General features: G+C 57.1%; 239 protein-coding genes, 3 tRNA genes and 3 pseudogenes (1 of these 245 running past the window's edge). 121 read left to right on the top strand and 124 right to left on the bottom strand.

Going from position 1 to position 222,448, the window contains the following annotated elements; all coding sequences use genetic code 11:
• Nucleotides 1–38: 38 nt before the first annotated feature.
• The 8 genes from acpP to EZJ17_RS02355 form a co-directional block, all read right to left on the bottom strand.
• Complete coding sequence (gene acpP / locus EZJ17_RS02385; protein ID WP_003824915.1) at nt 39–275, bottom strand: acyl carrier protein; 237 nt, start codon at nt 273–275, stop codon at nt 39–41.
• Nucleotides 276–553: 278 nt separating this feature from the next.
• Nucleotides 554–2,578 carry a prolyl oligopeptidase family serine peptidase gene (locus EZJ17_RS02380; protein ID WP_428840652.1) on the bottom strand — a complete coding sequence of 675 codons (2,025 nt, stop codon included), beginning with the start codon at nt 2,576–2,578 and terminating at the stop codon, nt 554–556.
• Entirely contained in the window at nt 2,544–2,720 is a 177-nt protein-coding gene (locus EZJ17_RS10245) for a hypothetical protein (RefSeq protein ID WP_167508164.1), read from the bottom strand. Before EZJ17_RS10245 ends, EZJ17_RS02380 begins: the two co-directional genes overlap by 35 nt.
• Nucleotides 2,721–2,771: 51 nt before the next feature.
• Nucleotides 2,772–3,410: a DUF4189 domain-containing protein gene (locus EZJ17_RS02375; protein ID WP_151086069.1), complete on the bottom strand. Its 639-nt coding sequence runs from the start codon at nt 3,408–3,410 to the stop codon at nt 2,772–2,774.
• A 176-nt stretch (nt 3,411–3,586) separates the two neighbouring features.
• On the bottom strand, nt 3,587–4,150 hold the full coding sequence (locus tag EZJ17_RS02370) for a TIGR01440 family protein (RefSeq protein WP_067441588.1): 564 nt from the start codon (nt 4,148–4,150) through the stop codon (nt 3,587–3,589).
• Between the two features lie 632 nt (nt 4,151–4,782).
• On the bottom strand, nt 4,783–5,409 hold the full coding sequence (gene recR, locus EZJ17_RS02365) for a recombination mediator RecR (RefSeq protein WP_151086066.1): 627 nt from the start codon (nt 5,407–5,409) through the stop codon (nt 4,783–4,785).
• Between the two features lie 116 nt (nt 5,410–5,525).
• Nucleotides 5,526–6,710, bottom strand: a complete 1,185-nt coding sequence (locus EZJ17_RS02360) for an LD-carboxypeptidase (protein WP_151086064.1) — start codon at nt 6,708–6,710, stop codon at nt 5,526–5,528.
• 273 nt (nt 6,711–6,983) lie between these two features.
• Nucleotides 6,984–7,424, bottom strand: a complete 441-nt coding sequence (locus EZJ17_RS02355; protein ID WP_067443988.1) for an HIT family protein — start codon at nt 7,422–7,424, stop codon at nt 6,984–6,986.
• A gap of 260 nt (nt 7,425–7,684) precedes the next feature.
• Here EZJ17_RS02355 and EZJ17_RS02350 point away from each other — a divergent pair, with 260 nt between their 5' ends.
• Nucleotides 7,685–9,472 carry a M48 family metalloprotease gene (locus tag EZJ17_RS02350; RefSeq protein WP_067443990.1) on the top strand — a complete coding sequence of 596 codons (1,788 nt, stop codon included), beginning with the start codon at nt 7,685–7,687 and terminating at the stop codon, nt 9,470–9,472.
• 582 nt (nt 9,473–10,054) lie between these two features.
• Here the strand turns inward: EZJ17_RS02350 and hslU are convergent.
• Entirely contained in the window at nt 10,055–11,392 is a 1,338-nt protein-coding gene (hslU, locus tag EZJ17_RS02345; RefSeq protein ID WP_197478821.1) for an ATP-dependent protease ATPase subunit HslU, read from the bottom strand.
• A gap of 395 nt (nt 11,393–11,787) precedes the next feature.
• Between hslU and rpsP the strand changes: the two genes are divergently transcribed.
• The 7 genes from rpsP (at nt 11,788) to dtd (ending at nt 18,764) form a co-directional block, all read left to right on the top strand.
• Entirely contained in the window at nt 11,788–12,036 is a 249-nt protein-coding gene (gene rpsP, locus EZJ17_RS02340) for a 30S ribosomal protein S16 (protein ID WP_023887900.1), read from the top strand.
• A gap of 16 nt (nt 12,037–12,052) precedes the next feature.
• Nucleotides 12,053–12,565, top strand: coding sequence for a ribosome maturation factor RimM (gene rimM, locus EZJ17_RS02335; RefSeq protein WP_067441573.1), 513 nt, complete (start codon nt 12,053–12,055; stop codon nt 12,563–12,565).
• Entirely contained in the window at nt 12,565–13,308 is a 744-nt protein-coding gene (gene trmD, locus EZJ17_RS02330) for a tRNA (guanosine(37)-N1)-methyltransferase TrmD (protein ID WP_067441571.1), read from the top strand. Before rimM ends, trmD begins: the two co-directional genes overlap by 1 nt.
• A gap of 17 nt (nt 13,309–13,325) precedes the next feature.
• Nucleotides 13,326–13,697: a 50S ribosomal protein L19 gene (gene rplS, locus EZJ17_RS02325; protein ID WP_003824892.1), complete on the top strand. Its 372-nt coding sequence runs from the start codon at nt 13,326–13,328 to the stop codon at nt 13,695–13,697.
• Between the two features lie 272 nt (nt 13,698–13,969).
• Complete coding sequence (locus EZJ17_RS02320; RefSeq protein ID WP_067441565.1) at nt 13,970–14,836, top strand: endonuclease/exonuclease/phosphatase family protein; 867 nt, start codon at nt 13,970–13,972, stop codon at nt 14,834–14,836.
• A gap of 122 nt (nt 14,837–14,958) precedes the next feature.
• Complete coding sequence (gene gyrA, locus EZJ17_RS02315) at nt 14,959–17,706, top strand: DNA gyrase subunit A (protein ID WP_067443994.1); 2,748 nt, start codon at nt 14,959–14,961, stop codon at nt 17,704–17,706.
• A gap of 599 nt (nt 17,707–18,305) precedes the next feature.
• Nucleotides 18,306–18,764, top strand: a complete 459-nt coding sequence (dtd, locus tag EZJ17_RS02310) for a D-aminoacyl-tRNA deacylase (protein WP_067441560.1) — start codon at nt 18,306–18,308, stop codon at nt 18,762–18,764.
• A gap of 97 nt (nt 18,765–18,861) precedes the next feature.
• On the opposite strand, the gene EZJ17_RS02305 is transcribed toward dtd, so the two are convergent.
• On the bottom strand, nt 18,862–19,488 hold the full coding sequence (locus EZJ17_RS02305; RefSeq protein ID WP_067441557.1) for a hypothetical protein: 627 nt from the start codon (nt 19,486–19,488) through the stop codon (nt 18,862–18,864).
• 111 nt (nt 19,489–19,599) lie between these two features.
• Between EZJ17_RS02305 and EZJ17_RS02300 the strand changes: the two genes are divergently transcribed.
• From EZJ17_RS02300 to secF, 5 genes are all read left to right on the top strand, one after another.
• Nucleotides 19,600–19,947, top strand: coding sequence for an arsenate reductase (locus EZJ17_RS02300; protein WP_067441554.1), 348 nt, complete (start codon nt 19,600–19,602; stop codon nt 19,945–19,947).
• Between the two features lie 3 nt (nt 19,948–19,950).
• Nucleotides 19,951–20,685 (top strand): UDP-2,3-diacylglucosamine diphosphatase, encoded by a 735-nt coding sequence (locus EZJ17_RS02295; RefSeq protein ID WP_067441551.1) that lies wholly within the window; start codon nt 19,951–19,953, stop codon nt 20,683–20,685.
• Nucleotides 20,686–20,987: 302 nt separating this feature from the next.
• On the top strand, nt 20,988–21,290 hold the full coding sequence (gene yajC / locus EZJ17_RS02290; RefSeq protein WP_067441548.1) for a preprotein translocase subunit YajC: 303 nt from the start codon (nt 20,988–20,990) through the stop codon (nt 21,288–21,290).
• A gap of 67 nt (nt 21,291–21,357) precedes the next feature.
• A complete protein-coding gene (secD, locus tag EZJ17_RS02285) occupies nt 21,358–23,190 on the top strand; it encodes a protein translocase subunit SecD (RefSeq protein ID WP_067441545.1) in 1,833 nt (610 codons plus the stop codon).
• A gap of 1 nt (nt 23,191) precedes the next feature.
• On the top strand, nt 23,192–24,133 hold the full coding sequence (secF, locus tag EZJ17_RS02280; RefSeq protein WP_067441542.1) for a protein translocase subunit SecF: 942 nt from the start codon (nt 23,192–23,194) through the stop codon (nt 24,131–24,133).
• Nucleotides 24,134–24,403: 270 nt separating this feature from the next.
• Here secF and EZJ17_RS02275 read toward each other — a convergent pair whose 3' ends face one another.
• Complete coding sequence (locus EZJ17_RS02275) at nt 24,404–24,769, bottom strand: diacylglyceryl transferase (RefSeq protein ID WP_067441539.1); 366 nt, start codon at nt 24,767–24,769, stop codon at nt 24,404–24,406.
• A gap of 313 nt (nt 24,770–25,082) precedes the next feature.
• Here EZJ17_RS02275 and EZJ17_RS02270 point away from each other — a divergent pair, with 313 nt between their 5' ends.
• The 4 genes from EZJ17_RS02270 (at nt 25,083) to EZJ17_RS02255 (ending at nt 28,635) form a co-directional block, all read left to right on the top strand.
• Nucleotides 25,083–25,682: a CDP-alcohol phosphatidyltransferase family protein gene (locus tag EZJ17_RS02270; RefSeq protein ID WP_067441536.1), complete on the top strand. Its 600-nt coding sequence runs from the start codon at nt 25,083–25,085 to the stop codon at nt 25,680–25,682.
• A gap of 10 nt (nt 25,683–25,692) precedes the next feature.
• A complete protein-coding gene (locus EZJ17_RS02265) occupies nt 25,693–26,100 on the top strand; it encodes a hypothetical protein (protein ID WP_067441533.1) in 408 nt (135 codons plus the stop codon).
• Between the two features lie 88 nt (nt 26,101–26,188).
• On the top strand, nt 26,189–26,812 hold the full coding sequence (locus EZJ17_RS02260) for a DUF2238 domain-containing protein (protein ID WP_067441530.1): 624 nt from the start codon (nt 26,189–26,191) through the stop codon (nt 26,810–26,812).
• 80 nt (nt 26,813–26,892) lie between these two features.
• On the top strand, nt 26,893–28,635 hold the full coding sequence (locus EZJ17_RS02255; RefSeq protein WP_151086062.1) for a bifunctional alpha/beta hydrolase/class I SAM-dependent methyltransferase: 1,743 nt from the start codon (nt 26,893–26,895) through the stop codon (nt 28,633–28,635).
• Nucleotides 28,636–28,683: 48 nt separating this feature from the next.
• Here the strand turns inward: EZJ17_RS02255 and EZJ17_RS02250 are convergent, their stop codons facing one another.
• Complete coding sequence (locus EZJ17_RS02250; protein ID WP_023887916.1) at nt 28,684–29,052, bottom strand: ACP-like domain-containing protein; 369 nt, start codon at nt 29,050–29,052, stop codon at nt 28,684–28,686.
• Between the two features lie 263 nt (nt 29,053–29,315).
• Here EZJ17_RS02250 and EZJ17_RS02245 point away from each other — a divergent pair, with 263 nt between their 5' ends.
• The 4 genes from EZJ17_RS02245 to EZJ17_RS10240 all read left to right on the top strand — a co-directional run bounded on the left by EZJ17_RS02245 (nt 29,316) and on the right by EZJ17_RS10240 (nt 32,122).
• Nucleotides 29,316–30,719 carry a phosphatase PAP2/dual specificity phosphatase family protein gene (locus EZJ17_RS02245; protein WP_151086059.1) on the top strand — a complete coding sequence of 468 codons (1,404 nt, stop codon included), beginning with the start codon at nt 29,316–29,318 and terminating at the stop codon, nt 30,717–30,719.
• Complete coding sequence (locus tag EZJ17_RS02240) at nt 30,716–31,096, top strand: hypothetical protein (RefSeq protein WP_151086057.1); 381 nt, start codon at nt 30,716–30,718, stop codon at nt 31,094–31,096. The genes EZJ17_RS02245 and EZJ17_RS02240 overlap by 4 nt, the downstream gene beginning before the upstream one ends.
• 4 nt (nt 31,097–31,100) lie before the next feature.
• Nucleotides 31,101–31,799 carry a lysophospholipid acyltransferase family protein gene (locus tag EZJ17_RS02235; RefSeq protein WP_231868052.1) on the top strand — a complete coding sequence of 233 codons (699 nt, stop codon included), beginning with the start codon at nt 31,101–31,103 and terminating at the stop codon, nt 31,797–31,799.
• A 170-nt stretch (nt 31,800–31,969) separates the two neighbouring features.
• Nucleotides 31,970–32,122, top strand: a complete 153-nt coding sequence (locus tag EZJ17_RS10240; RefSeq protein ID WP_156496442.1) for a hypothetical protein — start codon at nt 31,970–31,972, stop codon at nt 32,120–32,122.
• A 58-nt stretch (nt 32,123–32,180) separates the two neighbouring features.
• On the opposite strand, the gene EZJ17_RS02230 is transcribed toward EZJ17_RS10240, so the two are convergent.
• Both EZJ17_RS02230 and EZJ17_RS02225 read right to left on the bottom strand, forming a co-directional pair.
• Nucleotides 32,181–32,861, bottom strand: a complete 681-nt coding sequence (locus EZJ17_RS02230; protein ID WP_151086054.1) for an ACP-like domain-containing protein — start codon at nt 32,859–32,861, stop codon at nt 32,181–32,183.
• Nucleotides 32,862–33,232: 371 nt separating this feature from the next.
• Nucleotides 33,233–33,577: a cupin domain-containing protein gene (locus EZJ17_RS02225; protein ID WP_067441515.1), complete on the bottom strand. Its 345-nt coding sequence runs from the start codon at nt 33,575–33,577 to the stop codon at nt 33,233–33,235.
• Nucleotides 33,578–33,833: 256 nt separating this feature from the next.
• On the opposite strand from EZJ17_RS02225, the gene EZJ17_RS02220 reads away from it, so the two are divergent.
• From EZJ17_RS02220 to EZJ17_RS02200, 5 genes are all read left to right on the top strand, one after another.
• On the top strand, nt 33,834–34,163 hold the full coding sequence (locus tag EZJ17_RS02220; protein WP_151086052.1) for a LapA family protein: 330 nt from the start codon (nt 33,834–33,836) through the stop codon (nt 34,161–34,163).
• Nucleotides 34,164–34,167: 4 nt separating this feature from the next.
• Entirely contained in the window at nt 34,168–35,346 is a 1,179-nt protein-coding gene (gene lapB, locus EZJ17_RS02215) for a lipopolysaccharide assembly protein LapB (RefSeq protein WP_151086049.1), read from the top strand.
• A 114-nt stretch (nt 35,347–35,460) separates the two neighbouring features.
• Nucleotides 35,461–35,970 (top strand): DMP19 family protein, encoded by a 510-nt coding sequence (locus EZJ17_RS02210; RefSeq protein WP_003824270.1) that lies wholly within the window; start codon nt 35,461–35,463, stop codon nt 35,968–35,970.
• Between the two features lie 86 nt (nt 35,971–36,056).
• Nucleotides 36,057–36,794, top strand: coding sequence for an orotidine-5'-phosphate decarboxylase (pyrF, locus tag EZJ17_RS02205; protein ID WP_151086046.1), 738 nt, complete (start codon nt 36,057–36,059; stop codon nt 36,792–36,794).
• Between the two features lie 312 nt (nt 36,795–37,106).
• Nucleotides 37,107–37,886, top strand: a complete 780-nt coding sequence (locus tag EZJ17_RS02200) for an amino acid ABC transporter permease (protein WP_067441503.1) — start codon at nt 37,107–37,109, stop codon at nt 37,884–37,886.
• 175 nt (nt 37,887–38,061) lie between these two features.
• Here the strand turns inward: EZJ17_RS02200 and EZJ17_RS02195 are convergent.
• From EZJ17_RS02195 to EZJ17_RS02175, 5 genes are all read right to left on the bottom strand, one after another.
• Nucleotides 38,062–38,857, bottom strand: a protein-coding gene (locus EZJ17_RS02195; protein WP_151086044.1) for an IS5 family transposase whose coding sequence is annotated in 2 segments (ribosomal slippage) — nt 38,062–38,490 and nt 38,492–38,857 — 795 coding nt in all. Because the reading frame shifts where the segments join, the coding sequence is not laid out codon by codon here.
• Between the two features lie 113 nt (nt 38,858–38,970).
• A complete protein-coding gene (locus EZJ17_RS02190; RefSeq protein ID WP_067441494.1) occupies nt 38,971–40,548 on the bottom strand; it encodes a glycosyltransferase family 2 protein in 1,578 nt (525 codons plus the stop codon).
• Nucleotides 40,549–40,717: 169 nt separating this feature from the next.
• Entirely contained in the window at nt 40,718–41,461 is a 744-nt protein-coding gene (locus tag EZJ17_RS02185; RefSeq protein ID WP_067441491.1) for an SAM-dependent methyltransferase, read from the bottom strand.
• Nucleotides 41,462–41,613: 152 nt separating this feature from the next.
• Entirely contained in the window at nt 41,614–41,907 is a 294-nt protein-coding gene (locus tag EZJ17_RS02180; RefSeq protein ID WP_067441489.1) for a YciI family protein, read from the bottom strand.
• A gap of 66 nt (nt 41,908–41,973) precedes the next feature.
• Nucleotides 41,974–42,564, bottom strand: coding sequence for a Maf family protein (locus EZJ17_RS02175; protein WP_067444002.1), 591 nt, complete (start codon nt 42,562–42,564; stop codon nt 41,974–41,976).
• A gap of 54 nt (nt 42,565–42,618) precedes the next feature.
• On the opposite strand from EZJ17_RS02175, the gene EZJ17_RS02170 reads away from it, so the two are divergent.
• The 12 genes from EZJ17_RS02170 (at nt 42,619) to EZJ17_RS10405 (ending at nt 49,572) form a co-directional block, all read left to right on the top strand.
• The gene (locus tag EZJ17_RS02170) at nt 42,619–43,122 is read left to right on the top strand and encodes a YceD family protein (protein WP_067441484.1); all 504 of its coding nucleotides are present in this window, start codon (nt 42,619–42,621) and stop codon (nt 43,120–43,122) included.
• A gap of 36 nt (nt 43,123–43,158) precedes the next feature.
• Complete coding sequence (gene rpmF, locus EZJ17_RS02165; protein WP_067441481.1) at nt 43,159–43,338, top strand: 50S ribosomal protein L32; 180 nt, start codon at nt 43,159–43,161, stop codon at nt 43,336–43,338.
• A 225-nt stretch (nt 43,339–43,563) separates the two neighbouring features.
• A complete protein-coding gene (locus tag EZJ17_RS02160) occupies nt 43,564–44,097 on the top strand; it encodes a phosphoribosyltransferase (protein ID WP_067441478.1) in 534 nt (177 codons plus the stop codon).
• Between the two features lie 95 nt (nt 44,098–44,192).
• A complete protein-coding gene (gene plsX / locus EZJ17_RS02155) occupies nt 44,193–45,248 on the top strand; it encodes a phosphate acyltransferase PlsX (RefSeq protein WP_067441474.1) in 1,056 nt (351 codons plus the stop codon).
• A gap of 36 nt (nt 45,249–45,284) precedes the next feature.
• Nucleotides 45,285–46,028 carry a triose-phosphate isomerase gene (tpiA, locus tag EZJ17_RS02150; protein WP_067441472.1) on the top strand — a complete coding sequence of 248 codons (744 nt, stop codon included), beginning with the start codon at nt 45,285–45,287 and terminating at the stop codon, nt 46,026–46,028.
• 14 nt (nt 46,029–46,042) lie between these two features.
• Nucleotides 46,043–46,387, top strand: a complete 345-nt coding sequence (secG, locus tag EZJ17_RS02145; protein ID WP_067441471.1) for a preprotein translocase subunit SecG — start codon at nt 46,043–46,045, stop codon at nt 46,385–46,387.
• A 20-nt stretch (nt 46,388–46,407) separates the two neighbouring features.
• Nucleotides 46,408–46,493, top strand: a tRNA-Leu gene (locus EZJ17_RS02140).
• 223 nt (nt 46,494–46,716) lie between these two features.
• Complete coding sequence (locus EZJ17_RS02135) at nt 46,717–47,862, top strand: tyrosine-type recombinase/integrase (RefSeq protein ID WP_151086042.1); 1,146 nt, start codon at nt 46,717–46,719, stop codon at nt 47,860–47,862.
• Between the two features lie 105 nt (nt 47,863–47,967).
• Complete coding sequence (locus tag EZJ17_RS02130; protein ID WP_067440769.1) at nt 47,968–48,666, top strand: hypothetical protein; 699 nt, start codon at nt 47,968–47,970, stop codon at nt 48,664–48,666.
• Nucleotides 48,667–48,766: 100 nt separating this feature from the next.
• Nucleotides 48,767–48,967, top strand: coding sequence for a helix-turn-helix transcriptional regulator (locus EZJ17_RS02125; RefSeq protein ID WP_067440766.1), 201 nt, complete (start codon nt 48,767–48,769; stop codon nt 48,965–48,967).
• 12 nt (nt 48,968–48,979) lie between these two features.
• Nucleotides 48,980–49,279 carry a helix-turn-helix domain-containing protein gene (locus EZJ17_RS02120; protein WP_067440763.1) on the top strand — a complete coding sequence of 100 codons (300 nt, stop codon included), beginning with the start codon at nt 48,980–48,982 and terminating at the stop codon, nt 49,277–49,279.
• Nucleotides 49,276–49,572 carry a hypothetical protein gene (locus EZJ17_RS10405; protein ID WP_067440760.1) on the top strand — a complete coding sequence of 99 codons (297 nt, stop codon included), beginning with the start codon at nt 49,276–49,278 and terminating at the stop codon, nt 49,570–49,572. Before EZJ17_RS02120 ends, EZJ17_RS10405 begins: the two co-directional genes overlap by 4 nt.
• A 1,727-nt stretch (nt 49,573–51,299) precedes the next feature.
• On the opposite strand, the gene EZJ17_RS10755 is transcribed toward EZJ17_RS10405, so the two are convergent.
• Nucleotides 51,300–51,422, bottom strand: coding sequence for a hypothetical protein (locus EZJ17_RS10755; RefSeq protein WP_255361763.1), 123 nt, complete (start codon nt 51,420–51,422; stop codon nt 51,300–51,302).
• A 55-nt stretch (nt 51,423–51,477) separates the two neighbouring features.
• Nucleotides 51,478–52,431: a tRNA (adenosine(37)-N6)-dimethylallyltransferase MiaA gene (gene miaA, locus EZJ17_RS02105; RefSeq protein ID WP_067440757.1), complete on the bottom strand. Its 954-nt coding sequence runs from the start codon at nt 52,429–52,431 to the stop codon at nt 51,478–51,480.
• A gap of 247 nt (nt 52,432–52,678) precedes the next feature.
• Between miaA and EZJ17_RS02100 the strand changes: the two genes are divergently transcribed.
• Entirely contained in the window at nt 52,679–53,569 is an 891-nt protein-coding gene (locus EZJ17_RS02100) for an NAD(+) kinase (protein WP_067440754.1), read from the top strand.
• Nucleotides 53,570–53,857: 288 nt separating this feature from the next.
• Here the strand turns inward: EZJ17_RS02100 and hflX are convergent, their stop codons facing one another.
• Nucleotides 53,858–55,042 (bottom strand): GTPase HflX, encoded by a 1,185-nt coding sequence (gene hflX, locus EZJ17_RS02095; RefSeq protein ID WP_067440795.1) that lies wholly within the window; start codon nt 55,040–55,042, stop codon nt 53,858–53,860.
• Between the two features lie 347 nt (nt 55,043–55,389).
• Between hflX and EZJ17_RS02090 the strand changes: the two genes are divergently transcribed.
• Nucleotides 55,390–56,031 (top strand): DUF4189 domain-containing protein, encoded by a 642-nt coding sequence (locus EZJ17_RS02090; protein WP_151086039.1) that lies wholly within the window; start codon nt 55,390–55,392, stop codon nt 56,029–56,031.
• Nucleotides 56,032–56,108: 77 nt separating this feature from the next.
• On the opposite strand, the gene argG is transcribed toward EZJ17_RS02090, so the two are convergent.
• The gene (gene argG, locus EZJ17_RS02085) at nt 56,109–57,455 is read right to left on the bottom strand and encodes an argininosuccinate synthase (protein WP_151086036.1); all 1,347 of its coding nucleotides are present in this window, start codon (nt 57,453–57,455) and stop codon (nt 56,109–56,111) included.
• Nucleotides 57,456–57,514: 59 nt separating this feature from the next.
• On the opposite strand from argG, the gene EZJ17_RS02080 reads away from it, so the two are divergent.
• Both EZJ17_RS02080 and EZJ17_RS02075 read left to right on the top strand, forming a co-directional pair.
• Nucleotides 57,515–58,177, top strand: coding sequence for a hypothetical protein (locus EZJ17_RS02080; RefSeq protein WP_151086034.1), 663 nt, complete (start codon nt 57,515–57,517; stop codon nt 58,175–58,177).
• Between the two features lie 218 nt (nt 58,178–58,395).
• Entirely contained in the window at nt 58,396–59,121 is a 726-nt protein-coding gene (locus EZJ17_RS02075; protein ID WP_067440743.1) for a phosphatidylserine decarboxylase, read from the top strand.
• A gap of 359 nt (nt 59,122–59,480) precedes the next feature.
• Here the strand turns inward: EZJ17_RS02075 and EZJ17_RS02065 are convergent, their stop codons facing one another.
• On the bottom strand, nt 59,481–60,071 hold the full coding sequence (locus tag EZJ17_RS02065) for an adenine phosphoribosyltransferase (protein WP_067440740.1): 591 nt from the start codon (nt 60,069–60,071) through the stop codon (nt 59,481–59,483).
• Between the two features lie 152 nt (nt 60,072–60,223).
• On the opposite strand from EZJ17_RS02065, the gene EZJ17_RS02060 reads away from it, so the two are divergent.
• Together EZJ17_RS02060 and glnD are read left to right on the top strand one after the other, a co-directional pair.
• Nucleotides 60,224–62,437: a RelA/SpoT family protein gene (locus tag EZJ17_RS02060; RefSeq protein ID WP_067440737.1), complete on the top strand. Its 2,214-nt coding sequence runs from the start codon at nt 60,224–60,226 to the stop codon at nt 62,435–62,437.
• A gap of 114 nt (nt 62,438–62,551) precedes the next feature.
• A complete protein-coding gene (gene glnD, locus EZJ17_RS02055) occupies nt 62,552–65,110 on the top strand; it encodes a [protein-PII] uridylyltransferase (protein ID WP_082886491.1) in 2,559 nt (852 codons plus the stop codon).
• Nucleotides 65,111–65,233: 123 nt separating this feature from the next.
• Here the strand turns inward: glnD and EZJ17_RS02050 are convergent, their stop codons facing one another.
• Together EZJ17_RS02050 and EZJ17_RS02045 are read right to left on the bottom strand one after the other, a co-directional pair.
• A complete protein-coding gene (locus tag EZJ17_RS02050; protein WP_082886489.1) occupies nt 65,234–65,869 on the bottom strand; it encodes a DUF4189 domain-containing protein in 636 nt (211 codons plus the stop codon).
• Nucleotides 65,870–66,058: 189 nt separating this feature from the next.
• Nucleotides 66,059–67,141 carry an ATP-binding protein gene (locus EZJ17_RS02045; protein ID WP_067440731.1) on the bottom strand — a complete coding sequence of 361 codons (1,083 nt, stop codon included), beginning with the start codon at nt 67,139–67,141 and terminating at the stop codon, nt 66,059–66,061.
• A gap of 182 nt (nt 67,142–67,323) precedes the next feature.
• On the opposite strand from EZJ17_RS02045, the gene EZJ17_RS02040 reads away from it, so the two are divergent.
• A complete protein-coding gene (locus tag EZJ17_RS02040; protein ID WP_346265217.1) occupies nt 67,324–68,424 on the top strand; it encodes an NUDIX domain-containing protein in 1,101 nt (366 codons plus the stop codon).
• Nucleotides 68,425–68,479: 55 nt separating this feature from the next.
• Here the strand turns inward: EZJ17_RS02040 and EZJ17_RS02035 are convergent, their stop codons facing one another.
• A complete protein-coding gene (locus tag EZJ17_RS02035; RefSeq protein ID WP_151086032.1) occupies nt 68,480–68,755 on the bottom strand; it encodes a hypothetical protein in 276 nt (91 codons plus the stop codon).
• A 26-nt stretch (nt 68,756–68,781) separates the two neighbouring features.
• On the opposite strand from EZJ17_RS02035, the gene EZJ17_RS10235 reads away from it, so the two are divergent.
• From EZJ17_RS10235 to EZJ17_RS02025, 3 genes are all read left to right on the top strand, one after another.
• Nucleotides 68,782–68,952 (top strand): hypothetical protein, encoded by a 171-nt coding sequence (locus EZJ17_RS10235; protein WP_156496432.1) that lies wholly within the window; start codon nt 68,782–68,784, stop codon nt 68,950–68,952.
• A gap of 30 nt (nt 68,953–68,982) precedes the next feature.
• The gene (gene hemW / locus EZJ17_RS02030; protein ID WP_151086029.1) at nt 68,983–70,155 is read left to right on the top strand and encodes a radical SAM family heme chaperone HemW; all 1,173 of its coding nucleotides are present in this window, start codon (nt 68,983–68,985) and stop codon (nt 70,153–70,155) included.
• A 226-nt stretch (nt 70,156–70,381) separates the two neighbouring features.
• Complete coding sequence (locus tag EZJ17_RS02025; RefSeq protein WP_067440725.1) at nt 70,382–70,795, top strand: hypothetical protein; 414 nt, start codon at nt 70,382–70,384, stop codon at nt 70,793–70,795.
• Nucleotides 70,796–70,897: 102 nt separating this feature from the next.
• Here EZJ17_RS02025 and EZJ17_RS02020 read toward each other — a convergent pair whose 3' ends face one another.
• The gene (locus EZJ17_RS02020; RefSeq protein WP_067440722.1) at nt 70,898–71,362 is read right to left on the bottom strand and encodes a universal stress protein; all 465 of its coding nucleotides are present in this window, start codon (nt 71,360–71,362) and stop codon (nt 70,898–70,900) included.
• 142 nt (nt 71,363–71,504) lie between these two features.
• On the opposite strand from EZJ17_RS02020, the gene EZJ17_RS02015 reads away from it, so the two are divergent.
• Together EZJ17_RS02015 and EZJ17_RS02010 are read left to right on the top strand one after the other, a co-directional pair.
• On the top strand, nt 71,505–72,281 hold the full coding sequence (locus EZJ17_RS02015) for a tRNA threonylcarbamoyladenosine dehydratase (RefSeq protein ID WP_067440719.1): 777 nt from the start codon (nt 71,505–71,507) through the stop codon (nt 72,279–72,281).
• A gap of 19 nt (nt 72,282–72,300) precedes the next feature.
• The gene (locus EZJ17_RS02010; RefSeq protein ID WP_067440716.1) at nt 72,301–72,771 is read left to right on the top strand and encodes an Aca2/YdiL-like domain-containing protein; all 471 of its coding nucleotides are present in this window, start codon (nt 72,301–72,303) and stop codon (nt 72,769–72,771) included.
• A 184-nt stretch (nt 72,772–72,955) separates the two neighbouring features.
• Here the strand turns inward: EZJ17_RS02010 and EZJ17_RS02005 are convergent, their stop codons facing one another.
• Nucleotides 72,956–74,293 (bottom strand): sodium-dependent transporter, encoded by a 1,338-nt coding sequence (locus tag EZJ17_RS02005; RefSeq protein ID WP_067440713.1) that lies wholly within the window; start codon nt 74,291–74,293, stop codon nt 72,956–72,958.
• 554 nt (nt 74,294–74,847) lie between these two features.
• Between EZJ17_RS02005 and EZJ17_RS10230 the strand changes: the two genes are divergently transcribed.
• The 4 genes from EZJ17_RS10230 to EZJ17_RS01990 are packed head-to-tail and all read left to right on the top strand — an operon-like array spanning nt 74,848 to nt 76,955.
• Nucleotides 74,848–75,045, top strand: coding sequence for a hypothetical protein (locus EZJ17_RS10230; protein WP_167508163.1), 198 nt, complete (start codon nt 74,848–74,850; stop codon nt 75,043–75,045).
• Nucleotides 74,981–75,796 carry an energy transducer TonB gene (locus tag EZJ17_RS10750; RefSeq protein WP_167508162.1) on the top strand — a complete coding sequence of 272 codons (816 nt, stop codon included), beginning with the start codon at nt 74,981–74,983 and terminating at the stop codon, nt 75,794–75,796. Before EZJ17_RS10230 ends, EZJ17_RS10750 begins: the two co-directional genes overlap by 65 nt.
• A gap of 51 nt (nt 75,797–75,847) precedes the next feature.
• On the top strand, nt 75,848–76,504 hold the full coding sequence (locus EZJ17_RS01995) for a MotA/TolQ/ExbB proton channel family protein (protein WP_067440707.1): 657 nt from the start codon (nt 75,848–75,850) through the stop codon (nt 76,502–76,504).
• 4 nt (nt 76,505–76,508) lie between these two features.
• Nucleotides 76,509–76,955: an ExbD/TolR family protein gene (locus EZJ17_RS01990; protein ID WP_023887013.1), complete on the top strand. Its 447-nt coding sequence runs from the start codon at nt 76,509–76,511 to the stop codon at nt 76,953–76,955.
• Nucleotides 76,956–77,299: 344 nt separating this feature from the next.
• Here the strand turns inward: EZJ17_RS01990 and EZJ17_RS01985 are convergent, their stop codons facing one another.
• On the bottom strand, nt 77,300–78,700 hold the full coding sequence (locus tag EZJ17_RS01985) for a Na+/H+ antiporter NhaC family protein (protein WP_067440704.1): 1,401 nt from the start codon (nt 78,698–78,700) through the stop codon (nt 77,300–77,302).
• Between the two features lie 480 nt (nt 78,701–79,180).
• Here EZJ17_RS01985 and EZJ17_RS01980 point away from each other — a divergent pair, with 480 nt between their 5' ends.
• The 3 genes from EZJ17_RS01980 to EZJ17_RS01970 all read left to right on the top strand — a co-directional run bounded on the left by EZJ17_RS01980 (nt 79,181) and on the right by EZJ17_RS01970 (nt 80,911).
• Nucleotides 79,181–79,741 carry an SH3 domain-containing protein gene (locus EZJ17_RS01980; protein WP_067440702.1) on the top strand — a complete coding sequence of 187 codons (561 nt, stop codon included), beginning with the start codon at nt 79,181–79,183 and terminating at the stop codon, nt 79,739–79,741.
• 129 nt (nt 79,742–79,870) lie between these two features.
• Entirely contained in the window at nt 79,871–80,452 is a 582-nt protein-coding gene (locus tag EZJ17_RS01975) for an SH3 domain-containing protein (RefSeq protein WP_151086023.1), read from the top strand.
• 132 nt (nt 80,453–80,584) lie between these two features.
• The gene (locus EZJ17_RS01970; RefSeq protein ID WP_067440786.1) at nt 80,585–80,911 is read left to right on the top strand and encodes a hypothetical protein; all 327 of its coding nucleotides are present in this window, start codon (nt 80,585–80,587) and stop codon (nt 80,909–80,911) included.
• 108 nt (nt 80,912–81,019) lie between these two features.
• On the opposite strand, the gene EZJ17_RS01965 is transcribed toward EZJ17_RS01970, so the two are convergent.
• The 5 genes and pseudogenes from EZJ17_RS01965 to EZJ17_RS01945 form a co-directional block, all read right to left on the bottom strand.
• Complete coding sequence (locus tag EZJ17_RS01965) at nt 81,020–81,973, bottom strand: metal ABC transporter solute-binding protein, Zn/Mn family (RefSeq protein ID WP_205748066.1); 954 nt, start codon at nt 81,971–81,973, stop codon at nt 81,020–81,022.
• A 491-nt stretch (nt 81,974–82,464) separates the two neighbouring features.
• Nucleotides 82,465–83,337 carry a metal ABC transporter permease gene (locus EZJ17_RS01960; protein WP_067440690.1) on the bottom strand — a complete coding sequence of 291 codons (873 nt, stop codon included), beginning with the start codon at nt 83,335–83,337 and terminating at the stop codon, nt 82,465–82,467.
• A gap of 39 nt (nt 83,338–83,376) precedes the next feature.
• Nucleotides 83,377–83,483: pseudogene (locus tag EZJ17_RS10930) on the bottom strand (IS5/IS1182 family transposase); the annotation flags it as partial.
• A 25-nt stretch (nt 83,484–83,508) separates the two neighbouring features.
• A complete protein-coding gene (locus tag EZJ17_RS01950; protein ID WP_067444214.1) occupies nt 83,509–83,835 on the bottom strand; it encodes a hypothetical protein in 327 nt (108 codons plus the stop codon).
• Between the two features lie 26 nt (nt 83,836–83,861).
• On the bottom strand, nt 83,862–84,590 hold the full coding sequence (locus EZJ17_RS01945; protein WP_067440684.1) for a metal ABC transporter ATP-binding protein: 729 nt from the start codon (nt 84,588–84,590) through the stop codon (nt 83,862–83,864).
• A 399-nt stretch (nt 84,591–84,989) separates the two neighbouring features.
• Here EZJ17_RS01945 and EZJ17_RS01940 point away from each other — a divergent pair, with 399 nt between their 5' ends.
• Nucleotides 84,990–86,114: a polyamine ABC transporter substrate-binding protein gene (locus EZJ17_RS01940; protein ID WP_067440681.1), complete on the top strand. Its 1,125-nt coding sequence runs from the start codon at nt 84,990–84,992 to the stop codon at nt 86,112–86,114.
• A 259-nt stretch (nt 86,115–86,373) separates the two neighbouring features.
• On the opposite strand, the gene EZJ17_RS01935 is transcribed toward EZJ17_RS01940, so the two are convergent.
• From EZJ17_RS01935 to EZJ17_RS01910, 6 genes are all read right to left on the bottom strand, one after another.
• On the bottom strand, nt 86,374–87,714 hold the full coding sequence (locus EZJ17_RS01935; RefSeq protein ID WP_067444210.1) for an anaerobic C4-dicarboxylate transporter: 1,341 nt from the start codon (nt 87,712–87,714) through the stop codon (nt 86,374–86,376).
• A gap of 269 nt (nt 87,715–87,983) precedes the next feature.
• A tRNA-Gly gene (locus EZJ17_RS01930) sits at nt 87,984–88,057 on the bottom strand.
• A 362-nt stretch (nt 88,058–88,419) separates the two neighbouring features.
• Nucleotides 88,420–89,064, bottom strand: a complete 645-nt coding sequence (locus tag EZJ17_RS01925) for an HAD-IA family hydrolase (RefSeq protein ID WP_067444208.1) — start codon at nt 89,062–89,064, stop codon at nt 88,420–88,422.
• A gap of 145 nt (nt 89,065–89,209) precedes the next feature.
• Nucleotides 89,210–89,440, bottom strand: coding sequence for a hypothetical protein (locus EZJ17_RS01920; RefSeq protein WP_067444206.1), 231 nt, complete (start codon nt 89,438–89,440; stop codon nt 89,210–89,212).
• A gap of 125 nt (nt 89,441–89,565) precedes the next feature.
• Nucleotides 89,566–89,964 (bottom strand): PH domain-containing protein, encoded by a 399-nt coding sequence (locus EZJ17_RS01915; RefSeq protein WP_151086018.1) that lies wholly within the window; start codon nt 89,962–89,964, stop codon nt 89,566–89,568.
• 112 nt (nt 89,965–90,076) lie between these two features.
• Complete coding sequence (locus tag EZJ17_RS01910) at nt 90,077–91,060, bottom strand: RluA family pseudouridine synthase (RefSeq protein ID WP_067444202.1); 984 nt, start codon at nt 91,058–91,060, stop codon at nt 90,077–90,079.
• Between the two features lie 706 nt (nt 91,061–91,766).
• Between EZJ17_RS01910 and EZJ17_RS01905 the strand changes: the two genes are divergently transcribed.
• The 4 genes from EZJ17_RS01905 to EZJ17_RS01890 all read left to right on the top strand — a co-directional run bounded on the left by EZJ17_RS01905 (nt 91,767) and on the right by EZJ17_RS01890 (nt 98,979).
• On the top strand, nt 91,767–94,583 hold the full coding sequence (locus EZJ17_RS01905) for an Rne/Rng family ribonuclease (protein WP_067440664.1): 2,817 nt from the start codon (nt 91,767–91,769) through the stop codon (nt 94,581–94,583).
• Nucleotides 94,584–95,083: 500 nt separating this feature from the next.
• Nucleotides 95,084–97,867 carry an isoleucine--tRNA ligase gene (gene ileS, locus EZJ17_RS01900; RefSeq protein WP_067444200.1) on the top strand — a complete coding sequence of 928 codons (2,784 nt, stop codon included), beginning with the start codon at nt 95,084–95,086 and terminating at the stop codon, nt 97,865–97,867.
• A gap of 217 nt (nt 97,868–98,084) precedes the next feature.
• Complete coding sequence (locus tag EZJ17_RS01895) at nt 98,085–98,765, top strand: hypothetical protein (RefSeq protein WP_067440658.1); 681 nt, start codon at nt 98,085–98,087, stop codon at nt 98,763–98,765.
• Nucleotides 98,766–98,903: 138 nt separating this feature from the next.
• Nucleotides 98,904–98,979 (top strand) — tRNA-Lys (locus tag EZJ17_RS01890).
• A 93-nt stretch (nt 98,980–99,072) separates the two neighbouring features.
• Here the strand turns inward: EZJ17_RS01890 and EZJ17_RS01885 are convergent.
• The 3 genes from EZJ17_RS01885 to dapF are packed head-to-tail and all read right to left on the bottom strand — an operon-like array spanning nt 99,073 to nt 101,215.
• The gene (locus EZJ17_RS01885) at nt 99,073–99,717 is read right to left on the bottom strand and encodes a hypothetical protein (protein ID WP_151086016.1); all 645 of its coding nucleotides are present in this window, start codon (nt 99,715–99,717) and stop codon (nt 99,073–99,075) included.
• Nucleotides 99,717–100,367, bottom strand: a complete 651-nt coding sequence (locus EZJ17_RS01880) for a DUF484 family protein (RefSeq protein ID WP_067440652.1) — start codon at nt 100,365–100,367, stop codon at nt 99,717–99,719. The genes EZJ17_RS01885 and EZJ17_RS01880 overlap by 1 nt, the downstream gene beginning before the upstream one ends.
• Nucleotides 100,367–101,215, bottom strand: a complete 849-nt coding sequence (dapF, locus tag EZJ17_RS01875; protein WP_067440649.1) for a diaminopimelate epimerase — start codon at nt 101,213–101,215, stop codon at nt 100,367–100,369. Before dapF ends, EZJ17_RS01880 begins: the two co-directional genes overlap by 1 nt.
• Before the next feature lie 360 nt (nt 101,216–101,575).
• On the opposite strand from dapF, the gene lgt reads away from it, so the two are divergent.
• Nucleotides 101,576–102,445, top strand: coding sequence for a prolipoprotein diacylglyceryl transferase (gene lgt / locus EZJ17_RS01870; protein ID WP_067440646.1), 870 nt, complete (start codon nt 101,576–101,578; stop codon nt 102,443–102,445).
• Between the two features lie 83 nt (nt 102,446–102,528).
• Here lgt and EZJ17_RS01865 read toward each other — a convergent pair whose 3' ends face one another.
• Together EZJ17_RS01865 and mutM are read right to left on the bottom strand one after the other, a co-directional pair.
• Nucleotides 102,529–103,305, bottom strand: coding sequence for a 1-acyl-sn-glycerol-3-phosphate acyltransferase (locus tag EZJ17_RS01865; protein WP_067440643.1), 777 nt, complete (start codon nt 103,303–103,305; stop codon nt 102,529–102,531).
• A gap of 46 nt (nt 103,306–103,351) precedes the next feature.
• A complete protein-coding gene (mutM, locus tag EZJ17_RS01860) occupies nt 103,352–104,173 on the bottom strand; it encodes a bifunctional DNA-formamidopyrimidine glycosylase/DNA-(apurinic or apyrimidinic site) lyase (RefSeq protein ID WP_067440640.1) in 822 nt (273 codons plus the stop codon).
• A 418-nt stretch (nt 104,174–104,591) separates the two neighbouring features.
• On the opposite strand from mutM, the gene rarD reads away from it, so the two are divergent.
• The 4 genes from rarD (at nt 104,592) to EZJ17_RS01840 (ending at nt 109,092) form a co-directional block, all read left to right on the top strand.
• A complete protein-coding gene (gene rarD, locus EZJ17_RS01855; RefSeq protein WP_067440637.1) occupies nt 104,592–105,494 on the top strand; it encodes an EamA family transporter RarD in 903 nt (300 codons plus the stop codon).
• Nucleotides 105,495–105,640: 146 nt separating this feature from the next.
• Entirely contained in the window at nt 105,641–106,006 is a 366-nt protein-coding gene (locus EZJ17_RS01850) for a hypothetical protein (protein ID WP_151086013.1), read from the top strand.
• A 70-nt stretch (nt 106,007–106,076) separates the two neighbouring features.
• A complete protein-coding gene (gene gyrB / locus EZJ17_RS01845) occupies nt 106,077–108,476 on the top strand; it encodes a DNA topoisomerase (ATP-hydrolyzing) subunit B (RefSeq protein ID WP_067440631.1) in 2,400 nt (799 codons plus the stop codon).
• 97 nt (nt 108,477–108,573) lie between these two features.
• Nucleotides 108,574–109,092, top strand: a complete 519-nt coding sequence (locus tag EZJ17_RS01840; RefSeq protein ID WP_067440628.1) for a hypothetical protein — start codon at nt 108,574–108,576, stop codon at nt 109,090–109,092.
• 56 nt (nt 109,093–109,148) lie between these two features.
• On the opposite strand, the gene EZJ17_RS01835 is transcribed toward EZJ17_RS01840, so the two are convergent.
• The 5 genes from EZJ17_RS01835 to eno all read right to left on the bottom strand — a co-directional run bounded on the left by EZJ17_RS01835 (nt 109,149) and on the right by eno (nt 113,073).
• Nucleotides 109,149–110,027, bottom strand: coding sequence for a YicC/YloC family endoribonuclease (locus EZJ17_RS01835; RefSeq protein ID WP_082886485.1), 879 nt, complete (start codon nt 110,025–110,027; stop codon nt 109,149–109,151).
• A gap of 66 nt (nt 110,028–110,093) precedes the next feature.
• Nucleotides 110,094–110,966: a DMT family transporter gene (locus EZJ17_RS01830; RefSeq protein ID WP_167508161.1), complete on the bottom strand. Its 873-nt coding sequence runs from the start codon at nt 110,964–110,966 to the stop codon at nt 110,094–110,096.
• A 54-nt stretch (nt 110,967–111,020) separates the two neighbouring features.
• Nucleotides 111,021–111,236, bottom strand: a complete 216-nt coding sequence (locus EZJ17_RS01825; protein WP_151086011.1) for a hypothetical protein — start codon at nt 111,234–111,236, stop codon at nt 111,021–111,023.
• A gap of 227 nt (nt 111,237–111,463) precedes the next feature.
• Nucleotides 111,464–111,772: a cell division protein FtsB gene (gene ftsB, locus EZJ17_RS01820; RefSeq protein ID WP_067440619.1), complete on the bottom strand. Its 309-nt coding sequence runs from the start codon at nt 111,770–111,772 to the stop codon at nt 111,464–111,466.
• Nucleotides 111,773–111,786: 14 nt separating this feature from the next.
• A complete protein-coding gene (gene eno, locus EZJ17_RS01815) occupies nt 111,787–113,073 on the bottom strand; it encodes a phosphopyruvate hydratase (protein ID WP_067440616.1) in 1,287 nt (428 codons plus the stop codon).
• 300 nt (nt 113,074–113,373) lie between these two features.
• Here eno and EZJ17_RS01810 point away from each other — a divergent pair, with 300 nt between their 5' ends.
• From EZJ17_RS01810 to EZJ17_RS01795, 4 genes are all read left to right on the top strand, one after another.
• Nucleotides 113,374–114,111, top strand: a complete 738-nt coding sequence (locus EZJ17_RS01810) for a methionine ABC transporter ATP-binding protein (protein ID WP_067440613.1) — start codon at nt 113,374–113,376, stop codon at nt 114,109–114,111.
• A gap of 1 nt (nt 114,112) precedes the next feature.
• A complete protein-coding gene (locus EZJ17_RS01805; RefSeq protein WP_064103261.1) occupies nt 114,113–114,793 on the top strand; it encodes a methionine ABC transporter permease in 681 nt (226 codons plus the stop codon).
• Nucleotides 114,794–114,839: 46 nt separating this feature from the next.
• On the top strand, nt 114,840–115,736 hold the full coding sequence (locus EZJ17_RS01800; protein WP_067440610.1) for a MetQ/NlpA family ABC transporter substrate-binding protein: 897 nt from the start codon (nt 114,840–114,842) through the stop codon (nt 115,734–115,736).
• Nucleotides 115,737–116,111: 375 nt separating this feature from the next.
• Complete coding sequence (locus EZJ17_RS01795) at nt 116,112–116,528, top strand: YidB family protein (RefSeq protein WP_067440607.1); 417 nt, start codon at nt 116,112–116,114, stop codon at nt 116,526–116,528.
• Nucleotides 116,529–116,786: 258 nt separating this feature from the next.
• Here EZJ17_RS01795 and folB read toward each other — a convergent pair whose 3' ends face one another.
• A complete protein-coding gene (gene folB / locus EZJ17_RS01790) occupies nt 116,787–117,152 on the bottom strand; it encodes a dihydroneopterin aldolase (RefSeq protein ID WP_067440604.1) in 366 nt (121 codons plus the stop codon).
• 57 nt (nt 117,153–117,209) lie between these two features.
• On the opposite strand from folB, the gene plsY reads away from it, so the two are divergent.
• A complete protein-coding gene (gene plsY / locus EZJ17_RS01785) occupies nt 117,210–117,830 on the top strand; it encodes a glycerol-3-phosphate 1-O-acyltransferase PlsY (RefSeq protein WP_369799466.1) in 621 nt (206 codons plus the stop codon).
• Nucleotides 117,831–117,899: 69 nt separating this feature from the next.
• Here the strand turns inward: plsY and hpnE are convergent, their stop codons facing one another.
• From hpnE to EZJ17_RS01695, 18 genes and pseudogenes are all read right to left on the bottom strand, one after another.
• On the bottom strand, nt 117,900–119,204 hold the full coding sequence (gene hpnE / locus EZJ17_RS01780) for a hydroxysqualene dehydroxylase HpnE (protein ID WP_067440601.1): 1,305 nt from the start codon (nt 119,202–119,204) through the stop codon (nt 117,900–117,902).
• Nucleotides 119,201–120,052 (bottom strand): presqualene diphosphate synthase HpnD, encoded by an 852-nt coding sequence (gene hpnD / locus EZJ17_RS01775; protein WP_067440598.1) that lies wholly within the window; start codon nt 120,050–120,052, stop codon nt 119,201–119,203. The genes hpnE and hpnD overlap by 4 nt, the downstream gene beginning before the upstream one ends.
• Before the next feature lie 104 nt (nt 120,053–120,156).
• The gene (locus EZJ17_RS01770; protein WP_067440595.1) at nt 120,157–121,005 is read right to left on the bottom strand and encodes a DUF2262 domain-containing protein; all 849 of its coding nucleotides are present in this window, start codon (nt 121,003–121,005) and stop codon (nt 120,157–120,159) included.
• Nucleotides 121,006–121,293: 288 nt separating this feature from the next.
• Nucleotides 121,294–122,814 (bottom strand): amidophosphoribosyltransferase, encoded by a 1,521-nt coding sequence (gene purF / locus EZJ17_RS01765; protein ID WP_067440592.1) that lies wholly within the window; start codon nt 122,812–122,814, stop codon nt 121,294–121,296.
• A 4-nt stretch (nt 122,815–122,818) separates the two neighbouring features.
• A complete protein-coding gene (locus tag EZJ17_RS01760) occupies nt 122,819–123,325 on the bottom strand; it encodes a CvpA family protein (RefSeq protein WP_067440589.1) in 507 nt (168 codons plus the stop codon).
• A complete protein-coding gene (locus EZJ17_RS01755; RefSeq protein ID WP_067440586.1) occupies nt 123,325–124,404 on the bottom strand; it encodes an SPOR domain-containing protein in 1,080 nt (359 codons plus the stop codon). The genes EZJ17_RS01760 and EZJ17_RS01755 overlap by 1 nt, the downstream gene beginning before the upstream one ends.
• A 6-nt stretch (nt 124,405–124,410) precedes the next feature.
• Nucleotides 124,411–125,718 carry a bifunctional tetrahydrofolate synthase/dihydrofolate synthase gene (gene folC, locus EZJ17_RS01750; RefSeq protein ID WP_067440583.1) on the bottom strand — a complete coding sequence of 436 codons (1,308 nt, stop codon included), beginning with the start codon at nt 125,716–125,718 and terminating at the stop codon, nt 124,411–124,413.
• Nucleotides 125,719–125,970: 252 nt separating this feature from the next.
• Entirely contained in the window at nt 125,971–126,375 is a 405-nt protein-coding gene (locus EZJ17_RS01745) for a DUF302 domain-containing protein (protein WP_067440580.1), read from the bottom strand.
• A 63-nt stretch (nt 126,376–126,438) separates the two neighbouring features.
• Nucleotides 126,439–126,882: a protein YgfX gene (locus EZJ17_RS01740; RefSeq protein WP_067440577.1), complete on the bottom strand. Its 444-nt coding sequence runs from the start codon at nt 126,880–126,882 to the stop codon at nt 126,439–126,441.
• Nucleotides 126,883–126,887: 5 nt separating this feature from the next.
• Complete coding sequence (locus EZJ17_RS01735; protein WP_067440574.1) at nt 126,888–127,244, bottom strand: hypothetical protein; 357 nt, start codon at nt 127,242–127,244, stop codon at nt 126,888–126,890.
• Nucleotides 127,245–127,448: 204 nt separating this feature from the next.
• A complete protein-coding gene (locus tag EZJ17_RS01730) occupies nt 127,449–128,222 on the bottom strand; it encodes an exodeoxyribonuclease III (RefSeq protein ID WP_067440571.1) in 774 nt (257 codons plus the stop codon).
• 59 nt (nt 128,223–128,281) lie between these two features.
• A pseudogene (locus EZJ17_RS01725) lies at nt 128,282–128,543 on the bottom strand (hypothetical protein).
• 82 nt (nt 128,544–128,625) lie between these two features.
• Entirely contained in the window at nt 128,626–129,096 is a 471-nt protein-coding gene (locus EZJ17_RS01720) for a type IV pilin protein (RefSeq protein WP_067444196.1), read from the bottom strand.
• Between the two features lie 76 nt (nt 129,097–129,172).
• Entirely contained in the window at nt 129,173–129,571 is a 399-nt protein-coding gene (locus EZJ17_RS01715) for a type IV pilin protein (RefSeq protein ID WP_067440569.1), read from the bottom strand.
• 77 nt (nt 129,572–129,648) lie between these two features.
• Entirely contained in the window at nt 129,649–130,380 is a 732-nt protein-coding gene (gene pdxJ, locus EZJ17_RS01710) for a pyridoxine 5'-phosphate synthase (RefSeq protein ID WP_067440566.1), read from the bottom strand.
• Between the two features lie 215 nt (nt 130,381–130,595).
• A complete protein-coding gene (gene recO / locus EZJ17_RS01705) occupies nt 130,596–131,336 on the bottom strand; it encodes a DNA repair protein RecO (RefSeq protein ID WP_151086009.1) in 741 nt (246 codons plus the stop codon).
• 69 nt (nt 131,337–131,405) lie between these two features.
• Nucleotides 131,406–132,383 carry a pseudouridine synthase gene (locus EZJ17_RS01700; protein ID WP_151086006.1) on the bottom strand — a complete coding sequence of 326 codons (978 nt, stop codon included), beginning with the start codon at nt 132,381–132,383 and terminating at the stop codon, nt 131,406–131,408.
• A gap of 592 nt (nt 132,384–132,975) precedes the next feature.
• The gene (locus tag EZJ17_RS01695) at nt 132,976–134,274 is read right to left on the bottom strand and encodes a DEAD/DEAH box helicase (protein ID WP_151086004.1); all 1,299 of its coding nucleotides are present in this window, start codon (nt 134,272–134,274) and stop codon (nt 132,976–132,978) included.
• A 495-nt stretch (nt 134,275–134,769) separates the two neighbouring features.
• Between EZJ17_RS01695 and EZJ17_RS01690 the strand changes: the two genes are divergently transcribed.
• A complete protein-coding gene (locus EZJ17_RS01690; protein WP_067440554.1) occupies nt 134,770–135,714 on the top strand; it encodes a class I SAM-dependent methyltransferase in 945 nt (314 codons plus the stop codon).
• Nucleotides 135,715–135,773: 59 nt separating this feature from the next.
• Entirely contained in the window at nt 135,774–136,340 is a 567-nt protein-coding gene (locus tag EZJ17_RS01685) for a hypothetical protein (protein ID WP_067440551.1), read from the top strand.
• A gap of 67 nt (nt 136,341–136,407) precedes the next feature.
• On the opposite strand, the gene cyaY is transcribed toward EZJ17_RS01685, so the two are convergent.
• Complete coding sequence (gene cyaY / locus EZJ17_RS01680; RefSeq protein WP_231868043.1) at nt 136,408–136,731, bottom strand: iron donor protein CyaY; 324 nt, start codon at nt 136,729–136,731, stop codon at nt 136,408–136,410.
• 76 nt (nt 136,732–136,807) lie between these two features.
• Between cyaY and lptM the strand changes: the two genes are divergently transcribed.
• Nucleotides 136,808–136,999: an LPS translocon maturation chaperone LptM gene (gene lptM, locus EZJ17_RS01675; RefSeq protein WP_082880678.1), complete on the top strand. Its 192-nt coding sequence runs from the start codon at nt 136,808–136,810 to the stop codon at nt 136,997–136,999.
• A gap of 275 nt (nt 137,000–137,274) precedes the next feature.
• On the opposite strand, the gene EZJ17_RS01670 is transcribed toward lptM, so the two are convergent.
• Nucleotides 137,275–138,516: a multifunctional CCA addition/repair protein gene (locus tag EZJ17_RS01670; RefSeq protein ID WP_067444192.1), complete on the bottom strand. Its 1,242-nt coding sequence runs from the start codon at nt 138,514–138,516 to the stop codon at nt 137,275–137,277.
• A gap of 38 nt (nt 138,517–138,554) precedes the next feature.
• On the opposite strand from EZJ17_RS01670, the gene EZJ17_RS01665 reads away from it, so the two are divergent.
• Nucleotides 138,555–139,316, top strand: a complete 762-nt coding sequence (locus EZJ17_RS01665; protein ID WP_067440542.1) for an FG-GAP repeat domain-containing protein — start codon at nt 138,555–138,557, stop codon at nt 139,314–139,316.
• A 302-nt stretch (nt 139,317–139,618) separates the two neighbouring features.
• On the opposite strand, the gene EZJ17_RS01660 is transcribed toward EZJ17_RS01665, so the two are convergent.
• On the bottom strand, nt 139,619–140,215 hold the full coding sequence (locus EZJ17_RS01660) for a phosphatase PAP2 family protein (RefSeq protein WP_067440539.1): 597 nt from the start codon (nt 140,213–140,215) through the stop codon (nt 139,619–139,621).
• Between the two features lie 79 nt (nt 140,216–140,294).
• Here EZJ17_RS01660 and gloB point away from each other — a divergent pair, with 79 nt between their 5' ends.
• Nucleotides 140,295–141,047 (top strand): hydroxyacylglutathione hydrolase, encoded by a 753-nt coding sequence (gene gloB / locus EZJ17_RS01655; protein WP_067444190.1) that lies wholly within the window; start codon nt 140,295–140,297, stop codon nt 141,045–141,047.
• 121 nt (nt 141,048–141,168) lie between these two features.
• On the opposite strand, the gene EZJ17_RS01650 is transcribed toward gloB, so the two are convergent.
• The 5 genes from EZJ17_RS01650 to rpe form a co-directional block, all read right to left on the bottom strand.
• Nucleotides 141,169–141,858, bottom strand: a complete 690-nt coding sequence (locus EZJ17_RS01650; protein WP_156496477.1) for a DUF6796 family protein — start codon at nt 141,856–141,858, stop codon at nt 141,169–141,171.
• 176 nt (nt 141,859–142,034) lie between these two features.
• Nucleotides 142,035–142,970: a dihydroorotate oxidase gene (locus tag EZJ17_RS01645; protein WP_067444188.1), complete on the bottom strand. Its 936-nt coding sequence runs from the start codon at nt 142,968–142,970 to the stop codon at nt 142,035–142,037.
• Between the two features lie 250 nt (nt 142,971–143,220).
• A complete protein-coding gene (locus EZJ17_RS01640) occupies nt 143,221–143,769 on the bottom strand; it encodes a carboxymuconolactone decarboxylase family protein (RefSeq protein WP_064086892.1) in 549 nt (182 codons plus the stop codon).
• Nucleotides 143,770–143,943: 174 nt separating this feature from the next.
• On the bottom strand, nt 143,944–145,656 hold the full coding sequence (locus EZJ17_RS01635) for a proline--tRNA ligase (protein WP_067440527.1): 1,713 nt from the start codon (nt 145,654–145,656) through the stop codon (nt 143,944–143,946).
• A 261-nt stretch (nt 145,657–145,917) separates the two neighbouring features.
• A complete protein-coding gene (rpe, locus tag EZJ17_RS01630; RefSeq protein WP_067440524.1) occupies nt 145,918–146,601 on the bottom strand; it encodes a ribulose-phosphate 3-epimerase in 684 nt (227 codons plus the stop codon).
• Nucleotides 146,602–146,784: 183 nt separating this feature from the next.
• On the opposite strand from rpe, the gene EZJ17_RS01625 reads away from it, so the two are divergent.
• Nucleotides 146,785–147,192, top strand: a complete 408-nt coding sequence (locus EZJ17_RS01625) for a Spy/CpxP family protein refolding chaperone (RefSeq protein WP_003822497.1) — start codon at nt 146,785–146,787, stop codon at nt 147,190–147,192.
• A gap of 69 nt (nt 147,193–147,261) precedes the next feature.
• Here EZJ17_RS01625 and EZJ17_RS01620 read toward each other — a convergent pair whose 3' ends face one another.
• Both EZJ17_RS01620 and ettA read right to left on the bottom strand, forming a co-directional pair.
• Nucleotides 147,262–148,602 carry a deoxyguanosinetriphosphate triphosphohydrolase gene (locus tag EZJ17_RS01620; RefSeq protein ID WP_067444187.1) on the bottom strand — a complete coding sequence of 447 codons (1,341 nt, stop codon included), beginning with the start codon at nt 148,600–148,602 and terminating at the stop codon, nt 147,262–147,264.
• A 79-nt stretch (nt 148,603–148,681) separates the two neighbouring features.
• A complete protein-coding gene (ettA, locus tag EZJ17_RS01615; protein WP_067440518.1) occupies nt 148,682–150,355 on the bottom strand; it encodes an energy-dependent translational throttle protein EttA in 1,674 nt (557 codons plus the stop codon).
• Between the two features lie 290 nt (nt 150,356–150,645).
• On the opposite strand from ettA, the gene EZJ17_RS01610 reads away from it, so the two are divergent.
• The 4 genes from EZJ17_RS01610 to EZJ17_RS01595 all read left to right on the top strand — a co-directional run bounded on the left by EZJ17_RS01610 (nt 150,646) and on the right by EZJ17_RS01595 (nt 153,642).
• Nucleotides 150,646–151,284, top strand: a complete 639-nt coding sequence (locus EZJ17_RS01610; RefSeq protein ID WP_003824111.1) for a DedA family protein — start codon at nt 150,646–150,648, stop codon at nt 151,282–151,284.
• A gap of 142 nt (nt 151,285–151,426) precedes the next feature.
• Nucleotides 151,427–152,410: a DNA polymerase III subunit delta' gene (holB, locus tag EZJ17_RS01605; protein WP_151086002.1), complete on the top strand. Its 984-nt coding sequence runs from the start codon at nt 151,427–151,429 to the stop codon at nt 152,408–152,410.
• Nucleotides 152,411–152,509: 99 nt separating this feature from the next.
• Nucleotides 152,510–152,869 carry a PilZ domain-containing protein gene (locus tag EZJ17_RS01600; protein WP_067440512.1) on the top strand — a complete coding sequence of 120 codons (360 nt, stop codon included), beginning with the start codon at nt 152,510–152,512 and terminating at the stop codon, nt 152,867–152,869.
• A gap of 2 nt (nt 152,870–152,871) precedes the next feature.
• A complete protein-coding gene (locus EZJ17_RS01595; RefSeq protein ID WP_067440509.1) occupies nt 152,872–153,642 on the top strand; it encodes a TatD family hydrolase in 771 nt (256 codons plus the stop codon).
• Nucleotides 153,643–154,018: 376 nt separating this feature from the next.
• Here the strand turns inward: EZJ17_RS01595 and ftsZ are convergent, their stop codons facing one another.
• From ftsZ to mraY, 12 genes are all read right to left on the bottom strand, one after another.
• A complete protein-coding gene (gene ftsZ, locus EZJ17_RS01590) occupies nt 154,019–155,191 on the bottom strand; it encodes a cell division protein FtsZ (protein ID WP_067444183.1) in 1,173 nt (390 codons plus the stop codon).
• 99 nt (nt 155,192–155,290) lie between these two features.
• A complete protein-coding gene (gene ftsA, locus EZJ17_RS01585) occupies nt 155,291–156,529 on the bottom strand; it encodes a cell division protein FtsA (RefSeq protein ID WP_067440503.1) in 1,239 nt (412 codons plus the stop codon).
• Between the two features lie 130 nt (nt 156,530–156,659).
• Nucleotides 156,660–157,415, bottom strand: coding sequence for a cell division protein FtsQ/DivIB (locus tag EZJ17_RS01580; RefSeq protein WP_067440500.1), 756 nt, complete (start codon nt 157,413–157,415; stop codon nt 156,660–156,662).
• The gene (locus EZJ17_RS01575) at nt 157,399–158,319 is read right to left on the bottom strand and encodes a D-alanine--D-alanine ligase (protein WP_067440497.1); all 921 of its coding nucleotides are present in this window, start codon (nt 158,317–158,319) and stop codon (nt 157,399–157,401) included. Before EZJ17_RS01575 ends, EZJ17_RS01580 begins: the two co-directional genes overlap by 17 nt.
• A 178-nt stretch (nt 158,320–158,497) precedes the next feature.
• A complete protein-coding gene (locus EZJ17_RS01570; protein ID WP_067444181.1) occupies nt 158,498–159,544 on the bottom strand; it encodes a hypothetical protein in 1,047 nt (348 codons plus the stop codon).
• A 3-nt stretch (nt 159,545–159,547) separates the two neighbouring features.
• The gene (locus tag EZJ17_RS01565) at nt 159,548–160,594 is read right to left on the bottom strand and encodes a hypothetical protein (RefSeq protein ID WP_067440491.1); all 1,047 of its coding nucleotides are present in this window, start codon (nt 160,592–160,594) and stop codon (nt 159,548–159,550) included.
• Nucleotides 160,587–161,984: a UDP-N-acetylmuramate--L-alanine ligase gene (gene murC, locus EZJ17_RS01560; protein WP_067440488.1), complete on the bottom strand. Its 1,398-nt coding sequence runs from the start codon at nt 161,982–161,984 to the stop codon at nt 160,587–160,589. Before murC ends, EZJ17_RS01565 begins: the two co-directional genes overlap by 8 nt.
• A gap of 152 nt (nt 161,985–162,136) precedes the next feature.
• Nucleotides 162,137–163,207: an undecaprenyldiphospho-muramoylpentapeptide beta-N-acetylglucosaminyltransferase gene (gene murG, locus EZJ17_RS01555; RefSeq protein WP_067440485.1), complete on the bottom strand. Its 1,071-nt coding sequence runs from the start codon at nt 163,205–163,207 to the stop codon at nt 162,137–162,139.
• Nucleotides 163,208–163,217: 10 nt separating this feature from the next.
• Nucleotides 163,218–164,372, bottom strand: a complete 1,155-nt coding sequence (gene ftsW, locus EZJ17_RS01550; protein ID WP_067440482.1) for a putative lipid II flippase FtsW — start codon at nt 164,370–164,372, stop codon at nt 163,218–163,220.
• Nucleotides 164,373–164,455: 83 nt separating this feature from the next.
• Nucleotides 164,456–165,799 (bottom strand): UDP-N-acetylmuramoyl-L-alanine--D-glutamate ligase, encoded by a 1,344-nt coding sequence (gene murD / locus EZJ17_RS01545; protein ID WP_067440479.1) that lies wholly within the window; start codon nt 165,797–165,799, stop codon nt 164,456–164,458.
• 102 nt (nt 165,800–165,901) lie between these two features.
• Nucleotides 165,902–166,204, bottom strand: coding sequence for a hypothetical protein (locus EZJ17_RS01540; RefSeq protein WP_082886482.1), 303 nt, complete (start codon nt 166,202–166,204; stop codon nt 165,902–165,904).
• Between the two features lie 110 nt (nt 166,205–166,314).
• Nucleotides 166,315–167,397 carry a phospho-N-acetylmuramoyl-pentapeptide-transferase gene (gene mraY, locus EZJ17_RS01535; RefSeq protein ID WP_067440476.1) on the bottom strand — a complete coding sequence of 361 codons (1,083 nt, stop codon included), beginning with the start codon at nt 167,395–167,397 and terminating at the stop codon, nt 166,315–166,317.
• Between the two features lie 386 nt (nt 167,398–167,783).
• Between mraY and EZJ17_RS01525 the strand changes: the two genes are divergently transcribed.
• The gene (locus EZJ17_RS01525; protein ID WP_067440473.1) at nt 167,784–168,551 is read left to right on the top strand and encodes an alpha/beta fold hydrolase; all 768 of its coding nucleotides are present in this window, start codon (nt 167,784–167,786) and stop codon (nt 168,549–168,551) included.
• A 93-nt stretch (nt 168,552–168,644) separates the two neighbouring features.
• On the opposite strand, the gene EZJ17_RS01520 is transcribed toward EZJ17_RS01525, so the two are convergent.
• The 8 genes from EZJ17_RS01520 to EZJ17_RS10925 form a co-directional block, all read right to left on the bottom strand.
• Nucleotides 168,645–169,673 carry an MBL fold metallo-hydrolase gene (locus EZJ17_RS01520; protein WP_151086000.1) on the bottom strand — a complete coding sequence of 343 codons (1,029 nt, stop codon included), beginning with the start codon at nt 169,671–169,673 and terminating at the stop codon, nt 168,645–168,647.
• Nucleotides 169,663–171,045, bottom strand: a complete 1,383-nt coding sequence (locus tag EZJ17_RS01515; RefSeq protein WP_067444229.1) for a UDP-N-acetylmuramoyl-tripeptide--D-alanyl-D-alanine ligase — start codon at nt 171,043–171,045, stop codon at nt 169,663–169,665. The genes EZJ17_RS01520 and EZJ17_RS01515 overlap by 11 nt, the downstream gene beginning before the upstream one ends.
• 123 nt (nt 171,046–171,168) lie before the next feature.
• Nucleotides 171,169–172,650, bottom strand: a complete 1,482-nt coding sequence (locus tag EZJ17_RS01510; protein ID WP_067444177.1) for a UDP-N-acetylmuramoyl-L-alanyl-D-glutamate--2,6-diaminopimelate ligase — start codon at nt 172,648–172,650, stop codon at nt 171,169–171,171.
• 20 nt (nt 172,651–172,670) lie between these two features.
• Complete coding sequence (locus tag EZJ17_RS01505; protein ID WP_067444175.1) at nt 172,671–174,407, bottom strand: peptidoglycan D,D-transpeptidase FtsI family protein; 1,737 nt, start codon at nt 174,405–174,407, stop codon at nt 172,671–172,673.
• Nucleotides 174,408–174,496: 89 nt separating this feature from the next.
• The gene (ftsL, locus tag EZJ17_RS01500; RefSeq protein WP_067440461.1) at nt 174,497–174,760 is read right to left on the bottom strand and encodes a cell division protein FtsL; all 264 of its coding nucleotides are present in this window, start codon (nt 174,758–174,760) and stop codon (nt 174,497–174,499) included.
• Nucleotides 174,753–175,709 carry a 16S rRNA (cytosine(1402)-N(4))-methyltransferase RsmH gene (gene rsmH, locus EZJ17_RS01495; RefSeq protein ID WP_151085999.1) on the bottom strand — a complete coding sequence of 319 codons (957 nt, stop codon included), beginning with the start codon at nt 175,707–175,709 and terminating at the stop codon, nt 174,753–174,755. Before rsmH ends, ftsL begins: the two co-directional genes overlap by 8 nt.
• Complete coding sequence (gene mraZ / locus EZJ17_RS01490) at nt 175,706–176,161, bottom strand: division/cell wall cluster transcriptional repressor MraZ (RefSeq protein ID WP_067440455.1); 456 nt, start codon at nt 176,159–176,161, stop codon at nt 175,706–175,708. Before mraZ ends, rsmH begins: the two co-directional genes overlap by 4 nt.
• A 306-nt stretch (nt 176,162–176,467) precedes the next feature.
• Nucleotides 176,468–176,674: a hypothetical protein gene (locus tag EZJ17_RS10925; protein WP_231868137.1), complete on the bottom strand. Its 207-nt coding sequence runs from the start codon at nt 176,672–176,674 to the stop codon at nt 176,468–176,470.
• On the opposite strand from EZJ17_RS10925, the pseudogene EZJ17_RS01485 reads away from it, so the two are divergent.
• Both EZJ17_RS01485 and EZJ17_RS01480 read left to right on the top strand, forming a co-directional pair.
• Nucleotides 176,597–177,570 (top strand): annotated as a pseudogene (locus tag EZJ17_RS01485) (class I SAM-dependent methyltransferase). The gene EZJ17_RS10925 and the pseudogene EZJ17_RS01485 sit on opposite strands and share 78 nt — an antisense overlap.
• A 407-nt stretch (nt 177,571–177,977) precedes the next feature.
• Nucleotides 177,978–178,373: a nuclear transport factor 2 family protein gene (locus EZJ17_RS01480; protein WP_067440452.1), complete on the top strand. Its 396-nt coding sequence runs from the start codon at nt 177,978–177,980 to the stop codon at nt 178,371–178,373.
• Nucleotides 178,374–178,472: 99 nt separating this feature from the next.
• Here the strand turns inward: EZJ17_RS01480 and EZJ17_RS01475 are convergent, their stop codons facing one another.
• Nucleotides 178,473–178,769 (bottom strand): hypothetical protein, encoded by a 297-nt coding sequence (locus EZJ17_RS01475; RefSeq protein WP_205748063.1) that lies wholly within the window; start codon nt 178,767–178,769, stop codon nt 178,473–178,475.
• Between the two features lie 5 nt (nt 178,770–178,774).
• Nucleotides 178,775–179,359 (bottom strand): tRNA 5-(aminomethyl)-2-thiouridylate-methyltransferase MnmM, encoded by a 585-nt coding sequence (mnmM, locus tag EZJ17_RS01470; RefSeq protein ID WP_067440446.1) that lies wholly within the window; start codon nt 179,357–179,359, stop codon nt 178,775–178,777.
• 108 nt (nt 179,360–179,467) lie between these two features.
• On the opposite strand from mnmM, the gene gshA reads away from it, so the two are divergent.
• Together gshA and trpS are read left to right on the top strand one after the other, a co-directional pair.
• Nucleotides 179,468–180,811, top strand: coding sequence for a glutamate--cysteine ligase (gene gshA / locus EZJ17_RS01465; protein ID WP_067440443.1), 1,344 nt, complete (start codon nt 179,468–179,470; stop codon nt 180,809–180,811).
• Between the two features lie 276 nt (nt 180,812–181,087).
• Nucleotides 181,088–182,095, top strand: coding sequence for a tryptophan--tRNA ligase (trpS, locus tag EZJ17_RS01460; RefSeq protein ID WP_067444171.1), 1,008 nt, complete (start codon nt 181,088–181,090; stop codon nt 182,093–182,095).
• 235 nt (nt 182,096–182,330) lie between these two features.
• Here the strand turns inward: trpS and EZJ17_RS01455 are convergent, their stop codons facing one another.
• Complete coding sequence (locus EZJ17_RS01455; protein WP_067444170.1) at nt 182,331–182,906, bottom strand: TetR/AcrR family transcriptional regulator; 576 nt, start codon at nt 182,904–182,906, stop codon at nt 182,331–182,333.
• Between the two features lie 173 nt (nt 182,907–183,079).
• Here EZJ17_RS01455 and EZJ17_RS01450 point away from each other — a divergent pair, with 173 nt between their 5' ends.
• The 5 genes from EZJ17_RS01450 to EZJ17_RS01430 all read left to right on the top strand — a co-directional run bounded on the left by EZJ17_RS01450 (nt 183,080) and on the right by EZJ17_RS01430 (nt 190,109).
• Nucleotides 183,080–184,063, top strand: a complete 984-nt coding sequence (locus EZJ17_RS01450; RefSeq protein ID WP_023887001.1) for an HlyD family secretion protein — start codon at nt 183,080–183,082, stop codon at nt 184,061–184,063.
• A gap of 9 nt (nt 184,064–184,072) precedes the next feature.
• A complete protein-coding gene (rbbA, locus tag EZJ17_RS01445) occupies nt 184,073–186,823 on the top strand; it encodes a ribosome-associated ATPase/putative transporter RbbA (protein ID WP_151085997.1) in 2,751 nt (916 codons plus the stop codon).
• Between the two features lies 1 nt (nt 186,824).
• The gene (locus EZJ17_RS01440; protein WP_067440429.1) at nt 186,825–187,946 is read left to right on the top strand and encodes an ABC transporter permease; all 1,122 of its coding nucleotides are present in this window, start codon (nt 186,825–186,827) and stop codon (nt 187,944–187,946) included.
• A 191-nt stretch (nt 187,947–188,137) separates the two neighbouring features.
• Nucleotides 188,138–189,580: an efflux transporter outer membrane subunit gene (locus tag EZJ17_RS01435; RefSeq protein WP_067444166.1), complete on the top strand. Its 1,443-nt coding sequence runs from the start codon at nt 188,138–188,140 to the stop codon at nt 189,578–189,580.
• Between the two features lie 112 nt (nt 189,581–189,692).
• Entirely contained in the window at nt 189,693–190,109 is a 417-nt protein-coding gene (locus EZJ17_RS01430) for a polyketide cyclase (RefSeq protein WP_067440423.1), read from the top strand.
• Nucleotides 190,110–190,162: 53 nt separating this feature from the next.
• Here EZJ17_RS01430 and cueR read toward each other — a convergent pair whose 3' ends face one another.
• Complete coding sequence (cueR, locus tag EZJ17_RS01425) at nt 190,163–190,555, bottom strand: Cu(I)-responsive transcriptional regulator (protein WP_151085994.1); 393 nt, start codon at nt 190,553–190,555, stop codon at nt 190,163–190,165.
• A gap of 147 nt (nt 190,556–190,702) precedes the next feature.
• Here cueR and EZJ17_RS01420 point away from each other — a divergent pair, with 147 nt between their 5' ends.
• Both EZJ17_RS01420 and EZJ17_RS01415 read left to right on the top strand, forming a co-directional pair.
• A complete protein-coding gene (locus tag EZJ17_RS01420) occupies nt 190,703–190,912 on the top strand; it encodes a heavy-metal-associated domain-containing protein (protein ID WP_067440417.1) in 210 nt (69 codons plus the stop codon).
• 97 nt (nt 190,913–191,009) lie between these two features.
• Nucleotides 191,010–193,172 carry a heavy metal translocating P-type ATPase gene (locus tag EZJ17_RS01415; protein WP_151085991.1) on the top strand — a complete coding sequence of 721 codons (2,163 nt, stop codon included), beginning with the start codon at nt 191,010–191,012 and terminating at the stop codon, nt 193,170–193,172.
• Nucleotides 193,173–193,815: 643 nt separating this feature from the next.
• On the opposite strand, the gene EZJ17_RS01405 is transcribed toward EZJ17_RS01415, so the two are convergent.
• A complete protein-coding gene (locus tag EZJ17_RS01405) occupies nt 193,816–194,001 on the bottom strand; it encodes a hypothetical protein (RefSeq protein ID WP_151085989.1) in 186 nt (61 codons plus the stop codon).
• Here EZJ17_RS01405 and EZJ17_RS01400 point away from each other — a divergent pair.
• Nucleotides 193,993–194,451 carry a hypothetical protein gene (locus tag EZJ17_RS01400; protein WP_067440396.1) on the top strand — a complete coding sequence of 153 codons (459 nt, stop codon included), beginning with the start codon at nt 193,993–193,995 and terminating at the stop codon, nt 194,449–194,451. The genes EZJ17_RS01405 and EZJ17_RS01400 overlap by 9 nt on opposite strands.
• 319 nt (nt 194,452–194,770) lie before the next feature.
• Here the strand turns inward: EZJ17_RS01400 and hslO are convergent, their stop codons facing one another.
• Complete coding sequence (hslO, locus tag EZJ17_RS01395) at nt 194,771–195,658, bottom strand: Hsp33 family molecular chaperone HslO (protein WP_067440393.1); 888 nt, start codon at nt 195,656–195,658, stop codon at nt 194,771–194,773.
• A gap of 120 nt (nt 195,659–195,778) precedes the next feature.
• Between hslO and rfaD the strand changes: the two genes are divergently transcribed.
• Nucleotides 195,779–196,780, top strand: a complete 1,002-nt coding sequence (rfaD, locus tag EZJ17_RS01390; RefSeq protein ID WP_067440390.1) for an ADP-glyceromanno-heptose 6-epimerase — start codon at nt 195,779–195,781, stop codon at nt 196,778–196,780.
• Between the two features lie 92 nt (nt 196,781–196,872).
• Here rfaD and EZJ17_RS01385 read toward each other — a convergent pair whose 3' ends face one another.
• Nucleotides 196,873–197,655, bottom strand: coding sequence for a polyamine aminopropyltransferase (locus EZJ17_RS01385; RefSeq protein ID WP_067440387.1), 783 nt, complete (start codon nt 197,653–197,655; stop codon nt 196,873–196,875).
• Between the two features lie 383 nt (nt 197,656–198,038).
• On the opposite strand from EZJ17_RS01385, the gene EZJ17_RS01380 reads away from it, so the two are divergent.
• The 4 genes from EZJ17_RS01380 (at nt 198,039) to EZJ17_RS01365 (ending at nt 201,027) form a co-directional block, all read left to right on the top strand.
• On the top strand, nt 198,039–198,794 hold the full coding sequence (locus EZJ17_RS01380; RefSeq protein ID WP_067440384.1) for an SDR family oxidoreductase: 756 nt from the start codon (nt 198,039–198,041) through the stop codon (nt 198,792–198,794).
• Nucleotides 198,795–198,809: 15 nt separating this feature from the next.
• A complete protein-coding gene (locus EZJ17_RS01375; protein WP_067440381.1) occupies nt 198,810–199,298 on the top strand; it encodes a Fur family transcriptional regulator in 489 nt (162 codons plus the stop codon).
• Entirely contained in the window at nt 199,286–200,215 is a 930-nt protein-coding gene (locus tag EZJ17_RS01370; protein ID WP_067440378.1) for a CobW family GTP-binding protein, read from the top strand. The genes EZJ17_RS01375 and EZJ17_RS01370 overlap by 13 nt, the downstream gene beginning before the upstream one ends.
• 185 nt (nt 200,216–200,400) lie before the next feature.
• The gene (locus EZJ17_RS01365) at nt 200,401–201,027 is read left to right on the top strand and encodes an HI_0552 family protein (protein WP_067440376.1); all 627 of its coding nucleotides are present in this window, start codon (nt 200,401–200,403) and stop codon (nt 201,025–201,027) included.
• Between the two features lie 267 nt (nt 201,028–201,294).
• Here the strand turns inward: EZJ17_RS01365 and EZJ17_RS01360 are convergent, their stop codons facing one another.
• The 17 genes from EZJ17_RS01360 to EZJ17_RS01280 form a co-directional block, all read right to left on the bottom strand.
• The gene (locus EZJ17_RS01360) at nt 201,295–201,780 is read right to left on the bottom strand and encodes a phage virion morphogenesis protein (protein ID WP_126983221.1); all 486 of its coding nucleotides are present in this window, start codon (nt 201,778–201,780) and stop codon (nt 201,295–201,297) included.
• On the bottom strand, nt 201,773–201,982 hold the full coding sequence (locus EZJ17_RS01355; RefSeq protein ID WP_151085987.1) for a hypothetical protein: 210 nt from the start codon (nt 201,980–201,982) through the stop codon (nt 201,773–201,775). Before EZJ17_RS01355 ends, EZJ17_RS01360 begins: the two co-directional genes overlap by 8 nt.
• 5 nt (nt 201,983–201,987) lie before the next feature.
• Nucleotides 201,988–202,893: a phage head morphogenesis protein gene (locus EZJ17_RS01350; protein WP_151085984.1), complete on the bottom strand. Its 906-nt coding sequence runs from the start codon at nt 202,891–202,893 to the stop codon at nt 201,988–201,990.
• Nucleotides 202,890–204,383, bottom strand: coding sequence for a DUF935 domain-containing protein (locus EZJ17_RS01345; protein ID WP_151085982.1), 1,494 nt, complete (start codon nt 204,381–204,383; stop codon nt 202,890–202,892). Before EZJ17_RS01345 ends, EZJ17_RS01350 begins: the two co-directional genes overlap by 4 nt.
• A 1-nt stretch (nt 204,384) precedes the next feature.
• A complete protein-coding gene (locus tag EZJ17_RS01340) occupies nt 204,385–205,686 on the bottom strand; it encodes a terminase large subunit domain-containing protein (protein ID WP_151085980.1) in 1,302 nt (433 codons plus the stop codon).
• Nucleotides 205,683–206,234, bottom strand: a complete 552-nt coding sequence (locus EZJ17_RS01335; RefSeq protein ID WP_151085978.1) for a DUF3486 family protein — start codon at nt 206,232–206,234, stop codon at nt 205,683–205,685. The genes EZJ17_RS01340 and EZJ17_RS01335 overlap by 4 nt, the downstream gene beginning before the upstream one ends.
• A gap of 2 nt (nt 206,235–206,236) precedes the next feature.
• A complete protein-coding gene (locus EZJ17_RS01330; protein WP_009425424.1) occupies nt 206,237–206,542 on the bottom strand; it encodes a hypothetical protein in 306 nt (101 codons plus the stop codon).
• Nucleotides 206,539–206,862, bottom strand: coding sequence for a hypothetical protein (locus EZJ17_RS01325; RefSeq protein WP_064104242.1), 324 nt, complete (start codon nt 206,860–206,862; stop codon nt 206,539–206,541). The genes EZJ17_RS01330 and EZJ17_RS01325 overlap by 4 nt, the downstream gene beginning before the upstream one ends.
• Before the next feature lie 2 nt (nt 206,863–206,864).
• Entirely contained in the window at nt 206,865–207,074 is a 210-nt protein-coding gene (locus EZJ17_RS01320; RefSeq protein WP_067527790.1) for a TraR/DksA C4-type zinc finger protein, read from the bottom strand.
• On the bottom strand, nt 207,074–207,277 hold the full coding sequence (locus EZJ17_RS01315) for a hypothetical protein (protein WP_064087582.1): 204 nt from the start codon (nt 207,275–207,277) through the stop codon (nt 207,074–207,076). Before EZJ17_RS01315 ends, EZJ17_RS01320 begins: the two co-directional genes overlap by 1 nt.
• On the bottom strand, nt 207,261–207,635 hold the full coding sequence (locus EZJ17_RS01310) for a hypothetical protein (RefSeq protein WP_151085976.1): 375 nt from the start codon (nt 207,633–207,635) through the stop codon (nt 207,261–207,263). Before EZJ17_RS01310 ends, EZJ17_RS01315 begins: the two co-directional genes overlap by 17 nt.
• A gap of 4 nt (nt 207,636–207,639) precedes the next feature.
• On the bottom strand, nt 207,640–207,906 hold the full coding sequence (locus tag EZJ17_RS01305) for a hypothetical protein (RefSeq protein WP_151085973.1): 267 nt from the start codon (nt 207,904–207,906) through the stop codon (nt 207,640–207,642).
• Nucleotides 207,903–208,082, bottom strand: coding sequence for a hypothetical protein (locus EZJ17_RS01300; protein WP_151085971.1), 180 nt, complete (start codon nt 208,080–208,082; stop codon nt 207,903–207,905). The genes EZJ17_RS01305 and EZJ17_RS01300 overlap by 4 nt, the downstream gene beginning before the upstream one ends.
• On the bottom strand, nt 208,079–208,609 hold the full coding sequence (locus EZJ17_RS01295) for an N-acetylmuramoyl-L-alanine amidase (RefSeq protein WP_151085969.1): 531 nt from the start codon (nt 208,607–208,609) through the stop codon (nt 208,079–208,081). Before EZJ17_RS01295 ends, EZJ17_RS01300 begins: the two co-directional genes overlap by 4 nt.
• Before the next feature lie 100 nt (nt 208,610–208,709).
• On the bottom strand, nt 208,710–209,300 hold the full coding sequence (locus EZJ17_RS01290; RefSeq protein WP_081253947.1) for a hypothetical protein: 591 nt from the start codon (nt 209,298–209,300) through the stop codon (nt 208,710–208,712).
• A 20-nt stretch (nt 209,301–209,320) separates the two neighbouring features.
• Nucleotides 209,321–209,875, bottom strand: a complete 555-nt coding sequence (locus tag EZJ17_RS01285; RefSeq protein WP_151085967.1) for a hypothetical protein — start codon at nt 209,873–209,875, stop codon at nt 209,321–209,323.
• Nucleotides 209,876–209,893: 18 nt separating this feature from the next.
• On the bottom strand, nt 209,894–210,274 hold the full coding sequence (locus EZJ17_RS01280) for a helix-turn-helix domain-containing protein (RefSeq protein ID WP_064104180.1): 381 nt from the start codon (nt 210,272–210,274) through the stop codon (nt 209,894–209,896).
• 108 nt (nt 210,275–210,382) lie between these two features.
• On the opposite strand from EZJ17_RS01280, the gene EZJ17_RS01275 reads away from it, so the two are divergent.
• The 21 genes from EZJ17_RS01275 to EZJ17_RS01185 all read left to right on the top strand — a co-directional run.
• Nucleotides 210,383–210,574 carry a DNA-binding protein gene (locus EZJ17_RS01275; protein WP_064104181.1) on the top strand — a complete coding sequence of 64 codons (192 nt, stop codon included), beginning with the start codon at nt 210,383–210,385 and terminating at the stop codon, nt 210,572–210,574.
• An 11-nt stretch (nt 210,575–210,585) separates the two neighbouring features.
• On the top strand, nt 210,586–210,873 hold the full coding sequence (locus tag EZJ17_RS01270) for a winged helix-turn-helix domain-containing protein (protein ID WP_064104182.1): 288 nt from the start codon (nt 210,586–210,588) through the stop codon (nt 210,871–210,873).
• A gap of 34 nt (nt 210,874–210,907) precedes the next feature.
• Nucleotides 210,908–211,753, top strand: a complete 846-nt coding sequence (locus EZJ17_RS01265; RefSeq protein WP_067446652.1) for a hypothetical protein — start codon at nt 210,908–210,910, stop codon at nt 211,751–211,753.
• Nucleotides 211,754–211,756: 3 nt separating this feature from the next.
• Entirely contained in the window at nt 211,757–213,535 is a 1,779-nt protein-coding gene (locus EZJ17_RS01260) for a DDE-type integrase/transposase/recombinase (protein ID WP_151085965.1), read from the top strand.
• A gap of 1 nt (nt 213,536) precedes the next feature.
• Nucleotides 213,537–214,676 carry an ExeA family protein gene (locus EZJ17_RS01255; RefSeq protein WP_151085963.1) on the top strand — a complete coding sequence of 380 codons (1,140 nt, stop codon included), beginning with the start codon at nt 213,537–213,539 and terminating at the stop codon, nt 214,674–214,676.
• 1 nt (nt 214,677) lies between these two features.
• Nucleotides 214,678–214,821, top strand: a complete 144-nt coding sequence (locus EZJ17_RS10225) for a hypothetical protein (RefSeq protein WP_023888069.1) — start codon at nt 214,678–214,680, stop codon at nt 214,819–214,821.
• Nucleotides 214,822–214,826: 5 nt separating this feature from the next.
• Entirely contained in the window at nt 214,827–215,102 is a 276-nt protein-coding gene (locus tag EZJ17_RS01250) for a hypothetical protein (RefSeq protein WP_067446648.1), read from the top strand.
• 278 nt (nt 215,103–215,380) lie between these two features.
• A complete protein-coding gene (locus EZJ17_RS10220) occupies nt 215,381–215,530 on the top strand; it encodes a hypothetical protein (protein ID WP_156502918.1) in 150 nt (49 codons plus the stop codon).
• Entirely contained in the window at nt 215,527–216,033 is a 507-nt protein-coding gene (locus EZJ17_RS01245) for a hypothetical protein (RefSeq protein ID WP_064087594.1), read from the top strand. Before EZJ17_RS10220 ends, EZJ17_RS01245 begins: the two co-directional genes overlap by 4 nt.
• A 9-nt stretch (nt 216,034–216,042) precedes the next feature.
• Complete coding sequence (locus EZJ17_RS01240; RefSeq protein ID WP_064087595.1) at nt 216,043–216,459, top strand: hypothetical protein; 417 nt, start codon at nt 216,043–216,045, stop codon at nt 216,457–216,459.
• Complete coding sequence (locus EZJ17_RS01235) at nt 216,446–217,057, top strand: DUF3164 family protein (protein WP_179946230.1); 612 nt, start codon at nt 216,446–216,448, stop codon at nt 217,055–217,057. Before EZJ17_RS01240 ends, EZJ17_RS01235 begins: the two co-directional genes overlap by 14 nt.
• 2 nt (nt 217,058–217,059) lie before the next feature.
• Nucleotides 217,060–217,947 (top strand): recombination-associated protein RdgC, encoded by an 888-nt coding sequence (locus EZJ17_RS01230; protein ID WP_151085960.1) that lies wholly within the window; start codon nt 217,060–217,062, stop codon nt 217,945–217,947.
• Nucleotides 217,948–217,951: 4 nt separating this feature from the next.
• Complete coding sequence (locus EZJ17_RS01225) at nt 217,952–218,149, top strand: hypothetical protein (protein WP_151085957.1); 198 nt, start codon at nt 217,952–217,954, stop codon at nt 218,147–218,149.
• A 48-nt stretch (nt 218,150–218,197) separates the two neighbouring features.
• Entirely contained in the window at nt 218,198–218,473 is a 276-nt protein-coding gene (locus tag EZJ17_RS01220) for an HU family DNA-binding protein (RefSeq protein ID WP_067446640.1), read from the top strand.
• A gap of 57 nt (nt 218,474–218,530) precedes the next feature.
• Complete coding sequence (locus EZJ17_RS01215) at nt 218,531–219,007, top strand: gp16 family protein (protein ID WP_067446638.1); 477 nt, start codon at nt 218,531–218,533, stop codon at nt 219,005–219,007.
• Complete coding sequence (locus EZJ17_RS01210) at nt 219,004–219,375, top strand: Mor transcription activator family protein (protein ID WP_023888052.1); 372 nt, start codon at nt 219,004–219,006, stop codon at nt 219,373–219,375. Before EZJ17_RS01215 ends, EZJ17_RS01210 begins: the two co-directional genes overlap by 4 nt.
• Before the next feature lie 201 nt (nt 219,376–219,576).
• Entirely contained in the window at nt 219,577–220,680 is a 1,104-nt protein-coding gene (locus EZJ17_RS01205) for a 2-oxoacid:acceptor oxidoreductase (RefSeq protein ID WP_151085953.1), read from the top strand.
• A gap of 33 nt (nt 220,681–220,713) precedes the next feature.
• Nucleotides 220,714–221,649 carry a major capsid protein gene (locus EZJ17_RS01200; protein WP_064087602.1) on the top strand — a complete coding sequence of 312 codons (936 nt, stop codon included), beginning with the start codon at nt 220,714–220,716 and terminating at the stop codon, nt 221,647–221,649.
• A gap of 51 nt (nt 221,650–221,700) precedes the next feature.
• A complete protein-coding gene (locus tag EZJ17_RS01195) occupies nt 221,701–222,042 on the top strand; it encodes a capsid cement protein (RefSeq protein WP_067446634.1) in 342 nt (113 codons plus the stop codon).
• A 2-nt stretch (nt 222,043–222,044) separates the two neighbouring features.
• Nucleotides 222,045–222,410, top strand: coding sequence for a hypothetical protein (locus EZJ17_RS01190; protein WP_067446632.1), 366 nt, complete (start codon nt 222,045–222,047; stop codon nt 222,408–222,410).
• Between the two features lie 3 nt (nt 222,411–222,413).
• On the top strand, nt 222,414–222,448 hold the 5' portion of the coding sequence (locus EZJ17_RS01185; RefSeq protein ID WP_023888047.1) for a DUF1320 domain-containing protein. 406 nt of this gene lie beyond the right edge of the window; 35 of the gene's 441 nt are visible here — the first part of the coding sequence; the start codon lies at nt 222,414–222,416; the stop codon falls past the right edge of the window.

Raw genomic sequence — 222,448 nt, 5'->3', positions numbered from 1 at the left:
GGCAGAGGCTGATATTCTGCTGTTAAACCTGCTGCCGATTAGTTGGAGCGGGAAGTAACGAAGTCAATGGCTTGTTGAACGGTAGTGATTTTTTCAGCTTCTTCATCGGGGATGTCACAGCCGAAAGCTTCTTCCAAAGCCATTACCAGCTCAACCACGTCCAGAGAGTCAGCGCCCAAATCTTCGCTGAAAGAAGATTCGTTTTTCACTTCGCTTTCGCTCTTACCCAATTGTTCGGCAACGATTTTCTTCACACGTTGTTCGATATTTTCCATTGCGGGGTCCTTGTCCTTAAATAAACGGGGAAAAATTTTAAAGGTAGTTCTCTAAAAACGGCATTGTAACGGATTTATATGCGTTTTGCTATCCATGCCCTGCAAAGATTTTGAGGCTACCTGAAAATAACGGTGCGCATATTAGCATAGCGCACGGCCTTTGCAAACTACGCCAAAAAGCCGATATAAACAGGCAATAGCAGGCATCTGCCTTTATAGTGAAATTTCAGCAACTGCTGCAGCACTAGCCCAGCCCGATACCCGCTGTAACTATTCCGCTATCTGCCTACTGTTTGCCGCAAAAACACCAACACAGCAGCCAACTCAGCGGCCACTTCTTCCTGCGAGGCGTTGCCCGCATGGCCGCCGGCTTCGGGAGCGTAGAGGCGGCTATTCACGCCGATTTCGCGCAAGCGGGCGTGGAATTTGAGCGCATGGGCGGGATGCACACGGTCATCGCTCAGATTGGTGGTAATGAGGGCGGGCGGATAGGTTTGGCCACCGTGCAATTTGTGGTAGGGCGAAAGTTTTTTCAGGTAGCCTCTATCCGGCTCGGCATCGGGATTGCCGTATTCTTCCTGCCACGAAGCACCGGCCAAAAGGTGCGGATAGCGCAACATATCAGTGAGCGGCACTTCGCACACCATGCCGCCGATGCTTTGCGGCGCGGCACAATAAGCTGCGGCGCACACCAGCCCGCCGTTGCTGCCGCCCTGCAACACGATGCGTTCGGGCGCAGACAAACCGCGCACGGCCAAATCCTGCGCCACGGCCACCAAATCTTCCGCACTTTTGTGTTTGCGTGCCGCGCCTTGGGCGGCAGCATGCCAGGCCGGGCCGAATTCGCCACCGCCCCGAATGTTGGCCAACACAAACGCACCGCCCTGCGCAAGCCAATGCCGGCCGATGATGCCCAAATAATGCGGCAGTTCCGGCACACCGAAGCCGCCATAGGCATACACCAGCGCGGGCGCGTTTGATTCGCCGTTACCCACGTGATAATACGGAATGCGCTCGCCATCGGCCGACACAGCGTGCAACTGCTGCACGCTCAATCCCTCAGACTCAAACTGCGCAGGCTGGCGGCGCATCACGCACCACTCCTGCCGCTGCAAATCCAGCGTATAGAGTGTGAGCGGCGACAGGAAGCTGCTGGCCGCGATATACAGCACATCACCGCCCCAAGGCTGGTCGGCAAACTCCAGTACGCCCGCCCCTTCCAGCGGCAGCTCGGGCACTTCAGCCGGCTGCCACTGCCCCTGCTGCAAACGCCAAGCCTTGAGGCTACCTGAAACATTGTCCAGCAAGGTAGCGGCCACAAAATGGCGCGTGGTTTCCACGCCCTCCACCGACTGCCCCGCCTGCGGCGCAAACAGGCATTGCGCCTGCCCCAACACACCCTTGTTCAGCTTCACCGCCACCAAGCTGCCCGCCGCATAGCTTTGATTGGCCCGCAGCCAGTCGTGCTTGAGCAACACCAGCAGCCAGCCGCCCAAATAGCCGCAGATTTCGCAAGTTTCAGGTAGCCCCAAAGGTAGCAACGCCCCATCCGAGGCTACCTGAAAATATCGGCGGCTGAAAAAGCCCGTGCTTTCTTCCAGCAAATCCAGCGGCGCACCCTGCGCATCCAGATAACGCCAAGCGTGCACCCACACCGACTCCGCTGCCGTTTGCAGCAACGGCTGCGCCTCCTCGAAGCTCTGCCCGCGCCGCAACAGCCACGCCTCGCGTGGATAGCCCGAAGCCGTAAGCTGGCGCTCGTCCCAAGCCGGGCACACCCACACGCTGTCTTCATCGCGCCAGGCAATGTGGTTTTTGCCCGCCGGAAAGTGGAAACCGTTGGGCACCACCTGACGCGTTTCCAAATCAAATTCCAGCGTAAACGCCGCATCGCCGCCGCCCGGGCTGAGCGAGAGCAACACCCGGTTCGGCTGCTCCACATAGTGCGACACGCCATCTAAATACACATCCGCGCCCAACACCGCATCAAAATCCGCCACCGAAAACAACACCTCCCATTCCGGCAGCCCGGCGCGATACGAAGCCGCGCTGCACACGCGGTACACGCCCTTCGGAAACTCCTCGCTCTGATAAAAGTGATACATCCGCGCGCGGTGCTCCTGGCAAAACGGAATCTGCTGCTCGTCTTGCAACACCGACAAAATATCGCGGTGCAGCGGCTCGTAATCCGGCCGGCTTTCCAGCCAGGTCTGTGTTTGCGCGTGTTCGGCGGCAGCAAACGCGGCAGTTTCGGGAGCATTGAGGTTTTCAAACACGGCATAACGGTCGGCAGACATTTTCAGGTAGCCTTTGGCGGGTGGTTTCGGAAGGCGGGCATTGTAGCAGTATTGGCGAGAAGGAAAGAGAAAGGCTACCTGAAAACCATTTTTCAGTTTTCAGGTAGCCTTTATTCAGTTCAATAAGCTGGGCATTTATGCCAAACAACTTTTTACCTTATATAGGCCAAGTATTCATACCAAACCTACCGACTTGGGTTTATTTTTGGTTGTAGATGCCATAGTCATAACCAGAACAAAATGCCGTGCCATTTCTGGTTCTTATTCCCGAATAAAAACACCTGTCTTCCCTTTTGCCATGTACTGCTTCACATGCCCGCATAGCTTCCTCTGCTGCTTTTCTGTCGTCTGCATCAACACCTACAAAGATATCGTTTATCGTTTTGGGGTGGTGTACCGCATATACGATTACTCCGCACGCATTAGAAAAAGCAGCAACAACACCACAGTTGGAAGATCTGCACTGTTTGAGCGTTTCTTCAACCGCCCTTTGCTTTGACTCATAACCCCCACTCCAGATGAAGCCAGACTTTTCCCAGTCTCGCCCGATTACCATCCAATATGGCGTGGCGCGGAAACGGGCGATTTCGGCTTGCACCTCCGCCTCACGCTGCTCCCAGGCGCGTATTTCGGCGGCGGTGGGGCCGGAGTAGGTTGGCTGTTGCCGTACGGCATTGCGCTCGCGTTGTATCCGATCTGCTTCCGACTGCATGATGCCATTAAAGTTGTGCCATTGCTGCGAGCCAACCGGATAGGGGTTGGCATATGCCAAGCCCGCACTGCCCAATAGCACTGCCGCCAATACGCCCGCTGCCGTGTTCATCATTGATTGCTTCATCTTGCCGCTCCTGTTTGGAAAGGGGAATAAGGGTATTGCCGATAATCGGATTGTAACAAAATACAAGATATTGTAAACATCTGTCCCGCTGCTTGAAGACTACCTGAAAAGTTTGCCGCAACTTGAACTGCATTGCGGTTCGCGCTTTCAGGTAGCCTTTGTCCTGCCGCTTGGTTTTACACGCGGCGGATGCTGTCTTTATAGTGTCCGGCGCGTTCGCCGCCGATCAGGCGCGGGCGGCTGGCCAAGGCGCAGACGTGGGCAGCGCCCAGCTCGCGCTGTTGCGGGCGCAGGGGGATTTGCACGTGTTTGATGTGCATGCCGATGGAAGTATCGCCGATGTCGAGCCCGGCGTGGGCGGTGATGAATTCCACTTCCACCGGGTCGCGCATATATTTGAAGGCGGCCAGCTGCGCACTGCCGCCGGCATGCAGGCCGGGCAATACGTTCACGATTTCCAGCCCGTATTGTTCGGCCAGCTCGCGCTCCACGGCCAAGGCGCGGTTGATGTGCTCGCAGCCTTGCACGGCGAGGTAGATTTTGCGTTCGTTCAGGATGTCGAGCAGGGTTTTCACGACCACTTCGCCCACTTCCTGATTGGAATTTTTGCCGATACGGCCGCCAATCACTTCGCTGGTGGACAGGCCGAGCACGAAAATCTGCCCTTCGCCGATGGCGGATTGGTGCAGGATATCGAGCGCAAGGGCGCGGGTTTGTTCGGCCAGTTGGGTTAGATCCATGAGATGCCTCCTTTATGCTGATCGCCGCAAACTGTGCGGCATGAGGGATTTTAGCAGCTTCGGGCGGAAGTGGTTTTGATAAAGAATAAAATACGGCTTGGCGGTTGGCAAAAGGCTACCTGAAAACGAAGCTTCAACGCAATAAAACGCAGCATAGCGGAATTTCTGCGAAACTAAACTTTCAGGTAGCCTCTAACGCCCACAGACTTAGAAATCTGAAACTGGGATAACCACCACCCATTCGGCAAGCTTGCCGCCAATCTGCTGGCGCAGCCGAACGGAACGCGGTTTTTCGGGGAATAAGGGCTTGCATGTTCGAAGCGGCGCAGCCGCAAGTTGCGAGCCCGCCCGAAAAACCGTGTGCAGTGAGGGAAGTTTGGCGAAGCCAAATCTGTGCCCGCAGTCGCCTTTCTTTTGCTTCCTTTTCTTTGGCGAAGCAAAGAAAAGGAAGTGCCCGCGCGGGCATGAAGCGCAAAGGTGAACAGGATACTAATGAATGAAGGCTACCTGAAAACTCAAATAGCTCAGAACTGCAAAAGTCAGTGCAATGGCCTCTATCCTGCCCCGCTTTTTCCACAACAAAAGGCTACCTGAACCTTTCAGGTAGCCTCTTTTCCTTTCCTGCCCACTGGCTATTCGCCCTCCCCGCCCTGCTCTTTCACCAGCCGCCGCTCATACACGGATTGCGCCAGTGTGCCGGCGTCGATGTATTCCAGCTCGCTGCCCAGCGGCATGCCCTGCGCCAGTCGGCTCACGCGGTAGGGCAGATTTTTAAAAAGCTCGGCCAACACATAGGCGGTGGCATTGCCTTCTGGGGTGAAGGCGGTGGCGATAATCACTTCTTCCACTTCGCTCTCTTGCAGGCGGGCAACGAGTTTGTCGAGCGCGATGTGCTGCAAATCCATGCCCTGCGCGGGGCTGATTTGCCCCATGAGCACGAAATAGAGGCCGTCGTGGCAATGGGCGGCTTCCATGCCGGCCACGTCGGCGGGCAGGTGCACAATCATCAGGCGGCGGCCGTCGCGCGCGGGGTCGGCGCAGATGGCGCAGAGCTCGCCTTCACAGAAGGTGTTGCACAGGCGGCAATGCTGCACGGCGGTGAGGGCGTGCTGCAGGGCGGCGGCCAGCTCGGCGGCGCCGTCGCGCTTGTGGCGCAACAGTTCGTAGGCCATGCGGCGGGCGGATTTGGGGCCGACGTTGGGCAAAACTTCGAGGGCTTGGGTGAGGCGGGTGAAGGCGTCGGTTTTTTTGCGGGTCATGGTTTGGTTTCAGGTAGCCCTTGGCTGGCAAGGGATTGGGCGGCAGAATGCATACTGCTGCTTGTTATTTTTCAGGTAGCCTTTTTGCTTTGAGATGGCTACCTGAAATCCTGCGGCTATTCGCTGGCTTCGATGTTGTCTTCCGCCGCGGCCGGGCTGTCGAACGAGGGCAGGGGCGGCAGCAGGTTGTTGAGCGTGAGGGCGGCGGGGTTGAGCACGGGGTGGCCGCCGAAGGAGGCGCTGTAGCCGCCGGTGCTGTTGCCGCAGATGGTGGTTTGCACGCCCAGCGGGAAGGTGGCAATGTCGCTGATGTGGCCGAAGGGGAAGCCGGTGAGCACGGGGATGCCGCTGATGCGGCGCAGGGTGCGGATCACGCTGGAGAGGTCGTAGCCGCCGTCGTATACGTCGCGCGCGCTGCCCATGCGGAAGTTGCCGAGCACGATGGCCTGCTGGCGTTTGAGGATGCCGGTCAGATGCAGGGTTTGCAGCATGCGCTCGAGGCGGTAGGGCTGTTCGCCCACGTCTTCTAGGAAGAGGATGCCGCCTTCGGGCTGCGGCAGGTAGGCCGAGCCGGCCAATGAGGCAATCACGCTGAGATTGCCGCCCCACATCGTGCCGTGCAGGGTGGGCACGTTGGCGGCCTGTACTTCCGATACTTGAATGCTCAAATCGGCGCGGGTGCTGCCGTCGATAAAGGCTTGCATGGTGTATACCGAGGGCTGGGCTTTGCCGAAGCCGCTATAAAGCATGGGGCCGGCGAAGCTGCACATATTGCCTTGAGCCAGCAGGGCGAGCTGGATGGCGCACACGTCGCTGAAACCAAAAAGCTGGGTGCCGTGTTTGCGCATGCGTGCGCCGAGCGAGGGCCAGTCGATATGGGGCAGCAGGCGCACTGCGCCGTAGCCGCCGCGCATGCCCATCAGCACTTGCGGGGTGGGCACTTTGCCCAAAGCCACGTCTTGGAAATCGGCGATGCGTTCGGCGTCGGTGCCGGCAAACCGCTGGCTGCGGCGCTCCACGGCCTGCTGGTTGGTGATGGTGAAACCGGCGTTATACAGGCGCAACAGCCCGGCCTGCGCCTGTTCGGGCTTGGGCGCGAAGCCGGAAGGGGCCACCACGCGCAAGGTGGTGCCGCCGCCGCTGCGGACGGGGCGGGCCGGCGCATTGCCGCTGCCTGTGCTGCTCTGGTTGGTCGGCAGCACGGGCATGGCGGGAGCACTGCACGCCTGCAACACGCCTGCTCCGGCCAGGGTGGCGGAGGCGCTGAGAAAACGGCGGCGGGAAAGATGGGGGAGGAGCATGGGGTTTCCTTAATCATTGAGTGGAGGCTACCTGAAAGCGCAAGCTTCAACGCAGTTATAGTGGATTAAATTTAAATCAGGACAAGGCGGCGAGCCGCAGACAGTACAATAGTACGGCAAGGCGAGCCAACGCTGTACTGGTTTAAATTTAATTCACTATAAAACGAAAAATCAAACTGAGGTTCAGACAACCTGTTAGTGGTGTGGAGGCTACCTGAAAATGTTGTGTCAACCATGTTTCAGGTAGCCTTTAAATTTGGCAGACGGCGGGCATTATACCAGCCCGTCTATATCACCGGCCTGCGCTTCGGCAGCCAGCAAATCGGCCACTTGCCGCTGCCAGTTTGCCGGCAGCGTGGGCACGGCTTCGCGGCGTGGCACGGTCCAAATCGAATCGGGGAAAAACGCATCGTTTTCAAAGCGGGCAATCACATGCCAATGCAGGTGTGGCACTTGGTTGCCGAAGCTGGCCAGATTGATTTTGGCCGGGCGCAACACCCGGCGCATCGCCGCTTCGGTGCGCCATACTGCCGCCATCATTTCCTGCCGCTCTGCTGCGGGCAAATCCGTCATCTCGGCCACATGGTCGCGCCAAATCACACGGCAAAACGCGGGTGCGGCGGGCGTGTCGTTTACGGCAATCACGCGCAATCGGCTGTTTTGCCACAGCACGGTTTCATTTTCAGCACGGCACAGCGGGCAGGAGGCAGGCATTTCAGTTCCTTCAAGGTGGTTTAACGAATCGGGGCAAGGGTATAGCACGACGGCGGGTTTGCCAAGTGGAGCGGGAGAAAGGCTACCTGAAAGCGCAGCTTCAACGAAGTTAAAACAAGTGCAAATCTTCTTTCAGGTAGCCTTTACCTCCTCCGCCAGATTGGCTATATTCAAGCTATAGCTTCCTTCCTACTGCGTTAGCTCGCCTTGTAGGAAGAAATCATGATTTTAGCCATATTCCCCCTCCCAAGGATTTCCCCATGCGTTTCTTCCACCGCCAGCAGCAATCGCGCTGCCGTACCGTGCGGCTGGTGGTGTTCTATGTGCTGGCTCTGATCGTCACAGTCGCCATCACTTCCGCCGGGCTCGGCAGCCTGCCGTTTTTGTTCGGTGCCAAAGTACGGCACAGCCTGTGGTGGTACTACCTGCCACCTGCCCTGTTTGTATGCGCGCTCACCATCGGTCTTAGCCTGCACCGCCTGCGCGAGCTGCGGCGTGGCGGCGAAGCGATAGCCAAGCGGCTGGGTGGCGAGGCCTTGCAGCTGGCCGATGCCACCTTTGCCGAGCGGCGGCTGCTCAACGTGGTGGCGGAAACCGCGCTTTCCGCCGGCCTGCCCACCCCGCCGGTGTACCTGCTGCGCCGCGACGGCAGCATCAACGCCTTTGCCGCCGGCATGAGCCCGCGCAGCGCCGTGATCGGCGTTACCCAAGGCGCCATCAACCTGCTCACGCGCGACGAGCTGCAAGCCATCGTTGCCCACGAATTCAGCCACATCCGCAATGGCGACATGCGCCTCAACTGTTATCTGGCCGCCTGGCTGCACGGCCTGCAGGGCATCGCCAGCAGCGGGCGCTATTTCCTCTACGGCCGCGATAACGAACATTATCTGGAATACCGCCGCCGCAAAAATGTAGACAATCATCCTTTCGACAACGGCGTGGAAATCATCATGCAGACCCTGCCGCTGCAAGCCCTCGGCCTGCTGCTGATCGTGCTGGGCTCGGTCGGCAGCCTGTTTGCCCTCTGGCTGCAGGCTGCCGTGTGCCGCGAGCGCGAATTTCTGGCCGACGCTGCCGCCGTGCAGTTCACCCGCCAAACCGCTCCGCTCATCGAAGCGCTGCGCAAAAGTGCCCGTACCGCCTCCTGCCGCCTCGCCTCCCCCGAAGCCCCAGAATATGCCCACCTGATGTTCAGCCGCATCCGCCCCGGCGACCTCGCCGCCACCCACCCGCCGCTTATCGAACGCATCCGCAGGCTCGATGCCGCCGCTGCCCGCCGCCTGGCCGAAGAGTTGGCCTATGCCGACAGCCTCGCCCTGCCTTCCCCCATTCACCTCAGCTTCGCTGCCCCGCAGCCGATGAGTGTCGAAGCCGAAGAAGCCGAACACCTCTACCGCCAGCGGCAGGCCCTGATGCAGGCGCGCATCCACCGCCACCGCCCGTCCGCCCCGTATCTGCTCCTACAAGCCGACTGGCAGGCTGCCGCCTACGATGGCGAATATGCCTCTGCCGCCCTGCTCTGCCTGTTCCAAGTGCCCGCCCTGCCCGCCGGCTGCTGGCACCAGGCCGAACACAACGGCGGCGTCAGCCCCTTCGTTTGGCAACAGCTCGCCCGCTTGCAGCAGCATCCCCTGCTGCCCAGCACCGAGCTGCTCGAACACCTCCTGCCCGCCCTCGTGATGCAGGAAGACCATGTCCTGCAAGCCCTGCTCGACCAAATCCGCAACCGCTTCCGCCAACACGGCACCAACCTCGAGCAAGCCTACCTCTGGCTGCTGCTCAAAGCCTATCTCGCCCCTGCCCCGCAGCCCGGCCGCCTCACGCAGCATCCCGCTGCCGAAGCCCTAACCCGCGCTGCCGAGCTCTCACCCAAACAGCTGCAAACTGCCGTGAAAGGCGCACTACTGCTCACCGAGCCTGCCAAAATCACCCTGCTACGCCCCCTCGCCGCCATCCTCCCCGTCAGCCACCCCTTGCTCTGGCGCTACCTCTGCATACGTCTCGACATCGGCGCCTGGCACTTCGGTATGGCAGGCAGTAAAGGTTAGAAACCGCCTAAAACTTCGCCGACTCGATTTTTCAGGTAGCCTTTATCCAATACAAAAACTGCCAGAGCATAGACAAATAACCATACAACACCTGCCCTCCCTCTTCCTTCACCACCTGCCAAAAATCCCCGCTATGCTCAACACCCAACCCAGCTCGCCGCCACCGAAAGCTTCCTCGCTCAATACCGCTATCTTGATGCTGCCAGCTGGGCATACCGGCTCAAATAGCGCAGCATTGCCCTGCCACCATGCCTGCAAACAGTGTTGGACGAACAACACGACGTCCCCCAAGCCCCCTTGATTTACTGGCAGCATCTTCCAGCTCAAACCACATCAACTCGCCCACCTGCAAACCTAAAGCCGAAAACGGCGACACTACCGCCGCCACCCACCTCGCCCAATACTACAGCTTCGACACCGAACGCCCCGAAAACGAACGCCTAGCCAACTATATTGGGAAGCTAAAGCGGCCTGAGGCCGACCGAAATAAAGCTGTATACAGAGGAAAAGGCTACCTGAAAATTTTAGCTTCGCAGAAACTCGCGAGCTCGTTTTCAGGTAGCCTGTTCTTATCCAAACAGCTTACAGCACGTACCGCGCCAAATCTTCCTGTTCGGCCACTTCGGCCAGCCGCTCGTCTACATAGGCGGCGGTAATCTGCGTGGTGCCTTGCGGGGCGTGGAAGGATACGTCTTCCAGCAGTTTTTCCAGCACGGTGTGCAGGCGGCGGGCACCGATGTTTTCGGTTTTCTCGTTCACTTGGAAGGCGATTTCAGCCAGGCGGGTGATGCCGTCGGGAGCGAAATCGAGCTCTACGCCGTCGGTGGCCAGCAGGGCTTGATATTGCTTGGTGAGACTGGCGTCGGTGCTGGTGAGGATGGCTTGGAAGTCTTCCACGGTGAGGCTGCTCAATTCCACGCGGATGGGGAAACGGCCTTGCAGCTCGGGAATCAGGTCGCTGGGTTTGCTTAAATGGAAGGCGCCGGAAGCAATAAAAAGGATGTGGTCGGTTTTAATCATGCCGTATTTGGTTTGCACGGTGGTGCCTTCCACCAACGGCAAAAGGTCGCGCTGTACGCCTTGGCGCGATACGTCGCCGCCGTGCCGGTTGCTGTCGGCCGCGATTTTATCGATTTCGTCGAGGAACACGATACCGTGTTGCTCCACGGCGTGTACAGCCTGTTCACGCAGTTCTTCTTCGTTAATCAGCTTGGCGGCTTCTTCGTCCAGCAAGAGTTTCATGGCGGCAGCCACTTTAATTTTGTGCGGCTTTGTGCGGCCTTTGCTGAGGTTGGCAAACATGTCTTGCAGCTGGCTGCTGAATTCTTCCATCCCGGGCGGGCCCATCACTTGCATGGAGGTAGGCGAGGCTTGGCTCAGTTCGATATTGATTTCTTTATCGTCCAATTCGCCCTGGCGCAGCATTTCGCGGAATTTTTTGCGTGTGTGGCTTTCAGGCTGCGGTTCGGCCGGTTCGCCTTCGAAGCCGGTTTGCGGCGGGGGCGGCAAAAGCGCATCGAGCACGCGGTTTTCGGCAGCATCTTGGGCGCGGGCGCGGTTTTTACGCACAGCCTGTTCGCGCAAATTCTTCAGGGCGATTTCCATTAAATCGCGCACGATGCTGTCCACATCACGTCCCACATAGCCCACTTCGGTAAACTTGGTGGCCTCGATTTTGATAAACGGCGCATTGGCCAGCCGCGCCAAACGGCGGGCAATTTCGGTTTTGCCCACGCCGGTGGGGCCGATCATCAGGATATTTTTCGGCACGATTTCGCTTTGCAGCGGCTCGGCCACCTGGCTTCTGCGGTAGCGGTTGCGTAAGGCCACAGCCACGGCCTTTTTGGCCTGCTGTTGGCCGATGATGTGTTTGTCCAGCTCATGGACGATTTCTTGCGGAGTCATCACGGAAGTGCTCATAAAACGGTTCCCAAAATAGCTTGATCAAATATAGGGCGGATGAACTTAACTTTAGCCACGGCGTTGGCTCGCTTGGAATCGAAAGGCAATCTAATCCGCCATCACGAACAGCAGGCAAATGGCACCGCCGCTGCGAAAATCAAGGGCAGCTAACTAGTTTGCCCGAGAGTTTGGTTTCAGGTAGCCTGTTGGCGTAGTATCTACCAAGAAAAAGGCTACCTGAAAATACAGCGCAACCCCGCACCCAAAGCGAGCCGCTTGCGGCATACCGTCCACCCAATACCACGGTAAAACGGTATTTTTTCAACAAATGCTTGCGCCCGTATGGCAAATTACCCTAGAATCCGCTGTTTTCTTATTGATCAAATTTCCCAAAGGAAGAAGGAATAATAAATATGGTAGTTATCCGTTTTTCGCGCGGCGGCTCCAAGCATTCTCCGTTTTTCAACATCGTGGTAGCCGATTCACGCAACCGTCGTGACGGCCGCTTCATCGAGCGCGTTGGTTTCTACAACCCCGTAGCCAACGAAAAACAAGAACGCGTACGCCTGAACACCGAACGCCTGAACTACTGGGTGAGCCAAGGCGCGCAAGTGAGCGACGCCGTTGCCCGCTTGGTAAAAGAGCAGCAGAAAGCCGCTTAATCCCGGAATACCCGTCATGAGCCGCAGCCAAGACAACTGGGTAGCCATGGGCTATGTGAAAGGCGCTTTCGGCATCAAAGGCTGGGTAAAAGTAGCCGCCGATACCGAATATGCCGACAGCCTACTGGACTACCCTGTATGGCAGCTGAGCAAAGACGGTGTTTCCCGCAGTTATACGTTGGAAAACGGCCAGGTGGCCGGCGATGAATTGCAAGTAAAATTCGCCAAAATAAGCGACCGCGATGCCGCACAGCTATTGCGCGGCTACACCATCGAAATCAAACGCAGCGATTTTGAGCCCGCTCAAGAAGGCGAATACTACTGGGCAGACTTGGTCGGCTTGACGGTGCAAAACCGGCAAAACGAACTCATCGGCACAGTAAACAGCCTGGTGGAAACCGGTGCACACGATATTTTGGTGGTAGATGGTGAGCATGGCCGCAAACTGATTCCGTTTGTCGATCACTACATCGACAATGTGGATTTGGAACAAGGCAGCATCATTGCTGATTGGGGCTTGGATTACTGATGTATATCCAAGCCATTACCCTGTTTGGCGAGATGTTCCGCAGCATCACCGATTACGGCGTAACCGGCCGCGCCCTGCAACGCGGCTTATGGCATTTCAACAGCATCAACCCACGCCAGTTTGCCGATAATAAATTGGGCTACATCGACGACAGGCCTTTTGGCGGCGGCCCTGGCATGATTATGATGGCTGAACCACTGCAATTGGCAATCGATGCCGCCAAAGCGCAGTACAATGGCAAAGTTGTTTACCTCAGCCCGCAAGGTAGCCCGTTCACGCACCAAAAAGCAGCCGAACTGGCTAAACTAGACAGTTTGATTTTGGTTTGTGGCCGCTACGAAGGCATCGACGAGCGTCTGCTGAGCAGTGCCATCGATGAAGAAATCAGCATTGGCGACTTTGTAGTATCTGGCGGCGAATTGCCAGCCATGATGCTGGTGGATGCAGTGTTGAGGCTGATTCCCGGCGTGCTGGGCGATGCCGACTCGGCCGGGCAGGATTCTTTTGCCAACGGCCTCTTAGACTGCCCACACTACACCCGCCCGATAGAATTTCAGGGCATGACCGTGCCCGCTGTATTGCGCAGCGGCAACCACGCCCTGATTGCGGAATGGCGCTTAGAACAAGCGTTGCGCCGCACCCTGCAGCGCCGACCAGACCTTTTGACCGGCCGCGCATTAACCCCAGAGGAATCTAGGCTCCTGCAGAAAATTCAGCAGGAGGAACGAGATATCCCATCATAAACTTAAGGACTATAGCAATGAACTTGATTCAACAGCTCGAACAGGAAGAAATCGCCCGTTTGAACAAAACCATCCCCGAATTCGCTCCCGGTGACACCGTATCCGTTTCCGTGCGCGTAACCGAGGGCAACCGTACCCGTCTGCAAGCCTACGAAGGCGTGGTAATTTCCCGCCGCAACCGTGGCCTGAACAGCAACTTCATCGTGCGCAAAATCTCCAGCGGCGAAGGCGTAGAACGTACTTTCCAGCTGTATTCTCCCAACGTGGAAAAAATCGAAGTGAAACGCCGCGGTCATGTTCGCCGTGCCAAACTGTACTACCTGCGTGGCCTCACTGGTAAAGCCGCCCGCATTAAAGAAAAATTGTCCGGCCGCAAACTGGAAGATTAATCTTTGCTGTCATCGAAAACCTGCCCACTGCGGCAGGTTTTTGTTTGCGGCTTGATTACCCAGTCGCTTTGCCTCATGCATACTGAAACCATAGAAAACACCTGAGCACAAAGCCAAATATCGAACAAATAAAGGCTACCTGAAATTCTAGCTTCGTAGAGACCCACAAACTTACTCTTGATAAAATCCATTACATCCCGTTTTATCAAAATACACCACGCCCATTTTCAGGTAGCCTCTATCCCACCCGCTACCTTTCTACCAACACTGCCATGTCCGCCTTTCTCCGCCCCCGCCTGCACATCCTCGCTCTGCTCGCCCTGGCTGCAATGCTGATCGGCCAGCTTGGCAGTCTGTTTTGGCCGGCCGAACTGTTCAGCCATTTTCTGCCCCACTACGCCGCTATTTTCATCTTGGCCGCGTTCTGGCCGCGCCCGAAGTGGCGGGCGCTGTGGCTCGTGTGTTCTGCCGCATCTCTGCTATGGCTGGCTCAGCCCTTCGCCCTGCCCGATGCCCCATCCGGCGGCACGCGGCTGGTTTGGTACAACGTCCACCTCGACAACCCCGACGCCGAAGCGGAAAGCGCCGCCCTCTTGGCTGAGCAGGCCGACTTCATCGCGCTGGGCGAAATCAATCTCGACAACCCCGGCTGGCAAAGCCTGCGCCAAGCCTATCCGCACGGCTGCCAACACCGCGAACACAGCCCCTTCGCCCTCGCCCTGTGGGGCAAACAGCCGCTGGCCGCCTGCGAAGTGCGCATGATTGGCGACTACCCCTATATCCGCGCCCAAACTGTCGACGGCACCACCCTCTACGCCCTGCACCCGCCGCCACCCATCAGCAGCGAACTGGCCGGGGAGCGGCAGCACTACTTAGCCGAAACCGCCCGCGCCCTTGCCGCCGAACCGCGCGCGCTGGCTGTGGGCGACTTCAACAGCAGCCCGTTTTCCCCGCTGTTCCGCCGCTTCCTGCAAGAAAGCGGCAGCCGCCCCGCCACCCGCTATTTCACGCCCACTTGGAAACCGTTTTTCCTCAATATCGACCACGCCTTAGCCAAAGGCCTAAACGTTTCCGCCCACCCCTTGCCCTGGCAGCACTCCGACCACCGGCCGCTCTTGGTGGAATACGCCCATCAATAAAGTAAAAACAGCAAAGGCTACCTGAAACCGCCATTTCGTTTTCAGGTAGCCTTTCCCGCCCAACTTTACCGCACATTGTGTGATAAAATAACGCGTTTTAATCGATTGGGCTTTAAATCTCCATGAGCAGCACCCACGACCACCGGTTTGCCAAAGAAACCATCCCTGTCAGCCTCGAAGAGGAAATGCGCAAAAGCTATCTCGATTACGCCATGTCGGTAATCGTCGGCCGCGCGCTGCCCGATGTGCGCGACGGCCTAAAACCCGTGCACCGCCGCGTGCTCTACGCCATGCACGAGTTGAAAAACAATTGGAACTCGTCTTATAAAAAATCCGCCCGTATCGTGGGCGATGTTATCGGTAAATACCACCCGCACGGCGACAGCGCAGTGTACGACACCATCGTGCGCATGGCGCAGCCATTCTCCATGCGCTATATGCTGGTAGACGGCCAGGGCAACTTCGGCTCGGTGGACGGCGACGGCGCGGCAGCCATGCGTTACACCGAAATCCGCATGGCGAAAATCGCCCACGAAATGCTGGCCGACATTGAAGAAGACACCGTAAACTTCGGCCCGAACTACGACGGCAGCGAACAAGAGCCGCTGGTGATGCCCACCCGCTTCCCCGCCCTGCTGACCAATGGCTCGGCCGGTATTGCCGTGGGCATGGCCACCAACATCCCGCCGCACAATTTGGGCGACACGGTAGATGCCTGCCTGCAACTCTTGGCCGATCCAGATACATCTATCGACGCGCTCATCGACACCATCAAAGCCCCCGACTTCCCCACCGGCGCCACCATTTACGGCCTCGCCGGCGTGCGCGAAGGCTACCGCACCGGCCGCGGCCGCGTGGTGATGCGCGGCAAGACCCATATCGAGCCCGTCGGCAAACACGGCGAGCGCGAAGCCATCATCATCGATGAAATCCCCTATCAGGTAAACAAAGCCAAACTGGTGGAAAAAATCGGCGAGCTGGTGCGCGAGAAAACGCTGGAAGGCATTTCCGATTTGCGCGACGAATCCGACAAATCCGGTATGCGCGTGGTAATCGAGCTGAAGCGCAACGAAAACGCCGAAGTCGTGCTCAACCAGCTCTACAAACTCACCCAGCTGCAAGACAGCTTCGGTATCAACATGGTGGCCCTGGTCGACGGCCAGCCGCGCCTGTTGAATTTGAAGCAGATTCTGGCCGAATTCCTGCGCCACCGCCGCGAAGTGGTTACCCGCCGCACCCTGTTCCGCCTGAAAAAAGCGCGGCACGAAGGCCACATCGCCGAAGGCAAAGCCGTAGCGCTTTCCAATATCGACCCGATGATTCAGCTCATCAAAGAATCCGCCGATGCTGCCGAAGCCAAAGCCAAGCTGTTAGCGCGGCCGTGGCAGTCCGGCCTGGTGGGCGACATGCTCAGCCGCACCGATTTGGATTTGAACATGGCGCGCCCAGAAGGGCTACCTGAAAACCTCGGCCTGCGCGAAGACGGCTATTATTTGAGCGACTTGCAAGCCGACGCCATCTTGCGCATGAGCCTGCGCAACCTCACCGGCCTCGACCAAGACACCATCCTCGCCGACTACAAAACCATCATGGCGCAGATTATCGATTTCCTGGATATTTTGGCCAAGCCCGAGCGCATCACCCAAATCATCAACGACGAGCTCATCGAAATCAAAACCAACTTCGGCGAGCCGCGCCGCAGCGAAATCAATCCGTTCGGCGGCGACATCGCCGACGAAGACCTGATTCCGCCGCGCGAAATGGTGGTTACCCTCACCCACAGCGGCTACATCAAAACCCAGCCCACCACCGACTACCAAGCCCAGCGGCGCGGCGGTCGTGGCAAGCAGGCCGCCGCCACCAAAGACGAAGATTTCATCGAAACCCTGTTTGTGGCCAACACCCACGACTACCTGATGTGCTTCACCAACCACGGCCGCTGCCACTGGATTAAGGTGTACAAACTGCCCGAAGGCGGGCGCAACTCGCGCGGCCGCCCGATCAACAACGTTATCCAGCTGGACGAAAACGAAAAAGTCTCCGCCATCCTGCCCGTGCGTGACTTCCCCGAAGACGAATACGTTTTCTTCGCCACCGCCATGGGCGTAGTGAAAAAAGTGCAACTTTCCGCGTTTAAAAACGTGAGCAAAGTCGGCATCAAAGCCATCGCCCTCAAAGAAGGCGACAGCTTGGTGGGCGTGGCACGCACCTCCGGCCGCAACGACATCATGCTCTTCTCCAACCTCGGCAAAGCCATCCGCTTCAACGAATATTGGGAGCGCAGCAGCGACGACGAAGAAACGGGCGACGACAACGACACCGAAATTTCAGGTAGCCAGGAAGACGACAGCACCGAAAGCGCCCCCATCAGCGGCAAACACGGCGTACGCCCCAGCGGCCGCGGCAGCGGCGGCCTGCGCGGCATGAGATTGCCCGAAAACGGCCGCATCGTCAGCCTCATCACCTTCGCCCCCGAGTGCGAGCAGAGCGAACTGCAAGTGCTCACCGCCACCGCCAACGGCTACGGCAAACGCACCCCGATTGCCAGCTACAACCGCAAAAACAAAGGCGGCCAAGGCAACATCGCCATCAACACCGGTGAGCGCAACGGCGACTTGGTGGCTGCCACCCTGGTGAGCGAAAGCGACGACCTGATGCTGATCACCAGCGGCGGCGTACTCATCCGCACCAAGGTGGAACAAATCCGCGAAACCGGCCGCGCCGCCGCCGGCGTGAAGCTGATTAACCTGGACGAAGGCGAAACCCTCGTCAGCCTCGAGCGCGTAGCCGAAGAAGAGGACGACGAAGCACAAGTCGCTGAAGCTCAAACTGCAGCTGAAAACCCGAGCCAAGAACAAGGCGAGGCTTAAGCGCCTGCCAAGAAAAGGCTACCTGAAAATAGAGCGGCATCAATTTTCAGGTAGCCTTTCGTTTAATCCATTCCTTGTAACACCAATCACGAAATATTTAATGGGAATGATGTAGCTACGCCTTCTGCTGGCACAGCCGAACGGAGCGTGATTTTTCGGGGAACAAGGGCTTGCATGTTCGAAGCGGCGCAGCCGCAAGTTTCAGCTAATCCAATTTCTCTTTGCGCCCGAAAAACCATGCGGAGTGAGGGAAGTTTGGCGAAACCAACCCTGTGCCTGCAGTCGCCTTTCTTTGCTTCCTTCCTTTGGCGATGCAAAGAAAACGAGGTCTCCGAAGGAGGACGAGTTTCTGCGGAGTAAAAACGAAACCTTCGCTAGAAGGGTTCGTTTTAACGAAGTTAAAACAAGACCTCTGCAAGAGAGCTTGTTTTTACGCAGCTAAATGAGCGTCCCGCGCCGGCATGAGGCGCAAAGGCGAACAGAGTAAAACGATGAAAACACCTAGAATTTAGCCAGCTGCCAGAAATCTAACTTATACTTATGCACAAAATATTGTGTATTAATTACACCTTACCCCCCCAAGGAGGCTACCTGAAACCATGCGTGCCGTTATCCAAAAAGTCAGCCATGCCCACATCGCCGCCGCCGATGCGCCCGATGCACCGTTCAGCCAAATTCCCCACGGCCTGTGTGTGCTGCTTGGCGTGGGCGGTGAAGACAGCGAGGCCGACGCCCGCTATATCGCCGACAAAATCGCCCACCTGCGCATCTTTGAAGACGAAGCCGGCAAACTCAATCTGTCGGTGAAAGACACCGGCGGCGAAGTGCTGCTGGTATCGCAATTCACCCTCTACGGCGACGCCCGCAACGGCCGCCGCCCCTCCTTCACCCAAGCCGCCCGCCCCGAACAGGCCGAAGCGCTGTATCAGCAAGTGGCCGCCCTCTTGCGCAGCCACGGTGTGAACGTGGCCGAAGGCCGCTTCCGTACCCACATGCTGGTCAGCCTGTGCAACGACGGGCCGGTAACCATTTTGCTGGATTCGCAAAAAACGTTTTAAAGGCTACCTGAAACCAAAGTAGCAAAAAATTCAAACTCTGCCAATAAAAAACCTGCCCCCAAAGGGCAGGTTTTGCATGAAGCGGTTTTACTGCAAGCTACTGCGCCATGCCTTCGGCCGGCGGCAGTTCGCGCATATCGCGCCAGCCGTCGTTGGTTTTTACCAGCGTGGCCTGCTCCACCCGTTTCAGCGGCAGGCGGTTCTGCCAGGCTTCGCTGCCCTGGCGCACCAGTCGTTTTGCCCAGCCGTCCATCGTGATGCTGCCCTCATACACCACGCGGGATACGGTGAGGCCAGCGGCATTGGTGGCCGGCTCAGTGTAGTACTGCACTTTATCCACATGCTCATGCCCCAAGCAGAACAGCGGCCCATTTAAGCCGGCGCGGGTATGTTTGCGCCCGTTTTCGGTGAGCGCGAACACCAGCGCCACATCGTCATCTCCCTCTTTCAAGCGCTCATACAAACCAGCACTCTCCAAAGCCCGCATCTGCTTGACGGCTGCTTCATTGATGCGTTTATCTTCCACATCACGGCGCGGCAGCACAATCCGCTCCGAGCCCAACAGCGGCGCAGCTCCGTCGGCATCCAAAGCCAACGGCAGGCACACTTCGTTTGCCGCCGCATAACGCGCCAGCACATCCCGAAACTGCCCCTTGCCTGCTTCCTGCGCGCCGCAACCGGCCAGCAAACTGGCAGCCAAGGCCGCCCATATCCAATGTTTCATAAATTCTCCAAAATCAAATATATCCTGACACAACCTATGCCATGCCATGACAAAAAAACATCCTACCCGTACAATGGCGGGCGTTTCAATCGGCAAGGATTATACACAATAATGACCACCCTCTACGGCATCCCAAACTGCGCCACCGTGAAAAAAGCCCGCGCCTGGCTAGACGAAAAACAAGTGCCCCATGCCTTCGTTAATTTCAAAACCGAAGCCCCCGCGCCCGAACAGCTCGCCCATTGGCTCGATGCCGTTGGTGCAGACGTTCTCATCAACCGCAAAGGCACCACCTGGCGCAAACTCAGCCCGGCCGAACAAGCTGCCGCCGACAGCCGCGAAGGCGCCATCGCCCTGATGCAGGCACAGCCCTCCGTGATCAAACGCCCCGTGCTCGAACACCAAGGCCGCGTCCACATCGGCTTTTCCCCAGAACGTTATTCCGAAATCTTCGCCTAAACCATGAGCCAAACCATCTTTATCGCCGACCTCCACCTCTCCGAGCACAGCCCCGAGCTCACCGAACTCTTCCTGCGCCAGCTGCACCAATGGCAAAGCACGGCCGATGCCCTCTACATCCTCGGCGACCTGTTCGACGCTTGGGTGGGCGACGACGATCGCACCCCCTTCACCGACCATATCGCCGCCGAATTAAAAGCATTCGCCCAACACAAACCCGTGTATTTCATCCCCGGCAACCGCGATTTCCTGCTCGGCCAAGACTTCGCCAGCCGCAGCGGCATGACCCTGCTGCCCGAGCAGCATCCGCTTACCCTCTACGGCCGCCAATACCTGCTCACCCACGGCGACGAACTCTGCACCGCCGACCTGCCCTATATGCAGTTCCGCGCCCAATCGCGCCAGCCCCAATGGCAGGCCGCCATCCTCGCCAAGCCCCTGGCTGAACGCCGCCTGCTGGCGCAGCAAATCCGCCAGATGAGCGAACGCGGTAAAGCCGAAAACGGCAAAAGTGCCGTTTCCGACGTAACTGAAGAAGCGGTATCCGCCCTGATGGCGCAACACCCCGGCGCCGATCTTATCCACGGCCACACTCACCGCCCGGCCACCCACCGGCACACCCTGCCCAACGGCCAAAGCTTTACCCGCTTTGTGCTGCAAGACTGGTATGGCAAAGAAGGCGGCTGCCTTGTCGTATCGGCCGAAGGTGTGAGCGCACAGCATTTGGCCTTAGATTAGCCAAACCCGTGCAGGAATATTTTCAGGTAGCCTTTCCACCGCTTGGGAAGGCTACCTGAAAATCTAACAGGCTACCTGAAACCCATATCTGCAATGCCGTGGAATGTTTCAGGTAGCCTGTTAATACAACGGATGGGGATAAAGCCCAACCTGACAAAATTTCAGCCCGCCGCCCATTCACTCACCACAAAATCCTCCAGCTCCATGACAACCTCGCCTAAATTTCTGTTTCACGGGTTGGAAAAACCCCGCCGCCCGTTTACAATGGCATACTTTCATTTTTCTTTTTGGAGTCTTGCCCCATGTTGCATTTCCCACTCGCCGCAGCGACCCAGCCCGACCTGATGAGTACCATTCAGAGTTTCCTCCCGCTGATTTTCCTCTTCGCCATGCTTTACTTCATGATTCTCCGGCCGAAACAGCGTGATGAGAAGCGCCGCCGCGAGATGCTCAAGGAACTGAAAAAAGGCGACAAAGTGATGACCGGCGCCGGCATGATCGGCAGAGTTTCCAAAATCGGCGAAGAAATCATCGGCCTAGAAGTTGCCCCCGACACCGTGGTCGAGTTTCACCGCGACGCCATCATCAAAAAGCTCGACAACTAACCTTTTCCTACGGCGCAGCAGCCGCATTCCAGCCATGCTGCCCGTTTTCCGTTTCTGAAAGCCCGTTATGAACCGTTATCCGCTTTGGAAATACCTGCTGATTGGGCTGGTTATCGTTGTATCCGCCATCTACGCCCTGCCCAACCTCTACGGCGAAACCCCAGCCGTGCAGGTTTCCACCAACCGCCAGTCGATCCACATCGATCAAACCACCGAACAAGCCGTGGAAGAGGCGCTGAAGGCAGCCAACATCCAGCACAACGGCATGTTTATTGCCGACGGCAGCCTGCGCGTGCGCCTGCCCAATGAAGAGTTGCAGAGCAAAGCCCGCGACGTTATCGAGCAGAAATTGGGCGACAACTACATCATCGCCCTCAACCTGATTGCCAACACCCCCGACTGGATGACCAAGCTCGGCGCCAACCCGATGTTCCTCGGTCTCGACCTGCGCGGCGGCGTGCACTTCACCATGCGTGTAGACATGCACGCAGCAGTGGACAAAACCTTCGACCGTATCTCCGGCGATTTCCGCCGCCAGCTGCGCAAAGATAAAATCCGCACCGGCAATATGCGCCGCAGCGGCGATACGCTGATTGTGCCTTTCCAAGATGCAGCCACCCTGCAGGCCGCCCTGCCCAAACTGAAAGAAACTGCTCCGGATGCGGAATTGAGGGCTGACGGCAACAACTTGGTGGTGAGCCTGCCCGAGGCCACCCAAACGCAAATCCGCGATGCCGCTGTGAAGCAAAACATCAACACCCTGCACAACCGCGTGAACGAATTGGGCGTGGCCGAACCGATTATCCAGCAAGCCGGCCCCGACCGCATCGTGGTGCAGCTGCCCGGCGTGCAAGACACCGCCAAAGCCAAAGACATCATCGGCCGCACCGCCACGCTGGAAGTGCGCATGGTGGCCGACGACCCCGCGCTGCTGCAACAGGCGGAAGCCGGCAACGTGCCAGCCGGCTATGAATTGCTGCCCACCGCCGAAGGCGGCCAGCTGTTGGTGAGCAAGCAGGTGGAATTCACCGGCGACAACATCAACGATGCCCAAGCCGGCTTCACCCACGACAACCGCCCATCGGTAAACCTGAAGCTCGACAACGCCGGCACCAGCATTTTCGCCGACCTTACCCGCAACAACGTCGGCCGCCGCACTGCGATGATCCTTATCGACCAGGGCAAAGCCGAAATCGTTACCGCGCCGACCATCAATGAACCAATTCCCGGTGGCAACGTGCAAATTTCAGGTAGCATGAACGTGGCTGAAGCCAACGATACCGCTCTCCTGCTGCGCGCCGGCTCGCTGGCTGCGCCAATGGAAATCATCGAAGAGCGCACCATTGGCCCCTCTATGGGTAAGGAAAATATCCAAAAAGGTTTCCACTCCACGCTGTGGGGCTTCCTGGTTGTGGCCGCCTTTATGGTAGTGTACTACCGCCTGTTCGGCATCTTCTCCGTGCTGGCACTCACTGCCAACCTGTTGTTCCTGGTTGCGATCTTGTCGCTGCTGCAAGCCACGCTCACCCTGCCCGGCATTGCGGCCATTGCGCTCACGCTCGGTATGGCCATCGATTCCAACGTGCTGATTAACGAGCGTATCCGGGAAGAGCTGCGCGACGGCATGAGCCCGCAGCAGGCCATCAGCGAAGGCTACCGCCACGCTTGGAACACCATTGTCGATTCCAACATCACCTCGCTGATTGCCGGTATCGCCCTCTTGGTATTCGGTTCCGGCGCAGTACGCGGCTTTGCCGTGGTGCACTGTATCGGCATCCTTACTTCTATGTTCTCATCCGTGGTGGTATCCCGTACCTTCGTGAACCTATGGTATGGTCGCCGCCGCAAGCTGAGTACTTTGTCCATCGGCATCACCCTGCCTACCTCCAAGGAGCACTAAGATGGATTTCTTCCACCGTTTGAAACACGACATTCCGTTCATGAGCTACGGCAAAATCACCACCTTGATTTCGCTGCTTACCTTCATCGCCGCCGTGTTTTTCCTCGTCACCAAAGGGCTCAACTACTCGGTTGAGTTTACCGGCGGCACCGTTATCGAAGTGCAATACACCCAACAGGGCGCCGACCCCAACCAAGTGCGTACCCGCCTGAACGAGCTCAAAATAGGTGAAGCCCAAGTGCAAAACCTGGGCACCAACAAGCAGCTGATGATCCGCCTGCCCAACCGCCAAGACATGACCTCTGCCCAACTATCCAACAACGTACTGGAACTGCTGCGCAAAGACCATGCCGACGCCAGCCTGCGCAAGGTTGAATTCATCGGCCCGCAAGTGGGTGAAGAGCTGGTTACCCATGGCCTGTTGGCCTTGGGCATGGTGGTGGTCGGCATCATCATCTACCTCTCCGTGCGCTTCGAATGGCGCTTTGCCGTATCCGCCATCATCGCCAATATGCATGACGTGGTGGTGATTCTCGGCTGCTTTGCCCTGTTTCAATGGGAGTTTTCGCTCACCGTGCTGGCCGGCATCCTGGCCGTGCTCGGCTATTCGGTGAACGAATCGGTGGTGGTGTTCGACCGTATCCGCGAAAATATCCATAAACCCGCTATGCGCGGCAAAACCATCCCGCAGATTATCAATAACGCCATTACCGCCACCATGAGCCGTACCATCATCACCCACGGCTCCACCGAAGCCATGGTGGTATCCATGCTGGTATTCGGCGGTGCCGCCCTGCACGGCTTTGCCATCGCGCTCACTATCGGCATCGTGTTCGGCATCTACTCCTCTGTACTGGTAGCCAGCCCGCTACTCCTCTTCTTTGGCCTCACTCGCGAAAACATCCACAAACCGCAGAAGCAGAAAGAAGAAGCCGTAGTGTAAGCAGCTGCTCATATCCACAACAGGCATCAAAACGGCATAGGCTACCTGAAACCCTAGTAGACTTTCAGGTAGCCTTATTCAACATAGCATCTTAACAGCCGAGATACATTTTCCTATCTGAAGCAATAAACCAAAGGCTATACGGCAACAACCACAGTACAAAAGGCTACTGAAAGTGTCAGCTCCAACAAAGTTAAAACGCAGAGCAACATAGTTTCCGTGAAGCTAAAATTTCAGGTAGCCTTCATTTAAATAATGTGGCTATAACATTTATTTGAGTTGCGAAGCTGCGGCCGCATGTTGCACACATTCGGCCTGCGCACCCAACCAGCCGGCAGCCAAGGAGCAACCATTCTGCTCCAGCCAAAAATAACCGCCACCAGCCACCAAGGCCACCACCAAACGGATACCCAAGTTCGAGCCAAAGGTATCCACTACAAACATCATCAGCGAAGCCCAAGCCCAAACTAAGCCCCACTGCAAAGCCCATACCGTATCCGTGTTGGGCATCTGCCACTGCATAAACCCATTGGCCACAATAGCGATAATGGCAAAAAACAGCCCCTCCAACAATACGCTTGGCTCACGCTCGCCCATCCAAAGGCACCAAAATCCCAATATAAACGCTATCAACATTTTTGTTTTCCCTTTCCAGCGGTGTTGCTTCCAAAAGTAATATTTATCGGTTCCCCCAACAATCCGCCATGCAGGCAAACCATCGGGTTGAGTTATCCGTTTATTTTACCCTTATATACAAATTCCTGACAATTCCTAAATTCCATTATCCATCGGCTTACAAACCTAGTTGTACCATTGCGTGCAAACACACCAATCCCACTGCCGACACTTGCTGAAATACGGCCAAATGCTTCATTTTGATACACAACAAACAGCAATCCTTAACCCATTTCATCTATAATACAACCACCCACCATCGAGACCGCACACCATGAGCATCTACGCCCTTAAACCCAAATTCCAAAACCTGCTGCGCCCGCTGGTGCGGTGGTTGTATCAGAAAGGGGGAACGGCCAATCAGGTAACTGTGTTTGCCTGTGCAATATCCATTGCGGTCGGGCTGCTGCTGTCGCTCGGCGCGCAGGTTCCTGCTTTGTTTTGGCTGTTGCCCGTGTGGCTGTTTGTCCGCATGGCGTTGAATGCGGTAGACGGGATGCTGGCGCGCGAGTTCGGTCAGCAGTCGGCATTGGGCGGTTATCTGAACGAAATCACCGATGTTGCCGCCGATGCCGCGCTGTATCTGCCTTTCGCCGTTATCGCCCCGTTTGACGGCGCACAAGTCGGCCTGTTTGTCTGGCTGGCGGCGATGACGGAATTTTGCGGCGTGTTGGGGCAGGTACACGGCAACGGGCGGCGTTATGACGGCCCGTTCGGCAAGAGCGACCGCGCGTTCTTTATCGGCGTACTGGCGGTGTGGTATGCGGTAGCGGGCAGCTTCCATGCGGTTTTCTACGTCGTCATGTGGCTGGCTTGCGCGGCATTGGTTTACACCTGCTATAAGCGTATTATCAACGGCTTAAAGGCTACCTGAAAATCCAATTATGAAAAAAGTATTCAATGCGTGGACAGTGTTTTTGCTGCTATTTATCGCCATTTGCACTTATCGCCTCGCCGGGAAAACCGGTTGGCACAGCAAAGGGTTGTGGCTGGGTACTGCCGTCTGTGTGGGCTTAGTCTTCTTAGATGCCTATTTAGAAGCCGTGCGGGAAAGCGGGCAATACAGCCGCTTTGAGCGCTGTGTTACCAAAATCTGGGCTTGTTTTGCCGTAGTTTTTTTCAGCACCGCCGCACTCGTCTTTGCCGGGGCAACTGTTTGGTTGCTGGTGATGGCCGTGCAGTCCATCCCGCGTTCGATTCCAGCCGCCGTGCTGATGTTTATGCTATCCTTCGCAACCGCCCTGTTTGTGATTGTGATGCTGAAACACCTTCAAAGGAATTTGAATTATTGATTTTTTCAGGTAGCCTCCCATACAAGATACCTGAAAGCCACCCAATAAAATTAAAATCGGTCAACATTTATCCCATACATCAACCCCTATGCAAAAATCCTTCCCCATCATCCCCCTCTTCCTCGCCGTTTTCATTGCCGCACTCATCGTCTGGTCGGGCATCAACCCGTCCGACCGCGCCGTTTGGTATGCCGAAATCATCCCCGTTTCCACCGTATTTGTCGCGCTTATCGCCACTTACCGCCGCTTCCGTTTTAGCAATTTGGCTTATATATTCATGAGCTTCTGGCTGATTATGCACACCATCGGCGCGCACTACACCTTCGCCGACGTGCCCTTCGACTGGGCAAACCGCCTGCTTGCGCCGTTTTTAGGCGAAAACCGCAATCATTTCGACCGCGTCGGCCACTACATTATCGGTTTCTACGCCTATCCGATGGCGGAATGGCTGTTGCGCCGCAAACTCTGCCGCCCTACCCTTGCCCTGTTTTTCTCTTTGTTCTTCATCATGAGCGTGGCGGCGGCTTACGAAGTCATCGAATGGCAGTATGCGGTGATTGACGGCGGCGAAGCGGGGCTGGAGGTGCTCGGTTCGCAAGGCGATATTTGGGATGCGCAAAAAGACATACTCGCCGATACGCTGGGCGCGCTGACTTCCTTGCTTATCTTTCTGTTTACCCGGCCAGATAAACGTTTGGGCAGCCAATCTTAACTGTTAAAGGCTACCTGAAAACGCATCAAACCGATTTTCAGGTAGCCTCTTTAAAATGTATTTCACCAAGGAGTACACATATGCAGGAACAGCAAAAACACTTCGCCACCCAAGACGGTACCGAACTTTTCTACCGCTACCGCCCCGCTGCCGACGGTTCGACCGATAAAGCCATCGTGCTGTTCCACCGCGGCCACGAGCATTCCGGCCGAATGATATTTGTTGCCGACGAACTCGGTTTCGACGATTTTTCCTATTTCGCATGGGACGCGCGCGGTCATGGACCCAGCCCCGGCGAACGCGGCGACAGCCCCAGCATCGGCACTTCCGTTGCCGACGTGGACGACTTTATCCGCCACATCCAAAGCGAATACGGCATCAAACCCGAAAACATCTGCGTGATCGCGCAAAGCGTCGGCGCAGTATTGGTTTCCACTTGGTTGCACGACTACGCGCCGAAAATCCGCTGCGCCGTATTGGCATCACCCGCCTTCAAAGTCAAACTCTACGTCCCTTTTGCCCGCACCGGTCTGAAAATCATGCAGAAATGGCGCGGCAATTTCTTTGTCAACAGCTACGTCAAAGCCCATTACCTGACGCACAACAAAGAACGCCAAACCAGCTACGACAACGATCCGCTGATTACCCGCGCCATTTCCGTGCGTATTCTGCTCGGTTTGTATGAGGCCGCCGAACGCGTGGTCGCCGACGCGCAGGCAATTACTACGCCTGTTCAGCTTTTGATTTCGGGCAGCGACTGGGTGGTTCATCACAAACCGCAACACGATTTCTACAACCGTTTAGGCAGCCGCATCAAAGAACGTCATGTTCTGGATGGTTTCTATCACGATACCTTAGGCGAGCAAAACCGTGAAATCGCCTTCGTCGAAATGCGCCGCTTTATCCGCGAACGTTTCAATCAGCCTTTCTATCAAGTCGATTTGACCCAAGCCCATTTACACGGAGAAAGCCGTCGCGAAGCCGACGAATTGGCAACACCTTTGTCTATTTGTTCGCCGCGTGGCGCATTTTGGGCGGTTTACCGTGCCTCCCTCGACCTTGGCGCGCGTTGGAGCGAAGGTTTGAAAATCGGCAAGGAAACCGGCTACGACTCAGGCAGCACGCTGGATTATGTGTACCGCAACCAGCCGCAGGGCAGCAACGCCTTTGGTGTGGCGGTGGACAAACACTATCTCAACGCCATCGGCTGGCGCGGCATCCGCCAACGTAAAATCAATATCGGCAAAGCGATTCAGACGGCCTCTGCCAAGCTGCGCGAAGCGGGCAAACCTGTACACGTTCTCGATATTGCCTCGGGGCATGGACGCTATGTGCTTGATGCGTTGACTGCTGACACGCTGCCCGATTCTGTGCGTTTGCGCGATTACAGCCCGATTAACGTCGAAGTCGGCCGCAGGCTGATTGCCGAACGCGGTCTGCAAGACACGGTTACTTTCGACGAAGTGAATGCCTACGACCGCGCCAACTATCAGGATTTGCAACCGCGTCCCACGCTCGGCATCGTTTCCGGTCTGCATGAATTGTTTGCCGACAACGATTTGATTTTGAACTCGCTCTACGGCTTCGGCGATGCGATTGAAACAGGCGGCTACTTGATTTACACCGGACAGCCGTGGCATCCGCAGCTCGAAATGATTGCCCGCGCGCTGACCAGCCACAAGGCAGGCAGCCCGAACTGGGTAATGCGCCGCCGCAGCCAGCAGGAAATGGATCAGCTGGTTGAACAAGCCGGTTTTGAAAAAGTCCGCCAATGGATAGATGAATACGGTATTTTCACCGTGAGCCTGGCGGTGAAAAAATAAAATAAGAGAAGGCCGCCTGAAAATCAGACGGCCTTTTATCGAAAAATCTTAGTTGCTGGCGTTCACAGGTGAGCAGTTTTTCACCACGAAACGGCCGCCAGGAGCGGTCAAACCCACCACGTCGGAGGTGGTGTGGGTGTTTTTGTCGATGTAGCCGGCAGACAGAGAGTAGCCGCGACGGTTGGTAAAGGTGGTACCGGTGCTGTCGGACTGTCTTCTGTTATAAGCCAGGTTTACCTGCGTACCGGCGGCATTAACCGCAGCGCTTACCGGCTTGCCTTGGCGGTTGAACTCATACAACACATTCAACTGTTTGCCGTTGTCGCAGGTGTAGGAAACCATGCCGCCAGGCGCAGCCGCAGCACTCAGGGAAACGGCAGCCAGTGCAGCCGCAGTAACAACAGATAATAGTTTCATAATGGTTATGACTCCTAATTGAGTATCAAGAAATTTTTCAGGTAGCCTCAAGCCGCCTGTGTTGTTCTAAAGCAAATGAATAATCTGCCCAAACAGCAGGCAGTATTGTAGTCTTCCGGCAAAAATATTCAACCAATGCAATAGTAAAATAATATCATACCTCTAAGTATGACAAATTAACTTAATTTCTGCTGCATTGTTGGCATGCCTTGTATTGAAAGCGGATTTCATCTGATTTACATTGAATATTTACAATCCTCTCCATGAAACCCACCCTGAAAACCTCACTGTTCAAGCTTGTTTTGGTCGGCGTGCTGTTCTACACAAGCTATGGCTTGTCCAACCATTACGCGGCATCGCTAGCCTATGTGCCGGAAATCGCTTTTGCATGGGAACATGGCATTCCGTTTTGGGCGTGGACGATTGTGCCTTATTGGTCGCTGAATTTGGTGTATGCGGTGACATTTTTCCTTTGCCGAGATGCGAGTGAACAAAACCGTTACGTTGCACGGCTGGTGGCAGCACAAATTGTTGCTACCACTTGCTTCATGCTGTTCCCGCTGCATTTCAGCTGGCCGAAGCCGCCTACTGACGGGTTGTCGGGTTGGCTGCTTGACTCGTTGGTAGCATTTGATTTGCCGTACAACCAAGCGCCATCGCTGCATATTGCATTGGCGGTGATCGTCGGTGCGTTTTATTCGCGGTTTCCCAAAATCCGTTTGCTGCTTTTGCTGTGGCAGAGCCTGATTGCCTTGTCGGTGCTGACGACTTACCAACACCATTTTATCGACGTGCCAACCGGCGCGCTGCTGGGCTGGCTGGTGTTGTGGGCCATACCGCAACGCGGCGTATCTCCTTTCAGTGAACGAAGTCTGTCTGTAGCACAGCCAGACGGTCAAACAAGCTACCTGAAAACGATGTCTTGCGAAGCAAGGCTGAGTTTCTGCAAAGCTAAAACTTCCCCTGAAACACATTCCCGCAAAATCAAAATCGCCATGCTGTATCTGGCGGGCGCGGTATTGTCGGCTCTGCCATCCTTTTTCGGCGGCGCGTGGTTGTGGACTTTGTGGGTTAGTGTGTCGTTATCGGTGGTCGCTTTCGCCTATTTGACCGGCAACGCGGCGGTGCTCCAAAAACAGGCAGACGGCAAGCTGTCGGCGGCGGCAACGGTTTTGCTGCTGCCTTATCTGGCTGGCGTGCGGTTGAACATGGCGTACTGGCTACGCGGCAAAGCGAAGGCGGCACGCGTGCGTGATGATGTGTTGATTGGCAGCGTATTAGGGGTTTCAGACGACCTCCCCGCTGTATTGGACGTATGCGCCGAATATCCCCGCCCTCGTTATCGCGGCGCATACCGCGCTCTGCCATTATTGGATATGGTTGCGCCATCTGAAAACAATTTGATGCAGGCGGCTTCGCTACTGGAAGAATTGCGTCGGCAACATGGCAAGGTTCTGGCCTGTTGCGCACTGGGCTACGGACGCAGCGCGGCAGCGGTGCTCACTTGGCTGCTAGCCTATGGCGGCTGCCGAGATTTGGCACAGGCAACGGCAGAACTGAAACAGGCTCGCCCGCAAATGGTGTTGCCGCCGGAAACGGCAACGGCAGTAGAAGCGGCGGCAGGCTACCTGAAAAACTTCGGCGCAGATCAAAAGGAAACCCCATGAACACGACACCAACAACCGACAGCCTGATTACTGCCCGCCTACTCGCCACCGCCCGCTATACCGCTGTTTTCAATGCCTTGCTACTGGCTTTATCGGCACAACAGGGCAGTGCGTGGTCAGCGGTGCAGCTGATTTTGACGGCAGCGCTGTTATACTGCCACATCCGCATCGAGTTCGACCGCCGCGTGTTCCAAGATTTAGCCGAAGGGCGCTACACGCCCGAAGCCTTCGACCAAACTTTGCGGCAAACCAGCTTGCGCCGCGTTGCAGACAGCCGCGATATGCCGCAACGTGTATCGGGCGCACTCGCCTTATGGCGCAAAAGCTTGTATCTAACCGCTGCACAATCATCAATATTCCTGACCCAACTCCTCTGATGCCATGAAAAACTTTCTTAAAAAACAACTTGCCTGGCTAACCGACCAAGCATTGTATCTGTCGGTATCCTTCCTCACCGGGGTTCAGCCCAAAAGTCCGCACGAGCTGGCGTTCGATCCACAGCAAAAAGTGTATTACGCCAATCACGGCAGCCACGGCGATTTCTTGCTGGTGTGGATTTCCCTGCCACGACGCTGGCGGCTTTCCGCGCGCCCCGTGGCCGGCTCGGATTACTGGCTGACCAACAAACTCAAACGCTTCATCATCCAAAACGTCTTCAACGCGCTCTTGATTCCGCGCCACAGCGACAATCCGCAGTTGATTACCGAGCAAATGAACCATGCGCTCCAAGCGGGCGATTCGCTGATTATATTCCCCGAAGGCACGCGCAACACAGACGAAAACGAAATCCTGCTTCCATTCAAATCAGGCATTTACCACCTAGCCAAGAGCAAACCGGATACCGAATTTGTGCCGATATGGATCGACAACATCAACCGCGTCCTGCCCAAAGGCAAAGTGCTGCCCGTGCCGCTGTTGTGCGAAGTCCACATCGGCGAACCGCTGACCCTACGCGAAGATGAAGACAAAGAAGCCTTCCTCGCCCGCAGCCGTGAAGCCCTGCTGGCTTGTAATCAGGGGGTCGCGAGTTCGATTCCTGCCGCCGGCACCAAATCCCAAACAGGCTACCTTTTCAGGTAGCCTGTTTTACTTACTGCCATACGTACGCCCTTCAAACTCAATATCTCTCTCTGTGGGAGCTGCCGTCTGCCCATGCCGGCGATATTCCCAGCCCATGTATCGATACCGCCCTCCGGCAACATCCGTGTATTCACCTATTCAGACTATACCATGGCACCGAATGTGGATATGTGGGCGATCACGTTTCAAAAGGCAACGACTTCATCGTGGTAAACGACTTGGCCGACGGCTTGAGCATCCGCTTCTCTGATTTGGCTCAAACCGATTTAACAGAAAAGCTGCTGGGCATCGTTGAAACACCAAGGCTACCTGAAACACCATAGCCAAACAAAGCAGGCACAACCGCAAAGTTGTGCCTGCTTGTTTATCCACCGCACCGAATTAACGGGCAGGAGAGCAATCCTTATACAGCATTTGGCCGTTGGGCGCACTCACGATGATGTCTTGGCTGCGGTAGTTGGCCGAATCCATGGCATTGGTAGTCAGGCGGTAGCCGTTGGCGCTGAATACGGTGTCCACATTGTCGGAAGCCGACAGGTTATACGGCAAACGCAGATTGCGGTTGTTCACTCTCAGCTCGGCGCTAGTAGGCACGCCGGCGGAATTGAAGTGGTAATTCACATTCAAGCGGCGGCCTTGCTGGCAAACGTAGGCCACACTGCCGCTACGGGCTGCGGCGGGCGGCACTTGGCGGGCAGGCTCGTTGTGCCGTGGATTACAGTCTTTATACAGGAATTCGCTGCGCGGCGAGAGGATGCTGATGCCTTCTTCACTGCGGTAGTTGTTGACGGTGAGCACCGGGCCGGTCAGGTTGTAGCCGGCACGGTCTTTAAACGCTGTGCCCGTGCTGTCAGAGCGGCGCGCATCGAAAGCCATGTTGCGGTTGCTGCCGTTGAGGCGGGCGCGCGCAGACACGGGTTTGCCACGGCTGTTGAACTGATAGCTCACATCCACCTGTTTGCCTTGTTGGCAGACATAAGACACTGTGCCGCCAGCAGCAAATGCCGGAGCAGCGATGCCCACGGCCAAAGCAGCTAATGCAGTAGATTGCCAAAACTTCATTTTCAAACTCCCTTCACGTTGGAATGAATAGTGGATTAAAATGAGAATGGGACAAGGCGGCGAGCCGCAGACAGTACAGGTAGTACGGCAAGGCGAGTCAACGCAGTAGCGTTCTCATTTAATTCACTATAATCGGTATTCTCTAGGCGGATTGGCCTTTTATTTGGCCAAAACCCAATGCAGAACATTGGGTGCATTGTAACAAACCGTTTTTTTAATCTACTGTTAGCCCTAGGTTAAAATTTGTAGCGACTGTGTGGGTAAATCGTTTTTCAAGTAGCCCGGAATCAGGGGTAAAGGCTACCTGAAAAAACAGCCATATCCAGCTGCTATTTCATTTTCAGGTAGCTTCAACACCCGAGGCACCAAGCTCAATCCACGTTCACCATCACCAGCTGCATCCGGCAAGCGCTCACTGCGCTCAACGCATGGCGTTCGTTCGGGGCAAGATACACCACATCTCCCGCATGCAGGATTTCGTGGCGCGCGCCGATGGAGAAATCCATCTCGCCTTCCAGCAGGGTAACCACCACGGCCTTGGTAGAGGTGTGCTCGGTGAGCACTTGGCCGGCATCAAGCGTGAAAGCCACCACACGCAGCAAGTCGTTATTCAGCACAGTGCGCGAAGTGGTGGCCTGCTCGCTCACGGGCAACGCCTGGTTCAGGCCAAGTTTGAATAGGGATTCGGATACAGAGGTAACAGCAGTTGCAGACATCAGATTGCTCCTTAATTTGTTTAACGAGTGGGAGAAAAATCCAGCCGGCAGGGTTTGATTGGATATTTTATTATTGTTTGAAATGGTTAGCCGCTTAATGCAGGTTAGATGACAGCAAACTTACTTAAGATGAAACCATCATAACATATTTTCAGGTAGCCTTCCCACTGCCCGGCAGGCTACCTGAAACCCCTCAAATAGTTTACACTTCACCATTGATATCCATTCCCGCCCGCATGACGAAAGGCCTAGCTTCATGAAACTGTTTTCGCTCATCATCAAACTGCTGCTTTTAGCGGTTTTTATCGTTTTAGCCGCATTCAACACCCATCTCGTCAACTTCAGTTATCTGCCCGGCAGCGAAATCAGCCTACCGCTGATTCTGCTGCTCTTGGCGTTTTTCGTTATCGGCGCAGTGTTCGGCGTGTTTTCCATGTTTGGCCGCCTGCTCTCCTTGCGTCATGAAAACAACCGCCTGCGCAACGAAATACGCAAAAACGCCCGGATCGCGCAGGAGCAGCTGCAAACCCCCGCGCCCGCCGATGCCGCCCAGCCTGTGCCCGACGCCGCCCCGGTAAAGGAATAGGCACATGGACGGCAATATTTGGTGGTGGCTCACTCCGATTATCCTGCTGCCCGTCTTCTTTGCCATGGGCTGGTTTGCCGCCCGGGTAGACATGAAAGCCGTGCTCAAGCAGGCCAAATCCGTGCCCACCGCGTTTTACGCCAGCCTGGATGCCTTGATAGACCGCAACCTCGGCAGCGCCGCCCGCCACCTGGCCGACATGACCGACTTGCTGCCCGCCGGCGACAACACCTACGAGCTGCACCTCACCCTAGGCAAACTCTACCGCCAGCGCGGCGAAAACGATAAAGCCATCCGCCTGCACCAAGCCCTGCTCGAGGCGCCAGAAACCGTGGGCGAAAAGCGCAACCAAGTGCTGTTTGAGCTTGGGCAAGACTACCAAAGCGCCGGCCTGGTAGACCGCGCCGAGCAGATTTTCCTCGGTCTGCAACAAGGCAATATGGCCGCCCAAGCCCGCCAAGTGCTGCTGAATATCTACCAGCAAGACCGCGATTGGGCCAAAGCCATCGACACCGCCCAGCTGCTCAGCCACGACGAACAAACCTACCGCTTCGAAATCGCCCAATTCCACTGCGAGCTGGCACAAGCCGCCCTGTTTAAATCCGACTTCGAGCAAGCCCGTACCAATATTGCCAAAGCATTGGACGCCAACCGCAAATGTGCCCGCGCCAACATGATTCTCGGCGATTTGGAGCAAAAGCTGGGCAACTACCCCGCCGCCGTGGCCGCCTACATCGCCATCGAAAAACAAAACCATGCTTACTTGAGCATGGTGGGCGAAAAACTGTATGACGCATACGATGCCCAAGGCGAAGCCGCCGCCGGCCTCGCCGTACTCACAGGCTACCTGAAAACCTTCCCCCAGCTTGATTTAATCAATGTGGTATACGAAAAATCGCTGCTGCTCTACGGCGAAGAAAAAGCGGCCGAAACCGCCGTTGAACTCGTGCGCCAAAAGCCCGACCTCGGCGGCGTATACCGCCTGCTCGGCCTGCGCCTGAACAACCTCGACCCCGCCTGGAAGAGCGATGCCGACATGATGCGCGGCGTAATCGGGCGCACCCTGCAGAAAAACGTGATGTACCGCTGCCGCCACTGCCACTTCAAATCGCAAGTGTTCTTCTGGCACTGCCCCGCCTGCAACAAATGGGAGACCTTTACACCCAACAAAATTGAAGTTTAGCTTCACCGAAATTTAGTTTCACCGTAGTACCGTAGTTTAGTTCCACCGTAGTTTAGTTCCACCGTAGTACCGTAGTTTAGTTCCATCGTAGTTTAGTTCTAAAGGAGAAATAAAATGTCCAATAATATGATGACCATCAACCAAATGTACCGCATGCTCCACGTGTGGACACACCGCATCCGCCACAGCGACCGTTTTATCGAACGTTACAGCGGTGCCCAACGCGCCCTACTCGCCTACCTCAGCCTCGACCTTCTGATGGAAGACGACGGCTTCGTGCTGCTGATTGCCGATGGCCGAGGCGAACATGCCCTCTCCCACGAAACCGCTGAATACCTGCGCCAATGGGGCGTTTGCGATACTCCCAACATCATCGACCGCGCCCGTGCCCTTTACCAACAGCACGGCGCCGCCATCCAAGCCGCCGCCCAAAATGGCAGCAGCATTGAAGAGTTGCGCGCGCAATTCCCCCAGTTCGACGAGCTCGATGCCGACTACTGCCTGGTATCGGAAGACGACTTCTGCACCGTCTGCCCCTATATCCGCCGCCACCCAGTAGAATTCGCCGAGCTCACTGCCGCAGCTGGAGAAAGCGGCAGCCCCATGCCCCCGCTTGATGCTTAATTTTAAAGGCTACCTGAAACCTATTTCTTAGCAACACGGCTTTCAGGTAGCCTTTTTCTATTTCAACCCCATCCGCTCCTATTTCTATGAATCCCCTTATCCTCGACTCCGCTCCGCCCGCCCGCCGCACCCCCGTTATCGTCGCCCTCGACTTTGCCAACGAAGCCGACACCCTCGCCTTCGTGCGCCGCTTAAGCCCCGATTTGTGCCGCCTCAAAATCGGTAAAGAGCTGTTTACCGCCACCGGCCGGCGTCTGGCCGAAGCCCTAATCAACCAAGGCTTCCAACTCTTCCTCGACCTCAAATACCACGATATCCCCAACACCGTGGCCGCTGCCTGCCGCGTGGCCGCCGACATGGGCGTGTGGATGGTGGATATGCACACATCAGGCGGCCGCCGCATGATGGAAGCCGCCGCCGAAGCCGTGGCCAACCACCGCCAACGCCCCCTGCTCATCGGCGTCACCATCCTCACCAGCATGGAACAGGCCGACCTCAACGAACTCGGCCTCACCGACCCCATCGCCGATTGGGCATCCCGCTGGGCCGCCCTGGCGCAGCAATCCGGCCTCGACGGCGTGGTCTGCTCCCCACACGAAGCCGCCACCCTGCGCCGGCAGCGCGGCAGCGAATTTGTGCTGGTTACGCCCGGCATCCGTCCCAACCCCGGCGGCAATCAAGACGACCAGCGCCGCATCATGACCCCCGCCCAAGCCCTCGAGGCCGGCAGCAGCTATCTCGTGATGGGCCGCCCCATCACCCAAGCGCCCAACCCCACCGCCATGCTGTCCGAAATCAACCGCCTGGCCAATCCTGCCGACTAAACAGCCAATCGCAATCAGGCTACCTGAAAACGAATCCCGTTTTAACTTCGTTGAAGTTCGCTTTCAGGTAGCCTCCATTCATTTCGCCGCCAACGCCCCCTTCCCAGCCACTTGCCGCCGACTGACAAACCCGCCGTTTTCTTGTACAATCCGCTTCTTATTTCGTCAAAATCCGTAAACCTTGATAGCGGATTAGCACATTTTCGATACAAGGCGGCGAGCCGCAGATAGTACAGGTAGTACGGCAAGGCGGGCCAACGTCGTAGCAAAAGTTAAGTTAATTCGCCATACCGCAGCAGAGCAAAGATTTCCATGAACAGCGAAACCGGCCTTATTCAACTGTTTTCCCAACATTTTCCGATTATCTACGAATATCGCCAAATGTTCTTCTTCGGCATGCTGGCCACCATCGGCATCGCCGCCGCCTCCACCTTTTTCGGCATGATTCTGGGCTTGTGCAACGCCCTGATCCGCGTGATTCGAATCGAAAAAGGCAACATCGTTACCAAAGGCCTGCTGTGGCTGCTGCAACAATGCTCGCGCCTCTACGTTACCCTATTCCGCGGCACACCGATGTTGGTGCAGATTTTTATTTGGCACAACGTGTGGTCTCCCCTTTTGGTGCACCAGCAAAACGGCCTGTTGATCAGCGGCGATTTGGCTGTTTACCTGCGCCAAAACTATGCCCCGCTGGTGGCCGGTATCTTGGCACTTTCCTTCAACTCCGGTGCCTACATCACCGAAGTGTTCCGCTCCGGCATCAAATCGATCGACCGCGGCCAAATGGAAGCCGCCCGCTCGCTCGGTTTGAGCTACGGCCAAGCCATGCGCTACATCATCCTACCGCAAACCCTGCGCCGCATGCTCGGCCCATTGGGCAACGAGTTCATCACCCTGCTCAAAGACAGCTCGCTTTTGGCCACCATCGCCGTAGCCGAGCTCACCTATGTCGCCAAGAGCGCGGCCGGCCGCTATTATGTGTATGAAGAGCCATATTACTTCATCGCCTTGGTTTACCTGATGCTTACCATGGCACTGGCCTGGTTCTTCGCCCGCTTGGAGAAAAAATACAATACCGACGGCAACCGTTAACCGTCTGTTTCCAGCAACCAAAAGGCTACCTGAAAATTTCAGGTAGCCTTTTTATAGTGGATTAAAATAAAAATGAGGCAAGGCGGCAACGCCCGCCGTGTACGGGTAGTACATAAGGGCGTTGGCAACGCCGTATCATCGCAATTTTAATCCACTAGACCTCTTGCGAAAATATTCATCCCATCGCATTAACCAGTCCTGCAATCAGATTTGCCCTTAACCCGAACCGTTTCCGCCTGTTGCGGTAAGGCAGCGACAATATTTTGAATATCTTCAGTTTCCTGTTGATGTGCTCGACGACGGTTCTGAGTTTGCCTAACCGCCTGTTCGCCTCTTTATCCTGTTTATTCAGCGGATGATATTTGGATTTCTTTTTCGGGGTCTGTAATCCGGTCTTGGCCAATCCTTGATAACCCTTATCCGCAATGACCATTTTGTAGGGATAAAGCCCTGTAAAGTGCCTCCTGGCTAAACGCATGTTGTGCTGAGCACCCATCCCCGTCCGGATGCTGATGATTTTTTCGGTTTCTCTGCCGTATACGACCTGGATTTTAACCGTGTGCCGCTTTTTCTTGCCGCTGTAATACTGCCGCTGTTTTTTTGGGACGTTCAATCGGGCTTTCGGTCACGTCAATAATGACCGTTTGGTCGGCCGGATTCTTGTGCTTTGGCAGGGAAAAACGTTTGCAACGGATGAGGGCGTCCCCGGTTTTACGGATGGTGCGGCAGACATTACTTTCGGAAAGGCCGTAGATGGCGGCCAATTCGAGTTGGGTATGGTAATGGCGCAGATAGCTCAGGGTAAGCAGCAGTTGGTCTGCCAAACCGAGCGTATGCGGCCTGCCTGACTGGATCTTCCGGCTTTCTGCTTCTGTGATGACTTGCAGCATTTCGTGAAAAAGGACGGGCGTTACACCTGTGAGCCGTTTGAATTCCCTGTCGCTTCTTTGGGTGAGGTTTTCATATTTCATACGGGGATTGTAAATCTTCAGGATATTTTCGCAAGAGGTCTACTATATCTGTACTGTCTGCGGCTCGCCGCCTTGTCCTGATTTTTGTTAATCCACTATATCATTTGCAGCGCTTACTCTGCGGGCAAAAACCGATCTACTCCGTTTTCACACCACACCAACTTCTGCTCCTGAGCGGCGGCCAGCAGGCGGTCGTTTTCCGGCAGGGCGGCGCGTTCGGCTTCGGGGTGGTAGAGGTGGTAGGCCACGGCGGCGAATTTCAGGTTGGCGCGTTGGCCGCCGTTGTTGAAAAAGCGGGCGACAAATTCGCTGTCTTCACGCCCCCAGCCGACAAAATCGCTGTTGAAGCCGTTGATTTTCAGCGCGTCTTCGCGGAAGAAAGCCATATTGCAGCCGCGGATGCCGTGGAAATCATCGCGGGTTTCGCGGCGCAGGATGCGTTTGGACAGCCACGGCAGGCGGCAGGCGGAGAAGCGTTTTTCAAAACGTTTTTCCAAGCCCTTTTCATACCATTTGAGCACGCGGTAGCTTGAAGGGTTGTCCAGCAGCTCGTTGGTTTTCTCGGGCGTGAGGATCACGCGGCTGCCCTGCACAAACAGGCCTTTTTTCGCGGCGTGTTTGTGGTCGGCGATAAATTCGGGATGCAGCACCATATCGCCGTCGATAATCACGATATAGTCGCTGCCCGCCTGCGCCAAGGCGCGGTTGCGCGATTCGGCCAGGCGGAAACCGTCGTCGGGCTGCCAGGCGTGCAACAGCGGCACGGGGAACTGCGCCCGATAGCGTTCAACCACGGCACGGGTATCGTCGCGCGAGCCGTCGTCGGCCACAATCACTTCCTGCGGCAACACGCGCTGCGCCAGCACCGAACGCAACACGGCTTCCAGCGCGTCTGGGCGGTTGTACGTGGTGATGATGAGCGACACGGTAAGCCGCTGGTTGGCCTCGTGCAGCTTGATGTATTTGTAGTAGGCACCGCTGGCGTTGGCAAAGGCAATCGTCCAGCCGTCGCCGCCGTCGAGCATGCCGCGTTTCAAAATATAGTTTTTGAAAAACGCCGCCGCACCATGCCCTACTGCGCTGAGCACCGAAGCGCGCCGTTTGAATTGCTGCTGCGCGGCAAACAAATCAGTGTAGTGCTGCATTTTGCTGATGAGGGCAGCAGCGCCGTCGAACGAATAATGCAGGAGCGGATGTTTTTCAGGTAGCCGCACCACGCTGCTGCCGGCCGGTTCGATCAGGGACTCATGCACTTGGTTGTCGTTGAAGCGCACGGTTTGGCGCTGGTAGAGGCGTTTCACCCAATCCGGATACCAGCCGCAGCTTTTGATGGGGCGGCCGCGATAATGGTTCAGGCGCGGCAGGGCGTAGATTTTGCCGCTGTCGCCCCAATCCAGCGCGCGGATGGCTTCCACTTGCTCGGGCGGCAGGATTTCGTCGCTGTCGATATTGAGCACCCAATCGTTACGCGCCAAACCGGCGGCCAGGTTTTTCATCGGGCCGAAGCCGATAAAGTCGTGATGATGTACCGCTACATTGGGGAAGCGGCGGGCAATATCGAGCGTGCCGTCGGTGGAGCCGTTGTCAAACACGATGATTTCGTCAAACTCGGCCAGCGCGGCCAAGCAGGCTTCCAAGTGCCGCTCGGCGTTTTTCACCAGCATGGTGATACTTACGGGAATGGGGGTCATAAGGACTCCTCTATTGAATGCGATTGAATGGCAAAGGCTACCTGAAAGCGAAGCTTCAACGCAGTTAAAATGAGTGAGGCGAGTTTCTGCGAAACTAAAATGAACTAAAGTGGCACTTCGCTCAAAACAAGGCTTCCGAAAGCAGCCGAGCCAAGGTTTCAGGTAGCCTCTAACGCCGTTTACGGGCAGGCACAGGCGTTTGGCCGGCGGCATACACCACAAATACGGTCGGCTGCTTGTGCAGGTCGGGCAGTTGCGGCTGTTTGCGCCATTCGCCTGCCGTCATGCTGATGATGCGCTGTTCCGACAGGGTGAGATTGCTGGCGGCGCACAGCAGGGTATCGGCTTGCAGCGCAGCCACGGCATCGGCCAGCAGGGCGTTGTTGCGATACGGGGTTTCGATAAAGATTTGGCTTTCGTTGCGGCGCTGCGAATCCTGCTCGATGGTTTTCAGGTAGCCTACCCGACCGGCAGAATCGGCGGGCAGATAGCCGCGGAAAGCAAACTGCTGGCCGTTGGCGCCGGAGGCCATCAGGGCGAGTATCAAGCTGGACGGCCCAACCAGCGGCCACACGACAAATCCGGCGCAATGCGCCAGTGCCACCAGCGCCGCGCCGGGGTCGGCCACCGCGGGGCAGCCGGCTTCGCTGAGCAAGCCCATGCTGCGGCCTTGGTGCAGCGGTTGCAGCAAATCGGGCAATTCGGCGGGCTCGGTGTGCTTGTTTAACGTGCGCAGGCTAAGCTCTTGCAGCGGGGCATTCAAGTCGAAATGGCGCAGGCAGGCGCGGGCAGTTTTCTCGCCTTCAACCACAAAGTCGGTGAGGCCGGCCAGCAGCTTTTGCTCGTGCGGCAGAAGGCAGGGGGTATCTGGGCTGCCTAGCGGAGTGGGGATAAGGAATAAAGTGGGTTGCATAGTTTTGTTGCTGGCTTAGAAAAGGCTACCTGAAAATTTGGTGGGCTATCTCTCACTATTCGGAAACTTGCTGGTGCGTTTTAGCTTCGGAGAAACTCGCCTCACTCATTTTAACTTCGTTGAAGCTTCACTTTCAGGTAACCTATGCCGTATCAAAGCGTTTCACGGTAGGCATCCAAATCGGCGGCGGTTTTGGTGGGGATAAATTGGGTGATTTGGTATTCAGCCAGTTTGGCTTGGTAAAACGGGTCTTCGGCAATCACAGCCTCGGCCTGTGCCCGATTGTCGGCACGCATGATAATCACGCCGCCGGTGCGCGGCTCTTTGCAGCCGGAAAGCAAAAACGTGCCGGCAGCATAGTGGCTGGCGAGATATTCGATGTGGGCGGGCAGACAAGCTTCAATTTCGGATAATGGTTTGATATAGCTTAGGGAAACGATAAACATAACTTGCCTTCTTGAGTCATTAAAACATTTTAAAGGAGCTACCTGAAATTTCAGGCAGCCTCAAGCTCACAAAACCGCCACCCCTTCGGCCTGCAAAAAATCAATCAACCGGAAAATCGGCAGGCCGATGAGGGCATTGGGATCGCTGCTATCGATGCGTTCAATCAGCGCCCCGCCCAAACCTTCGCTTTTCGCGCCGCCTGCGCAATAAACCGCATCCGGTTCGCGCTCCAGATAACGGGCGATTTGCTGCGCGGTAAGCGGGCGCATCTTCACCGTGGTGGTATCCACATGGCGGTGTAGGCTACCTGAAAACGTATTGAGCACACACAATGCGCTGTAAAAATGCAGCTCTCGGCCAGCGGTTTCAGCCAGCATTTGTTGTGCTTTCGCCACGTCCATCGGCTTGCCCAACTGCCGCTCGTTGCAGCAGGCCACTTGGTCGGCACCGATAATCAAATGCCGCGGGAAACGCACAGCCAACGCGCGGGCTTTGGCCTCGGCCAAGCGTTGGGCAGTTTGGCAGGGGGTTTCTCCGGGCAGCGGCGTTTCATCGCAATCAGGCGCGGCAGTGTCAAATTGCAGGCCAAGCTTGGCCAGCTGCTGCCGTCTGAACAGCGAAGAAGAAGCGAGGATAATCGGCGGAGCTGTGTTCATAAACCGTATTAAAATATTGACGTTTCAGGCGGCTGATTATATCATGACGCGTTTATGTCAGACCCTATTTTGATTGATCCGAAAGCGCTGGCCGAACAGGCACAGCATCTGGCCGGCGAAATCCGGCTAAGCGAGATGGATGAGCGCGTGAGCCGGCACGAGTTTTTGGCCGAACGGCAAACGCCTGTGTCTTTTGCCTTACGGGGCGGCTGCGATAAACGGCAGCGCCTGTATTTGGATTTATCGGTTTCAGCGCAGTTGTCGCTGGTTTGCCAACGCTGCATGCAGCCGTTGCCCTTTGCTTTAAACGAACAGGCGCATATCGTTTTGTTTGATAGCGAAGAAGCGCTGGATGAAGCCATGGCAGCCGAAGAAGAGCTCGAAGGCATGCTGCCAGAAGCGCAGTTAGATGTCGGCATGCTAGTGGAAGAGCAGATTCTGATGGCGCTGCCGTATGCACCCTGCCACGAAAGCTGCCATTCTGATACGCTCGATGCCGTCAATCAAGATCGCCCCAATCCGTTTGCTGCTTTGGCGGCGTTGAAAAGTGGTCGTTAATTATTTTATTCAGGTTTATCCTCAGGAGTTCGCAACATGGCTGTTCAACAAAACAAGAAATCCCCCTCCCGCCGCGGCATGCACCGCTCCCACGACGCGCTGACTGCTCCCGCCCTGTCTGTAGACAGCGCTACCGGCGAAGTACACCGCCCGCACCACATTTCCGCCAACGGCATGTACCGTGGCCGCAAAGTCGTTAAGGCCAAAGACGAGTAAATCAGCCATAGGCCGATTCCAAGCCAGCAGATTGCCCTTAGCAATTACTGGCTTTTTTGCGTTGCATTGCAAATATAGGGCAGCAAAGAAAACCGGGGTTTCAGGCAGCCTGAAACAGCCTCTGTGCCTATTGGTTGCCCTCTGCTCAACAGCTGTTTACAATTTGCCGTCACGCAGATAACTCAATAACAACCCTCACTGCGCCGACTTAACAAAGGATTGAAAATGTCGGAAAAAATTTGGTACACCTACGACGAGATTCATCAAGCCATCCGCCATCTGGCGCAAAAAATCCAAGCGTCCGGCACTCGCTACGATGCGATGATCGCCATTGGCGGCGGCGGTTTCATCCCCGCGCGGATGCTGCGTAGCTTCATCAATATTCCAATCTACGCCATCACCACCGCCTATTACTGTAACGACCACAGCCACACCCCCCGCGATTCCGTGCAGAAAATCCAATGGCTCGACCCCATGCCGGAAAGCCTGAAAGGCAAACACGTTTTGGTGGTGGACGAAGTGGACGACAGCCGCGTTACCTTACAGTTCTGCCTCGAGCAGCTGCAACAAGAAGACTTTGCCTCGATGGGTGTGGCTGTATTGCACGAAAAAATCAAAGCAAAAAAAGGCATCCTCCCGCCCGATATCGCCTATTTCAGCGGTCTGGTTACGCCCGATTGGTGGATCAACTACCCCTGGGATGCCGACGACATCACCGAACACAACGCACTAGCCGCTCAAAAACCGCAACTGCCCTAAGGGCTACCTGAAACCATCCGTCCGCCGCTATTCCATTCTATCTTTCAGGTAGCCTCATGGCACGGCAACGGAACACAACGGAAACACAGAATTAAATGATTACTTTAGCCATAGACGCAATGGGCGGCGATGCCGGCCTCACGGTTACCATTCCGGCAGCTTTGGCCTTCCTACAAGAAAAAACTGATGTCAAACTCATTCTGGTAGGCAATGAAGAAGCCGTTCGCAGCATACTGAGCGAACACGCTTCACACGAGCGGCTACAAATCATACATGCCAGCGAAGTGGTGGGCATGGACGAAGCCCCTCAGTCGGCCTTGAAAAACAAAAAAGACTCCTCTATGCGCGTGGCCATCAGCCAGGTAAAAGCAGGAGTAGCGCAGGCAGCCGTATCCGCCGGTAACACCGGCGCACTGATGGCCACTGCCCGCTTCGTGCTCAAAACCCTGCCCGGCATCGACCGGCCGGCAATTGCCAAATTCATGCCCTCTAAAGGCGGCGGCCTCGCCCTGATGCTGGATTTGGGCGCCAACGTGGATTGCTCCGCCGCCCAGCTGTTGCAATTTGCCGTGATGGGCGGCGAACTGTTCGGCGCCATGTATCCGCGCAACAGCCAACCGCGTATCGGCCTGCTTAATGTCGGTACTGAAGACATCAAAGGCGGTAGCGTGATTAAAGAAGCACACCACCTGTTGCAACAAAGCCCGCTGAATTTTGTTGGCAACGTGGAAGGCAACGCTGTGTTCAGTGGCGAAATCGATGTTGTCGTGGCTGACGGCTTTACTGGCAACGCCGTACTGAAAGCCATTGAAGGTGCGGTTAAATTTATCGGCAGCATTATCCGCGAAGAATTCAGCCGCAACTGGCTAAACAAACTGGCTGCCCTGCTGGCACTGCCCACCCTGCGCGGCTTCAAAAACCGCCTCGACCCGCGCAAGTTTAACGGCGCCATCTTCCTCGGCCTGCGCGGCATCGTGATCAAAAGCCACGGCGGCGCAGACGTAGAAGCCTTCAAATACGCTCTACTCGAGGCCTACCACGAAGTTGAATCCGGCTCCATGGCCAAAATCGAACGAGGTATCGCCACCCAAATGGCACGCCTGACTACTGCAGCAGAGCAACCCCAAACTGCGACCAACCACGCAGAATAAGCCCCAACCATCCCGCAACCGAAAGGACGGTACAGCATGAATTGGCAACAACCCTGGATTATCGGCAACTGGAAAATGAACGGCCGCCGCAGATCAACAGCGGCATTTGCCCAAGCTTGGACGGCACAAAGGCTACCTGAAAACGTTAGCACTGGCATTGCCGTCCCCCTGCCCTATCTGCTCGACTTCAAACAAGCCGCCTCCACCCTACCAGTGGGCGCACAAGACGTCAGCCGCTTCGATAAAGATGGCGCATTTACCGGCGAAACCTCTGCCGCCATGCTGGCCGACCTTGGCGCACAATTCGTTCTGCTCGGCCACTCTGAACGCCGCCAGTATTTCGGCGAAAACAACGAATTCCTCTCTGCCAAACTAGACAACGCCTTAGCCACCGGTCTTACTCCGATTCTGTGCGTGGGCGAAACTCTAGCCCAACGCCAAGCCGCCCAGGAGCAGGCTGTAGTGGCCGGGCAACTCTCTGTACTGCGCGGCAAAGCCATGCCCCATATTGCCGTTGCCTACGAGCCGGTGTGGGCTATCGGTACCGGCCAGATGGCCTCTGCCGAACAAATTGCCGATATGCACGCTTTTATTTACACGGAACTCTTGTCTTTCGCCAACAAGAGTGCTAGTATTCGCGCTCTTTACGGCGGCAGTGTCAATGCACAAAACGCACAAACCATCCTGACCCTGCCTAATGTAGACGGTGCCTTAGTCGGCGGCGCATCCTTGCAGGCCGACAGTTTTGCCGCCATCGTTCAAGCCGCAGCAAAGCAATAAATAGCGAAACAAACATGGAAGCTTTTAAAACCCTTATTATGATTATTGGTGGCTTTGCCTCGATTGCTGTCATCGGCTTAGTGCTGATGCAGCAGGGCAAGGGTGCTGATGCTGGTGCGGCTTTTGGCACCGGCAGCGCGCAAGGCGTATTCGGTTCTGCCGGCAGCGCCAACTTCCTCAGCCGCAGCACTGCTATCGCCGCTACTGTATTTTTCTGCTGCTGTTTGGCACTCAGCATCATTTCCTCCAAGCAGGGCAGCGGTAACAAACTGGGGTTGGATGCACCTGCTGCAGCACAGCAGCACGCTCCAGCCGCTTCGCAACCAGCAGCAGCCAGCAAACCGGTTATTCCGGAGTAAAAACAAATTCTGATTTTTCAGCCGACATGGTGGAATTGGTAGACACGCTATCTTGAGGGGGTAGTGACCGTAGGTCGTATGAGTTCAAGTCTCATTGTCGGCACCATCTTCACAAAACAGCCCAATTTTTCGGGCTGTTTTTTTACGTCTAACGCCATCCAATGCAATTAGCCAAATTCAATACAGGCAAGGATTTCAGGCTGATTCAGTCTATCCTTTCCCCTTCCCTATTCAGCTAATCCCGTCTAATGCCGTCTAATTGAATTGCCCCTTTTGTGGGGGTATGATTGGGGGCATCCAGAAAATACCCTCAAAAATATACCCCCAGAATGCCCCTGAACGACCGCCAAATCAAGAACGCGAAACCTACCGGCACAGGAAAGAAAGCCAAGCTATTTGACGGCGGCCGCCTGTATCTGGAAGTTACCCCGGCAGGCGGTAAAATCTTCCGCTGGAAATACCGTATCGACGGTAAAGAAAAAACGCTGACTATCGGCAAGTATCCTGCCGTTTCCCTATCCGAAGCCCGGCAAGCTGCCGAAAACGCCCACCGTCTGCTGTCAGGCGGGCAAGACCCCGCTGCCGCCAAGCAACAGGAAAAACAAGAGCGAAAAGCCGCCGCCCTAAATACCTTTGAAGCCCTTGCCCGCCGCTGGCACGCCGACAATCTGCACCGCTGGAAGCCAAACCATGCAGAGCGCATCATGCGTTATTTTGAAACCGACGTTTTCCCGCTGATTGGAGAAATACCGATAGACAGCATCACGGTAGGGCAAATCAAACAAGTCTTAGACCGCATCACAGCGCGGGGCGTGAGCAACACCGCCGAAAAAGTAAGGGAATGGATAGGCGCAGTTTTCGATTATGCGGCCATGCTGGAAGTAACCGACCGCAACCCCGCCCGTGCATTGCGCAAATACATTGCCAAGCAACCGCCCAAAAACCGAGCAGCCCTGCCGCGTGAAGAACTGATGGAGTTTTACTGCCGCCTGATACTGGCCGAGATTGAACCGGCAAATAAAATCGCCCTATTGCTGCTGATGCTGGTGTTTGTACGTAATACCGAACTACGCGGCGGACAATGGGCAGAAGTGGATTTTGCCGCAGCGCAATGGATTATTCCTGCCGAGCGCATGAAGATGAAACGCAGCCATACCGTGCCGCTTTCCGATTGGGCGCTAGAGCTGTTGCGGGAGCTGCAAGACTTAACCGGCAATACCTCCTATCTATTCCCCAGCCGTACCAAACAAAACGGCCATATCAGCGAAAACACCCTAGGCAAAATCATGAACGGCATGGGCTATAAGGGCATTGCCACACCGCACGGCTTCCGCAGTTTGGCAAGCAGCATCCTGAACGAACAGGGCTACAAACGAACAAAAGGAGAACACCATGCCAGCCATCATCACAGGCAACGCACTAGAGGCGCTGCAAAGCCTGAACTATCCCGATACCGCCACCGATATAGAACTTGAAATTCCCCCTCGCAGCAAAGCGCAACGCCCGCCCGTGGATTTTGCAGAAGATTGACCGCTTGAACCTGCTTCAGACCACCTGAAAATAATTTGAGGATATTTGATATGGGATTTATTTCTGAAATCTACAAAGATGATGATAAATATATCCTGATAACAGATGTTATCTTGCTAGTTCAGAGCCTAGATAGCGACAATCCGAGCCTTAAAGAGACGGCAAAATTTCTTTTGCAAAAATATGAGGAAAGCCATATTGACGACATACCATTCAGACGAGTAGATGAAATATGTTTTATTAAAAACGTATCAGGGAGATACGAACAGGTTGATTATAAAAAACCGTTATTGTGTTTTCTTGAATTTGTAGTTATCTATGGTTGTCTTGATGATGGCGTTTGGGGAGATGACCCGACTTTTGTAGTGCCTAATAAATATTTAGATACTTATCTAGAGAAAAAAGCCGTAGTTGATTTTTTGAAAAATACATGCGGATTGAAATATTTTCAGGCTTGGGAAGGGAGCAAACCTGAAATTCAAACTACCCAACCCGACCATAAAGAGACAAAGCCGGCAGAATCTACGCCTGCAAGCACCCCGCAACAACGAAGAGCCGAAAACACGCAGGCAGAAATCATCGCCGCCCTTGCCTGCATGTACACAAAAACCGATTGTGGCAAACCATACGAAGCAGCCGAAACCATACGTCAAGAATGGGAGAGGCAAGCAGACAAACTAGGCAAGCCACCCAGTACAGATACCATCAGCAAATATATCAGCCGAGGCATGGAACGCCTTTCAAGATAAACCTAATTAGGATTGAGCCGAACCTAATTAGGACAAGCCGCCCACGAGGCGGCTTATTCTTTGCCCCGTTATCCAACAACAGCTAACGAGGTATCAAACCATGCAACAAAGCATCATCCGCCCCAAACAAGCCGCTGCCCTGTTCGGCGTTTCCCTCTCCACCCTTTGGAACTGGAACAACCCTAAGCACCGGCTATACCGCCCCGACTTTCCCAAACCCTTCAAGATTTCTGCCAATACCACCGGCTGGCTGCAATCAGAGATTGACGGCTACATCTGCAAGCTGGCCGAAAACCGCTAAGGAGGACGAGCCATGCAAAACAAAAACCGCCCGAACGCCAAGCATCCGAACGGCCAAACAAAGGGAATTACCACTACCCGCCATTCTACCATCCCTACGCAAAACCAGCGCATCCTCTCCGCCCTGCAGAGCGGGCAGAGCCTTACCGCCTACGATATGCACCAAATGGGCATCATGGGCTACAACGCCCGCATTTGCGAACTACGGCAGGCGGGGCATAACATCGTCTGCATCATGGAACGGACAAGAAACCAGTTCGGCCAAACCGTGAAACGTGGCCGCTACTGGCTAAGGCAGGAGGGTAAGGCATGAATATCATCAAACTGGATTATCAAGGCCTGCCCATCCACGCCAACCGCGAAGCATGGTTCAACGCAACCGAGATAAGGCTACCTGAAAAACCAGACACCAGCCGCCGCGCTGGTGTTTTGCATTCCCCGGTAGTTCGGATTGAAATCCGAGAGCCGGATTTATTTCCGAACTTCGGAGTGAGGTTTTATGAGGTTTTGCCCGTGTGGCAATGTAGGGTTTTGTTAGGTTTCCCGCCGCTGATTCGGGCGGAGCCGGTGAACCAAATGCACCACCTAGTGAACCACCTGCACTAGGTAGTGAACCTGCTGCACCAGGCAAGCCGGAAGATGACAAGTTTTGACAAGTTTTCAGCAACCGGAGCAGGGGCAAGACCCCGATTGCCATACCTAGGGAACAGGAGGCGCTTTGTGTTATACAGTAACAAATTCATTCAAACAAAATTAATTCTTGTACTTCAAAAACTGAAGTAATTAAGCCGCCATTACTTCAATTTCTGAAGTAACGCTTGCCTAAAAAATGGGCAATTACTTCAAAAACTGAAGTAGTCAGGCCATTTTTGGCCTCCGAGTTACTTCAATTTCTGAAGTCCTATATATAAGCCATATATACCCCCATTTTTTCTTTCACCCTCTTGCACAAAATATAGGCAGAAACATACGGGCGGCACACGGCGGAAAATTTCGGGCTACCTGAAAACTTGGGAGCGGAAAAACACACGGCGGCCATCCTCTGTCACCCCATCCCTTGCAGACTATCCGCCCTGCATGGGCCCTACCCCTGCCGACACCTGCAGGCCGACTGAACGGGAGCAGCCGCTCCGGGTTACCTGAAGCGGGGCAGTCCCACCCCCAAGCCCTGCTTGCTGAGCCGCCCGACACCAGCCCCCAACTTTGGGGCTTCTCTACACATCAAGCCATTACATGCCGGCAACGGCACGGCAAACCTTCGGCGTGCGTTTTCGCATGACCGTGGGAAATCCTTACGCCTGGGGTTTCTGAAAGATATAAAAAAGGGAAGCCCCGTTTCCAAGCCTTGCCGTAATCTTGCCGTGGCCGCCTGCCAAACCAACCGACCGCCCCTGCCCACCGGAAGCAGGAAGGCAAGTCAGCGCATACCAAAAACTAGGTAAGCGTGTGGAATGCCCTATTTTGCGTTTTAACGCGATTTACACCATTCAGGCTATCCCAACTACCAGACAACACAAACGCAATCCTAGAGCATCCTAGACGGCCTACTGAGCGTTTAAAGACTTTGCGCAGGCAGCAAGAGCGGCTTCAAGTTAGATTTATGGGGAAATCCAAGGCGGGAAATTTCAGGGAGCGGCAACATGAGCCCTGCCCCCGAACCGAACCGCATTTGCAAAATAACCCCATGAAAGCCCCATTTGAAACATCAATCCCATGCAATCCCAATATGCAGAATTTGCACCTTCGGAATTTCGAGCGGCCTCACGCGCGACAGGGGAAAGATTTTGACTTGTGCAAAATGGGGGTATATTTGGGGGTATATCAACACAACATGAAAATAAAATATCTTATAAACAATGAATTAAATCACCAATTCAAGTCTCATTGTCGCCCGATTTTCCGGGCTGTTTTTTCGTTTATCTCCATACCTTAATAATTGATATAACTAAAGCAATTATTCTTCATATTATAAGTGTCAAGCCGAAGACAACACAGGAGTGCGGCAAGGCAAACCAATGCAATATGTATGAAAAGTTTAGCCAAAACTACTCTTTCAGGTAGCACCTTGTACGGCAGCTAATACTACTTCCTTTCCGCCACTTTCTCCGTTAAAACCGTGCCGCCAAGGTAGTCGTAAAAAATTGTCGGAAAGAGTGTATGATGGCGAAGCCGATAGGCAGTATCCACCATGCCAACACCATGCCGGCCATGGTTTGGGGTGGTAGGGGGGGTTGGCGTAGGATGCCGAATGAGGCAAGCGACAGAAGCAGCACAGTAGCCCAGATGAAGTGCAGGCGCAGCTGGCGCAGGCTGGGGCGGCTGCCGGCAGGGGTTTACAGCTGTAGCCGCCACACTTTCATCGGCAGAGTTTGCCCGCGCAAGCTGTGCCGGCAGAGACGGAAATAGCCCCACACGGCAAGGATAATCAGCGCTACAGCAGTTTCGACCAACAGCAAGGCTTCTTAACACAGGGCGGCGAAACGGCGGCGGAAAGAGGCGGGGCGGGAGTGCTCATGCGAAGTGTTGTTGGCAAAAAGAATGAAGGGTTTGGCTGTGTTGCCGGAGGCTACCTGAAAACGGGTCGATCACCAAATCGGCGGGCAGTTTGCGCAGCCAGGTGAGCTGGCGCTTGGCAAGCTGGCGGGTGGCGGCAATACCCTGGGCAATGAAAGTATTACGGTCGGTTTTGCCTTGCAGATGTGCCCAAGCTTGGCGGTAGCCCACGCAGCGTACGGCGGGGTAGTCGGGATTGAGCTCAGGATATTGCACTTGCAATCGGCCTACTTCATCAAGAAAGCCTTGCTCCAACATGGCGTGGAAGCGCTGTTCGATATTGTGGTGCAGCCGTTCGCGCTGCGCCGGAATCAAGGCGATGCTGCGCAGGGAGAGCATCGGCGCGGTGCTTGGCTGTTCGGCGAAGTGTTGGCTGAGCGGCCGGCCGGTGAGCAGCCACACTTCCAATGCGCGTTCGATGCGCTGGCTGTCGCCGGGATTGAGGCGGGCGGCGGTGGCGGGGTCGGCCTGTTGCAGTTGGGCATACAGGTGTGGCAGGCCGTGTTGCTGTTTTTGCTCTTGCAGTTGGCGGCGGATTTCAGGATTGGCGGCGGGCAGGCTGTTGAGGCCGTTAACGAGGGCGTGGTAGTACATCATGGTGCCGCCCACAATCAGCGGTAGGCGGCCGCGCGCATGGATTTCACGGCACAGGCGCAAACAATCGTTCAAAAAATCGGCCACGCTGTAGCTTTGCGGCGGGTTGATGATATCGATGAGATGATGCGGCACGGCAGCGCGCTCGGCAGGAGTGGGCTTGGCGGTGCCGATGTCCATGCCGCGGTAAATTAGTGCGGAATCGAGGCTGACGATTTCCAGCGGCAGCTTTTCGGCCAAGGCAAGCGCGAGCGCGGTTTTGCCGGCGGCGGTGGGACCGAGCAAGGCGAGTGCCGGCGGCGGAGTGGATTGCGGCATGAGGCTACCTGAAAAAGAAATGGATTTTCCGGCTTTAGATTTCAGGCAGCCTGTGACCACACAAAAGGCTACCTGAAACATCAAGCCACACGGCGCGGCATTCTATCAGCCGCATGATTAGAAAACAAAATATAGTGAACTAAAATAAGAATGCTACAGCGCTGACCCGCCCTGCCCCGCTCCCGCCTTTCAGGCTACCTGAAAATCAGGTAGAGTTCGGCCTAACGTAAATTTCCCCATTTCACCCATGAAACACAGCCAATTTCACCGCATCGGCATCGTTACCCGCCCTAACACCCCGCACTTGGGCGAAACCCTGAGCGAGCTGGTGGCCTTCTTTCTGGGAAACGGGCTCGAAGTGCTGCTAGACGAAGAATGCAGCAATGTTTTGCTTGCCAACCCGCTGGCCGAACGCTGCCGCCGGGTGGCCAAAGAAAACATGGGCACCTGCTGCGATCTGGTGCTGGTGCTCGGCGGCGACGGCACCTTTTTATCCGTAGCCCGCCAGCTCGCACCCTACCGCATCCCCATCATGGGCGTACATTTGGGGCATTTAGGCTTCCTCACCCAAGTGCCGCGCCAAAACATGATTGCCGACATTTCGCGCATGCTCGCCGGCCAATACCTGCCCGAAGAGCGCATCATGCTCGAATGCACCACGCAGCGCCACGACGAATCCGACTGCACCGCGCTGGCCCTCAACGAAGTAGTCATCAATCGTGGCGGATTGGGGCAGATGATTGAATTTGAAGTGTTTATCAACCAAGAGTTTGTCTATACCCAACGCTCCGACGGGCTGATTGTGTCCACCCCCACCGGTTCCACCGCCTACGCCCTGGCCGCCGGCGGGCCGATTCTGCAATCCACCCTGCGCGCCCTCACCCTCGTGCCCATCTGCCCGCAATCCATGACCAACCGCCCCATTGTGGTGCCCGACAGCTGCGAAATCGAAATCCTCATCACCAAAGCCGACAACGCCCGCGTGCATTTCGACGGCCAATCCCACCTCGACCTGCACAGCATGAACCGCCTCACCATCCGCCGCTACCGCAACACCCTGCGCGTGCTGCACCCCACCAACTACCAATACTACAAAACCCTGCGCCAGAAACTGCATTGGGGCGAGCAGCTGGTTTAGCGGACAGAGGCTACCTGAAAACGGTTTTGATCAATTAAACCGGCCGGGCTCATGCCCGGCTTTTGGTTTTTCAGGTAGCCTTTCCGCGTTGGAATCCACCATGTGTAAGCACCGGGCAATTCAAATCAAAAAGGCTACCTGAAATTTTTAGCTTCGCTTTCAGGTAGCCTTTCCAACCAATAAATAATTGGGAAAAACCGCATGGGTAATACGCCTCAGCCCGCGCTAGCAAACCGAGGAAAGGCAAGCCAACGCCGTAGAAAGTAAAGCGTTCCGGCTATAGCCGTTTCAGCTAGCCTCTTTGCCGCCTGATGCCTTGCTATGCGTATCCGCCCACTCAATCAATGCCTGGCGCAAGTCTTCTAAACCCAGGCTTTGGGTAACAGAGAGGCGCACGGCGGCGATTTGGCCGCTTTTGCTGCGCAGGATGCCGGGCTGTTGCTGCTCGGCGGGCAGGAGGTCGATTTTGTTATACAGCAAGAGCTGTGGCACATCGGCGGCGCCGATTTCGGCTAACACGCGGTTGACGTCTTCCATGCGCTGCTCGTAGTCGGGCTGGGAAACGTCGGCCACATGGAGCAATACGTCGGCTTGGGCGGTTTCTTCCAGCGTGGCGGAAAAGGCGGCCACCAGGCGGTGCGGCAGGTCGCGCACGAAGCCGACGGTGTCGGTAAGGATGATGCTGTGCTCACGGTCGAGATACAGGCGGCGGGCGGTGGTGTCGAGCGTGGCGAAGAGCTGGTCTTTGGCCAACACGTCGGCTTTGGTGAGGCGGTTGAACAAACTGGATTTGCCGGTGTTGGTGTAGCCCACCAGGGCGAAAGTGGGCAGGCTGCCCTGCTGGCGGGCTTTGCGGCGGGTGGCACGCTGGCGGCGCACGTCGGCAAGGCGTTTTTTCAGGGTGGTGATTTTTTGGGCAATCAGGCGGCGGTCGGTTTCAAGCTGGGTTTCGCCCGGGCCTTTGAGGCCGATGCCACCTTTTTGGCTTTGCAGGTGGCCGTAGCCGCGCACCAGGCGGCCGGAGAGGTGGGTGAGCTGCGCCAGCTCCACTTGCAGGCGGCCTTCCTGGCTTTGCGCGCGTTGGGCGAAAATGGCGAGAATCAGCCCCACGCGGTCGAGCACGCGGCATTGCAGCTTCTCTTCGAGGTTGCGCTCCTGCGTGGGCGTGAGCTCGTGGTTGAACACGGCCAATTCGATATTGTGCGCCTGCACTTCCGCTGCCAGTTCCTCGGCTTTGCCGCTACCCACAAACAAGGCGCCGCTGGGGCGGTCGCGGCGGGCGGTGGAAACGTGCACCAACTCCCCGCCGCCGGCGTGCACCAGCTCGGCGGCTTCGTCCAACACGTTTTGGAAAGCACGGGTGCGCTGCTCGTTGCTGCCGGAGAAACTGTCGGCCAGCATCACACCCACCAGCAATACGCGCTCGGGGCGGCTGAGGGATTTATCGGGCTGGAAAGGCGGGCGGCGCGGCATGACATCAGGCAGAACGATTGAAGATGCGGCATTATAGCGCATGGGCAGGCAGCGGGAGGCTACCTGAAAGCATGAGTTTCAACGAAGTTAAAACAGCATGCCCAGATGCGGCCTGATCCAGCCACACACGCCACCGCGTTTACCTCAAACTGGCAACCAAACGGACGGCGTGCGAAAGGCTGGCTGAAAAAGGCTACCTGAAAGCGTAAGCCTCAACGAAGTTAAAACCGAAACATGGGTTTCAGGTAGCCTTTCAGCAATGGCAGACGATTTACAATATTTTGTTTTTTGTTACAATCCGATCATCGGCAATACCCTTATTCCCCTTTCCAAACAGGAGCGGCAAGATGAAGCAATCAATGATGAACACGGCAGCGGGCGTATTGGCGGCAGTGCTATTGGGCAGTGCGGGCTTGGCATATGCCAACCCCTATCCGGTTGGCTCGCAGCAATGGCACAACTTTAATGGCATCATGCAGTCGGAAGCAGATCGGATACAGCGCGAGCGCAATGCCGTACGGCAACAGCCAACCTACTCCGGCCCCACCGCCGCCGAAATACGCGCCTGGGAGCAGCGTGAGGCGGAGGTGCAAGCCGAAATCGCGGAACTGCGCCGCACGCCGTTTTACATGGCCATCGCTAACGATTTCGGCAGCAACCAAATGATGTGGGCTGGCGGTTTTAGTACCGAGCAGCGGGCGGTGGAAGAGGCACTCAAGCAATGCCGCACTTCCAATTGCAGGGTTATCAAAACATTGAGCAACTCCTGCGCCGTGGTGGTGGGTGCCACCAACCACCCGCGTTCCAACGCTGATTTCTTCATCGGCGTGAACAAAAACGACCGAGTGGCAGCACGCCAAGCCATGCAGGCTTGCGAAACAGTGCATGGCAAAGACCGCCAAGACAGATGTTTCTATTCAACCGTTCGCACTAAAAACGGCACCGCGTTCTGTGCCGGCTACGATTACGGCGTATACGGCCAAGATTGATATTGGGTATCGGCAAAAGGCTACCTGAAAACCGAATATGGTTTTTCAGGTAGCCTTTTATTTGCTGCGGCTTTGGCTTACTTGCCGCTGCCCAGTTTCGGCAACACCGAGCCTTCGCCCAGCGAGAGCAGGCCGCTGTCGGCGTAGATGCCGAGTTTGGCGCGGGTGTCGGTAATGTCGAGGTTGCGCATGGTGAGCTGGCCGATGCGGTCGAGCGGGGTGAAGGCGGCGTTTTCCACCTTTTCCATGCTCAGGCGTTCGGGCGCGTAGGTGAGATTGGGCGATTCGGTGTTCAGAATCGAATAGTCGTTGCCGCGGCGCAATTCGAGCGTTACTTCGCCGGTGATGGCTTTGGCCACCCAGCGTTGGGCGGTTTCGCGCAGCATCAGGGCTTGGCTGTCGAACCAGCGGCCTTGATAGAGCAGGCGGCCGAGGCGCAGGCCGTTGATGCGGTATTGCTCGATGGTGTCTTCGTTGTGGATGCCGGTGAGCAGGCGCTCGTAGGCAATGTGCAGCAGCGCCATGCCCGGGGCTTCGTAGATGCCGCGCGATTTGGCTTCGATGATGCGGTTTTCGATTTGGTCGCTCATGCCGAGGCCGTGGCGGCCGCCGATGCGGTTGGCTTCGAGGAAGAGTTCCACCGCGTCGGCAAAGGTTTGGCCGTTCAAGGCTACCGGCACGCCTTCTTCAAAGCGCACGCTGACTTCTTCGGGTTTGACTTCGACGCTTTCGTCCCAGAAGGCAACTCCCATGATGGGTTTGACGATTTTGATGCCGCTGTTGAGGAATTCCAAATCTTTGGCTTCATGCGTCGCGCCGAGCATATTGGAGTCGGTGGAATAGGCTTTCTCAACCGACATTTTGTATTGGAAGCCGTTGGCAATCAGAAATTCGCTCATTTCGTGGCGGCCGCCGAGCTCGTCGATAAATTGCTGGTCGAGCCAGGGTTTGTAGATTTTCAGTGCGGGATTGGTGAGCAGGCCGTAGCGGTAGAAGCGTTCGATGTCGTTGCCTTTGTAGGTGCTGCCGTCGCCCCAGATATTTACGTCGTCTTCTTTCATGGCGGAAACGAGCATGGTGCCGGTTACGGCGCGGCCGAGCGGGGTGGTGTTGAAATAGGGCACGCCGCCGGTGGACACATGGAACGCGCCGCATTGGATGGCGGCGATGCCTTCGTGCGCGAGCTGGGCGCGGCAGTCGATTAAGCGGGCGTTTTGCGCGCCGTATTCCATGGCTTTTTGGGGAATGGCGTTGTAGTCGTCTTCGTCGGGCTGGCCGAGGTTGGCGGTGTAGGCGTAAGGCAGCGCGCCTTTGAGTTTCATCCACAGGAGGGCGGCGGAGGTGTCGAGCCCGCCGGAAAAGGCTATGCCGACTTTTTGGCCAACGGGCAGGGTTTGCAGAATGGTGGCGTTGGTGTGGTTCATGGTGCTCCTTTGTTTGGCAAGATGGTTGAAGGCTGGGATTGTGTGCCAGCCGGCACAGATTGTCTAGCTTCACGATAAGGCTACCTGAAAATGCCCGGTTTACGTATGTGGCGCTTTCAGGTAGCCTGTGTGCCTTTGGTGAAATCAAGGAGCGGGCAGTGGGGAATCGGCAAACTTTGCCGCGGCGGCAAACGATGATTTGGTATGTGCTGTATACGGGCATTTCCTGCGGCCTGCTCTACGGCGCGCTAACCGTGTTGTGGAAAGGCGGCTGGCAGTCGCCGCAGGCCATGCTGCTGCGCCTGGCGGGATTCGATGGGCTGAGCGTCATGCTGATGTCGGCCATCCACTGTTTGTGGCTGCTTGCGCTGCCTGCCCTGCTCACGATTTGGCTGGCCGGCCGTTTGGCTTGGCAAAATAATCTGCCGGGGCGGGCAATGGCCACTTTGGCCTGGACGGGGCTGACGGCGGTTTTGTATGCCCTGCCGCAGCTGGCGGGCATGGATGTGGTGCCGGAGCTCAACCGGCTGATTGCCAACACTTTGGAGAGCATGCTGCCTGTGCCCAACGGCAATTTCAGCCGGCTGATGGCCACGCCGCCGTGGTATGTGCTGCCCGCGCTGTTTGCGGTCGGCGGCTGGTTCTCGGCCATGATGGTGCTGCCCCACGAACAAGACGAAACTTGGGGCGACCGCACAGGCGAACACGGCGAGCAGTGGTGAAGGACGCTGAGACTACCTGAAATTTCACAAACTACTAGAAATTCAACCTGTGCCTATGACCAAAAATATTACGTGCGCCAAGTTTCCGAAAGAAGTTTATTGCCTCCCACAATAGAGCAAGCAGCGAAGGCTATGGTGGAAGTTAAGTTAATTCGCCATATATCCCGTATCTTGTATAATCGCACCCTATTCCAACTTTATTTCATGAGGATAATACCGTGAACCGTTCCTACCCCCACCCGCTGATTGCGCGGGAAGGCTGGCCGTTTATTTTGGGCGGGCTGCTGCTGAGCGTGCTGGTGAGCATCTGCTGCGGCTGGTGGTCGCTGCCGTTTTGGGTGTTTACCGTGTTTGTGGTGCAATTTTTCCGCGATCCGGCGCGCGATATTCCGGCCGACCCGGAAGCAGTGCTCTGCCCGGCCGACGGCCGCATTGTGGTGGTAGAACGCGCTGAAGACCCGTTCCGCAAGGTGCCCGCGCTGAAAATCAGCGTGTTTATGAACGTGTTCAACGTGCATTCGCAACGTGCTCCGGTTGACGGCACAGTTACGCAGGTGGACTACTTCCCGGGACAATTCGTGAACGCCGCACTGGATAAGGCCTGTACGGAAAACGAGCGTAACGCGGTTTTCGCCACCACCCGAAGCGGGCGCGAGCTTACCTTTGTGCAGGTGGCAGGCCTGGTGGCGCGGCGTATTTTGTGCTACGTGCAGCCGGGCGAGAAAATCACACGCGGCCAACGCTACGGCTTTGTTCGCTTCGGCTCGCGGGTGGATGTGTATCTGCCCACCGATGCCGTGCCGCTGGTGGCCATCGGTGAGAAAGTGCGCGCCAGCGAAACCATTTTGGCACGCCTGCCGCTGGAAGCGAATGGCGAACAAACCGTCATCGAAGCAGCTTCGGCCTTGGTGCAGGAAGCAGCGGAAGAAGTACTGCCGGAGTAAGCGGGTTTAGTCTTTCAAGATAAGGCTACCTGAAAGCATAAGCTTCAACGAAGTTAAAACAGGCATACCGGCCTTCCGGCATCCATACCCAACCAGCAAAAAAGGCTACCTGAACTTTCAGGTAGCCTTTTGCCTGTGTGGGCAAACCGTTGGCAATTAATCCGCCAGTTTCACCACGCCGTTCATCACGCCGACATAGCCGGGGAAGGTAACAGAGGCTTCTTCGCTGCCGCCGATGATTTTGGTGTGGGCAATCACGCGCCTACTGCACTGCTTTATCCGGCGGCATAAAATTCCTCTAAATCGAAAAATAATCCGGCTTCAGGTAGCCGGAAAGCCGGATATGGCATGGGCGGTTTTTAGCCGGCCTGCGGCGCAATATGCTCTTTTCCCACGGCCCCGCTGTTTTGATACAGGGTAAACAGGGAAACGCCTTCGTTGCGGACGCGGTCGCCGCCGGGTAAGTCGGTGAACTCAAGGATGGCAGCGGCTTCCACCACGCTCCCGCCGAGCTTGTGGATGAGTTTAATGCCGGCGTGCATAGTGCCGCCGGTGGCCACTAGATCGTCCACCAGCAAAACGCGGGCGTTGTCTTTAATGGCGTCGGTGTGGATTTCCACGGTGGCTTCGCCGTATTCGAGCGCGTAGCTTTCGGAAAGGGTGGTAAAGGGCAGCTTGCCTTTTTTGCGGATGGGCACAAAGCCTACGTTGAGCTGATAGGCCAGCGCGGCGCCGATGATGAAGCCGCGCGCGTCCAGCCCGGCCACCACGTCGATGTCTTGCGTCATGTAGCGGTAGGTGAGCAAATCCACCAATAGGCGGAAATATTCCGGGCTTTGCAGCACGGGGGTGATGTCGTGGAACAGCACGCCTTTCTGCGGCCAGTTTGGGATTTTGCGGATTTTCTGCGCCAGCATTTCAACAGTCATCACTTCGGGGTGGAACAGCATAGCGGGTATCTTTCAGGTAGCCTTTGGAAAGCGCGAATCTTACCACTTCCCCAAACAAAATTGCACCTGCATCAAACTCCCTGCGCCAACAAAGGCCCCACTCGCCGGATTTTTGGTTACAATCAAACTTCATACTGCACAAAAGGGAAACCATGGAGACCGGCTATTCAGACACGCATGTAACCAACCTGCAAGAATGTTTGGCCTGGCTGAAAGGCTATGCCGCACAGCAAAACGAGGCCGACCGCGCACTCTTGCAGCAAGCTTTCGCACTGGCCGAAGTGCACTACCCCGCCAACGCACAAACCTACGCCGGCGAGCCGCTGCTGCCGCACGCCGTGGGTGCAGCGCAGATGGTGGCACAGCTCGATTTGCTGCCCGAAGCCGTGGCTGCCACCATATTGTCGGGCATGTCTAAGCAAGGCGGGGATTGGCAGCTTCAGGTAGCCGGGCAGTGCGGGCAAACCGTATGCAGCCTGATGCAGGGCATCGACCAAGTGCAGAAGCTCACACACTTCGCCCGCGTGGATGGCCTGGCCACGCCAGAAGAACGCGCTGCGCAGGCCGAAACCATGCGCAAAATGCTGCTGGCCATGGTGTCCGACATCCGCGTGGTGCTGATCAAGCTCGCCCTGCGCACCCGCACCATGCAATACCTCGGCAGCTGCCCCGACAGCCCAGAAAAACGCAGCATCGCCAAAGAAACGCTGGATATTTTCGCTCCACTGGCCAACCGCTTAGGTGTGTGGCAGCTCAAATGGCAGCTCGAAGACCTCGGCTTCCGCCACCAAAACCCCGAAGAATACCACCGCATCGCCCACCTGCTCGACGAAAAACGCCCCGAGCGGCAGCACTATATCGACCACTTTCTCGGCATCCTCAAAGCCGAGCTGGCCAAATACGGCATCCGCGATTATGACGTGGCCGGCCGCCCCAAACACATCTACTCCATCTACCGCAAGATGGTGAAGAAAAAGCTCGATTTCGAAGGGCTCTACGATATCCGCGCTGTGCGCGTGCTGGTGAACAGCGTGCCCGAGTGCTATACCGTGCTGGGCATCGTGCACAGCCTGTGGCAGCCCATCCCCGGCGAATTCGACGACTACATCGCCAACCCCAAAGGCAACGGCTACAAAAGCCTGCACACCGTGATTGTCGGCCCTGAAGACAAAGGCATCGAGGTGCAAATCCGCACCAAAGAAATGCACCAATTCAACGAATTCGGCGTGGCCGCCCACTGGCGTTATAAAGAAGGCGGCAAAGGTGATTCCGCATATGAGCAGAAAATCGCCTGGCTGCGCCAGCTCTTGGATTGGCGTGAAAACATGGCCGAAAGCGGCAAAGCCGACCTCGCCGCCGCCTTCCAAACCGAGCTGTTTAACGACACGATTTATGTGCTCACCCCGCACGGCAAAGTGCTCTCCCTGCCCGTGGGCGCCACCCCCATCGACTTCGCCTACGCCCTGCACAGCAGCCTGGGCGACCGCTGCCGCGGCGCCAAGGTAGACGGCCAAATCGTGCCGCTTTCCACCCCGCTGGAGAACGGCCAGCGCGTGGAAATTATCGCCGCCAAAGAGGGCGAACCATCCGTAAACTGGCTGTATGAAGGCTGGGTGAAGAGCAACAAAGCCGCTGCCAAAATCCGCGCCCACATCCGCCGCCAAAATGCCGAAAGCGTGCGCGAACAAGGCCGGCTGCAACTGGAAAAAACCCTGCTCAAAGTCCAGCCCAAGCCCAATATGCAGGCTTTGGCCGAAAAACTCGGCTTCAAAAAACCAGACGAACTCTACACCGCCGTGGCACACGGCGAAATCATGCCCCGCGCCGTGCAGAAAGCCTGCGGCCTGCTGGCCGAGCCGCCTGCCGCGCCGGTGAGCACCGAGAGCATCGTCAAACAGTCGCGCATCAAAGAAACCAGCGGCAAAGGCGGCATTTTGGTGGACGGTGAATCTGGCCTGCTCACCACGCTGGCCAAATGCTGCAAACCCGCCCCGCCCGACGAAATCGCCGGCTTCGTAACGCGCGGGCGCGGCATTTCCATCCACCGCATCGGCTGCGCCTCTTTCCAGAAACTCGCCGCCGACGCGGCTGAAAAAGTTGTGCCAGCCTGCTGGGCCGGCGTGCCTGCCGGGCAAGTGTTTGCCGTGGATATCGAAGTATCCGCCCAAGACCGCAACGGCCTGTTGCGCGATATTTCCGAAGCACTGGCGCGGCATAAACTCAACGTGACCGCCGTGCAAACCCAATCGCGCAACCTGCAAGCCAGCCTGCGCTTCACGTTGGAAGTACATCAGGTGGACGACCTGCCGCACGTACTTGCCAGCCTCGCCAACGTGAAAGGCGTAACCGGCGTGAGCAGGCTGTAGGCACATGGTTTAACCGGATAAGGCTACCTGAAAACTCAACCAAGCATTTTCAGGTAGCCTTCCCATGCCCATCCCAAGACCACAATCGCCCCACCCCATCCAAGGAATTCCACTATGCCGCAATCCCCGCAGCTTTTGGCGCAGGAGCTGGCCGAGCACAAACGGCAAATCGTTGCCGACTACCGCCGCCACCGCAGCCCGCAGCGTTTTTTTGCTGCCTACAGCGCCCTGCTCTCACACACCGTTACCGCGCTGTGGCGGCAGATGCAGCCGGCAGGGGAGCTGGCGCTACTGGCGCTGGGCGGCTTCGGGCGCGGCGAGATGTATCCGCATTCCGATGTGGATTTGGGCATTGTGGCGGCCGATTCCCTGAATGAAACGCAACAGCAGCAAATTGAAACTTGGCTGCAAACCCTGTGGGACATGGGGCTGAACCCCTCGCTGAAAACCGGCAGCGTGGCCGAGCTGTGCGCCGGAGCAGCGGAAGACTTAACCGGCGACACCTCGCTCCTCGAAGCACGCCTGCTCCACGGCAGCCAAGAATTATTTGCCCGCCTGCACCGCGATTTGGACGTGCAGCGCGACCTGACGGCCTTTGCCGAAGGCAAACTGCTGGAATTGCAGCAGCGGCACCTGAAAGCGCAAGCGGGCAGCAGCCTGGAGCCAAACCTGAAAACCTGCCCCGGCGGCCTGCGCGATATCCACACCATGCTCTGGCTGGCGCGGGTGCAGGGCATTTCGCCGCAACTGCACCGCCTCGCCCGCCAAGGCATCCTCACCCGCACCGAAGCGGCCATGCTGCGCCGCAGCCACCGCAGCCTGGCGCGCATCCGCATCGAGCTGCACCTGGCCGCCGGCAAGCCGCAGGAGCAGCTGCGTTTCGACTTGCAGCCGCAGGTGGCCTATGCGCTGGGCTATGCCGATGAAAGTAAACAAGTGCGCAGCGAGCGGCTGATGCACACGCTCTACCGCGCAGTGAAAACCGTGAAGCAGCTGAGCGGCATCCTGCTGCCGATGCTGCGCGGGCGCATTTCCTCGCCGCTGCCGCGGGTGGCGCTGGATTTGGACGAGCACTATTTCCAAGTAAACAACCTCATCGCCGTGCGCGATAAAACCTTATTCCGCCGCGAGCCGCAGCATATTTTCAAGGTGCTGGAGCTGTGGCAGCAATACAGCCACCTCTCCGGCCTCGCCCCCGAAACCCTGCGCGCCTGGTGGCAGGCGGTGCAGAAAACCGACGCCCGTTTTTATGCCGATCCGGCCAACCGCCGCCGCTTTGTGGCCTTCTTCCGCCACGGCGGCGGGCTCACCCATCTGCTGCGCTTTCTTAATCTCTACGGCGCGCTTTCGCATTATCTGCCCGAGTGGGGCAAAATCGTCGGCCTGCTGCAGCACGACCTGTTCCACGTTTACCCCGTGGACGACCACATCCTGATGGTGGTGCGCAATATGCGCCGGCTGGCTCTGGAAGCGCACAGCCACGAGCTGCCTTTTGCCAGCGCCCTGATGCACGCTTTCGAGCGCAAACCCGTGCTGTATTTGGCCGCCCTGTTTCACGACATCGCCAAAGGGCGCGGCGGCGACCATGCCGAGCTGGGCATGGAAGACGCCCGCCGCTTCGCCGCCGACCACTTCCTGAGCCAATACGAAACCGACTTGCTCGTGTGGCTGGTGGGCAACCATCTTTTGATGTCGCTCACCGCGCAGAAAGAAGACATCCAAGACCCGGCCGTGGTGGCCGCCTTCTGCCGCCGCGTGCAAACGCCCGAACGGCTCACCGCGCTTTATCTGCTTACCGTGGCCGATATGCGCGGCACCAACCCCAAAATCTGGAATGCTTGGAAAGCCAGCCTGCTCGAAACCCTGTTCCGCTCCGCCCTGCAATACTTCGGCGGCCAAACCACCAGCCGCGACATGGCCGTGAGCCGCCGCCAGCAAAAAGCCCGCCAGGCCTTGGCCGAAGCGGGCGTGGGCGAAGCGCAAAGCCGCGAACTGTGGCAGCAGCTCGGGCAGGCCTATTTCGTGCGCCACAGCGCCGACATCATCCTGTGGCACCTGCCCCTGCTCGCTGCCGATGCCGCAACGCCCCAAGCCCACATCCGCCCCCTGAGCACCACCGGCGGCCTGCAAGTGATGGTGTTTATGCCCAACCGCGACCGCCTGTTTGCTGGCCTGTGCCGCCTGTTCGGCCGCCACCAGCTCGGCATCCTCGCCGCCCACGCCTACGTTACCGACCACCAATACATCCTCGACACCTTCGTGCTGCAACTGCCCGCCAACTGCCTTGCCGACGACATCGAGCGCATCAGCCGCCGCCTGCAGCAAGCATTAAACCAATTCGTGCACCACCCGCCGGGCGCCGCCGAGCCCACTCCCGCGCCCCGCCGGCTGAGCCGCCGCCTGCGCCACCTGCCCATCGCCCCGCGCATCACCCTCTCCGCCGAAGAAACTGCCGGCGCCTACACCCTGGAAATCATCGCCGCCAACCGCGCCTTCCTGCTGGCCGACATCGCCGACGTGTTCGCCCGGCTCAACATCAGCCTCAGCTACGCCGCCATCGCCACCTTCGACGAACGCGCAGAAGACAGCTTCCTCATCCGCCATCCCCAGCTGGCCGACACTGCCTTCCAGCTCAAACTCGAACGGATGCTGCTGGAACGCATCGGCGGCTAAACCGGCGCACGAATAGGCCGGCATAGCCGCGCTGCCATCCGGCACAACCGCCTTTCGCAAGCAATCAAAGAGGCCACCTGAAACTTTCAGGTAGCCTTTTGGTTTGAGTAGCTTCTACAGCTTCTAACGTTGGTTGTAGTTGCTGTAGTCGTAGCCGGTACAGAAGGCAGTGCCGTGCTTGGTTTCGCTGGCTGAATACAGGCAGTTACCTTTACCGTGGCGGGCTTCGCAGGCACGAATGGATTTTTCTGCCGCCCTGTTGTGGTCTCGGTCATAACCGAAGAAGAAATCGCTCACAGAGTGGAGTTCGCGGCCAGCGGGGAAAGTTAAAACCGCACAGGAGTTGCTGAAAGTAGTCAGTACTTGGCAGTTGCCGCTGCGGCAAAAGCTCATGGCATCTTCAATGGCGCGTTGCTCGGTTCTAAACCCGCCTGCATAGGCTATTCTATCTGTGCCGAAATCATTGATGATGGCCATATAAAACGGCGTGCGGCGCAGTTCCGCGATTTCGGCTTGCACCTTTGCCTCACGCTGCTCCCAGGCGCGTATTTCAGCGGCGGTGGGGCCGCGGTTGATCGGCTGTTGCCGTACGGCATTGCGCTCGCGCTGTATCCGATCTGCTTCCGACTGCATGATGCCATTAAAGTTGTGCCATTGCTGCGAGCCAACCGGATAGGGGTTGGCATATGCCAAGCCCGCACTGCCCAATAGCACTGCCGCCAATACGCCCGCTGCCGTGTTCATCATTGATTGCTTCATCTTGCCGCTCCTGTTTGGAAAGGGGAATAAGGGTATTGCCGATGATCGGATTGTAACAAAATACAAGATATTGTAAACATCTCTCCCGCTGCTTGAAGGCTACCTGAAAACTATCCCCCACATTAGGAGAATGCTGGCCAACCGCAGGTTTGTGCTCTCCGCTGCAACACCGCAAACGTGCACTGGCACTTATTCCGCATTCTCACTCAGCCACATTTGCAGCAAAGGATTGTTGATTTGAAACGCGCTGTTGCCGAATTTGCTGATCATATCTTTGCGTTGCAGCTTTCTGATGGCGCTTTGCACAGTGCTCACTTTCACGCTTTCCACGCCCAATATCCGGGCGGCCTGTTCTCTGAATTCCGCGCCATACGGGCTCACCTCCCCCTGCGCCATCGATTGCAGCAGCAGCCGCTCGATGGCGCTTAATGCTTTCCACTGCATCGGAATATTGCTGTTTTCCTGCATCTGCCCGAGCCGCACTTGCGCGGCGGCTTCCAGGCTGAGAGCGGGGTTGATGATCATGTCTTGAATCACGGCGCGGATATACATCGGGCTTTTATTAAACTGCTCGAAAATGGCATAAAACTTCTCCACATCCAGCTGCTGCCCGGTTCGGTCGTGATAAACGCCGGCCAAAAAATCGATGAAATCCTGCCCCAAGGTGGGGAAATCCAGCGCATGGGAAAAGTGGAAGAAGGGAGCCTTGATGTCGTTGAACATGGCGCGCAGGCCGTTGGTGCTGCTGCCGGTAAACAGGGTTTTCACGCGGCTTTGGTTGATATCCAGGCCGGTTCGCAAGCTGCGTATCATGCCTTCGGTATTCGGCAGCCGCGCCAATTCTTGCGCTTCGTCTAGCAGCAGCAAGGTGGGGCGGCTGTCGGCGGCAATATAGGCGATGATTTCGCTGATGCCCGGCAGGTCGCGCGGCGGCGTTTCGCGCTCCAGGCCCACGCCCAACACGTCTATTTTGGTTAGGCTGCCGAAAAAGGTTTTCACGCCGTTGCCGGTGCGGGTTTCCAAGGCAAAACGGTGTAGGGCTTCATGGAAAAACTGCGCAGTGCTGGTGCTGTCTTTGTTGTCCATAAAAGAGAAGTAAAACACATTAAAGCCGTTTTTCTCGGCGGCCGGGGCAATATCGTTGGTGAGGAATTGCGTTTTGCCCATGCGGCGCGGGGCAAACAGCGTGAATGCGTTGGATACACCGCTTTTCAGGCTGCTGAGCAGGGCGGCGGCCAATTCTGTTCTGGGAAAATAGAGAGGGTCTTCCATACGGGTGCCTTTGTGTGGGATTAGCCATTATTGTACTGCATTTTGTCTAATTGTACATTTGGCGTCTAATAACGTCTAAGCCAGTACCCACCCACCCATTGCAGGCTACCTGAAACGCCGCCGTTGCCCGAGCACGCCCGCTCCAGTAAACTGCCCGCGTTTATCCCTCCCACCGCCACACCATGCCCCAAACCCTCAACCTCCGCAACGGAACCATCACCTACGACAATTTCTTCTGGCTGCTGGAACACCCCGACGACGACCCGGCTAAACTGCTTTTAGGCGAAGACCTGCTGCAAATTAGCTTTTGCGGCGGGCAATATCTGCTCGATGCGGGCTGGTATGCCGCTGCCGCCCCGAGCGGGCAGTTTGCCGTGATGCTGGTGGAAAACCAAGATTGGGAACGCCCGCTGCGCAAGGAGTACACCCGAGAAATCAGCCGCTTGCCCGCCATGTTGCAGGAGTGCATCGACTGGCTCTACCACACCCGCATCGCCCCGGCCGAGGCCGACCCCCGCCCGCTGCTGCAAGTGGTGGCTGGCATTGTGTATAACCGTCGCGGCGAGGTGCTGCTCAGTTCGCGCCCCGCAGGCAAGGCTTATGCGGGCTATTGGGAATTTGCCGGCGGTAAGGTGGAGGCGGGCGAGAGCGAGTTGGCAGCATTGCGCCGCGAGTTTGCCGAAGAGCTGGGCATCCAAATCCACAGCGCCGTGCCGTGGCTCGCCAAAACCCACAGCTACGAACACGCCCATGTGCGGCTGCGTTTTTTCCGCGTACCGGCCAACGGCTGGCGCGGCGAATTGCAGGCGCGCGAAGGCCAGCAATGGCGCTGGCAACAGCCGGGGCGTTATGATGTGTCGCCCATGCTGCCGGCCAATGCCGCGCTGCTAGCGGCACTGGTTTTGCCCACGCAGTTTTCAGGTAGCCTGAATGAGGGTTTGCACGCGGCAGACGGCTTTTGCGTGCTGCCGCTTCATACCGCCAACCCGCCGCCGGGCAGCCGCCTGCTGGCGGACTTAGCCGATTTGGCTGCCAACACGCCGGACGATGTGCGCCACTGGCCGCTGGTGCGCTCAGCGGGCGACATTGCCGCCGCAGCCATCACCCAAGCCGAAGCCGCCGTGTGGCCGGCAGATAACGCAACCGCGGCGGAACAAGCCTGCGCCGCGCTGGCCGAAGGCGTGCCACTGCCGCTGGTACTACTGCCTGCCAATGCCGATATAGCGGCGCGCTATGCCGAACGCTGGCTTGCGGCAGGGGCGCAGGCGGTGGTGCGGGGGTAGTGAAGATAATTTCAGGTAGCCTTTGCCGATAATTTTGCAATAATGCTTTTCGAATTCAGATAACCCGCCCAAACTTTTTCAGGTAGCCTCTCATGCCCCTCTCCCCACCCGCACCAAAATCCTGCTTGCCTTCGCCGCGCTGTTGCTGCTGGCCGGCGGCCATTTCGCCGTACGCCAATGGCGTGCCGGGCGACAGCCCGCTGCCGAAACAGTGGTGCAAACCGATTGCGACCCGCGCCAAGGCTGTACCCTGCCCAACGGCAGCCGCATCCGCTTTGCCGCCGCACGCCACCGCCCCTTCGACATCACCCTGGAAAACGTGCCGCCCCAAGTGCAGCAGGCAGAAGTGAGTTCAGCATGGATGGCATGGACATGGGCTTCAACCGCTTCCCGCTTAAGCGCCAGGCCGACGGCTCCTGGCTCGCCGCCCAAATCCGCTTGCCCGTGTGCACCGACCGCCGCGACGGCTACCTGGCAGACATCCGCATCGGCAGCCAAGTTTTTCAGGTAGCCTTCCAAGCCGAATAACCCGTTATTTTAAAAACCAATCGCCACACCATGCCCCTACTGCAAGCCCCCGGCTCCGGCCTCAGCGCCCTGCCCCCGCTCTCGCTCTATATCCACATCCCCTGGTGCATCCAAAAATGCCCCTATTGCGACTTCAACTCTCACCGCCTCAAGCCCGACACCGACGAAACCGCCTACATCAACGCCCTGCTCACCGACCTGCAACACGAACTGCCCCACATCTGGGAGCGGCCTGTGGAAACCATCTTCATCGGCGGCGGCACCCCCAGCATATTTTCCGCCGAATCCATCCACCGCCTGCTCAGCGGTGTGCGCGCCCTGGTGCGATTGCAGCCCGAAGCCGAAATCACCCTCGAAGCCAACCCCGGCACCTTCGAGCAAGCGCGCTTCCAAGGCTATGCCGAAGCAGGCATCACCCGCCTTTCTCTCGGTATCCAAAGCTTCAACAACGCCAAACTGCAAGCCCTCGGCCGCATCCACAACGGCGATGAAGCCCGCGCCGCCATCGAAGCCGCGCTCGCCATCTTCCCCCGCGTGAACACCGACATCATGTATGCCCTGCCGCGCCAAACCCCCGAAGAAGCGCAGCGCGATGCCGAAACCGCCCTCTCCTTCGGCGTATCCCACATCAGCGCCTACTACCTCACCATGGAGCCCAACACCTCCTTCGGCCGCACCCCGCCCCCCGGTATCCCCGAAGAAGACACCGCCTACACCATCGAACAAGCCGTGCACCACACCCTACTTGATGCCGGCTTCGAGCGCTACGAAACCAGCGCCTTCGCCAAAAACGGCCAGCAATGCCGCCACAACCTCAACTACTGGCAATTCGGCGACTACATCGGCATCGGCGCTGGCGCACACGGCAAAATCAGCAACCACAGCGGCATCATGCGCACCACCCGCGCCCGCCACCCGCGCAGCTACCTCGCCGCCATGCAGGGCAACCCCGCCGATGCCGTCGAACGCTTTCAGGTAGCCTCAAGCGAGCTGCCCTTCGAATTCATGCTCAACGCCATGCGCCTAACCGCCGGCGTACCTGCCCACCTGTTCCAAGAGCGCACCGGCCACAGCCTCGCCGCCATCGCCCGCCCCCTGCAGGAAGCCACCCGGCTCGGCCTCATCGACCCCGACCCCACCCTCTTGCGCCCCACCGAACGCGGCCAACGCTACCTGAACGATTTGCTGCAACTGTTTTTGTAAACCCGCTCCCCCGTGCAGAGGCTACCTGAAACCATCATTTAGGTTTCTACCCAATGAGCGAGCCAAACCCCAAATCCATCTCTTTTTCAGCATGTCGGCAGCAATAAATTGCCCTAGGTCAAACAACATGCAAAATAGGCTACCTGAAACTTTCAGGCAGCCTTCTTGTCAGCACATCCCGCCATTGGTATTATTCCCTTAATTTCAACCCGCAAGGAGACCAACCATGCAAGCCCATCCACCCCCTGCACACCCCGCCCGAAACCTGTTGCGACTCTGCCTGGTTGCCGGCGCTGTTTTCCTGTTTGCCGGCTGCGCCTCAGTAGACGACAACATGAAACGCCAAGTTGGTCAGCACATCAGCGAAGTGTTCCGAGAACACGGCGGCCAGCCCAATTCCGGCCGCAGCAGAGTAGGCAACAACCGCTATGCCTACACCTACAAATACTACCGCACCCGCTACGCCGGCCGTCAATCCGAAGGCAGCAGCCAAAACGGCCCCATCATTACCAACTACTATAGCGATGTCTGCTACGGGCGAAATCTCTACCAAACCTACTACACCGACGCCAACGACATCGTAGTGGACTACCATTGGGAATACACCAAGGAATGGCGGATTAACTGCAACGAAATCTAAAACCAAACGCATAGGTCGAGCATCAATGCCCGACCTAGACAATATCAAAAGAGGCTACCTGAAACTTTCAGGTAGCCTCTAATCCTGCCTCAATCCTCAGCCTTATGCTTCGCGGCGGATAATCAAAAGCGGCAGGCGGGTTTCGCGCATCACGGTTTCGGCGAAGCTACCCATCAGGAGGTGCATCAGGCCGGTGCGGCCGTGTGTGCCCAGCACCAGCAGGTCGGCTTTCTGCTCGGCGGCATAATCCACCAGGCTTTTGGCCATATCGCGTGCATTTTTGCTGATCACAAGCAGGTGGCGGCCGAGTTTTGCATCTTCGCCCAAGGCGGTGCGCGCCTGTTTGATGGCGGCATCCAAAATGGCGTTGCCTTGTTCGGTGGCAGCGGTTTCGTAGTTTTCATACTGCAAAAACTCGGGGGCAACGGTGGCCACGTATTCGGCGGGGTTGGCCACATGCACCAAAGTGAGTGCCGCGCCGGTGGACTGAGCCAGGCCGCAGGCCTGTTTGAGCGCGTGTTGGGAGGTGCGGCTGCCGTCTACTGCAATCACGATATGTTGATACATAAGCTTTCTCCTAGTGAACGATATTTCAATGCTTCCGCGCAGAGGCTACAGCCGCCGGACGGGTCTCTTCCTGATACGTTTACAGTATAATACCGATGCACCGAATGTGCCATTTTTTCTACCTGTTTTTTGACTTATCCCGATGATTACTCCCGCCCCAAACGAGCGCCGCTTCGGCGGCATTTCCCGCCTCTACGGCTCTGCCGCCCTGCAATGCTTTGCCCAAGCCCATGTTTGCGTGGTGGGCGTGGGCGGCGTGGGCTCTTGGGCGGTGGAGGCGCTGGCGCGCAGCGGCATCGGCCGGCTCACGCTGATTGATTTGGACAACGTAGCCGAATCCAACACCAACCGCCAGCTCCACGCACTCACCGACAATTTCGGCCTGCCCAAAGTAACCGCGCTGCACTGGCGCATCCTGCAAATCAACCCCGCCTGCACCGTGCATGAAATCGAAGATTTTGTGGATGCGGAAAACGTGCAAACCTTATTTGCCGAGCCGTTTGATTTTGTGATCGATGCCATCGACCAAGTGTGCGTGAAGGCCGCCATGGCCGCCCATTTTGTGGCGAAAAAGCAGGCCTTTGTGGTGTCCGGCGGTGCAGGAGGCCAGCGCGACCCCGCCCTCATCCGCCGCGCCGACCTCGCCCGCACCACCCACGACCCGCTGCTTTCCAACCTGCGCTACACCCTGCGCCGCCACCACGGCTTTCCGCGCGATCCGAAAGAGCGCATGAAAGTGAGCTGCATCTATTCCGAAGAAAACGTCACCCCGCCGCAAACCGGCACCGCCTGCGAAACCGACACCGCACCGCAAGGATTGTCTTGCGCGGGCTACGGCGCGAGCATGCTGGTTACCGCCGCCTTCGGCCTGTTTTGCGCACAGGCAGCAATAGAACACTTGGCCGCACAAATTAAATAACCAACCCAAAAGGAAAACCATGTTCCCCATCGAACTCAAAGCCCTGCGCCGCAACCTCGGCCTCACCCAAGCCGAAGCCGGCCAAGCTCTTGCCGCCAATGTCGATTTCCCCCACGGCGCTTCTGCCGAAAAATGGGCACAATGGGAAAATGGCGCCGCCCCCATCCCCCTACACGTGGTTCGCGCCGTAGAAACCCGCCTCAACCAGAAATACCAAGCCATCGACCAGTATGCCGAACAAATCGAAGCCCAAATGCAGGGCGGCAATGCCGTGGTGGTGCTATGGTATCCCGAACCAAACGCCTGCCCCGACCTAGCCTCTTGGCGCATCAGCCAAAGCGTGGCCGGCGAAGTGGCCGCCATGGGCGGTCGGGTGATTGCCTTCGATGCCGAAGCCTACCGCAACTGGCGACAGGGGCAAGCCCAACCCGCCGACACCCCCGACAACCGCCAACGCTGGGCACAAGAGCAATTTGAGCAATCCCGATGATATGGGCACTAAAAAAAGGCTACCTGAAATTTCAGGTAGCCTTTTTACCGCTTATATTTAGAGAAAGCTCTAAAGCTCTATCGTTGCCACGGTATCGCTTTACCCTACTGCATCCCGCAGCGACTAAGGCTCGCCAATTTGCTTTCAGTTATAAGAATCCCTCCATAAGGCTACCTGAAAGCCGTTAAATCCAACCCAACGTATTGGCAAACACCAGCAAAATCGCCACCGGCGCGAGGAAACGCAGCGCATTGAGCCACAGCGCAATCACGGTTTGCGGCACGCTGCTGCCTTCACGCATGTGTTCGAACACATCGCTCTTCTGCTGTATCCAGCCCACAAACACCGCCACCAAAAGCGAGCTGATCGGCATAATCAGTGCGGTAATCATGTAGTCCCACAGGTCAAACAGCGTTTTGCCGAACAGCTTCCATTCGGAGAGCACGCCAAACGAGAGCGCGGAGGGAATGCCGACAATAAAAATCGCCGTGCCGATCAGCCAGGTGGTTTTGCTGCGTTTGCTTTCGTCTTCGCGGATGGCGGCGGCAATCACGGTTTCCAGCATGGAGAAGGCGGAAGTGAGCGTGGCAAATACCACCAGCAGCATAAACACGGCAAACAGAATTTGCCCCAGCGGCAGCTTCATAAACACGGCAGGCAACACCACGAAAATCAGCCCCGGCCCCTGCCCCGGCTCAAAGTTGAAGGCGAACACGGCGGGGAAAATCACCAAGCCCGCCAATAAAGACACCAGCAGATTCATCCACATAATGCTGTTGCCCGAACGGAACAAATCCTGTTTTTTATCCAGATAGGCGGCATACGTAATCATGGTGGATACGCCCAAGCTCAACGCGAAAAAGGCCTGCCCCAGTGCGGTGAGCATGGTTTGCGGCGTGAAGTGCGACCAATCAGGCTTGAGCAGGAAGGAGATGCCCGCCATCGCGCCATCCAGCGTGAGCGAACGCACCGCCAGCAATAGCAGCAACACAAACAGCGCGGGCATCATGTATTTGTTCGCCCGTTCGATTCCCGCCGCAATGCCGCTTTTTACCACACACACCGTCATCAACATAAATAGCCCCTGATAGGCGATTGAGCCTGCCGGGCTGGAAATCGTACTGCCAAACAGCACACCGAAATCCGCATTCGGATGAATGCTGCCATCGAATGCGTGCACCACATAATTCAACACCCAGCCACCCACCACGCTGTAGAACGACAGCAAAACAAAGCAGGCAAACACACCCATGCGCCCGATCCACGGCCACAGGCTATTTGGCGCGAGCGTTTTAAACGCATCCACTGCATTTTTGCCGCTCTTGCGGCCTATATAAAACTCGGCCAGCTGCACCGGCAAGGCCACCAATACGGTGAAAATCAAAAACATCAGCACAAACACCGCACCGCCGTTGGTGCCGGCGGTGTAGGGGAATTTCCAAATTGCGCCCAAGCCGATGGCAGAGCCGGCGGCAGATAAGATAAAGCCGATTTTAGACGACCAGGAAGCAGGAGATTTCATAAAACTGCAATAATCCAAAACTATTCAGAATAGAGCGATTTTAACAAAAATAAACATCCAAACCGCTGCCAAAACTGCGCCGCTGCCGCATTACGCAGTTTTCCTGCCTGAATCAGCCAGCATGCAGACACTGTTGATTGTTGTTTTCTATATTTATAGCATTTTATGCTATATAAAATATTAAATAGCAAGTTTATTTCTTATATATTATATTTTAGATTATCAAACAGATAGTTATACCAATATAGCCAGTTTTAGCTGATTATAAAACAGGCACCACAAAGGCTACCTGAAATTTTAGGCAGTCTCCAATCTATAGCTAAAGCAATTATTTTTTCATACCAAGCAGCGAGCCGCAGACAATACAGGAATGAAACAAGGCGAGCCAACGCAATAATAAAGTGAAGTGCTTTAGCGATAAAAGACTAAGTCATCTACACTTCCACGTCACCCTCTACTGAAACACGCTTTTTGGCGAAAACACCTGACACTTAAACAATCAAATAGAAACTCCTTGCAAACAGAAATAGTTCGCACTAATATGCCGCCCTATTATGCAAACCGAAAACCGTCTTTTATCCCCGGCCGCGCTCTTATTCGTGATTGCCGCTCATGCCCTGCTGTATTGGCTGCTGATCTCGATTAAGCCGCCGGAACTGCCGGCTGAGCCGCCCGGGCTGAGCTTTGTTGATCTCGGCGAGATCGGCGGCGGCGGGGGGCGGCGGCGGTACGGGTGGCAACACCATATCTGAAGACGAGCAGCCCGCCGGGCCACTGGAGCAAACCCCGCCCGCAGCGCCCAAACCCGAGCAGTCCAAGCCGCAGCCGGCCAAACCTGTTCCAGAGCAGCGCGCGCAAATCAAACCGGTGGAACGGCAAGACAAACCCGCCGATATCGTTCAGCCCAAACCTGTCGAACCAAAACCCGAGCCCAAGCCGCAAGCGCAACCTCACCCCGAACCCGTGCCGCAGGCACAGCCTGAACGGCCGATTGCCCCTACCAACCCGAACACAGGCCATGGCGCCAACGCAGGTGGCGGTGGTGGCAAAGGCACGCCTTCTGCTGGAGAAGGCGGAGGCCGTGGCGGCGGTCGTGGCACAGGTCACGGCCAAGATGAAGGCGATGGGGAAGGTCCCGGCAAAGGTGGTGGCCGTGGCGGTGGCGAAGGCAGTGGTGTCGGCGACGGCAAAGGCTCGGGCACCGGCGGCGGAGGTGGCGGCGACAGCGCGCCCACCCACCTTGGTGGCTACCTGAACAATCCGAAACCACCCTACCCGCCGCAACTGGAAGAAGAAGGCATCAGCGGCACAGTAAAACTGCGCGTGATGGTGGAAGCCAACGGCAAGCCATCCAGCGTGGAAGTGGTCTCCGCCACCCATCCACTATTCGCCCGTTCGGCAGAAAAAACCGTACGCGAACGCTACACCTTCACACCGGCCAAACGCAACGGCCAACCCATGCGCCAAAGCTATACTTTTACCCTGCGGTTTAAAGCCCCTTAAAGCTCCAAACTAAACCAATTATCCAATTTCATCATTAACATTAGGAATATCATGAATTTAGGACATGTTTTCGCCCAAGGCGACATTGTATTGATTACCGTATTTATACTGCTGGTGCTGATGAGCGTCCTTACCTGGTGGATTATCATCATGCGCAGCATCCGCCTGCACCAAGTGCGCCACGCCAATCGGGGCACGATTGAGTCCGTAGCCACCGTGGCCTCGCTCGATGACATGCTGCGCTTGGCCAAAGCCCATCCCTCCCCGCTGGCCGACCTCACCGAATCAGCCATTCAGGCCGCGCGCCAATATCGCGCCAACCCCGCCAGCCAGCTCACCAGCATCCCCTTGGGCGACTATTTGGTGCAACACATCCGCCATCAAATGAATATTGCCAAACGCGGCCTCAACGGCGGCCTCACCATTCTCGCCTCCGTAGGCGCCACCGCTCCGTTTATCGGCCTGTTCGGCACGGTATGGGGCATTTACCACGCGCTGGAAAACATCAGCCTGCAAGGCCAGGTAAACATCGCCACCGTGGCCGGCCCCATCGGCGAAGCGCTGGTGGCCACCGCCATCGGCCTGTTTGCCGCCATCCCCGCCGTGCTGGCCTACAACTTCATCGTGTTCGGCAACAAACAGGTGGTGCAGGATATGGATGCCTACGCCTACGATTTGCACGTTAAAATTATGAACAATAAGGAGTAAGAGCATGGCCTTCGGTTCGATGAACAGCGGCGACGATTCGCCCATGGCCGACATCAACGTTACCCCACTGGTAGACGTGATGCTCGTGCTGCTGATTGTATTCATGATTACCATGCCGGTGATGACCCACTCCATCCCGCTGGAACTGCCCACCGCCTCGGCCAAACAAGTGGCGGAAAACGCCGCCCAACCCAAAGACCCGCTGCGCATTTCTATTTCCGCCGACGGCAGCTACCACTTAGCCGAAGGCGAGCCGATTACCCTGCAGGCCTTGGAAAGCCAGCTGCAACAGCTGGCCAAAACCAATCCCGACCAAGTGATTGCCATCGCCGCCGATAAAAACGCCCAATTCGACTACGTGGAAAAAGCCCTCAGCGCCGTACGCGACGCCGGCCTGAGCAAAGTCGGCTTCGTTACCGAAGAAAAAGAGCGCACCCAGCCGCAACAGTAAACTGCTACCTAAGCAAATAGAATAAACAAAGGCTACCTGAAACTTTAGCCGTGCAGAAACTCCGCTGCGCTGCGTTTTCAGGTAGCCTTTTATATCGCCGTAGATCGGCATTGCCACGCCGACTCAAATCACCCTCCCTTTATTGCAGCGCCTCCTCAGCCGCCGGCCGGATATCGGCATCCCCCTGTACGTGCCAACCAAAACAAAAGAATTTACTGCTTGCCCCTGTTGTCAGGGCGTAATATGTAATATAAGGCTACCTGAAAATGTCGGCTTCTGCGAAGCAGAGCCCTGTCTTACCCTTTTCAGGTAGCCTTTTCCAATAATTTGCGGTTCCGTGCCGCTTATACTGCCTCATTCTTGCTCAAGGTAAGCCCGGTGAAGCCAAACACCAGCGTGAGCAGCAGACTGAGGTAGCAGAAGAAGGCGTAGGGCAGATAATCGATCACGGGCACGCCCAGGGCGTGGTGGATAAACACGCCGCACACGCTCCAAGGCACGAGCGGGTTGGTTACCGTGCCGGCGTCTTCCACGGTGCGGGCGATGTTGCGCGGGTGCAGGCCGAGCCGTTCGTAGATGGGCTTGAAGGTGTTGCCGGCCAGGAGCAGGCTGAGGTATTGCTCGCCGATGAGCACGTTGACGCCCAGCGAAGTGGCGGCCACGGTGAAGGTGGCGCGGCCGGCGTTGACCAACATATGGCCGATGCCGGAAAGCAGCGCGGGCAGAATGCCCAGGGCGTTGAGCAAGCCGCCGAGGCTGAGGGCGAGGATAACAATGGTTTGGGTGAAAAACATGCTGCCGATGCCGCCGCGCGAAATCAGCTTGACCACATTGCCCAAATCGGTGCCTTCTGGCGGCGCGTAGCCGTTGAAGAAGTAGCCGCCGAGCTGTTCGATACTGGGGCGGCTGTGCAGGTAGGTGAGCACGAGGGAAACGGCGATGGTGATGATGATGGTGTAAATAGCGTTCACGCGGCGCATGGCCAAAACGATCAGCACGACAAAGGGCAATAGGGTGTAGCCGTGCACTAAGCCACTGGCCTGCAGCTGGGTTTGGAAGGTGGCCACGCTGCTTAAATCAGCGGCAGCGGTGTGGCCGGAGAGCAGCCAAAGCAACAGCGCGGTAAGCAGCCAGGCGGGGATGGTGGTGTACATCATATTGCGGATGTGGTCGAACAAATCGATGCCCACAATGGAGGCGGCAATGCTGGTGGTGTCGGAAATGGGCGACATTTTGTCGCCGAAAAACGCGCCGGACACCACCGCCCCGGCCACCACAGCCGGATTAGCACCCAACGCGCTGCCCATGCCGATAAAGGCCACGCCCAGGGTGGCGCAGGTGGTGAGGCTGCTGCCGATGGCCACGCCCACCATCGAAGTGAGCACGAAGGCAGAAAGATAGAAAAACTGTGGCGAAATCAGCTCGAAGCCGTAATACATCAGCGTGGGAATCGCGCCGGACACCATCAGCGCCGATACCAGCAAGCCAATAAAGAAGAAGAGATAAATCGCGCCGATGCCGGAGAGCACGCCACGCGCCATGCTCAGCTGCATACGGCCAAAATCCAGCCCCTTGGCTTTGCCGAAGCCGAGCAGCCCGCACAGCACCAGAATCACGGACAAATGCGGCACCCAGCCGAAATGAATCATGGTAATGCCCATCACGGCCACTGCCAGCGCGGCTATCACCGCCGCCTCGCACGGTTGCATTTCCAATAAGGCTTCTTTTGTTTCGTTCACTTCCATCTCCTCCCGCTTCAACTTGGCAGTTTGTGCTACAAATTTTGTAAATAGGCTGCCAAACTACCATTTCCCGCCCGGCAAGGCAATCTCGGCATCAGCAATACCTATTTTAAAAGGGCATAGATTCGCCCGATTTGTGTTTCAGCCTACCTAAAAACAGTTTGGAATCATACCGAAAACAATGTTTGTGAAATAAAATTGCTAAATATGGAATAGAATAAAAAATAAATGTCCTCTCTCCTTTCCAAGCGGTACTTGCAACAAACCTACCTGATTCGGCTAAAATAAGCCCCAACCGAGAGACTGCCTAGAAAAAATACTGCCTTTGACCGTTTTAACTTATATTGAAACACGAACTTTCAGATAGCCTGCTACACCACGCAGGCTACTTGAAACTTTATCTGGCACGGCAATTTAGATATGATGGCGGCAGATGAAACCGTAACGAATTTCCTCCAACCAACCCCAGTCAGGAGCAAGCCCATGCTTTCATCACTGCATACTCGAACCTCTGCCCTTGCCGCCATGCTGTTGGCGCTATCTGCCACTGCCGCCGCCCATGTTGCCCCCGATAGCTGCGGTCTGCCCGACAGAGCGCCACCTTCCAACTATCTGGCCACCAACCACAACAGCGAAGAAGTCAATATCCGCGCCCAGCCCAACACCCGCGCCGCCATCCTTGCCGTTTGCGACAATCAAAGCGAAGCCGCCATCCTCGGCAAAAGTGGCGCGTGGTACCGTGTGCGGCTGGCCTTGCGGCCAAACCAGCCGGCAGAGCGGCGCATCATCAGCGGCTATGTACACCAAAGCCAGGTTAGCCTACGCCATATTTATACCGTGTACAGTGCCGACGGCTCGGCCAACCTGCGCCTGAATGCCAACAGCCGTGCCGAAATACAGCAACGCATCCCCAACGGCACCACCGTGATCGAACACCCCGCCAAGCGCCAAGGCAGCTGGCACTATGTGAGCGTGCACGGCAGCGACAGCGATACCTATGGCTATGTGCACAAAAGCCAATTGAGGCCGAAAGCCGGGCGCTAAACAGTAAAACATTTCAGGTAGTCTGCCATACTACGCAGGCTACCTGAAACTTTATCCGGCGCAATGTTGGATATAATGGCGGCAAGCACCACCGCCACCAACTTCCTACCCTATCTCAGGAGCACGCTCATGCTTTCATCACTGCATACCCGCACCTCTGCCCTTGCCGCCGTGCTGTTGGTGCTATCCGCCACTGCCGCCGCCCATGTTGCCCCCGATAGCTGCGGCCTGTCCTCCGTAGCAACCGGCGAAGCCGAACCCACTACCTATTTGGTTACCGACGGCGGCAAGAGAGCAAACATCCGTGCCCATCCCAACACCCGCGCCGCCATCCTTGCCATTTGCGACAATCAAGGTGAAGCCGCCATCCTCGGCAAAAGTGGCGCGTGGTACCGCGTGCGGCTGGCCTTGCGACCGAACCAGTCGGAGGAGCGGCGTATCATCAACGGCTATGTGCACAAAAGCCAGGTTAGCCTGCGTCACGTTTATATCGTGCACAGCGCCGACGGCTCGGCCAATATACGCCGGAACGCCGGCAACCGCTCCGGCATGGTGGGGCGTTTTGTCAATGGCACAAGATTGATCGAATTCCCCGCCAAGCGTAAAGGAAACTGGCATTTCGTGGGCGTAACCGGCAGATCGGGAATATTCACCTCCGCTTATTACGGCTATGTACACAAAAGCCAGATAAGTCCGAAAGCCGGGCGCTAAACTGAAACATTTCAGGTAGCCTGCCATACCATGCAGGCTACCTGAAACTTTATTCAGCGCACTACTTTGGCTATGATGGTGCCAAACTCATCACCGGGCTGCTTGCTGCGGTTTGTCAAATTCCCACTCATCATGCCTACCCTTCATATCCGCACCCCAAATCCCACACTCTATATCGCCTTCTTGGCGCTCGGTTTATTGAGCGCCATCAAATCGGGAGTCATTTCGCCGGAAGCAGGCATTTGGACATTACGCATGCCGAAAAATTATGATGAAATCCTGCCCTACTGCCCGCCGAAATTGCAGAGCATTATTGAGTGTTTCGATGAGTTAGACCTGCTCTCCCGGCTCGATGCCGTTGCATACGCTCAAACCATCGACCGCCTGATGGGCGATTTGCAGCAAATCGTGGCGGAACATTCCGAACCGTACGATGCCAATTTAAGCGTAAGCAGATAGTTTAATAGCGAGCTGAAGCCATACCGCTTTGTTTCCACCATCATAAAAGGCTACCTGAAAACTGATTTTCCGGTTTTCAGGTAGCCTTGACTATGCCATTTCAAACAATTACTGCTTCATCGCATTCACCAGTGCGTTCACGTTGTATCGGAACATTTGCTCATAAGTGGCGGCGGGAGCTCCGCGGCTCAGGGCGTCGGAATAGAGCTTGCCGTTGACGCGGATGCCGGTTTCGCGCGAGATGCGTTCCACCATGCGCGAATCTTTGATGTTTTCGCTAAACGCGGCGCGGATGCCCTGGCTGCGGATTTGGCGGATGAGGGCGGAAACCTGGCGGGCTGAAGGCTCGGCTTCGGTACTCACGCCTTGCGGGGCGATGAATTCGATGCGGTAGCGTTTGCCCATGTAGTTGAAGGCATCGTGCCCGGTGAGCACTTTGCGCCGTGCCTGTGGCACGCTGTTGAATTGGGTTTGCGCCCATTGGTGCATGGCGTCGAGGCGGGCTTGGTAGCCGCTCAAGCGCTGCTGATAATACGCGCGGCCTTGCGGATCGACTTTAATCAGCGCGTCGGCCACGTTTTGGGCGTAGGTTTTCATCAGCACCGGGTCGTTCCACACGTGCGGGTCGAATTCGCCGTGATGGTGGTGGCCGTGATCATGACCGTGGCCGTGGTGGTGGCCGTGATCATGACCGTGGCCGTGGTGGTGGTCGTGATCATCATCGTCGTGGTCTTCGGCCTTCATCGGCTGGATGTTTTTGGTGGCCTCGGCAAACGGCACGCCGCTTTGGCGGATGCCGCGCATCACCGCAGCCTGCTCAAAGCCCAAACCGTTCACCAACACCAGCTTAGCATTGCGGATGCGCTGCATATCGCGGCTGGTGAGGTTGTAGGCATGCGCGTCTTGGTCGGGGCCGACCAGGTTGCTCACGTTCACGCGCTCGCCGCCCACCTGCTTGGCCACATCGCCCAAAATGCTGAAGCTCGACACCACTTCCACCGGCGCGGCATACAAGCTGCCGGAAAACAGCGCGGCAATCAGGCCGAGTTTCCAATGTTTCAATTTCATCTTTTACTCCTTATGTTTGGTTGTCATATGAGTCTTCCGACTCGTCCGTGAGGCTACCTGAAAGATTTCAGGTAGCCTTTTTACTAATGTGCGAATTTCAAAACAGAAAATTCACCACAAACGTACAATGCAGCGCCCCCTGCTGGCACAGCCGAACGGAGCGCGGTTTTTCGGGAAACAAGGGCTTGCATGCCCGAAGCAGCGCAGCCGCAAGTTGCGAGCCCGCCCGAAAAACCGTGCGGAGGGAGGGAAGTTTGGCGGAGCCAAACCTGTGCCCGCAGTCGCCTTTCTTTGCTTCCTTTCTTTGGTGAAGCAAAGAAAGGAAGTGCCCCGCGCCGGCATGAGGCGCAAAAGCGAACAGGGTAGGAGATGGTGAGACTTCCCAAAAAATAATTTGTCTCGAAATCCAAAATATCACTAAAACTATATGAACTAAGAATTTAGTTTCGCAGAGCATTTTCAGGTAGCCTTCAAGCTGCCGGCCACTACGTCCGCAAATGCCTTCCGCGCCACCATTTGGGCAGCATCCCGCCCTCGCGCCCGACAAACAGCGACATGGCATACACGCCGCCCAGGCACAAAATAATCGCCGGGCCGGAGGGGATATCCACATGGTAGGAAAACAGCAGGCCGCAGAAGCTGCAGGCGAGCGCAATCAGCACCGCAAGCGCAATCAGCCCACCCATGCTACGCGACCACAGCCGCGCAGTAATCGCAGGCAGCATCATCACGCCCACCGACATCAGCGTGCCGATGGCCTGAAAACCGGCCACCAAATTCAGCACCACCAGCATCAGAAACAGCACATGCCACAGCCCGCCGCGCCCGTTTACTGCGCGCAGAAACAGCGGATCGATGCTCTCCAGCATCAGCGGGCGGTAGATCAGCGCCAGCGTCAACACCGACACCGCGCTCACGCACAGCACCAAAATCAGCGAAGGCGTATCCACCGCCAGCACCGAACCGAACAAGAGATGCAGCAAATCCACATTGCTGCCGTAGCTGCTCACCAGCACCACACCCAAGGCCAGGCTGGCCAGATAAAACGCAGCAAAATTTGCGTCTTCCTTCAAATTGGTGTGGCGGCTCACCAAGCCGGCCAGCAGCGCCATCGCCAGCCCGGCGGCAAAACCGCCCAGGCTCATGGCGGGCAGGCTGAGCGAACCGGCGGCAATATAGCCCGCCGCTGCGCCGGGCAGCACTGCGTGGCCGAGCGCATCGCCCACCAGGCTCATGCGCCGCATCACCAAAAACACGCCCACCGGCGCCGCACCCACGGCCAGAAACAGCACGGAGGCAAGGGCATAGCGCATAAAATCGTCGGCAAAGGGTTCGATCAGGAGCTGGGAGAGGGTCATGGTGTGTGCGCTTATTCGTGTTAAATGGATTGGGTTTTATAGTGAATTAAATTTAAACCAGTACAGCGTTGGCTCGCCTTGCCGTACTATCTGTACTGTCTTCGGCTCGCCGCCTTATCCTGATTTAAATTTAATCCACTATATTGTTCAGTTTCGTGGAAACTCATGTTTTCAGGTAGGCGGATGGCCGTTGGCAATGATTACGCCTTCGCCCACGGCGGTGCCGCCTTCCATAATCCAAAATTCCGTGCTGGGGCATAGGGCGGAATAATCCACGCGGCCGGGATAAAGGTAGTCCAGCCCGGCTTGCAGCGGCTCGCCGAATCGGGTGTGTTCAAACGCGGTAAACACGATGCCGAGCATTTCGCGGCTGCCTTTGGACGCAAAGTGCGGGATAGCCTTCGGCGGGGAAGTGTGTGCGGCTGCGGATGCGCTGCGGGAACGCTTCGACGGGAAAATCTTCGCTGCAGTTTCGGAAGAAAACAACAGTGGCGGCAAACATGGCGTTCAGGCTACCTGAAAACTCAAGCGGCGCACCATTCGCGCGGTTCGGTGCGGTGCATGGTTTCGGCGGCCTGTTTCAGGTAGCCTTCGGTGAGTACGTCGGCAGTGGCGCCGCTGGCGATTTTTTCGCGGGCAATCAGGAAGGTGTGGGGGAAGTAGGCGCGCACCTGCTCATAATCGTGCAGCACGGCAATCACAGCACGGCCTTCGTTTTGATGGCATTGGCGCAATACTTCCAACAATTCGTAAGTGGTGCGCGCGTCCACGGCGTTGAAGGGCTCGTCCAGCAGCAGGAATTTGGCGTCCTGCACCAGCATGCGGGCAAACAGCACGCGCTGGAATTGGCCGTTGGAAAGCTGGCCGATGCTCCGGCGGGCAAAATCGGCCATGCCCACGCGCTCGAGCGCGGCGTGCACCCGTTCGCGTTGTGCGGGTTTGGTGCCGCCGAAAAAGCCGATTTCATACCACAAACCCATGGCGGCCAACTCATACACGGAAATGGGCTGGCTGCGGTCGATATCGGATTGCTGAGGCAGATAGGCGATGTCGCGGCGGGCGAGGCCTTGCCATTGCACGCTGCCGGTGCTGGTTTTCAACAGCCCCATGATGGCTTTGAGCAGAGTGGATTTGCCCGCGCCGTTGGGGCCAAACACCGCCCACATGCTGCCTGGTGCGAATTCGCCGCAAATGTGGTGTACGGCGGGATGGCAGCGGTAGCTCACGGTGAGGTTGTCGAACACGATGCTCATAATGCGGCACCCGTCCAGGCAAACACGCCCAGCATCAGGGCGATGAGCGATACGGCCAAAAGCAGGCGGCTGCCGGCGCCGCGAAGTAACCAAGAGTGCATAGTGTGTGCTGAATGTTATGTTGTAACGGGCGGCATGATACTCTATAACATGTGCTTTTTCCATAGTCGGAAGGCTACCTGAAAAGCAGGTAGAAAATGCCGCTGCGTTAATTTAGTGCAGACAAAGTGCCAATTTGTTGGCAATATTGAAAAATACTTGCCGCACAGCGCAGTTGCCCCAACCGCGCCGCCGCGCCGTTTCCCTAGCACAAGGTATGAAGGAGCCAAGCGTTTGGCTATAATGACCAGATTACTTGCGCCTACTTACCCTTCCCTTCCCGCCCACCAAGGAATAACAATGAAGAAACTGCTCCTGCTCGCTATTTGCGCCGGCCTGCTCGCTGCCTGCGGCGGCCAAGCCCAAAGCGAAGCCTCCGCCCCCGAAGGCGACAACGCCAACCTGCTCAACCTCTACAACTGGGCGGATTATGTCGACCCCGCCACCCTCACCGCCTTCACCGAGAAAACCGGCATCACTATCCGCTCCGCCTACTACGACAACAACGAAACCCTCGAAGCCAAAATGCTCAGCGGCAGCAGCGGCTACGATTTGGTGGTACCCTCCATTTCCAACGTAGGCCGCCAAATCCAAGCCGGCGCCTACCAGCCCATCGACAAAAGCCAAATCCCCAACTACAGCAATCTCGACCCGCACCTGCTCAAGCTGATGGAGCAGGTGGATCCCGGCAACAAATACGCCGTGCCCTATTTCTGGGGCATCAACACACTGGCCATCAATACCCAAATGATGCAAAAAGCCCTAGGCGGCAAGCCCATGCCCGAAAACGTGTGGGATTTGGTGTTCAATCCCGAATACACTGCCAAACTCAAATCCTGCGGCATTTCCTATTTCGACAGCCCGCTCGAACAATACCCATTGGCGCTCAACTACTTAGGCAGAGACCCCAACAGCACCAAGCCCGAAGACCTGCAAGCGGCCACCGATATGATGCGCGCCGTACGCAAAGACATCCGCATCTTCACCGCCTCCACCTATATCAACGACCTCGCTGCCGGCAACCTGTGCGTGGCCGTGGGCTACGGCGGCGATTTGAACATCGCCCGCAACCGGGCCATCGAAGCCGGCAACGGCATCGACATCCAAGTGCTCGTGCCTAAAAACGGCCTGGCGGTGTGGATCGATTCCCTGATGATTCCCAAAGACGCGCACCACCCCGCCAACGCCCTCAAATACATCAACTACACCCTCGACCCCAAAGTGGCCGCCGCCAACGGCAGTTTCGTTACCTATGCCCCCGCCAGCCAGCCGGCCCGCGCGCTGATGCCCGAGGCATACCGCAACAACGAATCTATCTTCCCCAGCGAAGAAGCCATGGCCAACAGCTTCGTTATCCTACCCAAAGACCCGCACACCAGCCGCCTGATGACTCAGCTTTATCAAAGGCTGATGGCGATTAAATAACGGCAAGACAAGCAAACCACAAAAGGCTACCTGAAAATTTCAGGTAGCCTGTAATGGCGTGGATAACAACAAATATCAGAGTTGGGTTTGACACCCACCGTTTGCTGCTCCGGTATGCTACATAAAGGCTACCTGAAAGCAGCAATCCCAACGAAATCAAACGAGCTGCTTGAGTTCTTGAGAAGCTAACATCAAGTAGCCTTCCCCCAAGCAAAACACCCGAGCCAAAGCCCGGGCGTTTGTATTCCAATCAAACTGTTCAGCCAAAGAACATCTTGGAAAACAGCAGGCCGAAGGCCAGGCTGAAACCCATGCTCAACAGGCCGGGCAGCATAAAGCTGTGGTTGAAAATAAACTTGCCGATTTTCGTCGTGCCCGTGCTGTCGAAATCGATGGCGGCAATAATCGGACCGTAGTTCGGAATGAAGAAATAGCCGTTCACCGCCACGAATGTGCCGATGATAACCGGCGTGGGCACGCCCAACGAAATGGCCACCGGAAACAGCGTAGCCACAGTGGCTCCCTGGCTGTTCACCAATATAGAGAGCACAAACAACGCAAAGGCAAACGCCCACGGCGCACTCTGCACCAGGCCAGACACTGCTTGCTGTACTTCGTCCAAATGCCCGTGCATCAGCGTATCGCCCAACCAGGCCACGCCGAACACGGCAATCACGGCACGCATACCGGCATGGAACACTGAGCCCTGCGTAATCGCGTTACCATCTGGTTTGCAGGTAACAATAATCAGCGCGGCAGCAGAAAGCATCACAATTTCAATGGTGTGCGCCATACCCATCGGCTTGTCGTTAAATACCGGACGCAGCGAAGGCATTGCGCCGAGCAGCACTACCAAAATAGCGGCAAATAGGAAAATCCCCACCGAAATCTTAGCTTTGCTGCTCACTTGCGCATCGGCAGCAACAGTTTCCGTATCATACAGCTTGCTGTAGGCCGGATCTTTCAGGCGGCGTTGGTATTCCGGGTCGTCTTTCAGCTCTTTGCCCATCCGGTTCACCAGCACGCAGGCAATACCGATGCCGATGATGGTGGAGGGCACACTCACTTTGAGCACGTCTGCCATCGTAATATGCTGCGGCTCGAGGTAGCTCACGCAAGCCACCACCGCCGCCGCAATCGGGCTGGCCACAATGGCAAACTGCGAAGCAATCACCGCCATGGTGAGCGGGCGTGCCGGGCGGATACCGTTTTTGCGGCTCACTTCCGCAATCACCGGCAGCACGGAATAGGCCACATGCCCCGTGCCGGCTAAAACGGTGAAGGTGTAGGTAACCATCGGCGCGATAAAGGTGATGTATTTCGGGTTTTTATGCAACACGCGGGTGGCGATTTTAATCATATAGTCCAAACCGCCGGCCGCCTGCATCGCCGCCGCTGCCGACACCACCGCCATAATCATCAGCATCACATCAATCGGCGGGCTGGTGGGCTCCAAGCCGAAACCGAACGACAATATTGCCAAGCCGATGCCGCCGAACACGCCCAAGCCGATGCCGCCCACTTGGGCGCCGGCCAGAATGCACAACAGCACCACGGCAAACTGGATAAAAAACTGTGCATATTGAGCAAAAAAGCTCATTATGGTCTCCAAAGTAAATTTATGTATGCAAAAAGAGCGCCGAGTCTACCAAACTTTATCCTGAAAATAAAACGGATTTTATTTTCAGGTAGCCTTTATTCGAAATAATAATTTGTATATAAACAATAAATATTTATCCTTAACTACACCTCCCCACACACCCTGCCCGAAAAAGCCGTCCCCTCTGCATTCCATCCACCTATTTGTAAATATTTCTTAACAAACTGCCAACAAAATCCCATGCCAGGAAAGTAGCATGGGAAAGAAAATGGAGCGGGTAACGGGAATCGAACCCGCATAGTCGGCTTGGGAAGCCGGTGCCTTACCATTAGACGATACCCGCAAAACAGGAGTGCGCGCAGTATAGAGGATTTCCATGCAAACTACCAGCCTGCGCCTAATCGAGGAATGTCAGCTCGCCCAGCACCCTATCTGGCGCTTGGGCATCACTGCCGGTCTCGCAAACCAGATAGTCCCAATCCAAACGCACATCACTGTCAGCAGAGCCACACAAGGCCTCCAAATCCGGCCGACCACCCTTCCAGACTCACCCCCTCCTTAATTCTGGCCTGCTGCCGCCCACAAACAGCGGTAATATCAAAAACGTGCCATTCTACTCCACACTGCACGGCAAAAAATCTTAGCTTCACAGAAACTCGCAAAACTCATCTTAACTTCATTGAAGCTTATGCTTTCAGGTAGCCTTCATTCTGCCAGCCAAGCCGCCAAGCTGGCCAAACCATCCAGCATGGCCAGATGTGGGGCGGTTTGCAGTTGGGCAGGGGTGTGGGCACCGGTGGTGAGGGCGATGGCTGGGCTCTGGGCGTTGTGTGCCATGTGCAAATCGTGGGTGGTGTCGCCGATTACCAAGGCTTCGGCCGGATGCACGCCTAATTCGTCGCAGATGGAAAGCACCATTTCCGGCTGGGGCTTAGAGGCGCATTCGTCGGCGGTGCGGGTGGCGAGGAAGAAGCTGCGTGTACCGGTTTCGTCCAGAGCGGCATCGAGCCCGCGCCGGCCTTTGCCGGTGGCCACGGCGAGCCAGTAGTGCTGTTGCAGCCGCTGCAGGGTATTGCCTGCGTCGGGGAATAAAACGGTTTGCTCGCGGCAGTGGAAGTATTCATGCTGATAGGCGCGGGCGGCGGCTTCGATTTGCTGTTGGTTCAGCTGCGGGCACAGGCGGTGTAAGGCATCGTGCAGGCTTAAGCCGATAATGGCACGGATGTCGGCCTCGGCGGGAGGCGACCAGCCGAAGCGTTGGAAAGAGTTTTGCACGCCCTGCACGATTTGGGCGGTGGAATCGGCCAAGGTACCGTCCCAGTCAAAAATCAATACGCGATAGGGTTTCATGGGAATTCCTTGATGTGTTGGGGTTTGGGCTACCTGAATTTTCAGGTATAGCTAAAATTCTTATTTCTTCCTACTGCGTTGGCTCGCCTGGCCGTACTACTTGTACTGTCTGCGGCTCGCCGCCTGGTATGAAGAAATAATTATTTCAGCTATAGCCCCACTTCAATCCGCGCCCTGCGCCGTGCAGCAAGGCGTTAATCATGATTTCATCGGCTTCTGCCTCAGCTTGGCGGCACGCCGTTTCCTGCCGCATGATTTCCTCCAAATCGGCACGGCCGCTCTCGATGGGCTGGGTGATCACCTGCTTGGGGCGCTCCAAAGAAAAGCCTTCCGGCAGGATAACTTTGAATTTGGGCTGTTGATCGTTTTGCTGCATATCTTTCCTTTTTGGCTAAATGGCAAACAGGCTACCTGAAAAACAGAGCCGGAATAATGGACACACTTTTTTCAGGTAGCCTCTTCCGAACATCGACACCGGCTAAAGCTGCGATTCATAGAGGCTCAGGGCGCTTCGGAACACCTGCTGCACATTCCGATGCCCGCCGCGCATAACGTGGCTGTATGGAAGCAATACCATTGCTTCTTGCTCTCGGCATGGCGGCAATCATACGACGCATACCGGCTGTCTCCCCGCAAACACAAAGCTGCCAAATCAGTGCTCCAGCCGTTGGCACGGATTGTGCACTCCCGCACATCCTCGATATCCGCCCAGCGCACCAGCCGCTTCCTGCCCCATACGGAACGCAGCACCACGCCCTGCTGCGTCAGCACAACCGGTCGAAAGCCCGTGATGCAGCGCAGCCACAGCAGCACAAACAACCCGCCCCCTGCGGCAATCAGCCCCAACAGCACATAAGCAAAAGTATCGCGTGCCGCCGAATCGCTCCCGCTCAGAAGCAAAAACGCGAACCCGAGCAAAACGCCTCTCTCGGCAACAGCCATAGGCTGCAACGGAAAAAACTGATACGCAGCTCGTATTCCATCATTCACCTTCCGTCTCCGGCATTCCGATTCAGGTAGCCTCTTGCCCCTGCCGCAAGCCCTCCAGCATCTGACGCAGCTCTTCCGGCAGCGGCGCGGTGAGCACCAGCATTTCGCCGCTTGCCGGGTGTTCGAGCTCCAAGCGGTGGGCGTGCAGGAACATGCGTTTGAGGCCGAGCTTTTTCAGGCGGCGGTTGGCGGTGTAGTCGCCGTAGCGTTCGTCGCCGGCAATCGGGCAATTTTGCGACTGCATGTGCACGCGGATTTGATGGGTGCGGCCGGTACGCAGCGTGGCTTCCATCAGGCTCAGGGCGGAAAGCCCCACCGCATGCAGCGGCGCGCCGCCAAAGCTTTCCAGCACGCGGAACAGCGTGTGCGCGCTCTGCCCCTCTTCGCTCACGCGCACCATTTTCTCGCCTGCCGCGCCGGTGTATTTGAACAGCGGCAGCTTCACCTGCCGCACGCCCTGCGGCCACGCGCCCATGCCCAGCGCCAAATATACTTTTTTCGGCTTATCGTTGCGCCAGGCTTCATGCAGTTTCACCAATGCGCTGCGCTTTTTGGCCACCACCAATAATCCGCTGGTATCTTTGTCCAGCCGGTGTACCAATTCCAAATAACGCGCCTGCGGCCGGGCGCGGCGCAGCTGTTCGATCACGCCGAAGCTCACGCCGCTGCCGCCGTGCACGGCCACGCCGGAAGGTTTGTCCACCACCAAAAGGTGTTCGTCTTCAAACACAATGTCAAACTCGCGCGGCGGCACGGCAGCCTTGGCCGGCTCGGCTTTCTGCGCCAGCCGAATCGGCGGAATCCGCACTTCGTCGCCCACGGCCAAGCGGCTGTCGGCAGCAGCGCGTTTTTTGTTCACGCGCACTTCGCCGCCTCGGATGATGCGGTGGATATGGCTCTTGGGCACACCTTTGAGCAGGCGGATGAGAAAGTTATCCAAACGCTGCCCGGCGGCGGCTTCGTCCACGCTCAAATAATTGACTGAATTTTTGCTAATTGCTGGCATTTTCTCTATAATCCTCTCCCTGCCGACACCGTGCCCAGGCTACCTGAAAGCCAAGCTTCAACGAAGCGAAAAACAAAGGGTGCCGCCGGGTTGGCAAGTTGATTGTTTACTGTTTATTTTATCGTAAAAAGACAATTCCGAACTGCTTTCCTCTACCTGCCGCGCATTTTGGCAGGCAGATTGAAATAGTAATTGAGTTTACGGCTCCGGCAGCCCAAACGGCCTAAGACGCGACCAGCGCGCCGCCGCACCCGCTGCCGGGCTTAAAGAAGACTACAACACCGAAATTAATAACGGATTAAGTATTAAACCAGAGCAAAGCGGCGAGCCTCAATCCAAGCAGTACGGCAAAACAAGCCAACACAGCCTTGTTTTAAAATTAATCCGCTATACCCCGCCGTAAGCGGCCGCTATCCGGCCTACCGCGGCTTGCCAAATCCGCCGCCCATTCGGCGGCCGGCGCGGCAGCGATGCCCGCCCCGTTCTTTCACTACCTTCTTTACCGTTTTCTGCCCGCGCCCGATGCCGGCTGCCCGACTGCCAAGGCGGTTCGCCGCACACCGCGCTTCAGGCCCGCACAGTATACGGCTGCCGGTTTTAACTTCGTTGAAGCTTTGTTTTCAGGTAGCCTTCCCCAGCGGCAGCAAAGCGGCCAAACTAATTACGCGCTTCGGAATTGCAAACCAACCAAAAGGTTAGCAATATCATGAAACGTATGTTATTTAACGCCACCCAGGCCGAAGAGCTGCGCGTGGCGATTGTAGACGGGCAAAACCTGCTCGATCTCGACATTGAAACGCTGGGCAAAGAACAGCGCAAAGGCAATATCTACAAAGGCATCATCACCCGCATCGAGCCCTCGCTCGAGGCCTGCTTCGTGGACTACGGCACCGACCGCCACGGCTTCCTCCCCTTCAAAGAAGTTTCCCGCGCCTACTTCCAAGACTACGACGGCGGCCGCGCCCGCATCCAAGATGTATTGCAGGAAGGTATGCAGGTTATCGTGCAGGTGGAAAAAGACGAACGCGGCAACAAAGGCGCCGCGCTCACTACCTTCATCAGCCTGGCCGGCCGCTATCTTGTGCTCATGCCGAACAACCCGCGCGGTGGCGGCATTTCCCGCCGTATCGAAGGCGAAGAGCGCCAAGAGCTTAAAGCCGCCATGAGCCAGCTCGACGTGCCGCACGGCATGAGCCTAATCGCCCGCACCGCCGGCATCGGTCGCAGCGTGGAAGAGTTGCAATGGGATTTCAACTACCTATTGCAACTGTGGCGTGCCATCGAAGAAGCCGGCAACGCCCATCAAGACCCCTACCTCCTCTTTATGGAGAGCTCCCTGCTCATCCGCGCCATCCGCGACCACTACCGCTCCGACATCGGCGAAATCCTCATCGACAACCGCGAAGTGTTCGGCCAAGTGCAGGAATTCATGAGCTATGTGATGCCGCACAACGTGGGCAAGCTCAAATACTACGACGATCACATCCCGCTCTTCTCCCGCTTCCAAATTGAGCACCAAATCGAAAGCGCCTTCTCGCGCTCCGTGAGCCTGCCTTCCGGCGGCGCCATCGTGATCGACCACACCGAAGCCCTGGTTTCCGTAGACGTGAACTCCGCCCGCTCCACCCGCGGTGCCGACATCGAAGAAACCGCCTTCCAAACCAATATGGAAGCCGCCGAAGAAGTGGCCCGCCAAATGCGCCTGCGCGACTTGGGCGGCCTGATCGTGATCGACTTCATCGACATGGAAAACCCCAAGCACCAGCGCGATGTGGAAAACACCCTGCGCGACGCGCTACGGAAAGATCGCGCCCGCGTGCAGATGGGCAAACTTTCCCGCTTCGGCCTGCTTGAGCTTTCCCGCCAGCGCCTGCGCCCCTCCCTGGGCGAAAGCAGCCACGTGGCCTGCCCGCGCTGCGCCGGCACCGGCGTGATCCGCGGCATCGAATCCACCGCCCTGCACGTGTTACGCATCATCCAAGAAGAAGCGATGAAGGACAACACCGAAGAAGTGCATGCCCAAGTGCCGGTGGACGTGGCCACCTTCCTGCTCAACGAAAAACGTGCCGAGCTGTTCGGCCTGGAAGAGCGGCTGGATGTATCCATCCTGATGATTCCCAACACCCATCTGGAAAATCCGCACTACAACATCACCCGCGTACGCCCCGACGACGTGGACGACGACGCCGAACCCAGCTACAAACAAGTCGAAATCCCCGAAGAAGACGACAGCCAAACCTTGGAAATCGGCCGCCAAGCCAAGCCGGTGAAACCTGAGCCCGCCGTAAAAGGCATCAAACACAGCAGCCCCGCCCCCATAGTGCAGCAGCCTGCCGAACCCGGCTTGCTGGCCGGTATCGGCGCCTGGTTTGCCAAATTGTTCGGCGGCGGCGAAACCAAACCCGCCGAAGCCCCCGCAGCCAACAATGGGCGTAATGGCGGCAACCGCAGCAAAGCCCAACAAAACCGCAACCGGCGTAACCGCGGCCAGCAGCGTGGCCAAAACGGCAACAACCGCCCGTCACGTCAGCAAGCCGCCGACGATGCCGAAACCTTGGATAACCGCGCCCCGCAACAGCCGGCTGAAAAATCCGCTGCCGAGCAACAGCCCAATCCGCGCCAACGCCGCCGCCAACGCAAAGACAGCGATGTTCAGGTAGCCTCGGCGGAAAACGATAAGCTGCAGGCCGCCGGCCAAGCGGCTGATATCCCCGAACGCTTTGCTGACGAAACCGGCAACTATGCAGAAAACCAAGAGCGTGGCAGCGAACGCGGCGAGCGCGAGCGTAACAATGAACGCGGCGAACGCAACGAACGCCGCTCCGGCCGCGACCGCCGACAAGACAACGGCCAGCGCAACGGCAAAGGCCGGGGCCGCCAGCGCAACATCCCCTCCGCACAGAAAATCATCCAATATCTGGATATTCCGCTGCAAGCCGAGCTGGTGAAATCCGCTGCCGACGTGGTATTGGGCCTGCACACCGAAGCGCCCGCCCCCGTGCCGCAGCCCGATGAGGCCGACAACGATAAACCGCTGGTCATCACCATCCCCGAGGTGGCCGATGAAGCCGATGCACCCACCTTCGTGTTTGCCGAAGAAAACACTGCCGAAGCCGTGGAAGCTGCCGAAGCCGTCAACCCGGCTGCTGTTGCAAGCCCGGCTGTGGAAGCAGCACAGGAAGAAGCCGTTGTTGTTGAAACCGTAGCTGTAGCAACCTCATCTGCCGAAACTCAAGCCGCTCCGGAAGCTGCAACTGTTGATGATTCCATTGCTGCCGCAGCCCAAGCGGTAGAAATGGCCTCGGCAGCCGTGGTACAACCCACACAGCCAACCGCAGCCGAACCTGCTGTTGCCGATCTCGGCGGTTTGGTATTGGTACAAACCGATCCCGCCGCACTTACTGCCGTTCAGCCCGAGCCCGAACAGCCCAAAGGCCTGCGCCGCGCCGATGTTACCCCTGCCGCTCCGGCCACCGTGCCCGAGCCTCAGCAACTGCAGCAAGTAGAAACCTACCGCAGCTGATGTAGGCTTTCAGGTAGCCTCCAAGGCCACAAACCAACCGCCCCGAACGATTGCTTGGGGCGGTTGGTTTGTGGCCTTGGAGGCTACCTGAAATTTAATCGCAAAACGCCTGCACAGATATAAGAACAAATCGGTGCAAGGCGGCGAGCCGCAAACAGTACAAAGGTACAACAAGGTAAACTAACGCTGTAGCGAAAGTTCAGTTGGTTTGTTATACAGCAGGGCGGGCCAACGCCGTATGAAATAAAGTGTTTCCGCTATAGCAAGCCCAACCCATCGCCCGCTCCCTATTTTCAGGTAGCCTCCCCTCCCGACTGAGGCTACCTGAAACACCTCCGCCCGATTTATCGCAGATTACCTCAGCCGAAACCCCGCTTTCAGGTAGCCTTTTGCGCCAAATCCTTATAAAATCGGCAACTTGTTTTTTATTTTATTCCGGCACGGCAGGCAAGCTGCAACTGCCCGCCGCACAGCCGTAATCAAACCATTCCGAGACCAACATGACCGACTACGCCAAAACCGTAAACCTCTACGAATCCCCCTTCCCCATGCGCGGCAATCTGGCCAAGCGCGAGCCGGCATGGGTGAAGCAGTGGCAGGACGAAAAACGTTATCAGAAGCTGCGCAAAATTGCGGCCGGCCGCCCCAAATTTATCCTGCACGACGGCCCGCCCTATGCCAACGGCGACATCCACATCGGTCATGCAGTCAATAAAATTTTAAAAGACATCATCATCCGCAGCAAAACGCTGGCGGGCTTCGACGCGCCCTATGTACCGGGCTGGGACTGCCACGGCCTGCCGATTGAAGTGATGGTGGAAAAACTGCACGGCAAAGAAATGCCGCCCAGCAAGTTCCGCGAGCTGTGCCGCCAATATGCTGCTGAGCAGATTCTGCGCCAGAAAAAAGACTTTATCCGCCTAGGCGTGATCGGCGATTGGGAAGACCCCTATCTGACCATGGACTACCAAACCGAAGCCGACACGGTGCGTACGCTGGGCGAGATTTATAAAGCAGGCTACCTGTATCGCGGCGCCAAGCCTGTGCAGTTCTGCTTGGACTGCGGCTCGTCGTTGGCCGAGGCCGAAGTGGAATACAAAGACAAGGTATCGCCCGCGATTGATGTGGCGTATCGGTTTAAAGACACCGCCGCATTGGCTAAAGCTTTCAGGCTACCTGAAATTTCCGGCGAAGCCTTTGCCGTGATTTGGACCACCACACCGTGGACGCTGCCGGCCAGCCAAGCCATTTCCGCCGGCGCAGACATCGTGTATCAACTGATCGACACGCCGCGTGGCAAACTGGTGCTAGCCAAAGATTTGGCCGAAGCCGCGCTGGAACGCCACGGTTTTTCAGGTAGCCCCATTCTCGCCGAATGTACCGGCGCAGATTTGGAAAACCTGCACGCCGAACATCCCTTTATCGAGCGCGACATCCCCGTTTTAAACGGCGACCATGTCACCACCGAAGCCGGTACCGGCCTCGTCCACACCGCGCCTGCGCACGGTTTGGAAGATTATTTCGTCTGCAACAAATACGGCATCGAGCTCATCAACCCCGTGAACGCGCAAGGCCGTTATGCTGCCGACACCCCGCGCTTGGCCGGCATGACCGTGTGGGAAGCCAATCAGCCGATTATCGCCTGGCTGCAAGAAAACAACCGCCTACTCGCCCACAGCAAAATCGAACACAGCTACGCCCACTGCTGGCGGCACAAAACCCCGCTGATTTACCGCGCCACCAGCCAATGGTTTATCGGCATGGATAAAGCCGGTGCAGACGGCAAAACCCTGCGCGACAAAGCCCTGAAAGCCGTGGACGACACCGAATTCTTCCCCACCTGGGGCCGCGCCCGCCTCGAAGCCATGATTGAAGGCCGTCCCGACTGGGTGGTGAGCCGCCAGCGTTTCTGGGGCACACCGATGACCTTCTTCGCCCACAAAGAAACCGGCGAGCTGCACCCCGATTCCGCCGCGTTGTTGGAAAAAATTGCCCTGCTCATCGAGCAAAAAGGCATCAATGCCTGGTTTGAGCTGGATAAAGCCGAGCTCTTGTCGCCCGCAGACTGCGAACACTACGACAAACTGCCCGACACCATGGACGTGTGGTTCGATTCCGGCAGCACCCACTTCTCCGTGCTGAAACAGCGCCCCGAGCTCGCTTGGCCGGCCGATTTGTATCTGGAAGGCAGCGACCAGCACCGCGGCTGGTTCCAATCCTCCATGCTCACCGGCTGCGCCACCCTCGGCCGCGCGCCCTACAAACAACTGCTCACCCACGGCTTCGTGGTCGATCAGAACGGGCGCAAAATGTCCAAATCCATCGGCAACGTGGTCGCCCCGCAAGAGGTGTATAACAAATTCGGCGCCGACATCCTTCGCCTGTGGGCTGCCGCCACCGATTACAGCGGCGAATTGGCGATTTCCAAAGAAATCCTCAAACGCGTAACCGAAAGCTACCGCCGCATCCGCAACACACTGAGCTTCCTGTTCGCCAACCTCAAAGACTTTAACCCGATTGAAGATGCCGTGCCGCAGGCCGACATGGTGGAAATCGACCGCTACGCCCTCGTACTGGCGCGTCAGTTGCAGGAAAAAGTTTCAGGTAGCCACTACCCGCGCTACGCCTTCCACTTCGCCGTGCAGGACATCGTACAGTTCTGCTCCGAAGACCTCGGTGCGTTCTATCTGGACATCCTGAAAGACCGTCTCTACACCACCAAAAAAGACGGCCACGCCCGCCGCAGCGCACAAACCGCGCTCTACCACATAACCCGCAGCCTCGTGCTGCTGATGTCGCCCATCCTCTGCTTCACCGCCGAAGAAGCGTGGGACATCATCGGCGGCGGCGAAGAAGACAGCGTGCTCTACCACACCCTGCACGACTTCCCGCCCATCCCCGCCGCCGGCGAAGCCGCACTCGTGGAAAAATGGACACACATCCGCGAAGCCCGTGCCGCCGTTACCGCCGCCATCGAGCCGCTGCGTGCCGACAAAACCGTTGGCTCCTCATTGCAGGCCGAAGTCGTCCTCACCGCGCCCGAACCGCAATACGGCTACCTGAAAGCACTCGGCAGCGAACTGCGCTTCGCCATGCTCGTTTCCAAAATCGACCTGCAAAAAGGCGATGAGCTCACCGCCGAAGTCCGCCCCAGTACTGCACCCAAATGCGAACGCTGTTGGCACTATGTGGACAGCGTAGGCAGCGTTGCCGCCTACCCCACCCTGTGCGCCCGCTGCGCCGAGAATGTGGACGGCAAAGGCGAAGAGCGGGATTACGCCTAAGCCGGTTGAGGCTACCTGAAAGCGTCAGCTTCAACGAAGTTAAAATATCCGCAGCAATAAGGTGGGCATTAGTTGCCCACCTTTTTTCAGGTAGCCTGAAAACACATATAGCTGAAATAATGATTTCTTCATACCAAGCGGCGAGCCGCAGACAGTACAACCAGTACGCCAACATAGCAGGAAGAAATAAGGATTTGAAATATCAGGAATCAAACACATGACAAGCCACCCCTATTTAGACCTGCAACAGGGCAATGTGGAAAACTATTGCATGATGGTGCCCAAAGCAGAAGTGCCGCAATGGTACGAGCAAGGCTGGCTGCCACATTACGCCGTCGGACTGTCGCGCCGCGAGGCCAACCGTGCCTATATGGTTTACGGTTTCATGCGCTTCAAGCGCGATGTGCTGCTGTTTGGCCACCCCGAATATTTGGCGGCCAAATCCCCTATCGGACGCAAAATTGTTGGTTTCTGCACCCATCTAGGCACTTACGGCATGGGCGGCCCTAGCTTTTTCGGCCTGCTGCTGGACACAGATGAATACTTGGTTTACACCGCATGGCACGCGGGATACAGCACGCTGTTGGACAACCGCGCAGTAAAAATTTACCCATACGGCAACACCGCCGCACGCGGTTGGGTCGGCAGCTTGAACGGGGCCGAATGGGACGAACTCTCGCCCCTGCTCATCGGCTGCGAAATCACCGATTGCTCCCTCGCCGAGCACCGCTGCACCCTGCAACTGCAAAAAGACGGCCAAACCCATTTATTGGAATTCGTTCGCCAAAATGAACGTATCCCGAGCACCCCTGATCAAGAACCCCGCTTGGCATACGAAGACGGGGAAATCGCCGACTATTTGATGTATCAGCACAAAAATGCTTGGCTGGTGGCTTAGGTAAGCAGGGCGCATTACTCGCACAATAAAAGGCTACCTGAAAACCATTTTTCAATTTTCAGGTAGCCTTTCCTCTCCCGCCATACCAACCATGCTTGACAGTCTGTTAAAGCATTTTTACAATACACAACATTACATGGGTCGTTAGCTCAGTTGGTAGAGCAGCGGACTCTTAATCCGTAGGTCGAGCGTTCGAGCCGCTCACGACCCACCAAAATAAAACCAGCCTAAGTAATCACTTAGACTGGTTTTGTTTTTCGCATCACACTGCCAATTAAGTTAGTCTGGCAAATTCTTGCCCCATCCCCTATCCATAAAACAGCATCCAAAGCGCGCGCAACAAGGCAATCAGCAGGATTTTTTCGCCCGCAAGCAAACAGGCTACCTGAAAAAGCAAACTAATCAGCAACACGCCTTGAAGCTGCAAGGGGCTGAACAGCAGCACATCATCGCGGCTCAAATAACGCCGGTGCAGCCACATCAGCAGCATCAGCAGCGTCTGCCCGGCTATCCACAGCAGCGGTTTGAGCAAATACAGCGACATCAGGCCGGTGAGCAGCGGCACCGACATCCCTTGCGGATACTGCCAGCCCGCCAGCAAGAGCAAAAACAAAAACGTTATGTGCTGCACCGCGCCGGCCACGGCGAAATAGGCAAGAAACACCCCGCCGCCGTCCAGCCGCCAGCCCATCTGCCGCGCATCGTAACGCCAGCCGTTGGCAAACAGAAACAGGCTGCCCAGCGCAAAATAGCCGTACACCGGATAAAGGTTGGCCACATGGGTAATCCCCAGCACGCCGGGCATAATCCGTGCGCTGAGAATACCGAAGCCCAGCCACAGCATCACACTGCCCCACAGCCAGGAAAACTGCTGCCGCTGGAACGCCAAAGTCAGAAATACGGCGATATACACCGATAGCGCCCACAAAGTCGGGCTTTGCCAAGCCATCATTACCACCCGCCGGCTCTGGCCAGCGCCGCCGACGTGCAGGCAGCCAGCTCGCGCATCCAATCCAGCGGCAAATCGGGCGTAAAGCGCGTTTCATCGGCATCGCCCGCCACCATCACCGCCACGGTTTGCCCGTTCACGCGCAAAGGCAGCAGCAGAAAGCTCTCCAGCCCCCTGCCCTCTTGCGGCAGCGCCTTCATCAGCGCTGGCGCGATGCGGTTGCCGCACAGCGGTTCTTTCAGGGCAGACAAGGCAGCATGGGCGGCATGGTTTTCAGGTAGCCTGTAGCTGCCGGAAACCGCGCCTTTTTTCGGCGGCTCAGCCAACAACCACACCCGGCCGGACGGCAGCGCGAAATCTTCCTGCCAGCCCGCTTCTGCCGCACGCAACACCTGCAACAGCGTATTGGCCGCCAGCAAGCGGCGCACGAAGCCGAGCATCCGGCTCAGCGTTTGGTGGTTGCTGTCGGCATCCTGCATGATTTGCGCCAGCTGCCCGGCCATTTTGGCCGCCTTTTTCTGCTGCGCCAGCCATTGCGCCTGCGCAAACGACTGCACCCGCCCCTCGGCCGGACGCACGCCCAAATCGGCGGCATGGTTCAACAGAAATTCCGGGTGATCCTGCAAATAAGCCAATATTTTCTTTTCGTTCATCAGTAAGTTACCGTTCCTTCAAACACCGTGGCCGCCGGCCCTGCCATCAACACATGGTTATCCGCCGCCCACTCAATCTGCAAATCACCGCCCGGCAGGCTCACGCACACCGAACCCTGCCGCGCCAACAGCCCCGCCCGCATGCCGGCCACCGCCGCCGCACACGCGCCCGTGCCGCAGGCCTGGGTTTCGCCCGTACCGCGTTCAAACACGCGCAGCCGGATATGGTGCGCATCCAGCACCTGCATAAAACCCACGTTCACCCGCTCGGGAAACTGCGGATGCCGCTCCAGGCGCGCGCCCCATTCGGCCACCGGCGCACGGTGCACATCGTCCACCACCAGCACGGCGTGCGGATTGCCCATATTCACACAGGAAAACCGCGCGCTTGCGCCATCCAAACCAATCTCGTGCCACAAGGCATCGGCAGCCTCGCCCGGCGCGGGCGCAAACGGAATATCCGCTGCCACCAAACGCGGCTCGCCCATATCCACCGTAACCAGGCCGTTTTCCTGCAAATTCAACACAATCAGCCCTTTGGCCGTAGCCACCTTGATGCGGCGGTTCCGGCTCAGGCCTTTTTCGTGCACAAAACGGGCAAAACAGCGCGCGCCGTTGCCGCACTGCTCCACCTCGCTGCCGTCTGCATTGAAAATACGGTAGCCGAACTCGGCTTCGGGCAGCGGCGGCGCTTCCACCAACAACAGCTGGTCGAAACCGATGCCCCGGTGGCGGTCTGCCCATTCGGCAATCGGCGCGGCAGCCGGATCAAAATGCTGGCCGATGCCGTCGATAACCATAAAATCGTTGCCCAAACCGTGCATTTTGGTGAATTTCAATACAGCCATCACGGCCTCCGCCGATGCTTTCAAAGCGGGCTATCATACCCAATCCCCGCCGCAAGTTAAAGCCGCGTTTCAACTTTCAGGTAGCCTTCCCGGCACAGGCTACCTGAAAATCAGCATAGCCATGCCATACGGCAAGATACTTCCGTTTCCAGCAGACCTCTTAAGCTTGATAAGCCCAATCGCCTTTTTCAGGTAGCCTCTCCCTCCACTCAGGCTACCTGAAACCCCTCCTTCCCAACAAAACCCCAACACAACCCGGCAAAATCCAACCCAAACCGGGTTTTCTTTACGCCTCTGCCCGTTATCGGCCAATGGCCAGATGCGCTATAATGCGCCCTTTTGTTTTAGCCGCATTTTCCTATGTTGATCCATCCCGCTTTCAATCCCGTTATGCTCAAGCTCGGCCCGCTCGCCATCCGCTGGTATGCCGTCAGCTACCTCGTCGGCTTCGCCCTGTTTATGTGGCTCGGGCGGCGGCGCATCCGCCAAGGCAACAGCGTGTTCACCACGCAAACGCTGGACGACTTCCTCACCTGGGGCATCATCGGCGTGATTGTGGGCGGGCGGCTGGGCTATGTGCTGTTTTACCAGCACGCCTACTATTTTGCCAATCCGCTGGAAATTTTCAAAGTATGGCAGGGCGGCATGTCGTTTCACGGCGGCTTCCTCGGCGTGGTGACCGCCGGCCTCCTGTTTGCCTACAAACATAAAATCAATCCGCTCAAGCTGGCCGACTCCATCGCTCCGCTCACTCCCTTAGGCTTTGCTGCCGTGCGCCTGGGCGGCAACTTTGTGAACGGCGAGCTCTGGGGGCGTGTCACCCGGCTGGACGCCTTCTGGGCCATGGGCTTCCCCCAAGCACATAGCGAAGACTTAAAACTAGCCACCGAGCAGCCACAGCTGTGGGGCGCAATTTTTCAGCAATACGGCATGTTGCCACGCCACCCCTCCCAGCTCTACCAATTTGCCCTGGAAGGCATTTTGCTGTTTGTGCTGCTGTGGTGGTTTTCCAAAAAACCACGCCCCACCGGCCAGGTAGTGAGCCTGTTCCTGCTCGGCTACGGCACCGCCCGCTTTATCGCCGAATTTGCCCGCGAGCCAGACGAATTCCTCGGCCTGCTCTATTTAAACTTCTCCATGGGCCAGTGGCTCAGCCTCCCCATGATCACCTGCGGCCTTATCGGCTTCCTCTACTTCGGCAGGCGCAAGGCCGAACCAACAGAGGGTTGATGTTTAATGCAACGGCTTTGAAAGCAAAAAGGCTATCTGAAGAATAGTTTCCAGGTAGCCTTTTTTCATTTCTTCAACAGCAATCAGCCCTTCTCCTCCCCGTTCACAATCTCGCCCACAAAAGCTTCGGCCTTATCTTTGAGCAGGAAGCGGGAGGAGGCGTCAGCGGCTTCTTCAGCATTCAGGGTAAGCGGCATGGAACAGTCGACGCGGACGATGATGTCGGGCATGGATACGGTACGCCACAGGGCTGTAAAGAGGCCGGTATTGCCAGCATAGGCGGGGGCGGTGGTGCGGCAGCCGTCACTGTCACAGTAGCGCAACGCCACGGCCACGGCGGGAAGGCCGCTATCTAGCGCAGATTGAAACAGTGCAGCTTTAAACGGCAGCAACGATATGCCGTCTGAAGCTTTAGATTCAGGGAAGAACGACACGCTGTGCCCCGCACTCATCGAACGCACAATAGCCTTGTTTACCGGCGCCACATCGTTGCGGCTGTTGCGGTTGATGAACACCGCGCCGGTGCGCGCTACCATCGCACCCAACACCGGCCAGGAGCGTATTTCGCGTTTGGCGATGAACACGGTGGGATACATGGCCATCAGGATCATCGGATCGAGCCAGGACACATGGTTCGCCGCGCCGAGGAACACAGGCGGAAACGGCGGGTTGTTCGGATTAGCTTCGACACGGATATGCAACACTTTCAACATACTACGCGCCAAATCCTGCATCACGTCTTTGCTATGCTGGTTGTATTCGCGCAGGCGGAACAGCCGGTAAATCGTGCATAAGAACCAACACAGCAGGTGCAGGACGCGGAACAGACGGGTGAAAATTGAAGTAGATTGCGTGCTCATTTGTGCTGGTCTAATTATTAGATTGAGAAAGGCCACCTGAACGGCTTCAACGCTGGCATTGCGGGCAGTAAAAACTGCTGCGCTGGCCGATAATCTGCCGCGCAATCGACGTGCCGCATTGACGGCATGCTTCGCCCTCGCGGCCATATACATTATATTGCTGCTGGAAATAGCCGCTTTGCCCATCGCTGTGCAAAAAATCGCGCAGGCTGCTGCCACCGGCTTCCAGAGCGCGGTGCAGCACGCTGCGGATTTCCACTACCAAGCGGCGGCACTCCTCGGCAGACACGCTGTCGGCACAGCGGGTGGGCAGGATACCGGCGGCAAATAACGCTTCGTTGGCATAAATATTGCCCACGCCCACCACAACTTTATTGTCCATCAACGCGGTTTTGATGGCACTTTTGCGACGTGAGAGTGCATTTTTCAGGTAGCCTGCAGTGAACTCGTCTTGCAGCGGCTCAGGGCCCAAATGCCGCAACAACGGATGCTGTTCTGCCGCCCCGGCAAACCACAGCACTGCACCGAAACGGCGCGGGTCTCGCAGGCGCAGCACGGTCTGGTCGGTGGTGATGATATCGAGGTGATCATGCTTTTCCGGCGATGGCGCGCTGCCGTCGGGATACACACGCAGGCTGCCCGACATGCCCAAATGCAGCAGCATCACGCCGTGGGCAAACTCAAACAGCAAATACTTGGCGCGGCGGCGAATATGCACAATGCGGCTGCCGGAGAGCTGCCGCGCCAAATCCGGCAGCACTGGCCAACGCAATTTCGGCTGGCGCACCACTACCTCGGCCACGGTTTTGCCCTGCATATAGGGCTGGATCCCCCGGCGGGTGGTTTCAACTTCGGGCAGTTCGGGCATGGGAAAATTCGGGCTTGAAGTATATAAAGCCAGAAGTTTAGACCGTTTGCACGGTTTAGGCTACCTGAAAGCGTGAGCTTCAACCCAACAAAGTGGATCGATGTCTGATTAAAGCCAAGACCGAGTTTCTGAGAGGCAAAAATGCAGCCAACATTTTCTCAGGTAGCCTTTCAGTGTGTAGAAGGCTACCTGAAAAATCGTCTTAGCACTCAACCCAAAACCCTTTTCATCTTAATTAACTCAACTTCACACAAACCATTACCGGAATTTTTCAGGTAGCCTTTACCCACGGCACAAATAGGCAAATCATTGCCCTGTTTCTCCTTTCCCACGGTTATTTAAGCAAAACCGCTAAAACGTGCCAAGCGGCACGATGAAGCTTATAATGTTAACTATCTTTAATTCTGGAAGGCTGTATATGTCGAGAATGGCCAAGGGGATTATTGCGGCCGTGGTCTCCAATATTCTGTTCGGCTCGCTGTTTATGTTTGGCCCGTGGATGCGGCCGATGAGTGGTACGGATGTGTTTGCCTGGCGTATCGTGGGTACGTTTGCCTGTGCGCTCTCCATTATGCTGCTCACGTCGGCCAAACGTGATGCGGCCAAATTTCTGCACGAAATCGGCGGCAATGTGCGCCGCTGGGCGCTGGTGCTGCTGCCCGCGCCGATTATGATCGGGCAGATTTGGCTCTATATGTGGGCGCCGGTAAACGGCAAGGGGGTGGACGTATCGATGGGCTACTTCCTATTCCCGCTTGCGATGATGCTGGGCGGGGTGATGGTGTTCCGCGAGCGGCTTGATCGCTTGCAGCTGATTGCCGTGCTGCTGGCTTCGGCAGCGGTGGCCCTGGAAATCTGGAACAGCGGCACGTTTTCCTGGGTAACCATTGCCGTGTTCGCCACCTTCCCGATTTATTACATCATGCGCCGCTGGCAAGGCGTACCGCCGCTGCTCGGGCTCTTGCTGGATTTGATTTTGGCGCTGCCTTTTGTGATTTGGTATCTGGTGATGTATTCACCCAGCCCGGCCATGATCGAGGCCAAACCGATTTTGCTTTTATTTGCCGTGCTCTTGGGGCTCAACGGTGCGGTATCGATGCAGGTCAACCTCACAGCCAACGAGCTTTTGCCAGTGGTATTGTTCGGCATGCTGAGCTATCTGGAGCCGGCGCTGCTGTTTCTGCTTTCGGTGTTTGTGTTGGGCGAGCATTTGGATTGGGTGGCCATGGTGAGCCACAGCCTGATTTGGGCGAGCATCATCGTGATGCTCTATCACGGTATCCAAACCATGCGCCGCGAAAAGGCAGAACAGGCTGCCTGAAAATTATCTGCTTCAATGAAATGAAAACTAGGCTTCCTAAGCGGAAGCCTTTTCTTTGTTCAGGCGAAAACGACTTGGGCAGATGTGTTATAATTATACGTTAGGTTTCAGGTGGCCTGAAACCATCAGTTTTAGCACACATCTCCATGATTACCATAGAAATCCGTTTCAACCACATCTCTATCCGCCACAACGGCATCGTGGTGGAACATCGTGGCACATTCAGCAACAGCCGTATCATCGTTGCATCTTTTCAGCAATTTGTGAGCGACGTAAAGGCAGCCCTAAAACAAGCTGCCGACCAAAAAATCTATACTCCGCCAAGCAAATGGACGGGGCATCTATTCTTCACTCCCGTTTGTATCGATGTGCGCGAAGAGCTGGCAGACGGCTTAACGCAAGTCGAAGCCAAATGCCTATACGACTGTCTGCTGTATCTGAACTCCATTACCGTGAAAGATCAAAACTGCATCCTGTATCAAGGGCAACCTTGGGCAAAGATAAACGGATAATTCGTTTCAATTTCGTTGAACCTAAGTTTTCAGGTAGCCTCAAACTCATTCTCATCACAGCAAAACAACCATGACAGAACAAACCCAACAAGAATACGGCGCAGACAGCATCCAAGTCCTCGAAGGATTGGAGGCCGTGCGCAAACGCCCCGGCATGTATATCGGCGACACCCAAGACGGATCCGGCCTGCACCACATGGTGTTCGAAGTGCTCGACAACGCAATCGATGAAGCGCTGGCCGGTCATTGTGACAGCATCACCGTGTCCATCAACGCCGACGAATCCATCACCATCGAAGACAACGGGCGCGGCATCCCCACCGGCATCCACCCCAAAGAAGGCCGTTCCGCCGCCGAAGTTATCATGACCATCCTGCATGCGGGCGGCAAGTTCGACAACAACAGCTACAAAGTCTCCGGCGGCCTGCACGGCGTGGGCGTATCCGTAGTAAACGCCCTTTCCGACTGGCTGAAACTCACCATCTGGCGCGAAGGCAAAGAGCATTTTGTCGAATTCCGCCGCGGCGAAACCGTTGCCCCGCTCAAAGCCGTAGCCGACTGCCCGGCCGACAAACACGGCACGCGCGTGCAATTCATGGCCAGCGAAGAAACCTTCGGCTTGGTGCAATATAAATTTGAAACCCTAGCCAAGCGTATTCGCGAATTATCCTTCTTAAACAACGGCGTGAAAATCGAACTGTTCGACAAACGCGACGGCAAACACGAAAACTTCGCCGAATCCGGCGGCGTGGCCGGTTTCGTCCGTTACACCACCGGTGGCAAAAAACCCTTGCACGACAAAATCTTCTACACCCTCGGCGAACGAGATGGCATGACGGTAGAGTGCGCCATGCAATGGAACGACAGCTACCAAGAATCCGTGCAATGCTTCACCAACAACATCCCGCAGCGCGACGGCGGCACCCACCTCACTGCCCTGCGCGCCGCCATGACTCGCACGATCAACCAATACATCGAAGCTAATGAAATCGCTAAGAAAGCTAAGGTGGATACCAGCGGCGACGATATGCGCGAAGGCTTGGTGTGCGTGCTTTCCGTGAAGCTGCCCGACCCGAAATTCTCCTCCCAAACCAAAGACAAACTAGTTTCCAGCGAAATCGCCCCCGTGGTGAACGAAGTACTCAGCCAGGCGCTGCACGAATTTTTGGAAGAAAATCCGCAAGATGCCAAAGTTATTTGCAGCAAAATCGTGGATGCCGCCCGCGCCCGCGAAGCTGCCCGCAAAGCGCGCGAAATCACCCGCCGCAAAGGCGTGATGGACGGCTTAGGGTTGCCCGGCAAACTGGCCGACTGCCAAGAAAAAGACCCAGCCCTATCCGAGCTGTATCTGGTGGAGGGCGACTCTGCCGGCGGCTCTGCCAAACAAGGCCGCGACCGCAAATTCCAAGCCATCCTGCCGCTGAAGGGCAAAATCCTCAACGTGGAAAAAGCCCGCTTCGAGAAAATGCTCGCCAGCCAAGAAGTGGCCACCCTAATTACCGCGCTGGGCACCTCCATCGGCAAAGAAGAATTCAATCTGGAAAAGCTGCGCTACCACCGCATCATCATCATGACCGATGCCGACGTTGACGGCGCCCATATCCGCACCCTGCTCCTAACCTTCTTCTACCGCCAAATGCCCGAGCTGGTGGAGCGCGGCTACATCTATATCGCCCAACCCCCGCTTTATAAAGCCAAATACGGCAAACAGGAACGCTACCTGAAAGACGACACGGAAAAAGACGAATTTCTGCTCGGCCTCGCTGTAGACAAAGCCAAAATCGTTTCCGGCGGCCGCACGCTGGAAGGCGCCGAGCTGGAACGCGCCGCCAAGCAGTTCCTCCGCGCCCGCAGCACCATCGAACAGGAAAGCCGCATCATCGACGGCCTCGTGCTGCGTGCCCTGCTCGACACCACGCCCATTTCGCTCGAAAGCGCCGAAAGCACCGATGCCGCCATCGCCGCCCTCACCCCCCTGCTGGCTAAAGAAGAAGTGGCGCTGGAGCGCCTCGACGGCCACGAAGGCGGCCATTTCATCAAAATCACCCGCCAGCTGCACGGCAACGTGATGGTTTCCTATCTTGATCAGAAATTCATCGACAGCAAAGCCTACCAAACCATCAGCCGCACCGCCGAACAGCTCCAAGGCCTGGTTGAGCCCGGCGCCCTGCTCCACAAAGGCGAAGCCGAGCCGCAAACCGTAAACAGCTTCGAGCAGGCCATCGACATCCTGCTCGCCGGTGCGCAAAAAGGCATGGCCATCCAGCGCTACAAAGGGCTGGGCGAGATGAACGCCGAACAGCTGTGGGAAACCACTATGGACCCGGAAGTGCGCCGCCTCTTAAAAGTGCGCATCGAAGATGCCATCGCCGCCGACAAAGTATTCGTCACCCTGATGGGCGACGAAGTCGAACCCCGCCGCGAGTTCATCGAAACCAACGCTCTGATTGCGCAAAATATTGATGCATAAAGCAGCGCAACTTTTTCAGGTAGCCTTTCCTACAAAGGCTACCTGAAAATTTAAAACCCCTTACCCCACCGTTCAACTACCCCCAAAAAGGACACCCATGCTCCGCCGCCTCACCGCCATCGCCGCCCTCCTCATCGCCGGCCAAACCTACGCCCAAAGCTTTATCGCCGACACCATCCCCTACGCCCCCGAAGCCAAAGTGGCCGACCGCATCCGCCAAGAATGCACCGATTTAGGCACAAACCTCAGCCGCAAAATCATCGAGCAAGCCAAAGCCGGCGGCATCGAACTGCAGGCCACCAGTGCCGACAGCCTCGCCGGTCAGCCTGACCGTCTCGAAGTACAGATTACCGACGCCCGCAGCTACGGCAGCGCCTTCACCGGCCACTACAAATCCATGCACATCCGCCTCACCCGCTACGAAAACGGCCAGCAAACTGCCACCACCGAGCTTTCCCGCCGCTCCCTCGGCGGCATGGGCGGCATGTTTAAAAGCTCCTGCTCCGTGCTCGAACGCGTAACCGACACCCTCGCCAAAGACACTGCCGCCTGGCTGAAAAACCCCGCTGCCTCCGCAACCCCCACCGCCAGCGAAGCCTCCGGCACAGCCCAATAAACCCGAAAGGCTACCTGAAACATTTTCAGGTAGCCTTTCTTCAGTCTGCACAAACATCACTCAATATTCTGCACCTGCTCACGCATCTGCTCAATGAGCACTTTCAACTCCACCGAAGCCTGCGTGCATTCGGCGGCAATGGATTTGCTGCCCAGCGTGTTGGCTTCGCGGTTGAGTTCCTGCATCAGGAAATCCAGGCGTTTGCCGATGCTACCTTTGGGCTGGCTGCTCACGATGCGGCGCACTTCGGCGATGTGGGTGCGCAGGCGGCTGAATTCTTCGTCCACGTCTGCCTTCTGCATAAACAAGGCAAACTCTTGCTGCAGGCGGTCGTTTTCCACGTCGCCCACCGCTTCGCGCAGCCGCTGGCGCACTTTGTCCATATGCTGTTGCAGCAGCTGCGGGAAAGCGGCGGCCAATGCGTCCAGAATCTGTTCCATCTGTTGCAAACGCTGCAGCAGGTGCTGTTGCAGCTGCTCGCCCTCGCGGCTGCGGGCTTGGTTGAAAGCGACCAGCACTTCGTTGATGAGCTGCAGCACGGCTTCGTCCAAATCGCCGGTTTCTTCCGCCGGAGCGGACAGCACGCCGGGGAAAGCGAGAATATCGGCCACGCCCAAGCGGTTGATGTCGGGATGTTTCTTACAGATTTTATTGTTGATTTTAGCCAGTCGGGCAACCAATTTTTTGTTCAGCCACAATTCTTGCTCGCCGCCGGTCTGCTCGCCGTGGCGCAGCTGGATGCGGCATTCGATTTTGCCGCGCGCGGCGTGGGCGGATACGGCTTCGCGTAGTGCGCCTTCGAGGTGGCGCAGGTCTTCAGGCATTTTGAATTGGATGTCGAGATAGCGGTGGTTGACCGCGCGCAGTTCGATATACAGGCGTTTGCTGCCATGTTCGGCGCTGCCGTTGGCAAAACCGGTCATGCTATTAATCATAATTTTCTCCTTTAAATACAGTGGATAAATTGTTCGCCTTACTTTCAGGTAGTCTTTAAGCCCCCTTTATTTACCTTTGGCAAAACTGCCCAATACGCCGGCGCATACAATCACCAACATACCGATGATTTCGTGCCAGCTGGTGCTGTCGCCCAACCAGAAAATGCCCAGCAGGGTGGAAAATACCACGGTGAGGTAGGCCAGCGAAGCCACCGTGAGCTTGCGCCCCACTTGGTAGGCGCGGGTCATCGCCAACTGGCCGAGGGTACCGGCAGCACCCAGGCCGAACAGGTAGGGCAGCGATTGGGCGGTGGGCGGCTGCCAGCCGTTGATGCAGGCCAATATGCCCGACATGGCCGTGGCCACGCAGCAGAAGTAAAACACCACGCGCCAGCTGGGTTCGCCCAGCTGCGAGAGTTCGCGCACCTGCAAATACGTCCAGCCGGAACACACGCCGGAAATCAGGCCGATGAGGCCGGCAAGCTGCTGCTCGGCGGCAATGGTGGGCTGAAGCAAGATAATGATGCCGCCAAAACCCATCAAGAGCGCAGCCAGCATCAGCGGGGCAATTCTTTCCTTAAGGAAAATGAAGGAAAGCAAGGCCAAAAACAGCGAAGAGGTGTAATTGAGTGTGATGGCGGTGGCCAGCGGCAGGCGGGTGAGCGCGAAAAACGAGAGCAAGAGTGCCACCGAGCCGGTGATGCTGCGGTTGAGGTGCGATTTCAGATAGGGCGTGCGGAAGGCGTGCCCGCGCCACCATTCGGGCAGGCCAATGGCGAAAAGGCCGAACAACATGCGCCAAAACACCAGCTCGTTAAAACTGAAGCCGAAACGGCTGCCGGCGGCTTTGGCAAACGCGCCCATCAGGGCAAACAGGGCGGCTGAAACCACCATCCAACCGGAGCCAAGGCGGTCGACACGCAGAGCGGGATTGCTCATAACATTATACAAAACAAAATAATATGCTCAAAAGTGCGGCAACTCCGCAATCCATCATGCTTCATACTGCAGCGGCATCCGGGGCGCACCAAACGGATTCTCACACATCATGCTTGCAGCCGCCACACCGGTGATGCATATCTCGCTACTGAATGCGTCCAGCCCGTGCCGAATATTGCCGCTCACCAGCCAATGCCGCCCCAACTGTTGGGCGAAATCCAACAGTTGAAACACACCTTCCGGCCAGTTGGGCGTGCTCAGTTTAACCACAAACCTTCCTTCTTCCGCTGCAGCCTCAAAATGATACGGCTGTAAACTTTGCTGGATTTTATGGATAGTTTGCCGCTTAGCAACGGAAGATTGAGCAGCGAGGGAGAAGTTGAGGTAAACGGTTAGCTCCATGATTGCCGATGGCTGATATTCTGTTTGCTATGCTAGAAATATTTTCAGGTAGCCTCTTGCAGACAGCAGGCTACCTGAAAAACTATTGAAACATATTATTCGGCAGCCGTTCCGCTGTCTGCCGCCGCTTCGGAAGCGGGCAAAATGCGATAATACACCTCACCCGGCCCCACATAGCCCAAATCGGTGCGGGCGATTTCGGCGATGGCTTCTTTTCCGGTGCGAAGGTTTTCCACTTCGGCCGTCAAGGCTTGATTGCGCAGCACCAGGCTTTGGTTGGCCTGCCGCTGGCGCTCGGCTTCGGCCTCCAGCCGCCACATATCGCGCCAGCCGCCTTTGGCCAGCCACAGATCATGCTGCAGCCACACCAAGGTCACAGCCAGCACCACGGTTACCCATTTCATGTTTCAGGTAGCCTCTAGCGAACCAAATGGTAAAACGCGGCTTGGCCGGGATAATAAGCGGCTTCGCCCAACTCTTCTTCAATGCGCAGCAGCTGGTTGTATTTAGCCATGCGGTCGGAGCGGGAAAGCGAGCCGGTTTTAATCTGCATGCAGTTGGTGGCCACAGCCAAATCGGCGATGGTGCTGTCTTCGGTTTCGCCGGAACGGTGGCTCATCACGCTGGCATAGCGGCTGCGTTTGGCCAGCTCCACGGCTTTCAGGGTTTCGCTCAGGGTGCCGATTTGGTTCACTTTCACCAGCAGGGCGTTGGCAATGCCTTCTTTAATGCCTTCGGCCAGGATTTTCGGGTTGGTGACAAACAAATCATCACCCACCAGCTGCACTTTGCCGCCAAGCTTGTTGGTAAGCAATTTCCAGCCTTCGCGATCGTTTTCGTCCATGCCGTCTTCAATCGAAACAATCGGATAGCGGGCGGCCAAGTCGACCAGATAATCGGCAAATTCGGCGCTGGAAAGCGCTTTACCTTCGGCGGAGAGGTGATATTTACCTTCTTTATAAAACTCGCTGGAGGCGCAATCGAGCGCGAGCAACACGTCTTTGCCCGCTTCGTAGCCAGCAGCTTTCACGGCTTCCAAAATCAAATCCAAGGCTTCAGCGTGGTTGCCCAAATTGGGGGCGAAGCCGCCTTCATCGCCCACGGTGGTGGGGAAACCTTTGTCGTGGCAGATTTTTTTCAGGTGGTGGAACACTTCTGCACCGCAGCGCAAGGCTTCGCGGAAGCTGGTAGCACCCACCGGCATAATCATGAATTCCTGAATATCCAGGCTGTTGTTGGCATGTTCGCCACCGTTGATCACGTTCATCATCGGCACCGGCATCGCCATCGACCCCGCGCCGCCCAAATAGCGGTAAAGCGGCAGACCGGCATCTTCGGCGGCTGCACGCGCCACAGCCATGGATACGGCCAAGGTAGCATTGGCGCCGAAGCGGCCTTTGTTTTCCGTGCCGTCTAATTCCACCAGCACTTTATCGATATAGCTCTGTTCGGAAGCGTCAATGCCGATAATGGCTTGGGCGATTTCGTTGTTCACATGCTCCACGGCTTTCAGCACGCCTTTGCCCAAATAGCGTGCGGCATCGCCGTCGCGCAGCTCCAACGCTTCTTTTTGGCCGGTGGAGGCGCCGCTGGGCACAGCTGCGCGCCCCATCACGCCGCTTTCCAGCAACACATCGCATTCTACGGTGGGATTGCCGCGTGAATCGAGAATCTCGCGGGCGAAAATATCAATAATGGCGCTCATGCACTCTGCTCCAAAAGGTTAGTTGGCTGAAGAAACGGCGGCTCACCCGCCAAAACGGCAAGATTATACCCGAAACCGGCGGGCTTGAAACACAGCCCGGCAAACAGCTGCTCTTGACAAAACCCACATTTAGGCATTAAATACGCCATCATTATTTACGCCGATTTGATACAGCTTGCGGGCGTTAAAACAGCTAAAGCGTACTATTTATAACACGCATTTTCTGTTTTAAGCCCATTGTTGATTCAGTGGGCTTTAAATCTTTGCAGCCACCGAGTGAGGCGGCCATACAACAACATCATGATTATTCTGGATTCAGTTTGTAAAAGCTATCATCACGGCAAAAGCAACCAATTCATGGCCGTGCATCCCTTAAGCCTGAGTATCGACCAAGGCGAGGTGTTCGGGCTGATGGGCTACTCTGGCGCGGGCAAATCCACCCTGCTGCGCCTGATCAACCTTTTGGAACGCCCCGACAGCGGCAAAGTGCTGATCGATGGCCAAGACCTCACCGCCATGAATGCCGCCCAGCTGCGCACCGCCCGCCAAAACATCGGCATGGTGTTTCAGCAATTCAACCTGCTTGCAAACCGTACTGTGGCCGGCAACGTAGCCTTCCCACTAGAGATTGCCGGCTGGAGTAAAAACAAAATCAACGAACGCGTGCGCGAATGTTTGCAAATTGTCGGCCTTTCCGACCGAGCGCAGCACTATCCCGCCCAACTTTCCGGCGGGCAGAAGCAGCGCGTGGGCATTGCCCGTGCGCTTGCGCCCAACCCCCACGTGATTCTGGCCGACGAACCGACTTCCGCACTCGACCCGGCCACTACCCGCAGCGTGCTCGACTGCCTGCAAGACATCAACCGCCGTTTCAATGTAACCATCGTGATCGTCACCCACGAAATGAGCGTAATCCGCCGCCTGTGCCGCCGCACCGCCCTGCTGCATCAAGGGCATTTGCTGGAAGTGGCCGACGTGCGCGACAAGCAGATTCTGGCGCACACTGATATCGGGCGCGAATTGGTACAGGAGGATTGAAATGGGGCAGCAATACGATATTTGGGAAAACCTGATGCGCCTGCGGCCGGAGTTTTACAAGGCCTTCGGTGAAACCGCCATCATGCTTGGCATTTCCGGCATTGTCAGCATCATCATCGGTGGCCTGCTCGGAGTATGGCTCTACACCACCGGCAAAAATCAGATTTTTGCCAACCGCCGCGTGAACCATATTTTAGGCTTCACCATTGACTTTATCCGCGCCTTCCCCTTCGTCATCCTCATGATTGTGATGATGAAACCCACCCGCATGATCATGGGTACCACATTCGGCCCGGTGGCCGCCTCTATTTCACTCAGCGTGGCCGCCATGTTTTATTTTGCGCGGCTGGTGGAGCAAAATTTGGCCGAAGTACCCAAAGGTGTGGTGGAAGCCGCGCTGGCCATGGGTGCCAAACCCATGACCATCATCACAAAAGTTTTGCTGAACGAAGCCCGTGCCGGCCTCGTACGCAGCATTGCCATCCTGATTATTGCCACGCTGGGCACCAGTGCTGCAGCTGGCTTAATCGGCGGCGGCGGCGTGGGCGACCTCGGTATTCGTTACGGCCATCAGCGCTATATGGCTGATGTGTTGTGGGCAGTAGTTGCCCTACTCTCAGCCTTAGTGGTCTGCATCCAAACGCTCGGCAACCATTTAGCCGCCCGTTTAGACAAACGCTAATCCGTTTTTTCTCAACCTGTTTATCCATTGTATAAGGAGACACTCAATGAAAGCATTATGGAAACTCACCTGCGCCGCCGTGCTGGGCATGACCCTGGCCGCCTGCGGCGGACAAGACAGCGGCAGCGGTGCACAAGCATCCGCCGCCTCTGCCGGCAGCCAGCCCGCTGCCGAAGCCAAGCGGGAAATCCGCTTCGGCACCACCCCGGGCGACTTTGCCGACATGATTAAAGACCAAATCCAGCCCATCCTGGAAAAACAGGGCTACACCGTTACCCTCACCGAATTCCCCGACTACGTTACCCCCAACCAGGCACTGGCCGAGGGCGCAATCGACATCAACATTTTCCAGCACAAACCCTATCTGGATTCCTTCAAGGCCGAGCACAATCTCGACCTGACTGAAGTATTCCAAGTGCCGACTGCTCCTTTGGGTATCTACCCCGGCAAACTCACCGCGCTGGATCAAGTGAAAAACGGCAGCTCTGTTTCCATCCCCAACGATCCGTCTAACCTCGCTCGCGCTTTGGTGATGCTCGACAACCTGGGCTGGATTAAACTGAAAGAAGGTATCGACCCGTTGCGCACCGCCCGCACCGATATTGCTGAAAACACCAAAAATATCGAATTCGTGGAAATGGAAGCCGCCAACCTGCCGCGTAGCCGCCAAGACGTAGACTTCGCCATCGTAAACGGCAACTACGCTATGTCTTCCGGTATGAAACTGTCCGAAGCCCTGTTACAAGAGCCCAGCTTCGCCTACATCAACTGGTCTGCCGTGCGCACTGCCGATAAAGACGCACAATGGGTACAAGACGTAACTGCCGCCTACAATTCCCAAGAATTCAAAGACTACGCGCACAAACGCTTCGTCGGATACAAATATCCTGCCGTATGGGGTGAAGGCGCAGCCGCCGCTTCTGGCACATCTGCCGCCAAATAAACAGCGCAGATAAAACCACAGCCGTTTCAGTTAGGTAGTCTGAAACGGCTGTTGCTTTATTGAGAAAAGGCTACCTGAAAACACAGCACAACTAAGTTCCTACGAAGCCGAAATGCAGCATGGCAAAGTTTTCAGGTAGCCTACCATTCCTGTAATCGGGCATAAAGCCGGCTCCTACTAAATATCCGTTGCAGCCCTGCTATTGAAAGCTACCTGAAAACCGTAGGGACAGGTTTTATGCCTGCCCGCCGTTTGCCAAACACCCCCTATGAAGCGGTTTTACCATACCGTTCGCTAAATTTGGTTAAGCCCGCCACCGAGTAGCCCAAACTTTGCTACACTGCGCCCCTTTTCTCCCTAACACAAGGAAAAATCATGACTTTAATGGACAACCTGATGAACGCGGCCAGCCAGATACTGGGCGGCAAAGACGGCGGCCAAGGCTCGCTCACCGATATGGCGATGGATTTGGTGAAACAGCACGGCGGCGTGAGCAACCTGATTAGCCAGCTGCAACAAGGCGGCTTGGGTGATGCCATCAGCAGCTGGGTTTCCAACCAGTCTGGCAATATGCCCATATCTGGCAGCCAACTGCAACAAGCGTTGGGTAGTGACACCGTAAACCAGCTGGCGCAGAAATTCGGCGTGGATGCCAACCAGGCAAGCGAGATGCTGGCTAAAATCCTGCCCAACCTGGTAGACCACGCCACCCCCAACGGCAGCGCGCAAGACGCAGACGGCTTCGGCCTGGATGATGTGGCTTCCATACTGCTGAAAAACTTTATGAAATAAACCAAAAGCCGTCTGAATGTTCAGACGGCTTTTTTATTTGTGAGGCTACCTGAAAGCACAGCTTAGGCGAAGTTTAAACGGCGAGATGGCTGAAGCAATGCACTGCATATCGCGTTAGCTCGCTTAGCAGAGGGGGAAATACTTTGGCTATAGCGGATTAAAATCAGAAGGGGCAAGGCGGCAAGCCGCAGACAGTACAACCAGTACAGCAAGGCGAGCCAACGCAGTAGCATTCTGATTTTAACCCACTATATCTTTTCAGGCAGCCTCCGCCCTGCCCCGCTCCATCACCACACCCACCGATGCCACGCCGGGCAGGATGCCGGGTTTCACCGCCTTAATCCGCACGCTCTCGCAGGAAGGGAAATGCTTAAGCAGCAGCTGCGCCACATAGCCCGCCAACGCTTCCAGCAGGAAAAACTGCTGGCCGGCCAAGGCCGCCGTTACCAGCTCCGCTGCCTCGGCGTAGCTGATCGTATCGGCCACGTTGTCGCTCTTTTCCGCCGCACTCAGATCAGTGCGTATATCGATATCCAGCAGCACGGTTTGCGGCTGGCGGCGTTCCCAGTCGAAAACGCCGATTAGGGTTTGGGCTTTTAGGCCGTGCAGAAAAACGGTATCCATGCTGTGCTTGTCCTCGTGATAGAATCCGGCTCGTTTGTTTGAATGTGAAAAAATCTTATGGCTGACATCTTGTTTGTGTGGGGCTTGGTTGCCGTGGCCGCCGCCTACTTAATCGGCTCGCTCTCGTTTGCCGTTATCGTATCCAAGTTCTACGGGCTGGACGACCCGCGCAGCTACGGCTCGGGCAACCCGGGCGCCACCAATGTTTTGCGCAGCGGCCGCAAAAAAGCCGCCGCGCTCACACTCTTGGGCGACGCGCTCAAAGGCCTGGTGGCCGTACTGCTTGCCCGATGGCTGCAATCACATTTCGGCCTGGCCGACGAAGTGGTGGCCGCCGTGGCCGTGTCGGTGTTGGTGGGGCATATGTGGCCGCTGTTTTTCGGCTTCAAGGGCGGCAAGGGCGTGGCCACCGCGCTGGGCGTGCTGCTGGCTTTGTCGTGGCCGGTAGCGCTGATTTGCGCGGCGGTGTGGCTGATCATGGCCTTCGGACTGAAAATTTCCTCACTGGCCGCACTCACCGCCACCGTAATCAGCCCGCTAGCCGCCATGTTCTTGGTGCAACAGCCTTCCTGGCAGGCCGCCATTGCCGTGATTGCCGCGCTGGTGCTGCTGCGCCATCGCAGCAATATCCAAAACCTGCTCAGTGGCAAGGAAAGCAAAATCGGCTCAGGCAAATAGCAGCATTGGTTGCCCGATAGAGGCTACCTGAAAAGTTTCAGGTAGCCTTTTGTTTAAATAGCATGGTTTTTAGTCAGCTTGCTCCCACCCCGCATCTTTCAACAGCAAAGCCGCAGCCTGCCGGCCGCTTTGCACGGCGGCTTCCAGCGTAGCGGGATAACGAGGGTGAAGGTAGTCGCCGGCGAGATAGATATGCTGATGGCGCAGCCAGGCGGTGGGGATGGCGGGGTTATCGATGCGGCTGGCGGTGGTGGCGCGTTTTTCGGTGATGACTTGGGCGGCAGTGGGGCGCGGCAAGTGCGGGCAAATGCGCCGCAAATCTTGCTGCACTCGCTTGATCCACTCTTCGCGGCTGAGTTTGCCGTATTGGTCGGACAGGGAAATCACGGCGGACACTTCGCCGCGCCCGAAGCCGAGCGCATCACGGTCGATAAACCATTGTGCCGTGCTTACAGCCAAGCCGGTAATCGGCGCGGGCAGCTCGGGCGAAACGGGATAACGCAAATACACGGTGGTGATGGCGTGGTAGGCTAAAGCATCCAGCGCAGTGGCAATCTCAGGCGGGGCGGCCTCTGGCAGCAGGGGCGGCACATGATAGGGCGCAACGGCCAACACGGCGGCATCGAAGGTTTCGCCGTTCACCAACAGGCTACCTGAAAGCGTTTGTTCAATCTGCGGCACACGCGTTTCCAGCCGGATTTGTGCGCCGTATTTTTGCAGGCGGCGGCATACCGGCTCGGCAAACAGCCGCCCCAAATCCTGCTTGGGCAGCAAAAAATCGCTGGCTGCGCGCTCCGCCCATACGCCGTCGCGCAGCACGTTTTGCAGGCGTTGCAGCGAAGCCTGCTCCAAAGCGGTGTTCATCGCGCCCCACACCAAAGGCTGCCAAAACTGCTGCTGCAAGCGGTGCGACACCTGCTGCTGCCGCAGCCAGACGGCCACAGGAATATCTTCCGCCAAGCGCAGGTTTTGCAAAGCACGCATCTGGCGCAGCAGCGCGGTTTTCTCGCCCCAGCCGATGCCGCGCGCACCCAGTACACCGGCCAGCAAATGCAGCGGCGCGCTCAGGCGTCGGGCAGAAAATTGCAGGCTGTCGGCCAAATGCCATTGCAGCGGCAGGCGCAAAAACGCCTCTTCCTCGCGCACGCCGCAGCGCGCCAACACATCCAACACCTGCCGATACGCGCCCACCAAAATATGCTGGCCGTTGTCGGCATGGGCAAAACCGCTACTGCCGCCCAACGCGCGGGCGCGGCCGCCGCACTGCCGCCCGGCCTCAAACAGGGTGATTTGCGCCCGGCCGCACAACGCTTCCGCCGCCGAGAGCCCGGCCCAACCGCCGCCGATAACCGCCACACGCGGCGCGGCGCTCATGGCTTAAACCCCAAAAGCCAGGTTTTCAGGGCAATCCGCGCTTTGCGCGGCTTCGGAATCGCCAGCTTGTAGCGCAACACATTGGCCGCGCCGTCGCGCTCGATTTCGTTTAAGAGCGCGTAGTAGATGGCGGCCATCACCAGCCCGGCCTTCTGGCCGCGCCGTTCGGCAGCAGGCAGCAAGGCCACGGCTTCGCGGTAGGTTTGGCGGGCACGGGCTACCTGAAAAGCCATCAGCCTGGCAAACTCTTGGCTGTTTCGGCGTTGCAGCAAATCGGCGGCGGGCACGTTGAAACGCTGCAAATCTTCCACCGGCAGGTAAATCCGCCCGGCCACCGCGTCTTCGCCCACATCGCGGATGATGTTGGTAAGCTGCAGGGCCAAGCCCATTTTGTCGGCATAATCCAGCACGGCGGCATCTTGGAAACCGAGGATGCGGGCAATCAGCCGCCCCACCACCCCGGCCACGCGCTGGCAGTATTGCTGCAAGGCGGCGAAATCGGCATAACGCGCCGGGGTTAAATCCATTTCCACGCCGTCAATCACGGCGGTTAATTCGTTTTCAGGTAGCCCGTAGGCCGGCGCCACTTCGCGCATGGCCTGATTAACCGGATGCTCCGGCAAGGCCGCACCGTGAAACACCTTGGCCGCATCCTGCCGCCACCAAGCCAGCGTTTGCGCCGCCACGGCCGGGTCGGCACAATCGTCCGCCACGTCGTCGAGTTCGCGGCAATAGGCATACAGCACAGTCATGGCGCGGCGTTTTTCCGGCGGCAGAAAGCGGAAGCCGGCCAGAAAACTGGAGCCGCTCTCTTCGGCTTTTTGATGGCAGTAGTCGTATGGGGTCATAAAATTGTAATAACCTAATGTGTAGTCAAACTTTAAGGCTACCTGAAAGCGCGAGCTTCAACGAATTTGAAACGAGCACCGCGAGTTTCTGCGAAGCGAAAACCTCAGCCCGCAATATACGCATCATCCGGCTCGCCGTCTTGCCCGCCTTCCACCAGAATCACGTGCCCCAAAAACAAATCGCCGTCATCATAATAGGCCGTGAACCCGTTTTCCTGCAATGCAAGCTCGGACAACTCGATACAACGCGCAAACGCTTTGGCATCCAAGCTTTCCGGCGGCACGGCCGGTTCGTCGGTTTCTTCCTGCCAGCTTACCGCGTCTTCCAGCAGCTGTTCGGCAGCAAAACGGCGCCAGCGATGGTCGAATTCAGCAGCTTGGCTGTGCAGGCGACGCAGTAAGGCGAGGGATTGATTGGCGGTTTCCTCTTGGCCGGCATCGGCGTCAAGCAAGATATGCACTTCCTGCCCCAGCCAATCGGCATGGCCTTCAAAGCTAGCGAAATCGCGGTTGAGGGTAAATTGGCCGATGCCCGGCTCGTTCAGCACCACCGGCGTCAGATAATGTTCCAGCTCGGCCTGCAAGGCGGGCGAATCCGGGTTTTCTTCCAGGATTTCCAGCAGCATAAAGCAGGGCAGGGAAAAGTTTCGGTCTTCACGCTGCGGCCGCACGCGCAGGCGGTAGATGCAGTTGGGGCGCAGGGAAAAGCGGTAGTGTTCGGGGGCGGTACTTTCCACCAGCCATTCGAGCCGCACGGTTTGGCGGTGGCATTGGCCGTCGGCATCGATATAGGCGGCACAATGGCGGCTGGCCGTCCACAACACATCGCGCCCACCCTTGCCCGCACCACCACCGCTACTGCTATCAGTAAGCACCAGGATTTCCTGCTCCTGCGGCTGGTAGAGCTGATCGAAGGTTTGCTGCTCTTGGCAGATACGTTTTTTGTTACTCATCACTTGGTCTCTTGAGGGAAAGGCTACCTGAAAACGGGGTTTCAACGAAGTGGATCAGTGTTTTCGTAACTAAGTCTGAATTGCTGCGTGGTAGTGAATTAAAATAAAAATGGGACAAGGCGGCGAGCCGCAGACAATATGCGTAATACAGCTAGGCAAGCCAACGCAGTAGCATTCTTATTTTAATTCACTATAAAAGGCACATTATCCGGTTTTCAGGGCTACCTGAAACCACCCTCCTCCACCAAACCAAAGAAGCCGGCCTCGAAAGCCGGCTTCCGCCATTTATTATTCCCGTAGCGAATCTACACGGATGCTGTGTTCCATCTGGCCGGCAGGGACCGTGTTGCTGTCTTTTTTACGTTCAAGGTGTTTCAGGTAGCCTTCGTCGATGTCACCGGTCACGTAGCAGCCGTTGAAGCAGGAGCTGTCGAAACCTTCGATGGCAGGATTGAGTGCTCGCACCACGTTCTCCAAGTCGCCCAAATCTTGGAACACTACGCCGTCGGCGGAGATTTCGATGGCGATTTGTTCGATGTTGCGGCCACTGGCAATCAGCTCGTTGCGAGTGTGCATATCGATGCCATATACATTGGGGTAGCGCACTTCGGGAGCGGCAGAGGCAAAATACACTTTCCGTGCTCCGGCGGCGCGCACCATTTCCACAATCTCGCGGCTGGTAGTGCCGCGCACGATGGAGTCGTCTACCAGCAGCACAGATTTGCCAGCAACTTCGCTGTCGATGGGATTGAGCTTCTGGCGCACGGATTTTTTGCGCGTGGCTTGGCCGGGCATAATGAAGGTGCGGCCGATGTAGCGGTTTTTAATAAGGCCTTCGCGGTAGGGCTTGCCCAGGTGCATGGCCAGCTGCAAGGCACTAGGGCGGCTGGTATCCGGGATGGGCATTACCACGTCGATTTCTCCTACTGGCAGGCTACGTTTCACTTTTTCGGCCAGGGTTACACCCATATCGAGCCGCGCTTGGTACACCGACACACCATTCATCACGGAATCGGGGCGAGCAAAATAAACGTATTCAAACAGGCAGGGCAAGAGGCGCGACGCTTCGGCACATTGGCGGCTGTGAAACTCACCATTAAAACCGATAAACACAGCTTCGCCTGGCGCAATATCGCGCACCAATTCGTAGCCCAGGTTGGGGAAAACGATAGATTCGGAAGACACTATATAGGCAGTGCGCCCCACTTCGTCGGTGTGCTTGCCCAACACCAGCGGGCGGATGCCGTGCGGGTCGCGGAAGGCGAGCATGCCGTAGCCGGAAATCAGCGACACCACGCCGTATGCGCCGCGCACTTGGCGGTTGAGCGCAGCCACAGCATCAAACACATCGGCCACTTCCAGCTTGCTGTGGCTGCCGATCACGTGCTGCAGTTCGCTGGCCAATACGTTGAGCAACACTTCGGAATCTGAGCCGGTGTTGATGTGGCGCAGGTAGCGGCGGCACAGATTGGCATTGAGTTCTTCGGTATTGGTGAGATTGCCGTTGTGTGCCAGCACGATGCCGAAGGGCGAATTCACATAAAAGGGCTGCGCTTCAGCGCTGCTGGCGGCATTGCCGGCGGTGGGATAACGCACATGGGCGATGCCGGCGTTGCCCACTAGGTTGCGCATATCGCGTGTGCGGAACACGTCGCGCACCATGCCGGTGTCTTTGTGCATATGGAGCATCTCGCCCTCGGCGGTTACGATACCGGCAGCATCCTGCCCACGGTGCTGCAACACCTGTAAGCCGTCATACAGCAACTGATTTACCGGCTCAAAGGCCACCATGCCCAACACGCCACACATAAACTCACTCCCCCGGCTCTTGCCGGTAGTCGACACGATCCGCCATAAACGGCGGCAGATACGGCACGGCCAATTGAGCCAAGCCCTCGAAAACAAATGCGGTTTGCGAATACTGCCATTCCTCGCTCTTTGGCAAATCGGTAAACGCGCAGGCCAGCACCGCCAGCGTGACCGCCAGCACCCCCTTCACCGCGCCGAACACGCCACCGAGCAAGCGGTTTGCCCCACCCAGCCCGGCCGCGCCGGCAGACGAAGTGAGCAAGGTTTGCAGTAGTCGGAACAGTAGACGCGCCAGCAGAAATACACCGATAAACGCTGCTACCACCGCCAGTGCATGCGGCTTAAGGCTACCTGAAAGCCAGTCGCCCACTGATGGAGCAAGCAGCTTGGCCGCCAGCAGCGAGCCCAGCCAAGAAACCAAGCCCACCAATTCGGCCACCACGCCGCGAAACAGCGAAATCAAGGTAAACGCCGCAATCACCAGCAGCGCGAGATAGTCAAACAGAGTCATCAGCGCTCCAGCAGGATGCCATCCAGCCCCTGCGATTTAATTTTGCCCATTGCTTGGCCGGCGGCCTGGCGGTTGGGATATGAGCCGGTGCGTACTCGGTAGAGCGCGTTGCCACCTTTGTTGGCCGGCGGCGCCACATAGGCGCTCACGCCCGCATCGGCCAGCCGTTTTTGCACGGCGCGTGCCTGCTCTTCGGTGGTGTAAGCACCCACCTGAATCACCATGCGCCGCTCCGTCTGGGCAGATTGATTGTCGGCAGCTTTGCCGTTGCCGGCCACATGGTTGGCAGCGCGGTTATTCAAAATATCTTCCGGCGAGAGGCGGTTGCCGTTTGGCTTACGTTCCTGCCGGCGTTCGGCTGGGCGGCGGCTCTCGGCTGGTTTCTGTTCGGTCGGCTTCGGCTCGACCGGTTTGCTTTCGGCACGGCGCTCATTCGGCTGCGCGGCCGGCGTTTGCGGTTTCACACCCTCGGCGCGGCGCGGGGTTTCCGACACGGCAGGCTTAGCCTGCGGCTGAGCCGCCGGTTTATTGTTTTCTGCCTGTTGCGCGCGCGGCTCGGCAGGTACTGGCTTGGCTTCTACACGCGGCTGCGGCGCAGGCTTGCTTTCAGCCCGCACCGGCGGTGCAACCGGGCGGCTCGGCTGCGGATTGGCCGTGTTGCTAGAGTTGGCCAGCGGGTTGGGCAGCACCGTGGTGCGTGCCTCCACCGGCTTGGCCGGCTGCACGGGCTGCGGCGCAGGCGGAGCAGGCTCCACAACCACTGCTTCCGGCTCAACAACCGGTGCCGACACAGGCTGCGGCTGCATTTCCACCGAAGTATCAGCACCGGTCGGCACTTCGGCCACCGGCTCGGGCAACGGCTGGGTTTTCACCACCATGGAAGCCGCAGTTTCGCTGCCGCCGCTCACGGTGATTTCGCCCGGTGCGGCAGTATTTTGGCTGCTGCCCATCACTTTGGCCAGCAGCAGCGCCACCACCGTGGTGAGCAGCAGCGCGCCCACCAAGCGGCGGCGGTTTTTGCGCTTAATCTGCTCGTATTCTTCCAGATGGCGCCAATTCGGGTTGGATTGGGGTGGCATAATTCCTTATTCCTGTTGCGGTGCGCCCATCACTTCGGCCACCGTGTGAAACGAACCAAATACGACAATTCTATCATTTTCCCCCGCCTCCGATAAGGCAGCGCGATAGGCCTCGCCCACGCTGGCAAACAGGCGAACATTGGCCGCACCAGCCGCTTCCAGATGCTGCCGCAATGCTTCCGCCGAAAGGCCGCGCGGCAGCGGCAGCGGGGCAACCAGCCATTCGTCGAACTGGTCTTGCAGCAGGGAAACCACTGTGTCGATATCTTTATCGGCCAACATGCTAAACACCGCCAGCCGCTTTTCGGCAAACGGCAGCGCCATCAGGCTGCGACGCAATGCGCGGGCGGCGTGCGGGTTGTGGCCGACATCCAAAATAGTGAGCGGGCGGCCGGGCAACACCTGAAAACGGCCGGGGTGGCTCACCAGCAACAGCCCGCGTTTGATCGCACCGATATCCACCGGCAGCCGTGCATTCAGGCATTCGAGCACGGCCAGCGCGCAGGCGGCATTGCCCAGCTGATAGCCGCCGCGCAGGGCGGGAAAAGGCAGCGCGTTACGATTGCGGCTACCTGAAAACAGGCGGCTGCGTTCGGGATGAAAGTGAAACGACCATTGCTGCTGCTCCAGCTTGCTGAAGCCGAAATCGCGCCCGGCCAGCAAGAGGTCGGCGCCGATGGCTTCGGCATGGCGGCGCAGCGATTCAGGCGGCGGGTTTTGGGCGCAGATGGCGGGTTTGCTAGCGCGGAATACGCCCGCCTTTTCAAAGGCCACCTGCTCCACCGTATCGCCCAAAAAGGCTTGGTGATCCAAATCCACCGACGTTACCACCGCTACGTCGCCGTCAAAAATATTCACCGCGTCTAGCCGGCCGCCGAGCCCGACTTCCAGAATCATCACATCGGTTTCAGCGCGCTGGAAAATATCCACGGCGGCCAAGGTGTTGAACTCGAAATAAGTGAGTGCGGTATCGCCGCGTGCGGCTTCGATGCGCTCGAAAGAGGCGGCAATAGTTTCGTCGGCAGCGGGCTGGCCGTTCACGCAGATGCGCTCGTTGTAGCGCAGGATGTGCGGGCTGGTGAGCATGCCGGTTTTGAACCCGGCGGCGCGGTAGATGCTTTCCAAAAAGGCACACACCGAGCCTTTGCCGTTGGTGCCGGCCACCACGATTACGGGGCATTGCGGCTGCAAACCCATCCGCTCTTTCACCGCACGCACGCGCTCCAAGCCCAAATCAATGCTGCCGTGGCTGTGGGCGGTGCCGCCGGTGTAGGCAGTTTCGAGGTGGGCGAGCCATTGGGAGAGTGTTTTCATTTGTTCAACCTTGTTTGAGGGCTACCTGAAAATGCCAAACGGGTTTTCAGGTAGCCTATATACGCCGATACGGGCAGCTTGGCGAAGGTTAGCTGAAAATAATAGTGTCGGTCGGCATTATTGTGCCAAGCGCTTGCTGGCCGGATTTTGAGCGGCGTTTTCAGGTAGCCTGCTTTAACTGACGAAGGCTACCTGAAAACGGTTAAACCTTTTCAGGTAGCCTTTTGCCGCCGCATTATACCGCAGCAAAATTCAGCCCGACACACTCTCCAGCGCGGCGGCAATCAGTGCGCCCGTGGCAGCATCGATTTGCCCGGCGGCAGTTTCGGCCGCATCCAAACCGCGCCCCGCCACCAACGGCAACACGCGGCGGTACAGCACCTGCACGCGGCCGTTTTGCTCGTACACCAACACTTTCAGCGGCAGCTCGGCGGCCAGCAGCAAATCGGCCTGCATCAGCGGCGTGCCTTTGGCCGGGTGGCCGACAATCAGCAGGCTGGCGGGCGCCAGCGGCAGGCCGTGTTCGGCGGCCAGTGCGGAATGCGGGATTTCGGCAAACAGGGTAATCTGCTTGGCGGCAAAAGCCTGTTTCAACACGGCCAGCGTTTCGGCAAAACCCAAGCAGCTGGGCAGGATAAGGTGGTTGGGATTGGTCATGGGGTTGAGTCCTGTGTGCAATGAAAAAGCCAATAAAGTATGCCGCGTTGGCGCAGCCGTTTTTTAGCGGAAATCCTGCATATCCACCGGCTTGCTCCGTTTCTTCCGCGCCTGCCCCCAACGCGCCCACACACGCAGGCGGCGCAATCCTTCGGCATCAGCGGAATCCGGCCACACAGCCTGGTAAATCTGCCGGCCGCCATCGGTTTGCCAGTGCAAGAGTTGCAGCCACGGCAGCACCACGCCGCCGCGCAGGGTGGCCGCCACGGCGATTTGCTGCGACTGCAAAAACAGCACGGCCTCGCCGCCGCTGCCCACTGTGAGGCTGCCGATTGGCAACAGCCGGCGCAGGGCATACCAAGCGGCAAAGGCGGTGAGCGCGAGGCCGATCAGGCGCAGCCAACCAGCGAAATACAGCAGCCAGATAACGGCCAGCCACACCCATGCAGCCAACTGCAGCACGTGTTGCAGCCGCGAAGGCCGAAAGGCTACCTGAAAAGGCTGCATGGCGGCTACATCATGTTGTCCACCACGGGGCTGACGCGGATGTCATCGTCATCCGTGTCTAGCACCATGTCGTGGAATTCGAGATCGAAAAAGCGGGTAAACAGCTCGGGCGTGAGCTCCGGCCATTGCTCCTGCGGCACTTCCCACGAAGCAATCTCACCGCTGAACACCTCGCGCCAGCGTTCGCCGAACAGGCCGGCGCTCTCTTCGGGCGTATCGGCCTGCGCCAACAAATATACGCTGCAATTGCTGCGGATTTGGGCAAGGGTGAGGTCGGGCAGGTCGTCGCCAGTGCTTTTGAGCCAGGCGAGGAAAGCTTCGGTGGGCTTCACCACCACGGCGCTGCGGTCTACAAAATACATGGTATTTCCTTGGGTTGGTTTTCGCGGTTTCAGGTAGCCTTTGCAACAATAGTTACAGGCTAGCTGAAAACGTACCGTTTAAAACTATCAAATATTTAATGGAGGTAATCGGCTTTTCAGGTAGCCTGCCGGGCAAGATACAGGCTACCTGAAACAGATTTTCTGAAGTGTCGGATTTCTGAAAAACCTGAACACTGGCATCCGCTACAGCGGATAATCGTAATCCACTACCAGCGGGGCGTGATCGGAGAATTTCTCCTGCTTATAAACATGGGCGGAGCGGGCGCGCTCGGCCAGAGCGGGCGTGGCCATTTGGTAGTCGATACGCCAGCCCACGTCTTTGGCATAGGCCTGGCCGCGCTGGCTCCACCAGGTGTAGCCGGGCGTTTCGGGATAGAGCGTGCGCCAAATATCCACCCAGCCGAGTTCGGCAATCACTTTGCCGATCCACTCGCGCTCTTCAGGCAAGAAGCCGGAGTTTTTCAGATTGCCTTTCCAATTTTTTAAGTCGATGTTTTGGTGCGCAATATTCCAATCGCCACAGATCACGATGTCGCGGCCTTGGATTTGCAGCTCGCGCAGCATCGGATAGAAGGCTTCTAAGAAGCGGAACTTCACCTGCTGGCGTTCTTCCGAACTGCTGCCGGACGGCAGGTAGAGCGAAATCACCGACAAATTGCCAAAATCAGCCTGCACGAAGCGGCCTTCGGCATCGAATTCGGCAATGCCCATGCCGGTTTGCACGCGGTCTGGCTCACGTTTGCTATACAGCGCCACGCCGGAATAGCCGCGCTTTTCAGCACAATGCCAAACGCCGTGCATACCGTGCGGGGCTTTCATGCTGTCATCTAAATCGGCTTCTTGAGCCTTGAGCTCCTGCACGCAAACTATATCGGCGCCGCTCGCGGCAAGGTATTGGTGGAAGCCTTTTTTATAGGCAGAACGGATGCCGTTTACGTTGGCAGAAATAATGCGCATGGGTATTTCCAAATAAAGTTATTGCTTGATTATACAGGGAAGCAGGCTACCTGAAATGTTCAGGTAGCCTGTTTAGCCAGCGTTTGCCGCCACACCAGATAATCACGCAACGGCGGCATGGGCGGGTTGATGCAATGCGGGCAAATGCCGGTTACGTCTTTATCGTCAAATCTTGGTGGAAAGCATCCGGATCGAAACGGGACTGCTGCATCACCGCCTGCTGCTGCACCATATACACCATATCAAATTCGTACCACTCAAGATTTCAGCCAGCAGTTCGGTTTCTCCTGGGCTAAATGGGGCGGTATTGTTTTGAATCATGCGAGCATAATCGGCATTTTGGATTTTTTGTTGCAAGTAAGATTACAATACTCATCAAAATTTGAATTTAAATAAAAGGAAACTAATGCAGTAATTCGCATTCTTGGTCGATATTATTACCTCCAGAAAATACCTCTTTATTATCGCAACGGCTACGACTTCTTTGGCAAATCCGCACGGTTTGATCTTGGTTTATCAACAAAACCCGTGGCTCTTTATTTACATCAAAGGCCACGGCTTTAATTGTATATTTGTCTCCCAACACCCCACGTGCATTACCTTGGAATTTAATACAGAAATGCTGCGTTTGACTAACCGCCAACACCGGCCAAGTAGTGGAAGTGGCTTTAAAAGTGCGGTTTCTCGTATAGAAACGCTCCATCGCCCGACTATTTTCCAACAAAGCAGCATTCGCCTCTTCCAAACGGGATTTTCGCACAAACGATTGGTATGAAGGATACGCAATGGCTGCCAAAATCGCCACTATGGCAATAATGATCATCAGCTCCATCAGTGTGAAACCGCGTTTGGTGAAAACAGATAAACCGTTCATATTGCTACTCCTTTAGATAATTATTAGGACACGCAGTATAAACGGCTTTAGAAAAAAATGAAATATCCTGTTACTATTAGTATTGCTCGCAGTCCTGCATTGTAGAGGCATTGCAACGACTGAGAATACCTATGCTATTGTAGTAAAGAGCTTGCGTTTCACGAGGATTTTTCGGTTTTGCAATAATTTCGTAGCTATCTGCCTTGGGACTACCTGGTGCGAAATCAATAGTAAAGTACTCCGTATCAACCGGATCTGTCGCTGGGCTACTTGAATCGGTAAAGGTCCTTTTACTGGCATATAAGCGCTCCATATCCCTAGCCTTTACCATGATACTTGCCTTGGCCTCCTCCATATGAACCCTTCGCATGAAAGCCTCATAACTTGGATATGATAGAGTAACCAAAATAGCAATCAATGCAATAATGATCATCAGCTCAACTAAAGTAAACCCACTTACGTTTGATTTATTCATCGCAATAAAACTCCATTTTTCTTATTATTCTTCATTCTGAATCGTATCCCAACTCATAATTATAATTTCTCTTACCTCTAATCCGGCTGACTCCGCGCCCGATAAATTTCATCCTTCATTTGGCGTATCGCCTCCGGTAAGCCCAAAAACACAGCTTGCGCAATGAGCGCATGGCCAATATTCAGCTCACGAATCGGCAAAATCCGTGCTACCGGCGCTACGTTGTGAATCGTCAAACCATGCCCGGCATTGACCACCAAACCCAGTTCAGAAGCAAAATAGGCTGCCTCTTCCAAGCGCAACAACTCGCTTTGTCGAGCGGTATGCGAAGTTGCATCGGCATATGCGCCGGTATGCAGTTCAATGGCTTGCGCGCCAACATCACGAGCAGCCTTGATTTGCTGCTCATCTGCATCGATAAACAACGAAACGCGGATGCCGGCAGCATTTAATTGCTGCGTAAACTCCGCTACTGTCTGCTGTTGCGCCAACACATCCAAGCCGCCTTCAGTGGTTACTTCCTGCCGTTTCTCTGGCACGATGCACACATCTTCCGGCTGCACCTGCAAAGCGTTATCCAGCATTTCTGCCGTCAGCGCCATTTCCAAATTCATACGGGTGCGGATTGCCTGTTTGATGGCAAATACGTCTGCATCTTTGATATGGCGGCGATCTTCACGCAAATGCAGGGTAATCAAATCCGCGCCATGAGTTTCGGCAACCAAAGCTGCCTCCGACGGGCTGGGATAGCGCGTACCGCGTGCATTACGCAAAGTGGCAACGTGGTCGATATTAACGCCCAACAGCATATTCTTTCCTTTCGGGTATCGAATTTGGCAATTTAGCTTTATGACTCACGCTGTAGCTATATCTAGCAACCAGCATGCCATTACCACAAAGCTTTTCCAAGGTACGGTCAACACCGCAACCATACAAATCATCACTTAAGCGCCATAATTTCCTATACTTGCAAGCAGGGAACGAAAAATTGGCGCTCGATTAACCGCTTATTCAGATACAAAGGCTACCTGAAAGCCTGTATCTGCTGCAACACCTGCCGCGATTTAATCCCTTCCGACAGGCGAAAATCCAGCAGCAGGCGCGTAATCCGGCGGGCCTGCTGCAAAGCGGCGGCATCAGTAAATTCGCCGTTTTGCAGCTGAATCAACACATCGCCATCCACCACCACCCCTGGCTGCACTTCTACCGGCGTCAGGCTATGCCGCTGCTCCAACGGCAGCACCGCATGTTCCGGCCGCAGCCAGTATTGCCGGTCTGCTCCCACCGGACAACCTGCGCTGTCTTTCTGCAAATCCGGGGCGTAGCCCGCCAACGTGAGCAAGGTCCACTCAAAACGGCGCAGCACGGCAGCATGATTCGGCTCGGTGCACAAAGTACGCATCACCTCTCGCAAGGTTGCATACAACGCGGGCTGCGGGTCTTCTCGGGCAGTGAGTTTCTGCACCAACTCATTCACATACAGCCCGCTCAGCAGCGCCCTGCCCTGCGGCTGCGGCCAGCCGCCCAGCCATTCGGCGCGATGTAGCGTTTTCAGTTCTTCCTTGCCATACCAGGCTACCTGAACCGGCACGAACGGCACCAATACGCCGCGTAATTCACTCTGCCGTTTGCGCGCGCTGCGCGCCACCACCGCCACCCGCCCGTAATCGCGGCTAAACAGCTCCGCCAGCAGGCTGGTTTCGCGCCACGGCGTAGCCGACAACAAAAACGCCGGCTGGGAATCGATACGGTTGGGCTGCTTCATAACTCGTTAAAGAACAATGGGAAAGCGGCTATTTAATTTTTCAGGTAGCCTTTAATTGGCAGCATGCCATCAGCCATGCCGGCGGCGGCTGTCCGGCAGCGGCAAATCCGCCCATTTCATCACCGAGGCCACTTCCGCCGCGTTCAGCTCATAAAACTGCCCGCGTTTCAATCGGTTGGGCAAACCAATCGGCCCAAACCCAGTGCGCACCAGGCGGCTCACGGTAAGGCCGAAATGCTCGAAAATGCGGCGCACTTCGCGGTTGCGCCCCTCTTTGAGCACCACATTATACCATTTGTTCGCGCCTTCCCCGCCCTGGCTGTGAATGCGTTCCACCCGCGCCAGGCCGTCTTCCAGCATCACGCCCTCGCTCGCAAGCAGGCGCATCTCATCCATGCCCAGCTCGCCCAACACGCGCACTGCGTATTCACGTTCCACCTCAAAGCTCGGGTGGGCAAAACGGTTGGCCAGCTCGCCGGAAGTGGTGAGAATCAGCAGGCCGCTGGTATTGATGTCCAAGCGGCCGATGGCCACCCAACGGCTGCTCGCCGCCTGCGGCAGGCGGTCGAAAATGCTCACGCGCCCTTGCGGGTCGTCGCGCGACACAATCTCACCTTCCTGCTTGTAATACAATATGATACGCGGCAGCCTATCTGGCCATTTCAACTTAATGACGCTGCCTTTCACCAACACCTGGTCTTCCGGCTGCACCTTATCGCCCAGCTGCGCCACCTTGCCGTTCACCGTTACCCAACCGTTTTGAATCCACTCCTCCATCTCGCGGCGCGAACCTACGCCCGAAGCGGCCAGCGCCTTTTGCAGGCGCACCGGCTCGATGCCGCTCAAATCGGAACGCTGCTCCTGCAAACGGCGCACTTGGCTCTGCACTTTTTGGTTGCCCGGGCGCACCGCAAGCTTTTTTGCCCGTGCCACGCGGGTTTTTGGTGCTTTCTCCATTTCAGGCCGCTGCTGGCGCTTAGGGCTAGCTGAAGCTTTTTCATCGGCGCGGCGCGGATTGCGTTTATTGGAATCGCGTTGGTTTTTCATATAGTTACACTCCTAATCCGTGATATTTATCAACGGTTCTTCTGCAGCACGAAGCGGCAGGGTTGGGGAAAATGATGGAATAGGCTACCTGAAAACGAGGCCTAAACAAAATTAAAACAATAGGGCTACTGTAAAGCAAACATCAGCAACGCCATCTGTTTTTCAGGTAGCCCAAACGGTATCGTCGTTCAAAATAGAAATCAGACCATCCCGTGAAATGAGATGTTTTAGCCGCGGTTTACGTTTACGGCACAATGTGCCGTAGATTGGCTGTTTTACAGGCTGCTCGGAAAGCGGCATTTTTGGGTTTGGCTTGAGGCAGCTCCCCGACACAGTGTTCATACACAGAGAAGCGTTCTCGCCACACCCAAACAGCTAATCATCTTACTGTAAGCCGAACAAACAAGCCAAGCAAATCGCTCAAGCCAAACTAAGGGCTACCTGAAACCATACGGCTATCTTTCATGCCGCTTCTCAAGTTTCAGGTAGCCTTTATTATTTACAGCCAGCTTCTACAAACCGGCCATAACTAAAACGCTTACTTCCCCCTACTGCGTCGGTTCGCCCAGCAGGGGGAAATTGTTCAGCCATATCAGGCGCGGCGGCCTTGGGCGGCCGGTTTGCGGGCTTTGCTACGCGGGTTGCCAGCGGGACGGCCTCCGAATGGTTTGCCACTGGCGTTGGGCTTGCGGCCGCCTTTTTGTTTCCAACCGCCGCCTTTGGGTTTGCGAGGGGCTTTGCTGCGCTTGCGGGTGGGTTCCATGCCTTCGATGGTGAATTCAGGCAACTTGCGGCCGAGGTATTTTTCGATTTTGTGCACCGCCACGTATTCGTTCACTTCGGCAAAAGTGAGGGCGAGGCCGTGGCGGCCGGCGCGGCCGGTGCGGCCGATGCGGTGCACGTAGTCTTCGGCCTGTTTGGGCAGGTCGTAGTTGATCACGTGGGTGATGCTGGGCACGTCGATGCCGCGCGCAGCCACATCGGTAGCCACCAGCACTTTAATCCGGCCTTTGCGCAAATCCATCAGCGTACGGTTGCGCCAGTTTTGCGGCATATCGCCGTGCAGACAGTTGGCGGCGAAGCCTTTTTCGTAGAGTTCGTCGGCCAGCTGTTCGCTCATGGCTTTGGTGCTGGTGAAGATGATGCACTGGTCGATATTGGCATCGCGCAAAATATGGTCGAGCAGGCGGTTTTTGTGGTTTTTATCGTCGCAGTAAAAGAGCTGCTCGTCGATTTTGCCTTGGTTGTCTTCGCGTTCGATTTCAATCACTTCGGGATTTTTAGTGAGCCGGCGGGCGAGCTTGCCCACGGCGCCGTCCCAAGTGGCGGAAAAGAGCAGGGTTTGGCGGCTTTCGGGCGTAGCGGCCACGATGGTTTCGATGTCGTCGATAAAGCCCATATCCAGCATGCGGTCGGCTTCGTCGAGCACCAGCACTTCGAGGCGGTCGAAATCGATGCGGCCGCTGCGCATGTGGTCCATCAGGCGGCCTGGCGTGGCCACCACCAAATCAATTGGCTTGGCCAGCGCCTTGATTTGAAAACCGAAAGACGAGCCGCCCACCAGGGTGACGGTGCGCAGCCATTTCATATTTTGGGCGTAGATTTTGGCGTTTTTTTCCACCTGCGCCGCCAGCTCGCGCGTGGGCGTGAGCACGAGGATGCGCGGGCCTTTGCCGGATTTGTCGCTGCGGCGGGTGATGCGTTGCAGGCTGGGCAGCAGGAAAGCGGCAGTTTTACCGGAGCCGGTTTGTGCCGAAGCCATGATATCGCGGCCATCGATGGCGGCGGGCAGGGCTTGGGTTTGGATGGGGGTGGGCTCGATGTAGCCGGCAGAACGCAGGGCGGCGAGCAGGTTTTTATCGTGCAGCAGGTCGCTGAATTGGATGGTCATGTGTTTCCAAAAAGGACAACAATACTTTCCGCCCGCACAAAACGGGCAGCCGCGAAGCAAAAGGATGCGCTAACAGAAAGAAGCGGGATTCCTTCGCTTTCCATACTAGGGCAGGCCGCAAACAGTACAGGCAGTACGGCAAAACGGGCTCATGCAGCAAAGAAAGTGAGGGCAACCGCTGGATGTTACGCAAAAGATTGTCGCAAGCAAAGCGCTTGGAGTGGCATCGGCGACAACCTGCGAAGCAGAGAAGGATTGCACGCAAAATGCGGCAAACAGACGCAGCTGTAAAACTGCGGGGGCTGAAGACGATGGCTTCGAACAAAAAAGAGGCGGCATCTTAGGCGTTTGCTTGGAATCGGTCAAGCAAAATCTTTGGATTTACACCTATCTACCGAAAAGGCTACCTGAAAGCCACAGTTGCCCGTTTGGAGCGACGGGGCAATTAACCGTAAAATAGCCGCACTCCTTTTTCCACTTTTCAGGTAGCCTCACATGAGCGAAATCACCGCCTTTGCCAACCGGCTGGGCAAAAACGCCAAACACCTCATCAAATGGGCGCGCCGGCAAAATATCGAAGCCTGGCGGCTCTACGACCGCGACATCCCGCAATACCCCTTCGCCATCGACATCTACGGCAACCACGTCCACCTGCAGGAATACGACACCGGCTGGATCATGCAGCATGCCGAATACGAAGCCTGGCTGGCCGAAGTGGTGGAAGCCGTGCAATTCATCACCGGCTTTCCCGCCGAACACATCCACCTCAAACAGCGCAGCCGCCAGCGCGGCAGCAGCCAATACGAAAAAACCGGCCGCAGCGGCGAAGATTTTATCGTGCACGAAAACGGCCGCGCCTTCTGGGTAAACCTCGACAAATACCTCGACACCGGCCTCTTTCTCGACCATCGCAACACCCGCGCCCTCGTCGGCAGCGAAGCCCAAGGCAAACGCTTCCTCAACCTCTTCTCCTACACCGGCAGCTTCAGCGTATATGCCGCCACCGACGGCGCTGTTAGCAGCGAAACCGTCGATTTGTCCAACACCTATCTCGATTGGGCGCGGCGCAACTTCGAGCTCAACCGCATCAACCCCGAGCAGCACCGCATCATCCGCGCCGACGTATTCCAATACCTGCAAACCGCCGCCGCCGAAGGCAAACGCTTCGACCTCATCGTGATGGACCCGCCCAGCTTTTCCAACAGCAAAAAAATGCTCGACATCCTCGACATCCAGCGCGACCATCCCCGCCTCATCCGCGAAGCCATGCAGCTGCTCGAACCCGGCGGCACGCTTTATTTTTCCAACAACCTGCGCAGCTTCGAGCTCGAACCCGCCGTGGCCGAACGCCATGCCGTAGCCGAAATCAGCCGCCAATCCGTGCCCGAAGACTTCCGCAACCGCAAAATCCACCGCTGCTGGACAATCAAACACCGCTAAAGCAAAGGCTACCTGAAAACATCCAAACCGTTTTCAGGTAGCCTTTTATATCCGCCCTTATGAACCGATCCGCCATCGATCGCGCAGCCGCCATCCTATTCGCCCTGCTCAGCGCCGCCCTGATTACCGCTTTTTTTGCCGACAGCCGTTTTTTCTATTGGGCATTCGCCCGGCATCATAACCCCCTGAGCTGGTACATCCGCCCGCTGTTCCTCATCCCCTTCTGCCTCGCAGCCTACCGCCGCAGCCACGCCGGTATTTGGGCTACTTTGTTGCTGCTGCTCAGCAGTATGTTTTGGTTTCCCCCACCCGACTATCCAAACGAACGCATCCAGCAGTTTTTGGCCATGGAGCAAAACTTCCTGCTCGGCGGCTGGAATACGGCCAAAGTCTTGGCATCGGGCATGGTTGCCCTGAGCCTGACGCTGATTGCCACCGCCTTCTGGCAGCGCAAACCACGCCTCGGGCTGTTCTGCCTAGCCGCAGCTGCCGCAGGCAAAATCCTGTGGAGCATCCGTTACGGCCGGGCGGCGGGCTACGCCGTTATCCTGCCCGCAGCCTTCGGCCTGCTGCTCTGCACCTTCGTTATCGGCATGATATTGCATAAAATCAAGCGGCGGCCTTAATGGATAAAGGCTACCTGAAAATCTACAATCGATTTTCAGGTAGCCTTTACCAAGCATCCGGATCAAACTACAGCGGCTCAATCTCCACCGTTTCGCCCGCCGCCTCGCCCAGCACTTCGTTCAGCATGGCGAAAAAACCGCTGCCGTCGCGGGTGGAGCGCCATTCGCCGTCGCGCAGGGCGAAGTGGTAGCCGCCGCTTTTGGCGGCAATCCACAGCTCTTGGTTCGGCGTGTGGCGGTTTACGATAATCTGCGTGCCGTTATCGGCCTCGATGGTGAGCACATTGCCGTTGTGTTCGCAGTCGAAATCGGCGCCGCACTGGTCGAGCTGGTCTTCGATGTAGGCAAACAATTGGTCGGAATAGCGCAAAAATTCGGTCTCGGTCATGATGGTTTGTGTATGGTGGCATTTTTGTTTAAGATGGCCCATCTTGCCACAGCCGCCTGTTTCAGGCAATTTCGAGTTGATGATGATGCGAACCTTATTCCCCGCCCTCGCCGCTGCACTGCTCCTGAGCTCCTGCGGCTACAAAGGCGACCTCTACCTGCCCAAAGAAAGCGACCGTGCCCGATTCGCCCCCGTGCAAACCGGCCTGCAATTCAGCCCTATCGCGCCGATGCCCGATGTACAGCCGCAACCGCTGCCTTTTAGCAAATAAGCACGGCTTAATAGCCGGTTCAAAATTCGGCGCATGAGCACTCTGCCTCAAAGGGTGGGCAATATAGCCAAAGCACATTCCTTCCTACTGGGCAACGAACTAACATGATGGAAAGGAAATATTTCGGCCATACTTTTTCAGGTAGCCTCATCCCTGCTGGAGGCTACCTGAAAAAATAAACTTCAGCAATATTGAGTATCCCGCCGTTCCTGCCTGGTTTTCACTTCTTTGACGGCAGGATGCTGCCGGCATCGGCGACGCGGCGGTGTCATTTTTCAGGTAGCCCTCTCCTGCTCCCGCCGATACGCTTCCTGCAAGGGTTTAATCCGCGCTAGCCTGTCGGTGGCGATGGCTTCGGCGATGCGTTGCGGTTGCTCGGTGTGGGCGGCGGCGATGGCGGCGGTGTCGGTTTGCTGCGCGGCGGCGAGCAGGGCGAGCCAGTGTTCGCGCTGCGGGTAGGCGGCGTGTTCGAAGCCGAGGCGGCCTTGCGCGTCGGCGCGGCATACGTTGAGCATGGCGGCGAAGCGTTCGGGGCGGCGGTAGGCATCGGTTTGCTGCAAAATTTTGGCGGCGGTTTGCGGGCGCAATTCGGCCGCTTTATGCAGCTGCCCGTGCCAGCGGCACACTTGCACGGCCAAGTCGGCGCAGGCTTTGGGCACTTTCCAGCGCTGATTAACCGCCTGCACCAGCGGCACGCCGGCTTCTTCGTGGCCGTGGTGTGCGGGCAGGATTTCGGGCGCGGTGGCGGCTTTGCCCAAATCGTGCAGCAGCGCGGCGTAGCGTTCGGGCAGGCTCAATCCGGCATCAGCAGCGCTTTGCAGGGTGAGCAGGGTGTGGATGCCGCAGTCGATTTCGGGGTGGTAGTCTGCGCGCTGCGGCACGCCGAACAGGGCTTCCACTTCGGGCAGCAGCACGGCGAGCGCGCCGCATTGGCGCAGCACGTCAATCATGCGCACCGGCCGCGCTTCCATCAGCCCGCGCGCAAACTCCTGCCACACGCGCTCGGCCACCAGCGCATCGGCTTCGCCGTTTTGCACCATATCCACCATCAGGCGCAGGGTTTCGGGGGCTACCTGAAAACCGTAGCAGGCGGCAAACCGCGCGGTGCGCAAAATCCGCACCGGGTCTTCGGCAAAGGCGGGGGAAACGTGGCGCAATATGCCCGCGGCCAAATCGGCCTGCCCGCCGAAGGGGTCGATAATCTGCCCGGCCGCATCCTGCGCCATGGCGTTGATGGTGAGGTCGCGCCGTTGCAGGTCTTGCTCCAGGGTAACGTCCGGCTCGGCATGGAAGGTGAAGCCGGCATAGCCGCGCCCGGTTTTGCGCTCGGTACGCGCCAGGGCGTATTCCTCATGCGTTTCGGGGTGCAGGAACACCGGAAAATCCTTGCCCACCGGCTGATAGCCCGCCGCGAGCATGGCCAGCGCATCGGCGCCCACCACCACCCAATCGCGGTCTTTCACTTCCCGCCCAAACAAGGCATCGCGCACCGCACCGCCCACCAGATAAATCTCCATTTGCCCTTTTCCTGTTTGCAGTTCGTCCAAACCGAATCATGCCCGATTTGCCCCGTTTTGCCAAAACCGCCGATTCAGGCTACCTGAAAAATATCCACCTATATCAAGCCAGCCGCCTGATTTTGCTGCTACAATACACCCCAACCCTTTCCTCACCCTTGGAGATCGCCATGAAACCCTCCCTACTGCTCCTGCTCGCCATTCTGCCCCTCACCGCCCACGCCCGCAGTCTAACGGTAGATGCGAATAAACTGCCTCCCGGCTGGCAGGCCGAAGTGCAAAGCGACAGCTGCGACAGAGATGGCATGATTTGCATGGGCCCAGCCCAAGTTACCCTGCGCCACGGCAGCTTCTCGCAAAGCTTCCGCAGCGAACAACTCTCTTTCCACAACAATGGATTGTGGCCAAGTGATGTGCAAATGGGTGACTACAACTTCGACGGCAAACTCGACCTGGCCATCCGCAACGGCAATGGTGGCTACTACAGCAGCCCCAGCTACGATATCTACGTGCAGACCCAATCCGGTCGCTTCGTTAAAAGCCGCGAGCTCACCGAGCTCGCCTCCGACTACATGGGTATGTTCCGCGTGGATGCCGCCCGCCACACCCTGACCACCGCTGCCCGCGACGGCTGCTGCTTCCACGCCGAAGAAACCTGGCAGATTATCCCTGGTCGCGCTCCGCGTAAAATCGCCGTCACCACATGGGATAGCCGACAAGCCAACGGCGCTTACATCGAAATCACCACCAAACGGCTCGTGAACGGCCGCTGGCGGCAAAGCGTACGCCGCGAGCGCTGATATCCGCGCCAATTTTTCAGGTAGCCTCTATCCAGCCTAACAGGCTGAAAACCATGCCCTGTTGTTTAATGGCAGATTGCCTGCCCGCCTTTGCTTAAGATTGAGACTTAGCCCGTACAATCCATTGAAAACAGAGTGAGTATAAACCCACCCTGTACCAAATGCATACTGTTTGGCAAAGACTTCAGGCTACCTGAAAACTTGAACAGCCCGACACTTCAAACAGCGGCATAACAATGCCGCCTCCTAGCTGACCCTCGCAGTAAAAAAGGCTACCTGGGACTTTCAGGTAGCCTTCTCATTTATCCCAACATCAGCCAGCCATACAGCTTAAACACCAGCCAGCCTAAAAACGCACCGGCGGGCAAATCCATCAGATAGTGCTGCTTGGTAAACATACAAGAAAGCGCGATCAACACCGGAAAGGCAAACGCCACCGCGCCCATGCTCGGGTAGGCATACATGGCCGTAAGCATCGCCACCGAAACGTGCATGCTCGGGAAGCAGTTGGTGGATTGGTCGAACTTCTGCACAAACAGCAAAAACTTCTCCGAAGCCGTTTTGCCCGTGTTCACACTGCGCCAGTGCGGCGGCGTGGACACCGGCCACAGCCAGAAAAACACCATTTGTACAAACAGCAAAATCAAAAAGCTAAACGCCGTCATCACAAACTGGCGCGAATCCGCCATCAGCCAGTTTAAATACAAAATTGCCGGATAATACAAAAAGCTATACACCCACGACCACCAAGCCACAAACGGAATCTTCTCATCCAGTGGCGAATTCAGCACCTGTGCCGGTCGCAGCGGGTGGCGCTGGGTGAAAAAATAAAACTGATACGCCCCCACAATCAAAATCCCACTCAACACCAAATTCACTACATAATCCACAGCGGTCATCTGCCGCTCCCTTATCGTGTAAAATGTTGTGAAGGCTAGCAACCGGCCACCTTTTTGTCAATTTACTAACATTGCCACTATGCTCAAAATCACGCCCATTTCCGCTCTTGCCGATAACTACATCTGGCTGCTCCAACAAGACAACGAAGCCGTCTGCATCGACCCCGGCGACGCCGCTCCCGTAGCAGGCTACCTGAAAGCCCACGGCCTGGCGCTGCGCCAAATCTGGATTACCCACCACCACGCCGACCACACCGCCGGCCTGCCCGAGCTCATCCGCCAGTTCCCCGACTGCCGCGTTTATGCCAACCGCGACATCCCACACGCCACCCACACCGTAGGCGAAGGCAGCCGCTGGCCGCTCTGGCAAAGCCGAGTGGAAGTTTGGCACACCCCCGGCCACACCCAAACCCACCTCAGCTACCTGCTGCAAGCAGTCGGGCAAGCCCATCTCTTCTGCGGCGACACCCTCTTTTCCGCCGGCTGCGGCCGCGTCTTCGACGGCACCCCCGCCCAACTCTTCGCCTCCCTGCAACGCATCAACAGGCTACCTGAAAACACCCTGCTCTACCCCGCCCACGAATACACCGCCGCCAACCTGCGTTTCGCCGCACACATCGAGCCGCACAACCCCGAAATCGCCCACAGCCTGGCCGCCGCCGTGCACACGCCCACCCTGCCCGTATCCCTCGCCCACGAGCGGCAAATCAACCCCTTCCTGCGCACCGCCGATTTTCAGGTAGCCTCCCGCACCGCCGAACTCAGCAACCAAAGCCTGCACAGCGAAGAGCAAGTCTTCACCGCCCTGCGCGAATTGAAAACCCATTTTTAAACCCACATGGCAGCTTGATTGCGGAGATAAAAAGGCTACCTGAAAGTACCGCGCAGCGTAGTTTCTGCGCAACTAAATATTTCAGGTAGCCTTTTGGCGGCAATCTTTGTATCGTAGCCACTTATTTGTTCGTTTGCCCGTATCGCAGCAAATACAGCAGATAAACGGTAAACAGCAAAGCCATCCAGAAAGACGGGATGAGCACGGGATACAGCGTTCCGGCGGCAGACGGATAAACAACTCTGAGCATTCTGCCCAACAGCACACCCGTCAGCGAGCTGAGCAGGGCGAAGGCGCGCGGAAACACGGTTTTCCCAGCCGCCACCACGGCAAACAGCCACACGCTGACCACCAGCACGCCAATCAGAAATACCGCGCCGAAAATATTTTTAAACGACTGGTATTCCGCCAGCAAAGCACCCACCGCCTCACGTTCCGCGCCCGACAGCGTGGCATGGTACGCAGCAGCGCGGGCGAAATAAAAATAGCTGCTGTGCATATAAATGCACACCGTACCAAACAGAAACACCAGCATCAGGCATAACCAGGGCTGCCGCAAACCCCTATTGAGCACATACACGCCACCCGATACAAACGGAAAAAGGAACAGGGCAAATGTAGCCACTTCCACACGCCACGGCGGGAGACACGCCATATTCTGCCAGAAACCGTCATCGAACATGGTGCGGATGTCGATGGCCAGATCCGCCAGCCACACCAGCCAAAGCGCGATAATGGAGGCATAAGCGATGAGTTTTATCTGTTTCTCGTGCATGATTACTCTCCTTAAAGCAGTGTTGGTAGTGCCCATTTTACGCCTGATAACAAGAACATGGATGATTTTCTTTCTCAATTTATAGCAAACTGGATTGCCATATAAATCAGGATAATCCCATAACGCAGGCAAACAGCACCAATCCTATCCGATTTAAAAAGGCTACCTGAAATTTTTCAGGTAGCCTTTATTGTTGGATACGCCGATTGCGGTTAGTCCAAATATTTCAATTTGCCGCGGAAATCGTCCAGCGTTTCATAGCCTTTTTCAGCCATGATGGCTTTCAGCTCTTTAGTGATGCGGGTGAAGGCGGGCACGCCTTCTTTATGCAGGGTGGTGCCCACTTGCACCATACTGGCGCCGCACAGGATGTGTTCAAAAGCATCGCGGCCGGTGAGCACGCCGCCGGTGCCGATGATTTGAATGGAGGGGTTGAGCCGCTGGTAGAAAGCGTGCACATTGGCCAGCGCCGTGGGTTTGATGTATTCGCCACCGATGCCGCCGAAGCCGTTTTTGGGGCGGATGATCACGGTTTCGTCTTCCACATACAGGCCGTTGCCGATGGAATTGACGCAGTTCACAAATTTGAGCGGGAATTTGTTGAAGATGGCGGCGGCTTGGTCGAAGTGGACGATATCGAAATAGGGCGGCAGCTTGATGCCCAGCGGTTTGCTGAAATAGGCAAAGGCATCGCCGAGGATTTTTTCCGTGGTTTCAAAATCGTAGGCAATCTGCGGCTTGCCCGGCACGTTGGGGCAGGAAAGGTTGAGCTCGGTGAGGCCACTAAAGCCGCTCTCCTCCACTTTGCGCAGGAGGGAGTGGGTTTCGCTGGGCGACATGCCCACCAGGGAGAGGAAGAAGGTGCGGTTCGGCTCGCGGTTTTGCAGGTCGAGCAGGTAGTCGAGGTAGTAATCGATGCCGTGGTTGGGCAGGCCCATGGAGTTGATGCTGCCCAGCGGCACGTTGCGGTAGCGCGGCTCGGGGTTGCCGGCGCGCGGCTCGAGGGTAGCGGTTTTGGTCACGAAGCTGCCGGCGGCGGAGTTTTTCACTTCTTCCAATTCGGCAATGCTCATGCAGGCCACACCGGCGGCGTTCATGAGGCAGTTGTCAAACGAGAAACCGGCAATCTGGGTTTGGGTGCTGGGCATGGGTGGCTCCTGGGTTGATGGTTGAACGGCAGCATTGTACACCGAACGGGAATATACCGCTTGCGGCGGGGCAAATGAACGTGGCAGGCTGCTCCACAGATTTTCAGGTAGCCTGCAATCAAACAGGCTACCTGAAAATCTCAAAGGCTTGAAACCTACCCTATCGGCATAGCACTGCCGCCCCATAACCAAAGGCTACCTGAAATTTCAGGTAGCCTTGGTTTCGCTCACCGCAGCAAGCTGCATGTGTTTAAGCGTAATCGCGCAATTCGGGGTTGATGTCGGTTTGTGCCAGATTGTTGGTGTAGTTGCACAGGGTGGCCAGCGCCACGCCCATCACCACTTCCACCGATTGCTGTTTGTTGTAGCCCGCGTCTAGAAAGGCTTGCAGCTCGGCATCGGACACCGCGCCTTTTTTCGCCATCACGGCTTGGGTGAAGGCGGCCAGGGCGGCCAATTTGGCGTCGTCGAATTCGGCGGGGTTCAGATGGCGCGAGGCTTGGATGGCTTTTTCGGAGAGCAGTTTTTTCAACGTGGCGATTTTGGTGTGGCCGGCCACGCAGAAGCCGCACTCGTTGGTTTTGGCGGCAATAATCTGCACCACTTCCACCTCACCGGGGGTGAGGCTGTTGGCGGCGTTGAGCTTGCCCACTTCCTGATAAAACGCCAGGGCTTCGGGCGCATTGGCCAACACGCCGATGAGGTTGGGGATAAAGCCGTTGGCCTTGAGCGCGGCTTCCACGCGCGGTTTGGCGGCTTCGGGGGCGGTTTCTACGGTGTGGACGGGAAGACGTGCCATGATTGGGTTCCTTTATGTGTGCTTGAAAAAGTGGGATTGTAGCGGAAAGCGGGCTCTCGGCTAAATAACGGTTTGTGCGGATCGATAGAACTCAGAGGCATAAGGGCTACCTGAAAATAAACGCAGCTTCTATCAAGCCAAGCTTTTCAGGTAGCCTCTAATCCAGCGTAATGCTTAAGCCAACAAACCTTTCAGCTTAGCGGCAATTTCGCCCACCGCTACCAATTCGGTTTCGCCGCTGCGCCGTTCGGTGTATTCCACTTTGCCTTCTTTCAGGCCGCGGTCGCCGATGGCGATGCGGTGCGGGATGCCCAACAATTCGCTGTCGGCCAGCAGTACGCCGGCGCGGTCGTCGCGGTCGTCGAGCAGCACGTCCACTCCGGCGGCGGTGAGTTCGGCGTAGATTTTATCGGCGGCCTCGCGCACGGCTTCGGATTTTTTGTAGTTCATCGGCACGATCACGGCTTGGAACGGCGCCATGGCGTTGGTCCAGATGATGCCGCGCTCGTCGTTGTTCTGCTCGATAGCGGCGGCCACGATGCGGGTAATACCGATGCCGTAGCAGCCCATTTCCATGATTTGCGATTTGCCGTTGTTGTCTAAGAACGAGGCGTTCAGGGCGGCGGAATATTTGTCGCGCAGTTGGAATACATGGCCCACTTCAATGCCGCGTGCGAGTTTCAGGTAGCCTTTGCCGTCGGGGCTGGGGTCGCCAGCGATTACGTTGCGGATGTCAGCAAATTCGGGCTCGGGGCAGTCGCGGCCGAAGTTGAAGCCGGTGTAGTGGTGGTCGTCTTCATTGGCGCCGATCACGGTGTCGGCCAGTTTTTCTACGGCGAAGTCGGCATACACTTTGCCCTTGAAGCCCACCGGGCCGAGCGAGCCGCCGTTTGCGCCGAATTTTTCTTTAATGGCTTCGGGAGTAGCCATGGCCAGCGGGCTTTTCACGCCGGGCAGTTTTTCGGCTTTGATGTCGTTGAATTCGTGGTCGCCGCGCAACAGCAGCAACACGAGTTCACCCTCTTCTGCGCCTTCCACCACGATGGATTTGAGCGTGCGTTCAATCGGAATCTGCAAAAATTCTACCAACTCGGGAATGGTTTTCACGCCCGGGGTATGCACTTTGGCAAGCGCGGCTTGCGCAGGGGCGCGTTCGCCGCTTTGACGCAGGGTGGGGGCGAGCTCGATATTGGCGGCGAAATCGGATTCGCTACTGTAGGCGATGACATCTTCGCCGCTTTCGGCCAACACTTGGAATTCATGCGAGCCGGTGCCGCCGATGCTGCCGGTGTCGGCGGCCACCGGGCGGTAGTCGAGGCCTAGGCGGTCGAACACGCGGCAGTAGGCGTGATACATGGGCTGGTAGCCGTCGCGCACCAGGGATTCGTAGTCGGTGTGGAAGGAATAGGCATCTTTCATCACAAACTCGCGCGCGCGCATCACGCCGAAGCGGGGGCGGCGTTCGTCGCGGAATTTGGTTTGAATGTGGTAGAAATTTTTCGGCAGCTGTTTGTAGCTGGTGATTTCTTTGCGCACGATATCGGTAATCAGCTCTTCGCAGGTGGGGCTGAAACAGAAAGTATTGTCGTGGCGGTCGGTGATGCGCAGCAGCTCGTCGCCGTAGAAATCCCAACGGCCAGATTCTTTCCACAAGTCGGCGGGTTGGATGACGGGCATCAAAAGCTCGATGGCGCCGGCGCGGTTCATCTCTTCGCGCACCACGGCCTCCACTTTGCGCAACACGCGCAAGCCCATAGGCATCCAAGTGTAGAGGCCGGAGGCGTTGGCCTTAATCAGCCCGGCGCGCAGCATGAGTTTATGGCTGGCCAGCGCAGCTTCAGCGGGGGCTTCTTTGAGGGTGGAAATAAAGAACTGGGAGGCTTTCATGACGGGCTTTCTGTGGGATTAAGAATAGACGGGGAATTGTATCAATGTTTCAGGCGGGCTGCAGCATGAGGCTACCTGAAAGCTGCAGTTTGGTTTTTCAGGTAGCCTGCAACATTGGCTACCTGAAAAAGCTTGAGCGGAAGCACTCAATTCCCCTACCCTGCTGCAAGCCATACCAAGTATGCCAAGGCGGCTCACGCGGCAGGAAGAAATGAAGTGCTTCCGCTGTATCTGTAAAGTTTCAGGTAGCCTTTTGCCGTATCAACTGCCGGCCTTTTCCAACTGCCGCCGCATTTCGGCAATCACCGCTGCGTAGTCGGGCTGATTGAAAATGGCAGAGCCGGCCACGAAGGTATCGGCACCGGCGGCGGCAACTTTGGCAATGTTGTCGGCCTTGATGCCGCCGTCCACCTCAATCAAGATGCGGCGGCCGCTTTCGGCGGCGTAGAGGTCGGTGAGCGAGCGCACCTGTTCGATTTTCTCCAGCGTGTGCGGAATAAATTTCTGCCCGCCAAAGCCGGGATTCACCGACATCAGCAGCACCACATCGAGTTTGTCTAACACATGCTCCAATACATACACCGGCGTGGCGGGGTTGAGCACCAGCCCGGCGCGGCAGCCGCTGTCGCGGATCAGGCTCAGGCTGCGGTCGATATGGCGGCTGGCTTCGGGGTGGAAGGTGATGATGTCGGCACCGGCCTTGGCAAAAGCCTGAATCATTTCGTCCACCGGCTCCACCATCAAATGCACATCCAGCGGCACGGTGGCATAAGGCTTGAGCGCGGCGCACACCATCGGCCCGAAAGTGAGGTTGGGCACGTAGTGGTTGTCCATCACATCAAAATGGATCCAGTCGGCCCCGGCGGCAATCACGCGCTGCACTTCTTCGCCCAAACGGGCGAAATCAGCAGATAAAATGCTCGGAGCGATACGGTAGTGGGTCATGTTGGTGCTTTCTTCTATAAATGGGACTATAATTCATCGCACATCGTGCCAAAAACGTAGTGATTTCCACTACATTGTTGTTTACACAGGTTTACCAAGATTATACCGTGTTTCACGCCGTCATTCGTATACTGGCAGCAATAAATTTACTTGGTTCAACACTGAATCTAAAGAGTTAATCCCATGACTCCTCTTCCCCGCCGCCAAACCCTTTGCCGGATTGTGTTTTCCACCGTCCTACTCACTGCCGGCAGCCTTGCCTTGGCCGACAGTCCCAACTGCGATATGCGCCAGCTTGCGCTCAGCAGCAGCCAACAGGAGCAGCTGCGCCAAGTGCGCGCCGAATACCGCCAACGGATGGACAACCTCGTGGCACAATCGCGCAACCTGCGCCAATACACCACACAGGCTTCCAATTTGGTGCTCTCCGGCCCGGTGTTCGATGAAAACATGGCACGGCATTATGTGAACGAAAAATACACCCCGCAAATGCAGCGCGAAGTGGAAAACCTGCGCGCCCAACACGCCCTGCTGCAAATCCTCACGCCGCAGCAGCGGCAGGAATGGCGTCGGCATTGCCAGTATCAGTAAAAAGCCCTGCCCGATTGGAAAGGCTACCTGAAATTTCAGGTAGCCTTTCATTATTTACACGGAAACATATTACAGCATCCCAATCCCCGACACTTCCCGCGCCAGTCTAGCGGCGGCGTTGTCGGTCATGCCGCCGACGAAATCGAGGATTTTCATGTAGGCGGTGTAGAGTGTGTCTTGTTCGTTCAATGGGTCGTCGCGCAGCAGCTCCAAGGCCAGCGATTGGCGGGTGCTGACATGTGCTTTGGTGATGTAGGCGAAGGCGGCGGGCACGAGCAGGTTGAGAATCGAGCCGATGCAGGGGAAGGCGGCGATTTCGGTAATCAGCTTACTCTGGTGGCGGAACACACGGGTGCGTGCCAGCTCTTTTGCTCCTTCCAACGTATCGCGCACTTCAGGCGTGCACACGCTGAGCAGGTCTTTGCCCTGGAAGTTGCCAGAGAGCAAGTCGGCATGGTGCAGCATAAAGGTTTGCGCCATGTCGTCGATGGTGCGGCCGATGGCCATGCCGCGCAACATGGCGCAGCGCTGGCGGGCGGATTGCTCCGGCCAGAGTTTGTCGATGTGCACCATGCCCTGCAACACGTTTTCCACTTCGCGGTCGTCCAACAAGCCTAGCTCCACCGCGTCTTCCAAATCCAAGAGTGCGTAGCAGATGTCGTCTGCCGCCTCCATCAAGTAGGACAGGGGGTGGCGGCTCCAATGGTGTGCAGCAATTTCAGGTAACCCCAATTCGGCGGCCACGCACTCGATAAATAGCAGCTCGGTTTGATAAATATTGAATTTTTTCAAGCCTTGCGGCGCAGAAGTAGTCCACGGGTATTTGAGCAGTGCGCCGATGGAAGCGGCAGTAAGCCGCATGCCGCCGCGATGACGGTACATTTCAAGGTTGGCGAGGATGCGCAGGCTGTGGGCATTGCCTTCGTAGGTTTGCACATCGCGCCGTTCGGCTTCGGCCAGATATTCTAGGTAGCCTGCGTGCTCGGGGTTGCGGAACCAGTCGCGCAGCGCCTCTTCTCCGGTGTGGCCGAAAGGCGGGTTGCCCATATCGTGCGCGAGGCAGGCCACCTGCACCACGGCGCCAATATCGGAAGGCGTATTCTCCGGCGGCAAGAAACCGCCCTTGGCCAGCATTACGCCCACGCGGTTGCCTAGGCTGCGCCCCACGCTAGCCACTTCCACGCTGTGGGTGAGGCGGTTGTGGGTGTGGTCGTGTTCGGCAAAGGGGTGCACCTGTGTTTTGCGCCCCAGCCGCCGGAACGAGCCGGAAAACACCACGCGGTCGTAATCGATGTGAAAATCGGTGCGCAGCGCATCCGCGCCTTCTTGGCTGGAGGGGGTAACGGTGGCCACCAGACGGCCGTTCTCGGGCTTGAAACGCTTAGTGCTGAGCAGTTGCTGCCAGTTCATGTTTGTCCTTTGGTTTGGCTGGATAAATTGAGGCTACCTGAAAACTAAGCCTTCGGTTTTCAGGTAGCCTCTTTGCGCTTTAACGGGTTACCGGTTTGTAGCGGATACGTTTCGGTTTCGCGCCTTCTTCGCCGAGTCGGCATTTCTTATCGGCTTCATATTCCTGATAGTTGCCGTCGAAGAACACCCATTTCGAATCGCCTTCGCACGCCAGAATATGCGTGGCGATGCGGTCAAGGAACCAGCGGTCGTGCGAAATCACCATCACGCTACCGGCAAATTCCAGCAATGCCTCTTCCAGCGCACGCAGGGTTTCCACGTCGAGGTCGTTGGACGGTTCGTCCAGTAGCAACACATTGCCGCCGCTTAACAAGGTTTTCGCCAAGTGCAACCGTCCGCGTTCGCCGCCGGAAAGCTGCCCCGCGATTTTGCTTTGGTCGCTGCCTTTGAAATTGAAGCGTCCCAAATATTGGCGGGCGGGGATTTCAAACTGCCCGACCTGCAAAATATCGCGGCCTTCGGCGATGTTGTCGAACACGGTTTTATCGTTTTGCAAACCTTCGCGGCTTTGGTCGATCAGGCTCATTTTCACGGTTTGCCCGATTTTCACTTCGCCGGAATCGGGCTGCTCTTTGCCCGAAATCATTTTAAACAGCGTCGATTTACCCGCGCCGTTCGGGCCGATGATGCCGACAATCGCACCCGCAGGCACTTTGAAGCTTAAATCGTCAATCAGCACTTTGTCGCCGAACGATTTTGAAACATTCACAAATTCAATCACTTCATTACCCAAACGCTCGGCGACGGGAATGAAGATTTCCTGCGTTTCATTGCGTTTTTGGTATTCGTAGTTGCTCATTTCCTCAAAACGCGCCAAACGCGCTTTGGACTTGGCTTGGCGGCCTTTGGCATTCTGGCGCACCCATTCCAATTCCTGCTTCATCGCCTTCACGCGCGCGGCTTCGGATTTTGCTTCATTTTCCAAGCGTTTTTCTTTCTGCTCCAGCCAAGACGAGTAATTGCCTTTCCACGGAATACCGTGTCCGCGGTCGAGTTCCAAAATCCATTCGGCGGCGTTGTCGAGGAAGTAGCGGTCATGCGTTACCGCAACGACTGTACCGGGGAAGCGCACCAAGAATTGCTCAAGCCATTCGACCGATTCCGCATCCAAGTGGTTGGTCGGCTCATCCAGCAGCAGCATATCGGGTTTGCTCAACAAGAGTTTGCACAAAGCGACACGGCGTTTCTCACCGCCGGACAGATTGCCAATTTTGGCATCCCATTCCGGCAGGCGCAGCGCATCGGCGGCGATTTCCAATTCATGTTCCGCACCGCCGCCCGTGGACGAACCCGCAGCAATAATCGCTTCCAAGCGGCCCTGCTCTTCCGCCAGCGCGTCAAAATCCGCATCGGGATTGGCATACTCGGCATACACTTCTTCCAAACGTTTCTGCGCCGCGGCCACTTCGCCCAAACCGCTTTCTACTTCCTCGCGCACGGTCTTTTCGGGATCAAGCTCCGGCTCTTGCGGCAAATAGCCGATTTTGATGCCGCTCATCGGCACGGCTTCGCCCTCAAACTCTTTATCCACGCCCGCCATAATCCGCAGCACGGTGGATTTGCCTGCGCCGTTCAAACCGAGCAGGCCGATTTTCGCGCCGGGGAAGAAAGAAAGGGAAATATCTTTAATGATGGTTTTCTGCGGCGGCACAACCTTGCTCACGCGCAACATGGAATAGACGTATTGCGACATAACAACTCCTCGAAAATAGGGGGAAACAGGCAAATAGGTAAATGCCGCCGATTCTAACCGAAAAAAGCATTTCAAGCAGCCGAAAGGCTACCTGAAAATACGGAGCAACAGCGTTTCTAAGAAAAAGAAACTTTCAGGTAGCCTCTCGCCCCTCTAAGGCTACCTGAAAAATTGCATCATCTAACCGGCGGCAAAAAACGGCGTTTGCAGCGCGGTTTGCACGCAGCCCTTTCAGCCCGGCCCCCTCTTGCCTTACAATGCCGCCCGTTCTTTTTATTTGCGGTTTCCCCATGCTTGCCAGCCTGATTGATTTCGTTCTGCATATCGACCAACACCTCATTGAGCTCACCCAAACCTACGGCCTGTGGATTTATGCCATCCTGTTTCTCATCGTGTTTTGCGAAACCGGGCTGGTGGTTACGCCCTTTCTGCCGGGCGATTCGCTCTTGTTTGCCGCCGGCGCGGTGGCGGCGCTGGGCGGGATGAATGTGCATATAGCAGCCGCGCTGCTCTTGGCGGCGGCAGTGATTGGCGACGCGGTAAACTTCGCCATCGGCAAGTATTTCGGCGAAAAGCTGTTTGCCAAACCGGATTCGCGCGTGTTCAAACGCGAGTATCTGGATAAAACCCATGCTTTCTACGAAAAATACGGCGGCAAAACGATTATCCTGGCACGGTTCGTGCCGATTGTGCGCACCTTTGCGCCCTTTGTGGCGGGCATGGGTAATATGCATTACGGCCGCTTTATCCGCTACAATATCATCGGTGCGCTGATGTGGGTGGGGCTGCTCACTTATGCGGGCTACTTCTTCGGCGAGCTGCCGGTGGTGAAAAATAATTTCGGCTTGGTGGTGATCGGCATTATCGTGGTGTCCGTGCTACCGATGGCTGTGGAAATCGCCAAAGCCAAGTGGGGGAAGAAGGCTTAGTCTGCCGCTCCTGCTTCATTTTCAGGTAGCCTCTTACCATAGCGAATTAAAATGGTGACAAGCCAACGCAGTAGCAGTCTTATTGTCATTCACTCTATTGTTAAACGGCCAATCTTTTTTCAGGTAGCCTTCACGTTTTCCTATGATTTATCCTTGGCATGAATCCGCTTGGCGGCAGTTGGCTGCCCAATGGAGCAACCGCCCCAACGCTTGGTTGCTTACCGGCCGACGCGACACCGGCAAAACAGCGTTTGCCCGCCACCTGGCGCAGGCGCTGTTGTGCGAACAGCCGCAGGCCGAACACCAGCCATGCGGCAGCTGCCCTTCCTGCCATCTGTTCGCCCAAGGCAGCCATCCGGACTACTACGAACTCGCGCCCGAGCTGCCTGCCGAGGGCGAAAGCGCGCGCAAGCTGCTGCAAATCAAAATCGACGCCGTGCGCGCCGTGCTATCGCCACTGCTGCAAAGCTCCGTGCGCGGCGGGCTGCGCGTGGTGCTGGTGCAGCCGGCGGAAACCATGAACATCCAAGCCGCCAACGCGCTGTTGAAAATGCTGGAAGAACCGCCTGCATCGGTGGTATTTCTCTTGGTTACCCACAACAAAGACCGTCTGCTGCCCACCATTAAAAGCCGCTGCCGCCCCTTCCTGCTGCCCGCCCCAAGCGCCGAAGAAGCCTTAGACTACCTGAAAACGCAAAACACCCCTCAAGCCGAAGCCCTGCTCGCCTTCCACAGCGGCGCCCCGCTGTTTGCTGCCGAACCGGAGCAAGACGCCATGCGCGAAGAGCTGTGCCAACTGCTAGCCAAACCGCGCCTGTTGACCATGCTGGATTACGCCGCCGCCTTCGACAAGCAAAAATGGCCGCTAGCCGTGTTTCTCGACTGGCTGCACAAATGGCTGGCCGACACCGCGCTCGCCCAACAAAACCTGCCCCCGCTCTACTACCCGCAACACCAAGCCGCCATTTTTCAGGTAGCCTCCCGCACCCAGGGGACAACCTTATTCCAACTGGTACACACCCTAGACCGCCTCAGCCCTTACGGCCGGCACACCTTAAGTGTTAGAATGCAGATTGAAAATTTGTTAACCAGTTATCTTGCCTTTTGGCAAAACAAACCACTTTAAGAAAATAACCGCCAAACCACCATTTGGCATTGGCTGAGGCAATAAGCAATTTAGCTATATTTGGCCTTCACTCTACTTACTCACAACAAGGACATACCAATGAGCACCCCCTCCGATAGCGCCCCCGGCCGCATGATGAGCGTTAGCCTAAAAGACAAACCCACCGCCTACTACAGCTACATGCCGTTTCTGGAGCATGGCGGCATTTTCGTACCCACCAACGACGAATTCAAAATGGGCGAAGAAGTGCTGCTGGTATTGGAACTGTTTGACAATGCAGAAAAATTCTTCCTACGCACCCGCGTAGTGTGGATCAACCTCAGCCGTACCACCAACGGCCAGCCGCAAGGCGTAGGCCTCGCTTTCGGCGACGATGAAACCGGCATCAAATGTAAAAACTACATCGAAGACCAACTGCCCGGCCTGCTGCATACCGACCGCGCCACCTACACCATGTAGCCATGCTGATCGATTCGCACTGCCATCTCAACTTCCCCGACCTCGCCCAAAGGCTACCTGAAGTCCTCGCCAACATGGCCGAGGCCGGCGTGGATAAAGCCATCGCCATCAGCGTGAGCCGGCAGAGCTTCGAAGAAGTGCACGCCATCGCCCAAGCTTATCCCAACATCTACGCCACAGTCGGCATCCACCCAGACGATCCAGAAGCCGAAGAATTCAGCCTGGAAGAACTGCTGGAACGCGCCGCCCTGCCCAAAGTGGTGGGCATCGGCGAAACCGGCTTGGATTATCATTGGTGCAAAGGCAATTTGGCCTGGCAGCACCAACGCTTCGCCCTGCATATCGAAGCTGCCAACCGCAGCGGCTTGCCACTTGTCGTCCACACCCGCGATGCTGCTGCCGATACCATGCGCCTGCTGCGCGAACATCAAGCCCACGCCGGCGTTATCCACTGCTTTACCAAAGACGTACACGCCGCCAAACTGGCCTTGGATTTAGGCTTCTACATCTCCTTCTCCGGCATCGTCACCTTCAAAAACGCCACCACCATCCAAGAAGCCGCCCGCTACGTGCCGATCGACAGGCTGCTGGTGGAAACCGACGCTCCCTACCTCGCACCCGTGCCAAAACGCGGCAAACCCAATGAGCCCGCCTACGTACGCCATACCGCCGCCTTCGTTGCCCAATTGCGTGATGACAACTTGGAAAACATTATCCAAGCCACCACCACCAACTGCCTGCGGCTGTTCCACAAAATTAGCATAGCGGCTTGAAACCTGTTTGGTACACGCTGCTTCTACTAAAAATCCGCTGCACCCGTATGGTTTAGTCGTTCTAAATCGGCAAATCTAAGCAGCACCGTATCATTCCTAATTGAAAATGGAATAAAAAGGCCACCTGAAATCTTTCAGGTAGCCTTTGCTGATTTTGCATTGGAGATATATAACTGTAAAACTTCACTTCATATAAGGCGGTGAACCGAAGATAGTACAGGCATACGGCAAGGCGAACCAATGCCGTATGAATCAAAGTGTTTTAGCTATTTTCATCGAAACCAAAGCACCCCTCTCCTTTCAGGTAGCCTTAAAATATCAAATGAGCAAAAACCTGCCTCGAAAGAGGCAGGCTTTATTAAGAACCAAACTGGGCTTAATCAGCCTGGCGGCGGATCACCGCCGGAATTTCGAAATCGTCCAACACAGACTGGTTGGCAAAATCAGAAGCAGCCAAATTCATGGTACGGGCAGTGCGGCCGGAGCGGATAACGCTGTCGATTTCCGGGAATGCGCCGTCTGTGCCGGTGGCTTGAGCAGATTTCACCATACGCAGATTGCTGCTCTGGCTGTTATCGCCCTGCTCTTTCAGGCCGGTGGCAATGATGGTTACGCGGATTTCGCCTTCCGCCATGGCAGCGTCTTCAGCTGTACCATATTTCAACTCTGCATCGGGATGAGCATATTCGCTCACTACCGACATGATTTCTTTGTACTCCTTCATGGTCAGGCCATCGGGGGCGGTAGTGATGTTCACCAGCACGCCACGCGCACCTTCCAGCGTTACGTTGTCCAACAGCGGGCTGGCAATTGCCTGCTCGGTGGCCAAACGTGCGCGGTCGATGCCTTGTGCGAAACCAGAACCCATCATGGCCATACCCATGATGCCCATTACGTTGCGTACGTCGGCGAAGTCCAAGTTGATCATGCCTGGGCAAGTAATCACTTCGGCAATGCCGGCTACGGCGTTACGCAACACGTTGTCAGCCGCACGGAATGCTTGGCGCACAGTTACATCTTCGCCCAAGGCGGTCATCAGCTTGTCGTTCGGGATAACGATGAGTGAGTCTACTTGGTTTTTCAGGGTTTCCAAGCCGTCTTTGGCGATCTGGATACGTTTGCCTTCGTGCTCGAACGGGCGGGTCACCACAGCCACGGTCAGAATACCCAGCTCACGGGCAATCTCGGCAACTACCGGAGCAGCGCCAGTGCCGGTGCCGCCACCCATACCGGTGGTAATGAACAGCATATTGGCGCCTTGAATGGCGTCAGCGATGGTTTCACGGTCTTCCAGAGCGGCATTGCGGCCGGTTTCCGGATTCGCGCCAGCACCCAAACCTTTGGTCAAGTTAGTACCCAACTGGATACGTTTAGGCGCTTTACTGCCCTGCAAAGATTGGGCATCGGTGTTGGCACTAATAAACTCAACGCCTTGTACCGTGTTGTCTATCATATTGTTAATAGCATTACAGCCGCCGCCACCAATACCGATAACTTTAATGACCGCCGGACTGGCTGCGGATTCGACAACATCATAAACCAACTGCATTTAACACTCCTTTTGCGCCCCGGAAGGCTACCTGAAAACTGAAATCGCCCGTATTATAAAGGTTTGAACGGATTTTGTGTGCAAGAATAAGCAAAAAGCTTAGAAATTGTTTTTCAGCCACTCTTTGAGACGGTAGAAAATAGAATCGCCGTCTGCGGCCTGCCTTACGGTGTTGTGCGTGCCATGTTGATTACTGTACTCAGCAGCGGTTTGCAGAAGGCCGATGGCGGTAGCATAGCGCGGATTGCGGATACGCTCTGACAAACCGCCCATTTCCTGTGGCACTCCAATGCGGGCGGGCAGGTTGAACACGTCTTCGGCTAGTTCCACCACGCCGGAGAGCAAAGATGCGCCGCCGGTGAGTACCACGCCCGAGGTGAGCACTTCTTCGGGGAAGCCGGAACGGTGCAGCTCATTGCGGGTTAGCTCCAAAATTTCTTCCACACGCGGGCCGATAACGCTGGCCAACACACGGCGTGAAATCTGGCGCGGGCTGCGATCGCCCACGCTGGGCACTTCAATCATTTCATCCAAACCATCACCAGTAGCCAAGGCCACGCCATGGTTGATTTTGATGTATTCAGCAGCGTTATAAGGGGTGCGCAGGGCTTGCGCCAAATCGCGGGTAATCAAGTCTCCGGCCACCGGAATCACAGCAGTATGGCGAATAGCACCGTTGGTGTACACGGCGATATCGGTCGTGCCGCCGCCGATATCGATTACGCACACGCCCAGTTCTTTCTCGTCTTCAGTCAGCACGGCACGGCCGCTGGCCAAGGGCTGCAGAATCATGTTGTCGATGTGCAGGCCGCAGCGTTCGATACATTTTTGAATGTTCTGCATGGCAGTAACCGCACCAGTTACGATATGAATGCGTGTATCCAGCCGCACGCCGCTCATGCCGATAGGCTCGCGTACGCCGGGCTGGTTATCAATAATATATTCCTGCACCACGGTGTGCAGAATCTGGTGATCCGGCGGAATGTTTACAGCTTTGGCGGTTTCGATGGCACGGTCGATGTCGGCCTGCGTTACTTCGCCTTCCTTGATTTTCACCACACCTTGCGAATTCATACTGCGGATGTGGTTGCCGGCAATACCGGTTACCACACTGCCGATTTGGCAATCAGCCATCAGCTGGGCTTCTTCCATAGCCTGGGTAATGGCTTGGGCGGTGGCATCAATATTGGTTACCATGCCGGCTTTCAAGCCGTGCGACGGCGCCTGGCCAAAGCCGATGATATGGATTTCTTTGTCGTCTTGCACTTCGCCGATTAAAACGATGGTTTTCGAGGTGCCGATGTCCAATGCGCCCACCAGTTGTTTGTTGTTTGACATAACTCTGTCTCGCTTATTGTTGAAATGGTTGTTTATTGCTAAAGCACTTTTTGTTTTCTACTACGCTAACTCGCCTTGCTGTACGTGTGTACTATGCTACTGCTCGCCATTTTGTAGAAAAATAATTGCTTCAGTCATGCCCGCCTGATAGCGGTTGTTGCTTGTTGTTGTCTTCATCTGCCGCGCCCTGTTTGTAGCGCACGGCAAAGCCGTCTTTATAGCGCAAATCCACGTATTGTACGTCGGCTGCGCGTTCTTTCAAGATTTCGTGCCATGCCTGCACAAAACGGCGCAGGCGATCTTGTGCGTCGACACGCCCCAGATGCAGCCGGATGCCGTTCTCCAAAGTCAGCTCCCGCGAGGAGCGCGAACTGTAGTCCATACGGCTGATTTTCAGATTAGTCGGCGCCAAGATGGCTTGGAACTCCATAAATTCCTCCACCATAATTTTACGCATTCCCGGCGCGCCTGCAAATACGGGAAAGTTTTCATCGGTGGGGGCATCAAAGCCTTTGCCTTCGCTATCCACCAGCCCGCCGCCTTCCCAGCGCGCCACCGGCTGCCGCTCTTCCACCCGGATTTGCACCGTATCCGGCCAGATTCGGCGCACTTCCACCTTAGCCACCCAAGGCAGCGTTTCAAACGCCTGCCGTGCTTCATTCAAATCGGCTTTAAATATATTGCCGCGGATGTGGCGGTGGGCGGTTTGTTGCAGTTGGGTAGCACTTAAGCGGTGCAATTCACCGTCAATTTTCACCAGCTTCACCGGGAAATACGGCGAATTCATCATCCACATCACTGCCGCCGCAATCAGGCCGACAGCAGCCAAAAGATAAAGGCTACTGTTGATGCGTTTGAGCGCGCCGGCGTTATCCCAAAGTCGCATGGCTCAATACTTCAACGCATAAATCGGCAAAATCCAGGCCGGTTTGCGCGGCGGCTTTCGGCACCAGGCTGTGGCTGGTCATACCAGGCACGGTGTTGATTTCCAACAAATAAAGTTTTCCGCTTTGGCTGCGCAGGAAATCCACCCGGCCCCAGCCGCGCCCGCCGATGGCTTCAAAACCAGCTTTGGCCAGGCGGCGGATTTCTGCCTCGCCAGCTGCATCCAGATCGCTGGGGCATTGGTATACCGTGTCGTCGCGGAAATACTTGGCGTCGTAATCGTAAAACTCAGTGGCCGGGATGATGCGGATGCTGGGCAGCGCCTGTTGGCCGAGCACGGCGCAGGTGTATTCGCCGCCATCGATAAAGCGTTCGGCGATGATTTCACCGTGCAGGTGGCGTTCGCGCAGCTCGCGGTACACTTTCGGCAACTCACCAGGCTGTTTCACTTTCACCACACCCACGCTACTGCCTTCGGCAGCGGGTTTCACAAACATCGGCAGGCCGAGTTCGGCTTCCACGGCGGCAAAGTCGCTGTTGTCGTGCAGCACGGCGAAATCTGGCACAGGCAGGCCAAGCGCCTGCCAAATCAGTTTGCAACGGTATTTGTCCATACCCAGCGCGGAGGCGGCCATACCACAACCTGTGTAGGGGATACCGATGGAATCGAGAAGCGCCTGCACGGTGCCGTCTTCGCCGTAGGTACCGTGCAGCACGTTGAAGGCTACCTGAAAACCCTGCGCCTTCAGTTGCAAGATGTCTTGCTCTTTCGGATCGAACCGGTGGGCATCGATGCCTCGGCTCTGCAAGGCGGCCAATACAGCCGCGCCGCTATCGAGCGATACTTCGCGCTCGCTGGAAAATCCGCCATTCAATACGGCTACTTTGCCAAACTGCTTGTTCATTTGCTTTGCTTCTTCCTTGCTTCTACTTTCAGGTAGCCTCATCAAACGCCCGTCTGAAAGGCTATAGCTACAACCCCTTATCTCCTCCTGCTGCGTTGGCTCGCCTTGCCGTACTTTTATACTGTCTGCGGCTCACCGGCTGGCAGGGAAAGAATAATTATTTCAGCTACCTGAAAACTTAAAACCGGTAATGCCGCCAGCTCGGGTCGTATTCGCACACGGCCTGCGGCTTGAGTTCGGCAAACTGCTCGCACAGTGCCTGCGCTTTTGCCATGAGGCGCTCCGGCTCGCCGGTAGCGGCAAATATGGTGCGCTCACCCCGCGTGAGGTTGGTTACGGCAATCGTGCCGATGCCTTGCTGCTGGTGGCAGGCTTCGGCGTCGAATTCGTCTTGCAGCCGGTAGGCCGCCATCAGCGCGTCTTCGCCGTTGATTTCGCAGCGCACGGAAACGCACCAGCCCATATCCGCCCGGCCAAGCAGGCCGTTGGCCGATTCATTACGCAGCAGCACCAGGGCATCTTGTTCGTTTTCTTCGTCTTCATCGCGCTGATAGGCGGTATATTGCCATTCCGGCTCGGGATAGAGCGCATCGCGCCCCAAGGCTTTCCATACTTCGTCTAATTTTTCAGGTAGCCTGTGTAGCGGCACGGCTTCCGGCGGGGCGGTATCCACAAAATCCAGTACGCCCACTTTCACCACCGCATCCCACTCGCCCAATACATGGTCGAGCATAATCAGCGCCAGACGCTGCGCGACTTCCAAATCTTCTGCCTTGGGCGGCTTGGCAAAAGCCACGTCCAGCGCGGGCAGGCCGCGCCATTCTTCGCAGCGTACCAAAATATCCGCCGCCTGCATTTCCACGCCGCCCATGCGGATGGCGAACTGCTCCGGCGAGCCCAGCCGCTGGCGGAAACACAGTACCGAACGCTCGGTAGATTCCGCTGCCGTGGCAATCAGCGTCAGCACTTGCGGAAAGTGTTCCAAATCGCCGTTGGCGCTGAACACCAGCGCGCCGGCGGCCGGCGGCCCTTCCAATTCCACCACCACCCCGGGGCAGTATTCGTGCAGCAGGTTGTTGGCCTCGGTAACGAAAGCTACCGGGACTTCCAACGCTGCAAGCCGCGCCTCTTCGCGCCGCCACACCGTCCAGAAACAATGGGCATTATCTTGCCATTCGCTCAGGCTGCGCTGGCCTGCGGCTTCGTTGGTATCTGATTTTGTCATCTTCTATCCTTGCAGGCGGTAATGCCGCCATGACGGGTCAAACACACAGTTGGCCCGTGCGTCCAGCCGCTCATAACGTGCGGTGATTTCCCGCACCTTTTCCCACAATCCTTCCGGCTCGGTCACCATGGCAAAGGCGATGTATTCGCCTTTTTCCGCATCAGCCAGCATGGCGGTGAGGATACCCTGCTCGTGCTGCCCGACGCAGCCGGAAAACTCGTGTGCCAATTCCTGCGCCAGAGCCTGGCTCATGTCGTCGTACACTTCACAGCGCACGCTCAAACACCAGGCCAAATCGGCACGCCCCAACAGCGAAGCAGCCGATTCGTTGCGCACCAAAATCTTGGCCGGCTCGCCATCATCGTTTTCCGCGCCATACACGCGGAACTCAGCCTCGCCGCCCGGATACACGCCGTTGTGCCCCAGCTGGGCACGCCACAACTGATCAAAAGCAGCAGGCAGCTCGGCCAGCGGCAGCGCGCCCGGCGGCGGCTGTTCCACCAGCTCCACATAGCCGGTTTTCACATTCAAATCCCACTGCCCCAAGGCCTGAGCCAAAAGCAGCCACACCGCCAGCCGGCGGTCGTCGGCATCCGTGCCATCAGGATTATCGTTCACAAACACCTGCAAATGCACCAGGCCATCTTTGCCCGGCGCACAGGCTACCTGAAACTGGCTGCCGCAAAGCTGCGTTTGGCCGAAACCGGCCTTGCGCTGCGGCAGTTCGGCAGCCGGGCAGCGCCGCAGCAGCGCCTGCACGCCGAAAGGCAAACCCGGCGGCGCGGCTTCGGCCAGCAACACCGCGTCGGCCATCGGCTCCAGCCGCCCGCCGCCGCTGAAGGCTACCTGAAACTTCGAACCGGCATCAACAGCATCATCCGAAACGGCCTGCAAAAATACGCCGGGGAAATAATGATGCAGCAGGTAGTTGCCGCTGTTCACCAGCGCCACGCCGCCGCCCGCCTGCCAAGGGTGCTCCCACTGCCAGCTCTGCCAAAAAACGGCGGCGCGCTGCCGCGCTTCCCGGCGGCGTTTCAGGAAATCACCCATGGGCGGCCAAATCCCGCAGGGCCTGCGGCACTTTGTTGATGCTGCCCGCACCCATATTCAGCAGCAAATCGCCGTCTTGCAGCATATTGAGCAGGGTGGCGGGCATATCGGCCACGTCGGCGCAGTAAATCGGCTCCAGCTTGCCGGCCACGCGCAGGGCGCGGGTGAGTGCACGGCTGTCGGCGGCCACAATCGGCTCTTCGCCGGCAGCGTATACATCGGTGAGCACTACTGCATCGGCGGTGTTCAGCACGCGCACGAAGTCTTCAAACAAATCGCGGGTTCGGGTATAGCGGTGCGGCTGGAATGCCAGTACCAGGCGGCGTTCAGGGTAGGCGCCGCGGGCGGCGGCGAGCGTGGCGGCCATTTCCACCGGATGGTGGCCGTAATCGTCGACCACCAAGGCGCTGCCGCCTTGCGGCAGCTTGACTTCGCCGTAGCTCTGAAAGCGCCGCCCCACGCCGCCGAAACCGGCCAGGCCGCGCTGAATGGCTTCCACGTCCGCACCACACTCCAGCGCCACGCCGATGGCAGCCAGCGCATTGAGCACATTGTGCCGCCCCGGCGCATTCAACCGCACTTCAAACGGCGCGATCGGGCGTTTGTTCAGGTGCACGGTAAAGCACATCTGCGCACCTTCGCTGTGCACATTATCGGCGTAAATATCGGCGGTTTCGTCTAAGCCGTAGGTAGCAAACGGCTTCTGAATTTCCGGCAAAATGGCGCGCACATGCTCGCTATCGATACACAAAAATGCCTTGCCGTAGAACGGCATACGGTGCACAAATTCCACAAAGGCCTGGTGCAGCTTGTCCACGCTGTGATCGTAGGTGTCCATGTGGTCGGTATCGATATTGGTCACCACGGTAATCACGGGCGTGAGATACAGGAAAGAGGCGTCTGATTCGTCGGCCTCGGCCACAATATACTGCCCGCCGCCGAGCTTGGCGTTGGTGCCCGCAGCGGTAAGCTTGCCGCCAATCACAAAGGTCGGGTCGAGGCCGGCGGCGGTGAGGATGGAGGCAGTGAGGCTGGTGGTGGTGGTTTTGCCGTGCGTGCCGGCAATGGCGATGCCCTGGCCGAAGCGCATAATCTCCGCCAGCATCATGGCGCGCGGAATCACCGGAATGCCTGCCTCGCGGGCAGCCAACACTTCCGGATTATCCGGCTTGATGGCGGTGGAGGTAACCACCACGTCCACGCCTTCGATATGCTCTGCCGCATGGCCGTGGAACACCTTGATGCCCATATCGGCCAGCTGGCGCGTTACCGCGCTTTGTGCCTGATCCGAGCCGGATACGTCGAATTCTTTATACAGCACCTCGGCCAGGCCGCACATGCCAGAGCCGCCGATGCCGACGAAATGGATGCGTTTTACTCGTTGCTTCATAGTTATCACTGCTTCCCAAGCAGCCTTTGCAGACAAAACCGCTATTGTATAGCGGATAAACATTTTTCGATACAACACAAGCGGGAAAAGCCGATACTGCGATTGAGGCTACCTGAAACTTCAAAACCGCTTTTCAGGTAGCCTCACACCAATCATCCGCCCACTGCTGCCAATGCCGCTTCCGCCACCTTGGCCGCACTATCCGGTTTGGCCATTTGGCGGGCGTTTTGCGCCCATTGGCGGCAAGTGTCGCGGTTGAGGCCGCCCAGCACCGAAGCCAGTTTCTCCGCCGTCAGCTCGCTCTGCGGCAAAAGCAGCCCGGCCTCGCCGGCGGCCACGAAGCGGGCATTGGCGGTTTGGTGGTCGTCCACCGCATAGGGGTAGGGCACGAGCAATGCGCCCACGCCGGCCGCGGCCAGCTCGGCAATGGTGAGCGCGCCGGAGCGGCACACCACCAAATCCGCCGCGCCGTAGGCCGCAGCCATGTCATCGATAAACTCGCTGCATTCGGCCTGCACGCCGGCTTCATCATAACGCTGGCGCAATCCTTCCAGCTTGCCGCGCCCGCTTTGGTGGCGCACTTCTGGGCGTTGCTCGGCAGGCAGCAGGGCAAGCGCTTCGGGCAACAGGCGGTTGAGAATATCCGCGCCCAAGCTGCCGCCTGTAACCAGCAGCTTCAGGCTACCTGAACGCTCAGCAAACCGCTCTTCGGGCGCGGGCAGTGCGGCAATATCGGCACGCACGGGGTTGCCAACCAGCCCGTTTTCATCGCCAAAAGCCTTGGGAAAGGCATACAGCACGCGGCTGGCCAATTTGGCCAAAATCCGGTTGGAAAGCCCGGCCACGGCATTTTGCTCGTGGATCACCAGCGGCACGCCGCACAGCTTGGCCGCCACCCCGCCGGGCACGGTCACGAAGCCGCCAAAGCCGATGGCGCCGTCCACCTGATGCTTGCGAATGATGCTCCGTGCTGCACGGATGGTGTGCCACAGTGTGAACGGCAACATCAGCTTGCGCTTGAGGCCGTTGCCGCGCACGCCTTTAATGGCCAGAGTTTCGATTTCGATACCGTGCTGCGGCACGATGCGCGTTTCCATCGCACCCTCGCTGCCCAGCCACACCACCTTGTGCCCGCGTTCGCGCAGCGCGGCGGCCACCGCCAGCGCGGGGAAAATATGCCCGCCGGTGCCGCCGGCCATCAGCAAAAAGGTTTTCACGCCCATATTCGGCTCCTCACACTTCAAAACCGCGCATTTTGCGCCGATTTTCATAATCCACCCGCAACAGCAGCGCCATGGCTATCAGCATGGCCACCAGTGCCGAGCCGCCGAAGGAAATCAGCGGCAGAGTCAACCCCTTGGTGGGTAACAGGCCGATGTTCACACCAATGTTGAAGAAGCTCTGAATGCCCAGCCAGATACCCACGCCGCTGGCCACAAACGCGCCGAAAAACTGCTCCAAATCGCGTGCCATTTTGCCGATGGAAAACGAGCGCCACACCAGCCACAAATAGCAGGCGGTGAGCAGCATCATGCCGAGAAAGCCGAATTCCTCGCCGATAACGGCGGTGATGAAATCGGTATGCGCCTCGGGCAGGTAGAAGCGTTTTTCCAAGCCTGCGCCCAAGCCCACGCCCGTCCAGCCGCCGCGCCCGATGGCCATCAGCGCATGGGTGAGCTGGTAGCCGCTGCCCAGCGGATCGGCCCACGGATCGAGGAAGGCGGTCACACGCGCCATGCGGTAGGGCGAAATCAGCACCAGCGTTACCATGCCGCTCAGGCCGGCCAATACCACCACGATAAACCAGCGAAACGGCAGCCCCACTAAAAACAGCAAGCCCACGCTAATCACCGACACCACCACAAACGAGCCGAAATCCGGCTGCAGCATAATCAGCCCCAGCCCGCAGCCCACCGGCAACGCCACCCAGCACACTTTCTTCAAATGCTGCAACACTTCGGCACGGCGCATGAAAAAGCCGGAAAGATAAAGAATCACCGCCAGCTTGAAAAATTCGCTCGGCTGCAAATTGGCCACGCCCAAAGGAATCCAACGCCGCGCGCCATTCACATCGCGCCCCACCAGCAGCACCGCAATCAGCATCAGCAGGCTGATTACCAGCAACACCATCGAATACTTCTGCCAAGTACGCATCGGCACCCGAAACGCCACCCAGGCTGCCCCGCCGCCCACGCTGATATAAGCTGCCTGGCGGATGAGAAACGCCCACTTATTGCCGCCGCCCAGCCCGGCAAAGGCCACAGAGGCGGAATACACCATCACCAGGCTGAAGCCCAGCATCAGCACCACCAGCCACAGCAGCGATTGATCGATGGTGTGGCCGTGGCGCAGGATTTTGCGGTCGAGGAGTTTGGATTCGGTAATCATCGGGTACTTCAAGTTGCTTCAAAAAATCAATAAAACAGGGTTTCAGGTAGCCCTTTGGCCTTAGCAAAGACTACCTGAAAACATCACAAAGCCTCAAACGCCTCAATAAACACCTGCGAGCGGTGTGCATAGCCTTTAAACATATCGAAGCTGGCGCAGGCAGGGCTGAGCAGCACGATGTCGCCGGGCTCGGCCAGGCGGTAGGCGGTTTGCACGGCTTCCTGCAGGCTGGCGCAATCTAGCATCTCCACGCCGCAGCCGGCCAGGTCGCGGCGGATTTGCGGCGCGTCTTCGCCGATGAGCAGTACGGCACGGGCTTTGCCGGGCAGCACGTTTTTCAGCGGGGTGAAATCCTGCCCTTTGCCCTGCCCGCCGGCAATCAGGAACAGCGGGCTTTGCAGGCCGGCGATGGCGGCTTCGGTGGCGCCCACATTGGTGCCTTTGCTGTCGTCGATAAACACCACGCCGTTTTTCTCGCCGATTTTTTCCACGCGGTGCGGCAGGCCTTTGAAGGTGCGCACATGGCGCAGCAGCTGCCCGCGCGGCAGGCCGATTGCTTCGCACAAAGCCAGCGCGGCCAGCACGTTGGCGGCGTTGTGCAGGCCTTGCAGCGGAATGTCGGCGGCGGCAATCAGAGTTTCCGCGCCATGTTTCAGGTAGCCCGATGCGGCGTCAAACCAATAATCGGTTTCCTGCTGCAGCGAAAAGCGGCGCACTTCGCGGCCGCTGCGTTTCATGGCTCGGCACAGCGCATCGTCGGCATTGATTACCTGCACACCGCTGCCGCGGAAGATTTTGTCTTTGGCGTGGGCGTAGTCGAGCAGGTCGTCGTAGCGGTTGAGGTGGTCTTCGGAAATATTGAGCACGGCGGCGGCGGCGGCGTTCAAATGGTCGGTGTTTTCCAGTTGGAAGCTGGAAAGTTCGAGCACCCACACATCGGCGCTCTGCTCCTGCCGGTCTTCATAGGCTTCGAGCACGGGTGTACCGATGTTGCCGGCCACCACGGTATCCAGCCCGCATTCGCGGCACAAATGGCCGACCAGGCTGGTTACGGTGGTTTTACCATTGCTGCCGGTGATGGCGATGATTTTGTCGCGCTTGCCGGCAAGCTCGTGTGCCAAGATTTCCACATCGCCCAACACACGGCCGCCGGCCTGTTTGAAGGCTTCGATTTCGGGCGTGCGCTCGCTGACGCCGGGGCTGAGTGCAAGAATGTCGAAGCCTTCGGCCAATGCGGTTTTCAGGTAGCCTGCGTGGCAAACCAGGCCGGGGAAACGCTGTTGCAGTTCGGCCTGTTTGACGGCGGGGAAGTCGGCATCATAAGCAGCTACCGCCGCGCCTTTGCGGCGCAGGAAATCCAGCATGGAAATGCCGCTGCCGCCCATACCGGCCACGAGGATTTTTTGGTTTTGCCATTCACTTTTCATTCTATTCTCCATGCCGCCCGGTTTACCGGCGGGCGGCTGCTTTCTCAGTTTTTCACTTCGCTGTATTTTGACTTCGTTGAGACTTATGCTTTCAAGTAGCCTTTACTGTGCGGCTGTATTAGCCAGTAGTTTCATCAGCAGCAGCCACGGCAGCATAATCCCGCCGATGCATACCATCAGCCACAAAATCAAACTGTCTGCCATCTGCCGCAGCAGGGCGAAATAGCCCCATGAATACAGGCCCCAAATCACAGCAGAAATAGCTGCCGCAATCAGGGAGCCGCTAAACAGGCCGAATAAAAAAGTTACAACGGAAAAAGCCAGCGCCCATTGCCAAGCATAGGAATCCTCAGCGAAATCCTGCATTTTGGCAAAGGCCAGCAAAATTAGCATATGTAGCAGCATAACCTGGGTTCTTTAAATTGGGTTGCAATGGATTTTGGCTTCATAGCAGCCTGCCGTGTCCGCTTTCAGGTAGCCTCTCTTTTAGCCGGATAAAGCTACCTGAAAACCGCTTAACGAATTTTCAATGTACTCAAGCCCACCAGCACCAGCACGATGGTGATGATCCAAAAGCGTACCACCACCTGCGTTTCCTTCCAGCCCTTCTGCTCGAAATGGTGGTGAATCGGCGCCATCAGGAAGATGCGTTTTTTGGTTTTCTTATACCAGCCCACCTGCAGCATCACCGACAAAGCTTCCACCACAAACAGCCCGCCCATAATCACCAACACAAATTCCTGCCGCACGATTACCGCCACCGTACCCAGCGCCGCGCCCAGCGCCAACGCGCCCACGTCACCCATAAACACCTGCGCCGGTGCCGCGTTGAACCACAAAAAGCCCAAACACGCGCCGCACATGGCTGCGCAGAACACCATCACCTCGTTCGCCCCCGGCACGAAGGGCAGCTGCAAATAGCGTGCAAACTGCCAGTGTCCGGTGGCATAGGCAAACACCGCCATCCCGCCTGCCACCAACACCACCGGGAAAGCCGCCAGGCCGTCCAGGCCGTCGGTGAGGTTAACCGCGTTGGACGTGCCGACGATGGTGAAATACGACAGCACCACAAAGCCCACCACGCCCAAAGGCAGCGCCACCTGCTTAAAAAACGGCACAATTAAAATATTGTTCGCCGAATTGCTCGCCACATAAAACAGCAGCACCCCTGCCGCCAGCGCCACGCTGCTCTGCCACACCATCTTAAATTTGGCCGACACGCCGTGCGGGTCTTTATACACCACCTTGCGCCAGTCGTCGTAGAAGCCGAGCGCGCCCGTACCCAGCAGCACACCGAGCAGAATCCAGATATACGGGTGCGACACATTGCCCCACAACAGCGTGGACACTGTAATCGACACCAAAATCAACACCCCGCCCATGGTGGGCGTGCCCGCTTTGGCCAGATGGGTTTTCGGCCCGTCGCTGCGGATGGCCTGCCCGGCTTTCAGCTCGGTGAGCTTGCGGATGGTCCACGGCCCCAGCATCAGGCTGAACGCCAGTGCCGTGAGCGCCGCCATTACCGCGCGGAAAGTGGTGTATTGGAAAATGTTCAGCGCCGAAATCCAGTTGCTGAGCTTGGCCAACCATAAAAGCATAAAACTTCCTTAAATCATCTTTTGCGGATTCAATTTAAACCGATATTGCATTAGCCCGCCTTGCCGTACGTGTGCACGATCCGCGGCTCGCTGCCTTGTCCTGATTTAAATTGAATTCGCTTAATTAACCTAGGCAGCCGGAAATAGAAAAGGCTACCTGAAACATAATTATCTGTATTGCACTCACTGTAAAATGGGCAAATGTGGCATTATAGTGAATTAAATTTAAACCAGTACAGCGTTGCCTCGCCTTGCCGTACTATCTGTACTGTCTGCGGCTCGCCGCCTTGTCCTGGTTTAAATTTAATTCACTATATAAACCAAGCCGCTACCCAAGAGAGGCTACCTGAAAACCGAAATTCCCACTGCCATGCGAGGTACAAACTATGCAAACCATGCACTCCCACAGCGCACGCTGCCGCATCCGATTTATGGATCTACCAGCCCATGCAGGCAGAAACAGTATCCCTTGCTTATTTATCCACGGCCTAGGCTGCGCTGCCAGCTACGAGTACCCCCGCATCGCTGCCAGCCCGGCCTTGGCAGGCCGCCGCACTATCCTGCTTGACTTGGCAGGTCACGGCTACAGTGAACGCCCACAGGATTTTTCCTATTCCACCAGCGCGCAAGCCGCAATCGTATCCGAACTGGCCAACCATCTTAACTTGCCGCACTTCTATCTCTATGGGCACAGCATGGGTGGCAGCATCGCTATTGAAGCCGCCGAACAGCTCGGCAGCCGCGTGCGCGGACTCATGGTAAGCGAATGCAACCTGATTACTGGCGGCGGTATATTCAGCCGCAACATTACCGCACAGGATGAAGATTATTTCATCCACAATGGCTATGCCGAATTGCTAAATAACGAACTCTCGCCGTGGGCGGGCAGCCTACAAAGTGCTGCCCCATGGGCATTGTGGCGTAGTGCATATCATTTAGTGACCGGTATATCGCCCGATTGGCTGTACCGCCTCTCCTCCCTGCCCCAACGCAAAATTTATTTAGTTGGCGATCGTTCCCTGCCCAACACAGACTACGACCTTATCCTTCAATACGGTATTCCCTGCGCCGTGATTGCCGATGCCGGGCACTCGATGTCTTTGGAAAATCCGGAAGGCTTAGCTACCGCTTTGGCGGAATTTATGTGCGCTTGAGCTTGGGTTACCAACATGGCTGTTTTTGTTTCAGCCCACTTTGGGCCAGTAAGGCTACCTGAAAGCAAACGAGGCCAAATTTGTCCGAACCGCTCAAACTTCTTCCCACCAAAATCCGGTTTCCGCATCCGCATCAAACACCTGCCCGATCAGCGGCGTGAGCACCTGCAGGCCGCGCTCGATGGCCAGCGGGATGCTGCAGCACACGGGTTCGTCCCAATCGTGCATGGCCAGGCTGAAAGCGCCCCAGTGAATCGGCATCATGCGGCGCGCGCCCACGTCAATGGCGGCCTGTACGGTTTGCCCGGGGAACATGTGGTTGTCCAGCCAGCGGCGGTCGTATTGGCCGTTTTCCATAAAGACCAGGTCGAAACCGCCGAAATGCCGGCCGATGTCGGCGAAGTGGCTGGCGTAGGACGAATCGCCGCTAAAATAAAACCGCTGCCCTCCGCCTTCGACGGCCCAGCCTGCCCACAGCATACGGTTGTGGTCGGCAAGGTTGCGCGAACTGTCGTGGCGGGCGGGAGTGGCAGTGAATGTTACGCCGCCGACGGTATGGCTCTGATACCAATCCGCTGCCGAAATGTTTTCCGACTTCACGCCCCAGCGGCGCAGCAGCACTTCCATGCCCAGCGGCACCAGGAAATGCACCCCGCTATCTGCCACGCTGCGTACGAAGGCTTCTTCCAAATGGTCGTAGTGGTTGTGACTGTAGAGGATGATGTCGAGCGGCGGCAATTCGTGCGGCGCGGCGGGCGGCGGCTGGAAGCGGCGGAACATTTTGTTATTCGGCGCGGCGTTCATGCCGAACACGGGGTCGGTGAGGATGTTCAGCCCGGCCACGCGCATCAGCAGGGTGGAATGGCCAAACCAAACAAACTGTGCCTTTTGTTCGTCTTCAGGTAGCCTTTCCTGCCGCATGAAGGCGGCAAAATCAGGCTTGGCAAACGGCAGCGACTGCGCGGGAAAGCGGCCTTTGCGGCTGAGCATTTTGAACGCCCCGCCGAAATCCAGCGGCTGCAGCCGGCGTTTGGGCTCGGGGTTGAAAAAACGGCGGCGGATCGGGTCGTAGTGATTGCTGGCCGGATAGAGCGGATAACCGCCGTGCGGCCTACGCTTCATGGCCCTGCAAGGCGGCCACCACCTCTTCCATCTGCATAAACCGCGAACCTTTCACCAACACCGAAGCCTGCTCCGGCAATTCGTGCACCAGCACCTGCTGCAACGGGTCTTTGGCGGCAAACCACAGCCCGGCCGCACCGAAAGCTTCGGCGGCTTCCACGCTGAAATCGCCCACAAAATAGGCGGCTTCGATGCCCTTATCCTTCGCATAGCGGCCGATTTCGGCATGCAGGGCAGGGGCTTCGCCGTCGCCCAGTTCGCCCATATCGCCCATCACGAAAACGCGCGGCGCAGGCAGCCCGGCCAATACATCCAGCGCGGCCTTCATGCTGTCGGGATTGGCATTGTAGGTGTCGTCGATAATCGTGCTGCCTCGCAGGCCGGCCTTGCGTTGCAAACGGCCTTTGATATTGGCAAACCCGGCCAGCGCGGCGGCGCTGTCAGGTAGCCCCACACCGGCCTGCAAAGCCAGCGCAGCAGCGGCCACGGCATTGGCCACGTTGTGTTTGCCCGGCACCGGCAGCTCTACCGCCGCATGTTGGTCTTGCCACACCAAATCGAAGCGGCAGCCCAGGGGCAGCAGCTGGACGTTTTCGGCATGCACTTCGCCCTTGTCTACGCCGAATTCGATTTGGCGCAAATTCAGGGCGCGGCAGGCGGCGTGGAACACTTCGGCGTATTCGTCTTCCGCCGGAATCAGCGCCGTGCCACTTTCAGGTAGCCCGCGGTAGATTTCGCTTTTGGCGCGGGCAATATCGCCCACACCGTCGAAACCGCAGCCGATATGCGCGCGCAAGGCATTATTGACCAGCGCGGCATTGGGGCGGGCGATGCGGGTGAGCGCATCGAGCTCACCGAAGTGGTTCATGCCCATTTCGATAACGGCGTAGCGCTGCTGCGGCCGCAGGGCAAGCAGGGTGAGCGGCAGGCCGATGTGATTGTTGAAATTGCCGGCGGTAGCCAGCACGGCCGTTTCACCGAATTGGCGGCGCAGGATGGCAGCCAGCATTTCCTTCACCGTGGTTTTGCCGGAAGAACCGGTGATGCCGAGCACCAGCGGGCTTACCGCTTCGCGCCAAGCAGCAGCCAGGGTTTGTAGCGCCGCCAACGTATCGGCCACTTGCAGGCTACCTGAAAGCGCGGCACAGTCTTGGCGCGATACCAGTGCCAAAGCGCCCTGCTCCAACACGGCAGACACAAAATCATGGGCGTCGTGTTTATCGCCCACCAAAGCAACAAACAAATCAGTGCCGCGCTCATCGGCAGCGGCGGCTTGGCGGCTGTCGGTGATGACGCGGCGGATGGGGAGGTTGTGCTGCGGCACGGGCAGATTCAGGGCGCGGCAGACAAAAGCTAAATCGAGTGTGGGCATGGGCATTCCATTGAAAATATTACGGGGCGGCAGGCTACCTGAAAAGGTATTAACGCTTTCAGGTAGCCTGTAGCAAGCTCAAAAGGCTACCTGAACGCAGGGGTTCAACCAAATTCAAACCTTTCAGCCAGCCTCATCCAGCGCGGCTTCGGCGATTTCAAAATCGGAGAAATGGTGCTTCTCGCCCTGTACGTCCTGATAGGTTTCGTGGCCTTTGCCGGCAATCAGCACGATATCCTGCGGCGCGGCGCGGCGGATGGCGGTTTGGATGGCGATGCGGCGGTCGGCCTCCACCAGTTCGGGCTGCGGCACGGCGGGCAGGATGTCGGCGATGATGTCTTGCGGCTCTTCCATGCGCGGGTTGTCGCTGGTGATCACCACTTTATCTGCGCCCTGTGCGGCGGCGCTGCCCATCAGCGGGCGTTTGCCGCGGTCGCGGTTGCCGCCGCAGCCGAACACGCACCACAGGTTCGCGCCCTGCGGTTTGATTTCGCGCAGGGTGGCCAGCGCTTTTTCCAGCGCATCGGGCGTGTGGGCATAGTCCACCACCACCAGCGGGCAGCCTGCACGGCTGATGCAGTCCATACGGCCGGTGGCGGGGCGGATTTGTGCGAGCACATGCAACACGTCGGGCAGCGCATAGCCTTCGGCGCACAAAAGGCCGACGCAGGCGGCAAGGTTTTGCGCATTGAACCGTCCCAAAAGCCGACTGTGGATTTCGCCGCTGCCCCAGGGCGTATCGAAGGCTACCTGCATTCCTTGGGCGGAAGCGGTAAAGCGGGTGATGCGGATATCGGCTTGTTCATTGAAGCCGTAGCCGTACACATTCAGGCTTGGGCGGTCGGCACGCAGCCCGGCGGCCAGATCGCGGCCGAATTCGTCATCGGTATTGATGATGGCGTGCTGAAGGCTCTGCCAATAGAACAGTTTGGCCTTGCTGGCGCCATAGGCGGCCATGCTGCCGTGGTAATCGAGGTGGTCGCGGGTGAGGTTGGTGAAGATGGCGGAAGAGAAAGGCGTGCCAACCACGCGGTTTTGATCGAGGCCGTGGCTGGATACTTCCATCGCCACAGCTTTCGCGCCCTGCTGTTTGAATTGATGCAGCAGGGTTTGTACGCGCACCGGATTGGGTGTGGTGTGGGTGGTTTCTTCGAGCCGCCCCCAGAAGCCGTTGCCCACCGTGCCGATGATGGTGCAGGGCGTGCCGAGCAAATCGGCGGCTTGGGCAAGCCATTGCGAAATCGAAGTTTTGCCGTTGGTGCCGGTTGCCCCCCAGCAAGAAAGGCTACCTGAAAAATTGCCGTAGAGCTTGGCTGCCAGCAGGCCGGCGTTTTGCTTCAGGTGCGGCACGCCGAGATTGGCGATTTGCCACTCCGGCCGCCAGGCGAAACCGTCGCCGCTGTCCCAAAACACCATTGCCGCGCCATTGGCAATCGCGGCGGGAATATAGTTGCGGCCGTCGGCATATTCGCCCTGGCAGGCCACAAATACGTCGCCCGGCTGCACCAGACGGCTGTCCATACGCAAAATGCACCCCGCCGCCACATCGGGCGGCAGGGTACAGTTGTCGGGCAAGTCAAACTGTTTGTCCTTCAAGCAATACATGGTCGGCTCCAAGCACCGATTTATTTGGCAGCGACTTGCTGCACGGGTTTGGTGGGCGTTACGCCCAGAATATTCAGCGAACCGGCCATGATGTCTTTAAACACCGGCCCGGCCACCAAGCCGCCGTAATAGCCGTTTTGGGTGGGCTCGTCGATGTTCACCGCCACAATCACGCGCGGATGCTCGGCGGGAGCGAAACCAATGAAGGTGGCCATGTGTTTGTTGTCGGCATAACGGCCGCCCACCAGCTTGCGCGCGGTGCCGGTTTTCGCGCCCACGTTGAAGCCAGGCACGGCACCCTGCGTGCCGGTGCCGCCAGGCTCGGTAACAGACACCATCATACGGCGGATGGCGCGCGCAGTTTCAGGCTTAATAACCTGCTCGCCCTGAGGCGCGGCACTCTGGTGCAGGAAGCTCACCGGCAAAAGTTTGCCGTCGCTGGTGAAGATGGTATAGCTGTGTGCCAGCTGCAGCAGGCTCATCTGTAGGCCGTAACCGAACGACATGGTGGCCTGTTCGATGGGCCGCCAGTTGCGCCAGTCACGCACCAAGCCGGGCGATTCGCCGGGGAAGCCGGAGTGCATGCGGCGGCCGAAACCGACTGATTTATAAAAATCGTGCATCTCTTCTGGCTTAAACATGGCCGAAAGTTTGCTCACGCCCACGTTGGAAGATTTCTGCATGATGCCGCGCAGAGTGAGCGAAGGGTAATTGTGCGTATCGCGCACAGTGGCCGAACCGATATTATAAGTATTGGTGTTGAACACCATGTTTTCATTTACTTTGCCCGAATCCAAGGCTTTGGCGATCGGGAAGGGCTTCATGGCTGATCCAGGCTCGATCATATCGGTTACCGCGCGGTTGCGGCGCAGGGCGATGTCGGCACCGCCGGGCTGGTTCGGATCAAAATCCGGCAGGTTTACCAAAGCAAGAATTTCGCCGGTTTGCGCATCCAACACCACGGCAGTGCCGGCTTTGGCCTGATGGTAGGCAATAGCCTGCGCCAATTTGTCGTGCGCCAGCGATTGAATGCGCTGATCCAGAGAGAGCACCATATTGCGCCCGTCCACCGCATCTCGGTTGCGCGGCGAATCCAATTGATCCACATAATTGCCTTTGTTGTCGCGCAGCACCACGCGCGCGCCATCTTGGCCACGCAGATCGTCCTCACGCGAGAGCTCCAAACCTTCTTGGCCCTTGCCGTCGATATTGGTAAAACCGATAACGTGGGAGAACAAATTGCCCATCGGATATTGCCGTTTGGGCTCGATTTGGAAGGCCAATCCCTTGATTTTCAAAGCACGCACTTTGGCAGCAGTTTCCGCGCTCATCTGCCGTTTCAGAAACACGAAATCGCTATTGGTGCGCGCCAGGCGGTCGGCAATGGTTTCCACCGGCACTTCGATAATCTCGGAAAGCTGTTCCAGCTGCTCCTGGCTGGGCATTTTGTCCATGGCAGAAGGGATGGCATACAGCGAATCGGTGGGCGCGCTCAAGGCCAGCACTGCGCCGTTGCGGTCGGTAATCGTGCCGCGATTGGCCTGCTGCACCAAAGTGCGCACAAAACGCTTATTGCCCTCAGTTTGCAGGCGATCTTGCTCCACCGTATGCAAATGTACGCTCCAGCCCGCCGCTGAGGCGAAAGCCAAAGCAAAAACCAGCAAAACAAAGGCAATCCGACCATTGGTGCTCACCGGCTTCTTCTGTTTAACTGGCTTCTGCCACATCTGCGGCTTGTAATCGCTTTTAATCAGCATGGTATTTACTCTCTACGCTACCGCCCACACGGCAGCAAAACTGCTTATTTAATATTATTCAACTACTTTTATTAGCTTCATTCGCCTAGTTAATATTGCAGACGCACGATTTTGGTGTTCTGCATGGTGGGCGGCTGCAACTGCTGCTGCTGAGCCGCCTCTTTGATCAAACTATGGTTGGCCAACTTGGCCTGCTGCCACTGTAAACGGCGGTATTCCTCTTCCAAATCTGCCTGCCGCTGGTGCTCTTTTTCCAGCACAATAAACGATTCGCGCGAATTGTCCTGTACCGACACCACGCCCAAGGCGGAGAGCAGCACCAACACAAACAACATAATATTCAGCTTATTCATCTACAAACTCTCCCGCCGTCCGCTCGGCCACGCGCAACACAGCGGAGCGTGCACGCGGATTGGCTGCGGTTTCTGCTGCCGAAGCCCGCTGTGCCTTGCCGATTTCCCGCAAGGGCGGTTCGGGGCGTTCGCTTTCGCGCACCATTACCCACTTGGGCAGCGGCGCCGGACGGCTGTGGCGGCGGATAAACTGTTTCACTATCCGGTCTTCCAACGAATGGAAGGCAATCACTGCCAAACGCCCGCCGGTTTTCAGGTAGCCTGCGGCCTGCGGCAACACCGCGCTTATTTCTTCAAGCTCACGGTTGATGAAAATCCGAATGGCTTGAAACGTCCGTGTCGCCGGATCTTGGCCGCGTTCGCGAGTACGGACGGCTTGTGCCGCCAACTGCGCCAGCTGGCCGGTTGTAAGGATGGGGCGCTCTTGCCGCTGCTGCACAATGGCGCGCGCAATCTGGCTGTTAAACCGCTCTTCACCATAATCTCTGATTACCTCGCGAATCTCTTCTTCGCCGGCCTCGGCCAGCCATTGCGCGGCGGTTTGGCCGCGCGTGGTATCCATCCGCATATCCAGCGGCGCATCGTAGCGAAAGCTGAAGCCGCGTTCGGCATCGTCGATCTGCGGCGAAGACACGCCCAAATCAAACAACGCACCATCCACCGCTTCAATACCCAATTCTTTTAAGGCTACCTGAAAGCCGGCAAACCCACCGTGCACCACTTGCACGCGCTTGTCTGTTTCCGCCAGCTGCCGCGCCACGGCAATGGCCTGCGGGTCTTTATCAAACACCACCAGCCGGCCATTTGCACCCAGCTTCGACAGAATCAGGCGGGAATGCCCGCCGCGGCCGAAAGTACCGTCCACATACACGCCATCCGGCTTTACCGCCAAAGCGTCCACCGCCTCGTGCAGCAGCACGGTAACGTGTGCCAATTCCTGCGCGCTCATAGGCGGAACCCGGCTTTGTCGAGCTGTTCGGCCAATTCGTCCGGATCCATATCCAGCACCGCGTTCATATTGGCTTCCCAACGTTCGCGGTTCCACAGCTCCAGCCGGTCGGCACGACCCACCAGCGTTACTTCTTTATCAAATTGCACGCGGCGGCGCAGGCTCGGTGGCAGCAAAATTCTGCCTGAAGCATCCAAATCCAGCGTTTCGGCGTGGTTCAGCATCAAATCACGGAACATTCTGGCAACCGGATTGCCCGACACATTCATCGCCTGCAAATTTTCCGCCGTTTTCTGCCACTCCGCTTCCGGATACATCACCAGATGCGTACGTGCTTCTACAGTAACCACCAAAGACGGCGTGTAGTGGCGCGCGAGCAAGTCGCGGAACTTGGCCGGAATCGCCAAGCGCCCCTTGCTGTCGATGCTCAATTCATGTACGCCGCCAAACACTTTTTCCCACCTTCGATTGATTTTTGGAACTAAAAAGGCACTTTGCCCCACAATTCCCCACGAAGCGACACTATACGGCAAAGCAGCGGCATCGGTCAATTACAAACACAGTAAAAATCCACGATTAACAAACTGTTTTTACATAAGATAGTTAGTCTCAATCATCATGCCTGTCGTTTTCCACGCAACCCAAATTTTGCCTCCCAGCAGCAAGCCTTTATAATTGCGCACGTTTTCCAGATTATTCGCATAATTGCTCTATGAACAGCTCTATATGTCTGCCCCGGCCCCAAAGCCCTCGGCGCCTCACAAACACTGTGTGACCTGATACAACAACACATTCAGGCCAACCACGGCTTCCTGCCCTTTGCCGCCTTCATGTAGCTCGCGCTCTACCAGCCGCAATATGGCTACTACACCGGTGGCGCGCACAAAATCGGCGCCGTCGGCGACTTCATCACCGCCCCCGCGCTCACCCCGCTGTTCGGGCAGACCCTCGCCATCCAGCTTCAATCCCTGCTGCCGAAAACCGCCGGCAATATCTACGAATTCGGCGCAGGCACCGGCGAGCTTGCCACCCAGCTGATCGACAAGCTTTCAGGTAGCCTCCGGCACTACTACATCATTGAAGTTTCCCCCGATTTGGCCGAACGCCAACGCCGCCACCTTGCCGACGCCCTGCCCCAACACCAGCACCAAATCACATAGCTCACCGAACTGCCCGTAGAATTCGACAGCCTCGTCATCGGCAACGAAGTGCTCGATACTATGCCCTGGACATCGTGCGTTATCAAAGCGGCCAATGGCAACTGATGGGCGTGGGGCTGGATGCAAACCAACAATTCCAATGGCAAAGCGCCCCTACCCGAAAAACTCCTACTCTCCGCCTAAGAGCTGCTGCCCGCCATTGACTGCCACACCAGCGAACTGCACCTGCGCTAGAAAGCCTTTATCCGCACCCTCGCCCAACGCCTCACGCGCGGCGCCCTGCTCTTTATCGACTACGGCTTCGACGCCGCCCAGTATTACCATCCCCCCCCCAGCGCAGCGGCGGCACCCTCATAGGCCACTACCGCCACCACGCCGTGCACAACCCCTTCGAACACATCGGCCTCACCGACCTCACCTGCCACATCAACTTCACCGCTATCGCCGAAGCTGCCTGCCAAGCCGGGCTCGACCTCATCGGCTACACCACCCAGGCCGCCTTCCTGCTCAACCTCGGCCTCACCAACCTGCTTGCCGCCCAAGGCGAACCCGAAAGCGAAGCCTACATCCGCACCGCCGCCTGCCAAACCCTCCTTGCCCCGCAGGAAATGGGCGAGCTCTTCAAAGCCATCGCCTTCAGCCGAAATATCGACCCAGATTGGCAGGGCTTCGCCATCGGCGATTTGTGCCACAAGCTGTAGCTGTCGGTTTGGCGCCGGCACTTTCAGGTAGCCCCCAGCCCGCACCCTCCAACAACAAAACGCTTGCGGAGCATGATTCCGCAAGCGTTTTGTTTGTCTTGATGGTGTTACCGGAAGCCCGGAGGTTACCTGAAAGCCACAAGTACTCGGTTTTTCAGGTAGCCTTTGGGTGGAGTGTCGGATTCAAGAATCTGACCTACGGTTGTTGCCGCTGTTCGAGCCGGTGGAGTTTTTGGGCGATGAGGGCGTGGCGGTGCTTTGAAAACGGGCGGGAGTATTTTTCAAGCAGCCCGAAAATTTCCGGACGTGCCGAAAAACCGCCCTGCATATTCAAACCGGATTATCGGCCGTATAATGGTTTTCGGAAAAACCGAAATTACCAACCTCGTTAAAGAAGGAGCGTTTTCATGAAAAACGAATCAGCGGAAGTATTTAAAACTTATACGGAAGCCTTGGCAAAAGGCGATTTCGATGCCGTATTCGGAACCTTGGCCGACAATATCGTATGGCATATGGGCGGCGAAAGCCCGCTTTCGGGCGATGTTGCGGGAAAACAGGCATTGGGCAGACGCTTGGCCGAATTTTCGGAAAGAAGCAACGGAACATTCCGCGTGGTGACGAACTGGTTTGCAGGCAACGGCTGCTTTGTCGCCGCAAGCGTTGTCTCCCTAGCCGAAAAAGGAGCCGAAAAGCTAAACAATCCAGGTATCGATTTATTCAGAATAGAAAACGGGAAAATACAGGAAGTGTGGACTTTCTCCGAACGTCAGGCAGAAGAGGACAACTTCTGGAGTAAACCGTAAACCGCAAAAAGAAAAGAATGTATAAGGCAGCCTGAAAAGCACATAACGGCTTTTCAGGCTGCCTTTATTTGTTCAAACCGCCAAACTCAAAACATCGGCTTATACGTAGCCAGTCAATAAATGGTGCAGAGTCAGCCGGTGGAGAGGGCGTAGCCAATCCACCATTTGGTGGATCGCGGCGGGCTTTTCAGGCAGAACATGCCCACCAGCACATACAGCACCACCAAAATTCAGCTTCACGCCCAGCCAGTTTGCATTACCGAAAGGCACGTAGCGGGTAATGGTCATCGGCATCATGCCAGTGAAGAGCAGTAAGGTGTCGTCGTTGGCCTGTTGGATGTAGGGAAACAGGGAAGGCGGTAAGGCGGAAATACTCGGTTTGCGCTTTTTAGCCATCGGTTTCAGGTAGCCTTTGGGTTGGTAGATGTGTTGTGCTTTTCAATCGCTAGCAAATAAGGCGGGCGGTTGCGGCGGTTGATGAAGCCGTAGTGCAACACGGCAAACTGTTGTTGCGGTAAGGCGGCCGCCCATTCAGACACAGCCTGAGCTTCGAGCGCGCCCGCCTCGTGGCCGGGATAAAGCACCACAGCCAGCAGCCCGCCGAGGCGCAGGATGTGCACGGCTTGCGCCAAAGCGGAAAGGGTGCTGCCGGTTTCGGTGGTGAGCGCTTTGTTGCCGCCGGGCAGGTAGCCGCAGTTAAACACGATGCTGTGCACAGGCTCGTTTACATATTGCGTCAAATCGGCATGGCTCTCGGCAATCAGGCGCACTTGCCTTTCTTCTCCGGCTGCCTGTAAACGCACCTGCGTGGCAGCCAAAGCCTGCGGTTGGATATCGAAGGCATACACACGCCCGCCGCTGCCCACGCATTGCGCCAAAAACAGCGTGTCGTGTCCATTGCCGGCGGTAGCATCCACCGCAATGCCGCCTTCGGGCGTGGCTTGGGCGAGCAGGCGGTGGGCGAAAGGAAGGATGTTGTCGAGCATAGAATAAAACGGGATAGCCTGATGGTATGTAGGGAAATTCGCTGTAGCGGCACGGGCTTGGAGTATAATGCCCGCCATCTGCACACACTTTTTTGAAAGGAGCTCAGCATGGGTATTCCGGTTATTTCCCCGCAATACGCGCAATATCTGCTGGATTTTGAAACACTCATCCTGCAAAAGCAAGCCGAAATCGAGGCCTGGTTCCGTAGCCAGTGGAAACGGCACAAGCCGCCGTTTTACGGCTCGGTCGACATCCGCAACAGCGGCTACAAAATGGCCAGCATCGACATGAACCTCTTCCCCGGCGGCTTCAACAACCTAAACACCCAATTCAGCCCGCTGGCCGCTGCCGCCGCCACCGACGCGGTGGAACGCTACTGCGAAACGGCCAAATCCGTGCTGATCGTGCCGGAAAACCACACACGCAATACGTTTTACTTGGAAAACGTGTATGCCCTGAGCAATATCCTGCAACAGGCCGGCTTTGCCGTGCGCCTGGGCAGCCTGAACCCCGAAATCACCGAGCCGTCCGAATTCAAAACCGCGCTGGGGCACACCATTTTGCTCGAGCCCCTGCTGCGCACCCGCGAGCGCGTGCACCTAGCCGACGGCTTCTCACCCTGCCTCGTGTTGTTGAACAACGACCTCTCCGGCGGCGTGCCCGAAATCCTGCAAGGCATCCGCCACACCGTGCTGCCGCCCCTGCACGGCGGCTGGACCACGCGCCGCAAAACTGCCCACTTCGCCGCCTACAATCAAGTGGCCGCCGAATTTGCCGAGCTCATCGGCATCGATCAATGGCAGATTAATCCCTATTTCGAGAAAGTGTCCGGCCTCAACTTCCACGAACGCGAAGGCGAAGACGCCCTGGCCGCCGCCGTGGAACGCGTACTGGCCAAAATCCAGGCCAAATACGACGAAAAAGGTATTACTGATAAACCATTCGTGATCGTCAAAGCCGACGCCGGCACCTACGGCATGGGCGTGATGAGCGTGAAATCCGCCGATGAAGTGCGCGCGCTCAACCGCAAAAACCGCAACAAAATGGCCACCGTGAAAGAAGGCCTGGCCGTAACCGAAGTGATTGTTCAGGAAGGCATCTACACCTACGAAACCCTCAACGGCGCCGTGGCCGAGCCGGTGGTGTATATGATCGACCGCTTCGTGGTGGGTGGCTTCTTCCGCGTGCACGAAGGGCGCGGTGCCGACGAAAACCTCAACGCCAGCGGCATGCGCTTCGTGCCATTGAACCGCAACATGCCGCAAACCGACAGCAGCGGCGACGACCCGGAATTCCTTGCCGGCAGTAAGCGCGTATTCGAACAATGGCAAACCCTCGGCCTGCCCGACCGCAGCCAAGCCTGCGACTGTGCCAGCAACCGCCTGTATGTATACGGCGTGATGGCCAGGCTCTCGCTCTTGGCCGCATCGATTGAGTTGGATAATTATTGATGACACCAGCAAAGGCTACCTGAAACTTTAGCTGCGCAGAAACTCCGCTGGGTTTTAACTGCGTTAAAGCCCACGCTTTCAGGTAGCCTTTTTTACAGATATATAAATGGTACAGCTTATTGCCCACATAGAATTTCCATCTTTCAGGTAGCCTTTATCCAAACATAAATAGGCTACCTGAAATTTTCCCGCTTCCCGCCCTTGCACTATAATCTGCCATTTTTCAGGTAGCCCCAGCGCCGCCTCCTATTCCCGCCAAACCAAAGAAAGCCATCCATGAAAAAACGAGTCCTCACCGGCGTAACCACCACCGGCATCCCGCATTTAGGCAACTACGTCGGCGCCATCCGCCCCGCCATTGCCGCCGCAGCCGACCCCTCCGCCGAATCCTTCCTCTTTTTGGCCGACTACCACGGCATCATCAAATGCCACGACCCCGAAGTCATCCACGCCTCCACCCAGGCCGTGGCCGCCACCTGGCTCGCCTGCGGCCTTGACCCCGAGCGCACCACGTTTTACCGCCAAAGCGACATTCCCGAAGTACCCGAGCTCAACTGGATACTCACCTGCATCACCGCCAAAGGCCTGATGAACCGTGCCCATGCCTACAAAGCCGCCGTACAGGCCAACCTCGATGCCGGCCAAACCGACCAAGACCACGGCGTGGAAATGGGCCTCTACAGCTACCCCATCCTCATGAGCGCCGACATCCTCATGTTCAACGCCCACGAAGTGCCGGTAGGCCGCGACCAAATCCAGCACGTGGAAATGACCCGCGACATCGCCCAGCGTTTCAACCACCGCTTCAAAGAGCTGTTTGTGCTGCCCGAAGCCAAAGTGGACGACAACGTAGAACTCCTCGTCGGCCTCGACGGGCGCAAAATGAGCAAAAGCTACGGCAACACCATCCCGCTGTTTGAAAGCGAGAAAAAGCTGCAAAAAGCCGTAAACAAAATCATCACCAACCTGAAAGAGCCAGGCGAGCCGAAAACTCCCGACGAGAGCCCGCTGTTTGACATCTACAAAGCTTTCGCCACCCCCGCCGAAACCGCCGAATTTACCCAAATGCTCGCCGACGGCCTGGCCTGGGGCGAAGCCAAAAAACTGCTCGGCGCCAAGCTGAACGAAGAGCTTGCCCCCAAACGCGAACGCTTCCACGAGCTCACCGCCCAACCCGCACAAATCGAAGACATCCTGCAGGCCGGCGCTGCCAAAGCCCGCAAGCAAGCCCGCGAACTGCTCGACCAAGTGCGCGACGCCGTAGGCATCCGCCCGCTTCGTTGAGCGATACGGCTGTTTGGCAGACACTCAAAAGGCTACCTGAAAATTTCAGGTAGCCTGCTCATTTGTGGGGTGTAGGATGCGTGCGAAATGCACGCACGAGGCTTTGGAGTAACTGGTAACGGCATGCGCTCCTGCGGCATACACCTCATGCTGAAAGGCTACCTGAAAAATGAATTTCAGGTAGCCTTTTGCATTATGGCGGGTTCTAGCATTCAACCCAGTATTCCGTTCCACCTCACGTCAGCAGCAGTTGGCTCATTTCCGCCCAGGCTTGGTAGACTTCCGGCAGGTGTAGCGGCAAATCGCGGCTGAAGAAGTAGTTCATGCTGCCGAGAATGAGGGTGGCAAGCATGTCGGCTTGGTAGTCCCAATCTTTGCCGGGGGAAACGTTGGGCAGGGTATGGGCGAAGTGGAGGAATTGCTGCTTAATCAGCTTGTGCATATCGCGGTAGAGGTGGTGGCGGCGGGTATCCACTTTCCACAGGGCAAGAATCAGGCGGCGGCGACTGTGTACCCAGTCGGAGGCTTCGGGCATCATGTTGAGGAACACATCAAAACTGCCTGCTTGGAAACGGGTGAGGATATATCGGCTGTATTCGGCTTTGAAGTCGGCAATCATCTTGCCGGCCAGGTCGCTTTTGCCGGAGTAGTATTTGTAGAAAGTAGAGCGGTTTACCGGAGCGCGTTCAAGAATATCTTGCACGGCAATTTGAGCAAAGGGTTTTTCGTGCAGCAAATCCACAAAGGCTTCGCGGATGGCGCGGTGGGTTTTGATGATGCGGGGGTCGGTATAGCTTTTGTTTTCGCTCATGTTTGCGCTTCCATTTTGGGTCTCGGCCAAGGCATTTTGCGGTTTTACGTATGCTTAAGCAACTTTTTTACTAATTTCGTATGCTTAATAATACGCGGAATTGTTTTTTAATGGTATGCAGCCCTGTGCCGTAGACTTACACTTAAATCATTCTTATTTGCGAGGTATTCGTGATGAAACGCCTGCCCAAATCCCTGCTTCTCCTGCTGCCGCTTGCTGCGCTTGCCGGCATCGGCTTTTTTGCGTTCCGCCAATATTCCGCGCCCGATCCCCTGGCGGGTATCGCGCATGCCAACGGGCGGCTGGAGTTTGCCCGCATGGATGTGGCCAGCCTGTATGCCGGGCGGGTGGAGGAAATAACGGTGAGCGAAGGGCAATTCGTGGAAGCGGGCACGGTGTTGGCGCGGATTTCTTCGCAAACCGCCGAGGCGCAGCTTTCCGAAGCGCAGGCGGGCAAAGCGCAATTGGAGCAGACGGTGCGCCGCGCGCAGGCGCAAATCGAGGCGCAACGCCAGCAGCTGCGAACCGCGCAGATGGAGGCAGACAACGCCCGCCAGCTGTTCCGCGACAATTTAATCTCGCAGGCCGAACTCAACACCCGCTTGGCGCAGCGCGATGCGGCGCGGGCGGCGGTGCAGGCGGCAGAAGCGGCGCGCAACGAAGCGCAGGCCGGTGTGGGGCAGGCGCGGGCGAAAATGGCGCAGGTGTCTTCCGTTATCGGCGATTTGTCGGTGCGCGCACCGCAGGCCGGGCGGGTGGAATACCGGCTGGCCGAGCCGGGCAACGTGCTGCCGGCCGGCGGCAAAGTGGTGAGCCTGTTGAACCTGAACGACGCGAGCATCAGCCTGTTCCTGCCCGCGCCCACGGTAAACCAAATCCCGTTGGGCAGCGAAGCGCGGATTAAGATGGACGGGCTGGATGCGGTGTTCCCCGCCAAAGTTACCTATATCGCCTCAGAGGCGCAGTTCACGCCCAAATTTGTGGAAACCGCCGAAGAGCGCACCAAGCTGATGTTTCGGGTGAAATTGCAGATTCCTGCCGATGTGGCGGCCAAATACCAAGGCTACCTGAAAGGCGGCATGACGGCCACCGGCTTCGTGCGCACCGATTCCAAGCTCGCCTGGCCGGCCGATTTGCAAACCCGCCTGCCGCAGTAGGATGCAGCTATGCCGAACGCCATCGAAATCAGCCAACTCTCGCACGCCTACGGCAAAGTGCAGGCCTTGCGTGGCGTGTCGCTTGCTATCGGCCGCGGTGCCACCGTCGGCTTGATCGGCCCCGACGGCGTGGGCAAATCCACCCTGCTCTCGCTGATTGCCGGTGTGCGCACGCTCCAGAGCGGCGAAGTGCGCGTGCTCGGGCACAATGTGGCGCACAAGGCCGAGCGCGAAGCGCTGCTGCCGCGCATTGCCTTTATGCCGCAAGGCCTGGGCAAAAACCTCTACCCGACGCTTTCGGTGTATGAAAACATCGATTTCCACGCCCGCCTGTTCGGCCTGAACAAATACCAGCGCAAGCAACACATCAAGCGCCTGATGCAGTCCACTGGCCTGGCGCCTTTTGCCGACCGCGCCGCCGGCAAGCTTTCCGGCGGCATGAAGCAGAAACTCAGCCTGTGCTGCGCCCTGGTGCACAACCCCGACCTGCTGATTCTGGACGAACCCACCACCGGCGTCGACCCGCTTTCCCGCCGCCAATTCTGGACACTGGTGCGCGAATTGCGCGCCGAAAATCCCGGCATGACTGTGCTGGTGGCCACCGCCTACATCGACGAAGCCGAGCAGTTCGAGCAGCTGCTGGCCATGGACGACGGCCGAATCCTCGCCCACGGCCGCACGCAGGAAATCCTCGCGCAAAGCGGCTGCGCCACGCTGGAGCAGGCCTATATCAAAATGCTGCCCGAAGGCAAGCAAACTCATTGGGACGACTCCCAACTGCCGCCCTTCATCCCCGATGATTCCCTGCCGCCCGCGATGGAGGCACATAACCTGAGCAAACGCTTCGGCAACTTCACGGCGGTAAACCACGTAAGCTTCCGCATCCGCCAAGGTGAAATTTTCGGCTTCCTCGGCTCCAACGGCTGCGGCAAAAGCACCACCATGAAAATGCTCACCGGCCTCTTGGACGCCAGCGAAGGCGAGGCCACACTCTTGGGCGAGCCAATCGACGCAGGCAGCACCGCCGTGCGCCAGCGCGTGGGCTATATGTCGCAGGCGTTTTCGCTGTACGAAGAGCTGAGCGTGCGGCAAAACCTGGTGCTGCACGCAAGGCTGTACCGGCTGGGCGAAAAGAGCAACGCCGCCATCGAAGCCGTGCTGCGCCAATTCGAACTGGCCGATTTGGCCGACGCCACCCCCGCCGCCCTGCCCTTGGGCGTGCGCCAGCGCCTGCAACTGGCCGCCGCCTGCCTACACCGCCCGCAGGTGCTGATTTTGGACGAGCCCACCTCCGGCGTCGACCCCGCCGCGCGCGATATGTTTTGGCAATACCTGTTCCGCATGGCGCGGGAAGAGCGCGTAACCATTTTCGTCTCCACCCACTTCATGAACGAAGCCGCCCGCTGCGACCGCATCTCGCTGATGCACCGCGGCCGCGTGCTGGCCGTGGGCGAACCGGAAGAACTGCGCCGCCGCCAACACGCCGATACGCTGGAAGAAGCGTTTATCCGCTATTTGGAGCAAGACGAAGCCGCCGAAGCGGCGGAAAGGCTACCTGAAACTCAAAGGCTACCTGAAACCAACGGGCTACCTGAAAATCAAAGGCTACCTGAAACCCATGCCGCCCCGTCCGGCCTGCTCTATTGGCTTTCCGCCGTATTCACCTTCGCCCGCCGCGAAGGCAAAGAACTGCTGCGCGACCGCATCCGCCTGATGTTTGCCCTGCTGGGCCCTTTGGTGTATCTGATTTCAGGTAGCCTCGGCGTATCGTTCGACGTAAACGAAATGGATTTCGCCGTGCTCGACCAAGACCAAAGCCACTACAGCCGCGAGCTAACGCAGGAATTCGACAGCTCGTCCTACTTCCGCCAACGGGCCAGCCTCGCCGCCCGCGACGACATCAACGCCGTGCTCACCAACGGCAGCGCGCGCATGGTGATTGAAATCCCGCCCGGCTTCGGCAAAGACCTCACCCTCGGCCGCCGCCCGCAGCTGGCTTTCTATTTCGACGGCTCGTGGCCGTTTGTGGGCGAAAACCTCAGCGGCTACGCCCAAGGCATCCTCAACCGCTATATGGCCGAGCTCTACCGCGAACGCGGCATCCGCATCGACACCGGCGGCGGCCTGCAAACCCGCTTCATCTACAACCCCACCTTCAAAAGCATCAACGCGCTCACGCCGGGCTTTTTAATGCTTTCGCTGATGATGATTCCCGCCATGCTCACTGCCCTATCCGTGGTGCGCGAAAAAGAAATCGGCTCCATCATGAACCTCTACAGTTCGCCCGCCTCCACCTTCCAATACCTTTTCGGCAAGCAGCTGCCCTATGTGCTGCTCTCGTTCTTGAGCTACCTGATCCTGCTCGGCGTGGTGGTGTTCGGGCTGGGCGTGCCGCTGAAAGGCTCGTTTATCGCGCTCACCGCGGGCGTGCTGTGTTTCGTGTTCGCCTCCACCGGCTTCGGGCTGTTGGTGTCCACCTTTGTGCGCACGCAGGTGGCGGCCATTTTCGCGGCAGCGATTCTGGCCATGATTCCGGCACTGGATTTCTCCGGCATGATTTATCCGGCATCCACCTTGAGCGGCGCCGGCAAATGGATCGGCATTTTCAGCCCCACCAGCTGGTTTCAAACCATCAGCCTGGGCGTTATTACCAAAGGCCTGGGCTGGCGTGATGTGGATACGCTGTGCGGCACGCTGTTGCTGTTTTTCGCCGCCTATTGGCTCGCTGCCGGGCTGCTTTTGAAAAAGCAGGAGAAATGATATGCGCCAATGGATAAGCAACGTTTGGTATCTGGGCGGCAAGGAAATCCGCAGCTTCTTCACCGATTACGCGCTGTTTGCGCTGTTGGTGTTCATGTTCACCTTTTCCGTGTATTCCGTGTCGCAAAACGTCACCACCGAAGTGAAAAACGCCGCGCTGGCCGTCTACGATCAAGACCGCAGTGCGCTCACCTACCGCATCCGCGACGCCATGATCGCCCCGCAGTTCAAACAGGTGGACGACATCGACGGCAGCCGTATCGACCGCGCCATGGATTTGGGCGAATACAGCTTCGTGCTGGTTATCCCGCCCAACTACACCGCCGACCTCCTGGCCGGCAAACGCCCCGAGCTGCAATTATTGGTGGACGCCACCGCCATGTCGCAGGCCGGCGTGGGCTCGGTGTATATCGGCCAAATCGTGAACCGCGAAACGGCGGCCTATCTGGGGCGGCACGGCAACGCCGCGCCCTTCGAGCCGGTGGTGAACGTGCTGTTCAACGAAAACCTGCGCAGCGAATGGTTTATGCCGCTCAACCAGCTAGTGGGCAACGCCACCTTGCTCACCATCCTGCTGGTGGGTGCGGCCGTAATCCGCGAGCGCGAACACGGCACGATTGAGCATTTGTTGGTGATGCCGGTGGACGCGAACGAAATCGTGATGGCCAAAATCCTAGCCAACGGCCTGATTATCCTGGTTTCCTCTCTGCTCTCGCTGCTCTTGGTGGTACACCGCGCCGTGGGCGTGCCGATTAACGGCTCGTTGGCGCTGTTCGTGTTCTGCGAGGCCGTGTATCTGTTTGCCATGGCCGGGCTCGGCGTGCTGCTCGCCACCCAGGCGCCCACCATGCCGCAGTTCAGCCTGCTGTGCATCATCGTGTATATCGCCGTATTCCTGCTCTCCGGCAGCACCTCACCCATCGAAAACCTGCCGCCCTGGCTGCGCAGCCTTTCCGAGCTCTCGCCGATGACCCAATTCACCGCCCTCTCCAAAGATATCATTTTCCGGGGCGCCGGCTGGAGCGTAATCCGCCACCGCGTAGCCATCACCGCCGTATCCGGCATCCTCTTCACTGCCCTCGCCGTGGTGCGCTTCCGCCGGATGCTGGCACAGCAGAATTAAAAAAGGCTACCTGAAAAAAGAAAACGGGTTTTCAGGTAGCCCAAACGGCAGACTGCCCAAGAATCATGCCCGTTCAGCCGAAAGGCTACCTGAAAACGGTACCTACCTTTTCAGGCAGCCCCAAATAACCCAAAAGGCTACCTGAAAAACACCCGTATCTTTTCAGGTAGCCCCCACCCAAGGAAACCGCCATGCCCAAACTCCTCCCCATCGCCCTCGCCCTCCTCCTCACCGCCTGCACCGCCACCCAAATTAACCGCCAATCCAGCATCACGCTACCTGAAAACTTCCAACACACCGGCCAGGCCGATTCCGCACCCAACCTGGCCCGCTGGTGGCAGCAATGGCCCGACCCCCAGCTTGGCCGCCTCATCGAACAAGGCCTGCAACACAACCACAGCATCGCCATCGCCCGCAGCCGGCTCGAAGAAGCCCGCGCCACCTCCCGCCTGACCGAAGCCGACCTCCTGCCCAGCGCCGGCCTCGCCGCCGATGCCAAAGGCTACCGCAACCACCGCCGCGACCCCTACCTCGGCAACGGCGGCAACCTCACCTCCGCCAGCTTCCGCGCCGCCTGGGAGCCCGACATCTTCGGCCAGAAACGCAGCGATGCCGATGCCGCCCGCGCCGCCGCCCTCGGCAGCCAAGAGCAGCTCCACGGCAGCCGCCTGCTCGTCTCCGCCCAAATCGCCGAACACTACCTGCGCGCCGCCCACATCCAGCAGCAGCAAACCCTCGTTTCCCAACAGCTCGCCACCCTGCACGAACTGGCACGCTACGCCGCCGGCCGCTTCAACGCCGGCCACGCCACCGCCCACGACACCACAGCCATTGCCGCCCAAATCCAAGCCCTGCAATCCCGCCAAAGCACCCTCCAAGCCCAATTCGACGCCCAGCAGCGCAGCATCGCCGTACTTATCGGCCAAACCCCGCAAACCTTCCTCCTCGACAGCAACGCCATGCGCCAAGCCGCCCTGCTGCAACACCTGCCCAGCCCGCCGCAAGGCATCCGGCCCGGCAGCCTCCTCAACCAACGCCCCGACCTGCGCGCCCGCGCCGCCGAAATCCAAGCCCGAAGCGCCCAGCTCGCCAGCGCCAAAGCCGACCTCCTCCCCCGCTTCAACATCCAATTCCTCTGGCAAACCGGCCGCATCGAGCTCAACAGCGACCTCGCCCCCTTCAACCGCGCCCGCAGCGGCAACGGCGGCCTCTTCAGCATCGGCGTACAACTCCCCCTCTTTACCGCCGGCCGCATCCGCGCCAACATCCAAGCCGCCGACGCCCGCCTGCAAACCGCCCTGCTGCAATACGACCAAACCCTGCTGCAAGCCCTAGCCGACGTAGACAACGCCTACCAGGCCCAACACGCCCTCAACACCCAGCAGCAAGAATTGCAGCAGGCCGAACGCACCGCGCAGCAGCAAGTGCGCAACGACCGCCAGCACTTCCGCTACGGCCGCAAAACCCTCGACACCGCCCTGCAATCCCAGCTCAGCGCCCACGGCTTCAGCCAAAACCTGCTCGACAACCAACTCGCCTCCGGCCTCAACCTGCTCAACCTCTACAAAGCCATCGGCAACGGCTGGCAGGAGGAAGCCACCAAGCCCGAAGCAGCCGAAGCGGCAGCTAAATAGTAAAATAGGCTACCTAAAAATTTCAGGTAGCCTTACATTCAGCCCGCAGCGCAGCTTGGCATCCATACCGATTCAACCGCCCTGCTGCAAAAACACAATCCAGCCTAAACCCATGCCCATCCAATCCCAAATCCGCCACACCTTCCCCGCCAATATCCAAACCGTATGGAACACGGTTACCTCACTCACTGACTACGCTTGGCGCAGCGACGTGCAGAAAATCGAGCAGCTCAACGCCACCCAATTTCGCGAATACAGCCCATCCGGCATCAGCACCCTGTTTACCGTTACCCAATCCCAACCGCCGAACCTATGGGCATTCGACATGGAAAACGACACCTTCTCCGGCCACTGGGTTGGGCGCTTCACCACACTGAACAACGGCCACACCGAGCTTAACTTCACAGAATCCGTTACCCTGAAAAAATGGCTGCCGCGCTGGTTGGTGCAATTCTATCTACGCCGACAACAACGCCGATACTGCCGAGATTTATGCCGCAAACTGCAGCAACCACCATCTGAAATCTAAAACAGGCTACCTGAAACTTTTCAGGTAGCCTGTTTCTATTCCACCAATGCCGTCTAACGCTCCTCCAGCCCGGCCAAAATCGCACAATCCGGGCAATCGTCTCCCGCGCAGGCGTCGTGCCAGCGTTGCAGCTCGGCCACCATACCCTGCAAGCGTTCGATTTTGGCTTCCAGCTCGGCAATGTGCCGCGCGGTAAGCGTTTTCACTTCGCGGCTGGTGCGCCGCGGGTTGTGTTGCAGGCTCAAAAGCTGCCCGATCTGCAGCAGCGAAAAGCCCACTTCCCGCGCATGACGGATAAAGCGCAGCCGGGCAAGGTCGGCTTGGCCGTAGCGGCGGTAGCCCGCTTTGCTGCGCGCAGCCGGGGCAAACAGGCCTGCTTTTTCGTAGTCGCGGATTTGCTTGGCAGAAAGGCCGCTCTCGGCAGCGGCTTGGCTGATGTTCATCATGATGTTTGACTTTAACTCTGCGTTAAGGTTTATAGTGGCGGCACTCGGTGCGAAAGCAAGAGCACACTCATTATTTAATGGCTACCTGAAAACTTTAGCTTCAACGAAGTCAAAACATTAGCCTCACTCCAACAGGAAGGAAACCCTATGCAAACCATCACACTAAACATCGAAGGCATGACCTGCGGCGGCTGCGCGAAAAGCGTTACCCGCATTCTCGAAGGCGTAAACGGCGTGGCCAAGGCCGAAGTGAGCCTGGAAAACAAAGCCGCCGTGATTGAATTCGACCCCGCCCAAACCAACCCCGCCGCGCTGATAGAAGCGGTGGAAGACGGCGGGTTTGATGCGGCTTTGTAAACCGAATCGCAACGAATCGACTGCACCCCAAAGGCTATCTGAAAAACCCCGCTCCGCTTTTTTCAGGTAGCCCAACCACATTCAGGAGGACGAAACCATGCAACAAAAAGTCCGTTTCCAAATCGAAGGCATGACCTGCCAAGCCTGTGCTTCGCGCATTGAAAAAGTATTGAACAAAAAAGACTTTGTCGCCGAAGCGGGGGTGAACTTCGCCAATGAAGAAGCGCAAGTGGTGTTTGATGCCGACAAGGTATCGGCGCGAGACATTGCCGCCATCATCGAAAAAACCGGTTTTTCGGCGAAAGAAAAAACCGATGCGCTGCCACCGCCGGAGGCGGAACCGCATATCAGCTGGCGGCTGTGGCTTTTGCTGGCGATTAATATTCCGTTCCTCATCGGCATGACGGGGATGATGATTGGTCGGCATGATTGGATGATTCCGCCGTTGTGGCAGTTCGCGCTGGCAAGCGTGGTACAGCTTTGGCTGGCGGTACCGTTTTACAAAAGCGCATGGGCGAGCATCAAGGGCGGCTTGGCGAATATGGACGTGCTCGTTACCATCGGCACGGTGTCGATTTACCTGTATTCCGTCTATATGCTGTTTTTCAACCCGCATGCGGCGCACGGCATGGCACATGTGTATTTTGAAGCAGGCGTGATGGTGATTGGGTTTGTGTCGCTGGGCAAATTTTTGGAACACCGCACCAAAAAATCCAGTCTGAACAGCTTGGGTTTGCTGCTGAAACTCACGCCGACTCAAGTCAACGTACAACGCAATGGCGAATGGCGGCAGCTACCCATCGACCAAGTGCAAATCGGTGACTTTATCCGCGCCAACCACGGCGAACGCATTGCCGCTGACGGCATTATCGAAAGCGGCAGCGGTTGGGCGGACGAGGGCCATCTCACCGGCGAATCTAATCCCGAAGAGAAAAAGGCGGGCGGCAAAGTGTTGGCGGGCGCACTGATGACCGAAGGCAGCGTGGTGTATCGCGCCACGCAACTCGGCAGCCAAACCCTGCTCGGCGACATGATGAACGCGCTGTCCGAAGCGCAAGGCAGCAAGGCGCCGATTGCGCGCGTGGCGGACAAGGCGGCGGCGGTGTTCGTGCCTGCCGTTGTGGGCGTCGCGCTTCTGACTTTTATCGCCACTTGGCTGGTTAAAGGCGATTGGACGGTTGCGCTGATGCACGCCGTTGCCGTTTTGGTGATTGCCTGCCCGTGCGCGCTCGGTCTGGCAACGCCCGCCGCGATTATGGTCGGCATGGGCAAAGCGGTGAAACACGGCATTTGGTTTAAAGACGCGGCGGCGATGGAAGAAGCCGCCCATGTCGATGCCGTCGTGTTGGACAAAACCGGCACGCTGACCGAAGGCAGACCGCAGGTTGCCGCCGTTTATTGCGTTCCCGACAGCGGCTTTGACGAAGACGCTTTGTACCGCATCGCCGCCGTCGTCGAACAAAACGCCGCCCACCCGCTCGCCCGCGCCATCGTCTCCGCCGCCCAAGCGCGCGGTTTGGACATTCCCGCCGCACAAAATGTACAAACCATCGTCGGCGCAGGCATTACCGCCGAAGTCGAAGGCGCGGGCTTGGTGAAAGCGGGCAAACTTGATTTTGCCGAATTAAGGCTACCTGAAAACCTTTCAGACGACGTCTGGCGCATCGCAAGCATCGTCGCCGTTTCCGCCAACGGCAAACCCATCGGCGCATTCGCACTCGCCGACGCGCTGAAAGCCGATACCGCCGAAGCCATAGGCCGTCTGAAAAAACACGGCATCGACGTTTACATCATGAGCGGCGACAACCAAGGCACGGTCGAATACGTTGCCAAACAACTGGGCATCGTCCACGCCTTCGGCAACATGAGTCCGCGCGACAAAGCCGCCGAAGTGCAGAAACTCAAAGCTGCCGGCAAAACCGTGGCAATGGTTGGCGACGGCATCAACGACGCGCCCGCACTCGCCGCCGCCAACGTCAGCTTCGCCATGAAAGGCGGCGCGGACGTTGCCGAACACACTGCGTCCGCCACGCTGATGCAGCATTCGGTCAACCAACTCGCCGATGCCCTGTTGGTGTCGCAGGCGACTTTGAAAAACATCAAACAAAACCTGTTTTTCGCCTTCTTCTACAACATATTAGGTATCCCACTCGCCGCACTCGGCTTCTTAAATCCCGTCATCGCAGGCGCGGCAATGGCGGCAAGCTCGGTTTCGGTGTTGAGTAATGCGTTGAGGTTGAAGCGGGTGAAGATTGAGTGAAACGTGGCAAAGGCCGTCTGAAAACCATACGCCCAGTTTCATTTTTCAGGTAGTATCAAACTTAGGAGCAAACCCATGAAAAGCTATAAACTCAGTATCCTCACTTTGAATACCTCCAATCATTTAAAAAGATCGTCGAACTGAATTTAGTCAATTTCAATATTTGGCATCTGCTCGATAGCGATTGAGCCGCCGAGCTATACATAGGCCTGCAAACACGCTACCCCAACAGAAAACTGATTCCCTTCGCCAAACGCAGCGACTGCGATGACACTGCCTGCTTCGAAATCGGCAAAAGCGGCAAAGTCCAGCTTATCCACGACTTCGCCAGCCCCGGCTGGGAACAGCGTCAAGAATTCCCTGACTGCTGGACATGGCTCGCTCAAGCCATAAACGACATGATCGAAGACAACCGGGAAGACGGCATCCTGTAAACATCAAACCGGCTGATGATCAAATACCCATTTTCAGGTAGCCTGCCTTGAAAAGCGCCGCATAAGCCAGCAAAATAACATCCCTCCTTGATGCAGCATATGGTGCAGCACAAGCCAACACCCGCCGCATCCGCTACCGCTTCAACGGCGAACAGTTTGTCTGCTTGAATTAAACCCGCAAAAACACCATCCAGCCCACCCGACACTTTTCAGGTAGCCTCCAAGGCTACCTGAAACCCGCCGCCAAAACCGATGCTGCCCTCGCTGCCGCCCTGCAACACAACGGCAGCCCGCCCGCCCTGCCCTTCGCCGAGCAGCTTGAAGGCTACCTGAAAACCGCCGAATCCTGGGCCTGCCGTTTCAGCCAAACCCGTGCCGCCGGCCTGATGATCCACAGCAGCGCCGACGGTCGCGTGCGCAGCTTCACCCCGCCGCACAGCCCCAGCAGCCTGCTCCAAGCCCGCAGCCCCGGCGGCCACACCAGCGTGCAAACCCTGCCCGGCCACATCGAACGCCTGCACACCCTCCGCCTCAGCGGCCACAGCCATGCCTACCTCTTGTTCACCGAACACACCGATGGCGACCGCACCGAAAAATCCCTCGTCCTCCTCCACTTCGCCGCAGAGCAGCTCCAACCCCTACCCATCATCCAAACCGCCCCCGCCGCCGAGCCCACCCACCGACTCAACATCGCCTACAGCGGCCAACACGCCAACAACTATTTCTTCTACGAACCCGGCAGCCACACCATCAGCCAGCCGCAAATCAGCAGCCATACCCATACCCCCACCAACCGCCGCCTCAAATACCGCTTTAACGGCCAATTGTTCGTACCGCACAGTTAAACCAACAATAAGGCTACCTGAAAACCGTTCCGCATTTTCAGGTAGCCTTATGGCAGCCGGCAGCACGACCTACCCGTTTAGGGCTTGAGCTTTATTCACCCACGCAACTCCCTAACTGTCTAAACCTGCGTGCATACTGTATCCCTCCCGCACACCGCTCTATATTTTCAGGTAGCCTGCAATGGAACCGGCTGCCTGAAAACCTCAAAGATTTAAAACTTATCCTATCGGCCTGGCACTGCCGCCGCATAACCAAAGGCTACCTGAAAACCGGACAATGGTTTTCAGGTAGCCTTTATGCGGTTAAAACAACGCTGCCTTATTGCAGCTGCTGCCCGGTCATGGCTTCGATTTCCATACCGAACAGGGCTTGCACGTCGGTGTCGTCGAACACGTATTTTTCGCCGCAGAAATCGCAGTTGATGGCGATGCTGCCTTGTTCGGCCACGATGTTGCCCACTTCCTGCCCGCCCAGAAGCAGCAGCATATCGCTCACTTTGCCACGCGAGCAGGTGCAGGCGAATTCGATTTGTTCGGGCTCGAATACGCGCGGCGGGGTTTCGTGGAACAGGCGGTAGAGCAGGTGTTGGGCATCTAGTTCGATCAATTCCTGCGGGGTAACGGTGTCGGCCAGGGTGGTGTAGTACGTCCAGGCGTCGGCGTCGATTTGCTGTTCGGGCAGCCTTTGCAGCAGCAGGCCAGCGGCGGCGTGTTCGGAGGCGGCAAGGCTGATGTGGGTGTCGAGCTGTTCGGAGCGGCGCATGTAGGCGCTGAGCATTTCGGCAATGCTGCTGCCTTCTAGGGGCACAATGCCTTGCCAGGGTTCGCCTTCGTTGGGCTGGAGGGTGATGCCGAATACGGCGTTTTCACCGAGCAGCTCAATCAGGCTGCGGCCGTCGTCTAAATTGGCTTGTTCGTTCCAGCGGGCAGTGGCGCGGCAGCTGTGGTTGGAATCGGTTTCGGCCACAAGCATTTTGAGGTCGCCCTGCCCTTGGATTTGCAATATGAGCTTGCCGGGCAGTTTGAGGTTGCTGGAAAGCAGGGCGCCGGCAGACAGCAGTTCGCCCAGTGCGCTGCGGATGGCGGCGGGATAGGGTTTGCGCTGTACGATGTGCTGCCACACGCTTTGCAGCTGAACATGCAGGCCGCGCACGGGTTGGTTGTCGAAAATAAAGCGGGTGCGTAGGTTGGCGGGCTGGGTAGTCATGATGCTTTCCTTATTGTTATCTTGATCAGGCTGCTATATGGTTTCCAAGGGCGGATATTCAAGTTTCAGGTAGCCCGAAATCGGTTAAAATAGACACCACCCTTTTCTCAGGAGAACACCATGACCATCATCGTTACCGGCGCTGCCGGCTTTATCGGCAGCAATATTGTGCACGCGCTCAACCGGCGCGGCATCACCGACATCATCGCGGTGGACAACCTCAGCCGCGCCGACAAATTCCGCAATCTGGTGCAGGCCGATATTGCGCACTATCTGGATAAACACGAATTCATCCGCCAAGTGCGCGCCCACCAAATCAACGGCGGCAACATCAAAGCTATCTTCCACCAAGGTGCCTGCTCCGACACCATGAACCACGACGGCGTGTACATGATGGATAACAACTACCAATACACGCTCGACCTGCTCGACTGGTGCCAAGACGATCGCATCCGCCTGATCCACGCCTCCTCCGCCGCCGTGTATGGCAAAGGCCAAACCTTCCGCGAACAGCGCGAATTGGAAGCCCCGCTCAATGTATACGGCTATTCCAAATTCCTGTTCGACCAAGTATTGCGCCGCCGTATGGCGCAAGGGCTGCACAATCAAGTGGTTGCCCTGCGCTATTTCAACGTATACGGCCGCCGCGAGCAGCACAAAGGCCGCATGGCCTCCGTGGCCTACCACCACTTCCACGAATACCGCGAGCACGGCCGCGTCACCCTGTTCGGCGGCTACGACGGCTACCCCGACGGCGCACAAAGCCGCGACTTCATCTGCGTGGAAGACGTAGTAAAAGTAAACCTATTTTTCTACGACCATCCCGAAGTATCCGGCATTTTCAACTGCGGCACCGGCCGCAGCCAACCCTTCAACGACCTGGCCGCCGCCACCGTCAACGCCTGCCGCGCCCGCGAAGGCAAGCCCGAGCTGCCGCTGGAAGAGCTGGTACAACAAGGCTTGATTGTGTATAGCAAATTCCCCGACGCACTCAAAGGCAAATACCAAAGCTTCACCCAGGCCGACATCAGCGCCCTGCGCGCCGCCGGCTATGCCGAAGAATTCGACGACGTAGCCACTGGCGTACGCCGCTATGTGGATTGGCTGGCTGGGCAGGATTAGCCGCCACAACGCCATTTGATGTTCGCCTCGTTGCAGCTTATGTTTTCAGATAGCCTTTCTAACCGTGCTGGAGTTTGCACTTTCAGCCAGCCTCAACACAGCCACTGCCAAGTGCTGCCCGGCGGCACGTGTGCCTGATGCAGCATGGTTTTGAAGTCCAGCCCGTATTGCTCGCTCAGCTTGGCGGCTTTTTTCTGCAGGGCCGCCAGCGGCTGGGGTGCTTGGTTTTGGAAGGCAAGCACAGCCACGTTGCCATGGGTTTCGGCGGGCACGCACAACACGCGCTGATCAAACACCTGCGCAAGCCGTTGCAGGAAAAGCGGATAGCGTTTGTCGCCGCTCCACCAGTTGGTTACGAAAATGCCATTTTCGCTCAGGGCGGTGCGGCAGTCGGCAAAAAACGGCTCGGCCACCAAGGTATCGATAATCTGCACGCCGTCGAAGCCGTCCACCAGCAAAATATCCGTGCCGCCGCGCAGGGTTTTGATGTATTCCGCGCCGTCGGCCTCGATGATTTCAAATTTTTCGCTCTCAAACGGCAATTCAAACAGGCCGCGTGCCACGCTGATTACCTGCGGGTTGATCTCCACCGCCGTTTGCGCCACATCGGGCAGGTAGGCATCTATCCAGCGCACAAACGAGCCGCCACCCAACCCGATTTGCGTGATGTGGCGCACGTTTTCGGCAAACAGGAGCCAGGCCATCATGGCACGGCTGTAGGAGAGCACCAGCTCGGCGGGGTAATCCACATTCATCGAGCTTTGCACCGTTTCGCTGCCCAAATGCAGCGAGCGGATGTTACCGTGTTCGGAAATGCCAACTTCGGGCAGGGCGAAACGTGCCGAACGCAGGCGGCGGTAGGGATGACGTGCCATATTAACAAGCCTTTGGCCAAAATGCGGAAGGCGAGCATTCTAGCACGGTTTTCAGGTAGCCTTATACCGCCGCCCGCCTCTATTGGGCAGAATACGGCGCTCTGCCCGAGGCTACCTGAAAATATATTGGATTAGAAATGAGAATGGGACAAGGCGGCAAACCGCAGACAGTACAGGCAGTACGGCAAGGCAAACCAACGCGATAGCGAAAGTTAAGTTGGCTTGCTATAGCCTTGCTGCCATTTTAAAGCTGCCGGCAAGCTGCCGGTGTTATACTATGGTTTTTAGCCAAAGCCGTTATTTCTTCCTGCAAGGCGAGCCAATGCCATAGGAGAAGTAAGTGCTCCGGCTCTATCCAGTAATCCAGCTCAACGGAGGCAATCATGAGCATTTTGGTAACCGGCGCATCGGCCGGTTTCGGGCGGGCCATCTGCCGCACGCTTGCAGCAGCAGGCTACTACGTGATCGGCGCGGCGCGGCGTACCGACAAACTGGACGAACTACGCGTGGAATTGGGCGCCAACTTCCTGCCGCTGCAAATGGACGTGGGCGATACCGCCTCGGTGGACGCCGCACTCAAAGGGCTACCTGAAAACTTTGCTTGGATCGACTGCTTGGTGAACAATGCCGGTCTGGCGCTGGGTTTAGACCCGGCCCATCAAGCCGATTTTGCCGACTGGCAAACCATGATTCAAACCAACATCATCGGCCTCACCTACCTCACCCGCCAAGTGCTGCCCGGCATGGTGGCGCGCGGCAGCGGCTATGTGATCAACCTCGGCTCGGTGGCCGGCACCTACCCCTACCCCGGCGGTAATGTGTATGGCGCTACCAAAGCCTATGTGCGCCAATTCAGCCTGAATCTGCGCGCCGATTTGGCCGGCACGGGCGTGCGCGTGAGCAATATCGAGCCCGGCTTGTGCGGCAACACCGAGTTTTCCAACGTGCGCTTCAAAGGCGACGACCAACGCGCCGCCGATTTATATAAAAACGTGGACTACATCCGCCCCGAAGACATCGCCGACACCGTGCTGTGGCTCTACCAGCGCCCCACGCACATGAACGTGAACAGCATCGAAATCATGCCGGTGGCACAGAGCTTCAACCCGCTCGCCGTTGTGCGCCATCCCAGCCAATAATAATAGGAGGCAGCCATGACCAAGCACTCCGCACCCGACTACAAAACCACCATCATTGCCCGCGCCCGCGAACAAGGCCTGCAGATTACCGCCCTGCGCGAGCAGGTGCTGGATATCGTTTTGCGGCAGGAAGGCGTGATTAAAGCCTACACCGTGCTGGCGCAAATGCAGCAGCAGAGCAACGGCGTGGTGGCGCCGCCTACCGCCTACCGCGCGCTCGATTTCTGGGCCGAACACGGCGTGCTGCACAAAGTGGCCGCGGTGAACGGCTACATTTTATGCAGCCACGCCCGCCACCATTGCGATGCCCACTGCCACAGTAGCGACGAACAGCAACGCCACCACAGCGCCTTCATTTTGGTGTGCACCGAATGCGGCAACACCGATGAGCAAACCCTCTCCCGCGAATGGCAGGCACTTTGTGCCGGCGTAGCCGCAGGTGGGTTTAGATTAAAAGAAGAACATGTTGTTTTAACAGGAATATGCAAACAATGTCAGAAATAAAGAAAGCAAAAGTACATCTGTTTTCCGGCTTTTTGGGAACAGGTAAAACCACCGCCCTGCGCCACCTGATGGAGCAAAAAAAACCTGATGAAAAATGGGTGATCGTGGTAAACGAATTCGGCGAGATCGGCATCGACGGCGCCGTGTTGAGCGACAACGGCATCCCCGTGGCCGAAATCGCCGGCGGCTGCCTGTGCTGCGTGGCCGGTGCGCAGATGGGCACCACCATCAACCGCATGGTGAGCGGCAACAAGCCAGACCGCATCATCATCGAAGCCAGCGGCCTAGCACACGCCGCCAGCGTGATCGACGAGCTGCGCGCCAAGCCCTTCGACCAAATGCTGGATATCGGCGCTGTGTTTACCCTGGTCGATCCGCGCCAATTCACCAACCCCGACTACGCCAACCAGCCGCTCTACCGCGACCAAGTGAGCGTGGCCGACGTGTTGATTGCCAACAAAACCGATGTGTGCAGCCCCGAAGAAATGGCCGCCTTCCGCAGCAAAGCCGCCCAGCTCTTCCCGCCCAAAGCCGCCGTGCTGGAAACCACCGACGCCTATTTAGACATCGCCCTGCTGGAAACCCCGGTGGTGGAAAAAAGCCGCTACCGCATCAAAGAGCTGCCCGACAACAGCATGGGCCTGCAATCGCAAGGCTACACCTTCCCTACCGGCAGCAGCTTCGATGGCGAAAAGCTCACCAAATTTTTCAACGACCTGCCCAAACTGTGCGAAGGCCTTGTGCGCGCCAAAGGCGTGTTCCAAGTGCTCGGCAGCTGGGTATGGCTCAACTGGAGCGAAGGCCAATGGGGTGCCAACCAAGTGGCTTGGCGGCGCGACAGCCGCTTTGAAGTGATCGCCAAATCCTTCGACAGCGACACGCTGGAACAAAGATTGCAAGCCGCACTGGAGAAATAAAACGGAAAGGCTACCTGAAAAAGGTTTCAGGTAGCCTTTTATCGTATGCCTAATAAAACACGGATGCCCCGTTCCCATTTCCCGTTCAAAAACCGATTTCAGGCAACCCCAACATTCACTGAGGCTACCTGAAACCCCATTTTTCAGGTAGCCTTTCCACCTTTCTTGCCAGCCGCCAATCCATCATGCTCACCCCGCAAAGCTGCGACCTGTTCCAACGCCCGTTTTTCCAGTTCGCCCAAATCCGCCAATACCAGCCCGAAACCGAAGCGCAAACCAAGGCCAACTACAAAGCCGCGTGGCAAGTGTGGCGTGCGTTGGTTTTTCAGGTAGCCTCCGAATTGGGCGCAGGCTTTGCCCCGCCGCATATCGAACGCTGGTGCAACGGCTGGCAGATGCGAGCCCACTTTTTCGCCTATTTCAAATATCAAACCCATGCCGATACGGCGGTGATTCTCTCGCTGCTGCTCAACCGCCGCAGGCTCACCGCCAGCCTCGAATGGCACGAATACCGCGCCTCCCGCTCCACCCTGCCATTGGCCTGCTACCAACAGGCTTTAGCCGATTTCCCACATGCTGAGTTTGCCGACTTCCAAATCTGGCACGGCAACGACAGCGAATACGCCGACTACCCCGCCATCGCCACCGCCCCGCCCGACGCCTTCGCCCTGCGCAGCCTACAAGATTTCCTCTGCCTCGGCCGCCACTTGGAGCGCGACCAACTGGGGCAGACCGACAGCGCGGCCTGGCTAGTCGAAACCCTGCACCGCCTGCTGCCGGTGTACGAAGCCTGCCACAACGTGCGGCTGTGAGCGGAAGCAAGTGTTCCTAATCGCCACTGTCAAAGGCTGTATTCCATAAGCGAAGAGAGTGCAAATCTATTCATACAACGTTTCAGGTAGCCTCCACCTTCCTAAACCCAGAACTCCAAAATAAATTGAAACCCAGTGAGATAAATATAAGGGGTCTGTGAGATAAATGGGATTAAGTTGGATGAGGATGGATGAAGGGGGATGGGAAATTTGTAACAACGTTGCACTGGGTGCAACAAAATAGAGCGGGCGGATTTGCCCGCTTTTTTATTTTCGGACACCCCGTGCCAAAGCATCGAGGGCGACATCCAGCAGGCGGGATTCGGCACCGGCCTGAAGTGTACCGCCTTTGCTCATCGGCAGGTAGGGGCGTGCTGGGATTTTGACTTGTTTGACCCTGCGGAAGCCGTCGCCGACTTTGAATACAAGATAGGGTTTGTTTTTGGCTTTGACCGTACCGCCGAACTGGTGGATGGCGGCGTAGGGTTTGTTGGTGCCGATGCGGGCGAAGTTGCTGCCGGAGGCGGTGTGGATGCTGGCGGCCAGCTGTCCGCTCTTTTGCAGGATTTTGCCGCCGCGCGCATTGGCCGGCCATTTTTTCCCGCCCCAGCTTTCGGATTCGAAGTTGTCTTCGGTGATGCTGAGCAGTTCGGCGGCAATGGCTCGCATCATCGGGCGCGGGTGGCGGGCGTTGCGCAGCAGCTGCCCGAGGCCGCGTTGCAGGTCGCTGTCGTCCAGGCTGATTTCAAGCATCGTCTTCCTCCCCGGGTGCGCGTTCCAGCAGTTCGTAGTTCAACACCTCGGCCAGCCCCTGCATGATGACGAATGCCTGATGTCCGTCCAGACGGACGGTCAGGCCGTTATAGCTCAATAAAATGGAACTCAAATCGTATGCACGGTCGACTTGTACATCGCCGCTATGCTCGTCATCGGGATTCCAGTCTAGATACACCATAGCCATCACCCCCTTAATAATTGCAGCACCCAAGCCAATTGGGCGGCATTGAGCGAGGATTTGAAACGCTCGTTGCCCATCATCTGCCGCAGTGCCACACGGGCAATATCAGGATGGGCGGCCTGCGCCTTATCCACCGCCACCGAAGCCATACGCGAGAGCATGGCTTTGCCTTGGTTGGCATTGAAGCCGGCATTGGGGGCGACGAATTTGCCGTTGATGCGGATGCCGGTGCGCTGGGCATGGCGTTCTTCGCCGGTATATTGGTTGACACCAATGTCCACGGTTTGGGTTTCCAGCTGCGGGCTGGGTTTTACCCGGTCTGCCCCACGGCTGCGCGATAAGGGTCGAACCCGGCAGCGGCAGCGGTAGTCCAAGGGCGGATACAGGCTGTCCCACACCGGGTCGTCGGCGGCATAAACGCTGCCGTGCAGCAGGCGGTGGGTCTCGCGGGTGCGCTCGTCGTTGACTGCCACGTATTCCCAGTAAGGGTGGGTATCTATCGCATCCATCATCTCGGCATAACGCCCGGCCATATAGGCCGACTGCATATTGGTCAGGTAGATGGTTTTCAGGCGGTGCGGGCTGCCTAGGCGCACGGTTTGGATTTCTCCTGTGTCCGGGTGCGGCATATCCTGCCTGCCCCACCAGCCTTTGGCCTGCAATACCGGTGTCAGCTGCTCGCTGAACTGTTCCAAGGTCTGCCCGCTTTCGGCGGCTTTGACCACGGCGGCATAGATATCGCCGACCACATCCATGCCGGCGGTTTTGGCCACGGTGAAGGCGGTGGCATGCGCATCGTCCAGCATGTCCTGCCAGTCCCACGATACGTTGATGCCTTTTTGCTGCAGATAGGCTACGGCGGCTTCGGGCTGCATGCCGAAGACGGCTTTGATGTCTTCGAGGTTCATTCGGCCAGCTCCTCAGCAGCTTCCACCCTGCCGACCAGTTCGGCCAGGAAGATTAAGCGTGCCAATTCCTCTTGAAGCGCGGCATCATCCATATTCGGATAAGCGGCGGTCAGCCTGTCCAGTACCGCTTCGGGCGTAGCCGCCCCCTGTTTCAGGCTGCCGATTAGCGCATCGGTTAATGCCTGCCCCTGTGCGTTGAGGCTACCTGAAAGCGGGACGAGGGTGTCGATGACCAAGCCGGCATCGGCAGCCGGCCGGTGTTCGGCGAAGTCGGCCAAAGGTGACGCCGGCGTCGCATTTGGCGGAGAGGCTACCTGAACAATATCGTCGTCGCTCAGGTTGTAGGCGCGTTTCCAGTAGCTTTCGGATAATCGGACACCGCAGCCGGTCAGGATTTGGTCGCGTTCGGCCAAGGTCTTGTCGCCTGCTTCTTCGGTATATAGCACGAACTGCGGGCGCGGGGTGTCGGCAGCGAAGTTGAAACCGCAGATCCAGTCGATGAGCTGGTTCAGGCAGCCTTCGACGATGCGGCAGTCGTTGTCCCGAATATCCTTGGTTACCTCCAATCCGGCGGTAGCGCTGGCGTGGGTGCTGTCTTTCTCGGTGGTCTGGTCTTGGCCGAGCAGCGCAATGGCAATTTCGGAGCGGCAGTAGCGGATAAAGCGGTCATACACATCGGCACTGCCCTGTTTGCCCGCCGCCTCTTTGATTTCGACACTGCTGTCATCGGGAATAGTGGCCACCGAGTTGCCGATTAACTGTTCCAGCGCATCCAGCAGGCGGTCGGTGTCTTGGTTGGTATTGCTGCGCGGTTCGCGGCCGATGATCCACGGTGCGCCGAATTTTTCGCTGAACTCCGCCCAGAATTTCAGGCCGCCGCGTTTGAAGATGGTTGGCCAGTAGATACAGGATAAATCGCCGATACCGTAGGGGTTGATGTAGCTGGCATTGTGGGTCGGGCACAGGAATTTGAAGGCCGGTACCGGTTCGTCATTCAGGCTGCCTGAAAGGCGGAAGCGCAGCTGCCCGTCTTGGTCGAACTGAAACCACTCTTGCGGCTTGGCCACGATTTCGGACGGCAGCCACAGGCTGCCCCGCTGCCAGATGATTTCCAAGGGCTGGTAGCCGTACAGGGTGGCATCCAGGATTTGGTTGATCAGGCGGTACAGATCAAAACCGGAGAACAGCTCGACAATGGTGTCGCAGACCGTGTCAGGCGCACCGTTGGCTTCGATGCGCCATTCCATGCCGGCCACCGCCGATTTCCGGCGGCGCACATGGCCGGCGACAATCGGGTCGGACAGCAGCTCGCGATAAACCGAGATGTCGCGCCCGAGCTTTTTCAACACGGGGTCGGGATTGGGCAGATAGCCGCCGAAACCGCCGATGCCCCAAAAGCGTTGGGCAACGGCGAGGTGGGCGGTCAGGTCGGCGGGTTTGAGGGTAACCGCGCCGTTGGCGGTTTTGAGTTTGAAGTGGGGTTTGGCCATATCAGTATCCTCGGGTTAAGGGGCTGCGGCGGCGGATTTTACGGCTGGCCACACGTACCGGGCCGGTCTCACCGTCGGCGGCATTGAGGGCAAGAAAGCACGCCCAAGTTCGGTCGGCGTGACCGTTGGCATCGGATTCGGCCACAAAACGCGGCGCGCCGGTGGCGGAGGTGGTTTTTTGCAGCTTATGCAGGTCGCTGCGCAGGTGTTGGTCGATAGGGATACGGATTTTCTTATCTTCGAACGCCTCTTTGCCGATGGTGGCCAGCGCCAGTTTGGAGGAGGTATTGAACAGCACGCCTTCTACCCGGCTCTCTCCATAGCGGCGTTGCGCGTCTTCCACTGGCTTTTCGCCCATGCCGGTTTTATCCATGCAGCAGTGCAGTACGCGGTAGCGTTCGAACACATCGTCCAGCAGGACGTCCTGCTCGGCGAAGCTGGCACGGCGGCGGGTAATCAGTTCGCGCGTCCACATCACGTCGCCCACCTGCTCCAACACCCAAATCACAAATAGGTCGTTGCGGATGCCGATATCGACGCCAACATAACAAGGATTGCCGGTGTAGTTTTCAGGTAACCCGGCCTGCTCGTCTTCCACCCCGTGAATCAATTCATAAGACAGCCAGGCACTGGCCTCGTCCAGCCATTGCAGCTCAAACTCCTGCGCCCAGGCATCGTCATCGTTCAGGCCGGCTTTCAATTGCTCGATATCGCGCGGTAGGCCGTCGGCCACCGCCTGATGGATATCGACGATGTGGCGGCTCCACTCTTTGTTCTTCTCGTCGGTAACCAGTTCGTAGAATTTGTTACCCTTGCCGTTGGGCGTGGACACCACGCGCAACTTCCAGCCGGCGGAGATAACGGGGAACAGGGCTTTCCAGATTTCGCGGCTGTCTTTGTGGAAGGCGAACTCGTCGAGAAACACATTGGCCGAAAAGCCGCGGGCGGTGTCGGGGTTGGCGGGCAGTGCGGTAATCTTGCTGCCGCCGGGCAGCACCACTTCTAGGGCATTGGTGGTGGAGTCGAATGGTACCTGCATCACTTCGCAGGCTACGCCGGCCGCCTCCAGATGGCGTTTCACGCCTTCGTTCATTGCTTCTTTCGCCTGCCGCTCGCCGCGTGACAGGATGACCCAGCGCGTGCGTTTGCCTTGCGATTCCGCGTCTAAGCAGTCCAACACGATTTCCAGCGTGGTGGTAAAGGTTTTGCCCGTCTGGCGGGCAAACATGCCGACTTTGAAGCGGCTGCGGTCGGCCAGCCAACGCTGCTGGTAGGGATAGAGGGTTAAGGCCGGCTGTGTCATGAGAACACCCCGTACACTTCCTGCCGGATGCGTTTAAGCGTTTCCGGGTCGAGGCCGCTGCCCTGCTTGGCCGATTCGGCTTCCAGCGCGGCGAACTTGGCATCCATTTTTTCTTTCAGGTTGCTCTGCCACTGTTTCAGACGGGTGCTGGCCGAAGTGAGTGCCGAAATCTTTTTGGCTGCCTCCGACATCATGCCGAAGCGGTCAACCACATTCAGTTCGGTATCCGGTATCTCGCCAATGGCGACCAAAGCATCGAACAGCTCAGTCTGCAACATCGCCATCAGGGCTTCGGAACGGGTGTCGCCTTCGTCGGATGCGCCCTCGGCAATCAGACGGGCGGCTTCGGTGCTGGCCTTGATGCTGGCAAATCGGCGCTCGACCTTTTGGCCGTAGCGGTGTACGGCCGCACGGCTGATTTCGTAACCCTGTGCGTTCAGCCATTCGGTCAGCTCAGTATAGTTGCCGAACGCATTGGCCGCCAGCCGGCGTTCGAACTCGTGGCGGACATCGTCCGGCAATAGGGCAATGGTGCTGCGGCGTGCCATGATCAGCCCTCCCAGTATTTGTCCGGGCGGGCGATACCGGGCTGGCAGTCGATGGTGTACTCGGCCAAGTCCACACCGAGCCGGGTCAGGTCGGCAAACCACATGCCGGCAGGCTGCTTGGTCAGATCGATCAGGCGGCGGTCGCTCAGGTATTCGAGCTGCTGGCGCAGCTCCAATGCGGTGGCATCGGGATAAATGCCGCGCATCACGTCCAACAGAAACACTTCGCTGGAGGTGTACGGCCGGGCTTTGTTCAGGGTGTTGATCAGATGCCAGCGCATCCCTTCCCTGCGGGCTTTATCGTTCATTTCTTTTGGCTTTCTATTTTGTACAGATCGGTTAGTGTGTGCTGGATGCTGTCCATCTTGGCTTCCAGCACGGCTTGGTTGCGGATGTAGTCTTCGCGCAGGACATACTTTTCCGGCAGGATGGCCTTTTGCTCGGCGAACTGGTTGTCCATGCTTTCCAGCTTTTGCTGCATGGTCTCAAACTGCCGCTGCCGCTCGGCCTGCTGGTTTTGAAACTGCGCCAACAACATCTTGCCGAAGCCCCAGCACACGCCGAGGAAAGAGAGCAGGAAGCCGACCAGCTGCCAGAACTCAATGCTGATAAAGGTTTTGTTTTCCATCATTATGGGTATCCGATTTCTTGGTATGCCTGGCAGCCCACGCATCGGGTACAGCCGGGGACGGCCAGGCGGCGACGTTTGGGGATGCGGGCACCGCAATCCACGCAGTACAAGAGCGAGGTAGCGGCCGGGTTTTCAGGTAGCCTGATTTGGCGTAGTGCCTCCTCACGCGCCAGCTCCTCCTGCTGGGTGGCCCTGTCTGAAATATCCATTACTGCTTGCTCCGATACCATTCCTGCCACCCGCGTACTTGGGTGTCTCTTTTTCCGCACCATGCGCCGTAGTCGGCGGCGTGATTGAGCAAATCGGTAGGGCTGCCTGAAACCGGCGGCGCCGGGCGCGGATGCTCGGCCAGCAGTTCGGCAGCGGCGGGCGGCAGCACCGGGCGCTCCACCACCTTAATCGGTGTAGCCAAGGGCTTGTTTGTAGAGCTGCAGGCTGCCAGTGCCAAGGCCGCTGTAACAACGGCCGCTGCTTTGATCGTTTTTGACTGCATTTGCTATCTCCTGTTTGATGCGTGTGGTTTGGGTGTCCAATTGACGGGTGGTTTCAGCCAGCTTGACCGATTGCTGCTGCGCGAAGTCGTGCCACTTCTGTTTTTCCGCGCTGACTTCGGCCAGCTTGGCGCTGTAGGCTTGTTCGGCGGCCAGCGCCTGCTCGGTATGGCGCTGCTGCAGCTGTGCGATTTCTGCGCGGTAGATACGGCGGGCGTGGGTGTAGCCCGCACCGTATACGCTGGCCAATGTCAGGCCGATGCCGAGTGCGTACAGCAAAGATTTATTCGTCGGTAGCATCCACATTTTGATCTCCCTGTTGTTTGATCTGTTCCAGCTGCGGGATGATGGACAGGCCGCGCTTGATGAGGGCGTAGCCGCCCACAATGCAGCCGTAGCTCCACCACATCCACTCCACCGGTTCGGGTGCTATGACAAATTTATAAGTCATCACGGCGTAGGCCACGTTGGCCCATACCTTGGTATGGCTGGCTTGGCCGCTGGACGGGTTGGTAAACGCGCCGGCCAGCCAGTTTTTAAGGCTATTCATCTTCCAGCCTTCCTGCGCCGTTTGGCGGCGCGTCTGGCGGCAGCCACACCGCTGCGGCGGCCGCTAAGCGGGTAGCTGCCTGAACCGATCGAATATTCCAGCCGGGGTGCGGAATGGGTCAGGCTCGGCAACACGGCAGACAGTGCCAGCGCCACCAATGTTTTTTTCTCTTTCATGCTTTGACCTCTTCGGCAATAGCGTTAGCGATGGCTCGGCAGATGCTCCATTTGGTTTGTTTCCATTTAACAAGGTCGCCATCATTGGAGATAAAGAACGGTTCGAGGATGATGCCGCCGGCTTGGGCGTAGGCCAGGCGGCTGTGTTGGCCGGCATTGTCGGGCTTGTAGCCGTCTTCGCCGCGCAGCTTCCAACCTGTGGCCTGCTCCACCGCTCGGCACAGGCGCTGGCAGGCGGCTTTGTTTTTTGGTGTAGATAAGGCTTCAATACCGGTGGCTGTCTTGTTGACCGCCGCGTTGGTGTGGAACTCGACGGCCAGACGGCTGCCTTTAATGAGCTTGACTGCCTCGCGCAAAGGCAGGTTACCCTTGCCCTCACCGTCGGTCTTGACCTCCAATCCGAAGTCGGTGCGGAGGATGGAAGCGACGATGTTGCGCATGTCTTGCGCGATGTCGGCCTCGCGGTCGCTGCCGTTGACGGCGCCGGGGTCGGTGTTTGAATGGCCTGCTGTGATAGTGATATACATAAGAAAATCCCTGCATCGTTGTTGATGCAGGGATTGTGGCTGATGGGGGTGTCGGGGGTCTTTTAAACGGGTTTAAAAAACGTTTTGTGGCAAATCATGTTTATTGCGCCCTAGCTGTTAATACCACGCTGGGCAAATTAGTTACTGTTACTTTGTATGCCACGCCACCACGTGCAAAATTTCTAGTCGAATCATGCCTGTCATTGTGGCTTTGGATGGCTATCTTTATTTGATCGGAAGTGTCACTTTGCAATGTTCGGTCTTCTGGTGCTGTGGCGGCAATTAAGGCTGCTGCTGCGGTTAGCAGCTTACCTGCTTTTGCTTTATTTTCATCACTATTCCAAACGACCCGTACCTCTGTAATTTTATTATCAGTCGTTGTTGAAATTTGGACTGACAAGCCATCTGAAAAATTATGATAGCCTCTCTTGCCACCATCGTTACTATCTGAGAATACAACAGATTCAGGAATAGATAATCCTGTTTCAGCCGTTCTCAATGCGTTATTAGCAACTGCCCTGTAAGCTGCATAACCCAAATCCATTGAAGGGATGCTGATGGTAGGGCTGTCTGAGGCTGATACCTGTGATGCTGGCATCGGCTGTTCTGATGAATTGTTAGAGGTTGTCGGCTCGTTACTACATGCAGATAAAATAAATAAAACAATCATTAAACTGGAAAATCTTTTCATAGCTTGAACTCCTTCTCACCCTATCCAAATCGCTTTGCTATAAAAAACCACAAGAAAAGCCAAATAATCAATAATGATGCCAGCTTCACTCCAATCTCTAGCAAGCCCAGCTTAAGTTTTTGCTTCTTCCTATTTTTATTATTGATATAGCTATAGATTTCTTCAAGCTGCTCCACAGTTAAAACCTTTAAGAGTGAGGAACCATGCTTTTTCTCCGCATATTTCTTGGCTTCTTTGTCTTGTGGAGGTGGCAAATCTAAAATCATTTTAATCAGCTGATTACGTTTCTTTTCCTGCAATCTTTCTTGTTTGTAATTTTCTATTTCAAGTAACGCATCTTGATATTTATCAGCCAGTATATGCCGACAACGTGATACGCCGAAAGCCCTCATAAGGTGGCGGTAGGTCTCTTTAGCACTGGCAAAACCACACTGTTCCAAGTCTTCTACTTTTTCTTTGATGGCTTGCCATTGTAAAGCAGTGAGTTGCTCTGTTGATTTGCTGCCATTAACGATGTTTACTGACCCCGATTGGATAAGTTGGTCAACATCTCCTTCAATCTTGATATTTCCCAATTTGCGTTCCTTGCAGTCTTATTTTGTTGTTTTCTTGAAATTGATTTCGGCATGATCTCCAGCTTGGATTTGTTGGCCTACATTGCCTGCCACGAAGGTCTGCATGGGCTGGATACCTTGCAGCATGAATTGGCGTATTTGCGGGCTGGCTGCGCGAAAGGCTGCCAGTAAGTGCTGCTCTTCATCATTGATGGCCTGAGCTGATCGGATGCCTAAAACCACATATTGGATATCAACACCAATTTTTGCGACTGCAGCCAAATACTCGGCATTCGGGTACGACTCGTTGTTCTCATATTTCAGCTGGGCTTGCTTCCTCACTCCTCCTACTGCCCCCATAGCTGTCTGATTTAAACCAATCTTTTCCCTTTCTTCCCGCAGTCTCTGGCCGATAGACACGTCAAACCTCCAAAGTATGAAAAAAAATACTTGACTGGTACGTTTTTTCGTACCATAATCTAGCCATGTTCTAGCAAAGTATTTTGCCACAAATAAGGATAAAGCAACATGAAAAAAGTAAAGACCCCTGAGCAGGTCAAAGCGGAATTCCACCGAAAAGGATGGACATTTTCGGGCTGGGCAAGACAGAACGGATATCGAGAGCAAGAAGTCTACCGTGTCTTGAATGGCTTCACTAAAGGCAAGTATGGAAAAGCTCACGAAATTGCGGTGAAGCTCGGGTTGAAAGCTGCAGCATAGGGAGGCATGGAATGGCAAGCAGTAAAGGAACTAGGATTTTAAAAGTATTCAAAGCATTAGATGCACATCCAATTATCGGAATCAGCAATAAGGAGATTTCAGACGGCCTCGGTATTTCCCCTTCATATGTAAGCCGGGATTTGGAAGATCTGATTGAGGAGGGGCTGGTGGTCAAACTGGATAACGGCAATTTTTCCTACAGTATCAAAACGCTTCAGATTGCTGAGGGCTTCAGACGGCAAACTGAATATTTGAGAGGCAAGCTGGAAGAAACCGACCAGCGTGTGAACAGATTTTGAAAAGTGACGCTGGCGTCACTTTTGGAGAACCAACATGAGCAAAGAAATTATCGAACACGACACCCTTAATATGGCAGCCAACCACGCGGCGATGAACAGCGTGATGGTGATGGAACAATGGGGGAATGGCGAGAGTTACAACGAGGAACGATGGGTGGAGCGTGCTAGGCAAGCGGCACGTAAGACCTTGGAAGGAATGTTTGAGCTAGGGCGGGCTTTAATTGTGCTGAAAGAGCACACGGAGCATGGCCGATTCCGCGAGATTGCAGAAGAAGAATTAGGACTGCACTACCGTGAGACTGCCCGTTTAATGAATGCGACCCGCCGCTTTGCTACACCACAAATGCAGAAAGCTGCACCAAAGTTGATGGAGCTGGGTAAATCCAAACTGCTGGAGCTGCTGGTAGAAGAGGATGAGGCGATAGTCGATTTAGCTGACGGCGGCGACATCAATGGTCACACGTTGGACGACATTGACCGCATGACCCGCAACGAACTCCGCGCCGCCCTGCGCGAAAGCCGCGACACCGCCGAGGCCAAAGACAAAATCATCGCCGACAAAAACAAGAAGGTGGACGAGCTGGCCGAAAAACTGGCCAAGAAGCAGACGGGCAAAGAGCCGAGCCCCGAAGACGTGGGCAGCGAGCTGACCATGCAGCTCTCCAGTCTGGAAGTGGCCGCCCGCAGCGACTTGAGTCGCTTTGCCGAGGTCTTCGAACAGATGCTGGCACACGGCGAAGCCAACGGCTACGACCACCGCCCGCAGATGGTGGCGGCCATCAACCAAATCATCCGCGATGCCGAAACCCTGCGCGAACGCTTTACCCTGCCGCAGGAAGCGCCGACCAACGCCAAGCCGGAATGGCTGGACGGGGAGTAAACCATGAATCCTGCATTGACCGAGAAACTGGCTGCCGTGGCCGCTCATGCAGCCACCCTTGGCCACGGCGAGAAGGCAGGCTACCTGAAAAGCCAGGCGGCCGAGCTGGGCATCAGCGTGGCCACGCTGTACCGCAAGCTGGAAGCGGTCAGTGTGAAGCCCGGCCGCAAACGGCGCAGCGATGCCGGCCGCTCGGAATTAAGTCTGCACGAGGCACAGCTGATTTCGGCCGTGCTGATGGAGGCGATGCGGCGCAACGGCAAACGGCTGATGTCGGTAGCCCGCGCGGTGGAGATGCTGCGCGCCAACGGCAAAATCGACGCCGCCCGCGTGGATGAGGAAACGGGGGAGGTGCTGCCCTTGTCCGAGAGCACGGTTACCCGCGCCCTACGCGAATACAAGCTGCACCCCGACCAACTGCTGCAGCCCGCGCCGGTAAACCGCATGAAATCGGAACACCCGAACCACTGCTGGCAAATCGACCCCAGCCTGTGCGTGCTCTACTACCTGCCGCGCAGCGGCGAGGACAGCGGCCTGCGGGTAATGAAGCAGGAAGAGTTCTACAAAAACAAACCGAAAAACGTGGTCAAAATCGAAAACGACCGCGTGTGGCGCTACACCGGCACCGACCACGCCAGCGGTACCATTCTCGCCCGCTACTACTTCGGCGGCGAGACCAGCGCCAACCTGTGCGACTTCTTTATCTTCATGATGCAGGAGAAACAGGATGTCTTGAAAGACCCGTTCCGCGGCGTGCCGCGCATGGTGATGCTCGACCCGGGCAGTGCGAATACCTCGGCAGCGTTTAAAAACCTGTGCAAGTCGCTGGACGTGCATGTGCAGATCAACAAGCCGGGCAACCCGCGCGCCAAAGGACAGGTGGAAAAAGGCAACGACATTGTGGAAACGGCGTTTGAAAGCAGCCTGCGCTTTACCGAGGTGCACGACATCGGGCAGCTGAACCGCCTGGCCGAACGCTGGATGCGTTACTACAACGGCACGCAGATTCACAGCCGACACGGCCTGACCCGCTATCAGGCGTGGAACAAAATCAAGGCCGAGCAGCTGATTCTGCCACCGCCTGCCGACTACTGCCGCGAGCTGGCCGTTTCTGCGCCGAAAGAAGCCAAGGTGTCGCCCGATCTGGAAATCCGCTTCGGCGGCCGGGTGTACAGCGTGAAAGACATCAAGGGCGTGCTGGTGGGGCAGAAACTGCTGGTGGCCAAGAACCCGTGGGAGCCGACCGGCGCACGTATCGCCACTTACGACAGCGAAGGCAACGAAATCTGGCAGGCGGTGCCGGAGGTGGTGTTCGACGAGATGGGTTTCAGAGCCGATGCCGCCGTCATCGGTGCGGAATACAAAGGGCAGGCCGACACCATCGCCCAAAGCCACGCCAAGGAACTGGACAAGCTGGCGATGCAGGCCGACACGCTGGAAGCGGCAGCGGCCAAACGCAAAGGTAAGGCGGTGCCCTTCGGCGGCGAAATCGACCCGTTCAAACATCAGGAAGACACGCTGGCCGCCGCCAACACCCTGTATATGCCCAAGCAAGGGCAACAGATGGCCTACAACACGATGGAAGTCCGCGAGCAGGTGTTGAGCAAGGTCGAGCTGGCCAAGCTGCTCAAACCGCGCATCGAAGCGGCCGGCGGCAACTGGGGCGAGGCGGTGAAAACCCTGCAACGGCTGTATCCGGACGGGGTGGCCGCCAGCCAAATCGAAGAGGTATTCGGCCGCCTGAAAACCGCAGGCAGCCTGCGGATTGTGAAAGGGGCATGAGATGAAGGAAGCATTTAGAAAAATCGGCAAATCGTACGCCGTGGCTGCCGCCGAAATCGGCTGCAGCAAGCCCAGATTGGTGGCGGTAATCAACCACGGCGAATGGCCGAAAAAAGGCGCAGCTGAGCTGCGCGGGAAACTGAGAGACTTTTTTAAACTGAATGGTGCGGACATCCCAGCGAGCCTGAGAAACGAGCCGGAAACCGCACCTGCCCACCCTAATGAAAGCGAGGACGACGATATGTTACTACGAAAAGCCACTTTGACCCAAGCCACCCGCCGTTATTTCGGCCTGGTACGAGACCCATTCAACGATGAAATCAGGTCGGCAGAGGATGTGTATATGACCCCTGATGTGCGCTATGTACGCGAGGCAATGTTTCAGACGGCCTGCCACGGCGGCTTTGTGGCGGTGGTCGGCGAAAGCGGCGCGGGCAAGTCCACCCTGCGCGAAGACCTGCAAGACCGCATCAACCGTGATGGCAGGCAGGTTATCACCATCGAACCGTATGTGCTGGCGATGGAAGACAACGATGTGAAGGGCAAAACCCTGAAAGCCGCGCACATTGCCGCCGCCATCTTGGAAGCCGTATCGCCCGGCACACGACCCTACCGCGATTCGGAAGCACGTTTCCGCCAAATCCACCGCGCCCTGCAGGAGAGCGCGAAGGCGGGCAACAAACATGTGCTGATTATCGAAGAGGCACACGGCCTGCCGATTCCCACCCTGAAGCACCTGAAACGCTTTTTTGAGTTGAAAAACGGTTTTGACCGCCTGCTCGGCATCGTACTAATCGGCCAGACCGAACTGGCGCAAAAGCTCAGCGAAAACAACCCGGCTGTGCGCGAAGTGGTGCAGCGCTGCGAGGTGGTGACACTCTTGCCGCTGACCGACGGACGGCTGGCAGGCTACCTGAAACACAAAATCGAACGTGCCGGCGGCGACATCACCAAAATTATGGACGAGAGCGCGATTGACGCGGTGGCCGAACGGCTGACTGTGCGCGGCCGCAGCGGGCGCGGGGTGGAAGAGCACAGCCTGCTCTACCCGCTGGCGGTGAACAACTTGGTATCGGCGGCCATGAATCAGGCGGCCGAGCTGCAGATGCCGGTAGACGGCGACATGGTAAGGGGGGTGTGAGATGAGTGCATTTTGGAACTGGTTTGTACAGGCAAGCTGCTGGCAGGTGCTCGGCAACGCGCTGACTTTGGCGCTGGCGCTGGTCATCATCGGCATCGGTATCGGCGAAGCGGTGCGTTATATCCGCATCAGTTGGAAAGGATAACAACCATGTGGCCGGAATTAAAAAACGTTGCCCGCCGCGAAGCTCGGAACTGGTTGATTGCCGCCATCGTGGCAGTGGCCTATGCCGCCATGGCCGGCAGCTGCACCCCGCAGCCGGCAGCCCATCGGCAGCTGGTGGGACAGCCGGATACGGCAGCGGCACGGCTGGCAGCCAAAGAGCGGCAGGCCGAGAGCGAGGCCGCCGAAGCGGCAGCAGTGTACGAGCGCATGAGCGATCAAGAGCGGGGGCGTGGGATTGTGTATGACCCGGTGGAGGAATAACGATGAACTGCAATTGTCTGGAAACATACCTTGAAAAAATACAGAAATCTTTAGAGGCCGAAGGTCGGGTAGTCAGTGTCAAACCTACCTTTGTACAGACGGGCTTCCGGATGCCGGATTTGTCTGTTGTGACCTATACCCAAGTGGAGTGGGAAGAAACCGTTACCCGGAAGAATGGGAAACAGAGCAGTAAAAAAATGAAGACATCAGTTACTCATAGCTACTGCCCATTCTGCGGCACAAAAATCCAACCTGCCAAGCAGAAGGAGGAATAAGACATGGTGACCGTAGCAAAAGTTATCTGGTATTTGGCCAGCATCGTCTCCGGCGTGTTGGTGCTGACGGTGGCGGCTATGCTACTGATAGTGGTGTGTATGGCCGCCTTTAACCGATACGACGACATCTTTATCAACCGGGAGGGCAAATGAAAACCCGTTGCCCCTGCTGCGGCGCCACCGCCAGCCTTGAGGTGCTGATTACCCACGACGAGGCGCGCAGTCTGATGGTGGCGCTGGCCGGTATCTCCGACGAGCTGGCTAAAGCCGCGCTGCGCTATCTCGGCCTGTTCCGCCCGGGCGAGCGCGACCTGAGCTGGGCGCGGGCGGCCAAACTGCTGGGCGAGCTGGTACCGCTGATTCAGGCGGGTGAGATTACCCGCAAGCGGCAGAGCTACCCCGCGCCGCGCGAGGCATGGATTTGGGCGTTTAACCGCGTTATCGAAGCCCGCGACAGCGGCAAGCTGACCCCGCCCCTGACCAGCCACGGCTTCCTGCTGGAGAACCTGACCTTCTGGACGCCGGACAAAACCGCCGGCACGGCCTTGGCTCCGGCAGCGGATACCGCCCTTTCAGGCAGCCTTAACCCGCAACAACAGACCGCGGCCAGCAGCACCCTGCAAGCGGCCGCAGCCGGTGAGAAGTTTAAGCGATGATGACCCGAAATGATGACCAAAGAAGTAAACAATGCCTTGGTGTCCGGCATCCAGCACATGTTCGCCATGCGGTTGCCTGGGCATCCGCCGCTCGATGCGGCCGACGGGACGTATCAGGCATGGATTGCCGCTTTCGATTCGCTGCCGATTGCCTGGGACGACGAGCGCGACGTACCGCGCATACGACAGGCCTTCGGCGCGTTATGGGCAACCGTAGACCGCTGGCCAACCCCGAAAATGCTGATTGCCTGTATCCCGCCCGTGCCGCCCCCGCCGCAGCTGGAAGCCCCGAAAAAGGTGTGGACGGAAGAGGAAATAGCCAGAAACAAAAAGCGCTTGGCCGAAATGTTAGGCATGCTGGCCGACAAGATGATTGAACGGAACCGATTTTTAGACGATGGAAGGAATGAAGATGAGCCAAATTGATATGAGCCAATACAAGAAGGACGCACGAGGCAATCTGGTGCCGATTGCCAACATCCGCCCGATTGACCTGCTGCGTGACGAGCTGGTGCAGAAGATTACCGCCCGCGCCCGCGCGGTACAGGAAGAGTTGCAGGAATACCGCCGCTGGGCGATGGACGAGATTGCGGCCTTTGCCGAACTCTCTGCCAACCAGTACGGCACCTCGCTGGGCGGCAAGAAGGGCAATATCCGCCTGCACAGTTTCGACGGCCAATACCGCGTGCAGCTGGCGATGCAAGATGCCCTGGTATTCGACGAGGGGCTGGCCGCTGCCAAAGTGCTGATTGACGAATGTATCCGCGAATACTCGGAAGGCAGCCGCCCCGAGCTGCTGGCTATCATCAACGCTGCCTTCGCCACCGACCGCGACGGCAATATCAGCACCGCCCGCGTGCTGGGGCTGCGCCGTCTGGATATCAGCGACGAGAAATGGCAACGCGCGATGGACGCATTGAGCGACAGCCTGCAGGTGCATACCAGCAAGGCCTTTGTACGGGTGCACGAGCGCGATGCCAACGGCGAGTATCGCTTGATGAATTTGGATATCGCGAAGGTGTAATTATGTGGTTTAGTCAATGTACCGTGTTCAGGCTACCTGAAACCCCGAATGCCGCCCTGCTGGCCGATAAATTAGCCGACGCACCCTTTGCCCCGTGCGGTGGGTTAGATTGGTTTACCGAGGGTTTTGCCGCACCGCAGAGCTTCACCCCCGAATTGGTCTTTAAGGTTGAACAAACAATGGGGATTGCGTTAAGGCGGGAGGAGAAGGTATTGCCGGGTAGTGTCATCCAGCGGGCGGTAGGCGAACGGGTGGCACGTATTGAGCAGCAGGAAGGTCGTTCGGTCGGTCGCAAAGAACGGCAGGAATTGAAGGAGCAGGTAACCGATGAGTTGCTGCCGCGAGCCTTTGTCCGCGCCACCCATACCCGTGCACTCTTTGCCAACGGCATGTTGCTGGTGGACAGCGCCGCCGCCTCCAAAGCGGAAAACCTGCTCGCTAAACTGCGCGAAGCCTTGGGCGGCTTGAAAGCCCAGCTGGCGCACACCCGCCAAACGCCATCTGCACTGATGACTGAATGGCTGTTGCGCGGCCATGCCGCTGGACGCTTTGAGTTGGATGACATTGCCTCATTGCGAGGCGCTGGTGATGTACCGCCGGAAATACGCATCAAACGGCAAGACCTGACAGCCGAGGAAGTGGCCGGCCATGTGCGCTGCGGCAAGATAGTGAGCGAGCTAGGCTTGGTTTGGGACGAGCGGGTTGCCTTTGTGCTAACCAGCGAGTTCACGCTCAAACGTATCCAGTATTTGGACGTGCTGCAGGAAGCGGCGGAAAACCACGGCGACGATGCTGCCGACTTGGCCGCTGCTTCGCAGCTCATCGTGTCCACCAACCTGAGCGCCTTAATCGGCGAGCTGGTTGAATTGATGGGCGGTTGGCAGGAGTAACGATATGGCCACCGTAACCATCATGATTGCCGACACCCCGCGCGGGGTCATGCTGAAAATAACGTCAGACGAACGGCTGCCCGAGCCGGGAGAAGACAGCGGCAGCATCGCGCAAAATCTCGGCCTGATTGCGATGGAGCTGATTAAGCAGGAGTTTAAGGCGGTAACCGGCAAGGAGTTCCAGGCGTGTACCGTCCAGTAAGTAATACCGAGCGGCACGGCCTGCCGCAATTTAAACAGGAGTTAAACCATGACTAAATCAGAGTTAATCAAAGCCATTGCCGAACACGGCGAATTGAGCCGGGCCGATGCCGAAATCGCGCTGATGGCCGTGCAACACAGTATCACGGAGGCTTTGGCCAAAGGCGAGCGGATAACCCTGCCCGGCTTCGGGACGTTCAAGGTAATCACGACGGCAGCGCGTACCGGCCGCAACCCGCAAACCGGCGAGCCGGTCGAGATTCCGGCCAAACGCAAAGTGAAGTTTGCCCCGAGCGAGAAGCTCAAAGACTTGGTTAAAGTGTGATGTTCAACCCATGCCGCTGCGATGCGGCGGCATCAGTGGAACATTAGGAGAGTCCAAATGCGTGAACCCAAAGCCCACAAGAAAGCCCGCCTGATTAAGCTCTTGCACGTGGCCAAAAACCAGCTGATGCTGGACGATGCCGCCTACCGCAGGCTGCTGGCCAATGCCAGCGGCGGCAAGACCAGCAGCACCAAGCTGTCGCTGGACGAACTGGAGCTGGCGCTGCGCGGCATGAAGGCGATGGGCTTTGTGGTCACCACCAAGGCGCAGGCTAAGGGTGGCAAGCCTGATATCCCGGTGCGCGAAGCGGCGGCCGGGGTGGACGCGCAAATCAAAAAAATCCGCGCCCTGTGGTTGGAGCTGCACCGCTTGGGCGCGGTACGCAGTCCTTCAGAATTGAGCCTGGCTCGTTTCGTCAGCCGCATGACCGGCGTGGATTATCAGGGCTGGCTGAGTGTGGACGATGCCTCACGGGTGATTGAGCATTTGAAAAAATGGAAACAGCGGGTAACGCGGGAAGGAGCGGGAACATGACGCAGGCAAGGGTGGCCGAGCTGCTGTCCGATTTGGCAGCCAAGGTCGGAGAGGAAGTGCATTCTGCCGGGGTGGCGGACAAAAAACAGGCCAAAACCATCGGTAACCATGTGGCCAAACGTATGGCGCGGGAATGGGGCGGACAGAACCTGTATATCCCGCACGGGGTGCTGTGGGACATCGACGAGCGCGACGTAGAAATCTTTGACAAGTTCGACGGTACCAATCAAAAAGAGCTGGCACGCGAGTACGGGTTTTCGGAGCAGTGGATTTACCGCATCATCGAACGGGTACGACAGGCTAAAATCGACGCCGCACAGCAGGATTTGTTCGATGAAGGGAAAGGCAAAGGGAGTAAAACAGATTAAAACGCGCACAAGGTCGGTCAGGAACGTTCCTGACCGATGTCTTTTTACGGTTTGGTACGTTTGCTTATCCCGCTGCCAGAACGCGCTTAAAACGCAAATTTGGCGATGCCGGCTTCGGAGGTATTTTTTTAAACCCGTTTAAAGGACTTTCAGGTAGCCCATGCCCCATCATTCGCTTAACACGAGTGATGGGGATTTTTTATGTTTGAGATTTTTCGAAGTGGCGAGCGCATCAGCGCCGATGGCAGCCGGTGGAACATCACGGATGCCGACGTACAGCGTGCCGCCGAAGTGTACGACCCGAAGCTGCACGAAGCACCGATTGTCATCGGCCATCCGGCCATGAACGCCCCGGCCTACGGCTGGGTGCCGAAGCTGGCGGCTGACGGCGGCAGCCTGACTGCCGAGTTTGCCCAAATGGATGATGGCTTTGCCGCTGCCGTCCGCGCCGGCCGCTACAAGAAGGTATCCGCCTCCTTTTGGCCGCCCGGCCATCCGAACAACCCGGTGCCGGACAGCTACTACCTGCGCCATGTCGGCTTCCTCGGCGCACACGCCCCGGCAGTCAAGGGGCTGCGGGCGATTGAGTTCGGCGCGGCCGAGGACGGCGTGATTGAGTTTTCCGAGGCGGCACACGGTATCGCCGCCCGGCTGTGGCGCAATATGCGCGAATGGCTGATTGCCCAGTTTGGCCAAGACGCCGCCGACAAGGTGGTGCCGGACTGGGAAATCGAAGGCATCAAGGAAATGGCCGCCCGGCCCGACCTGCCTCCCGACCCGGTGTTGTTTGCCGATCCCCCTCCCACCCCCAACCCAACCGACCATAAGGAGTCTCCCATGTCTGAACAAGACCAAGCCGCCGCACTGGCTGCCGAAAAGGCCGCACGTGAGAAGGCGGAGGCCGATGCCGCCCAGGCCAAGGCCGAATTGAAAAAACTGCAAGACGAACAGGCAAAAGATTTGCGCGACGCGTCGCACAAGCAAAACGCCGACTTTGCCGAGGGCTTAGTAAAAGAAGGCCGCCTGAAACCTGCCGACAAAGCCTTGGTAGTGCAGGTGCTGGATTTTGCAGAGCACCCCGAGCACACCACCGCCGACTTCGGCGAGGGTGAGGCAGCCAAGCCGCTGGGCGCTGCGCTGCGCAAGTTTTTGGCGGCGGTGCTGCCGCAGCAGCTGCCGACCGGGCAGATGGCCAAAGGCAGCCTGAACTTCGCCGAGGGCATGAGCCACCACGAGCGGGCTTTGGCTTTGCAGAAAGCCGAGGGCATCACCTACGAAGAAGCCGCGCGCCGCACGGCAAATTGATTAACCGTTTATCCAGTAAAGGAAGATAAAAACATGAGCAACACGTATTTAGGCAACCTGCGCCAAGTGGACGAAGTATTGACCAAACTGGCGCTGGGCTACAGACAGGGTGGTTTCATCGGCGAACGCATCATGCCGGTGGTACTGACCGAGAAGGAAGGCATCAAAGTGCCGAAGTTCGGTAAAGGCTCGCTGATCGAGTATGAAACCGAACGTGCCGTGGGTGCCGCCAGCAATGTGATTACGCTGGACTTCCCGGGCAAGATGTCGGTGGTGTTGGAAGAGCACGATTTGGCCGCCGGCGTGGACTACCGCGCACAGCACGAATCGGTGTTTGATGAGAAGGCCAAGGCCACCCGCCGCGTGACCGCCGGTATCCAGCTGCGACAGGAGTTGGAGATTGCCGCGCTGATTCAGGCCAAGCCCACCTACGAGAGCGGCCACAGCAAAGACCTGTCGGCCACCAAGCAGTGGAGCGACGATACCTCCGATGTACAGGCCGATATTGCCAATGCAAGGGAAGTAGTGCGTGCCGCCTGTGGCGTGCGCCCGAACGTGCTGGTATTGGGGGCATCGGTGTACAGCAAGCTGATCCTACATAAAGGCTTGCGTGGGCAATTGTCGGCCAACAGCGACCGCGGGATTCTTACGCTCGAGCAACTGACCCGCCTCTTGGATGTGGAAGAAATCATCGTCGGCGAGGCCATCTCCACACCCGACGGCAAGAAAGCCACCAAGGATGTGTGGGGCAATTTCGCCAGCCTGATCGTACGCCCGAAACCGGTCGAAGCCGGCAACGACGAAGGTATGCCCGCCTTCGGCTATACCTTCCGCCGCCGCGGCATGCCGGTAGTAGACCGCTACGAAGGCGTGGGCGGCAAGGTGGAGTACGTGCGCTACACCGACATCCGTAAAGCTGCCGCCATCGGCGGTGCCTGCGGCTATCTCTTCGAGAAAGCCATTGCTTAAACCTAAAAACAGGCTGCCTGAGATTTTCAGGTAGCCTGAAGGAGAACCAATATGTCTAAACCGACCAAACAGGTGGTCTTGGTCACCACCGTTAAAACCACCGGCAAAATCGTGGCCAACCGTTTTGTGAGCTTCGCCGGCAAACAGGCTACGGCTACCGACAAGGTGCTGGGCGCCACCCCTTACGATGCCGACATCAACGAAATCTTGGCCGTTGACACCATCGGCACAGTGGTAGTGGAAAGCGGCGGCACGGTGGCCGTAGGTGACGAGGTATCGCCCGATGCCCAAGGCTGCGCCGTTAAAACTGCCGGCAGTGCCAAGGCCGTCGGTATTGCCCGCAGTGCCGCTGCCGGCGCGGGCGAGCTGATCCAAGTTTTACTGAGGGGTTAGCCATGATTAAAACCTATATCGCCAACACCCCGCTGATTCTGGCTGATGCCGAGGGCAAGGAATTCCGCGTTGAGTCTGGTGAGGCCGTAGACCTGACACCCGAGCAGTACGAGCTGGTGGCCGCACATGTGACCGCAGGCAGCATCTCGGACGCAGACTTGGCCGCATCCGGCTACCAGCCGGACGGCACAACACCGGTGCCGGAACAGCCGCCTGCCGAACCGACCCAGCCCGAACAACCGACTGAGGCCGAAACCGAGCCTGCCGAGACAGAGCAGCCGGCACAGGCTGAAACCGAACAGCCGGCAGAATCTGCCGAGCAGGCTGAAGAACAGGGCAAAGCACGCGGCAGAGGCAAAAAGGAATAAGCCATGTATATCACGCGCGAAGACATCAAGGCTGCCGT

It is taken from the genome of Eikenella exigua (genome assembly GCF_008805035.1).
Taxonomy (GTDB): domain Bacteria; phylum Pseudomonadota; class Gammaproteobacteria; order Burkholderiales; family Neisseriaceae; genus Eikenella; species Eikenella exigua.
Note: the sequence above shows the minus strand (reverse complement) of the source record. Positions and strands in the feature narration are given on the sequence as shown.

Excerpts from the sequence above, each read along its gene's own strand:
- EZJ17_RS02360 (WP_151086064.1), bottom strand. The coding sequence starts at position 6,710 with ATGCTCCTCCCCCATCTTTCCCGCCGCCGTTTTCTCAGCGCCTCCGCC.
- folB (WP_067440604.1), bottom strand. The coding sequence starts at position 117,152 with ATGGATACCGTTTTTCTGCACGGCCTAAAAGCCCAAACCCTAATCGGC.
- EZJ17_RS01905 (WP_067440664.1), top strand. The coding sequence starts at position 91,767 with ATGAAACGTATGTTATTTAACGCCACCCAGGCCGAAGAGCTGCGCGTG.
- murG (WP_067440485.1), bottom strand. The coding sequence starts at position 163,207 with ATGGGCGTGAAAACCTTTTTGCTGATGGCCGGCGGCACCGGCGGGCAT.
- tpiA (WP_067441472.1), top strand. The coding sequence starts at position 45,285 with ATGAATTGGCAACAACCCTGGATTATCGGCAACTGGAAAATGAACGGC.
- EZJ17_RS01430 (WP_067440423.1), top strand. The coding sequence starts at position 189,693 with ATGCCCATCCAATCCCAAATCCGCCACACCTTCCCCGCCAATATCCAA.
- EZJ17_RS01475 (WP_205748063.1), bottom strand. The coding sequence starts at position 178,769 with ATGGCTAAAAAGCGCAAACCGAGTATTTCCGCCTTACCGCCTTCCCTG.
- EZJ17_RS01665 (WP_067440542.1), top strand. The coding sequence starts at position 138,555 with ATGCCCGATTTGCCCCGTTTTGCCAAAACCGCCGATTCAGGCTACCTG.
- EZJ17_RS02225 (WP_067441515.1), bottom strand. The coding sequence starts at position 33,577 with ATGTCTGCAACTGCTGTTACCTCTGTATCCGAATCCCTATTCAAACTT.
- EZJ17_RS01730 (WP_067440571.1), bottom strand. The coding sequence starts at position 128,222 with ATGCGCATTATTTCTGCCAACGTAAACGGCATCCGTTCTGCCTATAAA.
- folC (WP_067440583.1), bottom strand. The coding sequence starts at position 125,718 with ATGAAAACACTCTCCCAATGGCTCGCCCACCTCGAAACTGCCTACACC.
- EZJ17_RS01455 (WP_067444170.1), bottom strand. The coding sequence starts at position 182,906 with ATGAGCGAAAACAAAAGCTATACCGACCCCCGCATCATCAAAACCCAC.
- EZJ17_RS01800 (WP_067440610.1), top strand. The coding sequence starts at position 114,840 with ATGAAAGCATTATGGAAACTCACCTGCGCCGCCGTGCTGGGCATGACC.
- EZJ17_RS01215 (WP_067446638.1), top strand. The coding sequence starts at position 218,531 with ATGCGTGAACCCAAAGCCCACAAGAAAGCCCGCCTGATTAAGCTCTTG.
- rpe (WP_067440524.1), bottom strand. The coding sequence starts at position 146,601 with ATGACCCACTACCGTATCGCTCCGAGCATTTTATCTGCTGATTTCGCC.
- EZJ17_RS02240 (WP_151086057.1), top strand. The coding sequence starts at position 30,716 with ATGAACACGACACCAACAACCGACAGCCTGATTACTGCCCGCCTACTC.
- rpmF (WP_067441481.1), top strand. The coding sequence starts at position 43,159 with ATGGCTGTTCAACAAAACAAGAAATCCCCCTCCCGCCGCGGCATGCAC.
- EZJ17_RS01245 (WP_064087594.1), top strand. The coding sequence starts at position 215,527 with ATGAAAACCCGTTGCCCCTGCTGCGGCGCCACCGCCAGCCTTGAGGTG.
- acpP (WP_003824915.1), bottom strand. The coding sequence starts at position 275 with ATGGAAAATATCGAACAACGTGTGAAGAAAATCGTTGCCGAACAATTG.
- EZJ17_RS01920 (WP_067444206.1), bottom strand. The coding sequence starts at position 89,440 with ATGCAGCAAAACGATCAACAGCCCAAATTCAAAGTTATCCTGCCGGAA.
- purF (WP_067440592.1), bottom strand. The coding sequence starts at position 122,814 with ATGTGTGGCGTGTTGGGCATGGTGGCCTTTGAGCCGGTAAATCAGTTG.
- ftsB (WP_067440619.1), bottom strand. The coding sequence starts at position 111,772 with ATGAAATGGGTAACCGTGGTGCTGGCTGTGACCTTGGTGTGGCTGCAG.
- EZJ17_RS01770 (WP_067440595.1), bottom strand. The coding sequence starts at position 121,005 with ATGAGTAACAAAAAACGTATCTGCCAAGAGCAGCAAACCTTCGATCAG.
- EZJ17_RS02350 (WP_067443990.1), top strand. The coding sequence starts at position 7,685 with ATGCGTTTCTTCCACCGCCAGCAGCAATCGCGCTGCCGTACCGTGCGG.
- secD (WP_067441545.1), top strand. The coding sequence starts at position 21,358 with ATGAACCGTTATCCGCTTTGGAAATACCTGCTGATTGGGCTGGTTATC.
- EZJ17_RS01595 (WP_067440509.1), top strand. The coding sequence starts at position 152,872 with ATGCTGATCGATTCGCACTGCCATCTCAACTTCCCCGACCTCGCCCAA.
- holB (WP_151086002.1), top strand. The coding sequence starts at position 151,427 with ATGATTTATCCTTGGCATGAATCCGCTTGGCGGCAGTTGGCTGCCCAA.
- EZJ17_RS01565 (WP_067440491.1), bottom strand. The coding sequence starts at position 160,594 with ATGGGTGATTTCCTGAAACGCCGCCGGGAAGCGCGGCAGCGCGCCGCC.
- rplS (WP_003824892.1), top strand. The coding sequence starts at position 13,326 with ATGAACTTGATTCAACAGCTCGAACAGGAAGAAATCGCCCGTTTGAAC.
- EZJ17_RS01715 (WP_067440569.1), bottom strand. The coding sequence starts at position 129,571 with ATGAATAAATCAAACGTAAGTGGGTTTACTTTAGTTGAGCTGATGATC.
- EZJ17_RS01330 (WP_009425424.1), bottom strand. The coding sequence starts at position 206,542 with ATGAACGATAAAGCCCGCAGGGAAGGGATGCGCTGGCATCTGATCAAC.
- EZJ17_RS01225 (WP_151085957.1), top strand. The coding sequence starts at position 217,952 with ATGGCCACCGTAACCATCATGATTGCCGACACCCCGCGCGGGGTCATG.
- rsmH (WP_151085999.1), bottom strand. The coding sequence starts at position 175,709 with ATGAGCGCGCAGGAATTGGCACACGTTACCGTGCTGCTGCACGAGGCG.
- trmD (WP_067441571.1), top strand. The coding sequence starts at position 12,565 with ATGTATATCCAAGCCATTACCCTGTTTGGCGAGATGTTCCGCAGCATC.
- EZJ17_RS01580 (WP_067440500.1), bottom strand. The coding sequence starts at position 157,415 with ATGCGACTTTGGGATAACGCCGGCGCGCTCAAACGCATCAACAGTAGC.
- EZJ17_RS02040 (WP_346265217.1), top strand. The coding sequence starts at position 67,324 with ATGCCCCAAACCCTCAACCTCCGCAACGGAACCATCACCTACGACAAT.
- pdxJ (WP_067440566.1), bottom strand. The coding sequence starts at position 130,380 with ATGCTGTTGGGCGTTAATATCGACCACGTTGCCACTTTGCGTAATGCA.
- EZJ17_RS01370 (WP_067440378.1), top strand. The coding sequence starts at position 199,286 with ATGTCAGAAATAAAGAAAGCAAAAGTACATCTGTTTTCCGGCTTTTTG.
- secF (WP_067441542.1), top strand. The coding sequence starts at position 23,192 with ATGGATTTCTTCCACCGTTTGAAACACGACATTCCGTTCATGAGCTAC.
- mnmM (WP_067440446.1), bottom strand. The coding sequence starts at position 179,359 with ATGCTCGACAACATCCTTCCTTTCGCCCACCGCCTGCTCGCCCAAGCC.
- EZJ17_RS02050 (WP_082886489.1), bottom strand. The coding sequence starts at position 65,869 with ATGAAGCAATCAATGATGAACACGGCAGCGGGCGTATTGGCGGCAGTG.
- recO (WP_151086009.1), bottom strand. The coding sequence starts at position 131,336 with ATGAAGCAGCCCAACCGTATCGATTCCCAGCCGGCGTTTTTGTTGTCG.
- EZJ17_RS02255 (WP_151086062.1), top strand. The coding sequence starts at position 26,893 with ATGCAGGAACAGCAAAAACACTTCGCCACCCAAGACGGTACCGAACTT.
- rbbA (WP_151085997.1), top strand. The coding sequence starts at position 184,073 with ATGCCGAACGCCATCGAAATCAGCCAACTCTCGCACGCCTACGGCAAA.
- EZJ17_RS01895 (WP_067440658.1), top strand. The coding sequence starts at position 98,085 with ATGACAAGCCACCCCTATTTAGACCTGCAACAGGGCAATGTGGAAAAC.
- EZJ17_RS01255 (WP_151085963.1), top strand. The coding sequence starts at position 213,537 with ATGAAGGAAGCATTTAGAAAAATCGGCAAATCGTACGCCGTGGCTGCC.
- EZJ17_RS01270 (WP_064104182.1), top strand. The coding sequence starts at position 210,586 with ATGGCAAGCAGTAAAGGAACTAGGATTTTAAAAGTATTCAAAGCATTA.
- EZJ17_RS01275 (WP_064104181.1), top strand. The coding sequence starts at position 210,383 with ATGAAAAAAGTAAAGACCCCTGAGCAGGTCAAAGCGGAATTCCACCGA.
- EZJ17_RS01735 (WP_067440574.1), bottom strand. The coding sequence starts at position 127,244 with ATGTATTTTGTAGACCGCAGCGCCGTGGTGGTGAAGCCCACCGAAGCT.
- EZJ17_RS01420 (WP_067440417.1), top strand. The coding sequence starts at position 190,703 with ATGCAAACCATCACACTAAACATCGAAGGCATGACCTGCGGCGGCTGC.
- EZJ17_RS02175 (WP_067444002.1), bottom strand. The coding sequence starts at position 42,564 with ATGAACACAGCTCCGCCGATTATCCTCGCTTCTTCTTCGCTGTTCAGA.
- EZJ17_RS02190 (WP_067441494.1), bottom strand. The coding sequence starts at position 40,548 with ATGACCCCCATTCCCGTAAGTATCACCATGCTGGTGAAAAACGCCGAG.
- EZJ17_RS01835 (WP_082886485.1), bottom strand. The coding sequence starts at position 110,027 with ATGATTAATAGCATGACCGGTTTTGCCAACGGCAGCGCCGAACATGGC.
- EZJ17_RS01340 (WP_151085980.1), bottom strand. The coding sequence starts at position 205,686 with ATGACACAGCCGGCCTTAACCCTCTATCCCTACCAGCAGCGTTGGCTG.
- EZJ17_RS02305 (WP_067441557.1), bottom strand. The coding sequence starts at position 19,488 with ATGAAACATTGGATATGGGCGGCCTTGGCTGCCAGTTTGCTGGCCGGT.
- EZJ17_RS01945 (WP_067440684.1), bottom strand. The coding sequence starts at position 84,590 with ATGAGCATCGTGTTCGACAACCTCACCGTGAGCTACCGCTGCCATCCC.
- EZJ17_RS01645 (WP_067444188.1), bottom strand. The coding sequence starts at position 142,970 with ATGCCCAGCACCCAAACCCAGATTGCCGGTTTCTCGTTTGACAACTGC.
- EZJ17_RS01865 (WP_067440643.1), bottom strand. The coding sequence starts at position 103,305 with ATGAGCACGCAATCTACTTCAATTTTCACCCGTCTGTTCCGCGTCCTG.
- EZJ17_RS01985 (WP_067440704.1), bottom strand. The coding sequence starts at position 78,700 with ATGGAAGTGAACGAAACAAAAGAAGCCTTATTGGAAATGCAACCGTGC.
- EZJ17_RS01305 (WP_151085973.1), bottom strand. The coding sequence starts at position 207,906 with ATGAATAGCCTTAAAAACTGGCTGGCCGGCGCGTTTACCAACCCGTCC.
- yajC (WP_067441548.1), top strand. The coding sequence starts at position 20,988 with ATGTTGCATTTCCCACTCGCCGCAGCGACCCAGCCCGACCTGATGAGT.
- EZJ17_RS01295 (WP_151085969.1), bottom strand. The coding sequence starts at position 208,609 with ATGTATATCACTATCACAGCAGGCCATTCAAACACCGACCCCGGCGCC.
- mutM (WP_067440640.1), bottom strand. The coding sequence starts at position 104,173 with ATGCCCGAACTGCCCGAAGTTGAAACCACCCGCCGGGGGATCCAGCCC.
- hslU (WP_197478821.1), bottom strand. The coding sequence starts at position 11,392 with ATGAGCACTTCCGTGATGACTCCGCAAGAAATCGTCCATGAGCTGGAC.
- EZJ17_RS02265 (WP_067441533.1), top strand. The coding sequence starts at position 25,693 with ATGAAAAAAGTATTCAATGCGTGGACAGTGTTTTTGCTGCTATTTATC.
- dapF (WP_067440649.1), bottom strand. The coding sequence starts at position 101,215 with ATGGCTGTATTGAAATTCACCAAAATGCACGGTTTGGGCAACGATTTT.
- glnD (WP_082886491.1), top strand. The coding sequence starts at position 62,552 with ATGCCGCAATCCCCGCAGCTTTTGGCGCAGGAGCTGGCCGAGCACAAA.
- gyrB (WP_067440631.1), top strand. The coding sequence starts at position 106,077 with ATGACAGAACAAACCCAACAAGAATACGGCGCAGACAGCATCCAAGTC.
- EZJ17_RS10405 (WP_067440760.1), top strand. The coding sequence starts at position 49,276 with ATGAATATCATCAAACTGGATTATCAAGGCCTGCCCATCCACGCCAAC.
- EZJ17_RS02120 (WP_067440763.1), top strand. The coding sequence starts at position 48,980 with ATGCAAAACAAAAACCGCCCGAACGCCAAGCATCCGAACGGCCAAACA.
- EZJ17_RS02260 (WP_067441530.1), top strand. The coding sequence starts at position 26,189 with ATGCAAAAATCCTTCCCCATCATCCCCCTCTTCCTCGCCGTTTTCATT.
- EZJ17_RS01190 (WP_067446632.1), top strand. The coding sequence starts at position 222,045 with ATGATTAAAACCTATATCGCCAACACCCCGCTGATTCTGGCTGATGCC.
- EZJ17_RS01320 (WP_067527790.1), bottom strand. The coding sequence starts at position 207,074 with ATGGATATTTCAGACAGGGCCACCCAGCAGGAGGAGCTGGCGCGTGAG.
- EZJ17_RS01205 (WP_151085953.1), top strand. The coding sequence starts at position 219,577 with ATGTTTGAGATTTTTCGAAGTGGCGAGCGCATCAGCGCCGATGGCAGC.
- gyrA (WP_067443994.1), top strand. The coding sequence starts at position 14,959 with ATGAGCAGCACCCACGACCACCGGTTTGCCAAAGAAACCATCCCTGTC.
- EZJ17_RS02010 (WP_067440716.1), top strand. The coding sequence starts at position 72,301 with ATGTTCCCCATCGAACTCAAAGCCCTGCGCCGCAACCTCGGCCTCACC.
- EZJ17_RS01620 (WP_067444187.1), bottom strand. The coding sequence starts at position 148,602 with ATGAACTGGCAGCAACTGCTCAGCACTAAGCGTTTCAAGCCCGAGAAC.
- EZJ17_RS01925 (WP_067444208.1), bottom strand. The coding sequence starts at position 89,064 with ATGAAACCCTATCGCGTATTGATTTTTGACTGGGACGGTACCTTGGCC.
- EZJ17_RS01660 (WP_067440539.1), bottom strand. The coding sequence starts at position 140,215 with ATGACCGCTGTGGATTATGTAGTGAATTTGGTGTTGAGTGGGATTTTG.
- EZJ17_RS02370 (WP_067441588.1), bottom strand. The coding sequence starts at position 4,150 with ATGGATCTAACCCAACTGGCCGAACAAACCCGCGCCCTTGCGCTCGAT.
- EZJ17_RS02135 (WP_151086042.1), top strand. The coding sequence starts at position 46,717 with ATGCCCCTGAACGACCGCCAAATCAAGAACGCGAAACCTACCGGCACA.
- rfaD (WP_067440390.1), top strand. The coding sequence starts at position 195,779 with ATGACCATCATCGTTACCGGCGCTGCCGGCTTTATCGGCAGCAATATT.
- EZJ17_RS01690 (WP_067440554.1), top strand. The coding sequence starts at position 134,770 with ATGAGCGAAATCACCGCCTTTGCCAACCGGCTGGGCAAAAACGCCAAA.
- EZJ17_RS02065 (WP_067440740.1), bottom strand. The coding sequence starts at position 60,071 with ATGCTGTTCCACCCCGAAGTGATGACTGTTGAAATGCTGGCGCAGAAA.
- ftsW (WP_067440482.1), bottom strand. The coding sequence starts at position 164,372 with ATGATTACCGAATCCAAACTCCTCGACCGCAAAATCCTGCGCCACGGC.
- pyrF (WP_151086046.1), top strand. The coding sequence starts at position 36,057 with ATGAATCCCCTTATCCTCGACTCCGCTCCGCCCGCCCGCCGCACCCCC.
- rarD (WP_067440637.1), top strand. The coding sequence starts at position 104,592 with ATGTCGAGAATGGCCAAGGGGATTATTGCGGCCGTGGTCTCCAATATT.
- gloB (WP_067444190.1), top strand. The coding sequence starts at position 140,295 with ATGCTCAAAATCACGCCCATTTCCGCTCTTGCCGATAACTACATCTGG.
- miaA (WP_067440757.1), bottom strand. The coding sequence starts at position 52,431 with ATGCCGCAATCCACTCCGCCGCCGGCACTCGCCTTGCTCGGTCCCACC.
- EZJ17_RS01850 (WP_151086013.1), top strand. The coding sequence starts at position 105,641 with ATGATTACCATAGAAATCCGTTTCAACCACATCTCTATCCGCCACAAC.
- EZJ17_RS01385 (WP_067440387.1), bottom strand. The coding sequence starts at position 197,655 with ATGGCACGTCATCCCTACCGCCGCCTGCGTTCGGCACGTTTCGCCCTG.
- EZJ17_RS01375 (WP_067440381.1), top strand. The coding sequence starts at position 198,810 with ATGACCAAGCACTCCGCACCCGACTACAAAACCACCATCATTGCCCGC.
- EZJ17_RS02020 (WP_067440722.1), bottom strand. The coding sequence starts at position 71,362 with ATGTATCAACATATCGTGATTGCAGTAGACGGCAGCCGCACCTCCCAA.
- plsX (WP_067441474.1), top strand. The coding sequence starts at position 44,193 with ATGATTACTTTAGCCATAGACGCAATGGGCGGCGATGCCGGCCTCACG.
- cueR (WP_151085994.1), bottom strand. The coding sequence starts at position 190,555 with ATGATGAACATCAGCCAAGCCGCTGCCGAGAGCGGCCTTTCTGCCAAG.
- EZJ17_RS01975 (WP_151086023.1), top strand. The coding sequence starts at position 79,871 with ATGCTTTCATCACTGCATACCCGCACCTCTGCCCTTGCCGCCGTGCTG.
- gshA (WP_067440443.1), top strand. The coding sequence starts at position 179,468 with ATGGGTATTCCGGTTATTTCCCCGCAATACGCGCAATATCTGCTGGAT.
- EZJ17_RS01685 (WP_067440551.1), top strand. The coding sequence starts at position 135,774 with ATGAACCGATCCGCCATCGATCGCGCAGCCGCCATCCTATTCGCCCTG.
- hflX (WP_067440795.1), bottom strand. The coding sequence starts at position 55,042 with ATGCCGCGCCGCCCGCCTTTCCAGCCCGATAAATCCCTCAGCCGCCCC.
- EZJ17_RS01355 (WP_151085987.1), bottom strand. The coding sequence starts at position 201,982 with ATGGTGTATCTAGACTGGAATCCCGATGACGAGCATAGCGGCGATGTA.
- EZJ17_RS01540 (WP_082886482.1), bottom strand. The coding sequence starts at position 166,204 with ATGCTGCTACATATGCTAATTTTGCTGGCCTTTGCCAAAATGCAGGAT.
- EZJ17_RS01345 (WP_151085982.1), bottom strand. The coding sequence starts at position 204,383 with ATGGCCAAACCCCACTTCAAACTCAAAACCGCCAACGGCGCGGTTACC.
- EZJ17_RS01210 (WP_023888052.1), top strand. The coding sequence starts at position 219,004 with ATGACGCAGGCAAGGGTGGCCGAGCTGCTGTCCGATTTGGCAGCCAAG.
- rpsP (WP_023887900.1), top strand. The coding sequence starts at position 11,788 with ATGGTAGTTATCCGTTTTTCGCGCGGCGGCTCCAAGCATTCTCCGTTT.
- EZJ17_RS01450 (WP_023887001.1), top strand. The coding sequence starts at position 183,080 with ATGAAACGCCTGCCCAAATCCCTGCTTCTCCTGCTGCCGCTTGCTGCG.
- EZJ17_RS01650 (WP_156496477.1), bottom strand. The coding sequence starts at position 141,858 with ATGGGCACTACCAACACTGCTTTAAGGAGAGTAATCATGCACGAGAAA.
- EZJ17_RS10225 (WP_023888069.1), top strand. The coding sequence starts at position 214,678 with ATGAGTGCATTTTGGAACTGGTTTGTACAGGCAAGCTGCTGGCAGGTG.
- EZJ17_RS01810 (WP_067440613.1), top strand. The coding sequence starts at position 113,374 with ATGATTATTCTGGATTCAGTTTGTAAAAGCTATCATCACGGCAAAAGC.
- EZJ17_RS01990 (WP_023887013.1), top strand. The coding sequence starts at position 76,509 with ATGGCCTTCGGTTCGATGAACAGCGGCGACGATTCGCCCATGGCCGAC.
- EZJ17_RS01740 (WP_067440577.1), bottom strand. The coding sequence starts at position 126,882 with ATGCAGCCTTTTCAGGTAGCCTTTCGGCCTTCGCGGCTGCAACACGTG.
- EZJ17_RS01610 (WP_003824111.1), top strand. The coding sequence starts at position 150,646 with ATGCTTGCCAGCCTGATTGATTTCGTTCTGCATATCGACCAACACCTC.
- hpnE (WP_067440601.1), bottom strand. The coding sequence starts at position 119,204 with ATGAGCGCCGCGCCGCGTGTGGCGGTTATCGGCGGCGGTTGGGCCGGG.
- ettA (WP_067440518.1), bottom strand. The coding sequence starts at position 150,355 with ATGTCGCAATACGTCTATTCCATGTTGCGCGTGAGCAAGGTTGTGCCG.
- secG (WP_067441471.1), top strand. The coding sequence starts at position 46,043 with ATGGAAGCTTTTAAAACCCTTATTATGATTATTGGTGGCTTTGCCTCG.
- EZJ17_RS10220 (WP_156502918.1), top strand. The coding sequence starts at position 215,381 with ATGGTGACCGTAGCAAAAGTTATCTGGTATTTGGCCAGCATCGTCTCC.
- ftsZ (WP_067444183.1), bottom strand. The coding sequence starts at position 155,191 with ATGCAGTTGGTTTATGATGTTGTCGAATCCGCAGCCAGTCCGGCGGTC.
- EZJ17_RS02275 (WP_067441539.1), bottom strand. The coding sequence starts at position 24,769 with ATGTTGATAGCGTTTATATTGGGATTTTGGTGCCTTTGGATGGGCGAG.
- EZJ17_RS01885 (WP_151086016.1), bottom strand. The coding sequence starts at position 99,717 with ATGATGGCTTGGCAAAGCCCGACTTTGTGGGCGCTATCGGTGTATATC.
- EZJ17_RS02200 (WP_067441503.1), top strand. The coding sequence starts at position 37,107 with ATGAACAGCGAAACCGGCCTTATTCAACTGTTTTCCCAACATTTTCCG.
- EZJ17_RS02295 (WP_067441551.1), top strand. The coding sequence starts at position 19,951 with ATGAGCCAAACCATCTTTATCGCCGACCTCCACCTCTCCGAGCACAGC.
- lapB (WP_151086049.1), top strand. The coding sequence starts at position 34,168 with ATGGACGGCAATATTTGGTGGTGGCTCACTCCGATTATCCTGCTGCCC.
- EZJ17_RS01520 (WP_151086000.1), bottom strand. The coding sequence starts at position 169,673 with ATGAAGCGTAGGCCGCACGGCGGTTATCCGCTCTATCCGGCCAGCAAT.
- trpS (WP_067444171.1), top strand. The coding sequence starts at position 181,088 with ATGAAAAAACGAGTCCTCACCGGCGTAACCACCACCGGCATCCCGCAT.
- EZJ17_RS01325 (WP_064104242.1), bottom strand. The coding sequence starts at position 206,862 with ATGGAAAACAAAACCTTTATCAGCATTGAGTTCTGGCAGCTGGTCGGC.
- EZJ17_RS02005 (WP_067440713.1), bottom strand. The coding sequence starts at position 74,293 with ATGAAATCTCCTGCTTCCTGGTCGTCTAAAATCGGCTTTATCTTATCT.
- EZJ17_RS01960 (WP_067440690.1), bottom strand. The coding sequence starts at position 83,337 with ATGACCCTCTCCCAGCTCCTGATCGAACCCTTTGCCGACGATTTTATG.
- EZJ17_RS02170 (WP_067441484.1), top strand. The coding sequence starts at position 42,619 with ATGTCAGACCCTATTTTGATTGATCCGAAAGCGCTGGCCGAACAGGCA.
- EZJ17_RS02375 (WP_151086069.1), bottom strand. The coding sequence starts at position 3,410 with ATGAAGCAATCAATGATGAACACGGCAGCGGGCGTATTGGCGGCAGTG.
- rimM (WP_067441573.1), top strand. The coding sequence starts at position 12,053 with ATGAGCCGCAGCCAAGACAACTGGGTAGCCATGGGCTATGTGAAAGGC.
- EZJ17_RS01195 (WP_067446634.1), top strand. The coding sequence starts at position 221,701 with ATGTCTAAACCGACCAAACAGGTGGTCTTGGTCACCACCGTTAAAACC.
- EZJ17_RS02320 (WP_067441565.1), top strand. The coding sequence starts at position 13,970 with ATGTCCGCCTTTCTCCGCCCCCGCCTGCACATCCTCGCTCTGCTCGCC.
- EZJ17_RS01300 (WP_151085971.1), bottom strand. The coding sequence starts at position 208,082 with ATGAAAGAGAAAAAAACATTGGTGGCGCTGGCACTGTCTGCCGTGTTG.
- murC (WP_067440488.1), bottom strand. The coding sequence starts at position 161,984 with ATGAAGCAACGAGTAAAACGCATCCATTTCGTCGGCATCGGCGGCTCT.
- EZJ17_RS02355 (WP_067443988.1), bottom strand. The coding sequence starts at position 7,424 with ATGCCTGCCTCCTGCCCGCTGTGCCGTGCTGAAAATGAAACCGTGCTG.
- EZJ17_RS01350 (WP_151085984.1), bottom strand. The coding sequence starts at position 202,893 with ATGAACCTCGAAGACATCAAAGCCGTCTTCGGCATGCAGCCCGAAGCC.
- EZJ17_RS01700 (WP_151086006.1), bottom strand. The coding sequence starts at position 132,383 with ATGAAAAACCAACGCGATTCCAATAAACGCAATCCGCGCCGCGCCGAT.
- EZJ17_RS02185 (WP_067441491.1), bottom strand. The coding sequence starts at position 41,461 with ATGCAACCCACTTTATTCCTTATCCCCACTCCGCTAGGCAGCCCAGAT.
- EZJ17_RS01380 (WP_067440384.1), top strand. The coding sequence starts at position 198,039 with ATGAGCATTTTGGTAACCGGCGCATCGGCCGGTTTCGGGCGGGCCATC.
- EZJ17_RS01695 (WP_151086004.1), bottom strand. The coding sequence starts at position 134,274 with ATGACCATCCAATTCAGCGACCTGCTGCACGATAAAAACCTGCTCGCC.
- EZJ17_RS01230 (WP_151085960.1), top strand. The coding sequence starts at position 217,060 with ATGTGGTTTAGTCAATGTACCGTGTTCAGGCTACCTGAAACCCCGAAT.
- EZJ17_RS01970 (WP_067440786.1), top strand. The coding sequence starts at position 80,585 with ATGCCTACCCTTCATATCCGCACCCCAAATCCCACACTCTATATCGCC.
- EZJ17_RS02160 (WP_067441478.1), top strand. The coding sequence starts at position 43,564 with ATGTCGGAAAAAATTTGGTACACCTACGACGAGATTCATCAAGCCATC.
- hslO (WP_067440393.1), bottom strand. The coding sequence starts at position 195,658 with ATGACTACCCAGCCCGCCAACCTACGCACCCGCTTTATTTTCGACAAC.
- EZJ17_RS02090 (WP_151086039.1), top strand. The coding sequence starts at position 55,390 with ATGAAGCAATCAATGATGAACACGGCAGCGGGCGTATTGGCGGCAGTG.
- EZJ17_RS02100 (WP_067440754.1), top strand. The coding sequence starts at position 52,679 with ATGAAACACAGCCAATTTCACCGCATCGGCATCGTTACCCGCCCTAAC.
- EZJ17_RS01795 (WP_067440607.1), top strand. The coding sequence starts at position 116,112 with ATGACTTTAATGGACAACCTGATGAACGCGGCCAGCCAGATACTGGGC.
- EZJ17_RS02300 (WP_067441554.1), top strand. The coding sequence starts at position 19,600 with ATGACCACCCTCTACGGCATCCCAAACTGCGCCACCGTGAAAAAAGCC.
- dtd (WP_067441560.1), top strand. The coding sequence starts at position 18,306 with ATGCGTGCCGTTATCCAAAAAGTCAGCCATGCCCACATCGCCGCCGCC.
- EZJ17_RS01670 (WP_067444192.1), bottom strand. The coding sequence starts at position 138,516 with ATGGAGATTTATCTGGTGGGCGGTGCGGTGCGCGATGCCTTGTTTGGG.
- EZJ17_RS01200 (WP_064087602.1), top strand. The coding sequence starts at position 220,714 with ATGAGCAACACGTATTTAGGCAACCTGCGCCAAGTGGACGAAGTATTG.
- EZJ17_RS01525 (WP_067440473.1), top strand. The coding sequence starts at position 167,784 with ATGCAAACCATGCACTCCCACAGCGCACGCTGCCGCATCCGATTTATG.
- EZJ17_RS02230 (WP_151086054.1), bottom strand. The coding sequence starts at position 32,861 with ATGAAGTTTTGGCAATCTACTGCATTAGCTGCTTTGGCCGTGGGCATC.
- EZJ17_RS01830 (WP_167508161.1), bottom strand. The coding sequence starts at position 110,966 with ATGAGCAATCCCGCTCTGCGTGTCGACCGCCTTGGCTCCGGTTGGATG.
- EZJ17_RS01235 (WP_179946230.1), top strand. The coding sequence starts at position 216,446 with ATGAGCCAAATTGATATGAGCCAATACAAGAAGGACGCACGAGGCAAT.
- hemW (WP_151086029.1), top strand. The coding sequence starts at position 68,983 with ATGCCCCTACTGCAAGCCCCCGGCTCCGGCCTCAGCGCCCTGCCCCCG.
- EZJ17_RS01805 (WP_064103261.1), top strand. The coding sequence starts at position 114,113 with ATGGGGCAGCAATACGATATTTGGGAAAACCTGATGCGCCTGCGGCCG.
- EZJ17_RS01435 (WP_067444166.1), top strand. The coding sequence starts at position 188,138 with ATGCCCAAACTCCTCCCCATCGCCCTCGCCCTCCTCCTCACCGCCTGC.
- EZJ17_RS01840 (WP_067440628.1), top strand. The coding sequence starts at position 108,574 with ATGCTCCGCCGCCTCACCGCCATCGCCGCCCTCCTCATCGCCGGCCAA.
- EZJ17_RS01980 (WP_067440702.1), top strand. The coding sequence starts at position 79,181 with ATGCTTTCATCACTGCATACTCGAACCTCTGCCCTTGCCGCCATGCTG.
- EZJ17_RS01600 (WP_067440512.1), top strand. The coding sequence starts at position 152,510 with ATGAGCACCCCCTCCGATAGCGCCCCCGGCCGCATGATGAGCGTTAGC.
- EZJ17_RS01910 (WP_067444202.1), bottom strand. The coding sequence starts at position 91,060 with ATGCCAGCAATTAGCAAAAATTCAGTCAATTATTTGAGCGTGGACGAA.
- EZJ17_RS02015 (WP_067440719.1), top strand. The coding sequence starts at position 71,505 with ATGATTACTCCCGCCCCAAACGAGCGCCGCTTCGGCGGCATTTCCCGC.
- EZJ17_RS01505 (WP_067444175.1), bottom strand. The coding sequence starts at position 174,407 with ATGCTGATTAAAAGCGATTACAAGCCGCAGATGTGGCAGAAGCCAGTT.
- mraY (WP_067440476.1), bottom strand. The coding sequence starts at position 167,397 with ATGCTTTTATGGTTGGCCAAGCTCAGCAACTGGATTTCGGCGCTGAAC.
- EZJ17_RS02060 (WP_067440737.1), top strand. The coding sequence starts at position 60,224 with ATGGAGACCGGCTATTCAGACACGCATGTAACCAACCTGCAAGAATGT.
- EZJ17_RS01335 (WP_151085978.1), bottom strand. The coding sequence starts at position 206,234 with ATGGCACGCCGCAGCACCATTGCCCTATTGCCGGACGATGTCCGCCAC.
- EZJ17_RS01935 (WP_067444210.1), bottom strand. The coding sequence starts at position 87,714 with ATGAGCTTTTTTGCTCAATATGCACAGTTTTTTATCCAGTTTGCCGTG.
- ftsA (WP_067440503.1), bottom strand. The coding sequence starts at position 156,529 with ATGTCAAACAACAAACAACTGGTGGGCGCATTGGACATCGGCACCTCG.
- EZJ17_RS02180 (WP_067441489.1), bottom strand. The coding sequence starts at position 41,907 with ATGTTTATCGTTTCCCTAAGCTATATCAAACCATTATCCGAAATTGAA.
- EZJ17_RS01640 (WP_064086892.1), bottom strand. The coding sequence starts at position 143,769 with ATGGCACGTCTTCCCGTCCACACCGTAGAAACCGCCCCCGAAGCCGCC.
- recR (WP_151086066.1), bottom strand. The coding sequence starts at position 5,409 with ATGACCCGCAAAAAAACCGACGCCTTCACCCGCCTCACCCAAGCCCTC.
- EZJ17_RS01360 (WP_126983221.1), bottom strand. The coding sequence starts at position 201,780 with ATGCTTGAAATCAGCCTGGACGACAGCGACCTGCAACGCGGCCTCGGG.
- EZJ17_RS01940 (WP_067440681.1), top strand. The coding sequence starts at position 84,990 with ATGAAGAAACTGCTCCTGCTCGCTATTTGCGCCGGCCTGCTCGCTGCC.
- EZJ17_RS02125 (WP_067440766.1), top strand. The coding sequence starts at position 48,767 with ATGCAACAAAGCATCATCCGCCCCAAACAAGCCGCTGCCCTGTTCGGC.
- EZJ17_RS02220 (WP_151086052.1), top strand. The coding sequence starts at position 33,834 with ATGAAACTGTTTTCGCTCATCATCAAACTGCTGCTTTTAGCGGTTTTT.
- EZJ17_RS01290 (WP_081253947.1), bottom strand. The coding sequence starts at position 209,300 with ATGAAAAGATTTTCCAGTTTAATGATTGTTTTATTTATTTTATCTGCA.
- EZJ17_RS01440 (WP_067440429.1), top strand. The coding sequence starts at position 186,825 with ATGCGCCAATGGATAAGCAACGTTTGGTATCTGGGCGGCAAGGAAATC.
- eno (WP_067440616.1), bottom strand. The coding sequence starts at position 113,073 with ATGAGCGCCATTATTGATATTTTCGCCCGCGAGATTCTCGATTCACGC.
- argG (WP_151086036.1), bottom strand. The coding sequence starts at position 57,455 with ATGAACCACACCAACGCCACCATTCTGCAAACCCTGCCCGTTGGCCAA.
- EZJ17_RS01415 (WP_151085991.1), top strand. The coding sequence starts at position 191,010 with ATGCAACAAAAAGTCCGTTTCCAAATCGAAGGCATGACCTGCCAAGCC.
- EZJ17_RS01880 (WP_067440652.1), bottom strand. The coding sequence starts at position 100,367 with ATGAACGAAAAGAAAATATTGGCTTATTTGCAGGATCACCCGGAATTT.
- EZJ17_RS01755 (WP_067440586.1), bottom strand. The coding sequence starts at position 124,404 with ATGCCACCCCAATCCAACCCGAATTGGCGCCATCTGGAAGAATACGAG.
- EZJ17_RS01995 (WP_067440707.1), top strand. The coding sequence starts at position 75,848 with ATGAATTTAGGACATGTTTTCGCCCAAGGCGACATTGTATTGATTACC.
- EZJ17_RS02130 (WP_067440769.1), top strand. The coding sequence starts at position 47,968 with ATGGGATTTATTTCTGAAATCTACAAAGATGATGATAAATATATCCTG.
- EZJ17_RS01260 (WP_151085965.1), top strand. The coding sequence starts at position 211,757 with ATGAATCCTGCATTGACCGAGAAACTGGCTGCCGTGGCCGCTCATGCA.
- lptM (WP_082880678.1), top strand. The coding sequence starts at position 136,808 with ATGATGATGCGAACCTTATTCCCCGCCCTCGCCGCTGCACTGCTCCTG.
- murD (WP_067440479.1), bottom strand. The coding sequence starts at position 165,799 with ATGAAAAGTGAATGGCAAAACCAAAAAATCCTCGTGGCCGGTATGGGC.
- EZJ17_RS02210 (WP_003824270.1), top strand. The coding sequence starts at position 35,461 with ATGTCCAATAATATGATGACCATCAACCAAATGTACCGCATGCTCCAC.
- EZJ17_RS02250 (WP_023887916.1), bottom strand. The coding sequence starts at position 29,052 with ATGAAACTATTATCTGTTGTTACTGCGGCTGCACTGGCTGCCGTTTCC.
- EZJ17_RS01400 (WP_067440396.1), top strand. The coding sequence starts at position 193,993 with ATGATCCACAGCAGCGCCGACGGTCGCGTGCGCAGCTTCACCCCGCCG.
- EZJ17_RS10230 (WP_167508163.1), top strand. The coding sequence starts at position 74,848 with ATGCAAACCGAAAACCGTCTTTTATCCCCGGCCGCGCTCTTATTCGTG.
- EZJ17_RS01265 (WP_067446652.1), top strand. The coding sequence starts at position 210,908 with ATGAGCAAAGAAATTATCGAACACGACACCCTTAATATGGCAGCCAAC.
- EZJ17_RS01250 (WP_067446648.1), top strand. The coding sequence starts at position 214,827 with ATGTGGCCGGAATTAAAAAACGTTGCCCGCCGCGAAGCTCGGAACTGG.
- EZJ17_RS01720 (WP_067444196.1), bottom strand. The coding sequence starts at position 129,096 with ATGAACGGTTTATCTGTTTTCACCAAACGCGGTTTCACACTGATGGAG.
- hpnD (WP_067440598.1), bottom strand. The coding sequence starts at position 120,052 with ATGACCCCATACGACTACTGCCATCAAAAAGCCGAAGAGAGCGGCTCC.
- lgt (WP_067440646.1), top strand. The coding sequence starts at position 101,576 with ATGTTGATCCATCCCGCTTTCAATCCCGTTATGCTCAAGCTCGGCCCG.
- ftsL (WP_067440461.1), bottom strand. The coding sequence starts at position 174,760 with ATGAATAAGCTGAATATTATGTTGTTTGTGTTGGTGCTGCTCTCCGCC.
- EZJ17_RS01220 (WP_067446640.1), top strand. The coding sequence starts at position 218,198 with ATGACTAAATCAGAGTTAATCAAAGCCATTGCCGAACACGGCGAATTG.
- EZJ17_RS01480 (WP_067440452.1), top strand. The coding sequence starts at position 177,978 with ATGAAAAACGAATCAGCGGAAGTATTTAAAACTTATACGGAAGCCTTG.
- EZJ17_RS10235 (WP_156496432.1), top strand. The coding sequence starts at position 68,782 with ATGGATGGCATGGACATGGGCTTCAACCGCTTCCCGCTTAAGCGCCAG.
- EZJ17_RS01510 (WP_067444177.1), bottom strand. The coding sequence starts at position 172,650 with ATGTATTGCTTGAAGGACAAACAGTTTGACTTGCCCGACAACTGTACC.
- ileS (WP_067444200.1), top strand. The coding sequence starts at position 95,084 with ATGACCGACTACGCCAAAACCGTAAACCTCTACGAATCCCCCTTCCCC.
- plsY (WP_369799466.1), top strand. The coding sequence starts at position 117,210 with ATGGCTGACATCTTGTTTGTGTGGGGCTTGGTTGCCGTGGCCGCCGCC.
- EZJ17_RS01745 (WP_067440580.1), bottom strand. The coding sequence starts at position 126,375 with ATGACCAATCCCAACCACCTTATCCTGCCCAGCTGCTTGGGTTTTGCC.
- EZJ17_RS02025 (WP_067440725.1), top strand. The coding sequence starts at position 70,382 with ATGCAAGCCCATCCACCCCCTGCACACCCCGCCCGAAACCTGTTGCGA.
- EZJ17_RS02270 (WP_067441536.1), top strand. The coding sequence starts at position 25,083 with ATGAGCATCTACGCCCTTAAACCCAAATTCCAAAACCTGCTGCGCCCG.
- EZJ17_RS01635 (WP_067440527.1), bottom strand. The coding sequence starts at position 145,656 with ATGAAAGCCTCCCAGTTCTTTATTTCCACCCTCAAAGAAGCCCCCGCT.
- EZJ17_RS01570 (WP_067444181.1), bottom strand. The coding sequence starts at position 159,544 with ATGACAAAATCAGATACCAACGAAGCCGCAGGCCAGCGCAGCCTGAGC.
- EZJ17_RS01760 (WP_067440589.1), bottom strand. The coding sequence starts at position 123,325 with ATGACTCTGTTTGACTATCTCGCGCTGCTGGTGATTGCGGCGTTTACC.
- EZJ17_RS01575 (WP_067440497.1), bottom strand. The coding sequence starts at position 158,319 with ATGAACAAGCAGTTTGGCAAAGTAGCCGTATTGAATGGCGGATTTTCC.
- EZJ17_RS01365 (WP_067440376.1), top strand. The coding sequence starts at position 200,401 with ATGCTCACCCCGCAAAGCTGCGACCTGTTCCAACGCCCGTTTTTCCAG.
- EZJ17_RS01625 (WP_003822497.1), top strand. The coding sequence starts at position 146,785 with ATGACTCCTCTTCCCCGCCGCCAAACCCTTTGCCGGATTGTGTTTTCC.
- EZJ17_RS01240 (WP_064087595.1), top strand. The coding sequence starts at position 216,043 with ATGATGACCAAAGAAGTAAACAATGCCTTGGTGTCCGGCATCCAGCAC.
- EZJ17_RS02245 (WP_151086059.1), top strand. The coding sequence starts at position 29,316 with ATGAAACCCACCCTGAAAACCTCACTGTTCAAGCTTGTTTTGGTCGGC.
- EZJ17_RS02235 (WP_231868052.1), top strand. The coding sequence starts at position 31,101 with ATGAAAAACTTTCTTAAAAAACAACTTGCCTGGCTAACCGACCAAGCA.
- EZJ17_RS01515 (WP_067444229.1), bottom strand. The coding sequence starts at position 171,045 with ATGCCCACACTCGATTTAGCTTTTGTCTGCCGCGCCCTGAATCTGCCC.
- EZJ17_RS02045 (WP_067440731.1), bottom strand. The coding sequence starts at position 67,141 with ATGGAAGACCCTCTCTATTTTCCCAGAACAGAATTGGCCGCCGCCCTG.